The organism is Mesorhizobium sp. LNJC394B00, assembly GCF_000502555.1.
Lineage (GTDB): Bacteria > Pseudomonadota > Alphaproteobacteria > Rhizobiales > Rhizobiaceae > Mesorhizobium.
In genome coordinates this window covers 56,787-282,797 of sequence record NZ_AYWH01000001.1, presented here as the reverse complement: position 1 = coordinate 282,797, position 226,011 = coordinate 56,787, and the positions used below count along the sequence as shown (strand labels likewise).

Genomic DNA, 226,011 nt, shown 5'->3' with positions numbered 1-226,011 from the left:
GCAAGCATAAAGCCGGTGAGCGCCAGACCCGCGACAAAGCGACGGTTGAACTTGTGAAACGCCATGAAACTGCACTTCCCTCTCGCAAAGTTGGTGACGTATAGCAACGCCACGGCAAAAATGCGACTGAGCCGGCTCGGAAAATTAACCAATTGCCGTGGATGAACCGGCGGCAGCAATGGACCTTGACGATGCGCTATGTGAGTACCCGCGGGGATGCACCCGTGCTTGGATTTGCCGACGCGGTGCTGGCGGGGCTGGCCCGCGACGGCGGGCTTTATGTGCCGCAGACATGGCCGCAGTTTTCGGCAGCCGAGATCCGCGCCATGCGCGGCCTGCCCTATGCGGACCTCGCCATCCGCGTGCTGACGCCGTTCCTCGGCGGCGAGATCGCCGCACCCGTCTTCGAGCGCCTGGTGCGAGAAGCCTATGCCACCTTCCGCCACCAGGCCGTCTGCCCGCTGGTGCAGACCGGCGCCAACACGTTCATCCTTGAACTCTTCCACGGTCCGACGCTGGCCTTCAAGGACGTTGCCATGCAGCTGCTTGCCCGGCTGATGGACCATGTACTGACTGAGCGCGGCCAGCGCGCAACCATCGTCGGCGCGACCTCGGGTGACACCGGCGGCGCCGCCATCGATGCCTTCGCCGGCCGCGACCGAACTGACATTTTCGTGATGTTTCCGCATGGCCGCGTCTCGCCGGTGCAGCAGCGGCAGATGACGACATCGACGGCCACCAACGTCCAGGCGCTGGCCATCGAAGGCAATTTCGACGATTGCCAGGGCCTGCTGAAGGATATGTTCAACGATCATGGTTTTCGTGATCGCGTGTCGCTGTCGGGCGTCAATTCGATCAACTGGGCCCGCATCATGGCCCAGATCGTCTATTATTTTTCCTCGGCGCTTTCGCTCGGCGCGCCGGACAGGCCGGTCTCCTTTACCGTGCCGACCGGCAATTTCGGCGATATTTTCGCCGGTTACGCCGCCAAGAAGATGGGCCTGCCGATCGAGCGGCTGATCGTCGCCACCAACGACAACGACATATTGGCGCGCACTTTCGCGACCGGTGAATACCGCACCAAGGGTGTGTTTGCGACGACGTCGCCATCGATGGACATCCAGGTATCGTCGAACTTCGAGCGACTGCTGTTCGAGGCCTGCGACCGTAACGCAGAGACGGTGCGGCGTTACATGGCCGGCCTCAAGCAATCCGGCGCCTTCACCATCGAAACCGCAGAAATCGACCGGATGCGGTCCGAATTCGACGCCGGACGCGCTGATATGGACGAGGTTGCCGCCACCATCCGTTCAACGCTCGAATCCAGCAATTATCTGCTCGATCCGCACACGGCCGCGGCCGTGCATGTCGCCGCCGGCAAGGCTGACGGTGCAGTGCCGATGGTGGTGCTGGGCACGGCGCACGCGGCCAAGTTCCCGGCCGCGGTCGAAGCCGCCTGCGGCGTGTCGCCGGCCCTGCCCGCATGGCTGGGGTCCTTGATGTCAGCCGACGAAAAGTACACGGTACTTCCATCCGACCTGAAAATGGTGGAAGATTACGTGAGCCGCCACTCAAGGGCAGCGCGTTAGGGAGTACTTGCCATATGGGTGTTGAGGTAAGCCGTCTGTCGAACGGCCTGACAGTCGCCACCGAAACCCTTCCAAGCCTCGAATCCGTTGCCCTTGGCGCCTGGGTCAAGTCCGGCGCCCGCAATGAGCGTGACGACGAGCACGGAATGGCCCATCTGCTCGAGCATATGGCCTTCAAGGGTACGAAAAGGCGGACGGCCTTCGAGATCGCCTCGGAAATCGAGGATGTCGGCGGCGAGATCAATGCCGCCACATCAGTCGAGACGACGTCCTATTACGCCAGGGTGCTGTCCGACGATGTGCCGCTGGCGGTGGATATCCTTGCCGATATCCTGCAGGAGTCCGAATTCGACCCAGAGGAACTGGAGCGCGAGCAGCATGTGATCCTGCAGGAGATCGGCGCCGCGCACGACACGCCCGACGACATCGTCTTCGACCGTTTCACCGAGACCGCCTTCCGCCACCAGACGATCGGCCGCTCGATCCTCGGCACGCCGGAAACCGTCAAATCCTTCACCTCCAAACAGCTGCATGATTTCATAGAGCGCCAGTATGGCGCCGAGAAGATGGTGATCGTGGCGGCAGGCGACATTAAGCACGACAATTTCGTGCGCGAGGTCGAAAAGCAGCTCGGCGGTTTCCGCAGCAAGTCCGACAGCACGATGCCGCAATATGCGCAGTATGTCGGCGGCGATTTCCGCGAGGATCGCGACCTGATGGACGCGCAGATCGTGCTCGGCTTCGAAGGCCGAGCCTATCATGTGCGCGATTTCTACGCTTCGCAGGTGCTGTCGATGATCCTCGGCGGCGGCATGTCGTCCCGGCTGTTCCAGGAGGTCCGCGAAAAGCGTGGCCTGTGCTATTCGGTCTATGCCTTCCACTGGGGTTTTTCCGATACCGGCATCTTCGGCGTTCATGCCGCGACCGGGCAGAGCGACATTGCCGAACTGGTGCCGGTCATTATCGACGAGCTGCAGAAGGCCGGCGAGAATATCCTTCAGGAAGAGCTCGACCGCGCCCGCGCGCAATATCGCGCCGGCCTGATCATGTCGGCTGAAAGCCCGGCCAGCCGCGCCTCGCAGATCGCCAGGCAGCTGCTTCTGTTCGGTCGGCCGATCGCCAAGGAGGAATTGATGGAACGGCTGTCGGCGCTGACCGTCGAGCGGCTGACCGACCTTTCGTCCCGGCTGTTTTCGACCAAGCCGACGCTGACTGCGGTTGGACCGGTGGGTACGCTCGCGCCCTATGAGGCGATTCTCGATTCGCTTGCGGGCACGCACACCACGGCCCGCAAGCTCGCCGTCTAAGCCTTCAAGCGCCGGTGTTCGCGCTCCCTTTCTTTCGCCGTGACCTGCCGGCACTGAAAGGCGACCGGGTCATGCTGCGCGTGCCCTACACCAACGACTATCGAGAATGGTCAGCGGTGCGCGGCGAAAGCCGTGCCTTCCTCGAACCGTGGGAGCCGCGCTGGACGCCCGATGAACTCGACCGCACCGCCTGGCGGCTGCGCATCGGCCGCTACCGCGAAGACTATGCGCAGGGGACAGCCATCGCCTTCTTCATCTTCGAGAAGGCGAGCGGCAAGCTTGCCGGCGGCATTACGCTCGGCAATATCCGCCACGGCGTCTCGCAAAGCGGCCATGTCGGGTACTGGATCGGGGAGCGGTTTGGCGGCCGCGGCCTGATGACCGACGCGGTCAAGGTGGTCTGCCGCTTCGCCTTCGATACGCTGAGGTTGCACCGGATCGAAGCTGCCTGTATTCCCGACAATGTCCGGTCGATCCGCGTGCTTGAAAAAGCCGGATTCCGGCGCGAAGGACTTCTGCGATCCTACCTCAGGATCAACGGCATCTGGCAGGACCACTACCTCTACGCCCGGATCGCGGACGATCCGCCGGGCGCTGGAACGAAGGACTGATTTTTGACGAATTTCCTGCGAAACGGGTCGCTGTTGGCCTTTGTTCTGGCGGTTGTCGTCACGCTTTGCGCGGCGCTCCCGGCCTTCGCCGTCGAACCGATCAAGATTGCCCGCGACGATGTCGCGCTCGACCTGTCGCGCGCCGTCCAGATCTACGTCAATCAGGGCGAAAACTTCCAGGTGTCGACCGCGCCCGGTCCCGACGGCATCGTGCGACGCATCGAGGTCGAGGCCAATGACGCGCGCTCGAGCGGCGACTGGGCGGTATTCGCGCTCGCCAACACCACCGACCAGCAGCTCGACCGGCTGATCGTGGCGCCGCATTTCCGGCTGGTGAATTCCGGCATCTTCTGGCCCGATCTCGGCGCCACCCGCATCGCCGCGATCACCCCCAGCGAGGGCTTCGCGCTCGACCGCCAGTCAAGCTCCGACGCCGACGTGTTCCGGGTGACGCTGAACCCGGGAACGGTGATCACCTTCATCGCCGAACTCGCCTCGCCGAAGCTGCCGCAGGTCTATCTATGGGAGCCGGAAGCCTACAAGGACTCGGTCAATTCCTATACGCTGTTCCGCGGCATCGTCATCGGCATCGCCGGGCTGCTGGCGCTCTTCCTGACCATCCTTTTCGTCGTCAAGGGAACCTCGATGTTTCCGGCGACAGCCGCACTTGCGTGGGCGGTACTTGCCTATATCTGCGTCGATTTCGGCTTTCTAAACAAGATCATAGAGATATCGCCCGGGAACGAGCAGATGTGGCGGGCGGGAACGGAGGTGGCGCTTGCGGCGACCTTCGTGGTGTTCCTGTTCGCCTATCTCAACCTCAACCGGTGGCACGGCCATTTCAGCTATGGCGCGCTGGTCTGGATCCTCGGCCTGGTGCTGATTGCGGGTGTGGCCATCATCGATCCGGCCGTCGCCGCCGGTATTGCCCGGCTGTCCTTCGCCGCCACCGCGCTGACCGGGCTTGGCCTCATCATCCTGCTCGGTCTTCGTGGTTATGACCGTGCGATCATGCTGGTGCCCAGTTGGGTGATGGTGCTGCTATGGCTATGCGGGTCGTGGATGGCGATCACCGGCATGCTCGACAACGACATCGCCCAGCCGGCATTGGGCGGCGGGCTGATCCTGATCATCCTTTTGATCGGCTTCACCGTCATGCAGCATGCCTTTGCCGGCGGCGCGCTGCATCAGGGCCTGTTCTCCGACCTCGAACGGCAGGCGCTGGCCGTAGCCGGCTCCGGCGACACGGTGTGGGACTGGGACGTGCTGCGCGACCGCGTCGTCACCAAGCCCGACGTCAGCATCCAGCTTGGCCTCGCTCCCAACAGCCTGGGGGGTGCGGCCCGCAACTGGCTGCCGGTGCTGCATGCCGACGACCGCGACACGTTCCGCACCACGCTCGACGTGGTGCTCGAACATCGGCGCGGCCGGGTCTCGCAGAATTTCCGCCTGCGCGGCGCCGACGGGCACTACCACTGGTTCTTGCTTCGGGCGCGGCCGGTGATCGGCTCGGATGGCGAAGTGATTCGCTGCGTCGGCACCATGGTCGACGTTACCGAGCAGAAAAAGTCCGAGGAAAGGCTGCTGCACGATGCCGTTCACGACAATCTGACCGGCCTGCCCAACCGCGAACTTCTGATGAACCGGCTGGAAGCCATCATCTCGATCGCGCGCACCGAAGAGAAGGTGCGCCCCACCGTCTTCGTCATCGACATCGACCGTTTCAAGCAGGTCAATGACGGGCTTGGCATCTCGGCCGGCGACACCATCCTGCTCACCATTGCGCGCCGCTTGCACCGGCTGTTGAAACCTAAGGATTCGCTGTCGCGCTTTGCCGGTGACCAGTTCGCCCTGATGCTGCTCTCCGAACAGGAACCCTCCCGCATCGCGGCGGTGGCAGACGCCATCAAGCACGCCATCAACAACCCGATCACCTTCGCCAAGCGCGAGATCGTGCTGACTGCCTCGATCGGCCTGATCACCTGGACCTCGGCGCAGACTTCGGCAGAAGACATGGTCAAGGACGCCGAGCTTGCCATGCACCAGGCCAAGCGCTTCGGCGGCGACAGGATCGAGCCGTTCCGGCCGGCCTTCCGCACCGTCGGCACCGACCGGCTGCAATTCGAATCCGATCTGCGCCGCGCCATCGAGCGGCGTGAGTTCACCCTTGCCTACCAGCCGATCGTACGGCTGGAGGACGGCAGCATTGCCGGCTTCGAGGCGCTGCTGCGTTGGGACCATCCGCGCCGCGGCATGATCCCGCCGGGCGATTTCATCCCGGTCGCCGAAAGCTGTGGCCTGATCGTGCAGCTTGGGCTGTTTGCCATGCAGCAGGCGGCCGAAGACCTCGCCGGTTGGCAAAAGCAAATCGGCGACACGCCGCTGTCGGTGTCGGTCAATCTGTCCAGTCGCCAGCTGATCCGCCGCGACCTGGTCAGCGATGTCCGCTCGGTCATCGCCCGCGCCAATCTGAAGCCGCGCTGCTTCCGGCTCGAACTTACCGAATCGCTGGTCATGGACAATCCAGAGCAGACCTCGCATGTGCTGACCAAGCTCAAGCAGCTCGGCATCGGCCTGTCGCTGGACGATTTCGGCACCGGCTATTCCTCGCTCGCCTATCTGACCCGCTTCCCCTTCGACACCATCAAGATCGACAAGAGCTTCGTCGACGACGCGACGCCGAAGCGGGCGGTGCTGCTCAAATCCATGGTCAACATGGCGCATGAACTCGGCCTGTCGGTGGTGGCCGAGGGCATTTCCGACGAAAGCGATGCGCTGGAACTGCGCCAGATGGGCTGCGAGTATGTGCAAAGCTTCATGTTCGGCGCGCCGATGCCAGGCGACCAGGTGCTGAAGGCGTTGAAAGAGCAGTACCCGATGACGCAGGCGTGATGGGTGAGGCATGCGTCGTGCAGGCGCGTGGTTACATTGGAATGAACCCCGAAAATTAGCTGAAGCGACCGCGCCTTCGTCATCCTAGGGCGAAGCAAGGAGCGCAGCGACGCGGCGCAGACCCTAGGATGACGAAAGTGGCGGGCGGCTTCGGCTAGTCGCGAAGGTTCGGCGGAACGTCGGCGAATGCGAGGCCTCAGGCGTGCCCCGCGGCCAGGCTCAGATGCGCCAGATCAATCCCGATCGATGCCAGGATGCGGTCGTACTTCCGCTCGATGTCGGCGTCGAACAGCAGCTCCGGCGTGGCCGGACAGGTCAGCCAGCCATTCTCGGCGATCTCGGTTTCCAGCTGGCCGGCGCCCCAGCCGGAATAGCCGAGCGCCATCAATGCGCGCCGCGGGCCGCGGCCGGACGAGATGGCGCGCAATATGTCGACCGTCGCGGTCAGGCAGATATCGTCGGAGACGGTGAGCGAGGATTCCACCCGGTAGTCGCCCGAGTGCAGGACGAAGCCGCGGCTACGGTCGACGGGGCCGCCATTGCGCACGACGAAGTCGCGAGCCTGCGCCGGCAGCCTGATCGCCTCCTGCTCGTTCATGATGCCGAGCTGCACCAGAAGATCGGGAAACAGCATCTGTTGCGTCTGGTTGATGATCAGGCCCATGGCGCCTTCATCGCTGTGCGCGCAGATGTAGATGACCGAGCGCGTGAAGCGATCGTCCTTCATGCCGGGCATGGCAATCAGGAACTGGTCGTCAAGAAAGCCGCGTCCACCGGCTGTCTTTTTGTGGCGCAACAAGTCCATGGACTGGAGCGTAACGCGTTTCCGGGACGCCGAAAAGATGCGCCGCGTGCGATTCGGCCAAAGCCCAACGGTTGGAACAACGGAATCTTGACTGCGAACTTCACTCGGCCGATTGCTTGAAGCCAACTGTTCCTTGCCCGAAGGTCACGCAAATATGATACGCAGAGCGCCATGAAAACATTGCGCGGCCATGAACTGACGATCAAATCAACGCCATGCAAAGCTTGAAAATCCTGCTGCTCGGCGCCGCCATCGGATGCGGAGTAGCCCTTCCCGCCGCCGCCTCGTCTTCCGACTGGTACAACAGCGAAGGGGGCAGGGTGCGGCTCGTGACATCAGGCAAGGCTGACGAGGCCGGTCGCATCCATGGCGTGCTCGACATCGCGCTAAAGCCCGGCTGGAAGACCTATTGGCGCGATCCGGGCGACGCCGGCGTGCCGCCGCAGATCGACGTTTCGGCCAGCACCAACATCACCGATGCGGCGTTTTCCTTCCCGCCGCCGCAGCGCCATGACGACGGCTACGGCAAATGGGCCGGCTACAACCATCCGGTCTCGCTGCCAGTGACATTCACTTTGTCGTCGCCTGGGGATACGGCCGTCATCGATGCCGACATCTTTCTCGGCATCTGCGAGACGATCTGTATTCCGGTGCAGACGCGGCTGAGCGTCGATCCCGCCGCCGATCCCGACAATGCCGAGGATGCGGCGCTGGTGAAGGCGGCACTCGCCACCTTGCCCGCGCCTGCCAAGCCCGATTTCGGGATCAAGGTGCTGCCGGGCGACCATGAGACGCTGATCGTCGAGGCGACTTTTCCCGGCGATCCGGAGGCGGCGGATTTATTCGTCGCCGGGGGACGCGACTATATGTTCGGGGCGCCCGCGCGCAACGAGAAGGACGGCCGGCTTGTGTTTACCATTCCGATCCTCGACCGGCCGTCGACGACACCGACCGATGGCGGGTTGTATTACACCCTGACAAGTGCCGAAGGCGCGGTCGAGGGCGTTCTGCCGTTTCCCTGATACCGAACCCGATCCAGGCTTTCGCGGTTGCGGGAGATGCCCGATTTCGCTATCGCAAGAAACCTTCCCTGCTTTTCACACGAGGACCATCATGACGATTGCCGTTGGCGACAAACTGCCCGATGCGACCTTCAAGGAAATGACCGCCGACGGCGCCAAGGTGATCACCTCGGCCGAGATTTTCGCGGGCAAGAAGGTCGTGCTGTTCGGTGTTCCAGGCGCCTTCACGCCGACCTGCAGCAACAATCATCTGCCGGGCTATCTTGAGAACCACGATGCCATCCTGGCCCGCGGCGTCGACACCATCGCCGTCGTGTCGGTCAACGATGTCCATGTCATGGGCGCCTGGGCGAATTTCACCGGCGGTCAAGGCAAGATCCTCTATCTCGCCGACGGCAATGGCGACTTCGCCAAGTCGATCGGCCTCGACTCCGACTATTCCAGCGGCGGCATGGGATTGCGCTCGAAGCGCTTCTCGATGGTCGTCGACAACGGCAAGGTCACGGCGCTCAATGTCGAGACCAAGCCAGGAGTCGACACATCGGGTGCCGCTCACATTCTGAGCCAGCTCTAAACCGCGGCGGCCGCGTCGGCTCATGAACGCCATGGCCTGACGACCACGCGCTTCCAGCCGGATTGCCTGCTTTGGGGGACATCGACGATGTTTGACATCATCTGGCGCAGCATTGCGATTGGCATCGGCGCCACGGTGCTGATGGATCTTTGGGCGCTGTTCCTGCATCTGGCGCTCAGCCAGCCGCGGCCGAACTGGGGGCCGCCCGGCCGCTGGGTCTGGCACCTTAGGGAAGGCAAGGTTTTCCACAACGATATCGCCCAAGCCGCACCCTATGCGCATGAGCAGGCGCTGGGCTGGGCTTTCCACTATGTCACCGGCATCGTCTACGGCTTCATCCTGGTGGCGCTGGTGGGCACGGCATGGCTGGACGCGCCGACCTTCCTGCCGGCCTTCATCCTCGGCATGGTCACCATCGGCGCCGGCTGGTTCCTGCTGGCGCCCGGCATGGGCGCCGGTTGGGCTGCGTCAAAGCGCCCCAACGGGATGCAGATCCGCGCCTTCAACGTGATCTCGCACACGGTGTTCGCGCTCGGCCTCTACGGCACGGCCCTGCTGATCCGCTGAGGACAGGTTCTATCCGCTGGTCGCCAGCGGCTTCATCGCGGCTACGGTATCGATGATCTCCTGACATCCGCTTTAGCGCGGCGCCAGACTGTCTATCGGCCGCCATCCGTGGACGACGCGGCGCGTGCCGACATCATAGGCGAAGTAATTGCCGCCGCCGGCCGGCTGATCCGCCGCGCGGCTGATTGCGCGGCCGCTGAGCCAGAGCAGCAAGAGCGTTCCGACGCCGCCATGGCCGACGAAGGCAATGTCGCCGCCGTCGGCAGCACCCAGCACCGTTTCGACCTCGCTGACAATGCGTTGCTGGGCGTCGATGGCCCGTTCCCAGCCGCGAATGCTTTTGTGCGGATTGGCGAAGAACTGGTCGGCGACCGCCTCGAACTCCGGCGGCGGCAGGAAGCCGGTTGCCGACCGATCGTTCTCATGCATGCGCTCCTTCACCTCGACCGCGAGGCCGAGGTGTTTGCCAAGGATCTCGGCGGTTTCGATCGCCTTGCGCTCGGCCGACGAGACGACACGGCGGATCGATCCGACCCATGGCTGATCGAGCATAGCTGATGCTCGCGCTCGTCCGATCTCGGACAGCCCCCAGTGCGGCACGGGAACGTTGGCATCGATCTGAACCTGGGGATGGGTGATGTAGTATACGATCGGCATGAGTGAGATCCCCTGCCGATAGCTTGAGCTCAATAGCTTTGGGTCGAGCGCCGTGCCCGTGGCGCCGGCTGCTTCTCGGATGCCCCCGGCTTCAGCGCCACTTTCGGCGCCGCAGGTTTGGCTGAGCCCCTCTTGAACGGCGCCATGCCTTCCCTTGCGAGTTCGTCGGCGCGTTCGTTCTCGGTGTGGCCGGCATGGCCCTTGACCCAGTTCCAGGTCACCTTGTGGCGCCGATTGGCCTCATCCAGCGCCTGCCACAGTTCACCGTTCTTGACCGGCTTCTTGTCAGCGGTCTTCCAGCCGTTTTTCTTCCAGCCGTGGATCCATTTGGAGATACCGTCCATGACATATTTGCTGTCGGTGTGAAGCTCGACGGCGCACGGCTCCTTCAGCGCATTCAGCGCCGAGATGGCGGCCAGCAGCTCCATGCGGTTATTGGTCGTCTCGGCCTCGCCGCCCGACAATTCCCTGGTCTTGCCGTTGAAGCGCAGGATGGCGCCCCAGCCGCCGGGACCGGGATTGCCCGAGCAGGCGCCGTCGGTGAAGATTTCAACCTGCTTGGTCATGTCAGTCCGTATTCCGAAGGCGACCTGATCGCGCGGTGGAAGCGCATGCGGCGGATATATTCGGTCGGATCGCGCTTCATGACCAGCCCGCCCTCTGGAACCGTCAGCCAGTCATAGAGCCGGGTCAGCATGAAGCGCAGCGCCGAACCGCGCGAAAGCATCGGCAGCGCTGCTTTCTCGCCATCGCTCAAAGGCCGCACGCTCTGATAGCCGGCCAGCAGCGCCGTGCCTTTGGTCAGGTTGAAGGAGAAATCCTTCTCGAAACACCAGGCGTTGAGACAGGTGGCGACATCATAGGCGTAGAGGTCGTGGCAGGCGAAATAGAAGTCGATGAGGCCGGACAGTTTCTCGCCGAGGAAGAAGACATTGTCGGGAAACAGATCGGCATGGATGATGCCGGCAGGAAGGCCCTGCGGCCAATGGCGTTCGAAATCCGCGAAATCGGCGTCGACCTCGGCCGCCAGTCCCGGCTCGACCTCGTCGGCTCGGTCGCGCGAGGCGTTCCACAATTTGCGCCAGCCCTCGATGGCCAGTGCGTTGTCACGCGTCATCGCAAAATCCTGCCCGGCCAAATGCAGGGCGGCGAGCGCCTTGCCGACCTCGGCGCAATGCGCCGCTGTCGGCCGCCGCAGCGACAGGCCTTCGAGGAAGGTGATGATGACCGCGGGACGGCCGGCCAGCGTGCCGATGACGGTGCCGTCATGCGCGGTCACCGGCAGCGGGCAGGAAATGCCTTTGCGGGCGAGATGGCCCATCAGGCCGAGGAAGAACGGCAGGTCGGCCTTGTCGACGCGCTTCTCGTAGAGCGTCAGTATGTAAGAGCCGCTTGAGGTGTGCAGCAGGAAATTCGAATTCTCCGTGCCTTCGGCGATACCCTTGTAGGACAAGAGTTCGCCGACTGGATATGCCCTCAGGAACGCGCCGAGTTCGCCCTCATTGACGTCGGTGTAGACCGCCATGGGCTGTTCACGCGGCTCCGTTGACGAAGGCCATGTCGGCCCGCGTCAGTTCGACATCGCGCAGAACCCGCATGACTGGAAAATCCTCCGTTTCGGTGGCCGTGATCGCCAGGTCGATGTTCACCTCGAAGCGCTGGCGGAAGGCGTCGATGATCTCGTCGACGATGATCTCCGGCGCCGACGCGCCGGCAGACAGGCCGAGCGTCGAGATATTCGTGATGTCATTCCACGGAATTTCGGCGGCGCGCTGTACGAGAAGCGACATGGTGGCGCCGGCGCGCTCCGCCACTTCGACAAGACGGCGCGAATTGGAGGAATTGGGCGCACCGACGATCAGATAGAGATCGGCGCCGGCGGCGGTTTTCTTGACCGCTTCCTGGCGGTTGGTGGTGGCGTAGCAGATCGATTCGGCGGCCGGTGCATGCAGTTGCGGGAAGCGCTCCTGCAGCACCCGCAATATGCCGGCAGTGTCTTCGACCGACAACGTTGTCTGGCTTACGAAGCCGAGCGCTTCCGGGTCGGCGGGGGCAAAGGTCCCAGCGTCGGCTTCGGTCTCGATCAGCGTGACGGCGCCTTCAGCCAGTTGGCCCATGGTGCCGATCACTTCGGGATGGCCGGCATGGCCGATCAGAAGCACATGGCGGCCGAGCCGCTGATGGCGCATCGCCTGCTTGTGCACCTTGGACACCAGCGGGCAGGTGGCGTCGAGATAGAAGAGCTCGCGTGCCTTGGCGTCGGCCGGCACCGATTTCGGCACGCCGTGGGCTGAGAAGACAACCGGCGACTTGCGGTGCTCGGCCGGGATTTCCGAGAGTTCCTCGATGAAAACCGCGCCAAGGCTTTGCAGGCCCTCGACGACATAGCGGTTGTGCACGATCTCGTGGCGGACATAGACCGGCGCGCCGTATTTCTTCAACGCCAGCACGACGATCTGGATCGCGCGGTCGACACCGGCGCAAAAGCCGCGCGGCTGGCAGAGCCGGATCGTCAGCGGTGGTTTTGTGGCGGTCTGCAGCATGATTCCAGATCGGTTGATCGTATCGTTTGGCGAAATGAGGTGTGCACCCCTGCCCTGTCAAGGGCAGTTGGATCAGGTTGAATGGTCAACCTGATCTAACTCTTTGTTGGAGCATGATCTTGTCCGAAACCGGTTCCCACTTTTCGGGATCATGCTCTGGATCATTCAGTCTTTGCCGGACGGCGCAGCCTGATGATCAGAACCGCGGCAAGAGCCGCCGCCAGGCCATACCAGGTGAAGGCATATTGCAGATGAGAATTCGGCAGGTCGATGATGGTGACGCCGCCGACCGGCAGCCCGCCCGGGTTCGGCGTCTTGTCGGCGTCGATGAAGATCGGCACCAGCACGGCACCGGCCGGCAGGCCGGCACTCGCCGCCATGACGTCACGATCCTTCCAATAGAAGATGTTCTTGGCCACGTCATTGTCGGGCAGCATCATCGACGGCTTGGCCGGCAGCGGGTTGCGCGCCAGGCCGGTGACCGTGACCTTGCCGGTCACCTGCCCTTGCGGGCGCTTGGCGGCATCCTTGACATCATAGGGAACGAAGCCGCGGTTGATCAGGACATAGCGGCCATCGTCGAGGGCCAGCGGGGTATAGACGTTGAAGCCGGCGTCGCCGTCCCATGTGGCGTAGAAATGCCGCTCGCCGGAGTGCAGGAACGTCCCGCTGACGGTGACCGGCGTGTAGTCGACATCACCGGTGGCGGCGAATTCCTTCTCGACGTCCGCCAGCGGCTGCGGCGCTGAATGGGTGCGCTGGTCGATGGTCTGCAGAAGGGCTTCCTTCCAGTACAGGCGCTGCACCTGCCATGTGCCAAGCCCGAGCAGGATGACGAACACCACCAGGCCGAGGCCGAGCAGCAATGCCGTCTTCGGCCGCGAGCGGCCGGCGGGCTTGGTCAGCGCCTCGCTCATTGCCCCTGGTCCAGGCGGCCTTCGGCCGCCTTGTTGGCGTATTGAAGCGTCAGCAGCACCCCCTTGATCAACCTCAGCGCCGTCAGGCACAGTCCCACGGCCAGCGGTATCCAGATGATGAAATGCAGCCAGAGCGGCGGGCTCAGCGTGACCTCCACCCACAGCGCCAGCCCCACGACGATGAAGCCGATGATCAGGATGACGAACACCGCCGGGCCGTCGCCGGCATCGGCGTAGGAATAGTCGAGGCCGCAATTGTTGCAGCGCTTGCCGACGGTGAGGAAGCCGGAAAACAGCCGTCCTTCGCCGCAGCGCGGGCAGCGTCCGTGCAGGCCGGCCGAGATCGGCTCGATGGGTGGCCAGATCGCCCTATCTTCACTCATGGATAGTCATGCTTTACGGCTCGATTTCGATCAGCGTTCCATCCGGCACCATAGTCCAGATTTGGTCCATGTCGCAGTCGGTAACCCCAATGCAGCCATCGGTCCAGTCGACCAATTGAAGCAGCCAGCCCGACCAGCCGAATCCGTTGGCCATTGATGGGCGCCGAAAAGACGAAAGGCGACCGCGTTGCCGCGACCGCCCTTCTGATTTGTCGGTTCGGTGAAAGCCGTCAGTGGCCTTCGATCACCGCGCCGACCGATCCCCAGACGTAGATCGATGCGAACAGGAACAGCCAGACCACGTCGACGAAGTGCCAGTACCAGGCAGCCGCCTCGAAGCCGAAATGCTGCTTGGGCGTGAAGTCGCCTTTCCAGGCGCGGATCAGGCAGACCAGCAGGAAGATGGTGCCGATGATGACGTGGAAGCCATGGAAGCCGGTCGCCATGAAGAAGGTCGCGCCGTAGATGGAATCCTTGAAGCCGAACGGAGCGTGCATGTACTCGTAGGCCTGCACCATGGTGAACAGCATGCCGAGGCCGACGGTCAGCACCAGGCCGTTGATCAGGCCCTTGCGGTCGCCATGGATGAGCGAATGGTGCGCCCATGTCACCGTGGTGCCCGACAGAAGCAGGATGATGGTGTTGTAGAGCGGCAGATGGAAGGGATCGAGGACTTCGAGACCCTTCGGCGGCCAGACGCCACCAGTGAAAGCGGTGCGGGCGTAATTCTGCACTTCGCTCGGAAACAGGCTGGCATCGAAATAGGCCCAGAACCAGGCAACGAAGAACATCACTTCCGAAGCGATGAACATGATCATGCCGTAGCGCAGATGCAGCGACACGACGCGCGTGTGGTGGCCCTCATGCGCTTCCTTGATGGTGTCCGACCACCAGGCAAACATCGTGTAGAGGACGATGACCAGGCCGATGAAGAACAGCCATGGATTGGCGATGTTGTGGCCGAAAATTGGAAAATCGCCGTTCTTGAGATACTGCATCAGGGCGACGCCGCCGACTGCAGTCACCAGTGCGCCGATCGACCCCAGGAAGGGCCACGGGCTCGGGTTGACGAGATGGTAGTCGTGTTGTGGTTTTGCGTGCGCGTCTGCCATATCAACCCCCGAGATTTGCTTCGGTATCTGAAACTTTGCTGCTGCTGTTCGGCGTCGATGACGCCACCGGCTTGTTCTTTTGGACCGGGAACATCGTGTAGGACAGGGTGATCGTCTTCAAGTCCTTCAGTTCCGGCACGTTGACGATATCGGGATCCACATAGAACACGACTGGCATGTCCAGCGTCTCGCCGGGCTTCAGCGTCGTGTCGGTGAAGCAGAAACACTCGACCTTGTTGAAGTAGGGGCCCGCCAGTTCCGGCTGCACGTTGAAGGTGGCGCGGCCGGTAACGGCGCGGTCGAGCTTGTTGGTGGCGCTGTAATGCGCCTGCGTGGTCTCGCCGATCTTGATGGTGACCGAACGGGCGACCGGCTGGAACTGCCACGGAATGCCGTTGGTGTTGGCGTCGAAGCGCACGGTGATGTCACGGTCGAGGATGCGGCCGGCATATTGCTTTTCGGCGCGCTGCGTGGTGCCGCCATAGCCGGTGGCCTGGCAGAACATCTTGTAGAGCGGCACCGCGGCGTAGGCCATGCCGATCATGCCGCCGAAGAAGGCGACGCAGACGGCGGCGACGATGCGGTTGGTGTTCTTCTTCCTGGGATCGGTCACGGTCTGGCGGGTCATCATCGGCCTCATCCGGTATGGCCGAATTTCACGATGGTCGCGACGTAGAAGATGACGACCAGAATCGCCAGCGCGACGCCGATCGCCGCCGAACGGTTGCGCCGCGCCTTCTTCTGGCTTTCGGTCAGCGTGACCAGTTCAAGCTTCTTGTCGATCATAGTCATGCTCCACCGATGGCCAAAGCGCGACCGACGACACAGTCGGCAAGATAGATGGCGAAGATGGCGAAGAGGTAGAGCAGCGAATAGGCGAACAGAGCCTTGGCCGGCTTCATGACGCGGTCGCTATCGGTCATGCACAGCACTTTCCAGGCATACCAGACGAAGCCGGCGCCGAGAGCCACTGATGCGACGCCATAGAAGGCGGTAGTGAAACCGAGCACCCAGGGCAGCACGCCGATCGGCGCCAGGATCAGGGCGTAGGCAAAGATCTGGCGGCGGGTCGAGGCCTGGCCGGCAACGTTCGGCATCATCGGGATGCCGGCCTTGGCGTAGTCGTCGGACTTGAACAGCGCCAGCGCCCAGAAGTGCGGCGGCGTCCACAGGAAGATGATCAGGAACAGGACGAGGCTTTCCAGGCTCACCGTTCCGGTCACCGCGGCCCAGCCGATGACCGGCGGGATGGCGCCGGCGGCGCCGCCGATGACGATGTTCTGCGGCGTCGAGCGCTTCAGCCACATCGTGTAGACGACGGCGTAGAAGAAGATGGTGAAGGCAAGCAGCGCCGCCGACAGCCAGTTGACCAGCACGCCCAGGGTCATCACCGACAGCACCGAAAGCACAAGGCCGAAGCTCAGGGCTTCGCCGGGCAGGATGCGGCCGGACGGTACCGGGCGGCCGGCGGTCCGGCTCATCACCGCATCGATGTCGGCGTCGTACCACATGTTGAGCGCACCCGAGGCGCCGGCGCCGATGGCAATGGCCAGGATGGCGATCACCGCCAGCAGCGGGTTGATGGTCACGGGCGCAGCGACCATGCCGACAAAGGCCGTGAACACCACCAGCGACATGACGCGCGGCTTCAGCAGGGCGAAGAAATCGCCCGACGTGGCTTCCGACATGCGAAAGCCCGCTTCGTCAATCATTGGGTCGTCGACAAGGGCCATGCGTACATAAGTCCAATCATTCCGTTGGCCGAAAACCGCCGGCGGGCCGGCGGTTTCGTATTCGGGCTGCCTTACTTGATCTTCGGCAGCTGTTCCCACTGGTGGAAAGGCGGCGGCGAAGGCAGCTGCCATTCGAGCGTCGTTGCACCCTCGCCCCACGGGTTGGCGCCGGCGACGCGCTTCTTCTGGAAGGCCTCGAACACGCCATAGAGGAAGATCACCACGCCGACGGCCGATATATAGGAGCCGTAGGACGACACCATGTTCCAGCCGGCGAACGCGTCGGGATAGTCGATGGTGCGGCGCGGCATGCCGGCCAGGCCGAGGAAATGCTGCGGGAAGAAGATCAAATTGACGCCGACGAAGGTGACCCAGAAGTGGGTGTTGGCGATCACCGGCGAGTACATGTAGCCGGTCATCTTGGGGAACCAGTAGTACCAGCCGGCGAAGATGGCGAAGACCGCACCCAGCGACAGCACATAGTGGAAGTGGGCAATGACGAAATAGGTGTCATGCAGCGAGCGGTCGAGGCCGGCGTTGGCGAGCTGGACGCCGGTGACGCCGCCGACCGTGAACAGGAAGATGAAGCCCAGCGCCCACAGCATCGGCGTCTTGAACGAGATCGAGCCGCCCCACATCGTCGCGATCCAGGAGAAGATCTTCACGCCTGTCGGTACGGCGATGACCATGGTGGCGAAGACGAAGTAGCGCTGCGTGTCGAGCGACAGGCCGGTCGTGTACATGTGGTGCGCCCAGACGATGAAGCCGACGGCGCCGATCGCGACCATGGCGTAGGCCATGCCGAGATAGCCGAACACCGGCTTCTTCGAGAAGGTCGAGACGATGTGGCTGATGATGCCGAAGCCCGGCAGGATCAGGATGTACACTTCGGGGTGACCAAAGAACCAGAACAGATGCTGGAACAGGATCGGATCGCCGCCGCCATCCGGGGCGAAGAAGGTGGTGCCGAAATTGCGGTCGGTAAGCAGCATGGTGATGCCACCGGCCAGAACCGGAAGCGACAAGAGCAGCAGGAAGGCGGTGATCAGAACCGACCAGGCAAATAGCGGCATTTTGTGCAGCGTCATGCCCGGCGCGCGCATGTTGAAAATGGTGGTGATGAAGTTGATGGCGCCGAGGATCGAGGACGCGCCGGCAATGTGGATCGACAGGATCGCCAGATCCATGGCCGGCCCGGGCTGGCCGGAGGTCGACAGCGGCGGATAGAGCGTCCAGCCGCCGCCAACGCCATAGGCGCCGGGCGCGCTCGGCATGAAAGCCGAAGCGATGAGCAGCAGGAAGGCCGGCGGCAGCAGCCAGAACGAGATGTTGTTCATGCGCGGGAAGGCCATGTCAGGCGCGCCGATCATGATCGGCACCATCCAGTTGGCGAAGCCGCCGATCAGCGCCGGCATGACCATGAAGAAGATCATGATCAGCGCGTGCGCGGTGCCGAAGGCGTTGTACATGCTCTTGCCGCCGTCGATGGCGGCATCGCCGTTCATGCCATAGACCATCTGCGCCAGACCGGTGAAGATCTGGATGCCCGGCTCCTGCAGCTCCATGCGGATGACGACCGAAAGCGCGCCGCCGACGATGCCCGCGAAGATCGCGAAGATCAGGTAGAGCGTGCCGATGTCCTTGTGGTTGGTGGAGTACACCCACCGGACCCAGCCATGATAGGGCTTGTGGTCGTGGTCGTCGTGAGCTGCAGCTTCTGCCATGGTCGGCTCCGTTCCCTAATTCTTGCTAACCCGCGGCATCAATTGCCGGCGGCCGCTACCTTGTTGGTACCGTCGACCTCGGCCATCAGCGCCTTGTTGGCGCCGGGGAGGTCGGTCTTGGCTGCTGCCAGCCAGGTCTTGTACTGCGCATCGGATACGACGCGGACGGCGATCGGCATGAAGGCATGGTCCTTGCCGCAGAGCTGCGAGCACTGGCCGTAATAGATGCCTTCCTTTTCCGCCTTGAACCACGTCTCGTTGGTGCGGCCGGGAACCGCGTCCATCTTGATGCCGAAGGCCGGAACGGCAAAGGAATGGATCACGTCGGCTGCGGTAACCAGGACGCGCGTCATGGTGTTGACCGGCACGACCAGCTCGTTGTCGACCGCCAGCAGGCGCGGATAGACCTTGCGGTCTTCCTTGCCGATCGCGGCGCGGTCGGCGTCCTGCAGGATGGCCGAGTTGAAGGAGAGCGTGTTCTCGGTCTGGTACTCATAGTCCCAGTTCCACTGATTGCCCGTTACCTTGACGGTCAGCTTGGCCTCTTCCGGCGGCGTGTACTGCGCCGTCAGCAACTGGAACGAGGGAATGGCGATGAACAGCAGGACGACGACCGGCCCGACTGTCCAGATGATCTCGATCAGCGTGTTGTGGCTGGTCTTGGACGGAACCGGGTTTTTGCTGGCGCGGAACCTGAAGATGCACCAGGCGAGAAGCGCCAGAACCAAAGCAGTGATCGGGACGACGAACCACATCGTGTAGTTCCCGAACCACTCGATCTGCCGCATCATGTCTGTCGCCGGCGGCTGAAAAGTCATCTCCCACGGCTGCGGCTGGGCCGCATGGGCGGAGGCACCGGCGAAAAATGCGGCGGCGGCGCCTGCCGTTGCCATCAATTTGGCGCTTGCTGGGAATTTTCTCATCGCCCTCTTCATCTCCCGGTTCCTCGCGATCGCGACGCAAGAATATCGAACAATGCCGGGATGGGAATCCCGGACAGTCCCAAGGGTGGTTCAAACCATACTCTATTTCCCTCCGCAAGAAAGGAGCGGGCGAAACCGTGCGGCATTTTTGCGCGCAAGTGCTGCCGCGCTGTTTCGACGGCCTCGTGGCCCGCGCGGGTCGTCGACAGACAGGCTATGCGGGCTTGTGTCAGGAATGCGCCCGACGGTCGCAATTCGGGCGAATTTGCTAGGGAAAAGCGCATTATTGCGCCTGCCGGGGCTGACCGGCGGTCGCCCTATCCTTTACTTGGCCTTGGCGCGGCTTAAAGTGCCGTGATTCGCAATGGAGCCGTCATGACCTCTTGGCTTTCGAGAAACGCCTGGCATTCGAAGAGCGCCTGGCATTCGAAAAGCGCTTGGCTTTCGAGAAGCGGGGCGAAGGTCGTTTTTCTCGCCGCCCTGATCGGTATCGGCTCGTCCGCAACCGGCGTCGCCAATGCAGCGCAGCCCAGCGGCACGGTCAAGTCAACGCATGGCGCGTGGTCGATCATCTGCGACACGCCGGCCGGCGCCACCTCGGAACAATGCGTGATGATGCAGAACGTCGTTGCCGAGGATCGCCCGGAAATGGGACTGTCCGTCGTCGTCCTGCGCACCGCCGACAACAAGGCCGAGATCCTGCGCGTGCTGGCCCCGCTCGGCGTTCTGCTGCCCAATGGCCTGGGCCTCAATGTCGACGGCAAGGATATTGGCCGCGCCTATTTCGTGCGCTGCTTCCAGGACGGCTGCTATGCCGAGGTCATTCTCGAAAAGCCGCTGCTCGATACGCTGAAGACCGGGACGTCGGCCACCTTCATCGTCTTCCAGACGCCGGAAGAAGGCATCGGCATCCCCGTCGACCTCAAGGGCTTCGCCGACGGTTTTGCCGCCCTGCCCTGAGCTTGATGCTTGCGAAACCGTCTTTCCTCACAATTCCCACGGGTTTGATCTTTGGCTGTGGGGGTCATCATGCGTGCTTGTTCTTTGCTTTTGTCGACCGGTCTAATCCTGACCGGCGCCGTTTCCGTCGCCTTTGCCGAGGATTCCGAAATCATCACGGCGCCCGATCCGGCCGTCATTTTCGAGCTTGCGAAAGGCTATGGCTCGGCCAAGATGGACAAGGACACGGGCGATCCGATGGTCTCGGGCCGGCTTCAGGGCATGAAATATGTCATCTACTTCTATGGCTGCGAAAACCATGAGAAGTGCAAGTCGATCCAGTTCTCCTCGGGCTATACCGACCCCTTCACGGCCGACCAGGCCAATGAATGGAACAAGAAATATCGCTGGGTGAAGGCCTTTTCGGGTGACGGGTCGAACTTCAAGATGGATGTCATGTTCAGGGGCGGGGTTACCCGCTCCTACCTCGAAGAGCAGTTCTCGAACTGGGATTCCATGACCAGCGACATCAAATCGTTCGTGGACGAGAAGTAGAGCCCTAAAGCGCGTCGCGCTGAAACGGATTCATACGACGCGCTTTAGGTCTTTGTTTGATGCATGTCGTTATCCCAGAACCGCGGCACACTTCTGGGCGACATGCATTAGCGCTCCACTGTCCGGCTGCGGATCGTCATTGCGGATTGTGCAGGCGCGTCTTCGCGCCTACATCGTGGCAACACCATTCCTCCTGTGAGCGGACCTGCCATGAACAGCCTGACCGGCCAATTCGACATTTCAGATGATCGCATCAAGCGGATCGTCGCCGACACACTGAACGGCGCCGATGACGGCGAACTCTTCCTCGAATACAGCGAGAGCGAAGCGCTGATGTTCGACAATGGCAGGCTGAAGACCGCCAATTTCAACACCGACCAGGGTTTTGGCCTGCGCGCCGTGGCCGGCGAGGCCAGCGGCTACGCTCATTCCAGCGATCTTTCGGAGGCGTCGCTGCTGCGCGCCGCCGACGCCGTCTCGACAGTCAGGGGCGGCTATTCCGGCACGCTTGCCGCGGCACCCGCGCGCACCAACCGCCATCTCTATGGCGAGGAGAACCCGATCCCCTCGCCCTCCTTCGAGGTCAAGGCCAAGCTGTTGCAGGAAATCGACGCATGGCTGCGCGCCGAGGACCCGCGCGTGCGCCAGGTGACGGCCTCGCTCGCGGCGTCCTGGCAGCATGTCGAGATCGTGCGCGCCGACGGCCAGATCGTGCGCGACATCCGCCCGCTGGTCCGCATCAACGTTTCCGTCGTCGTCGGCGACGGCGACCGCCAGGAAAGCGGCTCCTATGGCATGGGCGGGCGCAAGGCGTTCGGCGAGTTCCTGGTCGAGGACGCCTGGAAGCATGCGGCCAGGGAGGCGCTCAGGCAGGCGCTGGTCAATCTCGAAGCCATTCCCGCGCCGGCCGGAACGTTCGACATCGTTTTGTCCAGCGGCTGGCCAGGCGTGATGCTGCACGAAGCCGTCGGCCATGGGCTGGAGGGCGACTTCAACCGCAAGAAGACCTCCGCCTTTGCCGGCCTGCTCGGCCAGCAGGTCGCCGCCAAGGGCGTTACCGTGGTCGATGACGGCACCATGCCGGAGCGGCGGGGTTCGCTGACCGTCGACGATGAAGGCACGCCTTCGGCCCGCAATGTGCTGATCGAGGACGGCAAGCTTGTCGGCTACATGCAGGACCGCCAGAACGCCCGGCTGATGGGCATGAAAGCCACGGGAAACGGCCGGCGCGAAGGCTATGCGCACCAGCCGATGCCGCGCATGACCAACACCTATATGACGGCGGGCGACATGGAGCCGGACGAGATCATCGCCTCGGTCAAGAACGGCATCTATGCCGTATCCTTCGGCGGCGGCCAGGTCGACATCACCTCAGGCAAGTTCGTGTTCGGCTGCACCGAGGCCTACATGATCGAAAACGGCAAGGTGACGCAGCCGATCAAGGGCGCCATGCTGATCGGCAACGGACCGGACGCCATGCACCGTGTGTCGATGATCGGCAACGACATGAAACTCGACACCGGCATCGGCATGTGCGGCAAGGCCGGACAAGGCGTGCCGGTCGGCGTCGGCCAGCCGCATCTCAGGATGAACCAGATGACGGTCGGCGGCACCAGGGTTTGAGCGAGGAGACGTCGGCGGGCTTGAATAGTTCCCCTCACAGGGATATCTTACCTTTGTCTTACACAAGGGTAATACCGCAATGGGTGCAATAGAAAAGCTTATAACGACCGTCTCGACCAAGGGACAAGTCATCCTGCCCAGCGCTATCCGCAAACGGAGGGACTGGGGCGCGGGCACGCGCCTGCAGGTCGAAGACACACCGGACGGTGTACTTTTGAGACCGGCGCCTGCCTTTGCCCCGACACGACCAGAAGATGTCTTTGGTGTCCTGCCGCACAGTGGCAGACCGAAGACCTTGGAGGAGATGGACGCGGCCGTCCTTGCTGAAGCACGGCGGCGCCATGCTCGCGATTGATACCAACGTTGTCGTCAGGTATCTGACGAACGACGATCCCGAGCAGTCCCCGCGAGCCCGGCGGCTGATCGACGGTCAGCCCGTTTTCGTCGCCGTCACGGTGATCCTGGAGGCTGAGTGGGTGCTGCGCAGCGGCTATGGTTATGATCAGGCCTCGATCGTCAATGCACTGCGGGTGTTCGGCGGGCTTCCCACTGTCGAGATAGAGGATGCTGCGATGGTCTCTTCCGCGGTCGATCTAGCCGAGACGGGAATGGATTTCGCCGATGCGCTCCATCTGGGCAAGTCCTCGCACTGCTCAGCATTTGTGTCCTTCGACCGTAAGTTCATCAAGGCCGCACAAGCGGCCGGGTACGAAAGCGTTCGCGAAGGCTAGTTTGCCAGCCGGCTACGTCTTGCGGGGGGCGGCAAACTCAAGCACGGCCTTGTGAAAATCGGCGGATTAACGTCGCCGTTTCGGCTTCTCCAGCAGCGCCACGGCCTCGACATGCGGCGACCACAGGAACTGGTCGATGGGCGTGACGCTCTTCAAGATGTAGCCGCCGTCAATCAGGATGCGCAGGTCTCGTGCCAGCGTCACCGGATTGCAGGAGACGGCGGCGACGAACGGCACATCCGAGCGGGCGATCTGCTTCGACTGGTCCTCGGCGCCGGCGCGCGGCGGGTCGAAGACGACGCCATCGAAAGCATTCAGCTCCTTGAACGTCAGCGGCCGCCGGAACAGGTCGCGGCGTTCGCCGGTTACCCGCTTCAGGCCGGTGGCGAAGCGCGATCCGCGGTCGAGCGCCGAAAGGGCTGCCGCGTCGCCTTCGACCGCGTGGACTTCGGATTTGGCCGCCAGCCGAAGCGCAAAGCTGCCGCAGCCGGCGAAAAGATCCGCGACTTTCCTGGCACGCTTCAGATGTCCGCCAACGAGATCGGCCATCGTCTGTTCGGCGGCTTGCGTTGCCTGCAGGAAGGCGCCAGGCGGTATGGCGACAGCGACGGTGCCGAACATGACCACCGGCTTTTTCGGCTCGATGACAATCTCGTCGTCGATCGAAAGCCGGGCAAAGCCATTGGCCATGATGAAGTTGGAGGCGACCCGGCGCTGGTTCTCGCCCAGCTTGCCCGACTCATAGACAGCGACGTCAAGCCCCGAGCCCGTCACAGTGACCGCCATCCGGAACGATTTGGTGGTGGCGCAAACCAGGTCGGCGACCGACCTCAAGCGATCGAGCGCGGCAACGATCTCCGGCAGCGAGATCGGACATTCCTCGATGGGGATGATTTCCGGCGACAGATGGCGATGGAAGCCAAGCAGCATGCCTGTGTCGGCGCGCCTGGCGGCAAGCACGACGCGGCGGCGTGTGTGTGGCGCACACGGCACCAGGGCGCCGATGTCGCCGGCAATGCCTTTCAAGGCATGCACGACCTTGTCGCGTTTCCATTGCTGGTAAGCGTCGGCTTGCAGATGCTGGACGGCGCAGCCGCCACATTCGGTGAAATGCCGGCAGGCCGGATCGATACGCAGCGGCGACGTCTCCAATACCGCCATCAGCATGGCGCGATCCCTCTCGCGCGCGGCGGTGACGGTCTCGCCGGGCAGGGTGAAGGGAATGAACAGCTCGCCGGTTTCCGTCTCGGCGACGCCGTCGCCCTGCGAACCCAGTCTCTTGATGGTGAAGCCCGTGCTCATCGGTCCTTGGTCCCGGCATCCTTGGTCCCGGCATCCTTGATCCCGGCAAGCAGGAATTCGCGGTTGCCGTCCCCGCCTTCGATCGGCGACCTGTGCAAGCCCAATGTACGCCAGCCAGGGACGCCTTCGAGCCATTCCTGCAGCAAGCCGGCCACACGGGCGGCGTCATAAGGGTCTTTCAAAAGACCGCCCTTGCCGATCGCCTCGCGGCCGGCCTCGAATTGCGGCTTGACCAGAAACACCGCACGAGCGCCGTCCCGTGCCAATGCCAACGCCGGTGGCATCGCCAGTTTCAACGAGATGAAGCTTACATCGGAGACGATGAAATCGGGGATACGGCCGCCGAGATCGGCAGCCGCGAGCTCGCGAGCGTTGAGGCCCTCGATCACGGTGACGCGCGGGTCGGACGAGACACCGGGATGCATCTGGCCGTGGCCGACATCGATGGCAGTGACATGGGCCGCGCCGCGTTCGAGCAGCACCTGGGTGAAGCCGCCTGTCGAGGCGCCGATATCGAGGGCTTCACTGCCCGCGGGATCGAGACTGAAATGGTCGAGCCCGGCGATCAGCTTCAGCGCCGCGCGTGAGACATAACCCTGCGCCGGGTCGTCGATGACGATGAGACAGTGCGGCAGAACCGTCTGGCCGGGCTTGCGGGCGACCACGCCGTCGACCGTCACGGTGCCGCGCTCGACCGCGTCGCGGGCGCGCGAGCGGCTCGCAAACAGGCCGCGCTGGACGAGCAATTCGTCGAGCCGCTGGCGTGTGCTGGCTGGCAGAGGGGAGTTCATCGGCCTTCATGGCGAAAGCCGGCCGCGAAGGCAAGGACATTGGCATAGGAGGACGTCGAGACCCGGGCCGCAAGCCAGTCCGCCCGGTTGAATAGCGCAGCCAGTCCGGCAAGATGTAGAGGCTCAGGCAATGCGGAGGAAGACGAATGCTGACGGGAACCTGCCATTGCGGCGCCGCCCACTGGACCCTGGAAGGCGATCCCGGCCCGATCACGGCCTGCAATTGCACGCTTTGCCGCCGCTATGGCACACTCTGGGCCTATGACTTTGTCGACGAGCGTATCCGGCTTGTGGGGCCTGTGCAGTCCTACACCCGCGCTGGCAAGGAGACGCCGTCGCTGGAAATACTGTTTTGCCCGACATGTGCCTGTGTGCTTGCCTGGCGCGGTTTGCGCCGCAGCGACAGCGGCCGCACGCGGATCGCCGTCAATGTCAGGCTGGCACCGCCGGAGGCGGTCGCCGACCTGCCGATCGACCATTTCGACGGGCTGGACACTTATGACGACCTGCCGCGCGATGGGCGCTGCGTGCGCGATATGTGGTTTTAGAAGATCGTCCGTGAGACCTGCCGTTCAACGGCCGGCATCAGGCCGTCGCTTCCGTCATCTGAAGCCTGCTTGCGCGGGCGCTCGACAGCAACGACTGGTGCGTCCGGCACGACGACAAGCTGCGGCACCTGCTTGTAGGAAAAAGCGCCCCTGATATCGCCCATCTTGCGGGCGACGATGCCTGCCACCGCCTGTTCGAGCTTGCGGTCATAGCGCGTCTCGGCCATGGCCGGCGCGGCGATGACGGCCAAAAGGGCCGCGCCGCACAGAAGCGTTCGCATTGTTTTTAACTCCCTGCCTGGAGGCAGTTCTAGCAGGGCGGCGTTGAAAAACGGCCAAAAGAGACGGTAAGCGAAACGCCAAAGAGAAGCGTTAACAAAGTGTCAGGCTTGCACAGGCAACTGCTTCAGCTGCGTGAGGTTTGATTCAGGCGCGCTGCGCGCGCGCGGAATGGCCGAGCGCGACGAACACGGTGCGCACGATGCCGGCCGCGTCGAGCCCGGCATCGGCATACATTTTTTCCGGCTTGGCGTGGTCGGCGAACTCGTCCGGCAGCACCAGCGGCCGAACTTTCAGACCGCTTTCCAGCAAGCCTTCATGGGCGAGGAACTGCAGCACGTGGCTGGCGAAACCGCCGACAGCCCCCTCTTCCACCGTCACCAGCACTTCGTGCGAGCGGGCGAGACGGCGGATCAAATCCTCGTCCAGCGGCTTGGCGAAACGGGCGTCCGCAACCGTCGTCGAAAGCCCTGCCGCGCCGAGTTCCTCGGCCGCCAGCAGACAGTCCTGCAGTCTTGTGCCAAAGGACAGAAGCGCCACCTTGGTGCCTTCCCTGACGATGCGGCCCTTGCCAATTTCGAGCACCGAGCCGCGCTCCGGCATGTCGACGCCGACGCCATTGCCGCGCGGATAGCGGAAGGCGATCGGGCCTTCGTCATAATAGGCGGCGGTGCGCACCATGTGGCGAAGCTCCGCCTCGTCGGCGGCCGCCATCACCACGAAGCCCGGCAGCGTCGCCAGGAAGGTGGTGTCGAAGGCGCCGCAATGAGTGGCGCCGTCGGCGCCGACGAAACCGGCGCGGTCGATCGGGAAACGCACCGGCAGTTTCTGGATCGCCACATCATGGACGACCTGATCGTAGGCGCGCTGCAGGAAGGTCGAATAGATGGCGGCGAAGGGCTTGTAGCCCTCGCTGGCGAGGCCGGCGGCGAAGGTCACGGCATGTTGCTCGGCAATGCCGACATCGAAGGTCCGGGTCGGAAACGCTTCGCCGAACAAATCGAGGCCGGTGCCGTTCGGCATGGCGGCGGTGACGGCGACGATACGTTCGTCCAGGCGGGCTTCCTGGACCAGGCTTTCGGCAAACACCTTGGTGTAGGCCGGCGCATTGGCCGGGGCCTTGGTCTGCGCGCCGGTGATGACGTCGAACTTGTTCACGCCATGATATTTGTCGGCCGCAGCCTCGGCCGGCGCGTAGCCCTTGCCCTTCTGGGTCACGACATGGATCAGCACCGGACCGTCGGCATGGTCGCGGACGTTCTTCAGCACCGGGATCAGATGCTCGAGATTGTGGCCGTCGATCGGGCCGATATGGTAGAAGCCAAGCTCCTCGAACAGCGTGCCGCCGGTGACGTAGCCGCGCGCATGCTCGACCGCCCGCTTGATGGCGCGATCGGCACGCTTGCCGAGATAGGAGGTCAGTTTCTTGCCGAAGTCGCGCAGGCCAAGATAGGTCTTGCCAGAGGCAAGCCGCGCCAGATAGGCGCTCATGGCGCCGGTCGGCGGCGCGATCGACATGTCGTTGTCGTTGAGAATGACGATCAGGCGAGCATCGAGCGCGCCGGCATTGTTCATGGCTTCATAGGCCATGCCGGCAGACATGGCGCCGTCGCCAATGACGGCAATGACATTGTTGTGGCCGCCGGAGAGGTCGCGCGCCATGGCCATGCCGAGGCCAGCGGAAATGGAGGTCGAGGAGTGCGCGGCGCCGAACGGGTCGTATTCGCTCTCGGCGCGACGGGTGAAGCCGGACAGGCCGCCCTCCTGGCGCAGCGTGCGGATGCGGTCGCGGCGGCCGGTCAGGATCTTGTGCGGATAGGCCTGGTGGCCGACATCCCAGATCACGCGGTCTTCCGGCGTGTTGAAGACATAGTGCAGCGCCACCGTCAGTTCGACGACACCGAGGCCGGCGCCGAGATGCCCGCCCGTATGCGAGACGGCATCGATCAGCTCGGCGCGCAGCTCCGAGGCCAGCTGCGGCAGCTCGCTTTCGTCAAGCTTCTTCAGGTCGGCTGGAATGCGGACCTTGTCGAGAAGCGGCGTATGCAGCGTTGCGTTCACTGGTAAAGGGCCTGCTCAGCTATGATGCGCGTCGATCATGGCGAAATATGCCTGCGTCGCCGGAATGTAAATGCGTGTCAGTGACGCGGGTGATGCTGACGTTAATTGTCCGGTAACGGAATGAACTCTTCCTCGTCTCCGGGAACGATATCGAAGCGGCCCGTCTTCCATTCCTGCTTGGCCTGTTCGATGCGTTCCTTCGACGACGAGACGAAGTTCCACCAGATGTGGCGCGGGGAGCCGAGCGAAGCGCCGCCGAAGAGCATGAAATGGGCGCCGCGCTCGGACGACACGACGATCTCGTCGCCAGGCCGGAACACCAGCAGCCGTTCGGCCGGAAAGCGGTCGCCCGAGATCGAGACATCGCCGTCCAGCGTGTAGATGGCGCGTTCCTCGGCGTCGGCGGGAATTTTGACGCTGGCGCCGGGCGCCAGCCTCAGATCGGCGTAGAGCGTCTCGGTGTCGGCTCTTACCGGCGAGCGCAGTCCCTGGAAATCGCCGATCACCACGCGGCCGGAAACACCTTCGGCGTCGATCTCGGGCAGAAGGAGCGCGGCCGTGTTCTCGAACACCGGCGCCACTTCCTCCTTGCCGTCGGGCAAAGCCAGCCATGTCTGCAGGCCGGAGACCGACATCGGCGCGCCGCGCAGTTCTTCGGGCGTGCGCTCGGAATGGACAATGCCGCGGCCGGCGGTCATCAAATTCACGTCGCCGGGCTGGATGACCATCTCGGTGCCGAGCGAATCGCGGTGCCTGATATTGCCGTCGAACAGATAGGTGACGGTGGAAAGCCCGATATGCGGGTGCGGGCGCACATCCATCGCCTGGCCGGCGCGCAAGATCGCCGGCCCCATGCGGTCGAAGAAGATGAAGGGACCGACCAGCCGCCGCTTTGCCGTCGGCAGAGCGCGACGAACCTGGAAGCCGCCAATGTCCTTGGCGTTTGGAATGACCATGAGCTCGATCTGGTCGCTGGCGAAGGCATCGCCAGGCTCAGGGTCCTTGCCGGGGAAGAAACTCATCTGGATGTCCTCAGGCGAAGCGGAGCGCCGATTTGGCTTTTGCCTTGGCCGCCACCTCTTCACGATTGCGCGGATGATGCGTGGTTTCCAGCGAATGCAGCAATTCATGCGCCGATTCGGCGATCGCCTCGACGGCACGGTCGAAGGCTGCCTGGTTGCGCTGCGAGGGGCGCGTCGTTCCGCTCAGTTTGCGCACGAATTGAAGGGCGGCGTCGCGGATCTCGTCATGGGTCGCCGGCGGCTCGAAATTGAACAGGGTCTTGATGTTTCTGCACATGCTTGAACTCCTATCTGCTTTATGCCCGCCCCATTCCACTACTCCGCGTCGAGCGGCTCCGTTCCCACCGGTTTGCCATCACGCGACAGCCTGATCTTCTCGACCTTGTCTTCGGCCGCCTTCAGCAGCCGGTCGCAATGGGCCTTCAGCGCCTCGCCGCGCTCATAGATCTTGATCGATTGGTCGAGCGGCACGTCGCCGCGTTCCAGATCATCGACGATCTTTTCCAGCGCGTCGAGTGCCTGCTCGAAGCTCATCGCCTTCACGTCTTCATTTGCTTCGCCAGCCATACTTTACCCCTTCATCAGCCGCCCGACATGGGCGGCGACCGAAAATGCCAGTCCCTGCAGATCGTAGCCGCCCTCAAGCAGGCTGACGAGCCGGTTGCCGCTGTGGCGCCCGGCGCGTTCCAGCAACTGGCCTGTCGCCCAGTCGAAATCGTCCTCGCTGAGGTTGATCTCGGCCAGCGGGTCGCGATGGTGAGCGTCGAAGCCTGCGGAAATGATGATCAGATCGGGCGCGAAATTGTCGAGTGCCGGAAGGACGCGCGACAGCAAGGCATCGCGAAACATGTCCGAGCCGGTCTGCGGCGCCAGCGGCGCGTTGACGATGTTGCCGGCGCCGGTTTCGTTTTTAGCCCCGGTGCCGGGATAGAGCGGCATCTGGTGCGTCGAACAATAGAGCACCGAGGGATCGTCCCAGAAAATGTCCTGCGTGCCATTGCCGTGATGCACGTCCCAGTCGACGATGGCGACACGCTCGGCGCCGTGTTTCTTCTGCGCGTAGCGGGCCGCGATCGCCGCGGTGTTGAACAGGCAAAAGCCCATGGCCGTGGTCTTTTCGGCATGATGGCCGGGCGGACGCGCGGCGACGAAGGCATTGGCAACGCTGCCCTCGAAAACATCGTCGACGGCAGCGTTGGCCGCACCGATGGCAGTGACCACCGCCTGCCAGCTTTTCGGGCTGGCGCTCGTGTCGGCGTCGATCGAGGCAATGCCGCTTTCAGGGATCGCGGCGCGGACGCGGGCGACGAAATCCTCGGGGTGGGCGTAGAGGATTGTGGCCTCGTCGCCTTGCGGCGCCGTTACCCGATCGAGTGCGGTGAAGGCCTCGTCGTCGAGCACGCGCTCGATAGCGCGCAAGCGGTCCGGCCGCTCCGGATGACCGGGGGGCGTCAGATGTTCGAGGAAGATCGGATGGGTGTAGAGCCTGGTGACCATGACCCGATATAGGCGCGCCCGGCCGCTTTGACCATGGTTTGACGCCGCACCGCCCCGACGTTCAACAGGGATTACACCCCGGGCGCCGGCTGCGTCCAGCGCGAGCCGCCGAAGGAGGCCAGCGCCTTATCCCTGAGTTCCCTGAACTTGGACGACCCCTCGGCCAGCCGCTGGTCCCATTCGGCGTTCGGCACCTGGCCTTCGATGGTCTTGAAATAGACCTGCATCAGGCAGGCTATGGCGAAGGGTTCGATGAAGGCCGCCTTGAAGGCCCAGGCAAGGAGGATGGCGAGCACGAAGGCCCAGCCGCCGAGCTGCCCCGGAATGAACCACATGATGGCGGCGGCCGGCGCCAGCATCAAAAGGAAGATGACGAAGGACACACCCCACATGATGACCGCCAGCCAGATGGCGTTCTTGACCATGGTCTTGCCGTTCTGGGCGTAGAGCACGACGCCTTGCCGGGCTGTCTCGAAGGGCGATGATGAATTGATGCGGATGTTGTAGCCGAGGATGATCTCGTCGACATAGGTCAGCGACAGGCGGATGACCGTATTGATGAAAGCGATCAGGCCGCCGAGACCCGGAATGGGCAGGAAGGCGGCGATGCCGCCGATCAGGCCGGTGATGGCGCGGATGGCGCCCTTGACCAGCTGGTCGACCACGAAAAGGATGTTGGCCTCGGCGAAACGCTCCTTCACCACGTCCTTGGCGTAGGCGATCTGGTCCTGCCCATTGGGAACGTCCCGGCCATCGATCAAATGGACCATGACGGCGATATGGCCGGCCTTGACGACATAGAGGATGTATTCGCGGATCCAGTACAGCGCGATCGAAACGACGCCGATGCCGACGATGCCGCCCCAGAGCGCAAAAGACAGCGGCCCGTCGGGATCGGTGGAGATGTGGCCGACGCCATAGCCGACCGAGGCGCCGCTGCCGGTCGCCACGATGTAGGCGAGCGTAATGCCGAAATAGACGATCATGCGAAAGACGATGAATGGCCATGTCCTGATCATGATGGACACCGACCTGCCGATTTCGAAATCCCACATGCGCCCGAATCTCCCCTCAGAGATGGACGGCGAGGATGAACCCGGGCCGGGAATTGTCAATCTCGGCAATGCCGGGGATCGGCTGGCGAGATTTCAGACCGGCTGCGAGTCCTGCTTTTTAAGCAAGCCTTCAAGCAACTGCTGGAAGGCCGCCACCACGGTCTTCGACGTGGCTTCGGGGTCGTTCGAATTGGCGATGCGCTGTGCCGCCTGGCTGCTGGCGCCGTTGATCAGCCGGGCGGCGGTTTCGGGGTCGACGCCGGGGACGACCACCCCCTCCTGCTGCAGAGCCGTCAGATGATCGGTCATTGAACCGACGCAGGCATTGGCATTCGGCCATTGCGCCGGATCGCCGAGCACAGCCGGACCGTCGCGAAACATGATGCGCTGGATTTCCGGCTCCAGCGCCATCTCGATATAGGTCGTGCATTCGTCGACGAAACGCTGCCAGCGGCTTGGCGCCCGCGACGCAATCTCATGGATGCGGACGGCCATCTCGCCATCGATTTCGGCGATGACAGCCTGCAGCAGGCCCTTCTTGTCGCCGAAATGATGGTAGAGCGCGCCGCGGGTCAGCCCGGCCGAGGCGGTGAAGTCGTCCATCGACGCCTCGGCATAGCCGATTGTGCCGAAAGCGTGGCGGGCCGCCGTGATCAGCTTGGCGCGCGTTTCGGCAATCATCTCCTTGCGGGGTCTGTGCATGGTTCTGGCCTTATTCACATACGCTTCGTATGCCAATTGACATACGCGGCGTATCGATTACCTATATTCATACGGACCGTATGTAATTGTCGAATTGGCCTTTGTCGAGGAACCAGCCATGCAAAACCCATACTCGGAAATCTTTGGTGCCCCTGGAGCCAAGGGGTTTGCCGCCGCGGGCTTCCTCGCGCGGCTGCCGATCGCCATGGCGCCGATCGGCATCGTGGCCATGCTCTCGCAGACGCGTGGCGAATACTGGCTGGCGGGAGCTGTCTCGGCGACGTTCGCGCTGAGCAACGCTTTCGTGGCGCCGCAGATATCACGGCTGGTCGATCGCCTCGGCCAGACGCGGATCGTGATTCCGACCACCATCCTCACCGTGCTCGCCTTCGCGGTGCTGATTGCCGCAGCCAATCAGGACTGGCCGGTGTGGACGCTGTTTGTGTCGGCACTGGCGGCCGCCGCCATGCCCAGCATGCCGGCGATGGTGCGCGCGCGCTGGACCGAGATTTTTCGCGGCCGGCCGCAGATGAACACCGCATTCGCCTTCGAATCGGCGGCGGACGAACTCGTCTACATTGCAGGCGCATCGCTGTCGGTGGGCTTGAGTGCCGCTCTGTTCCCGGAAGCCGGTGTCCTGGTCAGCACGCTATTCCTCGCCCTTGGCTCGGCAGCCTTCATCCTGCAGCGTTCGACCGAACCACAAGTGCGGCCGGTGAATCATGTCTCGAGCGGCTCGGCAATCCGGCTCAGGTCGGTGCAGATCATCACCTTCGCCCTGATCTTCGTCGGCGCCACCTTCGCGACCACGGAAGTGAGCACGGTGGCGATCACCAAGGAACTCGGCCAGCCGGGCGCCGCCAGCCTCGTCATCGGCGTCTATGCGCTGGGATCGTTCGTGCTCGGCCTTATCGTCGGCGCGCTCAACCTGAAAGCGCCGCTGCAGCGCCAGTTGGCCCTCGCGGTCGCCCTCGTTGCGCTCGGCACGCTGCTGCCGCTCACCGCCGACACGGTGCCGCTGCTGGCGCTGACCGTTTTCATCAGCGGCGTGGCGATCTCGCCAACCTTCATCACCGCCTTCGGCCTGATCGAACGCCACGTGCCGGAAGCGATGCTGACCGAAGGCATCACCTGGGTGATGACAGGCATCGGCATCGGCATGGCGCTCGGTTCGTTTGCCGCCGGTGCGGTGGTGGATGAATTCGGCGCCCGCAACGGGTTCTGGGTCTCGGTGGCGGCCGGCGTCATCGCATTGGTGACGGTGTTGCTGGGCCAGCGCAGCCTGGCCACCCGCGCCTGCGAGCTGGACGGCTGCGGTGCAGCCGCCGTTCCCGCGGAATAAACGCACAAGCGTCCGGTCGGGAACGCGGATCGGACGCAGCTTCTCCAAAGGAGCGCGGCTCCCTACGACTGTTCAAGCCTCTTGCGGATCTCGTTTCCATCGAGAACGACAACAGGACTTCCCAGTGTCTCAACCATATCCGGGTTCAGATGGGGTATGGTTTCAGCGCGCCCGACCATCGGCGGACATTCTCCGGCGCAATACACGACCGAGCTGGTGACACGCAGGATTTTCCACAGCGCTTCGTAGAGGCGCGGATCGTCGGGCGGCCGCGCGACGGTGAAGCCTGAACATCGCGAGGCATCGCCGGGGTCGAAATTGAGATAGAGGTCGGCCGACGACGCATCGTCATAGGCGACGACCCAGCAGGTGAATTCAGGTTCACGCCTGGTGACGAACGGCGCGAAGGCATCCTCGACGATCGATGTGGGGAAGTAGCTCTCTTCGCCATCTTCAAAGCAATTGAGATAGGCCTCGAAGCTCATCCGACCGCCCCCTGTCCCCTAGAAAATCTCGGTCTTGGCGATATGAATGCCAAAGCCCTCAAGCCCGACATAGTGGCGTTCGCGCGAGGCGATCAAATTGATCGAGGAGATGCCGAGATCCTTGAGAATCTGCGCGCCGAGGCCGATTTCTCGCCACTCGTTCTCACGGCGGCGGGCCTCTTCGTGGTCCTCACGGTCGGCACTCATCGGCCGGTTGCGCTCCTGATGGGCGACGCCGACCGAACCCTCTCGGAGGTAAACGATGACGCCGCGCTTGCGTTCGCCCATCGCCTTCATAATGGCGTCGAGCCGGTGGCTGGTGCCGAACACGTCGGTCACCACATCCTCCGAATGCAGCCGCACCGGCACGTCCTCGCCGTCACGGATGTCGCCGAAAACGACCGCGACATGGTGCATGGAATCCCAGGGCAGCGTGTAGGTGAAGACCTGTGCCTTGCCGCCGAGTGTGTCGATTTCGGAGCAGGCGACGCGTTCGACCAGCGTTTCCTTGCGCTGCCGGTAGGCGATGAGGTCGGCGACCGAGACCTGCTTGAGGCCGTGTTCCTCGGCAAAGCTCGCCACCTGCGGGCCGCGCTTGACGGTGCCGTCGTCATTGACCAACTCCGAGATCACGCCAACCGGCGGCAGGCCGGCAAGCTTGCAGAGATCGACCGCGGCTTCGGTATGGCCCGAACGCATCAGCACGCCGCCTTCCCTAGCGATCAGCGGGAAGATGTGGCCGGGGCGAACGAAATCCGAACCGCCGACATTGCCGTTGGCCAGGTTGCGCACGGTCAGCGTGCGGTCCTCGGCCGAAATGCCGGTGGTGGTGCCATGCTTGAAATCGACGCTGACGGTAAAGGCCGTGGTGTGGGCGGAATCATTGTCGGCGACCATCGGCTGCAGATTGAGCCGCTTGGCCTCCTCGCGCGGCATCGGCGTGCAGACGATGCCGGAGGTGTGACGGATGATGAAGGCCATTTTCTCCGGGCTGCAATGCACGGCGGCAACGATCAGGTCGCCCTCGTTCTCACGCCCGTCATCGTCCATGACGACGACGATCTCGCCGCGCTCGAAGGCGCGGATGGCTTCGACGATTTTCTTCTGATCGTATGGCATTGGCTCGCTTCGCTCGCAGGGAATAGGGGTTGGGCAGTAGGAGTTAGGGAAGGAAGTACGGGCTGGCTTATTGCCTAATCCCTACTGCCTAATCCCCGGCCTGTCTGTCCCCGGTGCCGCAGATAATGGTCGGCGATGGCGCAGGCAACCATGGCTTCGCCGATCGGCACGGCGCGGATGCCGACGCAGGGGTCGTGGCGGCCCTTGGTCATGACGTCGACGTCGTTGCCGTCCTTGTCGATGGATTTGCGCGGCGTCAGGATCGACGAGGTCGGCTTGACGGCGAAGCGGGCGACGATCGCCTGGCCGGTCGAGATGCCGCCCAGAATGCCGCCGGCATTGTTGGACAAGAAGACCGGCTTGCCGTCATTGCCGATGCGCATCTCGTCGGCATTCTGTTCGCCGGTGATGCGGGCGGCTTCGAAACCGTTGCCGATCNGTTGCCGATCTCGACGCCCTTGACGGCGTTGATCGACATCAGGCCGGACGCGATGTCCTGGTCGAGCTTGGCGTATATCGGCGCGCCAAGGCCGGCCGGCACGCCGTCGGCGACGATCTCGATAACCGCGCCGACCGAGGAGCCGGATTTGCGGATGCCGTCGAGATAGCTGGTGAAGACCGGAACGGAGGCCGGATCGGGGGTGAAGAACGGGTTTTCGGCGTCACCGATGAAATTCCAGTTCCAGTTGGCGCGGTCGATCGATTTCTCGCCCATAGACACCAGCGCGCCGCGCACCACCATGCCGGGCACCACCTTACGGGCGAGCGCGCCGGCGGCCACGCGCGCGGCCGTCTCGCGGGCCGAGGAGCGGCCGCCGCCGCGATGGTCGCGCAGGCCGTATTTGACGTCATAGGTGTAGTCGGCGTGGCCGGGCCGGTACTGGCGGGCGATCTCGCCATAGTCCTTGGAGCGCTGGTCGACATTCTCGATCAGCATCGAGACGGGCGTGCCGGTGGTGATCATCGTCTCGCCGTCCTCGTCGAGGATGAAGCCGGATAGCACGTTCACCTCGTCCGGCTCGCGGCGCTGGGTCACAAAACGCGACTGGCCGGGACGGCGCTTGTCGAGTTCGGCCTGGATTTCGGCCCGTGTGAAGCGGATGCCGGGCGGGCAGCCGTCGACGACACAGCCGAGCGACGGGCCATGGCTTTCGCCCCAGGTGGTGACGCGGAAGAGATGGCCGAACGTGTTGTGAGACATGAATTTTAGCCCTGCCCGGCAGCGGAGCCGGATCAAGGGTGCGTTCTATTGGCGTTTTCCACAGCGGTCAAACTGTGATCCGGCGGTTTTAGTTTTGACACATTCGGTTGGTTTCTGCTCTCTTCCATCCGCCCGTTGAAAGCTCGCCGCCATCCGTGCAGGCGCAATGACAAAGAGGACGACGATGCGTACCCTGATTGGCGCTGCTGCCGCCATGTTGCTGATTTCCACCGCCGCCTATGCCGGCCAGACCGAAGGCCTGATCAAGAAGGTCGACAAGGACGCGCTGACGCTGACGCTGGAGGACGGCAAGTCCTTCAAGCTCAACGCCGAGACCGATCTCGATTCGCTAAAGCCGGGCATGGATATCGTCATTGCCTATGACGTGACGAATGGCGAGAACGTCGTCACCGACATGGAACTGCCCGACACCGAGTAACACCGACGCCGAACAGGGTCTTGCCGCTCGGCGGAGCCCTGCCCGGATAAACAGGACGGTCGTCCTGTTTTTATCTGCTCGAACCTAAAGCCAATCCAGACGCCCGTCCTGCAGCCTGAGCACCCGGTCCTGCCGCACTTCCAGGTTTGCCGCTTCATGTTCGGAAACACCTTCGACCATCCGAAACAGAGTCCGCACGACGCCACCATGCGTGACGCAGACCGTCTGGCGGTCGAGCGCCTCGAACCACGGCTTCACCCGTTCGAGCAGCATCTGGTAGCTTTCGGCGCCCTCGCCCGGCGGCTGGAAATTCCATTTGTTGCGTCGTCGCGCCTTCGCCGAGCCCGGCATTCGCGCGTCGAGTTCGGCATAGGTAAAGCCCTGCCAGTCGCCAAAGTGCACCTCGACCAGACGCGGGTCGGTGCGGTAGGCATCGGGATCGAGCTGCATCGCCAAGCGCAGCCGCTGCATCGTCTCGCGCGTCCGCTTCATCGGGCTGGCGACAAAGTCGAATTCCTCAGGATTCTGGATCAGTTCGGCCAGCCGCCGTCCATTGCGGGTCGCCTGCTCGCGGCCGAGCGCGTTGAGATCGGTGTCGGCCTGGCCCTGCAGCCGCGACTCGGCATTCCACTGCGTCTGGCCATGGCGCACGATGTAGACGAGCGGAACCATCAGGTCTTCCGGAAATCAGGACAGGCGGGCGGAAACCGCGGCAGAACTATTCCTTGACGGTCGAAATATCCGGCGCGTCGACCGCCTTCATGCCGACGACGTGATAGCCGGAATCGACATGGTGCACCTCGCCGGTGACGCCACGCGACAGGTCCGACAGGAAATAGACGGCGGAATCGCCGACTTCTTCCTGGGTGACGGTCTGCTTCAGCGGCGAATTGTATTCGTTCCACTTGAGGATGTAGCGGAAGTCGCCGATGCCCGAAGCAGCCAAGGTCTTGATCGGCCCGGCCGAGATAGCGTTGACGCGGATCTTCTTGCCGCCGAGGTCGACGGCGAGATAGCGCACGCTGGCTTCGAGCGCGGCCTTGGCGACACCCATGACGTTGTAATGCGGCATGACCTTTTCGGCGCCGTAATAGGTCAGCGTCAGCAGCGAGCCGCCATCGGTCATCAACGCTTCGGCGCGCTTGGCGATGGTGGTGAAGGAATAGACCGAAATGTCCATGGTGCGCAGGAAATTGTCGCGCGTCGTCTCGACATAGCGTCCGGTCAGCTCGTCCTTGTCGGAAAAGGCGATGGCATGGACGAGGAAGTCGAGCTTGCCGCCCCAATGCTTGGCGACATTGGCAAACACCTCGTCGAGGCTCGCCGGATCAGTGACATCGCAATGACCGGCGACAAAGGCGCCCAATTCCGCAGCCAGCGGCTCGACGCGCTTCTTGAACGCCTCGCCCTGATAGGTCAGCGCGATCTCGGCGCCATGGTCGACGCAGGCCTTGGCGATGCCGTAGGCAATCGATCTGTTGTTGGCGACGCCCAGTATAAGGCCGCGCTTGCCGGCCATAAGGCCCTGTCCACCCGCCATGTCAGCGCTCTCCGAAAGATTTTCTGCTTTGGAGTGCCTATCGCACAGGCAGAAAGGCGCATCAAGCGCAGACGGGGCGCGCGTTCAATTCAGACACTCGGCGTGACAACGAATGGGGGATAATAACGTTGTTGTGAGATTTGAACGCCTCACTGCGGCCAGCGCGCCTTGATGGCCCAGGCCCGCCCGACCAGCCGAATCGGCTGGCCGGCAACGCATCGGCCCTATCCAGCCATTTTGCGCCAGGGAATGAGCATTCCCACCTGCTTGCGGTAGCTTCGGTACTGATCGCCGAACATCGCGACGAGATCGCGTTCCTCGAGGAAGATGCCGAGCAAGATGTAGCCGGTGCTGCCCGCCGCGAACAGGAGATGGCCCCATGTCATGGACGGCGTCGCCCAGAAGGCCAGGAGGAAGCCGACATAGAGCGGGTGCCGGACCCATTTGTAGAACAGTGGCGTCCTGAACACGGGCGGCGCCGGTTCGCTCTTGCGCAAAGCGGCGAGAACCTGGCGCAGGCCGAACAGTTCGAAATGGTTGATCAGAAAGGTGCTGGTCAACAATACCGCCCAGCCGAGCCAGAACACGCCATGGATGACGGCGACCCAGACCGGGTTCTCGACCGTCCAGACGAGACCGGGAATCGGCCGCCATTGCCAGTAGAGCAGCAGCAGGATGAGGCTGGCCAAAAGCACATAGGTGCTGCGTTCGGCCGCGTGCGGGACAATCCGTGTCCACCAGCGCTTGAAAACCGGTCGCGCCATGATGCTGTGCTGGGCGGCGAAAAGGCCGAGCAGCAGTGCATTGACGATGACGGCTTCGACCGGACTTCCAGCGACTCCGGAATCGATCGATTTCGGCACGACCATGTTGCCGACGAAACCGACCGCATAGAGAAACGAACCGAGAAAAATCAGGTATGCGGCAACGCCGTAGATAAGGGTGATTACGCCCGCCATGACTGCCCCTCCATGCAAGCATCAGGATTCGGTCGGTCGACCGAATTCAGTGTCAAAAACCATAAATTCTCTGACGAGTCAACTTGATCGGTCGCTCGACCGAGATAGAGTGGAGGGACGTCCAGCCCCGGACAGGAGAAGCTATGATCCGCCCAGATTGCACCGCTAACAGCGGCAGCCACGCCGCATGACGGACGCTGCCGAAGCCGTTACCCCGCCGCAGAACAAGCAAAAGCGCGACACGCGCGCCGAACTGATTTCGGCCGCCGAGTTATGCCTCCATCAAGGCGGTTATGCCGATCTGTCGACGCGCCGCGTTGCCGAGATCGCCGGCGTTCCGCTCAGCCAGATCCATTACCATTTCGGCTCCAAGGAACGGCTGTTCCTGGCCCTGCTGGACCATCTGAACGAGGGCCTGCTGAAGCGCCAGGCGGAGACCTTTGCGGCACCGATGCCGCTGTGGCAACGCTGGGAGCGCGCTTGCGATTTCCTCGACGATGATCTGGCGTCCGGCTATGTCCGGATCCTGCACGAGATGATCGCGGCAAGCCTGTCGAGCCCCGAAATCGCCAAGGCGGTGCGCCGCGACCTGCGCGGCTGGTTCGAACTGCTGGACGGACTGGCGCAAGAGGCGGAGCAGCGGTTCGGCGGCCTCGGGCCATTCTCCGCCGCCGAAGTAACCAGTCTGGTCAGCGCCGCCTTCCTCGGCAGCGAGACGATGATCCTGCTGGAGATCGAGGGCCCGCATGTCCCGGTGCGGCAGGCGCTGCGCCGCTTCGGCGAAACCATCCGGCGGATGGAGGAAGCGGCGCCCGGCAGCTAGCCAGCCAAGTCGAGCCGCATCAGCCTTTGCGGCTGCGCATCAGCGCTTCGAGTTCGCTGTCGCCGCCTTCCGGCAGCATGATGCGAACATGGGCGTAGAGATCGCCATGGCCGCCGGCCTTTTCCGGCAAGCCCCTGCCCTTCAGGCGCAGCACCTTATCGGAACTCGACCAGGCCGGAATGTTGACCGCCAGCCTGCCGGTCGGCGTGTCGACCGGCACCTTGGCGCCCAGCACCGCGTCGGCCAACGCTACCTCCAGATCGGCATGCAGGTCACGGCCTTCGATGCGGTAGCGCGGGTGCCTGCGGATACGGATCTTGACCAGCGCATCGCCCGGCTGTCCCGGCCCCTGCTCGCCCTGGCCCTTCAGCCGGATGGTCTGGCCATCCTCGACATAGACCGGCAGCTTGACCGCGATCTTGCGGCCGTCGGGGAACATCGCCGTCACCTTTTCGGCGGTCGCTATCTCCTCGATGGTGACGTCGAGCGTGACGTTCAGATCGGCGGCGGTCGCCTGCTGGCGGCGGTCGCCTGTTCCGGCGCCGCGCGCGCCGGAAAAGGCGTCGCCGAAGATCTGGCTGAAAATGTCGCTGTTGCCGTCGAACGGATCGCCGCCCGGACGCCCCGATCGGAATTCGAAGCGCGAGCCGCCGGCGCCCTGCTGGCGGCGGAAGCCACCGAACGGATCGCCGCCGCCGGCTGCGCCCTCGAAGCCCTGGAATTTCGGCTTGCCGTCGGCGTCGATCTCGCCGCGGTCGAAGGCCGCACGGTTCTTCTCGTCGCCGACGACCTCATAGGCCTGATTGGCGGCGGCAAAACGGTCCTTGGCCTTGGGATCATTCGGATTCTGGTCCGGATGATACTTCTTGGCGAGCTTGCGGTAAGCCGATTTTATGTCCTTGGCCGATGCGTTCTTGGCAACGCCCAGCACCTCATAGGGGTCGCGCATGCGTCCTGCCCTGGAAAATGAGTTAAATCCACGTTGGCCCTTATATGCGCTCCCATAGGAAGAAATTCCAGTGGCGCGCAGGCTTATCGAGGGTTGAAATTGCGATGCCCGCAAACCTCGAAAATCAGAGCGGTTTGAAGTCCTGCATGTGCCAGCCGCCGGCCGCGGCGATGCACAATTGCCCCTTGAACAAAGCGACGCCGTCGAAGCTTTCGCGCGAGGCGGTAAAGCTGCGGCAGGCCTGGCCGTTGTCCTGCACTTCGGCGAGTTCGGTGATGGAGCCCCGCGAGCCGGTGTCGGCATTCGCCCACGGCACGGCCTGGCCGCGAAGCTCCTCGATGTCGGCCGAAGACACCGCATTGCCGATCGTGGTCTGGTCGGAAGCGCTGTCGGCGTCCGTCGATGTCACCCTCGCCGGCGCGCTTGAGGTGACGATGGAACGATCGACCTCGGCCTTTTCCAGGCTGAAGCCGCCGGCGCCGCAGGCGGCAAGCGGCAGTGCGATAATCACGATCACGGCTTTCGAACTGGCCGAAGCGATAACGCTCCATTGCCCGCTGTCAAAAGCTTGCGCGATACGCGACAATCGGCAACCTCCTGAAGCTCGAGACAATTTGAGAAAAACTATGAGTGACACTGAGTTAACAAGTAGTGACTTTGCCGAAGCCGCCGAGCCGTTCCGGCTCTTTGCTGAGTGGCTGGAGGACGCCAAGAAAAGCGAAATCAACGACGCCAACGGCGTAGCACTTGCAACCGTCGATGCCGACGGCATGCCGGATGTGCGGATGGTGCTGCTCAAGGGTTTCGATGAAAGCGGCTTTGTCTTCTACACGAATTTCGAGAGCGCCAAGGGCCGCGAGATTCTTGGCAGCATGAAGGCGGCGATGTGCTTCCACTGGAAATCGCTGCGCCGCCAGGTGCGCATACGCGGTCCGGTGGAGATCGTCAGCGACGCTGAAGCCGACGCCTATTACGCGACGCGGCCGCGCGGCAGCCGGATCGGCGCATGGGCTTCGAAACAGTCGCGGCCGCTGGAAAGCCGCTTTGCCCTGGAGAAGGCGGTGGCCGAATACACGGCGCGCTACCCTATCGGCGAAATCCCGCGGCCAAAGCACTGGTCGGGCTTCCGCATCGTGCCGCAGGCGATCGAGTTCTGGCACGACCGGCCATTCCGGCTGCACGATCGGCTGGTCTTTTCGCGCAACGCCGAAGGCGGCTGGGACAAGACACGGCTTTATCCCTGAGGATAAGTTCAGGCCTTCTTGCGCGTCATGAAGGCCGTCAACGCGGCGCGCGCTTCGTCGGACTTCAGCCGCTCGGAGAAATGCTCGCTCTCCACCTTGATGCGGGCGACAAGCTCGTCGCGCGGGGCGCGCATCAGGTCACGCGCAATCTTCAGCGCCTGCGGCGGCTTGGCGGCGATCGCGCCGGCCGCGGCGAGTACCGCGGCTTCTAGCCCGCCCTCCTCGACCACCTCATAGATCAGGCCGGCGGCCTTGGCGCGTTCGGCGGAAAAACCTTCGCCGAGCCCAAGCAGCGCGAAGGCGCCCTGCCTGCCGAGGATGAGCGGCGCCAGCAGGCTGGAGCCCGCCTCCGGCACCAGGCCGAGGTCGACGAATGGTGTGCGGAACACCGTGCGCGGCGTGGCGAAAGTCAGGTCGCAATGCAAATTGAGCGTGGTGCCGATGCCGACGGCAATGCCGTCGACGCCGGAGACCATCGGCTTCTCCGTTTTGGCCAGCGCCATCAGGAAGTCCCAGACCTCGTTGCCGCCTTCACCGCCGGTGGCGATGACCAGGAAATCGGCGAGATCGTTGCCGGAAGAGAAGGCGCCTGAAACACCGAGGAAGACATGGACGCGGACCGCCGGATCGGCATCGCCATCGGCCAGCGCCTTGGACATTGTCGCGTACATGGCGCGCGTCAGTGCGTTCTTCTTGTCGGGACGGTTCATGCGGATGATCTGGATGGCGCCCTGGCGCTCGACGAGAATATGGTCTGTCACGGTCATTCTTCCCTGGTGAGCGCTCTGGTATTCAGGCCGTTATCAGCGCCTTGCCGGCGGTAGCGAGGCTCTCGGCGCCATCGATGACGCGTTCCTTCAAGGCGCTGACTTCGCCGAGCAGGTTTTCGGCGAAAAAGCGGCAAAGGGCGATGCGGCTCTGCTGGGCAAGTCCGCCACGCGCCAGATAAGCGCCGCCGGCAGCAAGCGAGATCAGCCTGAGATAGGGGGTTGCACCGGCTTGCGCTTCGTCCAGACGGCCGTCGGCCAGCAGCTTCTGCAGGAAGCGCGTCGCCTCGGTGAGATCGTCGAACGCCTGGTCAAGCGCTTCGGCGGTGCGGCCGAAGCCCTGCAGGTTCGAGGTCCGCACCTCGTCGGCGATGGCCTTCAGTTCGGCGATATAGCCATGCACATGCTCGCCGCCGCCAAGCGGCAATTTGCGGGCTACAAGGTCGATCGCCTGGATGCCGTTGGTGCCTTCATAGATCGGCGCAATGCGGGCGTCGCGATAGAGCGCGGCCGCGCCCGTCTCCTCGATGAAGCCCATGCCGCCGTGGACCTGGACGCCGAGCGATGCGACATCGACGCCGATATCGGTGGAAAAGGCCTTGGCCAGCGGCGTCAGCAGATTGGCGCGATCGCGCCAATGCGCGGCCTCCTCGCCTGTCGACACACGCGCGAAGTCGATGGCATAGGCGCAGGAATACGAGATGGCGCGGGCGATCTGGGTCAAAGCCTTCATGGTCAAGAGATTGCGCTGCACGTCGGGGTGATGGACGATCGGCGCCATCCCGGCGCCTGAAAAGTCCGATGCCTTGCCCTGGCGGCGCTCATTGGCATAGGCGATCGCCTTCTGCGTCGCGGCTTCGGCCACTGCCACGCCCTGCATGCCGACGCAAAGCCTCGCGTTGTTCATCATGGTGAACATGCAGGCGAGCCCCTTGTTCTCCTCGCCGATCAGATCGGAAGAGCGTCGTGTAGGGNTGGATGCCGAGCTTGTGCTCGAGGCCGGAACAGAAGACGTCGTTGCGGGCGCCGAGCGAGCCGTCATCATTGACCAGGAATTTCGGCACCAAAAACAGCGAGATGCCGCGCGTGCCGGCCGGTGCGTCGGGCAGCCGCGCCAACACCAGATGGATGATGTTGTCGGTGAAATCATGCTCGCCATAGGTGATGAAGATTTTCTGGCCGAAGATGCGGTAGGTGCCGTCGCCGGCAGGCTCGGCGCGACTGCGCAAGGCGGCGAGATCGGAACCGGCCTGCGACTCGGTCAGGTTCATCGTCCCCATCCACTCGCCGGAGACGAGCTTTGCCAGATACTTTGCCTTCAGCGCTTCGGAAGCATGCTTGTCGAGCGCCTCGACCGCGCCCATGGTCAGCGTCGGGCCGATGCCAAAGGCCATGGCGGCGGAGTTCCACATTTCGAGCGCGGCAACGCCGACCATGGTCGGCAGGCCCTGGCCACCGAATTCTTCCGGTCCCGACAGCGCGTTCCAGCCGCCGTCGATCCAGCTGCGGTAAAGCGCCTTCCAGCCGGGCGGCGTGGTCACGGTCGCATCCTTCAGCACCGCGCCATGCTGGTCGCCGATCTTGTAGAGCGGCGCCACTTCCTCGCTGGCGAAGCGGCCGGCCTCGGACAGGATGGCGTCGACAAGGTCTTCGCCGAGGTCCCCGAACGTGCCGCGGTCGAGCGCCGGCTTGAGCCCGGCGACATGCTTGAGCGTGAACGAAATGTCGCCGACCGGGGCCTTGTACATGCCGCTTTCTCCTCCGCTGCTCCGGCCGCTCGATCCTAGGACCCGGGCCGATGCAAAACCATCCGCCTCTGGGCGGCCTCCGACCTTCTTTTTACGTAAACGTCAAACTTTGTCACGCGGATTTTCATCGAACTTCGTCGTCCACAGGTGGAGCGGGAGCGTAGCGGACGCCGAGTACCATGTCGCGACCTCGCGCTAGGGGCGCAACGGTGCAGAATTCCGCGCCGTGGCAGCGCTTCGAAGTCGCGGAATGCATACTATGGTCCGCGCCGCGTCGCTTCGCTCCTTGCTTCGCCATAGAATGACGAAATCGCGAGAGCGACAGGACTCCTGCCCGAAAGCACTTCCTTAACCATACCGGTCCACCATCGGTGTTTGGTCAGCGGGGATCCCCTGTTTGAAAACGCCGGCGCATCTTCTTCGCCGCTCAGCGATCGCTCTCGCGGCGATGATGGCGCTGACGTCAGCGGCTACAGCCTCGGACTTTTCCGAGCCTTGGCGGGATGGCGACCGCGCGCTGGTGGTCGACGCCTATGAATACAATTCCATCGACTGGGCGCAGCTTGCCACCGACAAGCGCATTGTCGGCTTCATCAACAAGGCCTCCGACGGGCTGCCGCCGCCCTATTTCTGCTACGGCGACGAGCCTACGGTCAAACTCTGCAAGACATTGTGGAAACGCTTTGCGGTGACGCGCGAGCTGTTTCAGACGCGCAAGGTGGTGGCCAAGGCGCTCGGCCTGAGATGGGGCGCGTATCATCTTGCCCGCCCCGGCAATCCGCTCGAGCAGGCCAACAGTTTCATCGATTTCGCCGAGCCAGCCCCTGACGATCTGCTCGCCCTCGATCTCGAAGGCAACGACCCCTCGCAATGGATGTCGCTCGAGGATGCCGAGGAATTCGTGCGCCAGGTGCACCGGCGGCTCGGCCGTTTCCCGATCCTCTACACCAACGGCAAGACCGCCCAGTACATCGCCGACAACCGCTACCAATACCGTCTGCTGTCGCGGCTGCCGCTCTGGTATGCGCGCTACAAGCCCGACATCGACGTGCATTTTCCGATGGGCAACTGGCAGGGCTATGCGCTGTGGCAGTTCTCGGCGCAGGCCAATTGCGGGCGCCTGCGCTGCCCCTACCGCGTCGCCGGCACGCCCAACGACATCGACGTCAACGTCGCGCCGATGGACGCGGCGGCACTGCGCCAGCAATGGCCCTTCGGCGGCCTGATCGACGTGCCGCCCGACTACCTCGCCTCGATACCGGTGCCGGTGTCGCGCGCGGCCGGGCTCGCCGGCAAAGTCACCATCACATACGCCGATGTGGCGACGCCACCGACGGTCGAGGAAATGGTGGCGGTGCTCGGCGCGCGCTGGCAGACATTCCGCGCCGCCTTCCGCATGCCGGTGGTCAAGACGGTGCCGCGCCGCGCGCGCTTCGGCATTGCCGAGTATGTCGCCTGGAAGCGGACCACGTATCGTTCGGAGGCTCTGCTCGAGGCCGCCTTCTCGCAGGCCGCCGACCCGGTCAGCACCGCTTCGACGGAACTGGTTCGCGAGCGCTGAGGCTTATGTGGCGGCGCTGGCCTTTTCCCGCGCCACCGCCTGCCAGCCTATGTCGCGGCGGCAGAAGCCTTGCGGCCAGTCGATACGGTCGAGCGCGGCGTAAGCGCGGCTTTGCGCTTCGCCCACCGTCTTGCCTGATGCCGTGACGTTGAGCACGCGGCCGCCATTGGCGACCAGCGCGCCGCCATTGATGGCAGTGCCGGCATGGAAAATCTCAACGCCTTCGCCAGCGGCTTCGTCGAGACCCCGAATGACCGAGCCTTTTTCCGGCGTCCCGGGATAGCCCTGTGCCGCCATCACCACGGTCAGCGCGGCATCGTCGCGCCAGCGGATCGAACTGTGCGCCAACTGGCCGTCGACGGCGGCGTTGAGCAGCACTAGCAGATCGTCCTTCAGCCGCATCATCAGCACCTGACACTCGGGATCGCCGAAGCGGGTGTTGTATTCGATCAGCTTCGGCCCCTTGTCGGTGATCATCAGCCCGGCAAACAGAATACCGGCGAACGGCGCGCCAAGCTCGGCCATGCCGCGCATGGTCGGCTCGACGATCTCGCGCATGGTGCGCTCGACCATTTCGGGGCTCATCACCGGCGCCGGCGAATAGGCGCCCATGCCGCCGGTGTTGGGGCCGGTATCGCCATCGCCGACGCGCTTGTGGTCCTGCGCGGTGCCAAAGGGAAGTGCGGTCGTGCCGTCGCACAGGCAGAAGAAACTCGCCTCCTCGCCGGTCATGAATTCCTCGACTACTACCTCAGCGCCGGCGTCACCGAATGCGCCGTCGAAACAAGCATCGAGGGCGGCGCGCGCCTCGTCCAGCGTCATGGCGATGGTGACGCCCTTGCCGGCGGCAAGCCCGTCGGCCTTGATGACGATCGGCGCGCCGACCTTTTCGACATAGGCTTTCGCCGAGGCAAGATCGGTGAAGCGGCCATAGGCGGCGGTCGGGATGCCGTATTTGGCGCAAAGGTCCTTGGTAAAACCTTTCGAGCCTTCGAGCCGCGCTGCCCGCTTCGACGGGCCGAAGACGCGGATGCCCTGCTCACGCAGATCGTCGGCAATGCCGGCGACCAGCGGCCCTTCCGGCCCGACGACGACGAGATCGATCGCGTTGTCCTGGCAGAAGCTGGCAACAGCGGCACGGTCGGCGATGTCGAGCTTGACCAGTTCGGCCTCGTGGGCGATGCCCGGATTGCCGGGCGCGGCATAGAGCCTGGTCAAAAGCGGCGAGGCCGCGATCTTCCAGGCCAGGGCATGTTCGCGGCCGCCGGAGCCGATTAACAAAACGCGCATGCCGATGTCCCTTGTCATTTCACGACAGGGACTGCGCTATTGCCCCGGGCGGCGCGGGTCAAGAGTTTTACCTTGCGCCATACCGGTTGCGCACGGGAACGTCGCGCCGAGAGCACGGCGTCCCCGGCCGGTATCAGCTCTGGAAGACGACCGGGAACCAGTCCTCGCGCAGTTTCTGGCCGGGCTTCATGTCATGGCCGGGATAGGGCGGCGAGGTACGGCCGGGGCGCTCGACATAGCGCGCATCGTCGCCGACCCAGCGCAGCGACAGCGCCCGGCGACGCGCCGCGGTCGGATTGCCGCGCGCACCATGCGCGGTGCGGAAGTCGAACAGGATGGCGTCGCCCGGCTCCATCTCCCATTCGAGCACCTTCAGCGACGGGTCCTTGTCTGGATCCGGCACGGGCAGATAATCGCCCTCGCCGGCATAGAAATCGCTGTCATCGAGCCAGCGCACCGGCAGGATCATCTTGTCCCATTTGTGCGAGCCGGCGATCAGCCGCAGCGTCGCTTCCTTGACCGGATCGATCGGAATCCAGAAGCTGACGGTCTGGGTGCCATCGACGAAGTAATACGGGATGTCCTGGTGCCAAGGCGTCGGCTTTTGCGTGCCCGGTTCCTTGACCAGCACATGGTCGTGGAAGAACTGGGCGCTGCGCGACTGCATCGCCGCTGCCGCGAGTTCCGCGGCCGGGGAATTGCGCACCACGTCGACGAATTCGGGAATGCGCTCCCAATTGCAGTAATCGTCGAAGAAGCTGCCCTTGCCGTTGGCGATGTCCGAGGCCGTGGCGCTGCGGTTTTGCATGTTGCGCTCGATGCCGGCGGCGATGGTGCCAACCCAGTCCTTGAAGGCGCCGCGTATGCAGACCGCGCCGTCGCGCTGGTAGTCGGCAATCGCTGCGGCATCGATATGTCTGGCGGCCATGTCATGTCTCTCCTGTTTCGATGACCGACTATCGCGGCCGCCGCACATCGCGTAAAATAATAACTTCTCATCTCCCTTATAGCTTTACTCTATGAACCTGACCCTCACCCAGTTGCGCTACCTCGTCACTGTTGCCCGTCACGGCAGCGTCACCGTGGCCGCCCGGATGCTGAACGTCTCGCAACCCTCGATCTCGGTGGCGATCGACAATGTCGAAGCGACGCTCGGCCAGAAAATATTCGTGCGCCAGCGCGGCAGCGGCATCGCGCTGACCTCGTTCGGCCGCAGCGCGGTGGCGAAGGCAAAGCAGGTGCTGGCCGAAGCGGACGAACTGGTTGGGCTCGGGACGCGCGACGCCGATGTCGGCGGCGAACTTGTGCTCGGCTGTTTCGAGGATCTGGCGCCTTATTTCGCGCCGGCGCTGATCCGCGCTTTTTCGCAACGCTGCCCGGCGGTCACCGTGGTGGTCCGCGACGAGACCTTCGAGACGCTCGGCCGGCGGCTCGGCGATGCGGCAATCGATCTCGGCCTGACCTACGATCTCGGCCTGCCCTCGCACTTCGCTCGCACCCTGCTGCATGAGCTGCGGCCACACGCGCTTCTGCCGCAAGGCCACGCGCTGGCCAGCCAGGCCAGCGTCAGCCTGGCGGAGCTGGCGACCCATCCCTTGATCACCACCGACCAGCCGCATAGCTGGCAGCATATGCTGGACCTGTTCCTCAGCCGCGGCCTGTCGCCGGTCTCGCAATCGACGGCGAGTTCGTTCGAACTGCAGCGCAGCATGGTCGCCAACGGCTTCGGCGTCGCGGTGAGCTACACCAGGCCTTATGGCGACAGGAGTTATGACGGGCTGCCGCTGGTCTGCAAGCCGCTGTCCGATCCGCTGCCGATGCAGCGCATCATCCTCACCCATGACACAAGGCAAAGGCTGTCGAAGGCGGCGCTGGCCTTCACGGAGGTGGCGAAGGAATGGTTTGCCAGCCACGATATTTTCACCGCCTGAGCGACAATGCGGCCGCTTGACGGCGCACGCCGCTGCTGCCACTCCAGCACGATGGAAACCATCCAGTCGAAAGCCGCACAGGGCCGCGTCGCCGACGCGCCGAGCGGCCATTGGGTCTACAAGATATTGCCGCGCTGGCTGTGGCCTTACGCGCAGCTTGCGCGCTGGGACCGGCCGATCGGCTGGCAATTGCTGCTGTGGCCCTGCTGGTGGTCGGCAGCGCTTGCGGCCAGCGCCTATCCGCGCGCAAGCGACCCGCTGCTCACATTGCTCCCGTCGCCATGGTTCCTGTTCCTGTTCTTCGTCGGCGCCGTCGCCATGCGCGGCGCCGGCTGCACCTATAACGACATTGTCGACCAGGACATCGACAACAAGGTCGAGCGCACCCGTTCGCGGCCGCTGCCGGCCGGCAAGGTGACGCGCCGCCAGGCCTGGATATTCCTGGTCATCCAGGCGCTGCTGGGGCTGGTCGTGCTGTTGCAGTTCAACGACTTCGCCATTCCGCTCGGCATCGCCTCGCTGGTCATCGTTGCCGTCTATCCCTTCATGAAGCGCTTCACCAACTGGCCGCAATTGGTGCTCGGGCTCGCCTTCTCCTGGGGTGCGCTGATGGGCTGGGCGGTCGAGTTCGGCGATCTCGATGGCCCGGCCGTCATGCTCTATATCGGCTCAATCCTGTGGGTGATCGGCTACGACACTATCTACGCGCATCAGGACAAGGAAGACGACGCCATTGTCGGCGTGCGCTCGACGGCGCGGCTGTTCGGCGACAACACCAAGACCTGGCTGGTCGGGCTTTATGGCGGCACGCTGGTCTGCTTTGCCATCGCCTTCGCCTCGGTGCAGGCGCCGGTGGTGGCGCTGGCCGGGCTGATCGCCGCCGGCGCGCATATGGCGCGGCAGATAGCGGTTCTGGATATCAACGATCCCGATCAATGCCTGCGGCTGTTCAAATCGAACAACCAGGTCGGCTGGCTGATCTTCCTCGGCCTGATCGGCGGTGCGCTGTGGGTGGCGCTGAAGCCGCTGGTGTAGGCTCCCTCTTCCTTCTCCCCTTGTGGGAGAAGGTGGATCGACGCGCAGCGCCGAGACGGATGAGGGGTGCTCCAGCGGAGTGAGGCGTTGGCGTTCCCTGGAACACCCCTCATCCGTCTTGCCGCTTCGCGGCAATCCACCTTCCCCCACAAGGGGGGAAGGAGAAGAGCGCTCTATTCTCTCGAAATAATCTCCTGGCCATCAATAACCAGCCTCAGCCCGAGGTCGCCGGCCCTGCGGCGGGCGAGGAAGCGTGGGCGGCGCGTGGTCGAGACCCGGCCTTTGCGGCGATCCTTGGCCGGCAGCGCCTTGATGGCGGCGCCCAGCGATTCCTCAAGCGTGCGGGCAATTCCGTCGGATTCGATCAAAAGCATCTGCAGCCGATAGGCATCGGCCCAGGCGCGCCAGTCGGCGGCGACGTCTTCGAGATCGTCGGCCACCAGCAGCGGCACCGACAGCATCGGGTCGTTGTGCAGGAGTTCCAGGGTTACCGTGACATTGCCTTCCGGATCCTCCATGGCGCGGGCGGCAACGCCGCGAAACGCGTTGGCGGGCAGAGCGATGATCGCCGGCACGCCGCTCATCTCGAGCGTGCGGCGGATGACGGCGCCGCGCTGGTCGATGGTAAAGGTAACGTCGCCATAGTCGTCGCGCGTGGCATAGCTCACCACTTGCGGCAGGCGGAATGGGTCGAGGCGCATGTTGCGCCCGGCCCAGACGGGCTTCAATACACTGTTCATCTGCTGCCTTCCTGTGTTTCTCCTGAGAGCCGCTTTCACGGATCCCACCGGGCCGGTTTTCCCGGCCTCGTTGTGTGAAACATTAGCGCGAGCTTCTGCCGCGCGGCTTAAGAAAGTCAGTTAAATTTTGCTGATATCAGGCGATGGTTATCGGAATGAGACCAGCCACAAAATGTTGAAAGGATCAGATAACCTTACCGGGATTCATGATGCCGGCCGGATCGAAGACGGCCTTCACCCGGCGCATCAGTTCGATCGCCATTGGCGGCGCGGTGGCGATCAGTTCGTCGCGCTTCAACTGGCCGATGCCATGCTCGGCCGAGATCGAACCGTGGAAGGAGCGCACGACATCGTGCACGGCATGGTTCATGGCGTGGTAGAGGCCGAGAAACGCTTCGTCGTCACCGCCCTCCGGCCGGGAGATGTTGTAGTGGAGATTGCCGTCGCCCATATGGCCGAAGCAGACCACGCGCGCCTGCGGACTGACCGAAGCCACTGCACCGGCCGCCTTTTCGATAAACGCCGGGATGGATGCCACCGGCACCGAAATATCATGCTTGATCGACGCGCCTTCGGGCTTTTGCGAATCCGGCAGCACCTCGCGGAAATTCCAGAAGGCGTCGCCCTGCGCCAGGCTTGCCGCGATCACCGCGTCGCCGACGATGCCTTGCTCGAGGCCTGCCGACAGCACCTCCTCGATCAGCCCCCTGGCGTCCTCGGCCGAGCGGCCCGACGACACCTGCATCAACACATACCATGGCCAATCCTGCGCCAGCGGCCGCGTGACGCCCTGCGCATGGCGCAGCGTGAAATCATAAGGGCGCTGGCCGATCAGTTCGAAGGCGGTGAGTGCGGCCCCTGCCCGGTCCATCGCCAAGCTGAACAGCGAAAGGGCTGCTTCCGGCGACGACAGGCCGGCAAAGGCGACTTCGCGCCCCTTGGGCTTGGGAAACAGCTTCAGCACCGCCGCAGTGATGATGCCGAGCGTGCCTTCGGCGCCGACGAACAGGTTCTTCAGATCGTAACCGGTGTTGTCCTTCTTCAGTTTGCGCAGATCGTCGAACACCTCGCCGGTCGGCAGCACGACTTCGACACCAAGGCAGAGTTCGCGCGCATTACCATAGGCAAGCACGCCGGTGCCGCCGGCATTGGACGAGAGATTGCCGCCGATCTGGCAGGAGCCCTGCGCGGCAAGCGACAGCGGAAACAGCCGGTCGGCGGCGTCGGCGGCTTCCTGCAGCGTCTGCAGGATGACGCCGGCTTCGACGGTCACCGTGTTCGAGAAGACGTCGATCTCGCGAATGCGGTTCAGCCGCGACAGCGACAGCACGATCTCGCGGCCGGAGGCATCCGGCACCTGGGCGCCGACCAGCCCGGTGTTGCCGCTTTGCGGCACGACCGGCGTTCCCGTCTCGCTCGCCAGCCGCATGATCCGGCTGACCTCGTCGACGCTGCCGGGACGCAGCACCAAGGCGGTCCTGCCGTGCCATAGGCCGCGCCGCTCGGTCAGATACGGCGCAATATCGGCCTGGTCGCGCAGCGCATATTTGTCGCCGACGATTGCCGCGAAGCGGGCGATGAGAGCGGGATCGAGGTCGAAGGGGGAGTCGTTCATGGGCGCAAACTATGGCGCTCAATCGAGCTTGTCACGGGGGGCAGCGGCACGAAACAGCCGATCGTTGATCGCCTCGCCGAGCCCGTCGAACGGGATCGGCTCGACGGCGATCGTCGCCGCACCGCTGCGGTCGAGTTCCTGCAAATACGCGAACAGATTGCTTGCGGCTTCGCGCAAATCGCCTGACGCAGACAGGTTGCGCAAGGCGGCCGCCGCTTGCCAGCCTTCGGCGCGGTCGCCACCAAAGGCCAGCAAGGCCTCGCCTTCAGCCACACTCTGTGCATCGAGCCGCACCGATGCGCGCGGCGCATAATGCGACGCCAGCATGCCGGGCGCCTCGATGCCGGCTGTCGCGCCGCGCTGCAGCTTAATGCCGGTGACCGCCTCGATATCGGCGGCAGCGATGCCGCCTGGCCTCAGCAGCCGCACGCTGTTGCCTTCGACCTTGACGATGGTCGATTCCAGCCCGACCGGGGTGGCGCCGCCATCGACCACCAGCCGGATTTTGGCGCCGAGATCGGCCGCCACGGCTTGCGCTGTCGTGGCGCTTATCTTGCCCGAAGAGTTCGCGCTGGGCGCGGCCAGCGGCCGGCCGAGCCTGGCGATCAGCTCGCCGCCGAAGCCCCTCGGCATGCGCAGCGCGATCGTATCGAGCCCGGCGGTGACCAGCGGATGGATGCCGTTGCCGGGTCGGAGCGGCAGCACCAGCGTCAGCGGCCCCGGCCAGAACGCCTCGGCCAGCCGCTTCGAAAGCGGGTCGAAGATCGCAATGCGCTCGGCCATCGCGAGATCGGCGACATGGGCGATCAGCGGGTTGAAGCGCGGCCGGCCCTTGGCTTCGAAAATGCGGGCGACGCCGACGCCATTGGTCGCGTCGCTGGCCAGTCCATAGACGGTCTCCGTCGGGATGGCGACGACGTCACCGCCCTCGAGCAGCGCCAACGCCTGCTCCATCGCTTCGCCGACGGATAGTATCTCAGCCACTCGCTTCACCTCACAGGCACCCCCTAAATCGCGTCGCGCTGAACCGATTCATGCGACGCGCTTTAGGTCTTTGTTTTGATGCATGTCGTTCTCTCAAAACCGGGGCCACTTTTGAGCGACATGCATTAGAGCGGTTCAGCGGTTCGCTGAAACGCTCTAAGTATTTGTTTTTGCGCAATTCCGGACGGAAAACCGCTACTCACTTTTCCTGGAATTGCTCTAATACGGCAGTGGTTTTCGGGCAAGCCGGCGTTGGCGAATTATCAATGCCTAAAATGCTATGTTTCCCTGCAAGCCGGCATCAATCCACTGGGGTTAGGCTACTTGGGTTAGGGCTGGCGGCTTGTTGGGCAAGGGGACGGTTTCGATGTCGATGCGTGTGCTTGGAGCGCTTGGTTTCACCCTGGCGGCGATGACCGGTGGGGCGCACGCCTCGTCGATCGTCTTTCTCGGCGTCTCGACCTCGACGCCATCGGTCATCAAGGTTGGCGGATCCGGACCGGTCAGGATCGCCTCGTCGCCATCGATCGTCGCACTCGGCGATGCCCAGCCCGATGTGACTTATGAAAAGGTCGCGGCGATCCCCGAAAAGCCTAGGCACGGCCAGGACCCGATGATCATTCGCGGCGGCGTCGTCGGCGGCGCCTTCGCCGCGCCGGCTCCGGCCAGGGCGAGCGCCGCGGCGCCGGCAACTGAGCCGACAGCAGAGACCGCACCAGCCGGAACTGCAACGGCATCGAACGGCAAGCCCGAGTCGCAACCGGCAGCGCCGCAGCCGGCAGCAACACCGCAGCAGCCGATTGAGGGCGTCGGCAAAGCCGAGTAGGCCATTCAGCCAAGACAGTCGGCCGATCCATGCCGCTTGACGCCGATCGACGCCCCGGCGCACCATCGGCTTGGCGGCGGCGGCCCCAATTTCGCCAATCGGGTTTGGCATGAGCGCGCCGGGTTCTAGGAGAGCGAGGGGTTATCATGAACATGACGAAATCTTTGACTGTTGCCGGCCTGTTGCTGGCGTCACCTATAGCTGTCGGCGGCGCGCAGGCCGGTGACGAGCTAGGGTCCTACGTCGCGCGCATTTCCGATCGCGACCACCATGCCAGCGACGGCTATGAGCTGAGCAGCGCAGCACAGATGGTGCGGCAGGACCGTGCCAACTGGCACAAGTTCCACCGGCGCGATGCCGACGACCAGGGCGATGACTGGTTCCGCAGCAACGATGATCGCGCGTATCTGGAACGCATGCTGAAGCGCGGTGGCGCGATGAGCTCCTCGACACGGAACGCCATCGTCAATGGCGAGCCGCTGATCCAGGTCGACGTCTATTCAGACAGCGTGCATGTCAGCATTTTGGAGGACTGACGGAGTCAGCCTCGGGAGGACTGAAAACAAGACGGGCGGCGTATGAACGCCGCCCGTCTTCGGGCTTGTCCGTCGCTTAGCCAGCTATTCTGGAGAAATCAGCCACCTGGTCGGTGGCCGTGCGGATGCGGGCGAGCAATGCCAGGCGGTTGGCGCGCACGGCCTGGTCCTCATCATTCACGAGAACACGTTCAAAGAATGAATCAACCGGTTCGCGCAGCACGCTAAGCGCCAGCATGGCGGCGGAAAAGTCTTCGTTTTGAATCGCTTCGCCGGCTTCTCTCTCCGCCTGATTCACCGCCGCAAACAGCGATTTCTCGGCCTCCTCGCGAAACAGCGCCGGCTCAACAGTCTCGGCGACGCGCGTTTTCTTCTTCTCCTCGGCGGCCAGAATGTTGGCCGCTCGCTTGGCGCCCGCGAGCAGGTTCTTGCCGTCCTCGGTGTCGAGGAAGGACCCCAGAGCTTCGACGCGACGCACGATCTGCAGGAGGTCGTCCGACTGCGATTGTCCGATCTCCCCTCTTGTCGGGGAGATGCCCGGCAGGGCAGAGGGGAGCGCGCCAGAATGAGAGGTCGGCGGGACAGCGCCCCCCTTTGTCGGCTTCGCCGCCAGCACAAGGGGGGAGATTGGCGCGCTTCCACCACCTGCCAGCACGGCGTCAATGAGATCATGCCGAGCACCCTGGTCGCGGAGATAGACTTTCAGGCGGTCGTGGAAGAAGGCGAGGAGGTCGGGGCCAAAGGCCCGTCCAGCCTTAGACGCGAGATAACTCGCCGTTTGATAGGCACTATCGAAGAGCGATGTCAGCGGCAGTGAGATCCCATTCTCGATCAGGATCCTCACCACGCCCAGTGCGGCCCTTCTCAGCGCGTAAGGGTCCTTAGACCCTGTTGGCTTTTCGTCGATGGCCCAGAAGCCGACCAGCGTGTCGAGCTTGTCGGCCAGCGCGACGGCAATCGACACCGGATCGGTCGGCACGCGGTCGGACGGACCTTGCGGCTTGTAGTGCTCCTCGATCGCCGCGGCCACGGACGGATGCTCGCCTTGCAGCAGCGCGTATTTGCGGCCCATGGCGCCTTGCAGTTCCGGAAACTCGCCCACTGCTTCTGTCGTGAGATCGGCCTTGGCCAGCACAGCGGCGCGAGCGGCGAGCGCGGTAATCTCCCCCCTTGAGAGGGAGATGTCGCCGAAGGCGACGGAGGGGGTCGTCTCGCGTGGAGCGCCAACTCCCTCTTTCTTCGAGAGACCGGACGGCGTCGCGGCAGCCGAAGCGACCCCCTCTGGCCTGCCGGCCATCTCCCCCTCAAGGGGGGAGATCGACTGCGCCACTGTTGGCGCCAGCTCTTCCGCCAGCCGCTTGATCCGCTCCACCCGCTCGCCTTGCGTGCCGAGCTTGGCGTGGAAAGTCACCCCGAGATGGTCGAGGCGGGCCATGCGTTGGTCGAGCGGCTTTTTCAGATCGAGCCCGAATTTCTTCGCCGACGCCTCGAGCTGCTCCAGATCCGGCAGATCGCCCTGGTCGGTCTTCCAGAAATACAGCGCGTCCGACAGGCGGGCACGCACCACCTTGCCGTTGCCGTGCGCGATCTCCTTGCCGCCGTCCTTGGCCTCGATGTTGGCGGTGAGGATGAAGCGGTTGGAGAGAGGCGATTGGCCAATCTCCCCCCTTGAGGGGGAGATGCCCGGCAGGGCAGAGGGGGGGGCTTCGCGCGGAGAGGTCGGCGGGACAGCGCCCCCCTCTGTCGGCTTCGCCGACATCTCCCCCTCTAGGGGGGAGATTGGGCGCGATGTCACAAAGCATTTCTGGTTGGCGCGGATGGTCAGCCGGACCACCTCGGGCGGAATGGCAAGAAAGGCCTGTTCGAATTCGCCCATCAGCACCACCGGCCATTCGACCAGGCCCGACACTTCTTCCAGCAGCCCTTCGTCCTCGACCAGATCGAGCCCGTTGGCGAAGGCGAGGTTGCGGGCGTCGGCAAGGATGATCTCCTTGCGCCGGTCGCCGTCGAGCACGACCTTGGCCGCTTCCAGCTTGGTCACGTAATCGTCGAAGCGGCGCACGGTGATTTCACCCGGCGCCATGAAACGATGGCCATAGGTGATATTGCCCGAGCGGATGCCATCGATCTCGAAATCGACCACCACCGGCTCCTCGGTCTCCGGGCCGAAGGTGCACAGAATCGTCTGCAGCGGCCGCACCCAGCGCAGCGAACCGGGCTTGGCCGAAGCCGGCCCCCAGCGCATCGATGTCGGCCAGGGGAAGCCGCGAATGATGGCCGGCACCAGTTCGGCGATGATTTCTTCCGCCGCCCTGCCCGGCTTCGAAATATGGGCGACGTAGAAATCGCCCTTCTTCGGATCGGAATGAACATGCGCCTCGGCAACCGAGGCAAGGCCTGCCTTGCGCAGAAAACCCTGCACCGCCTGTTCCGGCGCCGTCGTCGACGGCCCCTTGATCTCCTCGTGGATGTCCTTCGAGCGCGCGGTCAGGCCCCTCACATCGAGCGCCAGGCGCCGCGGCGTCCAGTATTCGCGCGCGGCGTCATAGGTCAGACCCGCCTCGACCAGACCGTCGGTCAGCATCTTCCTGAGATCGCCCGCCGCCTTGCGCTGCATGCGGGCGGGGATTTCCTCGGAGCGAAGTTCTAGCAAAAGATCAGGCATGGTTAGGCTCGCGCGACAATGGTCGGCGGGGCATAGCAACTCGGCTGGCCGCTGTCACCCTTTGCGCTTGCCGATCGTCGGCCCGGGCCGATTTTCTAAAATTTTCAAGGCGCTGTCGGGCCGCAACCAGCCCGCCCGTCCTTGGATCAAAGATTTCCATGAACCAAACGCAGCGCTGAAGCGACCAACGCTCAGGCAGGGACCTATTGGCTGAACGACCATGAAAACGGCATCGAGACTTCTCCAGATCATCGCGCTCAGCGCCTGTTTCGCCGCGCAGGTGCATGGCGCCTTCTCGATGCCGGGCGTACGGCAGGCTATGCGGACCATGGCGGGGTCGACTGGCCCGATATTGGCCCCAATCAACATTTCTCTCGAAATGATGAAGTGAGCCTCAGGCGGCGAGCCCGCCGGCCTGGGTCTGCAAAAATGCCTCGCCGCAAGCTTTCGCCAGATTGCGCACCCGCAGGATGTAGCTCTGCCGCTCGGTCACCGAAATCACGCCGCGCGCGTCGAGCAGGTTGAAGATGTGGCTGGCCTTGATGCACTGGTCATAGGCCGGGAAGACCATGCGGTGCATCGGCAGATCGTCGTTCGAAGCCGGGGCGCCGGCCGCGAGCAGCGCCTTGCATTCGGCTTCGGCGTCCTCGAAATGCCTGAGCAGCATGGCGGTGTTGGCATATTCGAAATTGTGCCTGGAATATTCCTGCTCGGCCTGCAGGAAGACATCGCCATAGGTGACTTTTTCGGCGCCTTCTCGGCCATTGAAGTTGAGGTCGTAGACATTGTCGACGCCCTGCACATACATGGCCAGCCGCTCCAGGCCGTAGGTCAGTTCTCCCGCCACCGGCGCGCATTCGATGCCGCAGACCTGCTGGAAATAGGTGAACTGCGACACTTCCATGCCGTCGCACCAGCACTCCCAGCCGAGCCCCCAGGCGCCCAGCGTCGGACTTGCCCAGTCGTCCTCGACGAAGCGGATGTCGTGCAGCAGCGGATCGACGCCGATCGCCTTGAGCGAGCCGAGATAAAGCTCCTGCAGGTTCGGCGGATTGGGCTTCAGGATCACCTGGTATTGGTAATAATGCTGCAGCCGGTTGGGGTTTTCGCCATAGCGGCCGTCTTTCGGCCGGCGCGAGGGCTGGACGTAGGCGGCGTTCCAGCCCTTGGGCCCGAGCGCGCGCAGCGTGGTGGCCGGATGGAAGGTGCCGGCGCCGACTTCCATGTCGTAAGGCTGCAGGATGACGCAGCCATAGGCGGCCCAGTAATTGTGCAGGGTCAGGATCAGCCCCTGGAACGAGCGGCTGGGATGCATATGGGCTGGACTGTCTGACGTCACGGCGGCCTCGGAAAGCGCTGAAATGATGCCATTCCCTAGTTGCCGGGCCGGTAGGCGTCAAGGCAGCGCCTATCGCCGCCTTGATGAGAGGTTGAACGCTTTGCTTCGGACTGGCCCATTGCCGGACGGTGCCGGTGGCCGTTTGCTCGCCCAGCTTCAACGACAAAGGTTCAGCCATGCAAGGCCAGTTCACCGTACGCCCCGTCACCCGAGAGGATTACGAGCAATGGCTGCCGCTGTGGGACGGCTACAATGCGTTTTACGGCCGCTCGGGCGAGACCGCCCTGCCCGGTGACATCACTGCAATGACATGGTCGCGCTTCTTCGATGCCTATGAGCCTATGCATGCGCTGGTCGCCGAGAGCGAAGGCAAGCTTCTCGGCCTTGTCCACTATCTCTACCACCGCACCACGACGGCGATTTCGCCGAACTGCTATCTGCAGGATCTCTTCACCAATGAGGCGTCGCGCGGCAAGGGCGTCGGCCGGGCACTGATCGAAGACGTCTATACCAGGGCGCAAACCGCAGGCTCCAGCCGCGTCTACTGGCTGACACACGAAACCAACCACACGGCGATGAAGCTCTACGACAAGATCGGCGATCTCTCGGGGTTCGTCGTCTACCGAAAGCTGTTCTAGAATGAGCGCCAACGCTGGGTCTGCGCCGCGTCGCTTCGCTCCTTGCTCCGCCATAGAATGACGATCGCGATAGGGCGTCTCTATCTCGTTGTTTCTGTCGCAATTCCGAACGGAAAACCGCGCACACTTTCCTGGAATTGCTCTAAGACGCCAAACCGAAAAAACGGGGCTCAGCGAGAGCCCCGTTTCATCAGAAGTATGGCCCGATCACCCTTTCGGCGCTGGCGGGGTGGCCGGCTTGACCTTCGGGGTTTCCTGCGCCGTGTTGGATTCGATCGGCGGCAGGCCCTTCATCAGCTTCTGCTGCAAAATGGCAAGCACATCGGGATCCGGCTTCAGGTCGCGCGCCTGGTTCCACTGGAATGTGGCTTCGAGCTTGCGGCCGACGCGCCAATAGGCATCGCCGAGATGGTCGTTGAGCACCGGATCTTCCGGCTTGAGCGACACGGCGCGCTCCATTTCGCGCACGGCGTCGTCGAACCGGCCCATGCGGAAATAGGCCCAGCCCAGCGAATCGACGATGTAGCCGTCGCTCGGCCTGAGGTCGACGGCCTTTTGGATCATCGCCAGGCCTTCCTTGAGGTTCATGTTCATGTCGACCCAGGAATAGCCGAGATAGTTCAGCACCTGCGGCTGGTCGGGGAACAGTTCCAGCGCCTTGAGGAAGTTCGGTTCGGCCTTGGGCCATTCCTTCAGCCGCTCATAGGCGATGCCGCGCTGATAGTAGATGTTCCAGTTGGCATTGGTCGGCGTCTTCAGCACCGCGACCGCCTTGTCGTAGAGAGTGGCGGCGGAGCGGAAATCCTCCTTCGAGGCATAGACCCCGCCCAGCGCCAGATAGGCGCGCATGTCATCGGGGTGAGCTTCGACGAATGCCTTCAGATGGGCGATCGCCTCGTCGTGACGGTTGAGATCGGCAAGGTTGAGGCCGAGCTGCAGGTCGGAAAGCTCCTTCAGCGGCGAAGAGGCTGGAATGCGGCTATAGAGAGCAATGGCGCCTTCACCGTCCTTCAACTGCTCCGCGACGGCGGCAAGCTGCACCAAAGCGGCGTCGCTGTCGGGCTTGAGCGCGAGCGCATATTGCAGATAGAGGCGCACGAACGGCTCGCCGCCGCCGCGATTGAGCGCGATGGCGAGGTCGAGCAGGATTTCAGCGGCGCCGTCGGAGGGATTGGCGACGAAGGGCTCGATCTTGTCGCCCTTGCTGATGCTGTCGCGAAGCGCCTGGATGTCCAGCTTGCCGGGCGCGAACGCCTCGGCCTTGTCGAGCACGTAGAGCGCCTTGTTCCTGTTGCCCTTGCGCGCCAGAAAAGACGCGTAGGCCTGGGCGTTGCGCATCCATGTCTCGGGCGCGGCACCGCCGGCCGTGACGTCGGTCAGGGTCGCGTCATAAAGCGCGTCGGCCTTGTCCGACAGGCCTGCGGCATCGGCGATCAGCGCGCGGTGGAAGGACTTGAACAGGCCGAACCAGTCCGGCCCCTGCAGTTTGTCGATCGAGACCATCGCCCCGGTGGGGTCGCCGGCGCCCTCTTGTGCCCAGCCGGACATGACGCCGGAAATCAGCCGGTCGAGATCGGATTCGAGCGACAGCTTGAGCCAGTACTGCGCCTTGGTGAAATCCTTCTTGTGGAAGGAATCGACCGCCAGAGCCAGACGCGAGAAGCGCTCGACGTCGGGAACTGCCTTGAGCTTGTCGGCATAGACGAGCGATTCCTCGAAGCGGCCTTGCGCGATCAGCGACAGCATCAGGCTTTGCTGCAGCGAGGTGTCGCCGGGATTGAAGGCGAGCGCCTGCTTGTAATAAGCGATGGCATTGTCGAGGTCGTTGTCGCCTTCGGCGATGCGGGCGGCGAGATAGGCGCCCGAGAAGGAGGTGATCTTGACCGGGTCGGTCGATTCCTTCGCGTAGGCAGGCAGCGGAGAAATCGCCATCCCTGCCACAATTGCCAGCCCTGCGAGCCAGCGCGCACGTCCTTGCCGCATCGTATCCCTTTCAGCCAAGCGCCATCCCGCGTCGGCGCGGAGAAGCCATAGACTCGATGTTTCCTGACAAAGCATGGCCTTTTTGGGGTCAGGCTTCAATCCGGGCCGAATTCACAATCGGGTCACCCGATTAACAAACCATGGCGACGCAGACACTGTCGGTTCCGACAATAGCAGATCGGGGTTGGGAGCTACAGCCTGACATCGCGATATCCGCCTGCCGCTATCGTGCTGCACAGGCCGGCCCACTCGCAACCCTGGCAGGCCTCACGCGTCACGCCGGCTGAAAAGGCCGCGCGCAAGGCGGCAAGCGTTGCCGCGTCGAGGCTGAGACGGACGCCCGCCTCGATGGGCCGGGCCAGCAGCTTGCCGACATCGCGTGCTGCCAGCTCGTCCCGGCCTGCGGCGCTTTCGCGCAAGCAGTGGGGCTCGGCCTCGCCGAGCAGCGGCCGACAGATGTCGTCGGGGCCGGAGACGATCAGAATATCCTCGCCCCGGCCCAGACGTTTCGCGATCACGTCAAAATTGGCGACGAAGGCTCCGCTGTAGCCTTTGCCGACATAGGTCAGCAGGCAAAGCAGATGGTGGGAGCGCAACCTGACGGTCATCGGTCAGGACGCGATGGCGGAGCCTGTTCCATCCCGATGGTATCGGGATGGGGCTCCATCTTTTTGTTTGAGCATGATCTCTTCCGAAAACCGGACTCATTTTTCGGGATCATGCTCCTGCCGGGTCCGCCTTGCCGGAAAACAGCTTGAGCGTCGCGGCGCCGAGCGCCGATTTCAACAGGCCGCCGACGAGGAACGGCAGGAAACCGAAGGCGATGGCCTGTTCGAGGCCGATCATGACGGCGAGCCAGGCCGTTCCGAGAACCAGGCAGGTGAGGTTGCCGAGGACCATGCCGGCGAAGGCGAGCAGCACGCGGTTGCCGTTCCAGCCGCGTTCGGCCAGCCAGCCGACAAGCGCGCCGACGAGCGGGAAGGCGAAGAGATAACCGCCCGTTGCCCCGACGAAATACGACGCGCCCGCTGCCCCTCCGGACAGGACAGGAAAGCCCATGGCGCCCTCGGCGAGCCAGGCGATGATGGTCATGGCGCCAAGCCGCCAGCCATAAAGTGCGCCGACCAGCGTCACGGCGAAGGTCTGCATGGTGACCGGCACCGGCACCATCGGCACCTCGATCTGGGACGACAGCGCCAGAAACAGCGTACCGAGGACGACGGCCGCGGCCTGCCAGCTATGCGAGCGGGTTTGCAGGCGCAACGGGCTGAAGGACGGCTTGGACGGCGAAAAGGCGATGTCGGTCATGGCTGCTTCCCTGGCTGGTTGAATTATAGATAATTTTTAAGTTCGATCTATTATCGAATCCAGATTTACGCGCGGATGGCAACCCCCTCGCTCTGAAACAGGCGGGGGTTGAGTGCAGAGATGAACGAAATCAGAAGGTCGGCGGGACAGCACCCCCCTCTGGCCTGCCGGCCATCTCCCCCGCAAGGAGGGAGATCGGCAGTTCGTTCGACGGCGCTTTTCCTGCAACGTTTGCGATTGGCGAAAGCATTCGCGACATCTGATCTCCCCCCTTGCGGGGGAGATGTCCGGCAGGACAGAGGGGGGTGTGAAGGANAACGCTCCCTCCAGCGCCGCCACGCCGCTCACAATCGCTGTCCGCTCCTCTGTGCTCAGCCTCTCCAGCAACTCCCGTTCAAACGCCTTCGCCAGCGGCACCATTTCGCCATAGGCCGCCAGCCCCGCCTTTGTCAGCGCCAGATGCTCCACGCGCCGATCATTCTCGTCAGTTGTGCGTACCAGCCAGCGCCTTCGCTCCAGTTCCCCCACCGCGCGCGACACCTTTGTCTTGTGCATGGCCGACTGCTCGCCAAGCGCTGTCGCCGTCATGGTGCCGCGCTGTCCGAGCCCTGACAGCGTGCGCCATTCCGGCCGCGTCAGGCCGTGGCGGTCGCGGTAGATTTTTGAAAATTCGCGGCTGACGGCGTCGGCCAGCCGGTAGAGCCGATAGGGCAGGAAATTTTCGAGTTCGAGGGTTTCCATATGCGCACCGTGGATGCGGCATCAGCCGTTGATAGTTACATTTTCGATGGTTACAAATGAAACCAGTTTGGTCAACATCGCCGGCAGGCCGCGCTTCGCGGCGGTCGGGATCAGGGAGGATCGGATGGAATTTTCCTACATGCCGGGCTTCGGCAATGATTTTGAGACCGAAACGCTGCCCGGCTCGCTGCCGCAAGGGCGCAATTCCCCGCAGCGGCCGGCTTACGGACTTTATGCCGAGCAGCTCTCGGGCTCGCCCTTCACCGCCCCGCGCGGCACCAATGAGCGCTCCTGGCTCTACCGCATCCGGCCGAGCGTCAAACACACCGGCCGCTTCAAGGCGGCGAGCTATCCCCTGTGGAAGACCGCTCCCAATGTCGGCGACCACGAGCTGGCGCTCGGCCAGTACCGCTGGAACCCGGTGCCGATGCCGAAGGAGCCGACCGATTTCATTCAAGGGATGCGCACCATCACCACCGCCGGCGACGTGCTGGGCCAAAGCGGCATGGCGGCGCATGTCTATGTCGCCAACCGCTCGATGGTCGACGACCATTTCTTCAACGCCGACGGCGAGTTACTGATTGTCCCCCAGGTCGGTGCCTTGCGCTTTGTCACCGAGATGGGCGTCATCGAGCTTCGGCCCGGCGAGATCGCCGTGCTGCCGCGCGGTCTGGTGTTCAAGGTCGAGCTCGCCGACAAGGAAGTGCGCGGCTATGTCTGCGAGAATTACGGCGCCAAGCTGACGCTGCCCGACCGCGGCCCGATTGGCGCCAACTGCCTGGCCAACCCACGCGACTTCAAGACGCCCAGCGCCTGGTTCGAGGAGAAGGAGACGCCGTGCCGGCTGACGGTGAAATGGTGCGGCAATTTCAACGTCACCGAGATCGGCCATTCGCCGCTCGACGTCGTCGCCTGGCACGGCAACTATGCGCCCTACAAATATGATCTGGCGACGTTTTCGCCGGTCGGCGCCATCCTGTTCGACCATCCCGATCCGTCGATCTTCACCGTGCTGACGGCGCCGAGCGGCGAGGAAGGCACCGCCAACATCGACTTCGTCATCTTCCCGCCGCGCTGGCTGGTGGCGGAAGATACGTTCCGGCCGCCCTGGTACCACCGCAACATCATGAGCGAGTTCATGGGCCTGATCCAAGGCCAGTACGACGCCAAGGAGGAAGGTTTTGTCCCGGGCGGCATCAGCCTGCACAATCTGATGCTGGCCCACGGCCCCGACGCGCCTGGCTTCGAAAAGGCCTCGCGCTCCGAGCTGAAACCGGTCAAGCTCGACAATACGATGGCGTTCATGTTCGAGACCCGATTCCCGCAAATGCTGACCCGCTACGGCGCCGAGCTTGAAACAAGGCAGGACAATTACATCGACTGCTGGTCCGATCTGAAGAAGCGCTTCAACGGCACTGTGGAGGGCGACTGGTCTTGAGATCAGCCCGATGAGCGACCGGCTGCTGCTTCTCGGCTCGAAAGGCGGCCCGGCATTGCGGCCGGGCGGGCCGTGGCCGAGTTCGTCGCTGCTGGAACTGGGCGGGCGAACCATTGTCGTCGATTGCGGGCTCGGCGTCACGCGCGGTCTGGTCGATTCCGCCGTCAGCCTGAAGGCGCTCGACCTGGTCTTCATCACCCATCTGCATTCCGACCATGTGCTGGAACTGGGCCCGTTGCTCCACACCGCCTGGACCGCCGGGCTCGCCAGCCCGGTGACGCTGTTCGGACCGCCCGGCACCGACCAATACTGGCGCCGTTTCTGCCAGGCGATGGAGTTCGACATCGAAATTCGCATCGTCGATGAGGGCAGGCCGGACATTCGCGATCTGGTTTCGATCGTCGAATTCGGCGAGGGCGAGATTCTCTCGAAGGGCGGCCTGAAGGTCTCGGCACTGCGCGTCGACCATCCGCCGGTGACCGACTGTTTCGCGCTGCGCTTCGAGCATGGTGCGAATAGCGTCGTGTTCTCGGCCGACACAGCCTTCTTTCCGCCGCTCGCAGGCTTTGCCCGAAATGCCGACATTCTCGTCCATGAGGCCATGCTACAAGAAGGCATCGAGGGGCTGGTCGCCAGGACCGGCAATGGCGCGCGGCTGAAAGAGCATCTGCTTGCCAGCCACTCATTTGCCGAGCAGGCAGGTCGCATCGCCAGCGATGCCGGGGTGAAGAGGCTGGTGCTCAACCACCTCATTCCGGCCGACGATGCCGAGATCGGCGAGGCCGACTGGGAGGCCGCCGTCAGGAAATCGTGGGCGGGTGACTTGACGATTGCCCGCGACGGCCTTGTTGTGAACTTAGACGGCGCCAAAGCCGCATCAGGAGAGGAAACCGCATGAAGCTTGCCACATTGAGGGACGGGACGCGCGACGGAAAGCTTGTCGTCGTCTCGCGCGACCTGACGCGCTTCACCGACGCCTCGTTCCTGGCGCGAACGCTGCAGGCCGCGCTCGACGACTGGCAGCGGGTTTCGCCGCATCTGGCAACCATCGCGGAATCGCTGGAAAACAATGCGGTGCCGTCGGCGCGCTTCCATGAGCATGACGCCCATTCGCCGCTGCCGCGCGCCTATCAATGGGCCGACGGTTCGGCCTATGTGAACCATGTCGAACTGGTGCGCAAAGCGCGCGGGGCCGATATGCCGGCAAGTTTCTGGACCGATCCGCTGATCTATCAGGGCGGCTCGGATTCCTTCATCGCGCCGCGTGAGCCGATCCGCATGGCCGGGGAAGCCTATGGCATCGACATGGAGGCAGAGGTCGCCGTCATTGTCGACGACGTGCCGATGGGCGCCAGTATCGACCAGGCGCGCGCCGCCATCCGGCTGGTCATGCTGGTCAATGATGTGACGCTGCGCGCGCTCACCGGACCCGAGCTCGCCAAGGGGTTTGGCTTCTTCCAGTCGAAGCCGTCCTCGGCTTTTTCGCCGGTGGCGGTGACGCCGGACGAACTCGGCGACGCCTGGGATGGCGGCAAGGTCAACCTGCCTCTGCTCGCCGACGTCAACGGCAAGCCGTTCGGCCGTGCCAATGCCGGCGTCGACATGACCTTCGACTTCCCGGCGCTGATTGCCCATGCCGCAAAGACACGGCCGCTGGTTGCCGGCACCATCATCGGTTCCGGCACCGTCTCCAACAAGCTGGATGGCGGGCCGGGCAAACCGGTGGCGGCCGGCGGCGCCGGCTATTCCTGCATCGCTGAACTGCGCATGATCGAGACCATTGAGTCTGGCGAGCCCAAGACGCCGTTCCTGCGCTTTGGCGATACGGTGCGTATCGAGATGAAGAATAAAAGCGGAAACTCGATCTTCGGCGCCATCGAGCAGAAGGTCGAGAAGTCCCAGGCATAAGAGGGGGCAATAGTGACGGGAGAGGCGTTCTACCTGCTGGCCGGCGTCTGGGCGCTGGCCATTCTGGTGGTCTTCATCCAGGCGATCCGGCTGAGCTACCGCATCGAGGCGCGCTCGCCCGATCTGACCAACCGCAGTGGCTACCCGCGCAAGGCGATGATGTTCCACACCATCACCAACACCAATGTGGCGCGGGACGAGGAGACGCAGGCGATGCGGCGGCGCATGAACCGCCTGTTGCTGATCGTTGTCGCGGGCTTCGCGGTGATGGCGGCAGGCTTGTATCTGATGCGATCGACGGGAGCGTGAATGGCAGATGGCCTATACCGCTTCTTATCTTTGGTTTCTTGGGCTTTGCAGCGTCGCAACCGGCTGGCTTTTGATTTCCGCAATTCGGCTCTGCCGGCAGGTCGAGGATCGGTCTGAAAGGCTGCGTAATTTCAGCAGCGAGGCGCGCCTGCCGAGGCTTGTGTACGTCGCTTTGAACCGGGAAGTCGCAAGCGATGCAGGAACGCAAGAACTGCGCCGCGGTATGAACGCTCGTCTTCTGGGGATAGCTGCCATACTCGTCATTCTGAAGTTGGTGGACTTGGTCGGTTGGCCAAGCGCATAACATGGATATTCTCACCCACTTCAGCCGCATGGCCGGCAACAATCTCTGGTCGAATGACCGGCTCTACCGCGCTGTGCTTGCGCTGAAGCCCGGCGAATTCGAAGCCGAACGCACCAGCTTCTTCCCGTCGATCAAGGCAACGCTCAACCACATCCTTGCGGTCGATCATCTCTATCTCGATTTTCTCGAAGAAGGCGGCGTCGGTGCGGCCGCCTATGACGACTACGTGCCGTTCGATGTGCCGCAGGCGCTGTTTGCCGCCCAGGTCGCAGCAGATCGACGCCTGATCGCCTTTTGCGAGAAGCTGTCGGAGGCGGATCTCGACCGTCAGGTCATCACCGACCGGCGCGAGGATGGCATGATCCGCGAAAAAATCGGCGACATTCTCGCCCATGTCTTCCTGCACGACATCCACCATCGCGGCCAGGTTCACGCGATGCTCTCGGGCAGCTCGGTCGCGCCGCCGCAACTGGACGAGTTCTTGCTCGATTATGATTTGAAGGTGAGGAGGGAAGAGGTCGTGCGGCTGGGCCTCTGACCTTTATCTGGTGTACTCGTTCCATTCAGGGCCGAGTTTGTCGAAATCGTCAGAAATCCAAATCTTGCCCTTCAGGGCACCTATGCGCGACAACAAGTCTTCTCGAACTGGTGGCACGAGCCGCGCCGCGATCTTGCCGTGATGAGTGATGACTATCTCCTCGCCGGCCTCCGCGCGGCCGACGAGTTCCGTTAGTTTGGCCTTTGCTTCGGTTATGGAGACGTTCACGGTTCACGCCGCCTTGCCATCGACCTTGATCACGCCGCGCTTGATCTGGTCCTGCTCGATCGACTCGAACAGCGCGCGGAAATTGCCTTCGCCAAAACCTTCGTCGCCCTTCCTCTGGATGAATTCGAAGAAGATCGGGCCGATCACGGTTTTGGAGAATATCTGCAGCAGGATCTTGGTCATGCCGCCGTCGACCACGCCTTCGCCGTCGATCAGGATGCCGTGCTTCTTCATCCGCTCGATCGGCTCGTCATGCCCGTTCACCCTGTTGTACGACATGTCGTAGTAGGTCTCCGGCGGACCGGGCATGAACTTCAGCCCGTTGTCGGCAAGCTTGTCGGTGGCGGCGTAGATGTCGTCGGTGCCGACGGCGATATGCTGGATGCCTTCGCCATTGTACTTCTTCAGGTATTCGGCGATCTGGCTGGTGTCGTCCTTGGATTCATTTAGCGGAATGCGGATCTTGCCGCAGGGCGAGGTGATGGCGCGGCTGACCAGGCCGGTGATCTTGCCGTCGATGTCGAAGAAATGGATCTGCTTGAAGCCGAACAGCTCGCGATAAAAGTCCCACCATTTGTCCATCTGGCCGCGATAGACATTGTGGGTGAGGTGGTCGAGGAAATAGAAGCCGACGCCTTGCGGCCGCGGGTCGCGTTCGCCCAGCCACTCGAACTCGGCATCATAGGCCGAGCCCTTCTTGCCATAGGCTTCGATGAAATAGAGCAGCGAGCCGCCAATGCCGACAATGGCCGGCACGTCGAGCGCCTTGTCGTTGCCGTCGTAGGGCGTGGCGCCTTTCGATACCGCATGCTCGAATGCGTGCTTGGCATCGACAACACGCCAGGCCATCGAGGCGGCGCAAGGGCCGTGTTTGTCGACGAACTTCATCGCATGCGAGCCCGGTTCGGCATTGACGACATAGTTGATATCGCCCTGGCGCCAGACGGTGATGTCCTTCGTGCGGTGCTTGGCCACCGCGACATAGCCCATGCGGGTGAACAGTTCTGCTAGCTTCTGCGGCTCCGCATGCGCGAACTCGACGAACTCGAAACCGTCGGTGCCGGCGGGGTTTTCCTTGCTGATCTTTGCGGGCGGGGCGTCGTGCGGGAAGGGACCCATGGCATTCCTCCAAACGGATGGTGGCCGCATCGGACCACGAGATGACGCATGATAGTGCGAAGTGACCGCACGGTGCTTGCATTCAAACGCTTGAAATGATCATCTCGTGCGTAATTCATGCATGATTGGAGATGAATCGATGAATGAAGCGCGCATCGATCAATTTGACCGCAAGATAATGGCTCTCTTGCAGGGCGACGCGCGGCTCACCAACAACGATCTCTCGGAGCGCGTGAACCTGTCGGCATCGCAATGCTCACGCCGCCGCCAGCGGCTGGAGGAAGACGGCTACATCAAGGGCTATCGCGCCGTGCTCGACCGCGACAAGCTCGGCTTCTCGCTGGTCAACGTCATCTCGGTGACGCTCGCCACCCATAACCGCGACAATGCCAGGCGCTTCGGCGAGCTGCTGGCGCGGCTGCCGGAGGTGCAGGAGGCGCACGCGCTGACCGGCGAGATGGATTATATCTTGAAGGTGGTGACGCCCGATCTGAAATCATTGTCGGAATTCGTCAACGGTGTGCTCCTGCCGCACGAATCCGTGCAGCATGTGAAGACGGCGATCGTGTTGGAGACGCTGAAGGAGACCGGCGCGCTGCCGATCTAGTTTGAGAGAGTTTCAGTTGATACGTCTGCGGGACAGCACCCCTCTCTGGCCTGCCGGCCATCTCCCCCGCAAGGAGGAGATCAGCAGCTTTGTCGATAGCGCTCATCCTGCAACGTCGGCGATTGGCGAAGAGCGAAGGCGACATCCGATCTCCCCCCGGGGGAGATGTCCGGCAGGACAGAGGGGGGTGTGAGGGATCGCCAGCGCCTCAGGATGCTCACCCCTTGGACTGCTGAATCAGCCCGTAGAGATTGGTGCAGCGCGCGCCGGAGCGGCAATAAGCAAATACCGGGCCTTCGAGCGCGTCGAGCGCTTCGGCCTGATCTTCGACATTCTCGGCTGTGATCTGGCCGCTGATTACCGGGATGTAGCGGAAGGCCAGCCCCGCGGCTTCGACCGCCGCCTTGACGCTGTCGGCCGAAGGCTGGTCGGGCTGCTCGTCATCCGGCCGGTTGCAGATCACGCTCTTGAAACCGGCTTCCTTGATGGCGGCGGCATCTTCGGGCTGGATCTGGCCCGAGACCGAATAGTCCTCGCTGATTTCGCGATATTCCATGGCTCTCATCCTCGCAATCTGGTTTGGCGCGAAGTCTTGCCACTCTCACACGAGGTCGGCAATCCGCGCCGGAAAGAAATCCCTCGGCGCAGATAGACATTTGCGGCCCAAGATCCAACCCAGGCTCAAGAGGTTTCGCGCTGTTGACCTTGCCCGGAGGCGGCAGCGACTCTAAACAGGCGCACCGACAAACGAAGGAACCATCCAATGAGCATTCGTCGCATCGATGTTGGCCCGCGCATGAGCCAGATCGTCATCCACGGCAACACCGTCTATCTCGCCGGCCAGGTCGGAACGCCCGGCGCCAGCGTTGGCGAACAGACCAGGTCGATCCTCGCATCTATCGACGAACTGCTGGCCAAGGCCGGCACCGACAAGACCAAGATCCTGCAGGCGATCATCTGGCTGGCCGATATGGGCACCTTCGCCGAGATGAACAAGGAATGGGACAAGTGGGTCCCGCAAGGCAACACGCCCGCCCGCGCCACGGGTGAGGCCAAGCTTGCAGGGCCGGAATACACCGTCGAGATTATCGTTACGGCGGCGATTTAAAGTGCAGCCTTCTACCTCCCCCTTGTGGGGAGGTCGGACCGAAGGTCCGGGCGGGGGGCTGGCGCCGACCCCCACCCCGCTGCTTCGCAGCGACCCTCCCCACAAGGGGGAGGGTAAAGGAGCTACCCCTGCGAAGGCTTGAACCTCGCCACCAACGTGTGGCTCTCCGCGGCGTAGGTGAACCTCACCTGCGTCACCGGGTGCTCGGCGCTCCAGGTTCGGCGCTCGACCACCAGGCAGGGCGCGCCGGTTGCGATGTCGAGCGCTTCGGCAATATGTCTGTCGGCCGCGACCGCGCGGATACGGTGCTCTGCCTCGCTCCATGGCACGCGGCCGATCAGCCAAGGGCCGGGGGCGATGTCGAGAAACTCCTCCTCGGCGGCTTCCGCGACGGCGGCGAGATTGATCAGCCGCTGTTCGTGCGCGAATGGCCGCTTGCCGGCGAAATGCCGGCATTCAAGCGCCAGCACCTGTCCGGCTGCGTCCAGTTCCAGCAAGGCGCGATCCTCGGCGCTGCTGCGCCTTTTCTGCCGCGCCAAGCGCTCGTAACGATAAGCTAGGCCAAGCGACTCAACCTCGATCCTGATGTCGTGGATTTCCAGCACCGCGGCCTGCGACTGCGGCTGGCGGACAAAGCTGCCCGAACGGCGGCGGCGCTCTATCAGCCCGGCCTTGGCCAGTTGCGACAGCGCCTTGTTCACTGTCATGCGCGAGCAATTGTATTCGGCCGTCAACTCGTGCTCGAACGGGATGCGGTGGCCCGGCGCCCAGGCGCCGGACATTATTTTCTCGCTGATGTCGGACAGGATGCGCTGGTGCAGCGAACCGCCGCCTTCCACCGCCGCTGTCTCTGATATGCTCATGCCGAAAGCGCCGTCATCACATGGCGAAAGCGCTCGGCGATCGTCTCACGCGCTGCATGCCGGCCGCCGCTGACCTGTTTTTTTCCGTGCACCCAGACGCAATCGACCTTGCCGCCATTGGCAAAGATCCAGGCGTCGAGGATCGCATCGCCACTTTTTCCGGCCAGCGAAGGATGGTTTTCGTCGAGGGAGACGAAATCAGCCGCGGCGCCGGCGGCGATCCGCGACGGGCCGGCGCCGAGTGCGGTGCTGCCGCCATCGAGGGCGGCGTCGAACAGAGCCCGCCCGGTCGAGCCGCCGGCCACCGCCAGCACATTGCGGGCGCGGTGTGCGAGGCGCTGCGAATATTCGAGCTGGCGCAATTCATCCGGCAGGCCGATCAGCACGTTGGAATCCGAGCCGACGCCGAAGCGGCCGCCATGTTCGATGAACAGAGGTGCTGAAAAGGTGCCGTCGCCGAGATTGGCCTCCGTGATCGGGCAAAGCCCGGCAATGGCGCCGCTTCTGGCCATGCCGGTTGTCTCAGCCTCGGTCATGTGGGTGGCGTGGATCAGGCACCAACGCTTGTCGATCCCGGCATTGGCGAGCAGCCATTCGACCGGTCGCGCACCCGACCACGCCAGGCAATCCTCGACCTCCTTCACCTGCTCGGCGACGTGGATGTGGATCGGTCCGTCCGGCGCAATGGCGGCAACAGCGCTGAGTTCCTCCGGCGTCGCGGCGCGCAGGCTGTGCGGGGCGACGCCGACGACAGCCTGATTCAACGCACGAACCGATTCGCGGCTTTTCTCAAGCAAGCGTTCGAACCGATTCACATCGTTGATGAATCGCCGCTGGCCTTCGTTGGGCGCAGCGCCGCCGAAGGAGGAATGGGCATAAAAAACCGGCAGCAGCGTCAGGCCGATCCCGGTTTCGCCGGCGGCCGCGGCAATACGTTCGGCCATCTCGGCAAGGTTGGCATAGGGTTTTCCGTCGCGATCGTGGTGGAGATAATGAAATTCGCCGACGCGCGAGAATCCGGCCTCCAGCATTTCGACGTAAAGCTGTGCGGCGACCGCCTCGACCTGGTCCGGCGTCATTGACAGCGCGAAGCGGTACATCACCTCGCGCCAGCTCCAGAAGCTGTCGGCGGAGGGACCGCGCAGTTCGGCAAGCCCGGCCATGCCGCGCTGGAAGGCGTGGCTGTGCAGGTTCGGCATGCCGGGCACCAGAATGGCGTGGCGTTCGTCGTCGGCTTGCTGCGAAGAGCCCGGCTCGACTGCCGTGATGCGACTATCGGTCAACGAAATCCGCACCTTGTCATGCCAGCCATCGGCCAGCAGCGCCTGTTCCGCAAAGATCGCCGTCACGTTTTTCTCCGCGTTCCATGAACAATGCACTTGCAGTGCGTTTCAATATGTATATACATAATCGCCATCCAAGCAACGGAAAAAGATGATGGCGGCACAAGACAAAAGCCGGGCAGGGGGCCTTCAGCTTTGGCGCAATGCGCGCCTGGCAACCATGGCGGAAGGCGTTGCCGGACTGGGCATCGTCGAAAAGGGCGCGATCATCGCCCGTGACGGCGTCATCGTCTATGCCGGTCCGGAAGCCGACATGCCGTCAGCGTTGGCTCAGGGCAGCGAGACTACCGATTGCGAAGGCCGCTGGATTACGCCCGGCCTGATCGACTGCCACACCCATCTCATCCATGCCGGCAACCGTGCCAACGAGTTCGAGATGCGGCTGGCCGGCGCCACCTATGAAGAGGTCGCCAGAGCCGGCGGTGGCATCGTCTCGACGGTCAAAGCCACGCGTGCAGCGCACGAGGATGAATTGGTCCGGCAGAGCCTGCCGCGCCTCGACGCTTTGATTGCCGAGGGCGTGACGACCGTCGAAATCAAGTCGGGCTACGGCCTTAGCCATATGCATGAGAGATGGTCGCTACGTGCGGCGCGGCGGCTGGGCACAATGCGGGATGTGTCCGTGGTCACCACTTTTCTCGGCGCACACACACTACCGCAGAATCTGGGCGATCTTTCCGTGCCGTCGGAGCCCTATCGCGACAACGACGAATACATCGACAATATCGTCGACAATATTCTGCCCGCCATCGCCGTCGAGGGCCTGGCGGATGCCGTTGATGGGTTCTGCGAAGGCATTGCCTTCTCGCCGGAGCAAATCGCCCGCGTGTTCGACAAGGCCAAGGCGCTTGGCCTGCCGGTCAAACTCCATGCCGACCAGCTGTCCAATTTGCATGGCGCCGAACTCGCCGCCCGTTATGGTGCGCTGTCGGCAGACCATCTCGAATACACCGATGAAGTAGGTGCCGCAGCCATGGCCAAGGCCGGCACCGTGGCGACGATCCTACCCGGCGCCTACTATTTCATCCGCGAAACCAGGAAGCCGCCGATCGGCCTGTTTCGCCAGCACGGCGTCAAGATGGCGGTCGCCACCGACAACAATCCCGGGACGTCGCCGCTGACCTCGCTGCTTCTGACCATGAACATGGCCGCGACGCTTTTCGGCCTGACCGTCGAGGAGTGCCTGGCCGGCACCACTCGCGAGGCTGCCCGTGCGCTGGGATTGCTCGGCCAGACCGGCACGCTTGAAGCAGGGAAATCCGCCGACCTGGCGATCTGGGACATCGAGCGTCCGGCCGAACTCGTCTACCGCATGGGCTTCAACCCGCTCCATGCCCGCATCTGGAGAGGACAATGACCGAACTTAACCTGAAGCCCGGCAATGCATCGCTGGCCGACTGGCGCACCATCTATCGTGGCGCCGTGCCGAAGCTCGACGCTGCCTGCCGTCCGAAGATCAAGGCCAGCGCCGAGGCTGTCGCCCGTATTGTCGCCAAGGGTGAGCCGGTCTATGGCATCAACACCGGCTTCGGCAAACTGGCCAGCGTCCGCATTCCGGCCGCTGATTTGGAAACCCTGCAACGCAACATCGTTTTGTCGCATGCCGCCGGCGTCGGCGAGCCGATGCCGGTCGCTGTGGTTCGGTTGATGATGGCGCTGAAGCTGGCCAGCCTGGCGCAGGGCGCGTCGGGCGTGCGGCCGCAAACCATCGAATTGCTGGAAGCGATGCTGGTCAACGACGTCATCCCCGTCGTGCCGGCGCAGGGCTCGGTCGGCGCCTCCGGAGATCTCGCGCCGCTGTCGCACATGACGGCGGTGATGATCGGCGTCGGCGAATGCTTTACACCGCATGGCCGCTTCCCGGCCAAGGTCGCTTTCGTCTCGCACGGCCTGGAGCCGGTGACGCTTGGCGCCAAGGAAGGCCTGGCGCTGCTCAACGGCACGCAGTTCTCCACCGCCTATGCGTTGGCCGCTCTCTTCGAGGCCGAAGTGCTTTACCAGTCGGCGCTGGTCGCCGGGGCGCTGTCGACCGACGCCGCCAAGGGCTCGGATGCACCCTTCGATCCGCGCATCCATCTCCTCAGAAAACACCCGGGCCAGATCGAGACGGCGGCAGCGCTGCGCAATCTGATGTCCGGCAGCGCCATCCGTGAATCGCACCGCGTCGGCGATGAGCGCGTGCAGGATCCGTACTGCCTGCGCTGCCAGCCGCAGGTGATGGGTGCTGCACTCAGCGTGCTGCGCCAGGCTGCCGATACGCTCGGCACCGAGGCCAATGGCGTCACCGACAATCCGCTGATCTTCGCCGAGGACGATACTGCGCTTTCAGGCGGCAATTTCCACGCCGAGCCGGTGGCTTTCGCCGCCGACATGATCGCGCTCGCCGTCTGCGAGATCGGCTCGCTGTCGGAACGCCGCATCGCCATGCTGGTGGACCCGGCGCTGTCCGGCATGCCGGCATTCCTGACGCCGAAGCCCGGCCTGAACTCCGGCTTCATGATCCCGCAGGTGACGGCGGCGGCACTCGTTTCCGAAAACAAGCAGAAGGCCTATCCGGCAAGTGTCGATTCCATCCCGACCTCGGCCAACCAGGAAGACCACGTCTCGATGGCCGCACATGGCGCGCGCCGGCTGATCGGCATGGTCGAGAATGCGACAGCCGTCATCGGCATCGAACTCCTGGCCGCCGCGCAGGGCTGCGATTTCCATGCACCGCTGGCGTCGAGCGCGGCCCTTGAAGCCGTGCGCGAACTGGTCCGCGCAGAAGTGCCGCATCTCGACAACGACCGACATTTCCATCCCGATATGGAAAAGGCCATCGCCATGGTGCGCAGCGGCGCTGCCATCAAGGCTGCCGGCGCGGTGACACTGCCTTCGATTTCGGGAGTCTGACATGGCCGACTGGCTGACAGTGACGGAAGGCACGGCACCCCTGTTGGTGTCCATCCCGCACACGGGTATCGATCTCGCCGGCATCGACAATCGGCTGGTCTCGCCCTGGCTCGGCCGCCGCGATTGCGACTGGTGGATCGACAATCTCTACGATTTTGCCGCCGGCCTTGGCGCGACTGTCGTGCACACGTCGATCTCGCGCACCGTCATCGACGTCAACCGCGATCCCTCCGGCGCCTCGCTCTATCCCGGGCAGACGACAACGACGCTATGCCCGACCGAGACCTTCGACGGCGATCCGCTGTATCTGCCCGGCGCGGAACCGACGCCGTCGGAGATAGACCAGCGCCGCATAGCGTATTTCGTGCCCTACCATGAAATGCTGGCGGCCCAGGCCGTCAGGCTGCGCGGCCTGCATGAGAAGGTCGTCATTTACGATTGCCACTCGATCCGTTCGGTGCTGCCGCGGCTGTTCTATGGCACGCTGCCGGTGTTCAATCTCGGCACCAATGACGGCCAGACCGCGGACCCAATGCTTCAGGCGCTGGTCGGCCAGATCATGGCCGAAAGCGGTGAAAGCAATGTCATCAACGGTCGTTTCAAGGGCGGCTGGATCACCCGCTATTTCGGCAATCCGCAAGCCGGCTACCATGCGCTGCAGATGGAACTTGCCGATCGCGGCTATTTGCGCGAGCCCGAGGGCAAGGGCGAACCGGACAATTGGCCGGTGCCTTATGATGCCGAGTTCGCCGCGCCGATGCGCGCCACACTGACGAAAATCCTCCAATCCGCCATTGACTGGGCCGGGCGCTGAGACGCCGCCTTACTCCAAAGGGACAATGATGAACAATCCTCGCCACAACATCCGCGAAGTGCGCGCGCCCCGCGGCGACAAGCTCAACGCCAAATACTGGACGACCGAAGCGCCGCTGCGCATGCTGATGAACAACCTCGATCCCGATGTCGCCGAAAACCCCAATGAGCTCGTCGTCTATGGCGGCATCGGCCGGGCCGCGCGCACCTGGAACGATTTCGACAGCATCGTCGCCTCGTTGAAGACCCTCAATGAAGACGAGACGCTGCTGGTCCAGTCCGGCAAGCCGGTCGGCGTCTTCCGGACGCACACCGATGCGCCGCGCGTGCTGATCGCCAACTCCAACATCGTGCCGCATTGGGCGACCTGGGATAAATTCAACGAGCTCGATAAAAAAGGCCTGATGATGTACGGCCAGATGACGGCCGGCTCCTGGATCTATATCGGCACGCAAGGCATCGTGCAGGGCACCTACGAGACCTTCGTCGAGGCCGGCCGCCAGCACTACAATGGCAACCTTACGGGCAAATGGATCCTGACCGGCGGCCTCGGCGGCATGGGCGGCGCCCAGCCGCTTGCCGCCGTCATGGCCGGCGCCTGCTGCCTCGCCATCGAATGCAATCCGGACTCGATCGATTTCCGGCTGCGCACCCGCTATGTCGACGAGAAGGCCGAGACGCTCGACGAAGCGATGGAAATGATCGAGCGCTGGACCAAGGCCGGCGAGGCGAAGTCGGTCGGCCTGCTCGGCAATGCGGCCGACATCGTGCCGGAAATGTTCAAGCGGGGCATCCGCCCCGACATGGTCACCGACCAGACCTCGGCGCATGACCCGATTAACGGCTATCTGCCCAAGGGCTGGACGATGGCTGAGTGGCGCGAGAAGCGCGTCTCCGATCCCAAGGCTGTCGAGAAGGCCGCCCGCGCCTCAATGCGCGAGCATGTCGAGGCGATGGTCGCGTTCTGGAATGCCGGCGTGCCGACGCTCGACTATGGCAACAACATCCGCCAGGTCGCCAAGGACGAAGGCTTCGAGAACGCCTTTGCTTTCCCGGGTTTCGTGCCGGCCTATATAAGGCCGCTGTTCTGCCGTGGCATCGGCCCGTTCCGCTGGGCTGCTCTTTCGGGCGATCCCGAGGATATCTACAAGACGGACGCCAAGGTGCGCGAACTCACCCCCGGCAACACCCATCTGCACAACTGGCTGGACATGGCACGTGAGCGCATCGCCTTTCAGGGCCTGCCGGCGCGCATCTGCTGGGTCGGCCTCGGCGACCGCCACAGGCTGGGGCTCGCCTTCAACGAGATGGTGGCCAGGGGCGAACTCAAGGCGCCCGTCGTCATCGGCCGCGACCACCTCGATTCCGGCTCGGTGGCTTCGCCCAACCGCGAGACGGAAGCGATGAAGGACGGCTCCGACGCCGTCTCCGACTGGCCGCTGCTCAATGCGTTGCTCAACACCGCGTCGGGCGCAACCTGGGTGTCGCTGCATCATGGCGGTGGCGTCGGCATGGGCTTCTCGCAGCATGCCGGCATGGTCATCGTCGCCGACGGCACGCCGGACGCCGCAAGGCGCCTGCAGCGCGTGTTGTGGAACGATCCGGCGACAGGCGTCATGCGCCACGCCGATGCCGGCTACGACATCGCCATCGAGTGCGCGAAGGAGCACCAGCTCAATCTGCCCGGTATTTTAGGCTGATTGGCTTAAATGATGCGCATCCTACGGGCCGCCGACTACCGCGTCATGCCGTGGAAGAATGGCGGCGGCACGACCACCGAGATCGCCGTCTCGCCGGACGGCGTCGGGCTGGACGATTTCGACTGGCGCGTTTCCATGGCGCGAGTCGAGGGCAGCGGCCCGTTCTCGGGGTTTGCCGGCGTCGACCGCACGCTTGCCGTGCTGGAAGGCGAGGGTATCGTGCTTGATATTGCCGGCCGTCCGCCGGCCGAAGTGACGGCGGCTTCCGCCCCGCTGTCCTTCCCGGCCGATGTGCCGACCACGGCCGCGCTGATCTCCGGTCCGATCACCGACCTCAACGTCATGACCCGCCGCGTGCGGGCCACGCACACGGTCGAGCGCCTGGTGGTTTCGGTTCCGACCGATATCCGGCCGACCAGCGCTATGACCCTGATCCTGCCGTTCGACGGCGAGGTCGGCCTCAGCGGCCCGACATCGTCTCGTCTTGGACCCCTCGACACGCTGTTGCTCGGTCCGCAGGCGAAACTACGGGTTGAACCGGTACGGCCGACGACCGTGTTCGTCATCCGGATAGCCAGGCTGGGCCAGCCGCACCGCCAGCACAACGATTAACGCCTGTTGCCAAACATGATCGCACGCCGGAGAAATCTGGCGTAAGCTGTTGTCTGGATCACGAAAAAGCCCGAATCCTTCCGTCGTTCCAAGGCGGACGGGAGGGCAGGGGTGCTCGTCCTTAAGTTGTCGAAAGCCCCACTTAAAATGTCGAAGGGATAACGCCTCTGGCGTGGTGCGAAGCAAAACTTTCGGCCAGTGTAATCATGCAACCAATTGCATTTGAATCGGTTTTAGGGACATTGCCGTGGCGGTGGCGCCGCATCGCGTCCCCCATGCGGAATTTTCAATGAATATCCAGACAAATCCTGCCCATATCGAAAAGTCCAGCGCCGGCTTCCCGGTCATCACCGAAGAGCCGATACGCTCCAATTTCCTGCCCGAAGAGCGGCTGCGCGCGCTGGGCGAAAGCCTTGCCAAGGGCGACATCAAGGACCTGTTCGGCCTGACGCCGTTCGATTTCCAGGCCCGCATCCGCGACAGCGCCAAGAAAATCCTCGAAGTCTACCGCTCGACCAATGCCGCCCAGGCCAAGGGCGAAACCATCACGCCTGCCGCGCAATGGCTGCTCGACAACAATTATCTCGTCGAGGAGACCATTTTTCAGGTCAAGCGCGACCTGCCGCGCCGTTTCTACCGGCAGTTGCCGACCCTGGAAGTGGCCGATCGCGCCGCGGTGCCGCGCGCGCTGGCCCTGGCCTGGAGCTATGTCGCCCATTCCGACAGTTCGGTTTCGGCGACCATGTTCAAATCCATCGTCGAGGGTTTTCAGTCGGTCGAGCCGCTCAAGATCGGCGAGCTCTGGGCGCTGCCGTCGCTGCTGCGCTTCGTTTTGATCGAGAATCTGCGCCGCATCGCCGTGCGCGTCGACCGCACCAGGCAGATGCGCCATATCGCCAACGAGGTCGCCGACCGCGTGCTGGCGACCGACGACAATGCAGACCGCCGGAAGATCCTGTCGGGCTACGGCGCGCATGCGCAGGACACCACCTTCGCCACCCAGTTGCTCTACCGCCTGCGCGACGGCTCGCAGAATGCCGGCAGGGCGCTGGAATGGCTGGAGGTCGAGCTCGAGAAAACCGGCTCCGACGCCGAGGAAATCATCATTTCCGAGCATCGCACGCTGTCCAGCGGCAATGTCACCACCGGCAACATCATCCGCGGCCTGCGCCTCATCAACGACGTCGACTGGACGGTGTGGTTCGAGGGCGTCAGCCGCATCGACACGCTGTTGCGCGAGCGCACCGATTTCGCCGCGCTCGATTTCTTTTCGCGCGACCAGTACCGCACGTCGATCGAGCAACTGGCGCGCCGCTCCGACCTGTCCGAATTCCGTGTCGCCGAAAAGGCCATCGAGCTGGCCAGCCATGTTCCCGGGGTCACCGATGCCTCCGGCGTGCCGGATGCATCAGCCGATCCGGCCATGCATACCGATGTCGGCTTCTTCCTGGTCGGCCCGCGCCGGCCGGATCTGGAAAAGGCCATCGGCTATCGGCCGCCCTTCCATGTGACCTTCAAGCGCGCCTTCACCGCCACGGGCTGGCTCGGCATCGTTGTGCCGGTCTTCCTGCTGACGGTGCTGCTGCTGGTTGTCTCCGGCAATGCGCTTGCCCATCTCGGCCTGTCGGTGGAATCCATCACGCTGATGCTGGCGCTGTTTGCGGTGCCTGCCAGCGAAGGCGCGCTCGCCTTCTTCAACACCGTTGTTTCACTGTTCCTGAAGCCGACGCGGCTCGTCGGCTATGATTACAAGCACGGCATTCCGGCGGCATCACGCACCTTGGTCGTGGTGCCGTCGCTGATCGGCTCGCGCGATGATGTCGAGGAAAACATCCGCAACATCGAGGTGCATCACCTCGCCAACACGGCCGAAGAAATCCATTTCGCGCTGCTGTCCGACTGGCCGGATTCCAAGACCGAGATCGACGCCGCCGACATCGAGATCCTGCAATATGCGCGCGACGAGATCGCCAGGCTCAATGCCCGTTATCCCTCGGAAGGCGCGCCGCGTTTCTATATCCTGCATCGCCGCCGGCTCTACAACCAGGCGCAGGGCGCCTGGATGGGCTGGGAGCGCAAGCGCGGCAAGCTGCATGAGCTGAACCTTCTCTTGCGCGGCGACAGCGACACCACCTTCCTGCCGCTCGACGTGCCGCTGCCGGAAAAGGTCGTCTATGTCATGACGCTCGACGCCGACACGCGCACCACGCGCGACGCCGTGTCGTCACTGGTCGGCAAGCTCGCCCATCCGCTCAACCGCCCGCATTTCGACGCGACAAAGCGCGTCGTTACCGCCGGCTACACCATTCTGCAGCCGCGCATCACAGCCTCGCTCACCAGCGGCGACGACGCTTCTTTCTTCCAGCGCGTCTTCTCGTCCAACAGCGGTCTCGATCCTTACGTCTTTGCCGTCTCGGATCTCTACCAGGACGTCTTCAGCGACGGCTCCTTCACCGGCAAGGGCCTTTATCACGTCGACGCTTTCGAGGCGGCGCTGCAGGGCCGCATCGAGGAAAACACCGTCCTCAGCCACGATCTGCTCGAAGGTGCGCTGGCGCGCGCAGCACTTGTCACCGACGTCGAACTGGTCGAGGACTATCCTACCCGCTACTCGGTCGACGCCTCGCGCCACCACCGCTGGGCGCGCGGCGACTGGCAGCTGCTGCGCTTCATCTTCTCGCCGCGTTCCGGCGTGCCGGCGCTGTCGCGCTGGAAGATGGTCGACAATCTGCGCCGCTCGCTGACCCCGATCTTCTGGGTGATGGCGGCGATCGCCGGCTGGACGCTGCTGCCCTTCACGCAGGCCGCGCAGTGGCAGGCGCTGCTGATCCTGTCGCTGTTCATGGCGCCGACCTTCGATGTCGTCAACGCCATCCTGCCCAAGAGCGGCGACCAGACGCCGCGCGGCCATTTCTCCGCACTGGCGCACGACACCGTCTTCGGCACGGCCCTTGTGGCGCTGAAAGTGCTGTTGATGGCGCACAATGCCTGGATGATGGGCGACGCCATCGTGCGCACGCTCTACCGCCTGTTCGTCAGCCGCCAGAACCTGCTGGAATGGCGCACCGCGTCGCAGGCGCACAAGGGCGGCGACAACGATATCGGCTCCTATTACAGCATGATGTATGGCGCCGTGATCATCGGCGTCGTCGGTCTCGCTATCCCCGTGCTGGCCGATTCCACCGGTGCCTTCGTCGCCTTCTTCTTCGCTCTGTTCTGGATCGGTTCGCCGGCGGTTGCCTGCTGGATCAGCCGCTCGGCCGAGACCGAGGACCGCCTGCGCATATCGCAGGCCGACATCCACGCGCTGCGCACCGTGGCGCGCCGCACCTGGCATTATTTCGAAACCTTCGTCACGGCCGAGCACCACAATCTGCCGCCCGACAATTTCCAGGAAAGCCCGGCGCCGGTTGTGGCGCCGCGGACGTCGCCGACCAATATCGGCGTCTACCTGCTGTCGGTGGTGTCGGCACGCGATTTCGGCTGGATTGCGCTCTCCGACGCCATCACCCGGATCGACGCCACGATGACGACCATCGAGAGCATGCCGCGCAACCGTGGCCACCTCTTCAACTGGTACGACACCACGACGCTCAAGCCGCTCTATCCGCTCTACATCTCCGCCGTCGACAGCGGCAATCTCGCCGGACATCTGGTCGCGGTGGCGGCTGCCTGCGCCGAATGGGCGGAAGCCCCGTCCGTTCACCTGCAGGGCGATTTCGAAGGCGTCCTCGACACGGTGAGTATCCTCGACGAGAGCCTCGAGGAATTGCCTGACGACCGCCGGCAACTGCGGCCGTTGCGCCAGCGTCTGGCCGATCGCCTCGATGGCATGCGGCGCGCCGTCATGACCATCAAGGCGCAGCCGGAGATGGCCTCGATCCGCACCATTAACCTGGCCGTGCTTGCCGGCGAGATCCGCAAGCTCGCCACCGCCATCCACACCGAGGCCGGATCGCAGCGCAGCGACATTATCGCCGACTGGGCGGCACGGCTGGAAGCGACCTGCGAGGCGCATGTGCATGACTCGCACAGCGACGAAAACGCCGTCGAAGCCTTGCGCGCCAAGCTGCTGGCGCTGCGCGAACGCTGCCGCCGCTATGCCTTCGAGATGGATTTCTCTTTCCTGATGCGTCAGGAGCGCAAACTGCTGTCGATCGGCTACCGGGTCGAGGAGCATCAGCTCGATGAGAGCTGCTACGATCTGCTCGCCTCCGAGGCGCGGCTGACCAGCCTGTTCGCCATCGCCAAGGGTGACCTGCCGACGGAGCATTGGTTCCGGCTTGGAAGGCCGATCGTCGAGATCGGCTTCCAGGGTGCGCTGATGTCCTGGTCGGGCTCGATGTTCGAGTATCTGATGCCGCCATTGGTGATGAAGGAACCGCAGGGCTCGATCCTCAACCAGACCAGCAAGCTGATCATCAAGCGTCAGATCCAGTACGCGCGTTCGAAGAACGTGCCCTGGGGCATTTCGGAAGCGGCCTACAATGCCCGCGACCGCGAACTGACCTACCAGTATACCAATTTCGGCGTGCCCGGACTTGGGCTCAAGCGTGGCCTTGGCCAGAACACGGTGATCGCGCCTTACGCCACGATCCTCGCGGCGCAGTTCACACCGCGCGAATCCGTCCAGAATCTGGCCAGGCTGCGCTCCATCGGCGCTCTCGGCCGGCATGGCTTTTACGACGCCGTCGACTTCACGCCGCAGCGCGTGCCGGAAGGCACCGACCATGCCGTTGTCCTGAACTACATGGCGCATCACTCCGGCATGTCGATCGCCGCCGTTGCCGACGCCATCTTCGAGGGCCGGCTGCGCGACCGCTTCCATAGCGATCCGGTGATCGAGTCTGCCGAACTCCTGCTGCAGGAGAGGGCGCCGCGCGACATCCCGACCGCCACGGTCAGGACCGAAGCCGACGAGCGTTCGAAGGACGAGACCGAGGTCGAGAGCCCGGACTCGCGCATTATCCTCGACCCGCTGAGGGCGTTGCGCGCCACCAGCGTCATGTCCAATGGCCGCTACTCCGTCATGGTCTCGGCCACCGGTTCCGGTTACAGCCGCTGGGGCGAACTCGCCGTCACCCGTTGGCAGCCCGACCCGACCGAAGACCGGCTCGGCTCCTACATCTTCCTGCGCGACGCCGGCAGCGGCGACTGGTGGTCGGCCACCGCAGAGCCGAAGCAGGCGACCGGCGAGAGAGTGCAAACGCTGTTTTCCGACGACAAGGCGAGCTTCGTCAAAACAGTGGGCTCGCTGCGTTCGGAGGTCGAATGCATCGTCATCTCGGAAGGCAATGGCGAGGGACGGCGCGTCACGCTCTACAACGACGGCGCCACTGACCGGCATATCGAGGTGACCTCCTTTGCCGAGCTGGTGCTGGGCAACGAAGCCTCCGACAATGCCCATCCTGCGTTCTCGAAAATGTTTATCGAGACCGAGATCGCTGCCAATAACGGCGCCATCTTTGCCACCAGGCGCAAGCGCGAGAAGAACGAGCCTGACGTCACCATGGTGCATTTCGTCACCGATCCGTCCGGGTCGGCGCGCGATGCCGAGGCCGAAACCGACCGCCGTGCCTTCATCGGCCGTGGCCGTACCATCGCGGAAGCGGCGGCCTTCGATCCCGGCGCCAAGCTTGGCGGTCACCACGGCTTCACCCTCGATCCGGTAGCGGCCCTGCGCCGCCAGGTGCGGGTGCCGGCCAACAAGAAGATATCGCTGACCTTCTGGACCGCCGTCGGCGCCAACCGCGCCGAACTGGACGAGGCCATCGCCAGGCTCGACCATCCCGAAAGTTTTGCTCGCCAGGCGATGCTTGCCTGGACGCGTTCGCAGGTGCAGACCCGCCATCTTGGTCTCAGCCTGACCGACGCCGCCAACGTGCAGAAGCTGGCGCGCTCCCTGATCTATCCCGATCCGTTCCTGCGCCTTCCCGGCGAATCCATCGCTTCGGGGCTGGGCAAGCAGTCCAGCCTGTGGCCGACCAGCATTTCGGGCGATTTCCCGATCTTCCTGGTCCGCATCGGCGACGTGGCCGACCTCGAAATTGTCGCCCAGGCGCTGCGCTTCCAGGAGTATATGCGCGCCCGCGGCATGATGATCGACTTCGTGGTCGTCAACGAGCAGGCATCGTCCTATGTCCAGGACCTGCAGCGCGCGGTCGAGACGCTGTGCGAAAACAGCCGCCTGCGCGGCAAGGAACTCGGGCCGCGCCAGCACATCTTCGCCGTGCGCCGCGACCTGATGGACGAGGCGACGTACAAGACGCTGCTGGCGGTTGCCCGCGTGGTTCTGCACACACGCAACGGCACCATCTTCGACCAGATCGAACGCGCCGAGGCGGCAGCCTTGCAAGCACGCGATGCCCTGCAGCCGGCGGCCCCCGCGTCACTGCGCGAGCCGTCTCTGCCGGTGCCGGCGGCGCCTGCATACCATGCCGCGTCCGACAGCAGCGCCGACGGCAGCGGCCTCAGCCAGTGGAACGGCTTCGGCGGTTTCGAAGGCGATGGCCGTCACTATGTCACGCGTCTCACCGGCCGGCGCACGACTCCGCAGCCCTGGATCAACGTCGTCTCGAACGCCTCGTTCGGCTTCCATGTCTCGGCCGAAGGCGCTGCCTTCACCTGGAGCCGCAACAGCCGCGATTACCAACTGACGCCATGGTCGAACGATCCGGTCACCAACCGGCCGGGCGAGGGCATCTACATCTACGATCAGGCCAGCGGCAAGGCATTCTCGCCGCTGGCTGCCGTGGTCCGCGATCCCTCGATGACCTATGAGACATGGCACGGCCAGGGCTTCTCCACCTTCCGGTCCAAACGCGGCCCGCTGTCGATGGATCTGACGCACGTCGTCGATCCCGTCGATCCAGTGAAGATCACGCGGCTGCGCATCCAGAACTCAGGCTCGGCGCCGGCGCGGCTGCGCGTCTATGCCTATGCCGAATGGGTCCTCGGCAGCCATCGCTCGAGCACGGCTGCGACCATCATCCCGTCCAGGGATCCAGCGACTGGCGCGCTTCTGGCGCAAAACCCCTACGGTCTCGATTTCGGCGACCGGGTGGCCTTCCTGGCCGCCACTGGTCCGGTGCATTCGGTGACAGCCGATCGCGGCGAGTTCATCGGCAGGCATGGCACCAGCGCCTTCCCGCACGCCGTCGTCAGCGGCGCCGGCCTGTCGGGCCGCGTCGAGGCCGGCGACGATCCGTGCGCAGCTGTCGCCAGCGACATCGACATCCCCGCCGGCGGCGACGTCACGCTGGTCTGGCTGCTTGGCGACGCCGCCACATCAGCCGAGGCGAGCGCGTTGGTGCAGACCCATTCGGGCAAGGATTTCGACCAGCGGCTGGCCGACAATGAACGCGTCTGGCGCGGCTTCCTCGACACCATCCAGGTCGAGACGCCCGACAAGGCGCTCGACGCCATGGTCAATCACTGGCTGCCCTATCAGAGCCTGGCCTGCCGCATCCGCGCCCGCTCGGCCTTTTATCAGGCAAGCGGCGCCTTCGGCTTCCGCGACCAGCTGCAGGACACGCTGGCCCTGCTTGCGCATGATCCGAAACTGGCGCGCGACCAGATCCTCAATGCGGCGCGCCGGCAGTTCCCCGAAGGCGATGTCCAGCATTGGTGGTTGCCGCGCACCGACGCCGGCGTGCGCACCATGATCTCCGACGATGTGGTCTGGCTGGCGCATGCCACCAATCGCTACATCGAGGTGACCGGCGATACAGGGATCCTGAAGGAGCAGCTGCCTTTCATCGACGGGCAGGTGCTGGGCGAGGGCGAGCACGACGCCTTCTTCACGCCGGAAATCTCCAAGACGAACGCTTCGCTCTACGACCATTGCGCGCGCGCGCTCGACCTTGCGGTCAAGCGCAGCAGCCCGGCCGGGCTGCCGCTGATCCTCGGCGGCGACTGGAACGACGGCATGAACCGCGTCGGCGAAGCCGGCAAGGGGGAGAGTGTCTGGCTCGGCTGGTTCCTTTTGAAGACGCTGGGCGACTTTACCACCGTGGCCAAGGGGCAGGGCGACACCAAGCGGGCGCAGGCCTGGACAAAACACGCCGATGTGCTGAAGCGGGCGCTGGAAAGCACCGCCTGGGACGGCCAGTGGTATCGCCGCGGCAGCTACGATGACGGCACGCCGCTTGGCTCGCACAATTCGGACGAGTGCAAGATCGACTCCATCGCGCAGTCGTGGAGCGTGCTCTCCGGCGAGGGCGACCCCGCGCGCTCGACCACGGCGATGCAGCAGGCGACGAACCTGCTGGTCGACGACAAGCTCAAGATCGTCAAACTGTTTACCCCGGCCTTCCAGAACACGAGAAAGGACCCTGGTTACATCAAGAGTTATCCGCCGGGCGTGCGCGAGAACGGCGGCCAGTACACCCATGCGGCGACCTGGTTCGTGATCGCGCTCGCCGAAATGGGCCGCACCGACGATGCCTATCGCTGCTTCTCGATGCTGAACCCGGTCAACCATGCGCTCGACGATGCATCGGCCGAGCATTATCGCGTCGAGCCGTACGTCGTCGCCGCCGACATGTATTCCGGTGAGGACAAGGGCGGTCGCGGCGGCTGGACCTGGTATACGGGCTCAGCGGGATGGCTCTACCGTGCTGCGGTCGAAGGCATTCTGGGCATTGAGCGGCGGGGCAAGCAGATCACGTTCCGGCCGAAACTGCCCAGCCATTGGGACGGCTATTCTGCAACGCTGAAGATGCTGGGGGCGGAGGTCAAGGTTCGCGTCATCCGCGACAAAAAGGCCAAATCCATCTCGCTCGAAGTCAATGGAACCAAGACAAAGTCTTCCGGTTTTCAGCCGAAGGCCGGCGACAAGACCGAGGTGGTCGTCAAGATACCCGCGTAAAATCAAGGGCTTCAGATTGTTGACGCGCGCCTTTCGAGGCGCGCGTTTTCTACTTGGGCATGCTCGTGGCGCAGTACGGCGTGCCTTCCCGGATACCGGCGGGCCAAGCGTGCAGTGACTAAAAATGTGGCAGCGCCAGATGCTGCCATGATTTTGCCGCAAGACTGACATTTCACCTTTTATCTCAAACCGTTAGGTGATCACGGCAGATTTCGCAACGTCGTCATCTTTTGTTCGCAGAATGGGAACGGAAGAGGTAGACGGGCATTGTTTTGCGACCCGTTAACCGGTACGTGTCAAGAAATGGTGCGGTGCACAATAATGTTTTGGGCGGAGTAGCTGAAGTGTCACTTCTGCAAATCTACTGGAGAGCGCTGGGTTATCTCGCAGCCGACAGGAAGCGCGTTGCGTTTATCTGCGGTGCGAATGTCGCGCTCGCCATTATCGCCATCCTCGAGCCGATCATGTTCGGCCGGGTGATCGACGCCATCTCCGATAAGGGTTCGGTGTTTTCGACCCTGGCGCTGTGGGCCGGTCTCGGCGCCTTTAACATCGTCGCCTTCGTGCTGGTGGCGCGCGGCGCCGACCGTTTTGCCCACAAGCGGCGCAGCGAGGTGCTGTGCCAGTCGTTCGAGCGCGTGATCACCATGCCGCTCGCCTGGCACCACCAGCGCGGCACCTCCAACGCGCTGCACACGCTGTTGCGCGCCGTCGAGACGCTGTTCAGCCTGTGGCTTGAATTCATGCGCCAGCATCTGTCGACGGCGGTTGCGCTGGCTCTGCTGATTCCGACCGCGATAAGCATGGATCTGCGCATGTCGCTGGTGCTGATGGCGCTGGGCGTTCTCTATGTCGGCATCGGCCGGCTTGTGATGAAGCGCACCAAGGCAGGCCAGGCCGCCGTCGAGCGCCACTATCATCAGGTGTTCGCGCATGTGACCGACTCGGTCAGCAACGTCGCCGTGCTGCAGAGCTACAACCGTCTCGGCCACGAGGCCGATACGCTGCGCCGCTATGTCAAGAACCTGCTCGACGCGCAGAACCCGGTGCTCGACTGGTGGGCGATGGCCAATGCGCTGCACCGCCTGTCGTCGACCATTTCGATGATGGTTGTGCTTTTGATCGGCGCCTATCTGGTCACCCATGGCCAGCTCAAGATCGGCGACGTCATCGCCTTCACCGGCTTTGCCACGCTGCTGATTGCCCGCCTCGACCAGATGTCGGCTTTCGCCAACCAGATTTCCGAAGCCCGCGCCAAGCTCGAGGACTTCTATCACCTCGAGGATTCGGCCGCCGACTCCGCCGAGCCGGACGGCTTGCGCGACCTCACCAACGTCACCGGCCATGTCCGCTTCGAGAATGTCGGCTTCGAGTTTGCCAATTCGCGGCAGGGCGTCGACGACGTCTCCTTCGAGGTCCAGGCCGGGCAGACGGTTGCCATCGTCGGCCCGACCGGCGCCGGCAAGACGACGCTGATCAACCTCTTGCAGCGCGTCTTCTCGCCGTCTCATGGCCGTATCCTGATCGACGGCATCGACACCCGCACGGTGACCCGCAAGTCGCTGCGTCATTCGATCGCCACCGTCTTCCAGGATGCCGGCCTGCTCAACCGCTCGATCGAGGACAACATCCGCGTCGGTCGTGCCGAGGCGACTTATGACGAGGTTCACGCCGCCGCCAACGCGGCTGCCGCGCAGGATTTCATCCTTGCCAAGAGCGCCGGTTACGACACCGTCGTTGGCGAGCGCGGCGGCCAGCTTTCGGGCGGCGAGCGTCAGCGCATCGCCATTGCCCGCGCCGTGCTCAAGGACGCACCGATCCTGGTGCTCGACGAGGCGACGAGCGCGCTCGACGTCGAGACCGAGGACCGCGTCAAGGAAGCCATCGACGAACTGAGGCGCAACCGCACCACCTTCATCATCGCCCACCGCCTGACCACCGTTCGCGACGCCGACCTGGTCGTGTTCATGGACAAGGGCAAGGTGGTCGAGATGGGCGGCTTCGCCGAACTGTCGCTGCGCAATGGCCGTTTCGCCAGCCTGTTGCGCGCCGGCGGCCTGCTCAACGACGAGGAAGTCCGCCGTCTCAGCCGCACGGTGAATATCGAAGCGGCGTAGGCTTTTTTACCTCCCCCATGTGGGGAGGTCGGACCCGTAGGGTCCGGGTGGAGGTAGTGCCCCACCACCCCCACCCCGCTGCTTTGCAGCGACCTCCCCACAAGGGAGAGGGTAAGCACTGCGACAACCGCTCGATTGCCCCGAACGCGCCGCCGGTCTATCTAGACCTTATGAGCGACACCTCCTCACGCCTCGCCGGCTGGACCGACCTCGCCAACCCGACGCGCTTTGTCGGGCTGGCCGACAGGCTGGTGCCGTGGCTGGCGTCGATCGCCGCGATCCTGCTAGCCATCGGTCTCTATATGAGCTTTGCCGCGCCTGAGGATTTCCAGCAGGGCATCACGGTGCGCATCATGTACATCCACGTGCCTTTCGCCTGGCTCGCCATGATGTGCTACACGGTGATGGCGGTCGCCGCGCTCGGTACGCTGGTCTGGCGCCATCCGCTGGCCGACGTCGCGCTGAAATCTGCAGCCCCGATCGGCGCCACCTTCACCGCGCTTGCGCTGGTCACCGGCTCCATCTGGGGCAAGCCGATGTGGGGCACCTGGTGGGTGTGGGATGCCCGCCTGACCTCGGTCTTCATCCTCTTCCTGATGTATCTCGGCATCATCGCGCTGACGCGCGCGCTGGATGACGCCAGCCGTGCCGCCTGGGCCGCCGCCATCATCACGCTGGTCGGCTTCATCAACATCCCGATCATCAAATTCTCGGTCGACTGGTGGAACACGCTGCACCAGCCGGCCTCGGTGTTCCGGCTCGGCGGACCGACGATCGATCCCAGCCTGCTATGGCCGCTGCTGGTGATGGCGCTCGGCTTCACCGTGCTGTTCTTCGCGCTGCACCTGACGGTGATGCGCACCGAGATCCGCCGCCGGCGGGTGATCTCCATGCGCAGGGTGGCGGCAAGGCAGGCCGACTAGCGCGATTTCAAACGGAAGGGACAGCCATGCGCCTGCCGCCAGAAACATTAGCATGTGCTGCTATGTTGCGGTGCGGCAACAAGAATTCTCAAAAGATCGTTCCCGACCTCGCTTTGCTCCTTGATCTCGTTTGCGTTCTTGACAGCTCGGCCGCCAAGCAAGAGTGATATTAGTCACTAGTTGTTGCGAGGGGATTCGACGATGAAACTGTGCCTGCTGGCTGGCGTTTCGACATTTGCATTGGCGCTTGGCTGGAGTTCGGCCTACGCCGCAGACGCGCTTGTCGACGTGCCGAGGGCGGAGGATCTCTGGTACGTCACGCTCTTCGGCGGCGCCAGCTTTGCCAACAATGTGAAGACGGACTACGATAGTGGTCGGTATTCCGTGGATCTTGACAGTGGGTTCGTGATCGGCGGCGCTGTCGGTCGGCGGATCAACGACACGTTCCGCGTGGAAGGCGAACTGTCCTACGCGCGCTACAAGGCAAGCGAGTACAGCTTCAGCTTCCCTCCTGCCGACCAAGGTTCCGGCCCAGCTTCCGGCAATCTGTCGGCCACCTATCTTCTCGCCAACGTCTGGGCCGATGTTGCGCATTTTGGTGATGCCAAACTCTATGTCGGCGGCGGTGTCGGCGCGGCCTATGTTACCGCCGATACTCACTTTGATGGCCACGCCTTTGGATACGGGCCTGGCGGCTGGGGTTTCGCCGGCCAAGTGGGCGCCGGTGTTACCTACGCGGTAACGCAGAATGTCGACCTCGATTTCGGTTACCGCTTCAAGGCCGTGACAAGCGTGGATCTAGACGACAATGATGGCGGCGGCACATACGAGAACGCCAAATTGTACTCCCACAATCTCCAGCTTGGCGTAACCCTGAAGTTCTGATTGGTTCGTCGCAGGCCGCGACCGGGATCTGACGGATGCCGCTCTTGCCACGCCGGCAACCCCTGGGCCTGCCGGCAATGATCCCAGCTTCGCTGCCGTCCGCCGGTGAACCGGCGGAAAAGACATTGCAGCGCGGCATCGACCTGCAACGGCGCCAGCGTTTTCGCGAGGCCGAGTTCTGCTACCAGACGGTGCTTCGCACGCAGCCCAAAAATGCCATGGCGCTGAACCTGATGGGCACGCTGGCCATCGAGGCCGAGCATCATGACGCCGCCATTGCCTATATGGAAAAGGCGGTCAAGCTCGAACCGGACAACGCCATCTTCCGCAACAATCTCGGCAACGCCTACAATGTAACCGGCAACATCGACAAGGCGCGCAGACATCTGAGAAAGGCGATCGAGCTCGATGGAGGGCTCATCGAAGCGCTGTGCAATCTCGGCCGCTCCTACCGCAGCCAGCTCGAGGGCGACGTTGCCGAAGGGTTCTATCGCCGGGCGCTGGCTATCGACGGCCAGTCGGTGATGGCACTTGCCGGTATGGGCGATTTGCTTACCGACATCGGCCGGCAGGCCGAGGCGGTCGAATGCTTCAGCCGCGCGCTTGCCATCGACCCGGGTCATGTCGAAGCGCTGGCTGGAATGGCGCTGGCGCGCCGGGCGGTAAAGGACGATCCGACACTGCCTCTAATACGGGCTCGTCTAGAATTGCCGATGACCACCGATCGCGAGCGGGTGGTGCTGCACCATGCCGCCGGCAAGATGCTCAACGATCAGCGCGAGTATGGCCCGGCCATCCGCGATTTCGCGAGGGCCAAGGCGATTTCCGGCAATGATTTCGACATCGACCGGCACACCCAGCTTTACGACAGCTTCATCGACACCTTCGACGCTGGCTTCTTCAAGACGCGAGCCAGTTTGGGAAATCCATCCAGACGCCCGGTCTTCATCGTCGGCATGCCCCGGTCGGGAACGACGCTGACCGAGCAGATATGCGCCAGCCATCGCGATATCCATGGCGCCGGCGAGTTGTCGACCATTCGTTCACTTGCCGGCGAACTTGGGTTCGACAAGCTCGACCCAGCCATTTTCACCGAGGCCATGGCGGCGCTCACTGCGGCCAAGGCCAAGGAGCTTGGATCGAAGTATCTCGACGATCTCAACAGACGCAACAGCAAGGCGCGGCTTGTCGTCGACAAGATGCCGCATAATTTCGAGCTGCTGGCCTTCATCAGCCTGATCTTGCCGAATGCCCGCATCATCCATTGCCGGCGTGACCCGATGGACAATTGCGCATCCTGTTTCATGCATAATTTTTCCGAGGCGCACGGCTATAATGCCGATCTGACCAAGCTTGGGCAGTATTACCGGCAGTATGACCGCCTGATGCGCCATTGGGCCAAGGTCATCCCGCTGGATATCCACGACATGCCCTACGAAGAAACGGTCGCCGATTTCGAAAATCGCGCCCGCGGATTGATCGGATTCCTCGGCATCGAGTGGGACGATGCCTGCTTGCGTTTCAACGAAACCGAGCGCACGGTGCGGACGCCGAGCCGCTGGCAGGTGCGCCAGCCGATCTATTCATCCTCGGTCGAGCGCTGGAAGCTGTATGGCGACGCGCTGGATCCGCTGAAGGCGGCGCTGGGTCCGGTTTATCAGTCCTGATTTCAGTTGGCCCGAACAACCTCGCGCTCGACGCGCGCTGGCGTAGATTAGACCTGAGTTGCATCGTGCTTTGGGGCCAAATGAAAGCCGAATGCTTTCATGACCGCCAGTGTGGTTTCCAGCGTAGGATTACCGTTTTCGCTGAGCGAGGTATAAAGATGCTCGCGAGCCAAGCCGGTCTTTCTGGCAATGTTGCTCATCCCCTTGGCGCGGGCAACGACACCGAGGGCGGACGCGACGAATTTGGCGTCTCCGGTTTCCATTGCCTCTGCCAGAAACGCCTCGATTGCCGTATCGGAATCGAGCATTTCGGCGGGATCGAAATCATAGATTTTTTCAACCATTGTCGTCACTCCATTCTACGGCCAGGCGCTTTGCTGTCCGTATGTCGGTTTCTTGTGAACTTTTATCCCCGCCGCACAGGAGCAGGATGACCGTTTCACCGCGCTTGTGAAATAAACGCGATAGCCGGGCCCATAGTGAATGCGCAATTCACTGATGCCTTCACCCACTGGGGCCACGTCGCCGGGATTTCCTACACTCAAACGTTGCAGCCGAACGGCAATTGCCGCCTTGGCTCTTCCGTCTTTCAGCTTTTGGTGCCACCTCCGAAAGGTGGCTGTCTGCTTCAGGATTGCCATGGGGACTAGTAAGTTATAAATTACAATGCGTCAATGTCGAAATAGGGCGAGCCTCCAAAACGAAAAGCCTCACCCCATCCGCCCACGCGCTTCCACCTTCAGCGTTTCCAGCACCTTGTCACCGTCGATCAGATGCACCTGGTCGAACAGGTTGGTCACGACGCAGCAATGATCAGGCACCACGCGAACGCGTTCGCCGATGCGCAGGCTCGCGCCATTCGCAAGCGTGACCGTGCCATGTTCCTCGCTCAAGCTGGTCACGCGGGCGCCGGGCATGCCAAGCAGCTCGCCAAAATCGGCGAGCCCCAGCGTGTCGCTGGACAGCGCCTTGCTGCCGCTGTCGAGGATGGCGCGGGCCGGCGTCGGATGGCTGACCACGGTGGCGAGCACCGTCAGCGCACAATCGTCGAGCGTGCCGACGCCTTTGGCGACCTGGTAACGGTCGAGGTAGATGTAGGTGCCGGGGCGGTATTCGGTAACGACGCTGTCCTCGCCGGAGCGCCACATATCAGGCGTGCCGCCGCTTGAAATGCGATCACAGGCGAGACCCGAGGCCGCGAGCGTTTGCTTGGCGCCGGCCAGCCAGGATTCAGCCTCGGCGGCGCGGCCGGCCGCGGGGTAGGTCATCAGCCCGCCGAAGGTGAGCCCCTTGGCTTGGTCGATCAACTTCGCCAGTGCCAGCGCCTCGGCGGCGCTCTGCACGCCGCAACGGCCCATGCCGGTGTCGCATTCGACCAGAACGGGCAGGGGGTGCCCGGTATCGGTGAAGGTGGCGGCGAGCCCTTCCAGCGTTTCGCGGCTGTCGGCCGTCACTGACAGTGTCACGCGGCCATGCAGCGCCTTGAGGCGCTCCAGCTTGGCGCGGCCAAGGATGTTGTAGGGCAGGAAAATATCGGTCAGCCCGGCATCGGCCATCACTTCGGCCTCGCCGATCTTCTGGCAGGTGATGCCGACCGCGCCGGCCGCCATCTGCTTCTTCGCCCAATAAGGCAGTTTGTGCGTCTTGATGTGCGGCCTGAGTTTCAGCCCGTGGCGGTCGGCATGCGCCTGCGCTCGTGTGATGTTGGCTTCGGCGCGGGCTGCGTCGATGAGGATCGCCGGCGTGTCGAGGTCGTCTATGCCTTGCATGAAATATCACCCTGGGAAATCTGGCTGACTTATGGCCCCGATCCGCACGGATGTCATGGGGCCAGCACGCAGTTTGCGTCGACACCGCAGCGCTGTTCGGCTATGCGCTTCAGATAACTCCAGGGAACGCGACGCGAAGGGATCACGATCATGAAACGCTCCACCGTCAACGACATCATCCGCGATGCAGACGCCTTCATCCGCTCGTTCGGCTACATCATGCCGCCCTTCGCCTACTGGAGCCCGGAAGAGATGAAGGCGCGCAAGGCCGACTCCGCCGCCATTTTCACCTCGCGGCTCGGTTGGGACATCACCGATTACGGCCAGGAAAAATTCGACGAACTCGGCCTGTTCCTGTTCACCGTTCGCAACGGCGTCTATGCCGACATGAAGAAGGGCATGGGCATGCTTTATGCCGAGAAGATCATGATCTCGCGCAAGGATCAGCTGTCGCCGATGCACCGCCACAACATCAAGGCCGAGGACATCATCAACCGCGGCGGCGGTAAGCTCGTGCTGGAACTGTTCATGCACGATCGCGACGGCGGCATCGATCCGAAGGCCGAAGTGACGGTGCCGGTCGACGGCACCATCCACAGGCTGCCGGCAGGCGGGCTCCTGAAGCTCGACCCGGGCCAGAGCGTGACGCTGCTGCCCGGCGTCTGGCACGCCTTCTGGGCCGAGGGCAAGGATGTGCTGATCGGCGAGGTCTCGACCGTCAATGACGATCTCACCGACAACGTCTTCCGCGAGCCGATCGGCCGCTTCTCCAACATCGACGAGGATGTCGCGCCGGTGCACCTTCTGGTGTCCGATTATGAGAAGTGGGTGGGATAGGGGGAGCGTTTCCAACTTCTCCCAGCTCTACGCAATGCACAGATCTTCTGTGACTGGAGCGTGACTGATCGGCTCGAGGCTTGATTGCCAGGTGGTTCCCCCAATCCGTCGCTGCTTCGCAGCGACACCTTTCCCCCTCCGGAGGGAAAGGAAGGGAGCGTTTCTGGACTAGCATTGACGGCAAAAAAACTTGGCGCCTTCCTCTACCCCGTCGATCGGGGGAGAGGTGGCTCGGCGAAGCCGAGACGGAGTGGGGGTCGACCAGCACAGCATAAGACAATGCATGTGCNATCGGGGGAGAGGTGGCTCGGCGAAGCCGAGACGGAGTGGGGGTCGACCAGCACAGCATAAGACAATGCATGTGCATCCCGTAGCCATTCTACGGGGAGAAGGTGCCGGTTCACCTCGTAGCGGAGCGCAGCTGCTGCGAAGGATGGGCAGGCGGATGAGGGGCAGCGCTGACGGTGCAGCAATCGCGGCTACCGCTGAAACTTATCCGCCTTACGCGTCCCCAGCAAAAGCTTGCGCTCAAGCTGTGCCCGCAGCTCGCCATAATAGGCGGTGAGGAAGGCCCTGGAATCGACCGGCTCGATCGTCATGCCGATCTTGCGCACGATCGTTTCGGCCACGGCTTTCAGCGCGAAATAGTCGTCGCGGCGCAGCACCTCTTCCAGCTTGTGCAGTTCGGCGATGCCATAGGCATCGAGCTGCGCCTGGGTGAAGCGGAAGGCGCGGGTGGTGGTATCCTGGCGTTGCGACAGGTCTTCGACCAGCGCCAGCTTGGGCGCCTCCACCACCCAGGTTCCGGCCAGCAGGTCGCCGATGCGCATGCGGTCGCGGTTGAACAGCGGGAAGAGCGCAAACAGCAGCGTCCACACCAGCCCGAAGATCGTCGACAGCGTGTCGGCGAGCCCCATCTGGCTGCGGCCTAGGATGATCGACAGCGGCAGGAAGATCTCGATCTCGCGCATCAGGTTGCGGGCAATGACCTGATCGATCGACAGGCCGGCGCCGCTGCGCGATGCCACCCGGATGCCGAGCATCCGTTTGCCGGGTGTGGCGGCGCGGCGGCCGGCTTCGAAGACGATGAAATAGGCGTTGCGCAGGAAGAAGATCAGGATGATCCAGACGATGAACAGCGGCTGCGCGCCTTCGCCTTTGAGGCCGGCCAGCCCGAACAGTGCAACGATCGAGATCACGATCGCCGTGACGATGATGATGACAAAGTCGAGCAGGAAGGCGGCGGCGCGGGTGCCGGCATCGGCGAGCTTGATCCGGAGATCGACGCCTTCCGGCGTGATCAGCGGCCGTATTGTCGAGACGGCAGCACGCCTAGCGGTTGCCATGCCGCACCACCCTGAACACATAGAAATAGCAAAGCCACAGCGTCAGCATGACGCCGCCAATGGCATAGCGTGTCACGTCGCTGGTGATCACCTGCCTGCCGATGCCTTCGAGCAGGCCGGCAAACAAAAGCATGATCGTCACGCCGACCATGGTGGTGGCGGCCACGCGCCCGGCATCGGCAGCAGCCGTCATCCGCGTCAGTTCGCCGGGGAAGGCGATGCGCGTGCCGATGCGCATGCCGGCGGCGCCCGCCAAGGCGATCGCGAACATCTCGGTGGTGCCATGGATGGACAGCCATCCGCCCAACTCCAGGCCGAGATCCTTGGCGACGTAGATCTGGAACATCGCGCCAAGCAGGCAGCCATTCATCAGGATCAAGAGCACGCTCGGCACCGCGAAGGCAAAGCCCAGCGCGAAGGCCAGGATCGCCACCTGGACATTGTGCGTGAACAGATAGGCGGCGAAGCCCGACAGGAAATTATTCTCGGTGCCGTCATAAAGCACCTGCCGCAGCACTTCGGCCGAGGCATCCGGGTTGCGCCCGCCGGCCAGGCTCGGCGGAATGATGGCGTCGAACCAGCCCTTGTCTTTGGCCACCAGCCAGTAGCCGGCGCCGGCGCCGACAAAGGTCAGGACGACCGACAGCAAGGTCTCGCGCCACAAATCGCGAACGGCGTGTGGCCAGTCATGCAGGAAGAAGTCGCCGATGCGCTGCCGCAGGCCGCGACGTGCGCCATAGAGGTAGAAGTAGCCGCGCAGGCAAAGCGCTTCGAGATAGCTGACCAGCGCATTGTCGAGCGACGTCGCCCGCGCCACCGAAAGCGAGGACAGCGCCGAGCGGTAGAGCAGCGGCAGCGACAGCAGTTCGTCTTCCGACAGCGTGCGTGGCGCACGTTTCTCGACCCGGGCAAGCAGCGCCTCGAACGCCTTCCAGTCGGCCTCGCGCTCCGAACGGAAGCTCGCCAGCGACTGGCGCACCGCATCCTTGCCGACCAGCGCGTTCACAACAGATCCTCTCGCTTGAGCTCGAGATAGCGCTCGACCAGTGCCGGCCCGAGCCTCTGATGGTCGGCTTCGATGACATGCGCGCCGAGCAGCCTGAGCCTGCCGATGACGACCTGCCTTTCGCGCAGCAGCCCGCCGGCGACGACGGAGCGCGCCACATCCTCCGGTGCGTCCGGCGGCATGTCGGCCAGTGTCTCCAGTTCGACATCCTTCATCATCATGAACAGCACCAGATGCCGTTCGGTGAGCCGGCCGACGGTGCGCAGCATCAGTTCGGCGCTGATCGGATCGACGAAGTCGGTGAAGATGATCACCAGCGAACGCCGGTCGAGCTTTGCTGCAAGGGTCGTCAGCGCCAGGGTGAAATTGGTCTCTTCCGTGGAATAGTCGATTTCCGCCGCCCGCTTCTGGATCATGGCGAAGCTGGCGGAGCCGCGCACGGCGCCGCTGGAAACGCGCGGCCTCGCGTCGAAGCCGAACAGGGAAACCATGTCGCCGCCCTTCAGTGCGATGAACGCCGACAGCAAGGCGGCGGTGACGGCGCGGTCGACCTTCGGCACGCCGTCGACGGGCTCGCACATCAGCCGGCCGCTATCGATGGCCAGCACGATGTTGTTGTTCTCCTCGATGCGGAACTCGCGCGCCAGAAGCCTGCCGTGGCGGGCGCTGCGCTTCCAGTCGATCATCCGCCGGCCCATGCCGGGCTGGTAGTCCTTCAGCGCCTCGAACTCGCGGCCCTGGCCGGCGCGGCGTTGCGCATGGCCGTCGGGCAGCGACTGGCGCTGTAGAAGCGTGATTGCCTCGTCGCGGGCGCTGCTGACGTTGGGCAGCACCGCCACCTTGCCGTCCATCGGCAGCACCACCTGGTTCCAGACCAGCCCGAACGGCCCGCGCCAGCGCACCCACAGGCGATCGAACCTGGCAATGCCGCGCCGCAGCGCCTGAAATCTGAGATCGAGCGATGCGCTGCCGGCCTCGGCGGTCGATGCGCCGCCGGCGCCGCCCACCGGTTCCAGCCGCTCGTCATGGCCAAGACGAGCCTGCACGGCGCGCGGCCGTCCGCTGAGCCCGGCGGTGACATGGACGGTGAACTGGCCGCCGACGCTGACCTGTGGCGGGGCATGGATGCTGGCATCCAGCGAAGCCCGTCCGCGTCCGGCGGCGGCGTCCACGGCCAGGAAAGCAAGCAGCACGCAAATCCACAACAGGCCGAGATACCACAGCGACGGCAGTGCGAGCGCGATCAGGAAGGCCGGTATTGCACCTGCCGCACCTCCCCAAACTGCCCGGCCGCTCGGATAGATCAACGTGGCGCTTCCGTCTGGTCGACAAGGTCGGTGACGATCTGCTCGACCAGGCGGCCGTCGATCTGCGCCGCCGGCGACAGGATAACGCGATGGCGCAGCGCCGGCACGGCAAGCGCCTTGACGTCGTCGGGGATGACATAGGCGCGCCCGTCGAGCGCTGCCCGGGCGCGTGCGGCTCTCGCCAGCATGGCGCCCGCACGCGGGCTGGCGCCGACTTCCAGATCGGGGCTGGCGCGCGTGGCCCGCACCAGCCTTGCGATATAGTCCACGACGTCGTCGACAAGCGTGACCCCGCCGACGGTCGCCAACGCCTTTTCCAGCGTCTTGCGGTCGGCCTGGGCCTTGATGCCGTACTGCTTGATGTCGTGCGAGGCGGTGCCGCCGCCATGGTGGATGATGATCGCCTTTTCCTCTTCCGGGCCGGGGTAGCTCACCCGGTGCTTGAACAGGAAACGGTCGAGCTGGGCTTCGGGCAGAGGATAGACGCCCTGGTGCTCGATTGGGTTCTGCGTCGCCACCACCATGAAGTTCGGGCCGAGCGCATGGGTGGTGCCGTCGAAGGTGACGGCATGCTCCTGCATCGCCTCCAGCAGGGCTGCCTGGGTCTTCGGCGGCGTTCGGTTGATCTCGTCGGCGAGCAGCAGATCGCAGAAGATCGGGCCGCGCGTCAGCGTGAACTGCCCGGTCTGGAAATTGTAGATGTTGGAACCGACGATATCGCCGGGCATCAGGTCGGGTGTGAACTGGATGCGGCCATAGGCGACGCCCAGCGCCTGGGCAAAGCAGCGCGCCGTCATCGTCTTGGCCGTGCCCGGCGGTCCTTCGAGCAATATATGCCCGCCGGCGAACAATGCCGTGAGCATCAGATCGACCGTATCGTGTTGCCCGGTGATGGCCTTGGCCACCTCTTCCCTGATCTGTGTCGCCAGGGCCTTCACATCATCGACGTTCACCGAGCCTCCTTGCCGTCCAGTCGTGCAGCTTTTCGGCTGCATCATGCATTTGTGTCAGGGTCTTTGCCGCGTTCGCAGCTTGCAGGCGGGTCGTGAAACCGCCGGCTTCGTCCTTGTCGCGGGAATCGAGCCAGCGGTCGAGCGCTTCGCCCTGCAAACCGTGCGGCGCGCCGAGCAGCGCGCCGGCGCGCACGCGTGCCAGTGCTCCATAGCGGTCGCCCAGTTCCTCCAGTCGGCCGGCGCGGCGCAACAGCATCGCCGTGGTGTCGACCAGCGCGCGTTTGCCGAAGGCGATGGCGCGCTGATCGGCCCGTGGCGGCCCGAACCGGCCAAGGCCATGCAGGAAGGCAAGTGCCGCCGCCGCCAGGATGGTCAGCGTCAGCGCCAGGAAGGGCGGCTCGACCAGAAGCTTGGCGAGATCGTATTTTCGCCCGACGCCATGCAGCGTCAGGTCGAACATGACGGCACCCTCTTCGGGCTGCAGGAGCTCGATCAGCTTGAGCGCCGCCGCCGCCTTGTCGGGATCTTTCAAGCCGGCGTTATTGATGAGATCGGGGTCCGTCAGAATGTAGAACCGCTCGTCTTCGACCTCGGTCAGCACGGCCTTACCGTTGCCGGCGGCAATCAGCGGGTGTTCGTCGGCCACCCATTGCAGCTGGTCGGGAACGCTGACCATTTGCCCTGAGACGTCGAGTTGCTTGACCGTGGTCTCACCTTCGCCGAGCTTGGCCTTGGCGATCCGGGCGAGCCAGTCGTTGACCACGACGTCCGGCAGCCGCTGGATCTTCATCTCCCACCCCTCGTGCTCGAACAGCGGCAAGGTCGCCCATTTGGGCAGCACGAACAGCGTATCCAGGCCCTTGCGAAGCTTGACGATGTTGGCAAGCGCATCCGGGTCGCTGTCGCGCGAAATCGTGACGATCAGGAGGTTCGTGTCGATCTGGAGATCGCTGTCGGACCGCGCCATGTCGGGCGCTTCGCCGGTCAGCTCCAGCCATTCCGCCAAGCCGGCATAGCCGATGCCGCTCTTCGAGAGCGGCGTTGCGCCACCGACGCTCGGCTGGCGAAAATCGGGGGCATAGGTGGACAAAAGGAAGAAGCCCGCCGCCGCGAGCAGGCTGGCGAAAATGCCCCAGAACACCGTCCTGCGGCTGAACGGTTCCTGCTGGGCGATGTCGGCTGTCGCGTCACTCACGTCCAGGCATCCCTGAAGACGAATCGCTCATAGGCGCTGCGCGCCTCCTGCCAGCCCTCGGGCCCGACCGGCCGGCGCGCGAACAACGCCGCCTCGACGATGCGCGCGATCTGGGTAAAGGCGCCACGCGCCCGCGTTGGCAGCGACGCCGCTCCCGCGATATCGCGCGCGGTCAGCGACGGGCGCAGGAAGTCGGGCAGGCGGCCGGCAATGTCGGCAACGCTGCGGCGCAGCAGGAGATGCACCGCCTCGTCATACTCGCCCCGGGCGGCCAGCGCATCGGCTTCCGACAACAGGATCTGCGCGGCGCCAACGTCGGGGTGCCATATCGCTTCCGCCTCGGTCACGCTCTTTTTGCGCCACCAGGGCAGGCGCCAGGCGACGCCTTTCACTTCAAGGACAATCAGCAGCAGAATGATCGCGGCACCTGTGATCACCGCGCCCCAGAACAGGTAGATCATGTACGGGCCGAGCGATTTCAGGAACTCGCCCAGCGGTCTCAGCCACTCGGGTGTCTCGGGTGGTCTGTAGGCCGGCAGGTCGAACTGGATCGAATCGTCCGACAGCAACTGCTTGTGCAGTTTGGCCAGCCATTCGGCTTGCGCAGCGTCCGGCTGTGCAGCAGTCACCTTCTCGCCCCCCTGCAACCTGCGGTTCGCGAGCCGACACTGGCAATGCAGCGTAACTTTTGCAAGTGGGCTAGACGCCAGTCGTTAATCTTGGCAAATTTACTACTGCGGCTGCCGGACAATATTCGGCGGTGGAACAGGGGGCGCATCATGACTTCGGCAACATTTGCACGGCCTGAGAAATTTCAGATCGGCAGGGTCTTCAACAACAGCTTCTCCGTCATCGGCCGCAACGTCATACTTTTCGTGGGGCTTTCGGTGCTGTTTGCGGGGGTGCCGGCAGTTATTCTTCGGCTATGGACCGAATCGCGCATGCAGGCGCTCCTGACGGCCAATCCCGGCGCTGCGGCCGACCCCGCCCTGGTGTTTAGCAACATTTGGGTGACGCTCCCGGCCAGTTTCATTGCCTCCCTTTTCGTACTGGTGCTGCAGTCGGCGCTCGTGCGAGCCACAATCGAGGATTTGAACGGCAAGCGGCCGACCTTGGGCGATTGCCTGCAGATAGCCATCCGATATTTTCTGCCGACATTGGCGATCGGCCTGCTCGTCGGCCTGGGCGCAGGCCTAGCCGCGCTTGCGTTGCTGGTGCCCGGCATCATCTTGTGGCTGGGCTGGTCGGTTGCGATACCGGTTCAGATCCAGGAGCGGCTCGGCGTGTTCGGCTCGATGTCGCGCAGCCGCGCCCTGACCAAGGGCAGCCGCTGGTCGCTCTTCGGCTTGTTCCTTGTCCTGATCATCATCGGCATGGTCATCCAGGGCGCGGTGGGCGTGTTTGTCTACCTGTTTCACGACATTGTCGCTACTGTCGTGGCGGCACTGGTGCAGAGCGTGATGTCGATGTTGCTGTCGGTCGCCGCCGCGGTCAGCTATGTCGAGCTGCGCCAGGTCAAGGAAGGCACCAGCGTCGACGAACTGGCCGAGATCTTCTCGTAAGCCGACGGGTTTGCACCGCCTTGACCCGGTCAGGTCAAGGCGGGTGCCAGGGCAGGAGGCATCGTGACGTCACTGGCGCAGGACCGACCGGAAAAATTCCGCATCGGCAGGGTTTTCAGCAACAGCTTCGCGGTCATCGGCCGCAATCTGGGTTTCCTTGCTGTGGTCGTCGGACTTTTCTCAACCCTGCCCGCACTGCTGTACAACCTCTGGAACCTGTCCCGGGTCGCTACATTGGTGAACGTCGACAGCGCCGGGAACGCCGCCGCTTTCGAAACGTCGGCCATGGGAGACTACTCGGGCTTATCGATAGTCGCTTCCTTGATCATTTTCGTTCTGGCCTTGCTGGTGCAAGCGGCGCTTGTCAGGGCGGCAATCGAGGATTTGAACGGCAAGCGGCCGGTCATCGGCGACTGCATCCAGATAGCATTGCGCAGCTTCTTGCCCACGCTGGGCATAGGCATTCTGATCATTGTCACTCTGGTGGTGGCTGTTTTTGTGATGGTTTTCATCGCCTGGGTCATTCCCCCTATCGGGTGGCTGATCGGGCTTGCCCTGGCGTTTATTCCCGCTTTCATGTGGCTGATTTCCGTATCGGTTTCCGTGCCCATTGCGGTTCAGGAGCGGCTTGGCGTGTTCGGCTCGATATCGCGCAGCCGTGCCCTGACCAAAGGCAGCCGCTGGTCGATATTCTGGCTGCTGCTGATCATTGGCGTGGCGGCGATGCTCATCCAGGCGGTGTTCTCGTTGTTTTTCGGACTGGCGCTCGCCACCGCCGGCGGCGTCACCGGTGTCGGTGTCCTGGTCGGAGCGATTGGCAGCACTCTGGTGTCGACGATCTTTTCGACGATGCTGTCGGTGACCATTGCCGTCACCTATGTCGAACTGCGCCAGGTCAAGGAAGGCACCAGCGTCGACGAACTGGCGCAGATTTTTTCGTAACGGCACATCGACCGGGGTAGGGCAATCGTGACGTCGATGACTCCGGAGCAGCCAGGCAAATTTCGCATCGGCAGGGTTCTCCGAGATACGTTCGCGATTATCCGGCGCAATCCGGTGCTGTGCTTGGGAGTGGCGTTGTTCGTATACGCCTTGCCGGAGTTTGGATTTTCCTACTGGTTCTGGGTATCCGTTGGGTCGGTAGAGCCCGAATACTCGATGCGACGGTTGACGATCACGGCAATCTTCACGTTGGGCTTTTTTGTGCTGGGGGCTTTCATGCAGGCGGCATTGACGCGAGCGGCCCTGATGGATCTGCGCGGCGAACGGCCGTCGGCACGCGATTGCATCAGAACAGCCTGTGCGCTTCTGCTACCGGCAAGCGCCGCCTCGATCCTGATCACATTCGCCTTCTGGCTGGGCCTGGTACTCATCATCGTTCCCGGACTGTTGCTGCTGGCGCGCTGGTCGGTCACGACGCCGGTAATTGTCGGTGAAGGGCGTGGCGTGTTCGCCAGCATGCAACGCAGCCGCGACCTGACCAAAGGCAGCCGCTGGCCGTTGCTGTGCATCTGGCTTGTCGTGCTCGTGCCTTCAATCACCGTGGATATTTGGGCGAACGCCTTCTTTTTCTCATTTGGTCTGACACTGGGCTTTTTGCTCAACGCCCTGGTCGATACAGCCCAAGGCTTGGTGGTATCGATCGCCATCGTCGTCATGTATGTGGAGTTGCGACAGCTCAAGGAAGGCACCAGCATCGACGATCTGGCTGAGATTTTCTCGTGAGCGAAAGTCGCCGATTTCGGTCGGTTGGCTGCCCTCTCAACGACAGCAGCTACGGTCCGCCTGCGGTCTCGTCCGGCACAGGCATGACGACGTGATCGCCACATTAGCCTTGGCCAGTGCTACGTCGAGCTTCTCCTGCACCCCCGGCAGTTCCACGCTCTCGCCGCGCCGCTTCAGACATTCCACCAACCCGTGCAGCGACCAGACATTGTCGGGGTGCTGGGCGCAGCGCTGGACCTTGCCGCTCAGGCCGAGGTCGTCGCGATAGACCTGCTCGGCCTCGTCAGTGTGGCCCTGGTCGAGGACCAGTGCCGCCAGCGCATGGCGCGGCGGTGCATCCAGGCCCAGGGCTCGGTGTAGGACAGATTGTCGTCGAGTTCGACGGATTGGCGCAGATGGGCGTAAGAGTCGTCATGCTGCCCCTGGTGGTAGGCCAACTCGCCATCGAGCAAGGCGGCGCCGACGGCTAGCGAGGCCCGTGCCGGGTTGCTGAGGAAGCGCCGCTCGGGCGCAATGCTCTCGACATGCCTGCGGAAATTTTCGCGCTCACGCTCGGCTGCCGCGAATTGCTTGAGCGTCGCATGGGCGACGCCCTTGGCGTAGTGCTGCATGGCGGCGGCCAGCACATAAAGTGCCGGCTCGTCCACCATCGGCTCATCGATGATCTCCTGCCAGCGGCCGAAGCGCACCTGCACATGCGATTTTATCGCATGATAGCCCTCCACTGTTTGCGTCAGCTTTGGCCGGTCCTGGATGGCGACCACGTCGCGCGTGACCAGGCTGCGCACCTTGTCAGCCGCCCACAGTGCCGGCTGGTACTGGCCAAGGAACATGCAGGTGAACATCATCAGATGCAAATCGTGGCAGCAGCCGAGCAGATAGTAGGTCGTCTCACCGGCATAGGCGAGGTAGAGGTCGTTGGCGCGCACCGCCTTTTCGCTGGCCAGCTTTGCCTTCTCGTACTCGCCGCACAGCACATGGATATGGCCCGGCATATGGTTCATGTGGCCGGCATCGGGGCACATGGTGCCGAGCCGGTCCGCCGAGCGCATGCCGCGTTCCGGCTGCGTCGACATCTCGAGCAGATGGATATGCAGGTGCAGGATCGCCGGATGCGGCGCCGTGCCGGCTTCGCCCGAAAGCCGGATCGAGCGCTCGCATTCCGCCATGTCAGTACTGCTAAGGGAGACGGCACTAGAAAAAAGTTCCTACGCGATAGACCACATGATGTCGTTCTATCGTAACCCGTGGGAGCCTTATGAGGCTCGAGTTAGAGCGATTGACGAAAAGCACGAGGGGCTTGCTGTCTAACTAGCTTTTGGCGCAGGTAGTGGCGCGATCAAGCCGGCGCGGCTTTAAACGCAGCGCCGGCCACCTTAATCCTAGAACGATCACCCCTCCAGCCACACCTTCTCAAAATGCTGTTCCAGCGACTGGTGCTGTTCGCAGCCTTGCACGCCCTTGCGGTAGGTGCGGTAGACCGAGCGCCAGTAGGGCTGGATGATGATGCCGGAATCGCGCAAATTCTGCTCGATCCTGGCCATGATCTCCTTGCGCTGGGCGGCGTCCGGCGTTGCCAGCGCCTTGTCGAGGAGTTCGTCGAACTCTTTGCTGGCGTAAGCACTTTCGTTCCAGGCGGCGCCCGATTTGTAGGCGAGCGCCAGCACCTGGACGCCGAGCGGGCGGCCCAGCCATTCGGTTGTGGAGAAGGGGTATTTGCTCCAGTCGTTCCAGAAGATCGCGGCCGGCAGCACGGTGCGCTTCATCTTCAGGCCGGCCTCGCGCATCTGCGCGGCGATCGCGTCGCCGGTGCTCTTTTGCCATTCGATGTCGACCGAGATCAGCTCGAATTCGTGGTCGGCCTTGCCGGCTTCAGTGAGCAGTTTCTTGGCCTGATCCATGTCGCGCTTGGCCGGGCCGATATCGGCAAATTCCGGATGCATCGGGCCGACATGGTGGTTGTCGGCCGGCTTGCCGCGGCCGCCGAGGCCGAGCGCCAGCACGGCGGAATTGTCGACTGCAAGCTGGGCGGCGCGGCGCACCTTGACGTCGTCATAGGGTACGTTGCCGACATTGAAACGGGCAACGATGGTCGATCCGGTGGCGATCTCGGAATTCAGCAAGCCCATCTGCTCGGTGTCTGCGACACGGCGTCGGACGCGGTTTCGTGGTCGGTGTCGATCTCACCGGATTCGAACGCCGACAGCATGGCGTTGGGGTCGGAGCCGTAATCGACCCATTTGATGCCATCGAGATGGAAGTCGCCTTTCCACCAGGGCTTGTCCTTGCGCTTCACCTCAGCACTTGTCTCGGCATTCCAGCTGACCAGTTCGCAGGGTCCGGTGGTGATCGCCAGCGCCTTCATCGGATCGTCGCCGCCCTCATAGGAGCGGTGCATGATCAGCGCGGGATAGTCGGCCATGCCGGCGATCAGCGAAATGTCGGGTTTCGGCAGATTGAGCTTTACGGTGAAGTCGTCGACCTTCTCGATGCCGCCATCGAACGGCTTCTTGGTGTCGGCATTGACCAGCGCGCCCATGCGTGCGGCTACCGAATTGCCGGCGACGGAAGCATCGCACCAGCGGGTGAGATTGTGGATGACGTCGTCGGCGTTGAAGGTGTCGCCATTCGACCAGGCGATGCCCTTGCGCACATGCAGCGTCAGCGTCCTGGCGTCGTCGCTGGTTTCCCAGCTTTCGAGCAGCCACGGCTCGAAGGTGAAGTCGCGGTTCCAGCGCACCAGATATTCGTTGCAATGGCGCGCCACATTGGACATCTCAACGCCGTCGAAAGTACGTGGATCCTTGAAGCCCTTGACGTTCATGGCGACGCGCAAGGTGCCGCCGCGTTTCGGCTCTTCGGCCCGGGCAGGCGAAGGGGAAAGGCCGCCCAGCGCCAGCGCGCCGGCGGCACTGACGCCAAAGCCGGCCATGATGGCGAGATATTCGCGCCGGTTGACGCCGCCCTTCCTGAAATCATCGGCAACGGGCTTCGCCTGCGGGTGCAAATTACGGTCGGTCAGCATGAATTTCATCGTCGTTCCCTCTTTTGTGGGCGCCTCGATGGTCCGCCCCGCTGGGCGCGAATGCGATCGCCGAGACGCCGTTACCTGAGCAGGCAATCATAAAGCGGGCCAACACCGGGAAATGTACGCTTTTCCGCAATTCTTGTGCGCTGCTCCGCAGTCGCGGTTAGCCAATCTCTCCCCTTGTTGTGTGGGAGATGTCCGGCAAGACAGAGGGGGCGCTGTCCTGCCGGCCCTTCAGTTGACTGGAGTGTCCTTGCAGACAATCGTTGCGTTAACTCAGGATATTGAAGGGCCGCGATCCTTCGCACCCCCCTCTGGCCTGCCGGCCATCTCCCCCACGAGGGGGGAGATCAGCGCTTCGTCGTTCTTGCCGAGCACGGCGACGGCGGCGATGGCTGCAAGCGTGCACACGAACGCCTCGCCGGCGCGCTGAACACTTTTGCGGGCGCGCAGAAAACTGTGCACCAGCCGCGGCTCCTCATACCACCAGGCGCGGCCGCCTGCCGCAACGATGCGGTCGCGATAGGTCTCGCCGTCCGATGACAGCGGATCGCATTGGGCGGTGATGATGACAGTCGGCGGCAGGCCGGAGAAGTCATTGTCGCTCAGCGGCGAAAAAGTCGGGTCGTCGGGCGACTGTGCCGGGGCAGCGCGAATGGTGCGGTAGAACGCGATGTCGCGCAGCGTCAGCAGCGGTGCGTCGGCATGTTCGACATAGGAGCCGGCACTCTCGTCGCCGCCGAGGCCGGGATAGATCAGCACCTGGCCGACCGCCCGGCGCAGGTGGCGGCGCGAGGCGTGCGCGACCGCGGCGGCAAGGTTGCCGCCGGCGCTTTCGCCAACGAGCACGATCGGCAGGTCCGTTGTCACCGCCGCCCATTCGAACACGGTCAGCGCGTCGTCGAAGGCGGCCGGGTGCGGATGCTCCGGCGCCAACCGGTAGTCGGCCGAGACAACGTCGAAACCGGTGCCGGCGCAGATCTCGGCGCAGATGTCGTCATGGCTGTCGAGCCCGCCAAGCACAAAGCCGCCGCCATGATAGTAGACGATGACGGCGCGCACGGGCTTGCCCGCCATCCGGTAGTAGCGAATCGGGATGGCGTGCCCTGCATCGGCGGCGATGATGCCGCCGCTGGCCGAAACCCCTTTGGGATAACCCTGATGGAAGGCGCGGCACATCGCATCATAGACCGACCTTTGCTCGGCGATCGGAAGTTCGGCGATTTCTGGCGGGAACCAGTCATTGACCAGGTCGATATACTCCCACAGCGCCGGATCGAGCAGGGTGGCGTATTTCCCCCGCCTGGCGATCTTGAGCTTGTGGACCGTGCCCATCTGTCAGAGCTCGCCGTAGAGCCGTTCGGCGTTTTCAAAGGTGAAGCGCAGCGGCACCGAGCCCTCGACCCGCCATGCATCGACGGTGTCGCCCGCCATCAGCCGGCACGCGTCTATCGTGTTGGTGACGGCGCCGCCATAGAGCCGGTTGGCAAGGTTGAGGATGGCGGTCTGGTGCATGGCGGCACTGCCGCTGCCGCAGGCATCCTTGACCAGAAGCACACGAAAGCCGGATGCGACCGCGTCCTTCACGGTGGCGTCGATGCAGGCCTCGGTCCAGACGCCGGCGACGATCAGCCATTCGATGCCGCGCGCCTTGAGTTCGGTTGCGCCAGGTCCGGCGCCGAAGGCGCTGGCCTGCGTTTTGACCAGCATCGTCTCGCCGGCCGCGGGCGCCACCTCATGGCAAATCTCCGTCAGCGGATCGGTCTTGTCGGAAAAGGCAGACTTGCCGTCGGCGTCGAGCGGATGGAACGGACGCGCCTTGGCGGTATCGACGACATAGGCCCAGTGATAGAGCGGCACGAAGTTGCGCCGCGCCGCCGCCTGCAGGCGTTGGACGTTGGCCAGCACCTCGCCATAGCCTTCGACCAGATAGCGCTTGTCCTGCCGATGCTCTTCCTGGAGGTCGATGAACGCCGCGGCGACCGTGCCGCGTTTGATGGAGATGGGGCTTTTCATGCGGATAGGCCTTGGTTCGCGACCAACGCCGCCGCTCTTCTCGCAAGGGCAGCGCAAGCGATGGAGATTGGTCGGCGTCCTCCGAACTTCGTCATCCCAGGGCGAAGCAGCCGCGCAGCGGCGTCGCGGAGACCCTGGGATCCATTCCGTGACGTCGACCGTGGAGTGCAACTGTGCAGGATCTGCACTGTTGCGGCGCTCTGGAGTCCATGCCGTGACATTGGCCAAGGAATGCGGCGGAGCAGAACTTGCACCGTTGCGGCGCGGAGGAGTCCCGGCATGGATCCTAGGGTCTGCGCCGCGTCGCTGCGCTCCTTGCTTCGCCCTAGGATGACGACGGGATTGGCGTTCGCGATGGTTGCCAAGGGATGCGAAGCGACCATCAAACCTGCTTCTCCAGAAACTCATCCTCGTAGGGAAAGCGCGACAGAAGCTCGGTGCCGGTGTCGGTGATCAGGATCTCGTCCTCCAGCTTGACGCCCTCGCGGCCGCCTTTCTCGCCGATATAGCTTTCCACGCTCACCACCATGCCGGGCACGATAATGCCGTCGCGGCCATAGGTTTCATAGTCCATGGCGTGCGCAATGAACGGCGTCTCGCCATGCATGCCGACGCCGTGCATCACCGAGGTATAGCGCTGGTCGACGAAACGGTCCGGGATTTTCCACGCCTTTTCGGCGATCTCGCGAAAAGCCATGCCCGGCCTGACGATCGAAATGTTGTGCTGAACCTGGTCGTGCGCCATGCGGTAGAGCGATTTCTGATAGCCGGTCGGCTTGCCCGGCCCGCAGCGGAAGGTGCGCGAAAAATCGGAATAATAGCCATAGCAGCCGATCGTATCGGTATCGAGCGCCAGAAGCTCGCCCGGCCGGATCTTGCGGCCGCTGGCCTCGTTGAACCACGGATTGGTGCGCTGTCCCGAGGTGAGGAGCCGCGTCTCGATGAACTCGCCGCCCTGGCGGATCACCTCGCCATACATGATGGCGAACAGCTCGTTTTCGGAAACGCCGGGTTTTATCGCCTCGCGCACGGCGTAGACGGCAGCTTCCGCGCCGGCCATCGACACCTGCAGGCATTTGACCTCCTCAGGCGTCTTGACCGCGCGCACCGCCAAAATCTCGCCCTGGCAATCCCTGACGTCGCAGCCGCGCTTTTCCAGCGCCAGCGCCTGCAAATGGCTGCAGCGGTCGAGCCCAAGCTTCATCGAGCCGCCGCCGTGCTTCGTCAAAAGCTCGGCGATCTCGTCGGCGAAAGGACCGGCGGTTTCGTCGTCGCGGCCCGACACCGAAGACCACACCAGCTTCGACGGCCGCGCCTCGTCGATCGTGTCGAGCACCATCGAGACATGGTAGCTCTGCGGATATTCGAACAGCACGATCGGCCCGTCGGTCGGGATGAAGAAATAGCGCGTCGAGTTGCGCAGGAAATAGCCGAACATGTTGCGCGAGCCGGTGGCATAGCGCTGGTTGTAGGGGTCGAACAAAACGACGCCCCCATAGCCCGCCTCGCGCATCCAGCCGCGCAGTTTCGCCAGCCGCCCTTTGCGCAAGGCGTCGGCATCGATGAAGGACGGCTCGGTGTCCGACAGCCACATGCCGCCGGCGGAGTCAGCCGCGACCGGGTGGCGCATGCGGTCCTTGAAATCCACATCCACGGTGCTGTCGGGGTCGAAAACGACGATGCTCATTGGGTGCGCCTCCTGAAGGGCTAGACCATAGCCATGCGCCGAAAAATGTCTGTGCGAGAATCCGCAGATGTCGTGCGAAATGCCGCAAGAAGGGCATGGATACAAAGGGCAATGTTGCGATCCTTCGCGCCCCCCTCTGTCCTGCCGGACATCTCCCCCACAAGGAGGGAAATTAGCAGCTTTCGCGTCCCGCTCGCCCTGCAACGTGGTGATTGGCGAAAGCCGAGGCGACATCTGATCTCCCCCCGTGTGGGGGAGATGTCCGGCAGGACAGAGGGGGGCGCTGTCCCGCCAGCATCTCACCGCGTTAGCGCGCAGCGCCCTCTAACGCCGCCGCATCGCCTTCGGTGCATGCCCATGCTCTTCGCGAAAAGCCCGGGCAAAACTCGACATCGAGGCGAAGCCGCAGGCCAGCGCCACGTCTCGCACCATCAGCGTCGAATGGGCCAACAGGTCGGCGGCGCGTCGCAGCCGGAGCCGCCGGTAATATCCATTGGGCGAAATGCTGAGCTGGGCGCGGAAATTACGCTCCAGCTTGTCGGAGGAGACGCCGAGCCTTGCCGCCAGTTCCGTCATCCCAAGCCGCGCCTCGACCGCATCCTCCATGAGGGCGATGGCCGACAGCACCAGTTCGTTCTGGACGCCGGTGCGCAGGCGCAGCGGCATCAGCTTGCGGTCGACGCTCGAACGCAAGGGGCTGTGCACGAACCATTCGGCAACGCCCGCCGCGAGCTCGCCGCCATAATCGTTGGTGATGATCTCCAGCATCATGTCCAGGCTGCCGACGCCGCCGGCCGAGGTGAAGCGCTTGCGGTCGATGACGTAGAGATCGCGCCGAAGCTCGATATCCGGGAACGCCTCGGTGAAGGCGGCCTGGCTGGTCCAGTGCAAGGTGCAGGCATGGCCGTCGAGCAAGCCGGCCCTGGCGAGGAAGAAGGCGGCGTCGGCCACCGCGCCGATATGGGCGCCGGCGCGCAGGCTCCTGCGGATCCAGGCAACCGCATCGTCCGCGACAAGCAAGTCCGCGTTGCCGCCGGAGCAGACGACGATGCGGTCGACCTTCGGTGCGCTCGAGGCTGAGAATCCCGGTTGTATGACAACCCCATTGGACGCCTCGACCGTGCCCTGGTCGGCGCCGACGATCACCCAGCGGTAACAATCGCGCTTGGCCAGCACGTTGGCGGCGCGCAATGGCTCGATCACCGAACTGAACGCCATCATCGGAAAGCCGGGAAAGACCAGAACGGCGAAGGTGAGGGGACCTTCGCTCGCTGCGGGTTGCGCCCGGTCGTGTGTTTGGCTGGCACGGTCGGTATTCACAATTGTGTATTTCCTGGGAGCGTCATTGGTGGCAGACAGGAAATGTAAGGGGCTTTTTGCCCCGCCGGCAATGGAGACGACGCCATGTTTGCGGCCCAGACCATCGACAGCACCGACAAGCCAGCCTTCTACCGCGAACTGGCCACCCAGTTGAAGGCGCTGCTGGAAGGCGAGAGCGACTCCGTCGCCAACGCCGCCAACACATCGGCGCTGATCTTCCAGATGGTGCCCGATCTCAACTGGGCCGGCTTCTATTTCCTGGCGTCGGACGAGGAGCTGGTGCTTGGACCGTTCCAGGGCAAGCCGGCCTGCGTGCGCATCGCCGTCGGCAAGGGCGTGTGCGGCACCGCCATCGATCTCGAAATGTCGATGCTGGTCAAGGATGTGCATGAATTTGCCGGCCACATCGCTTGCGACGCCGACTCGCGCTCGGAGCTCGTCGTGCTGCTGAGCGACAATGACGGCGTCTTCGGCCTGATCGACCTCGACAGCCCGACGCCCGGCCGCTTCGACAAGGACGACCAGGCCGGCATCGAAGCGCTGGCCGCGATCTATGTCGCGGCGAGTTCGTTCGAGGACTAGGCGAACTTCACCAGCATCAGGCTGAAGCCTCCGATGAACAGGAAGGCGCAGAAGGCGAGCGCCAGCGGGCGAAGGCCGCGCGAGCGCAGTTGCGAAATGTTGGCCTGCAGACCCATGGCGGCGAGCCCCATGGTCAGCATGATGGTGGTGGCGAACGCCATGGCCGACTTCACTTCGGCCGGCACGGCAACCAGGCTGTTCAGCGCCACGACGGCGACGAAAGCGGCGACGAACCACGGTATCGGCGGCCGCGCACCGGATTGGTCGCTTGGGCGATCGCCATTGCTCTTGCGGCGCGCCATCAGGCCGAGCGCGATCACCATCGGCGCCAGCATGGCGACGCGGGTAAGCTTGGCGACGGTGGCGATTTCGCCGGACTGGGCGCCGTTCTGGAAGCCGGCGCCGATGACCTGCGCCACCTCGTGGATCGAGGCGCCGGCCCACAGGCCGAATGCGTGCTGGTCGAGGCCGAGCACCGGCGCCAGCAGCGGAAAGCCGAGCATGGCGACGGTGCCGAACAGCGTGATCGAGGCGACGGCATAAGTGACGTCCTCGTCGCGCGCATCGGTGACGATGTTGGTGGCAACGATCGCCGAAGCGCCGCAGATCGAGGTGCCGGCGGCAATCAGCTGCGCCAGCTTGGCGTCGACGCCGATCAGCCGGCCAAGCGTGATGGTGAAGACGAAGGTGGCGCCAAGGGTGGCTGCCACGATGCCGACGCCGCCGGCGCCGATGGAGACGACCTGGCCAAGCGTCAGCTGGAAGCCGAGCAGCACGACGGCAAAGCGCAGCAGGCGCTTCTGCGAGAATGCAATGCCGGCCTTGGCATGGGCGGGCGTGCCGAGCACGTTGGAATAGATCATGCCGGCGACGACGGCGAGGATCATCGGGCTGAACAGCGCGAAGCCGGAGACATTATGGGCCGAGAAGGCCACAGCCGTGATCATCGCTACCAGCACGATCCCGGGGATGACGCCATTCCACACGGAATCGAGCCGCTTCCGGCCCACGGGCAGGTCGGCGGAAATCATGCTGATCGGAATATCGTTCGCTAGTTGGGCGGCGGCAGACAATGCAATTCTCCAGGCAAGTACCTCAGGAGAATGTCATTCCAGAATCGATCTTTCCAACGAATTGTTCTTATTGAAATGATCGATCTTTGCGAACGGTCGGCAATGCCTTCAATCTTGCCTGTGCCATGCAAACTGATGACTGGCTCGGTTATGCAGCTTGACGCTCTGCGTCTTGCACTCCAGCGTGGCGTCATGTCCATTTTCTCGCTCGCCATCGCCCAGCGACGTCGCCTCTGCACAGTGCGGAGCGGCAAGGCGCGACGACAAAGACCGGCACACTAAGTCGGTTCGTTCGTTCCAGCCCCGCCCGCGACGTCTGCCGGCGGGGTTTTCATGTCTGGAGCCTTTGCCATGTCCAATTCTTCCATCCTGTTTCGGCCGGCCCAACCGGCGGACGCTGCCGCCATCAGGGACATTGTGCGTGCCGCCTATGCCAAATGGGTGCCTCTGATCGGCCGCGAGCCGCTGCCGATGCGCGCCGACTATGACAAGGCGGTCGCCGAACATCCGTTCGATCTCGCCATCGAAAATGGCCGCATCGTCGGCATGATCGAGACCATCCTGGCCGACGATCATCTCTGGATCGAGAATGTCTGCGTCGCGCCACAGGCGCAGCGCAGGGGCATCGGCCGGCTGTTGCTGGAACGGGCGGAGCAGAAGGCGCTGGAGGCCAGCTGCTTCGAGCTGCGCCTGCTGACCAAGGGCGCCTTCATGGCCAATGTGTTGTTGTACAAACGGCATGGCTATACGATCGACCGGGAGGAGCCGTTCATGAACGGCATGACGGTCTATATGAGCAAGAAACTGGGTGATGGCCGATAACAGGGAGGATCGGATGGCAGTCAGGGTCCGGTTGAAGCCGCTCACGGGGCGGTATGCGGTTTCGCGCCTCGAAGCAAAAGACAGCATTCCCGGCTGGGCGGACGGGCCGGGCTTCGTCAGCATCACCAGGACAGAGGACGAGCTTTCGGTCGTCTGCCTGCAGGATCGGGTGCCGGACGGGGTGAAGCATGACAGGGACTGGGTCGCCCTGAAACTCCAAGGTCCCTTTGCCTTCGACGAAACCGGCATCGTCCTGTCGGTGATAAAGCCATTGTCGGAAAGCGAACTCGGCATTTTTCTGGTATCCACCTTCGATGGTGACCATCTGCTCGTCAAAGCCAAGGATGAAGCCGCGGCAAGGGGGCTTCTGGTCGCGGCGGGGCACACGCTTCTGTAGCCGTAGGCTCAATCGCCCGCCCTTGCGTTTGACATCGCTCTTGCCCCATCGTTATCCCCGATACGACGATCTGGCGATCGCCCCCATCAATTCAGAATCCCCCGAGGAGAAGCCCGTGTCACACAATCTGCAGTTCTATATCGACGGCGTGTGGGTCGATCCTGTCGTGCCCAGCACACTCGACGTCATCGACCCGTCAAACGAAGATGCTTTCGCGCAGATTTCGCTCGGCTCAAAGGCCGATGTCGACAAGGCGGTTGCGGCCGCCAAGCGCGCCTTCGAGACATTCGGCTTCACTTCGGTCGAGGAGCGCCTCGATATCCTCAACCGCATAATCGAGGTCTACAAGAAGCGCAGCGCCGATCTGGCGCTGGCCGTATCGCGCGAGATGGGCGCGCCGCGCCAGATGGCACTCGGCAGCCAGGTCGGCATTGGCCTGGCACATCTGCGGAAGATGGCCGAGGTGCTGAAGTCGTTCGAATTCCGCCACGTCAAGGGCTCGTCGCTGATCGTCAAGGAGCCGATCGGGGTCGTCGGCCTGATCACGCCGTGGAACTGGCCGCTGAACCAGATCACCTGCAAGGTCGGCCCCGCCCTTGCCGCCGGCTGCACCATGGTTCTGAAGCCCTCGGAAATCGCCCCGCTCGACGCCATCATCTTTGCCGAAATCATCGACGAGGCAGGCGTTCCCAAGGGCGCCTTCAACCTCGTCAATGGCGACGGCCCGGGCGTCGGCCAGGCGCTGTCCAGCCATCCCGATGTCGACATGATGTCGTTCACCGGTTCGACCCGCGCCGGCATCCAGGTCGCCAAGGCGGCCGCCGACACGGTCAAGCGCGTGCATCAGGAACTCGGCGGCAAGTCGGCCAACATCCTGTTTCCCGATGTCGATCTCGAAAAGGCCGTCAGCAAGGGCGTCGCCGGCTGCTTCAGCAACTCGGGCCAGTCCTGCAACGCGCCGACCCGCATGTTCGTGCCGCGCGACCGCCATGACGAGGCGACCGGCTACGCCAAGACGGCGGCCGAAAAATTGACCGTCGGCCCGGCCGATGCGGCCGGCACCAAGCTCGGCCCGGTGGTCAGCCAGATCCAGTTCGACAAGATCCAGGACCTGATCCAGACCGGCATAGATGAAGGCGCCACGCTGGTCGCGGGTGGACCGGGGCGTCCGGCCGAGCTCAACCGCGGCTACTATGTCCGCCCGACCGTGTTCGGCGATGTCACGCCCGATATGCGCATCGCACGCGAGGAAATCTTCGGACCGGTGCTGGCGATCATGCCTTACGACACAGTGGAAGAGGCGATCGGCACCGCCAACGACACCGTCTATGGGCTGGCGTCCTACATCCAGGCCAAGAATATCGAGAAGGCCCGCGAAGTCGCCGCCCGAATGCGCACCGGCAACGTCTACATCAACTATCCCCAATGGGACGCCGGCCTGCCCTTCGGCGGCTACAAGCAATCCGGCAACGGCCGCGAATACGCCGAATACGGGCTGGAGGATTTCCTCGAGATCAAGGGCATCGCGGGGTATAAGGCAGCGGAGTAGGGGCTACCCCTTGGGGACCGGCAACCAGCCGGTCCCGAGGCTTCAGCTCTCAAAGGTGCGGCTTCACTCTTCCCGGAAAGCTTTCTGGATCTGATCCGACAGCGGCTTCACCAGATAGGAAAGCATCGTCCGGTCGCCGGTCGGGAAGAACACTTCGGCCGGCATGCCCGGCGCCAGCGCCAGCCCGCGCAGCTTGGCGACCTCCGTTTTCGGTAGCGTCACCCGCGCCACATAGAAGGCTGCTCCGGTGCGCTCTTCGATGGTGAGATCGGCCGAGATCCGCGACAGCGTCCCGGTCAGCTCCGGCGTGGTTTGCCGATTGAACGCCGACAGGCGCAAAATCGCATTCTGGCCCATCGTCACCTGGTCGATATCCTGCGGTGCGATATGCGCTTCAACGGTCAGGTCGTCCGTCACCGGTACGATCTGCATCACCTGTTCGCCGGGCGTGATCACCCCGCCGATCGTATGCACGGCCAACTGCAGCACCACGCCATCCTGCGGGCTGCGCAGATCGATGCGCTTCAACTGGTCCTCGGCCGCCACCTTGCGTTCGACGAACTCGGAGATCTTCCCTTGGGTTTCGCGTAAGTCGGTTGCGACCTCGCTGCGAAGGTCCTGGTCGATCTGGATGATCTGCAGTTCGATCTCGGACGCCTTGCCTTTCACCTGGGCTATTCCCGCGGTCAACTGGCCATGCTCGCCTTCGAGCCGCACCGCGTCCCGTTCCAGCGCCGTCATCCGCTCGATCCCTATCAGCTTGCGACGCCAGAGCGACCGCACCCCTTCCAGCTCGATCCCTATCAGCTCGATCTCGCGGCGTTTCGCCTGCCGCTGCTCGGTCAGGCCGGCGGTCTCCTGCGTCAACTGGGCGATCCGTTCGCGCAATTGAGATCGCTGGCCGGATCGCGCCTGGTGCCGGAAATCGAACAGCGATTGTTCTCCGGCCATCGATGCGGCGACACCGGCTTCGTCGCGCCGCGATGTCAAAACGTCCGGAAAGCTGATCGTGTCCTTGCCGTCACGCTCCGCCTCCAGGCGCGCCAACCGTGCATAAAACTCATCCAGACCTTTTGAGACGATCGCCAGATTGGCGCGCGTTGTCGTCTCGTCCAGCCGCACCAGAATATCGCCCGCCTTGACCCGGTCACCCTCCCGCACCCTGATCTCGCCGACCACGCCGCCCGTCGGATGCTGAACCTTCTTTACATTGGAATCGACCACCAGCCGGCCAGCTGCGATCACCGCACCCGACATCTTGGTCACTGCCGCCAGGCCGCCAACACCTCCGACAAGCAGCAGACAGGTAGCAACGCCAGCCACGAGATAGCGGCGGACCTGCCGATGATGCAAAGCGGATCTGTCCTCGCTCATGCCGGAACGCCTCGCTCCGTGGCGGCAACGACCTTGAGCGGCGCTGCCGATCGGAAGACCTTGTTCAGCACCTCGTCCTTCGGACCGAAGGCCTGCACATGGCCATTGGCCATCACCAGCACCGTATCGACATTGGCCAGCACACTGGACCGGTGCGCGACGACGATAACGATGCCGCCGCGGTCCCTGATGCCCTGGATCGCTGCGGACAAGGCCACTTCACCCTCCGAGTCGAGATTGGAATTCGGCTCGTCCAGGATGACCAGGAACGGATCGCCATAAAGAGAGCGCGCCAGCGCGACACGCTGGCGTTGCCCCGCCGACAGCGAGGCGCCGGCTTCGCCGACCTTTGTGTCGTAACCGTCGGCCAGATGCACGACAAGATCATGCACGCCGGCGGCCTTGGCTGCCGCAAGCACCATGTCGGACGACGCATCCGGGTCGAAGCGGGCGATGTTCTGCGCGATCGTGCCGTCGAACAACTGCACATCCTGCGGCAGATAGCCGATATGTTTGCCCAACTCGTCGGCCGGCCACTGGTCAAGCGTCGCGCCGTCCAGCCGCACGGCGCCGCGCGCCGGCAGCCAGACACCTGCAAGCGTACGCACCAGCGATGATTTGCCGGAAGCACTCGGGCCGATGACCCCCAGGCCAGATCCCCTGGCCAGTGAAAAACTTGCATCCCACACCACCGGCGTCCGTTCGCCCGGCGGCGCGACACTGACATTCTCGACCGCCAGCGCGCTGACAGGGGCAGGCAGGGTCACGCCGGTTGCGCCTTCCGGCAGCGCGGACAACAGCTGCTTCAGGCGTGCCCAGCTTTGCCTCGCCGAAATGAAACCCTTCCAATGCGCTATCGCCAGTTCGATCGGAGCCAGCGCCCTGCCCATCATGATCGAGCTTGCGATCATGATGCCGCCGGTCGCCTCTTGCTTGATGACCAGATAAGCGCCGATCGCCAGCATTGCCGACTGCAACATCAATCGCAGGATCTTGGAAATCGTGCCAAGCGTTCCCGCGACATCGCTGGCTGCCGCATGGGCGTTCAAGTACTCGGCATTGACGGCAAACCACCGCTCGGCGATACGCCCGCCAAAACCCATAGCCTGCATGGCTTCGGCATTGCGCCTTGTCGCCTCGGCCAACGTGCTGCGGACGGCCGCGTGCTGTCCGGCGATCCTTGTCGGGCCGCGGGTCCGGAATTCGGCCAGAAGCGTCAGTGCAAACAGGACAACGGCGCCGGCAAGCGCGGTAACGCCGATCCAGAAATGAAAAATGAAACAGATGCCGATATAGAGCGGCATCCATGGCAGGTCGAACAAAGCGGTCGGTCCGGCACTGCCGATAAAGGATCGGACCTGATCGAGATCCCGTAGGGGTTGCAGCCCGTCGCCGGAAGGCTTGGCGCGCAGCGGCAGGCGCATCAGCGCCGAATAGACCGACGGGCTCAGCTTTGCGTCCAGCTCCTGTCCCAGCCGCACCATGAGGCGGGAGCGGATCAGCTCCAGCACTCCCTGAAACACGAACAATGTTCCCGCAAGCACCGCCAGGCCGACCAGCGTCGGCACGCTGCGACCCGGAACGACGCGGTCATAGACTTGCAACATGAAGAACGAGCCGGTCAGGGTCAGCACGTTGACGACCCCGCTCATCAGGACGATGCCCGAAAACGCACGTCGAAACGACGCCAGGATTCCGACCAGCGTAAGCGGCGTCGATGGCGTCAGCTGCATGCAGGCTCGCAATCAGGATATGGCATCTCGTCCTTCAATAGATAACTGCCTTGAGTGTGACATGGACGGGCAAGCCGGCCTGGAACTGCGCGCTGCCCCGCGCCACCAGCCAGCCGTCCGCACGCTCCAGGCGCGCAACGACCTGCAGCGTTGGTGAAGCGGTCGAGCTTGCGGGCAGGGGCAAGGAAAATTCTATCGTCTTTGAGCCGCCCTCGCTCTTGAGGCTGGTTTTGGCGGCGCGGCGTCGCCCACTGTCCTGAATGGCGGGATCCTCAAGATAGATCTCGAGATGACCTTCCGGGATAGCCTTGCCGCCCACAAAGGTGACGGCGCCGCGAATATCTGTTGCGCGAATATCTGGCGCGCGAATATCTGGCGATTGCGCTGCCGCTGCCCCGGTGGCCGCGGCGACTGCCGCAACTCCGGCGGCCATTAACACTGTGCGGCGGTCAGTCATCGCGTCCTCTCCCTTTTCACTGCGCTGGGGTATGCGGGAGGGCAGCCTGACGGCACCCCTCCCGGCAACGCGTTAGATGACAATGAAGTCTGCAGCCGAAAGATCCAGATTTGTGTTCAGGTGTGCAAACTGAACGGCCGCTCCCTGTCCGGAACCATCGGCGTCGTAAGACAATATTCCACTGTCGGTGTCGTAGATGATGCGGTCGTCGGCATCATGAGCAGCGCCGGCTGCGCTCTTGTAGAATGAGCCCAGGGCGAGGGCGCCGTCGCCGCCAACGCTGGCAAAGATGAGGTTGTCCAGCAGGATCGTATCGTCGGCGACCTTGAAGTCCTTGATCCAGTCGATATTGCCGTTCCCGAGTTCTGTCGAAAAGCGGAAATAGTCGTCGCCGGCGCCGCCGGTCAGCGTATCGGCAGCCAGCCCGCCATCCAAAAGGTCGCTGCCGCCGCCGCCATTGAGCGTATCGGCGCCCGCAACGCCCGGCTGAGCTGGTACCGGCGGGAATTCGACCGATACGTTCAGCTTGTAAGTCGAGCCCTCCGGCACGGATTCGACCCAGCCATCGCCAGGAGCGGAGTCCGACCATTCGCCCTCCACAATATAGTAGGTTCCGGTTTCCTGAACGATGAAGCTGGTGCTCGAATCGCGGCCGTTGTTGGAGCCGGGGTCGTTGCCGCCATCGTCGTTCTGGGCGACGATATTGCCATCGCTGTCCAGAACCCTGACGATGCTGTCATGGACATTGGGGTCGGCAATGCCATCGATGTCGATGGTGATGATCGTGCCGGCCGCCAGGTTGATGCTGTAATATCCGCCCAAGCCGTTTCCGGTGGCATTGACGGTGGTGTGAAGGGTGGTCGTCGAATCGAAGATGTCGGGGTCAGCCGTCAGCGAGAAGTTGTTCGAGATGTCGAAGGCGGTCGAGACCGAATTGTTGGTCGCGTCCGGTCCGAGCGTGGCGTAGCCGGTGCCCATGCCCGGGCGTGGCGGAGCATCGCCCTGATAGGCGAAATCGCCGAGCAGGGTGTCATCGCCGCCGCCGCCGTCGATCTTGTCGGCGCCGCCCTGGCCGGTCAGCACATTGGCCGCGCCATCGCCGGTCAGGTGATCGTTGAAGCCCGAGCCAGCCAGATTTTCGATCGAGATATAGGTGTCGCCGCCGGATTTGCCGCCACCCAGTTTGAGGTTTTGCCCGCTGGCCGCGTCGGCGTAGTCCGCCGTGTCGCTGCCGGCGCCGCCATTCAATATATCGGCGCCGCCACCGCCGGTCAGCGTGTCGTTGCCGGCGCCGCCGGAAAGTTTGTTGGCCTGGGCGTTGCCGATGAGATGGTCGTCGAAGAACGACCCGACAGCGTTTTCGAAGCCGACCAGGATGTCGTGCCGGATAACGGTGCCGCGCCCGACGATCTGCACCGGGCCATCGCCGTCGCCGCCATTGGCCGTGCCATTGGCAAGGTCGATCGTCACGCCGGCGGAGCTGCCTTCGTAGACGACGGTATCGATACCGGCGCCGCCATCCAGATAGTCCTGGCCGGCGCCGCCGATGATCGTGTCGTTGCCGGCTTCACCGTACAGGATGTCGCCGTCATTGCCGCCATCCAGTATGTCGTTGCCGCCGCCGCCGTTGAAATAGTCGCCGCCGCCCCGGCCCCAGAAATGATTTGCCGCCGACGTACCGATGAAACGGTCGATGCGGTCATCGGAGCCGATCAGGTTCTCGATGCTGTAGAAGGTGTCGCCCGTGGCGGTTCCGCCGCTGGCCACGTTCGTCTCGAGGTTGACGAGCAGTTGGAAGGGGCTCTCCTTGCTGAAGTCTACCGTGTCGACGCCGGCGCCGCCCCGGAATATATCGACGCCATCCTGGCCGCTCAGCGTATCGTCGCCGTCGCCGCCGTCGAGGATGTCGTTGCCTTGGCCGCCGAGGATCGTATCGTTGCCGCGGCCGCCATAGAGCGTGTCATTGCCGTCGTCGCTCTCGGTCTGGTCTGGAAGGTCGGCGACATCGATGGTGTTGTTGATGTCGCGGCTGGCGAGCGAGTCGCGGCCGCCGATGATGAGGTCATCGCCGCCCTGGCCGAAGATCGTGTCGTCGCCGGCGCCGCCGTCGAGCGTATTGTTGCCATTGTCGCCGAAGATGACGCTGGTCATCGTGTTGTCGCCGATGGTCGGTGCGGTTTCGGTGCCGCCGTCTCCAGGCTGGAGTGTCGACTCGTCGGCGTAGATGATGTGTTCGACGTTGGCGATTTTCCGGATATTCAAGTTCCGGTTCAGCAGAACGACCGTGTCATTCCCGCCATTCGCTTCCTCGCGCACGATGTCGTCGAGGGAATCGACGAAGTAGGTGTCGTCGCCGCCATTGCCGGCCATGCGGTCGCCGCCGCCGCGGCCATCCAGCACGTTGGCTCCGTCATTGCCAATCAGGACGTCGTCATAGCTGCTGCCGATGCCGTTCTCGATGTAATAGTCGGTGCCATCGGCGTTGTGCCCGGCAAAGATCGACACATTGTTGCTGTGGCCGTTGACGCTGGAGAACTGTCCGGCGCGCAAATCGAGGATCGTGCCGGCCGTCGAGCCGGAGAAGTCGATCGTGTCGGTTCCGCCGGTGTCATGGATGACAAAACCGATATCGTGCTGCATGCCCGAGGAGGTCAGCCGGTAGCCGTCCACGGCACTGCCGAAGCCGTAGACGTTGTCGCCCATGTTGAGATCGATATGCTGATAGGTGCGCACGCCGTTCTCGTCGACGGTGGAGAAAAAGCGGCGGATGACAGCCTCGATGTCGGCCATCATCGGCGTTGACGCCGACCAGCGGCTGGTTTCACCGACATCGATCCCGTCGAAATAGGACATGACGCTGTATTGCTGACGGTCGTAGGTCCAGGTCGCATTGTTCAGATAATTGATCTGTACGCCGCCTGGGCCGCTGTAATTGTAGAGCCCGGGGTGGTTCAGCCCGAACTCATGACCGAATTCATGGATGAAGGAATCGAAGACATAGCCGCCAATATCCGTCTTGTTGACCTCGGTGTCGTGGAAACGCTGGCCGATGCTGACATAGCGGTCGTTGGAATAGGCGCTGCCGTCGTCCTCTTCGCCCAGTTCGGGGCTGACAACCTGCATCCAGTCCGTTGCGCTGTTGTATGGTGCATTGTCGACGATTTCGAACTTCAACGGGGTGACACTGGCCCACATCTGCAAGGCGCCGATCGCGGCGGCCTTGTATTCGGGATGGTCATTGAGCTCGGAGACATTTATCCTCAGCGTTCCCGCCGCGATCGCCGGCGTTATCGACCGGTCCAGCGCTCCAAGGTAGGTGAGGAAGGCCCCGTAATCTTCGCTTTTGCCGTACGGGTTGTCCGGCGTCTGGTCGTTGACCCACCATTGATCGCTGGTTTGGCTTGAGTTCGGCATCCTTGGGACTCCTTGGTCTCGCAGCCGTGGCAATTACGGCTGTACGGTTTAGCAGTTGCCAACCACCGACAAGCATCGTTTGCGTTTGCCGGTCGAGCCCCGTCCCAGTGCCAACAATGCTATTGGAATCTTCACTTGTCTAGCCTCAGTTCGCGCTCGGTACATATGAAGGTTCTTGGGCGCGCTTGTACCGGCGGGTTTTGAGATACTGGTTTGGTGTTAATTGAGCTATCGCTAATCTATGGTCGTACCTCGCCCGTAGGCACGAGGGGCTGAATGCGCAAGCGTGCTTCAGGAACCCGTCCGGCGCGCGAAATGTTCATATGTCACGCGCCAGGGGTCGCTCTCCGCTCGTCTCTCCTCACCGATCCAGTGAAAGCTGGCGGCGGTGATCTCGGTGAACCGCCACCGCGCCTGCAGGCCGCGCGAGTCGGCGCCCATCTGGACGATGTCCTTGCCTTCGGCCCGCCCGATCTGGCGCGAGTAATCCTGGTTGAGCGGATCGCTCCAGATAATGTGCCAGCCACCGATCCCGGGATCGAAGACGCGCAAGGTCGTGCCATACATGGTGGACGGGGCAGGGCGCCTGGGCCTGATCCAGATGTCCTGAATGGCGCGGCCTTCGAGCACCCAGCCAAAGTGACACTCGCCATCCGATTTCTGGATTGTGCCGTCGTTGCGGTGGTGAACCGTCTCCATGTCCCAGCTGCCAATCAACCATCCATAGAGGTCCATGTCTTTCGCCCGGTCGGCTGGCGGACCTTCGGATGCGAGAGCGGTGAGAAACGTCGTCATGATTGTCTCCAGGGCAAGCCTCGCGGAAACGCTGGGCGCCACAACCCTTGCAGCGTTGCGGGCCCGGGTCTTGGGAAAAATTGCTGTAGTGCCGCGGCTGCCGACCTTCCGCGTTCGCGCCATATCGCATCTATGCACCAATGCTAATGTAGCGTCGGCGGGTACCCCAATGCCCGCCTGGCCGGCGCCTCCTCAGGCAATCTCTTGGATGAGCGGCGCCGGCCGCTGGCTTGGGCGCAACCAAACTCCTGCCGGAGAACGCCAGCTGCCCAATCGCGCAGTTCTGGAGAAGCATCGCCCGATTTCATGATCGACACGGCCAGCGCCGCCATGTCTGCAGGCGGCTTGTTGTGCGAGGTCACATAGGTGAAATAGCCGGCCATGATGAAATGACCGGCGGGACGATCTGGAGTGCCGCCAAAGCTATTGCGCGCCAGCGTTTGGGCGGGCCGGGTGCTGGAACGTCATCCTTGTCCACGAAATCGACCATTCTGCTCTGTCCAAAAGCCGGGAGAACACAATCCGAAAGGATGATCTACATTAGTTAAAATGCGGATAAATCCTTATGGGAGATGCTGTCGCTGCCCTAGTCGGTCCCTTCCGGCGGCGCCTCATCTTGCCAGCCGGCCAGCTCCGGCAGGTCGTCCAGCCAGCTTTTCTCCGTCATCAAGATTTCGCCGGCCTGTGGTGCCGCCTCAGTGGCGTTTTGAATAAGCCAGTCCATCCACTTTCGATAAGCGGCTGGGGCCAGTTCGGGCGGCAGCACCTTGGCCTTGGCCAGCATGCGTTTACGGAAGCTGAGCTGCCTGCGCAGTTTGGTCGTCGTGAATTTTGTCGCCTTGCCCTGGTATTCCACCGTCCAGCGCCCATCGCCGTGGCTGGTCAGCCTGTCGATGGCAAAACCGGCATCGACCGGCCTGTCCCGCCAGGGAAGCTCGATGGCGTTCCGCCTCAGATCGAGAGCCCATCGCCTATAGTCCGCCCCGGCACGCTGCGGCGGCAGAACGCCGGCCTGTTCGAGGATTTTCCTGCGAAAGGTAGGCTGCTTCTTGATCTGGCCGGTTGTCAGCTCGATGCGATGCCCACGGAACTCGACATGCCAGCGGATTCTCCCGTTGCCGACATATTTTGCCAGCCTGTCGATGGCGAACTCGTCGTCGGACAACTCCACGCATCCCTGGCGGATGCGTCGAGGATGTACTGGCTGTCAGTGGGCATGACGTGCCTTGGCTGGGGAACCTGGATTCGAACCAGGACTAACGGAGTCAGAGTCCGTGGGTCTACCGTTAACCTATTCCCCAGCAGGCGCTGTCGCGCTGGTGGGCCGCCGAAGCAGCCGCGCGTGCCTTGTAGCCGCCGCCGGAAAATAGTCAAGCCTAAGCTGCGTTTCAATCACAGCGTTTCATAGGGGCAATTACGCCCGGGTGGCGCGCCGCACCCAATGATCCTCAGCTCTCCGTCCGGCTGTATTGCGAATGCTCGAAGAACAGCACCACGCCAAGCGCAATCAGCAGCGGGATGATCAGGTAGAACAGCCGGAACACCAGAAGTGCCGCCAGCACGCCGACCGGGTCCATATCAGACAGGCCGGCGAGGAACACGACCTCGAACACGCCGAGCCCGCCCGGCGCATGCGAGATCTGCGCCACCGAGAACGAGACCAGGAACACGCCGAGGATGACGAAATAGCCGGGATTGCCGGCAACGGGCAGGGCAAAGAAGATGATCGCCGCCGCCGCCAGAAGCTCGATCGGGCCGATCAGCAATTGCCGCGCCACGATCGGCAGCGCCGGGTAGTGCAGCTGGAAGCCGGCGATTCTCAGCGGCTTCAGGTGCAGCCAGCTGCCGAAAATGTAGGCGCCGACTAGGATGAGCAAAGCGATGCCGGCGGCGATCGCCAAGCCGTGGTGCGGGGCGCCGGAAAAGCGGTCGATGATTGCAGGCTCGAACACCAGCACCAGGCCGCCGACCAGAATGCTGGAGAGCACGAAGGTGATCCAGCAGATCGCCACCAGAATGCCGACGTCCTGGCCGGTCAGCCCCCTGGTGCCGTAGGCGCGGTAGCGGATCACGGCGCCCGAAAACACCGAGCCGCCGATGTTGTGCGACAGCGCGTAAGTGGTGAAGGAGCAGAAGGTGACGAACAGCCACGACACTCGTCTGCCGATATGCAAGAGCGCGATGTGGTCGTAGCCGGCGAGCGAGGCATAGGCGACCACCGAGCTCAGTGCCGCAAGCACCCAGCCGCGCGTCGGGATGGCCGATATGCCGTCCCAGACATCGTCGAGCGAGATGCCGCGCAACTCATGCCACAGCAACAGCAGCGACCCGATGACCGCCGCGATGCCGATGACCGGCCACAGATAGCGCCTCCAGTTCATGGAGTTGTCGTCATGCGTTGCTGCCCATCGCCCAAGCGGGCGTGAAAACGTCCGCGATTCACCAATATTCCCCCTCATTTCAGAAATGCCTCATTGAAGCCGGCTATTCAACCGGCAAGGGTGAGCAGCCGGTTCGCCAACGGCGAATTCGTCGTGCCAGTGGCAAGATGAAAAGGCTAGCGAACGCCGGGACGCTGCAAAGCAGCGGGGACGTGGCAGGACGCAGCCGGCAAAATTTGGCCCCTTGCTCTTGGTGATCCGGTCCGGCGCTGCTACTCTGGCGGCAACTTAAAATTTTTAAGCGCCTGCTGCGTCCGGTTTTCCGGTTCGCGCGGCGCCGGAAGGAACTGAAGTGGAAGACCACGACACCGGCGCTGGCGCGCCGGAAGTGGGCGTGTCCAGGGCTTCGCCGCCGTCAGGCGGGCCAAGCCCATCCGCCGGGCGGCCCCGCCAGGCGGGGCCTCAGTCCGGTAACGGACAGGCCGGCGAAGCCCAGCATCAGCGAGGCAAGGCGAGAAAGCGGCGCAAGCGCCGGCGTGGGCGCAAGGTTTTTGCGCGCGACGACAGCCCTCTCGCAACGGCCGAAGCGGTTAGTGCGCCGGCCTCAGTCGGCCCGGCCGCTCCAGCGCCGGTGCCTTTGCCCTCGGCGCCACAATCCCGACCGGAACAGCCAATGCATCGTCCGCCGATGCAGGAACTGCCGGTGTTTGCCGCGCTCGATCTCGGCACCAACAATTGCCGGCTTTTGGTCGCGGTGCCGCAGCGCCATGGCCAGTTCCGCGTCATCGACGCCTTCTCGCGCATCGTCAGGCTGGGCGAGGGGCTGACGGCGAATGGGCACCTGAGCCAGGCGGCGATGGACCGCGCCGTCGAGGCGCTGAAGATCTGCGGCGACAAATTGCGCAACCGCAAGATCCGCAAGGCACGGCTGATCGCCACCGAGGCCTGCCGCACCGCCGACAATGGCGTGGAATTCCTGCAGCGCGTCGAACGAGAGGCGGGGTTGAAGCTGGAAATCATCGATCGCCAGACCGAGGCGCGGCTTGCTGTATCCGGCTGCGGCTCGCTGGTCGAGCGCGACACGCAAGGCGTGGTGCTGTTCGACATTGGCGGTGGCTCGTCCGAAATCGCGCTGATCGACCTCACCGGCCAGCGCTCGCCACGGCTTGCCAACCACATCGTGTCGTGGACGTCGCTGCCGGTCGGCGTCGTCTCGCTGGCCGAGCGTTTTGGCGGCCGCACGGTGACGCGCGAGATCTTTGCCGCGATGGTCGACGATGTCGCGGTGCGGCTAAAATCCTTCGACGGCCGCGACCGGTTGAGCCACGTGCTGACCAGCCCGAAATTCCATCTGCTGGGCACATCAGGCACGGTGACGACGCTGGCCGGCGTCCATCTCGACCTCGAACGCTACGATCGCCGCCGCGTCGATGGGCTGTGGATGGACCGCGACAGCGTCGACCGCATGGTCGAAAAACTGGTCGGCTGGGACTTCCAGCAGCGCTGCGCCAACCCGTGCATCGGCGCCGACCGTGCCGATCTTGTGCTGGCTGGCTGTGCTATTCTTGAAGCGATCCGAGCGGTGTGGCCGTCGGAGCGGCTGCGCGTCGCCGACCGGGGCTTACGCGAAGGCATTTTGAGCGAGCTGATGGCCGATGACGGCGTCTGGCGCAACAGTGGGCGGGGCCGACAGTGACCAAGAAGCCGGAAAAGCCGGGCTCCGCCAGCATTCGCGTCCTCAAAACACGAATCAAGAAGAAGTCGGGCCTCAAAGAATCGTCGCGCCGCTGGCTGCAGCGCCACATTAACGATCCCTATGTCCAGAGGTCAAAAGCCGACGGCTATCGCTCGCGCGCGGCCTACAAGCTGATCGAGATCGATGACAAGCATCATCTGCTGAAACCCGGCATGAAGGTCATCGATCTCGGTGCGGCCCCCGGCGGCTGGTGCCAGGTGGCGGCCGCGAGGACGAAATCGACGGCTGATAATCCACATGTCATCGGCATCGACTATCTCGAAATGGATGCGGTGCCGGGTGCGCCGGTGCTGCTGATGGATTTCCTCGACCCGGAAGCGCCGCAAAAGCTCGCCGAGGCGCTGGGCGGCGACCCCGATATCGTGTTGTCCGACATGGCCGCGCCGACCACCGGCCACAAGCGAACCGACCACATCCGCACCATGCATCTGTGCGAGGTGGCCGCCGATTTCGCGCTGTCGGTGCTGAAGCCGGGCGGGCACTTTTTGGCCAAGACGTTTCAAGGCGGCGCCGAAAACGAGCTGCTGTCGATGCTCAAGAAGAACTTCCGCTCGGTGCACCACGTGAAGCCGCCGGCGTCGCGGGATGAGTCGGTGGAACTGTATTTGCTGGCGAAGGATTTTAAGGGCAGAGAGCCACCAGTGGCATCGTCATCCTAGGGCGAAGCAAGGAGCGAAGCGACGCAGCGCAGACCCTAGGATCCATGCCGTGACGTTAACGCGTTGAAACGCTGCAGAATTCTGTGCCGCTGCATCCTTCGATCAAGATCACGGCATGGATCCTAGGGTCTGCGCGACGCTTTGAGTCGCTTCGCCCTAGGATGAACGAAGTGATGAGGGGCGCTCGCCCCTTACTTCCCAGCCGTGCTCACCGGCTCCAGCGTCTTCGGCGTCGTCAGCCGGCCGTGGCCCGACACCGCATTGCCGGCATCCGGTGCCAGCCGCATGAACGATACCGACGCCGCCGCTGACACTGCCGCCACGATGAAGAAGGCAATGTGGAAATCGCCGAGCATCAGCGGGCCGCCATGGATCGAGGTCGAGACTTCCAGGATGCCGCCGGCCAGCGCCACGCCGAGCGCGATCGACAGTTGCTGGAACACCGCCGTGATCGGCGTTGCCTTGCTGGTGTCTTCAGCCGTCACCTCGGCATAGGAGAGCGCGTTGACGCCGGTGAAGAACATCGAGCGGATAAACCCGCCGACCAGCAATATCGCCAGCATCAGCGCGTAAGGCGTCTCCGGCGTGAACAGGCCGTATATGGCGATCGATGCCGCGGCGATCAGCGAGCCCCAGATCAGCACCCGGCGGAAGCCGGCGAGCCGGAAGATCAGCGCGGTGACGAATTTCATGCCGATGGCGCCGATGGCCGAGACGAAGGTGATCATGCCCGACTGGAACGGCGTCAGCCCGAAGCCGATCTGGAACATCAGGGGCAACAGGAACGGCACCGCGCCGATGCCGATGCGAAACAGCGAGCCGCCGAGCACCGAGGAGCGGAACACCTGGTTGCGGAACAGTTCCAGCGCCAGCAGCGGGTTCTTGGCGCGCCGCGCATGCAGCAGATAGAGCACGCCGGAAATCAGCCCGACCGCCACGGTGATGAGGCCGGTCGCCGGCGGCAGATAGGGCAGGCTGACCACCGACAGGCCGAAGACGACGCCGGAGGCCGCCAGCCCGCTCAGCACGAAACCGACGAAATCGAGCGGCGGCGTCTCCATCGAGTCGGTTTGCGGCAGGAAGCGCGTCGCCAGCCAGATGCCGATCAGGCCGATCGGCACGTTGATCAGAAAGATCCAGTGCCAGGTGAAATAGGTGGTGATGAAGCCGCCGATCGGTGGTCCCACAAGCGGGCCGACCAGCGCCGGCACCGTGAGCCACGACATGGCGGCAACCAGCTCGCTCTTCGGCGTCGCGCGCACCAGGACCAGGCGGCCGACCGGCGTCATCATGGCGCCGCCTATGCCTTGCAGGAAGCGCGAGACGACAAAGGCCGGCAGCGAGTTGGAGACGGCGCAGCAGACCGAGCCGACGATGAACACGCCGATCGCGGCGCGAAAAATGGTCTTGGCGCCGAACCGGTCGGCCATCCAGCCGCTGATCGGAATGAAGATGGCCAGCGACACCAGATAGGCGGTCAGCGCCAGCTTGAGCGCGATCGGGCTGGTGTGGATGTCGACGGCGATCGCCGGCAGCGATGTCGCAATGACGGTCGAATCCATGTTTTCCATGAACAAGGCGACCGCCAGAATGAGCGGAATGATGCGGTTCAACGAACGCGTCCGAACTGGTCTAAATGTGCCTGCCGGCCAATCCAGGCAATGAAAAGGCGGGCAAGCCGATACAAACGGGCGGTTATCACGCCTCAGGCGCGATGTCGCATTAATTTGCTGTCATTTTTGTGCGACCGTGGGCGGACAAGAGGCATCGCTGCGTTTCGCCACATTGAATGAACTTGCGAAAATTGACCGGGTTCACTATGCTGTAGTGAATATAACTACTATCTGGACAATGTCATGGAAGAAGCCGTTTCCGCAGCCGACGCCAACCGCAAATTCTCGCTCCTCCTGCGCGGTGTCCGCGAAGGACAGAGCTATGTCGTGACCAGCCATGGGCGCCCCGTGGCGCGGATCGTGCCTGCAGGGCAGCCCGACCCTGCGGCGTCTCGTTCGCGCACAGCGCTGCTGTCGCGCCTCGAACGCCAGCCTGTTGTAGAAGCCGGGCGCTGGAGCCGCGACGAGCTTTACGAGGACGAGCGGTGAAGGTCGCGCTCGATACCAACATCCTTGTTTATGCCGAGGGGATCAACGGAGCCGAGAAGCGCGACATCGTTTTCGGCCTGCTGCACGACATTGCGCAAGAGGCAGCCGTCATTCCAGTCCAAGTGCTCGGCGAATTGTTCACCGTTCTCACACGCAAGGCCGGACGATCACGTGCACAAGCGCGCGACGCCCTGTTGAGCTGGCGCGACGCGTTTCCGGTTGTCGGCACGACGCCGGAGGTGATGACGGTCGCGGCTGATCTTGCGACCGATCACCATTTCGGCATCTGGGATGCGACCATCCTGTCTGTTGCCTCGCAAACCGGTTGCCGGCTGCTGCTGTCGGAAGATCTGCAGGACGGCTTCACCTGGGGCGGCGTAACGGTCGTCAATCCTTTCGCGTCACCGCGCCATGTCTTGCTCGATGCCCTGTTGGGCAAGTCCGCCGAATAGGCCACGACCGGCTTTTCAACCACGCCGCGACGTGTTACCAGCCAGCGCCAATCCTGAAAGGGAAGAAACGAGTCGGCGCTGTCCATTTCGGTCCAGCGCTTTTTTGTATTCTCCCGGCGCTTTTCGTATCCGAGGACTGGCCATGGCAAAAATCATCGAAACGTCCACCGGCGCGCTGGCGCTGACCTTTGACGACGTGCTGTTGCAGCCCGGTCATTCCGAGGTCATGCCCGGTGAGACCGACATCCGCACCCGCATCGCCACCGACATCGACCTCAACGTGCCGATCCTGTCGGCCGCCATGGACACCGTCACCGAGGCGAGGCTCGCCATCGCCATGGCGCAGGCCGGCGGCATCGGCGTCATCCACCGCAATTTCTCGCCGGCCGAACAGGCCGAGCAGGTGCGTCAGGTCAAGAAGTTCGAATCGGGCATGGTCATCAATCCGGTCACCATCGGCCCCGACGCCACGCTCGCGGACGCGCTGGCGCTGATGCGCACCTATTCCATCTCGGGCATTCCGGTGGTCGAGAATGGCGGCAGCGGCGGCCAGAAGATCGGCCGCCTGGTCGGCATCCTGACCAACCGCGACGTGCGCTTCGCCTCCGATNGCGGCAGCGGCGGCCAGAAGATCGGCCGCCTGGTCGGCATCCTGACCAACCGCGACGTGCGCTTCGCCTCCGATCCGGGGCAGAAAGTCTACGAATTGATGACCCGTGAGAACCTGATCACGGTCAAGGAGAATGTCGACCAGGACGAGGCCAAGCGGCTGCTGCATCAGCACCGCATCGAAAAGCTCGTCGTCGTGGACAAGTCCGGCAATTGCGTCGGCCTGATCACCGTCAAGGACATCGAGAAGTCGCAGCTCAACCCGCACGCCACCAAGGATGCGCAGGGGCGCCTGCGGGCGGCGGCAGCCACCAGCGTCGGCGATGACGGCTTCGAGCGCGCCGAGCGGTTGATCGATGCCGGTGTCGACCTCCTGGTCATCGACACCGCGCATGGCCATTCGCAGCGCGTGCTCGATGCGGTGACGCGGGCCAAGAAGCTTTCCAATTCCGTCCGCATCCTGGCCGGCAACGTCGCCACCGCCGAAGGCACGCAGGCGCTGATCGACGCCGGCGCCGATGCCGTCAAGGTCGGCATCGGCCCGGGCTCGATCTGCACCACGCGCATCGTCGCCGGCGTCGGCGTGCCGCAGCTTTCGGCGATCATGTCGGCGGTCGAGACGGCGCATAGATCAGGCGTGTCGGTCGTCGCCGACGGCGGCATCAAATATTCGGGTGACCTGGCCAAGGCGCTTGCCGCCGGCGCCAGTGCGGCCATGATCGGTTCGCTGCTGGCCGGCACCGACGAAAGCCCGGGCGAGGTCTATCTGCATCAGGGCCGCTCCTTCAAGGCCTATCGCGGCATGGGCTCTGTCGGCGCCATGGCGCGCGGCTCGGCCGATCGCTACTTCCAGGCCGAGGTTCGCGACACGCTGAAACTGGTCCCGGAAGGCATTGAAGGGCAGGTGCCCTACAAGGGACCTGTGTCTGGCGTGCTGCACCAGCTTGCGGGCGGGCTAAAAGCCGCTATGGGTTATGTCGGTGGCCGCGACCTTGCCGATTTTCGCGAACGCGCCACCTTTGTGCGCATATCCAACGCCGGACTTCGTGAAAGCCACGCCCATGACGTCACGATTACCCGCGAAAGCCCGAACTATCCTGGCGGAGCCTGACCGGCAGCCAGAGCGGTACATGCTCTGGCGCCACCAGGCGACGATCGTGCTGCGGCTGGCGCGCCATGCCGGCGCGCTGTGCTTTGCCGCCGCGGCGGTTTTCATCATCATGACGCTGCTGGAATTCTTCTATTTCCGCCGGCTGAGCGGTGGCCTGCCGTCGCTCGACGTGCGCCTTGGCGGGTTCACGCCCGACGAGGGCATGGCCTGGCTGACGGCACTCGGCCGGCGCGGCAGCGAGATCATCCTGGTCTGGCACTATTTGACTTTCGACCTTCTCTTCCCGGCGCTGCTGTCGCTGACCATGGTCAGCCTGATCCTGGCAACCGGGCGGCGGCTGAAGAGTTTTCGTGCCATGCCGGTGCAGCTTCAGGCACTGTTCGCGCTGGTCATCGTGCTGCCCTACACGTGCGCCGACTACGCCCAGAACATTGCGGTGGCGCGGCTTCTGTCCGATGCGCTGTCGGCCAACCCGGATTCTCTGTCTTTCGCCTCGTCGCTGATCGTCACCAAATTCGCGCTGCTGGCGATCCCCGTCATCGTCATCGCGTTTTTGATCCTTGCCGCCCAGCGGCGTCCACAGGCATGAACGACAGAGCAGGGGCAACGCCATGAGCCAGACCGCGATTTTCTGGCCGATGCTGGCGCAGGTGTTGCTCGTCTATATCGTCTATGTCGTGATGGGCCGGCGCCGCTACGGCGCGGTCAAATCGGGCGAGGCCAAGGTCGGTCAATACAAGGTGCGCACGACCGAGCCCGGGTCGAGCGTCACGGTTGCCAACAATCTCATCAACCAGTTCGAACTGCCGGTGCTGTTCTATGTGCTGTGCCTGGCGCTGCACGCGACCAATGGCGTCAATTATCTGACCCTGGCCTTGATGTGGATTTTCGTGATTTCCCGCTATGGCCACGCCTGGGTCCACCTCACCAGCAACAATCTGCGGTTTCGCAGCCGCGCCTTCTACGTCGGCGCGATCATTCTCTTGCTGGCATGGATCTGGTTCGCGCTACACCTGCTCGGAGCGGTGTAGGGCAGTCGTTTACCCTCCCCCTTGTGGGGAGGGTCGCTCCGCGCAGCGGAGCGGGGTGGGGGTCTACAAATCGAACACCGCGATCTTGCGCTTGTCGAACTTGATGCCGATTTCGCCGCGCACCAGCTTCAGTGCGGCTTCGCCGAACACGGCGCGTCGCCAGCCCTGCAGGGCCGGCACGTCGGCATCCTCGCCCTCGGCGGCGATGCGGTCGATGTCGTCGCTGGACGCCAGCACTTTCGAGGCGACGCCTTCCTTCTCGGCGACGATCCGCAACAGAACCTTCAGCAGCTCGGAGGCGGCATTGGAGCCCTCGGGCGGCTGAAAGCTCTTGGGCAGCTTCGGCATCTCTTCGCGGGGCAAAGCGAGCGCCGTGTTGACCGCGCCAAGCAATGCGGTAGCCGTCGACGAACGCTCCCAGCCTTTCGGCGTCGTGCGCAGCTTGCCCAACGCTGCCGCATCGCGCGGCGCCTGCTGGGCGACCTCGTATATGGCGTCGTCCTTGAGCACCCGGCCGCGCGGCACGTCACGCTCGCGCGCCTCGCGTTCGCGCCATGCCGCCACCGTCTGCACGATCGCCAGCTCCTGCGGCTTGCGCAGCCGCATCTTCAGCCGCTTCCAAGCGTCTTCGGGGTGCGGATCGTAGGTCTCGCGCGAAGTCAGCACCTCCATTTCCTCGTTTAGCCAATGGGCGCGGTTTTCCCGCTCCAGTTCGGCGCTGAGATGCTTGTAGACGTCGATCAGATGGGTGACGTCGGCCAAGGCATAGTCGAGTTGCTTGTCCGACAGCGGCCGGTGGCGCCAGTCGGTGAAACGCGAGGATTTGTCGAGCCGTGCGCCGGTGATGCGCTGCACCAGCTGATCGTAGGAGACGCTGTCGCCGAAGCCGCAGACCATGGCCGCGACCTGGGTGTCGAACACCGGATGGGGCACCAGATCGCCGAGATGGACGATGATTTCAATGTCCTGGCGCGCGGCATGGAAAACCTTGACCACCGCCTCATTGGCCATCAGCCGGAAGAACGGGGCGAGGTTGATGTCGGGCGCCAGCGGGTCGATCAGCGCGGTGACGCCGGGCGCCGCCATCTGGATCAGGCACAGAATCGGCCAGAATGTCGTTTCGCGGATGAATTCGGTGTCGACGGTGACGAAATCCGACTTTTCAAAAGCGGCGAGAACGGACTCGAGCTCATTTTGGGTGGTGATGACGTGCATCAAATCGCTTTTTAGTAACGGGTAAGGTTCTCTTTCAATTTCAGCCATGGGCGCTTTCGTCAAGCCGCCCTTCGGTCAAGTATCAGCCGATCCGTCGGAATCGCCATTTCTGCGCGCCAGCCGCGCGAAGACGGTTGATGTGCGCAGCAGCGCCGTGAAGCGGCTGCGCTTGCCCGCCGGCACGCTGCCGCGCACCTGCATGCGGTAGAGAATGACGGCGATGAGGGTGGCGTAGACGACTGCGCTGAAGACAAACAGGGCGCCCGGTCCGAAATGTTGCATCACTGCGGACGCCGCGAAGGGGCCACCAATGGCGCCGAAGGAATAGAACAGCATCAAGGCGGCGTTGATCAGCACGAACTCGCCCTTGTCGGCGCGGTCGTTGGAATGCGCCGCCGATAGCGAATAGAGCGGCATGGCGAAGCTGCCGAAGATGAAGACGATGATCAAATTGAGGGTCGGATCGGCGCCGGCGACGAAGACCAGCGCCAGCGCCGCGAACATGGCGCCGCATGTCGTGGCCAAAAGCACCGCGCGCCGATCCCAGCGGTCGGAGAGGTAGCCCAGCGGATACTGGATGAGGGCGCCGCCGAAGATGCCGACGCTGACGAAGGTGACGACATCGGCCACCGACATGCCGATCTGCTCGGCATAGACCGGCGACAGCGTGCGGAACGCGCTGTTGGTGACGCCGACGCAGATGCAGCCGAAGCAGCCGAGCGGCGAAATCCGCCAGACGCGGGCGAGATCGAGCTTGACGTCTTCCGGCGGCGTCGGGTTGGAGCGGTCGCCGAGCGACACCGGAACCAGCGACAGCGTGATCATCATCGACATGATGGCGAAGATGGCAAAGCCGCCGGGGCCGAAGATCGGGATCAGGAACTGCGCGCCGGTCACCGAGCCGATATCGACCATGCGGTAGATGGCCAGCACGCGCGCACGATCCTTGTTTTCGACGCCGGAGTTCAGCCAGGCTTCCATGACGGTGAACAGACCGGCAAAGCAGAAACCGCCGGCAAAGCGCACCGCGCACCACATCACCGGATCGATGATCAGCACCAGGAGCAGCGTACTGGCCGCGGCGATGGCGGCGAGCGCTGAAAACGTCCGGACATGGCCGACTGCCTTGAGGATGCGGGTGACTGCGAGGCAACCAAGCAGGAAGCCGGCGAAATAGAACGTGCCCATCAGGCCGATGTCGGAGGCCGAAAACCCTTCCTGCGCGCCGCGCAACGCGATCAGCGTGCCCTGCAGCCCGTTGCCGCCAAGCAGGATGCCGGCGGCGATGAGGAGCGGGATCAGCGGGCGGATGGAGGACATACGGAACCGTTGCCTAGAGCATGATCCCGAAAAGTGGGAACCGGTTTTCGGAAAAGATCATGCTTCGAGAAAGAGTTGGATGAGTGTGACGATCGACGAAACGTCATACTCGTCCAGGTGGCTCCACAGTTCTGAACCATCGGTGTGGCCAATGCCAGTGGCTTGTCCCGCCGCCAACAGGTGTGTGGCTTCAAGTGCGGCCGTTCAAGCTCCGTCGGCCCTCGCCAAAGCTTCGCTCGCCGGCGCAGGCTTGCCCCGGGACGCCCTTCGGCCAAGCGAGCCGGCAGTCAGCAGGCTGAGGATGATGAAGGGGATGCCGATACCGAAGGCCGAGCGAATGCCCCAATGGTCGGAGACGAAGCCGAGCAATGGCGGGCCGAGCAGGAAGGCGACGAAGGAGATCTGCGACAGCGCCGCGACATTGATTGCCGCGGAGCGGTCCGTGCGTTGGGCAGCCGCCGAGATCGCCAGCGGAAAGATCGCGCTGCTGCCAATGCCAAGTAGCGCAAAGCCCAGCATCGATACAAGCGGGGCAGGCGAGAAGAAGACGAGCAGCACGCCGACCGCCATCGTCGCCAGCAGCACCCGCGCCACGCCGCTCGGCGAGTGGCGGTCGACAAAGGAGTCGGCAAAGAAGCGCGTGGCCGCTTGCGAGAATGCAAACAGCGCCACCGTGAAACCGGCGACGAAAGGGCCCGCATCGAACACGGTGCGCATGTAGATTGCCGACCAGTCGATGCTGGCGCCTTCCATCAGCATCGCCGACAGCGTCACCGCGACGAGGACGAGGATAGGCAGCGTCGGCCGCGCCAGCCTTGCCGCCGTCTCGTCATTGCCGGCGAAGCGGCTCGGCGCCGGTTCGTAACCGCCGAGAAACAGCGCTATTCCTGTCGCCACCATCGGTACGACAATGGCCAGGTGCAGTTGCGGCGATATGCCGAGATGCGCAAGCGCGGCGCCGAACAGGCCGGCGCCGAAAAAGCCAATGCTCCAGAACGAATGCGCCCGGTTCATGATCCGGCGCTTGAGCAGGAATTCGGTTCTGTCGGCCTCGACGTTGAGAATGATCTCGACGCTGCCGATCATCAGGCCGACCGGAAACAGCATCAGGAACAGCGCAAGCGGCCCAGGCGCATGCACGGCAATGGCAAAGACAACCGACAAGAGCGGCACCAGCCCGAGCAGCGCGCGGCGGAAGCCGACGCGCTCCAGGATCGGCGCCGCCAGCGTCAGCGCGGTCAAGGTGCCGATCGGCGTCCCGATCAGGCTGAGCCCGAGCGTGCCGTCTCCTATGCCCATGGCATGCTTGATGTCGGGCAGCCGCGGGAAGATTTGGCCCATGGCGAACGAATAGATCGCAAAGCCGGCGTAGACCCGGTGTTGCGGAGCGAGGCGGAGGCCAAAGGTCATGACGATGCTTTCGGGGGAGAGAGCCGGCGATTGTCGTTGATATTCTCTTATCTTGCACAAACAGGCAAATCGTGCAAGAACGTGCACAAAGAAAGCAGGATCATGCAATGCTGACCGATGAGCGGCATCAAATCATTCGCGATCGCCTCGCCGTCGAGGGAAGGGTGCTGGCCGGCGAGCTGGCAAGCCGCTTCGGCGTTTCGGAGGACACGGTTCGCCGCGACCTCAGGGAACTCGCCAAGGCCGGGCAATGCCGCCGCGTCTATGGCGGTGCGGTCGCGCCCGCACCCTTCGCATCGACACCAGTCGGCCTGCGCGCCGGCCATGCGGTCGAAGAAAAGACGCGGCTGGCCCGCGCGACCGTGGCATTGCTTTCGGGCGGACAGACCCTGTTCATCGACAGCGGCTCGACCAATGCCGCGATCGCCAGGGCCATTCCGCGCGACCTCGAACTGACCGTCGCCACCAATTCCCTCGAAATCGCCTCTGTCCTGTCAGACCACGCTTTGGTCGAACTGATTGTGCTGGGCGGCCGGTTCGACCGCCACCTCGGCGCCTGCGTCGGCGCCGACACGCTTGCCGCCGTCGCGCAACTTGGCGCGGATCTGTTTGTTCTCGGCTCCTGCGGCCTCGATGCGTCGCGCGGCGTCACGGCCTTCGATTCGGCTGAGGCCGAGGTAAAGCGGGCCATGGCCAAGAACAGCGCAGGCATCGTCATCGCTGTAACCAACGACAAGCTGGCCACAGCCGCACCCTACCGGGTCGCCAGGCCAGAGGCGATCCGCCATCTCGTGGTCGAAAAGACCGCGCCGGCCGCGATCCTCGCCGACTTCGAGCGTCAGGGCGCCGAAATCCACTTCGCCTGAACAATGGGCCTGCGCCGGATCACCCGGCTTGCCTTGACAAATCGGGCCTCCCATGCGCTTTTCGCGCAAATTTTGGACCGGGCTTTGACGCTCGGCCCACAACCCAGCACCCCGGACTTTTGACATGACAATGCATCGTTACCGCAGCCACACCTGTGCCCAGTTGAGAAAGAGCGATGTCGGCTCTTCGGTTCGCCTGTCGGGCTGGGTGCATCGCGTGCGCGATCATGGCGGCCTGCTGTTCATCGATCTGCGCGACCATTACGGCCTGACCCAGATCGTCGCCGATCCGGATTCGCCCGCCTTCAAGGTGGCCGAGACGCTGCGTGGCGAATGGGTGATCCGCGTCGACGGCGAGGTCAAGGCGCGCCTGCCGGACACCACCAACGCCAACCTGCCGACCGGCGAGATCGAGATTTTTGCGCGCGAGATCGAGGTGCTGTCGGCAGCCAAGGAATTGCCGCTGCCGGTGTTCGGCGAGCCCGACTATCCCGAAGACATCCGCCTGAAGTACCGTTTCCTCGACCTGCGCCGCGAGACGCTGCACAGGAACATCGTGGCGCGCACGAAAATCATCGCCGAGATGCGCAAGCGTATGACCGATGTCGGCTTCACCGAATTCTCGACGCCGATCCTGACGGCCTCGTCGCCGGAAGGTGCGCGCGACTTCCTGGTGCCGTCGCGCATCCATCCCGGCACCTTTTACGCGCTGCCGCAGGCGCCGCAACAGTACAAGCAGCTGATCATGGTCTCCGGCTTCGACCGCTATTTCCAGATCGCGCCCTGCTTCCGCGACGAGGACCCGCGCGCCGACCGTCTGCCCGGCGAATTCTACCAGCTCGACCTCGAAATGAGCTTCGTCGAGCAGGACGACGTGCTGTCGACCATGGAACCGGTGATGCGCGGCGTCTTCGAGACCTTCGCCAACGGCAAGCCGGTGACGCAGACATTCCAGCGCATCCCGTACGATGTCGCGATGCGCAAATATGGCTCCGACAAGCCGGACCTGCGCAACCCGATCGAGATGCAGGCCGTCTCCGACCATTTTCGCGATTCCGGCTTCAAGGTCTTCGCCAACATCCTGGCCAACGATCCGAAGGCCGAAGTGTGGGGCATTCCGGCCAAGACCGGCGGCAGCCGCGCCTTCTGCGACCGCATGAACTCGTGGGCGCAGGGCGAGGGCCAGCCGGGACTGGGTTACATCTTCTGGCGCAAGGAAGGCGACAAGCTTGAAGGCGCCGGTCCATTGGCCAAGAACATCGGCGAGGAGCGCACCGAGGCGATCCGTCAGCAGCTCGGCCTTGCCGATGGCGACGCCGCCTTCTTCGTCGCCGGCGATCCGAAGAAGTTCGTTACCTTCGCCGGTGCCGCGCGTACGCGTGCCGGCGAGGAGCTGAACCTTGTCGACCGCGAGCGTTTTGAACTGTGCTGGATTATCGACTTCCCCTTCTATGAATGGGACGAGGAGGCGAAAGCGATCGATTTTGCCCACAACCCGTTCTCGATGCCGCAAGGTGGTATGGAAGCTCTGACGACCAAGGATCCGCTGGAAATCAAGGCCTTCCAGTACGACATGGTTTGCAACGGCTTCGAGATCGCCTCGGGCGGCATCCGCAACCATCTGCCCGAAACCATGGTCAAGGCATTCGAGATACGCGGCCTCGACCGCCAGACCGTCGAGGAGCGTTTCGGCGGCCTCTATCGCGCCTTCCAGTATGGCGCGCCGCCGCATGGCGGCATGGCGGCCGGCGTCGACCGTGTCGTCATGCTGCTGGTCGGCGCCAAGAACCTGCGCGAGATCACCATGTTCCCGATGAACCAGCAGGCCTACGATTTGTTGATGAACGCGCCTTCGGAAGCCTCGCCGCAGCAGTTGCGTGATCTGTCGCTGCGTGTCGCGGCAGTGAAGACGGGCTGACAGCAGCGTTGCAGCTGCCCTTTCTCCCCGTCTCTATACGGGGAGAAATGTCCGGCAGGACAATGAGGGGCAGCACGCATGCAGGCGATTGGCGAACGGCCTTAGCAGTTGGCGCCTTCTGACAACCGGTTCAGCATCGAACTACAATTTGCAGGCGTTGGCGCCGCCCCTCATCCGCCTGCCGGCACCTTCTCCCCGTATAGTGACGGGGAGAAGGGAGCGAACTTCGATCAGTCTTCGTTGGCCTTGACGTGGACGCCCAGCGTCTTGGTCAGGTCGGCCGGGTTGGACATGGCGCCGGCCATGATCAGCGCGAACGGCACCGCTGCCGGCGGCTCGGCCGAAATCTCGAGGCTCTTCGGATCGTCGAGGTACTTGCTCACCGCGGCCGTCACTTCGGCGGTCAGTTCGGGATTGTTGAGCTGCGCCATGCCGAACGGCACGATCGCCTTGGCCTGGTTGGCGATGTCCTTGCCCGACATGCCCTGCTGCTTGCCGACATACTCAAGCACTTTGCCGGTGAGCGAATCGTCATCGAAGCGGATCGATGCGCTGTTGAAGGAGAGCTGCTGCAACAGGCCGAGCAGGGCCATGCCTTGCGCCGAATTGTCAGCCCCTTCGGGCTGCGCCGCCATCTTCTTCTGCATCTCCTGCAGCGACTTGACGAAGTCGACCGTGTAGCCGCCGAGGCCGAAGGTCATGCCGAGCGTGCCGGCATTCTCGACCGAGATGTCGTATTTCGACAGGTCCATCTTGCCGTCGCTCGGCTGCCAGGTGCCGCCGATCTCGATATTGCCCGAGATGTTCTGGTAGCCGAGGGCCTCGATGGCTTCCTTGGATTTCGCATCGTCGACCAGGGTCAGGTCGGCGTTGAACTTTTCCGTGGTGGCGGAAAACTCCATCGCCTTGCCGTCGGCCGGCGGCGTGATCTGGACAGCAAGCCCATCCACCGAGAAGGCGGTCTTGTCGGCAACCTTGACCGTCAGGCTTTCGAGTTCGGCCGACTTGTAGATCATCATCGAGCCGAGCGGGCCTGTAGCGCCCTCAGCCGGGATGTTGGCGTCGTGGATGACGAAGGGGGTGAGGTTGAGCGTGACGCCGTCCTTGCTGTGCTCGAAGGCCGAAGTCGTGATGGTCGCGACATCGAAGCCGCCATTGGCTTCGGTCACGCCCTCGAGCTTGACGTCGCCGATCGGCAGCGCCTCCTTTTCGGCCGCCGGTTTGACCGACACGCCCTGCAGCACCATGCTGGAATTGTCGCCGGTAACGCCGGTCCAGGTGATATCGACGCCCTGGACGGCAAGTGCGGCCTTCAGTCGGTCGGCAACCGCCGTGTCTTGCGCAAAGGCGGCATTCAGCGGCAGCGTCAGCAAAAAGGTCGAAAAAGCAAGTTTCTTGAGTGTCGAACGTTGGATTGTCATCGCGAGTTCCCTGAGAGAGTCCTGAAAAAAGTGTTTTCTCAATTCTACGCCATCACCATTCCGTGACGAACTGGACGGGAAAAAGGCGCCTTCCCGCAGATTTGTCGAAAATCACGGCGAAAGGCAAATCGGAGCGGGAGCCTTCGCCCGATGCGGTGAATATGTCATGAAGGTCGGGCTCCCCTGCGTACCGTCTCCTGCCTTAGAGAGGGCGTGTAACAGATTGATGTTGGTTGGCAACAGCACTGCTACCGTTGCTGTTGCACAGGGACGGCAAGGGGGAACATGAAGTCCGTCACATCCATTGTCGGACCTTGAGCCGCCCTCGTAAGCCCAAAGGCTGCAAAGTGCGGATTTCCGCAGCCCCGCCTTGCCGCGAATCACCCGCTCGGCTAGTCCAGCCGCATGGGAAAAAGGATTTTGCCGCCTGAAAATGGCGGCGGTGACCACATCGAACCGGTCGATCTGAAGAAGGCGCTGGAAGAGCGCTATCTCGCCTATGCGCTCTCGACCATCATGCACCGGGCGCTGCCTGACGTGCGAGACGGGCTGAAGCCTGTGCATCGCCGCATCATGCATGCCATGCGGCTGCTCAGGCTCAACCCCGACCAGGGCTTTGCCAAATGCGCCCGCATCGTCGGCGACGTGATGGGCAAGTTCCATCCGCACGGCGACCAGTCGATCTACGACGCGCTGGTGCGCCTGGCGCAGGATTTCTCCATGCGCTATCCCCTCGTCGACGGGCAGGGCAATTTCGGCAATATCGACGGCGATAACGCCGCCGCCATGCGCTATACCGAGGCGCGCATGACCGAGGTGGCGAGCGATTTGCTTGCCGGCATCACCGAGGACGCCGTCGATTTCCGACCGACCTACAATGAGGAGGATGAGGAGCCAGTGGTGCTCCCCGGCGCCTTCCCGAATCTGCTCGCCAACGGCTCCTCCGGCATTGCGGTCGGCATGGCGACGTCCATCCCGCCGCACAATGCCGCCGAGCTTTGCAACGCAGCGCTGCAGCTGATCGAGCAACCGGACGCGCCGGTGACAAAGCTGATGGAGTTCGTCCAGGGACCGGATTTCCCGACCGGCGGCATCATCGTCGACAGCCGCGCTTCCATCCTGGAGGCCTATGAGACCGGCCGCGGCGGTTTTCGCGTGCGCGCCAAATGGGGCCAGGAGGACCAGGGCAGGGGCACCTGGAGCATCGTCGTCACCGAAATCCCCTACGGCATCCAGAAGGCCAGGCTGATCGAAAAGATCGCCGAGCTTTTGATCGCGCGCAAATTGCCGCTGCTCGAGGATGTCAGGGATGAAAGCGCCGAGGACGTCCGCATTGTGCTGGTGCCGAAGAGCCGTTCAGTAGATCCCGGCATTCTGATGGAATCGCTGTTCAAGCTGACCGAGCTTGAAAGCCGCTTTCCCCTCAACATGAACGTTTTGTCGCGGGGCAAGGTGCCTAACGTCCTGTCGCTGAAGGGCGTGCTGAAGGAGTGGCTCGACCATCGCCGCGATGTGCTGATCCGCCGCTCGAAGCATCGGCTTGGCGAGATCGAGAAGCGGCTGGAAATCCTTGCCGGCTACCTGATCGCCTATTTGAACATCGACGAGGTCATCAGGATCATCCGCGAGGAGGATGAGCCCAAGCAGGTGATGATGGCCCGCTGGTCGCTCACCGACACCCAGGCCGAAGCCATCCTCAACATGCGGCTGCGCGCCTTGCGCAAGCTGGAAGAGTTCGAGATCCGCAAGGAGTTCGACGGTCTCACCACCGAAAAGAAGCAGATCGAGGCATTGCTGGCATCCGACGCCAAGCAATGGTCGACGATCAAATGGGAAGTCACGCAGGTTCGCGACAAGTTCGGCCCCGAGACCGAACTCGGCAAGCGCCGTACCCAGTTCGCCGGCGCGCCGGAGCATGACCTGACCGACATTGCGCACGCCATGATCGAGCGCGAGCCGGTCACCGTGGTGGTCTCGGAAAAAGGCTGGCTGCGAGCGATGAAAGGCCATCTGGCCGACCATTCCACGCTCACCTTCAAGGAAGGCGACAGCCTCAAGCTCGCCTTCCATGCCCAGACCACCGACAAGATCCTGGTCTTCACCACCGGCGGCAAATTCTACACCATCGGCGCTGACCGGCTGCCAGGCGGCCGCGGCCATGGTGAACCGATCCGCATCATCGTCGACATGGACAACGACCAGGACATCGTCACCGCTTTCGTCCACGACCCGAAGCGCAAGCTGCTGCTCGTCTCCTACGATGCCAATGGTTTCGTCGTGCCGGAGGAGGAGGTCGTCGCCAACACCCGAAAGGGCAAGCAGGTGATGAACGTCAAGGCGCCCGACGAGGCCAAGGCCTGCGTCCCCGTGTCAGGCGATCATCTCGCCATTGTCGGCGAGAACCGCAAGATGCTGGTGTTTGCGCTCTCCGAAATTCCGGAGATGGGCCGCGGCAAGGGCGTTCGCCTGCAGAAATACAAGGATGGCGGTCTGCTCGACCTGAAACCCTTCACGCTGGCGAGCGGCCTGTCGTGGCAGGATTCCGCAGACCGCACCTTCGTCAGGTCGCGCGAGGAGCTGGCGGAATGGATCGGCGCGAGAGCGTCGGCCGGTCGCATGGTGCCGAAGGGATTCCCGCGGACCGGGAAATTTGGTTGAAGCTGCTGATCTCCCCCCAAGTGGGCCCGTTGCGTTATAGGCTTTGGGCGTGGAGAGAGACGGCAAGGGCAATGCGAGGGGGTTTCCGGCGCTGGTTTGTGGCCAGATGGGGTAGGAGTTGGCGTATTCGGCGGATTTCGGGCGCAGTGCGACCCTAGATCAGGTCGCCAGCGTCACCCAGCGACGCATGTTGAAGGCCATGGCGGCGATGAGAACCTGTCCTGCCGCCTTGGCCAGACCGCGATAGCGGATGGCGCAAAGTCGCATGCGGTTCTTCAAGGTGGCGAAGGTCGTCTCGACGGCAAAACGTTGCCGGGCGATCAGTTGGTTGAACTGCTTCAGGCGCGCCGGCAGGCGCGGATGATGCTTGTTGGCCCGCCGCATCAGCCGCGGCTTGATCCCGCGCTGCCTCAGCGACAGCTCGCGCGCCTTGGTGTGATAGGCCGCATCCGCCAGCACCGCGCCTTCGTCGCCACAGATCAGATGATCCGCCTCGACCGTGTCGTTGACGTTGGCTGCTGTCGTTCTCACCCGGCGGATCAGACCAGAACCCTGGTCGACGCCGACATGGGCCTTGTAGCCGTAGGAGGAGCCAGGCTTGCCCTGCCGGCGTGTAAAGCCGGCATCGGGATCGCCGGCATCGCCCGCTTCGTGCGCGGCCCCACTGGGCGGCCGTGCCGCCGCCGTCTCGATCACCGTGGCATCGAGCATCGTGCCGCGCCGCAGGATCAGCCCGGCCTTGTCCAGTTGATGGTCCAGTTCGCCAAACAGCTTCTCCAGAAGCCCGGCCTCCACGAGAAGATTGCGAAAGCGGTTGAGCGTGGTGTGGTCGGGCACCGTCTCCTCGAGCGTCAGTCCAACGAAGCGGCGGAACGACAGCCGATCGGCGAGCGCCTCCTCCAGTTCGTTGTCCGACAGCCCATACAAGGATTGCAGCAGAAGCGCCTTGAACATCACCAGCGAATTGTACGCAGGCCGCCCCGGCCCAGTTGGCGAGCGCAGCCGCGCCAGGATCTTCTCGAAGCGATACCACTTCACCAGAGACGACAGCCGGTCCAGTCGTCCGCTCCGACCAAGACCCTGCGGCAGCAGAGCCTCTACAAAACTGAACTGACCGCTCGGCTTTGTCGTCATCGCAAAATCCCCGTTTCAAAAACAGGGAATCACATCCACCCAATTTTGCAACAGTCCCACACGGGGGGAGATGGCCGGCAGGCCAGAGGGGGGCGCTGTCCCGCCAGCGCATCAAATGGTCATGGCTCGCCACTCGGTCGCAACTCTTGGGTCTTCAATGTCGGGTGCCAGGCTGGCGATCCTTCGCGACCCCCTCTGGCCTGCCGGACATCTCCCCCACAAGGGGGGAGATTGGCAGCTTCACCAACCATTTGGACTATCGTCACGATTGCGGCACTATAACAGTGCATAAACGCTGTTAGGCCGGGGAGAATTGACCGTTTGAAGGAAGCGAAGATCCAGAAGCCTGAGCGTCAGCAGCGCCTGTTCGGCCTGTCGACTCCGTTGCGATCAGCTGTCATTCCTCCGCTGTCGGCGGCGCGCTGGCTGTTGGTGCTGATCGTCGCCGCCGGCGTTTATTTCTTCCACGGGTTCCTGTTTCCCGTGCTGGCAGCCCTCGTCATTGCTTTTGCCAGCTGGCCGCTCTACCGCCGGCTGCTTGCCGGTGTCGGCGGTAACCGCACCGTCGCCGCGACGCTCGCCATCCTGTTCATCCTCGCCTTCCTGGTGGTGCCGATAGCGCTCGCCGGCACCTACGCCATCAACGAGGTCCGCGAATGGGTCGGCTGGGCGATCGAGACCAACAGGCACGGCGCGGTCACACCGCACTGGATCACCTCGCTGCCTGTCGTCGGCGAGTGGCTGAACGAACAGTGGATCGACAATTTCGGCCATCCCGGCGGCATCGGCGAGCTGATCCAGCTGGTCAGCGGCGCTAATATCGGCAGCATCTATCGCGGCGTGCTGGCTGCCGGCGGCAGCGCCTTCGGCCTGTTGCTGACGCTGCTGTTCATGATGATCGCGCTGTTCTTCGCCTACCGCGACGGCGAACACTTTGCCAGCCAGATCGACCGGCTCGGCGAACGCATCCTGCCGACGCGCTGGGAGCGGATTTCGCGCGTCGTGCCGGCGACCATTTCCTCGACCGTTACCGGCATGACCGTGATCGCCATCGGCGAGGGGCTGGTGCTGGGCATCGCCTACTGGCTGGCCGGGGTGCCGTCGCCGGTGACGCTGGGCGCATTGACCGGCGTGATGGCGCTGATCCCCGGTGGCGCGCCGCTGTCGTTTACGCTTGTGTCGATCTACCTCGCCGCCAGCGGCTCGCCGATGGCGGGTCTGGCGCTGTTCATCTGGGGCGCAGTGGAACTGTTCATCGTCGACAAGACCTTGCGCCCGAAGCTGGTCGGCGGGCCGATCAAGCTGCCCTTCCTGCCGACCTTTTTCGGCCTGATCGGCGGCGTAAAGACAATGGGCTTTCTCGGCCTGTTCATCGGCCCGGTGCTGATGGCGCTGCTCGTCGCGATCTGGCGCGAATGGCTGCGCGAGGTGGAACTGGCCGAAGACACCGTTCCCGACGCGGCGGCCGAGCTCGAAGGCGGGCCGCCGCAGATCGAGATTGTCGCCGGCCCGGCGAAGAAAAGTCAGGCTGGGTAAGCGACGGCGAGCGCTGCCCGGCGCTTGCGCCCTTCATGCAACTGCCACAGGGAATGGGCAACCAGCGTGACGATCAGGATCACGCCGCCGATCAAGCTGTTGCGCGACGGCGTCTCGGCAAAGATCATCCATATCCAGACCGGCGCCAAAACCGTTTCCAGGAGATAGAACATCGCCACTTCCGGGCCTGAAATGTATTTCGGCCCGTTGGCTAGGCAGAAGAAGGCGAACGGCATGATGACGGCGCCGTTGAAAACGATCCACCATGGCGCTTCCACCTGGAAACCGGTCCTGGAGACCATGAGCGCCGCCAGCCCGAACGGCAGCAGGACGCCGGTCAGCGCGGTGAATCCCATATCCCTGCCGCTGGCGCGTGAAACGGTGATTGCGCAGGCAATCGCCAAGGCCGAACACAGCGCCATCACATCGCCGAACAGATTTCCCGTGCCGACGGAATCGCCGACGATGATCGCGATGCCGACGATCATCAGCGCCATTGCCGCAAGCGTCAGCGGCTGCGGTCGCTCCTTCAGGAACAGCCACGACAGCAGCGCCGAGAACATGGTGGAGAAGGCCAGGATGAAAACCAGATTGGCGGTCGAGGTGTTGTAGACGGCAGTGATGAAGGCGATTGCGCCGAGCCCGTAGAGGGTGGCGACGACGAGCCCCGACCAGCCGGGTATCAGCTGCGGAGCATTCTTGCTGAACGAGCGCCAGATGGCCCATACGATCAGCCCTGCCACGAAGGTGCAGCCGGTGCGGAGCAAAAGGATCGTCCAGGCTTCGCCATGGGCGAGCCGGATCAGGGGAATGTCGATGGTCAGCGCCAGCCCGCCAAGCGCGGTGAGCAGGAGTCCTTTGGTGTGGGCATTGTGAGAGGACATGCAACGGCTTTCGCAATGATTTGAGCAGATGCCGGTCGGCGCAATCGCCCCGCCAACGGGCGGGAGACCAGCATCGTCTCGGCTGAAAATGTTTAGATCAGGATCTGGTAAGAAGAAAAATCAGCGCGTGACCGCTTCGTGGTCGTAGCGTTCCCAGCCCTTCGGGCCGAGATGCTCCTGCGGCATGAAGCGCATTTTATAGTTCATCTTGCGCGAGCCGTTGACCCAGTAGCCGAGATAGACATGGGGCAAGCCCATGGCCCGGGCGCGGGCGATATGGTCGAGGATCATGAAGGTGCCGAGCGAACGGTCCTCGAACTCGGGATTGAAGTAGGAATAGACCATCGACAGGCCATCGGCCATCTTGTCGGTCAGCGCCACGGCGATCAGCTCGCCCTGGCCCTTGCCGGTGATGAATGTGTCGGGGCCGCGGCGCCGGTATTCGATCACCTTGGTGTCGACATGGGTATCCTCGACCATCATGGCGTAGTCGAGCACCGTCATGTCGGACATGCCGCCGCGGCGATGGCGAGCGTCGAGATAGCCGCGAAACAGCGAATACTGCTCGGTCGACGGCTGCGCGTCGTGCATGGCGCCGATCAGATCGGAATTGCGCTGGATCACCCGCTTCATGTTGCGGCTGGCGGTGAACTCCTGCGCCAGGATACGCACCGAGACGCAGGCGCGGCAGGTCTCGCAGGCGGGACGGTAAGCGATGTTCTGCGAGCGCCGGAAACCGCCTTGCGTCAACAGATCGTTCATCTCCGGCGCCTTGTCGCCGACCAGATGCGTGAACACCTTGCGTTCGAACTGGCCCTCGAGATACGGGCACGGCGATGGCGCGGTCAGGAAGAACTGCGGCGACTGGGTCGGATGGTGCGTCATCGAACCTTGGGAACACTCCTGCGAATCGCTCTACCTTTGGCTTGGCTGGCGAAAAATTCAACAGGATTGTGAAGGCGGGGTTGAACGGACCCCTTCACATTTGCGCACAAATGCCTGTTGGCGTCGGTTGAACGCCGGTTCAACGGTCGCTGCGGCTGACGACGGTGCCAAGCAGCAGGTCGTGCAGTGTGCGCTTGCGATCGGAAAACAGCGTCACCAGGAGGACGAGCGGCGTCAGGATGACCGTGCTCGCCCAGAACAGCACCGAATGGACAACGGCGGTGAGGCCGTCGATACGGCTGCCGTCGAGACGATCGAGCCGAATGCCCATCATCTTCATGCCTGATGTGGCCTGGTTGCGACCGCCCAGCGTGTTCCAGATGTAGAGAATGGCGACCGCCGGCACGAGGATGGAATACAGCGCCCAGCCAAGACCGAATGTCAAAAGGCCAAGCACGGCCACCAGGATCGCGAACGGAATGGTGAGCAGCGCCACGATGCAATAGTCGATGATGAAGGCCAGGATGCGCCGCGTGCGCACACCGTCATAGGCCCTGACGTCGTCGAGCCTGCTGGTGATGATTTCGCCGTCAAGTACGCGCGCGTTCATGTCATGTCCTCGTAACAGGCGCCACGCTAGGGTGCGCCGCCACTGAAATGGTGAAGACCGCGGGCGGAATCAAGATCGGTTCGTCCATCGGTCCGGCTCGGCAGTGTGACGAGGTTGAGCCGATTGAATTTGGTGGACGGATGGCGTTNATCGGTCCGGCTCGGCAGTGTGACGAGGTTGAGCCGATTGAATTTGGTGGACGGATGGCGTTAGCTTGCTGCGGCGCAACAAGACGCCGAGGGGACGGGGTTACATGGATTACGACATGCTGGTCATCGGCAGCGGCCCTTCCGGGCGCCGCGCCGCGGTGCAATCGGCCAAGCTCGGCAAATCGGTGCTGGTGGTCGACAGGGGCCGGCGCCTCGGCGGCGTCTCGGTGCACACCGGCACCATCCCGTCGAAGACGCTGCGCGAGACGGTGCTGAACCTGTCCGGCTGGCGCGAGCGGGGCTTTTACGGCCGCGGCTACCGGGTCAAGCAGGACATCTCCATCGCCGACCTGGTCGAGCGGCTGCACAAGACGCTCGACCACGAGGTCGAGGTGCTGCAGCACCAGTTTATGCGCAACGCCGTCAAAAGCGTGCGCGCCATGGCGAAATTCGTCGGCCGAAACAAGGTCAGCCTGACGGCAGACAATGGCGACTACTCGGAGGTTGGTTTCACCAATGCCCTGATCGCGGTCGGCACCAGGCCGCACCGGCCGCGCGACGTGCCTTTCGACAAGATCCGCGTCTTCGACAGCGATGAGATGCTGGAACTCGACCATCTGCCGCGCACGCTGACGGTGATCGGCGCCGGCGTCATCGGCGTTGAATATGCGACGATCTTTTCGGCGCTCGACGTGCCGGTGACGCTGGTGGAGCCGCGCAACACCATCCTCGATTTCGTCGACCGCGAGATCGTCGACGACTTCATCCACCAGATGCGCGACCGCGGCATGACCATTCGCCTCGGCAGTACGGTCAAGGAAATCGTCTCAAAACCCGACTATGCCGAAGTGACGCTCGCCGATGGCCGCACCATCCGCTCCGAGATCGTGCTTTACGCCGCCGGCCGCAGCGGCAATCTCGGCAGCCTCGGCCTCGACGTGGTCGGCATCGAGGCCGATTCCCGGGGCCGCATCAAGGTCGATCCGCAGACCTTCCAGACCAGTGCGCCCAACATCTATGCCACCGGCGACGTCATCGGTTTCCCCAGCCTTGCCTCGACATCGATGGAGCAGGGCAGGGTGGCCGCCTGCCACGCCTTCGGCGTGCAACTGCCACCGCCGCCGGAAACCTTCCCCTATGGCATCTACGCCGTGCCGGAAATCTCCACCGTTGGTCAGTCGGAGGAGCAGGTGCGCGAGAGCGGCGCTGCTTATGAAGTCGGTCTGGCGCGGTTCCGCGAAACCTCGCGCGGCCACATCATGGGCGTCAACTCCGGCTTTCTGAAGCTGCTGTTCTCGGTCGAAACGCGCCGCCTGCTCGGCGCCCACATCGTCGGCGAAGGCGCCACCGAACTGATCCATATCGGCCAGGCGGTGATCAACCTCGGCGGCACGGTTGATTTCTTCGTCAACAACACCTTCAACTATCCGACGCTGGCCGAAGCCTACAAGATCGCCGGGCTCGATGCCTGGAACCGGATGGGACAGGGCTAGGCGACGAGCATCTGCTCAGCTGTTCCGCCGGGCGCCGATGCGGTCTACCAAGGTCTCCTAGCCTGCCTGGCGTGCGACCAATGCTGGTCCCGCCAACCATTGCCGGACGATGGCGGCATCCGGGTCGCCGATTTCGTGACCTGAAGGCACGATGCGCGCATCGACCTCGGCGCCATGTTTGTTGAGCAGCCTCACCAGTGGCGGCGCAAACGGCCCGTAGGTCTCGTCGGCGGCACCGGCGACAATCAGGACGCGCGTTCCGGTCAGATCGGTTGCCGGCGCATCGTCAAGCACGGGCATCGCTCTCAGCAGCACTGCTTTTCGGACTAGGTCAGAGTTGAGCAGCATCAGGCTGGAAACCAGATTGGCGCCGTTGGAATAGCCGACGAAAGTCGCCCGGGCGAGGTCGAGCCCGTGGCGCTTTGCGGCCTCGCTTGCGAAGGCGGCAAAGGCCAATGTTTCGGCACGGATGCTCGCCTGTTCGAAACTGGTCGGCGTGATCCGCTCGAACCAGCGGAAGCCGTCTTCTTGGCGGATGCGGCCACGCACCGCGACCAGCGTGGCGTTGGGGGCGATCTGCCTCGCAATCGGCACCATCGTCGTTTCGTCGACACCCGATCCGTGCAGTAAAAACAGGCTCTCGCCGCCGGCATTCTCCGGCTTGAGGAGGCGGTAGGGAAACGCCAGATCCTGATGCAGAAAGGCGTTCTCGTCGCTATATCGATGCACGCTCATATCTCGTTGTTTTCACGGAGACATTGGTCCTTTGCCAGCTTCAAAACGGAATATTTTCACGCTCCGCCAAATGTGATTGCAACAGGCTCATTTCAGACCGTTTCTGCGCCGATATGCTCCCTGCGGGAGGAATCGAAGCGGTGTGCGCCGATGGTCGCATCCCGGCATGAACAACGCGAGCATCCTTGCTCTCCTTTGAGGCCTTTTGTCGATGACCCTGCCAGTCCCGCCCGATCGCGCCCCGCGTATCGCCGATCGCGCTCCGCGTATCCCCGATCGCGACACGCGCGTTGACGTGTTCCGTGCGCTCGCACTCCTGACCATCTATATCGACCACGTGCCGGGCACCGTCTTCGAAACGCTGACCTACAAGAATTTCGGATTCTCGGACGCGGCGGAAGCCTTCGTGCTGATTTCCGGCATGTCGGTCGCACTCGCATATGGCACCAAGTTCCAGCCGGGCGGCCGGCTGCTGGCGATGTTGAAGATGTGGCGCCGGGCCGGCGTGCTTTACAGCGCCCACATCGTCACCACCATGGTTGTGATGGCGTTGTTCTGCGCCGCGGCGGTGTTCGGCCGGCGGCCGGAACTGCTCAAGCTGATCAACATCGAGCCGCTGATGAAGAACACGCCGGAGGTCATGATCGGCATTGTCACGCTCGGCCACCAGCTTGGCTACAACAACATCCTGCCGGTCTATGCGGCGCTGCTGTTGATGGCGCCGCTCTTCCTGCTCTTCGTCAGCTACCGGCCGCTGCCGGCGCTGGTCTTTTCCGGCGCGCTGTGGCTCGTCGCCGGCCTCTGGCAGATCGCGCCGCCGAACTATCCCGAGCCCGGCTTCTGGTTCCTCAACCCGCTGTCCTGGCAATTCCTGTTCAACATCGGCCTTGCCGGCATGCTGCATGTCAGGCGCGGCGGCACAATTCCCGTCAATCGTTGGCTGGTGGGCGCCGCGGCGACCTATGTCGCGGCAGCGGCGGTCTGGGTGCACAGCCCGCTCTGGGGCGAGATAACGTGGTTTAACCTGCCCGTGGTGATCGGCGGCTTCGACAAGACGTTCCTGTCGCTGCCGCGGCTCCTGCACATATTGGCGGTGAGCTATCTGATCGTCGCCATGCCGGCTTTCTCGAATCTGTTCCGTCTCAGCCCGGACCATCCGCTTGCCCTGCTCGGCAAGCGCTCCTTGCCGGTGTTCCTCGCCGGCACGCTGATCGCCATGGCGGCGCAGGTGATGAAGCTGAGCAATCCGGGCGGCTTTGCCTATGACGTCTTGCTGATTTCGGCCGGCATCGCCATGCAATTCGCGCTCGCCTTCTATCTTGAGTGGCTGTCCGGCATCGGCTTGGGCAAAAAGCCGGTTCGCAAAGAAGCGCCAGCCGTTCACCAGACCTTCGGCATGCCCGCGATGCCAAGGCTAAGCCGATGATCCCACATCAGCCGCCTGGCTAGCAGGCGAGGGGCCGGACGACCCCCGCACCACAAGATCGACCGGCAGCAATTGCCGGTGCTGCGAGCCGTCATTTTCGAGGATCGCCTTGACGGCCAGCCGGCCCATCTCGGCGATCGGCTGGGCGACAGTGGTTAGTGGCGGCTCGGAGTCGGCGCCTTCCGGCACGCCGTCGAAGCCGACGATTGACACATCGCCCGGCACGGCAATGTTACGCTCGCGCAGCCAGTCGAGCGCATGCAGCGCGATCTTGTCCGACATGGCCAGGATTGCCGTCGGCGTCTGCGGCAGCGCGAAAATATGATCGAGGCCGGCCCGAACGCTCGCCTCGTCATTGAGGGTTTCGTAGATTGGCACTTGCGAGACGTCGATGCCGAAGCGGGAGAGCTCGCCGAAATAGCCACGCAGACGGTCGCGTGTGCCCGAGTAGAGGGATGTCGTCTCGACTTGCTCCTGCGTGACGGGACCAAAGCCAGCGTCGGCAGATTCCAGGGCGAGTACGGCAAAGCTGCGATGGCCGAACTCGGCCAGATGGCGCGCCGCCAGACCCGCGCCGGCGACGTTGTCGACGCCGATCGCAGCGACCGCCTCATTTTCCGAATCGAGATCAAGCGCCACGAAAGGCAGTTTGCGTTCGCGCGCCAGTTCGACCAGCCGCGACCCACCCTCGATGCAGAACACGATGAAGCCGTCGACCAGGGCGCTCTGGATGTTCCAGGCGAGCTGCTCGCTGTTGGCGGCCGAGACCAGCGAAATTCCGGCGCCGGTGGCGTCGCAGGCCTGCGAAATGCTGGCCATCATGACGCGGGCAAAGGGATCGTCGAAGAAATAGGACAATGGTTCTGCCGTTGCCACGCCGATGGCGTTGACCTTGCCGGCGCGCAGCAGCCGGCCCTTGGGATCCGGGCCGGCATAGCCCATGGCTTCCGCCGCCGCCTTGACCCGCTCGCGGACCTCTTCGCGCACGATTTCCGGGCGAGCGAACACGTTGGACGCGGTACCGTGCGAGACCCCGGCCGCCTTGGCGATGTCGGCAAGCCGCACTGGTCTCGTCTTGCCGGAGGTCAATGCCGTCATTTTCGTCTCCTGAACCGGAGCCTGTTTAGCACTTTCGTTGGATCGGTTCAAATTTTCCCTTGATAGGACGGCGGAGAGGGTCTATATTTGAATCGATCCAAGGGATTCATCAAGTACAACTTGGATCGATTCAAGAGGAGGGTGCCATGCATCCCGTGAATTATCTGTTCGAAGACATCTACGGCAATGATTGGGGCATAGTCTCCGACGCCGCCACCCGCAGGCGCCGCGACAAGGTCGGGCCGTGGAGGCGTGACCTGCAATACCTTGTGAAACGCAAGCGCAGCTGATCGGCCAGACATTTTCGTGCCAGCTGATTGGATCGATTCAAGTTCTTGAAGAGGAGAACGAACATGCATCCCGTGAAACATCTGTTCGAAGACATTTATCGCAACTACTGGGGTATCTCGCCTGCCACGGAGCAGCCGGAAAGGCGGCGGCCGTCTGCCAAGCGCAACCGCGACCTGCTGCCGGAAACCGGCAGGATTAAGCCTCGTGTGATATCTGATGGGGCAGGGTTCTTGGCTCGTCAGGACCGTTGCCGCACGAGCGCCGAGGCCGCGATCACCAGCCAGCCCGCGATGAGCAAGGTGCCGCCGATCGGCGCCGACATCGGGAACAGCCGCGATCCCACGAAATCCCGTGCCAGCAGATCGCCGCAGAACAGAACAAGCCCGACGAGCAGCACCAGGCTGCCGATCCGCAAGATCCGGTTTGCGCCGGCGAGGCCGACGGCCAAAAACACCGGCGCATGCATGAGCAGGAAGGATGCGGCCGTGCCGACGAACGCGCCGCCGAGATGCGCTGAAGCCGCCGACAGCGCCACGCCCGCCGCCGGCAATGCCGCCGGCGAAAACGAGGATGCGCGCGCTGTTTGCTGGTGCTGACTCGGCGATGCTCATTTCTCGGGCTCCGTGATTGACGATAGGCGGCGCGACCTGTCTGTCAGGATTTTTCCGATATCGCCAGCATGTCGCGCGTGCGGCGCGCCTGGGCCAGCCAATTGTACGCGGCACCGCCCGCGATCAGCACCGACGTGCCGAGAAACACCGCGCGCATGCCGAAATGGCCGCCGACGAAGCCGCCCAGCAGCGGCCCCGCAACCTGGCCGACATATTGCGCCGAGATTGCCAGGCCCAGCACATTGCCGCCGACCCCATCGGGAACATTGTGGCGGATGACGCTGGTGATGCAGGGCAACAGCCCGCCCAGCACCAGACCCATAAGGAACCGCAGCCCGACCAACTGCCAGCTCTCGGTGACGAAGGCCTGCGGTATCAACAGCAGCGCCGAGACGGCCAGCGATGCGACGATGACGTTCCAGTGGCCGATGCGGTCGGCGAGCTTGCCCAGCCGTGACGCCGACAGGATGGCGCCCAGCGCCGCCGCCGACATGACGACACCTGAGACCAGGGTCACCCGGCTTGCGTCCGCGACCAGTTGCTGGACGTAAACGGTGATGATCGGCTCGATCGACATGTTGGCGAAGGTGAACAGCATGCCGGTCGCCAGCATGGCCACGACAGGGCGTTTGTCGGGGATCTGCGCCCAACTTCCCTTTGGTTTCTCCTCGCGTTTTGCCTGTACTGGCGGGCGAGGCATCTCCTTTATCAGGAACGTCGTCGCCAGCGCCGCCAGGAAAATGACGCCGCCCGCGATGAGGAAGGTGGCGCGAATACCGATCAATGGCGGCAGCGCGCCGCCAAGCAACGGGCCGACCAGGGAGCCTGCGGTGATGCCGGCCGACAGCACGCCAAGCGCCCAGCCGGAGCGCTCCTTCGGCGTCTGCATGGCGACAAGTATGGTCGAGCCTGAGGAATAACCGCCGGCAAAGCCGATCAGCAGGCGCAAAAGCACCAATTGCCAGACGGTCTGCACCATGCCGGTCAGCGACATGCAGATCGCCATGCCGAAACTGGCGCGCACCAGCATCACCTTGCGGCCGTAGCGGTCGCCGAGCCGCCCCCACAGCGGTGCGACAAGGGCCGCGGCAAGGAAGGTGGCGCCGAAGGCGATGCCGGACCATTGCACGATCGCTGCGTGGCCCACGGCGCCCAGCTGTTCGACATAGAGCGGCAGGAACGGCAGCAACAGCGTCATCGCCACAAGCGTGCTGAACGATCCGGCAAAGCACACGAACAGGTTGCGCCGCCAATGAATGTTGTAGGTGGAAGGCGCTTGGGCGGCCTGCGCTGCACTGTCCTGCGGCATGTCCTGTCCTGTCCGCTTGCTGCGGATACCATTTTGGGATACCAACTTGGTACCTCATGGACGCAAAGCCCGGCTGCTGTCAATCAGGCGCTCTCAATGTGATCGGCAAGACCAACGGGCAAGGCCGATCGCCAGCAATGGAAGCAACTATGTCGCAGATGCAGATCGTCGAAAAAGCGCTTCGCGAGATGATCCTTGGCCTCGAGGTCGGTCCTGGCGAGCGGCTGACGGAGCGCTGGATCGAGAGCCGCTTCGGCGCCTCGCGCACGCCGGTCAGGGCAGCCCTGCTGCGGCTGGAGACGGAAGGGCTGATCTGCCGCGACGGGCGCGGTTGGACCGTGTCGCCGATCAACCTTGCCGAACTGGAACAGATCGCGGTGTACCGCGAAGCCGTCGAGGTCGCGGCGGTCAGGCTGACTTCGGCGCTGGCCGACAGGAGCGCAGCCGATGTCATCGAGGCGATGCTGGACTCCTGCGACACTGCCACGCCGCGCGAGGAATGGCACCGCGTCGGCATGGATTTCCATATCGAACTGGCGCGGCTCTCCGGCAACGAGTTCCTGTTCCGGGCCGTGCGCGATGCCATGACGCGGCTGTCGCGGGCGCGCTGGCTGGAGGTGCGCGACGAGGCGGCCCTTGGCCGCGCCTGGAGCGAGCATCACGCCATTCTGGCAGCGGTGCGGGCCGGCGATGCCGATGCGGCGGCGGCGCGACTTTCCGCCCATATAGCCGGCAGCCGCGCCCGCCTGGTGACGTCGTTGCACAATGACCGGCGCGGCCTGCGCGCCAGGGGTTTTGCTGTCGTCGCCGCTTGATACCGGTCACGAAAACGAAAGAACGCCGACGCCATCCGCTTTCGGCCTCGCTTCGCGGACGCCGATGGCGTAAGAGGCGGCCATGGAAAACAACCGATTTGAAACACCCGTGACCGTTAAGTCGGGCACGGAGGGAAGCACTCAGCTCTTGCGTACGGTGCGTGAGGCTTCCGATTACCTGCTCAACAGCTGGCCCGGCAAGCGCAGCCCCAAGCATCGCGAAGCGCTGCAGGCCTGCCATGACGCGCTGGCCGGCGACAAGCCGGCGATGATTGCAAGACGCGCCTTCATCGCCGCCGCGCGCGAGGTCAACGTCTTCGTCAGCGACAAGGCCCCGGCCTGATCACATCGGCCTGATCAGACCGGCATTTTGCCAGGATCCGGCCCGTTTCGCGGGCCGGTGATCCTGTCTTGCCTATTTTTCTGTCTCGGTGTCGGTTTTGGAACTTGCCTCGTTCTCAGGCTCGGCGCGCTCCTTGGCCGCGACCTTGGCGGCGAGCTTCTCCGCCTTCTTGGCGGCCTTCTGCCGGTCGCGCTCTTTGCGTTCCTGACCGTAATTCGGTGGTCGAGCCATATCGTTTCCTTTCGCTGTGCCTGATCCTGCCTAGAAGCATTGGCCGGCAAACACAACAGCGCCGCGAGGGCAGATGCCAGCGGTTCTGGACTTGCGTGATGGCGAACACAATGGTTTAGAAAAGGCTGCGGGACAGTTGCTGGAGCCGCCGCCGACCGATTTCGAATCAAAACGCCGATGGCCACGCTTCAAAGAAACGCACAGAAGCTGATCTACTATGCGCGCAACGCCATGCGCGACATCGCGCCGCCGGTTCTTTTCCGGCGCCGGCTCGGCCGGCTGCTCGATCAGGCCAGGCTTTCCGACGCATCGGTCCGCCAGCGGCTCAATTACTACAACACGCTGCGGGAGCCTTTTAGCCCCAGCCCCGAGGCCGTGCCGGTCAGCCGGCTGCCGTCGGACCGCAGCATGTACTATTACGATCTGAAGGAGTTCACCCGTTATTTCGACCCAGATCTGCGCATCGACCTGGAATTCGGCGACGTCATCGAAGTGCCGAAGATGCCGTCGATCGTCAAGGACCGGCCGATAGCGGGCGACAACGGCAACGGCGTCCTGTTCAAGCTGAACAAGTTCCGTCATTTCTACATGCCGGCCGACGATGTCGCCTTCGCCGACAAACATCCGCTCGTCGTTTGGCGCGGCGAACTCAACAATCCGATCCGCACCTTGTTGCTGGATGCAGCCCGCAATCTGCCGTTCTGCGATGTCGGCACGCCGAGGGCGACAGCACCTGCGGAATACCGCAAGCCCTATCTCAGCATCGATCAGCAGCGCCGCTACCGCTACATCATCTCGCTCGAAGGCAATGATGTCGCGACCAATCTGAAATGGATCATGAGCTCGAACTCGCTCTGCCTGATGCCGCCGCCGACTTACGAGACCTGGTTCGCCGAGGGGCAGCTCGAGCCCGATGTCCATTATGTGCCGCTGGCGCCCGACTTCAGCGATCTGGCCGAGCGGGTGCATCATCTCGAGCAGCATCCGGCCGAGGCCCAGCGCATCGTTGCGGCGGCCAACGCCTATTGCCGCAAATTCGCCGACGAGCGGGCCGAGCAGGCGATCTGCCTGCTCGTGCTCTACAAATATTTCGTGCTCAGCGGCCAGATCGAGCCCGATCCGCAGGTCTGGCGGTTTATCGCGGGCTAGCGGCTTCCGGCGCCCTTAAGTCAGATGACGCTGCGGTCCATAACCAGATCGGCCGGGCCGAAGCGGTCCTTCGCCGTAAACTGCTGGTGCCAGTAGGGATAGAGCACCGGAGGCCGGCTGACGGCATCGAGACGCTGGCGTTCATCAAAGGACAGCGTCAGGCTCGCCGCGGCGAGATTGTCTTTCAACTGGGCTTCGTTGCGCGCCCCGATCACCAGCGAGCTGACGGCCGGCCGGCCAAGCAGCCAGGCCAGCGCCACCTGGGCCGCCGAAACGCCGCGTGCCGCACCGATATCGACCAGCACGTCGACAATCCGCCACAGCCGATCCTCGTCGCGGATCGGGGGTTCCGACCAGCCGCCGATCTGGCGCGCCGTCGGACTGTCGCGGCGGTATTTTCCCGACAGCAGGCCACCGGCGAGCGGGCTCCACACCAGCACGCCAAGGCCCTGGTCGACCGAGATCGGCAAGAGCTCATACTCGGCCTCGCGTGCTTCCAGCGTGTAGTGGATCTGCTGGGTGACGAAGCTCGGCTGGTGCTGGCTGTCGCTGATGCCCAGCGCCTTCATGACCTGCCAGCCGGAATAGTTGGAGCAGCCGACATAGCGGATCTTGCCCTGGGCAACCAGCGTGTCGAGCGCGGCGATGGTTTCCTCGAGCGGCGTCGCGCCGTCCCATTCGTGCAGGAAATAGATGTCGATGACATCGGTCCTGAGGCGCTTCAGGCTCTTCTCGCATTCGCGGATCAGATGATGGCGCNAGGAAATAGATGTCGATGACATCGGTCCTGAGGCGCTTCAGGCTCTTCTCGCATTCGCGGATCAGATGATGGCGCGACAGCCCTTCGTCATTGGGGCCCTTGCCGATCCGCATGCGCGCCTTGGAGGCGATCAGCACGTCGTTCTTGCGCTTGCCGCCGAGCGCCTCGCCGATGATCTCTTCCGACAATCCGTTCGAATAGACATTGGCGGTGTCGATGAGATTGATGCCGGCATCGATGCAAGTGTCGATGATGCGCGAGGCCTCCGCGAGATCGGAATTGCCGACGGCAGCGAACGGCCCGCTGCCGCCGAAGGTCATGGTTCCCAAGGTCAGCGCCGAAACTTTCAAGCCGGAACGGCCAAGCGTGCGGTATTCCATGTCAGATCCTCGTAGTTTTGGTGGGGAGGTGGTTTTAGCAGGAAAGGGCGGGGAAGCCCGAACGGGTCCGCCATTTGTAGGACAATTTGAGCGGCTTGTCGCCATCCCAGGGCGATGGATCGGCAATGCTCGCTGGTTTGCAGTGATGACCGGCTGGCCGGCGGCTTGCAATAAAACCGTCATTGCCGGCCTATATCAAGTCGGCTCAGGGTTTCATGTCAGCCGGCAAGCGGAGCAGTGGAAATGAATGAGCTAAAGCAGAATTCTGCGGCCAGGGATTGGCTGGAAGCCGAACTCGCCGACACGCTCGATGAGGACTATGAGCTGGAAATCTCGGAGCCGGCGCTGTCGCTGGAGATCGCCAAGATCTACAAGAACGCGCATCCGCCGTCGATCGATCGCATGCAGTATTTCCGCGACCTGATCGGCTTGCAGTCGGAACTGATCAAGCTGCAGTCCTGGGTTGCCTACCACAAGAAGAAGCTGGTGGTGGTTTTCGAGGGCCGTGATTCCGCCGGCAAGGGCGGCGTCATCAAGCGCATCACCCAGCGCCTCAACCCGCGCATCTGCCGCGTCGTGGCGCTGCCGGCGCCGACCGAGCGCGAAAAGTCACAATGGTATTTCCAGCGCTACGTGCCGCATCTGCCGGCCGGCGGCGAGATCGTGCTGTTCGACCGCTCCTGGTACAACCGCTCCGGCGTCGAGCGGGTGATGGGCTTTGCCGAACCCGATCAGGTCGAAGAGTTCTTCCGCGATGTGCCGGAGTTCGAACGCATGCTGGTCCGCTCCAGGCGTCACGCTGGTCAAATACTGGTTCTCGATCACCGACGAGGAACAGCAGATGCGCTTCATGATGCGCATCCACGATCCGATGAAGCAGTGGAAGCTGTCGCCGATGGACCTGCAGTCGCGCGTGCGCTGGGAGCAGTACACCAAGGCCAAGGAAGAGACGTTTGCCCGCACCAACATCCCAGAGGCACCGTGGTACATCGTCGAAGGCAATGACAAGAAGCGGGCGCGGCTGAACTGCATCGACCATCTCCTCAAACAGCTGCCCTATGAGGACGTGCCGCACGAAGAAATCACGCTGCCCGAGCGGGTGTTCAACCCGGAGTACGAGCGCCAGGTCCTGCCGCGCGAGCTTTACGTGCCGGAGAAGTATTGAGCACTTTTCCTTCTCCCCGTTTCACGGGGAGAAGGTGCCTGAAGGGCGGATGAGGGGCAGCGCCGGCATCGACGAATTCACAGCCGTCGGACGCTGCTAACCTCCAAAAGCAGCGCTGCCCCTCATTGCCTGCCGGGCATTTCTCCCCGTAGAACGGGGAGAAAGAAGCCTGCGCCTGTTACTTCGCCACTATACCCGCTTGATCGTCACATGCGTGGCGAGCGCCGTGGCCACCTGCTCGGTGCACTGGTAACCCAGCTTCAGCATATCCAGCCCGGCAAACAGGCTCTCGCCCCTCCCGAGCAACACTGGCGATACAGCCAGATGCAACTCGTCGATGAGCTTCTCCTTGAGATATTGCCGGATAGTGGAAACGCCGCCGCCGACGCGGACATCCTTGCCGCCGGCCGCAGCCTTTGCTTGTTCGAGCGCGGCGTGGATGCCGCCGGTAACGAAGCGGAAAATGGTGCCGCCTTCCATCACAATGGGGTCGCGCTTGTGATGGGTCAGCACGAAGGTCGGCACGTGATAGGGCGGGTTGTTGCCCCACCAGCCCTTCCAGTTCTCATCCGGCCATTCGCCGCGGATCGGGCCGAACATGTTGCGGCCGAGGATCCAGGCGCCGACATTGTCGAAGCTGCGGACGGTGAACCGGTCGTCCACATCGGTGCTGCCGCCATCCTTGCCGACCATCTCGTGGAAGGTGCGGGTGCCGGTCATCCATTTGTGCAGATCTTCGCCACCAACGCCGAGCGGATTTTGCAGGTCCTGGTCAGGACCGGCGCCGAAACCGTCGAGCGACAAGGTGAAGGCATTGACGCGCAGTTTGGACATGGAAGACTCCCTTTGGTGACCAGTTGTGATTTGCAATCAGTATTCAAACTGATTGCATTTTGCAACTAGTATTTTTAGAGGCAAGCCGATCTGTGGAATGCGCAGGGACCTCAAGCCGCCACGCGCTTCGGCATCACCGCAAACGGGCTGAGCCCAAGCCAGATCTGCATCTTGCCGGCGACGTCGAGATCGCCGGTCAGGCTGATCTTGTCGCGTTCCTTGTGAACTGTCGTCAGCCCCATCCAGATCGAGGTCATGGTGCACAGATCGGTCGAGACGTAGAGATCGACGTCGAAGCCCGGATCGTACCAGCAAAGATCGACCTCGCCCTGCTTTTCGACGATCAGCCACCACGATCGTTTTGACGCCGGCAGGTCATGGTACAGGAATTGTATCACGGTGCGCCCGTCCGGCAGCGGACTGGGGTTCAGATTGCGCCGCATGTCCCACATCAGCAGCGACGGATCGAGGTTTTTGAGCGACAGCCTGGCCTCGACCCATTTCTGGCCCCAAAACCCCATCGCCTCGACAACCGGGCGCAAATCCCGGCCCGCCTCGGTCAGCCGGTATTCGAACACGCCCTTCTCGGTCGCGATCTCGGTCCGCTCGACGATGCCGCCGGCCTCGAGGTCCTTGAGCCGTTGCGACAGAAGGGTTGGCGACATTTTCGGCACGCCGCGGCGCAAATCGTTGAAGCGGGTCGATCCCGCCACCAGTTCGCGCAGCAGCACCATGGTCCAGCGTGTGCAGAGCAGCTCGGCGGCCATGGAGAGCGGGCAGAATTGCTTGTAACCGGCTTGTGTCATGTGGTGAGCTCCAAAAGATGTTGCCGGACCTTATTCAGAAAACCTGAGTTCAGCCAGTACAGAAGCTGTACTGGCACCCCCGGTACAGTTCTGTGACTGGAGCGGTCCGGCGCCGCTATGCGAGGCAGCGGTCACGTCACCGGGCAGTCCGGTGCCGATCCATGAGGAGTTGGACAATGACCGCTTACGTGATCGCAGACATCAAGGTGAAGGACGACAAATGGGTGCCGGCCTATGCCGCTTCGGTGCATGACCTCGTCCACAAGCATGGCGGCAAGTATCTCGCCCGCAGCGGCAATGTGAAGACGCTGGAGGGCAAGCCGCTCGAAACCAGCCTGATCGCCATCATGGCGTTTCCGTCGGCAAAGGCAGCCGAGGCCTTCACCAACGATCCGCAATACGCCCCGTTTGTGGCGGAGCGCCGGAAGGGCAGCGACAGCCGCTTCCAGCTGATCGACGATACCGATCTCGCTGGAACGATCCCTTATTTGCCGAAGGCGTGAGGAAAAGCCGGAACCCGGTGTATCAGGGTTCCGGCTAACCCTTCAGCATTTGCGCCACTTCGGGCGCGAAGCAGGTGGACGGGTACTCTCACGCGATTTAGTCTTGAACTCGAAAGTCGGTAAACTGAGCAGGCGCGCACGTGACCATTATTTCACTCATTGCAAAACTGTTTGCCAACCGGAACCGCCCGCAGAATAGGCCAGCTCAAGTCCCAGAGCGGGTTGTCCGCAAAGAGGCGAAATTCAAGAAACATGGAAAATTCTTCCAGATCGGACCGACATATCGCGGCGGGTCCCATTGTCTTCAGCTGGAAAACGCCCAAGCTTTGGTGCCGCCACCCCGCATACTCCTCGGGCCGACGGAGTTTGGGGGATACGGCTTTCCTGAGTACCCGGAGACGCCCAGGCTACGGCCTGAAGCGACAGCCTATTGCAGGCCACCAAAAGACTTAGAAGATTTTCATTGTTACTGGCTTGTATCCGAGCGCCTGAAGGAAGTTCTGCAGTCAGTCGACCCCGATGGGGTCGTGTTTAACGACTGCGACGTATTCTATTTGAGCGGAAAGCCGATCGAACCAAAGCACTACCTTTGCGACATCGTTCGCAAGATTGATGCCGTGGATCTCGAATCGTCGAAGTTTAGGCTTTTGATCGGCGAGAATGGAGGCGTCCACTACGACCGCGCCGGAGGCGCGTGCTTCTATTTCAAGGAGGAGATTGTTGGCGATGCGCATATCTTCAAACAGAAGAACATGGGCATCGTCATTTGCACCGCCAAATTGAGAGAAGCCTGTGTCGAAGCAGGCATCAAGAATCCCGACTTGTTCCAAGACATGTCGGTTTGCGGGCGTGGTCGGCTGGACTTCGAAACAAGAAATGTCAAAGAGAGTTATGTGCTGGAGTGAATTTATCCCTTCAGCATTTGCGCCACTTCCGGCGCGAAGTAGGTCAGAATGCCGTCGCAGCCGGCGCGCTTGAAGGCGAGCAGGCTCTCCAGCATTGCCTTTTCGCCGTCGATCCAGCCATTGGCGGCCGCCGCCTTGATCATCGAATATTCGCCCGAAACCTGGTAGGCGAAGGTCGGCATCTGGAACTCGTCCTTCAGCCGGCGGATGATGTCGAGATAGGGCATGCCGGGCTTGACCATCAGCATGTCGGCGCCCTCGGCGATATCCTGCTCGGCCTCGCGCACCGCTTCGTCGGAATTGGCGTGGTCGAGATAGTAGGTCTTCTTGTCGCCCTTGAGCAGGCCGGCGGTGCCGACCGCCTCGCGGTAGGGGCCGTAGAAGGCGGAGGCGAATTTCGTCGCATAGGACATGATCGCCACATCCGAAAAACCGTTGGCGTCGAGTGCGTCGCGGATGGCGCCGATGCGGCCGTCCATCATGTCGGACGGCGCGATGATGTCGGCGCCGGCCGCTGCCTGGATGACGGCCGCGGCGGTCACCTGTTCCACTGTCTCGTCATTGACGATGATGCCGTCGCGCAAGATGCCGTCATGGCCGTGCGAGGTGAACGGATCGAGCGCGGCATCGGTGATGATGCCGATCTCGGGCACTGCGTCCTTGATGGCGCGGGTGGCGCGGTTGATTATGTTTTCCGGGTCGAGGATGTGCGATCCCGTCTGGTCGCGCAGGCTGAGTTCAACATTGGGGAAGGTGGCGATCGCCGGAATGCCGAGCTTAGCGGCCCGCTCGGCCTCCTTGACGGCGAGGTCCAGCGACAGGCGGAAGACGCCGGGCATGGCGGCGATCGGCTCGCGCGTGTTCTTGCCGTCGATCACGAAGATCGGCCAGATCAGATCGTTCACCGTAAGCCGGTTTTCCTGCACCAGGCGGCGCGACCAGTCGGCCTTGCGCATGCGCCGCAAGCGGCGGCTGCCGGTGATCTCGTCGACGCTGCGCGCACCGGCGGGCTTTGCCGGTGCGAATTTGTTGCTCGTCGCGGGGGTGAATTTGTTCATCGCAAAAACTCCGGGTCGGGGCGGCTTTTACCACGAGGCCTTGCCGCTGACCAATGCGACACGATTGTGCCAGTCGATAACGCGCTGCTTACGGCTTCGGCGGCCACGCCAGTTCTGGGCCGGTTTTGAAGAACGACACATTGTTGGTGAAGGTGCTCTCCGGGGCGAGCCGGATCAGGCGCCCGTCCGGATGGCCGATGTCGGCGACATTGTCGATGAACCAGCGGTTCCAGGTCGCCTCCGGGCCGAGATATTTGTGCAGCAGCCGTTTGAAGCGGTTCGGCGCCATCGCTTCTATGGTGGCGACGCCGCGCAGGCCGAGATGCAGCAGGATGCCGGCCTCATTGTCGAAATGGACGATCTCCACGGCGCAGCGCGGGTCACGTTCGAGGTGTTTGACAGCACTTGCGCCGGTCGAGCCGAGTAGCCAGATCGCAGCGTCCTCCCAGATGAACCACATCGGCGCGTTGCGCGGCGCGCCGTCAGCGGTCACGGTCGCCAGATTGGCCATCAGCGGGCGGCTGAGAACATCATCCGGGTCGAACTTTTTCGGCATCTCCCAGCCATGGCTCGGCGCTGCGGTTTCAAGCGTCATGCGTTTGTCCCTGCATCAGAAGAAAGGCTGTTTTGCCCGGCAATTTTGCGCGCATTTCTGTCGGGGGCAAAGCACGGTCGCGTTGCCTTGCGAAAATCCAAACCGCGCCCGCCGGTTGACGCACCCATGCGCCACCTTTAGCACTTCAGTCCCGCAGGCGCGGGGAGGGATTCTCTGACGATGGACTTTGGCGGCGGCGACGAGATCCGCTTCGAACGGTTGGGCAAGGCAGGCGTCGTCACGCTGACGCGGCCGCAGGCGCTCAATGCGCTGACACATCGCATGATCAAGGCGCTGGACAAGGCGCTCGACGCTTTTGAACGCGATACCGGCGTCGATGTCGTCGTCGTCAAGGCCGAGGGCAGAGCGTTTTGCGCCGGCGGCGACATCATGCACGTCTACGAGGCCCGCGCCGGGAAGCCGCCGGTCGAGTTCTTCGCCGACGAATACCGGCTCAACGCCCGCATCAACAGTTACAAAAAGCCCTATGTCGCGCTGATCGACGGGATCGTGATGGGCGGGGGCGTCGGCATCTCTTTCCACGGCTCGCAGCGCGTGCTGACCGAGAACGCCCAGTTCGCCATGCCCGAAGTCGGCATCGGTTTCTTCCCCGACGTGGGCGGCAGCCATCTGCTGCCCGACCTTGGCGGCAGCTTCGGCATGTATCTGGCGCTGACCGGCAACCGCATTCGCTATGGCGATGCGCTGTGGTCGGGCCTGGCCACCCACACCATCAAGGCCGCCGACCAGGCTGCCTTTCTCGACCGGCTCTGCGCCAATGGCGATCCGGAATCGGTGCTGCGCGGCTTCTTCGTGCCGGCCCGGCGCGAAACCGCCCAGCCGGTGCTGGAAGCCATCGCCCGGCATTTTTCCCAACCGTCGCTCGCCGAAATCCTCGAGAGCCTGGAGCGGGCGGCAGGCGCCGACGAGTTTGCCGCCAAGACGCTGGCCAACATCCGCACCCGCTCGCCGACCAGCCTCAATGTCGCGTGGCGCCAGATCAGCGCCGGGCTGACGCTGTCGATGGAAGCCTGCATGAAGATGGAGTTCCGCATCCTCAACCGCATGCTGGCCGGGCACGACTTCTATGAAGGCATCCGCGCCGTCCTCGTCGACAAGGGTTCGACGCCGCAGTGGCGGCCGGCAAGCCTGGCCGAGGTCGACGCTGCTTCGGTGGACGCCTATTTCGCGCCGCTCGAACGGGAGCTCGAACTGTGAGCGAGGTCACGTCGCGGCGCATCGTGCTGCAGCCCTCGGGCGTCGAGATCATCTTCGCCTGGTTCCAGCGCGTCATAGCGGGCTATTGCCTGCTGTTCGGCATCCTGTACTGGATCCGGCTGATCGGTTTTTATCCCGGCCCGCTGTGGCGCTTCGACCTGATGCCGGTGCACTGGCAGGTCGTGGCGGTGATGCTGGCCGTGTTCTTCCCCTTCGCCGCCGCCGGCCTGTGGATGCTGGCGTCGTGGGGCCCGGTGATCTGGTTCATCTGTGCTGTCACCGAGACCATCATGTATGCCGGCTTCCCCGATCTCTACGGCCACCGGCCGCTGATCGTCTTCTCGCATGCCGCGGTCGCGCTGCTCTACATCGCCTTCCGCGTCGTTATCTGGATGCGCAAGCGCCCCGCGCGCGCCTGAAACGCCGCCCCGCAGCCATTGGCTAAATCTTTAGGTTAATTATCCTTGCTCGGGTGACCGTTCGTTAAGCGTCTTGCGAAACCTATTACCGGTAAGCTCTTGTTAGCCCTAGCGTTTAAGTCGAATTTTATGAGTATTCGATAGTGTCGCAATCAAGGTGAAAAACAAAAAATCACCAGGGCGACAAACGAGAGGCAAAGACAATGATCAATTCGCGTCCGGCGGCGAAGACCGCCAACGTATCCGACGATCGCCGCGAGGCTATCCGTTCGCTTTACATGGAATCGCTGCAGCTGGTGGAGCGTCTGCATCGCCGTCTGCTTGACGTGATCAAGGACGAGTTCGACCGCAACGGCCGTTCCGACATCAATGCCATCCAGGCGCTGCTTCTGTTCAATATCGGCAATTCCGAATTGACCGCCGGCGAGCTGCGCTCGCGTGGCTACTATCTCGGCTCGAACGTCTCCTACAATCTGAAGAAGCTGGTCGATCTCGGCTTCATCAACCACCAGCGCTCGCGCATCGACCGCCGTTCGGTCCGCGTTTCGCTGACGCCGAAGGGCAATGAAGTGGCGGAAGTCGTCGCCGGTCTCTATGAGCGCCATGTCGGCTCGATCGAACAGGTCGGCGGCATCAACAGCGAAGAGTTCAAGCAGATGAACCGCGCGCTGCAGCGCCTCGACCGCTTCTGGAACGACACCATCGCCTACCGGATGTAATCAGCGGGCCATTGAATAGCAGCTGCGCCGGAAGAAGCGCGGCCGGAGGAAAGTCTCAGCCAACAGGCCGGTGCCGAAAAGCACCGGCCTTTTCTTTTCGAGCCGCCGGCGCTTCCAAATTCGGCGTAAGCCACGTTGCCGCCATATTCGCGGTGGAAGCGGGGATGCGGGTGATGCGGCGGCGAAAGCTGTTCGCGCGCCTGTAATGTCGCATCGCGGTCCGCTTTTCACGGCTCAGTGATGCAGGTCATGGTTGGCTAATTGTTAACAGTGCCAACTTTAGAGTGCGGGCGATATCGCCCAAGATCGAGCACGTAGCCGAACGCTGCAACAGCCAAACGCTAGAAGCCAAACACGACAAGAATGTCTGGAACGTCCATGAGAACCAGCCGCCGCCTTTTCCTTTCCGGAGCTTCCGCGCTCGCCGTTGCCATGGTTGCCAATGCCGCCAGCGCGCAGGATGTGATCGACGATATCCTGAAATCGTCGGGCCGCGGCAATTGGGACGACCAGTTCGATGCCCGCGCCTCGGAGGGCGGCAAGGTCGCCTCGACGCTGCCGATCTTCAGCCTGCAGACGGTCGCCTTCACCGAACAGGCTGTGGCGCAGTATCAGAACATCGTCGCCCAGGGCGGCTGGGGCGAGGTGCCGGCGACAAAGAAGCTGCAGCTTGGCGTCGACGATCCGGACGTGGTGCCGCTGCGCAAGCGGCTGATGGTTTCGGGCGATCTGGCGCAGAGCGCCGGCATTTCGACGTCGTTCGATTCCTATGTCGACGCCGCGGTCAAGCGCTTCCAGGCGCGCCATGGCCTGCCGGCCGACGGCGCCATGGGCAAATACACCTATGCGGCGATGAACGTTTCGGCGCAGATCCGCCTCGGTCAGCTGCAGACCAATCTGGAGCGCCTGCGCGAAAAGGCCGGCACGCTGGGCAGCCGTTATGTGCTGGTCGATATCCCGGCGGCACAGATCGAGGCGGTCGAGAACGATCGCGTCGTGCTGCGCCACACCGCAATCGTCGGCAAGATCGACCGCCAGACCCCGGTGGTCAATTCCAAGATCAACGAGATCATCGTCAATCCTTACTGGAACGCGCCGGTCTCGATCGTGCGCAAGGACATCATTCCGCTGATGCGGAAGAACCCCGACTATCTCAAGGACAGCCATATCCGGCTGTTTGCGCCTGATGGCAGCGAAGTCGATCCGATGACTGTCGACTGGTCGACGGATGATGCCGCGAAATACCGCTTCCGCCAGGATCCGGGTTCCGGCAACGCCATGGCCTCGGTGAAGATCAACTTCCCCAGCCCCGACGGCGTCTACATGCACGATACGCCGCAGCAAAGCCTGTTCGGCAAGATGATGCGCTTCGATTCCTCGGGCTGCGTGCGTGTCCAGAACGTGCGCGACCTCGTCACATGGATCCTGCGCGACACACCCGGCTGGGACCGCCAGCATTTCGAGGCTACCATCAAGACCGGCGAGAACACGCCGGTGCAGGTCGTCAACCCGGTTCCGGTCCACTTCCTCTATGTGTCGGCCTGGTCGACGGGTCCGGGCGTCGTGCAGTTCCGCGACGACGTCTACGCGCTCGATGGCGCCAGCGAACTGCAGATCACCTCTTCGCTCTAGGTGCCTGAATTGTTTATGAAAAGGCCGCCGTGAGGCGGCCTTTTCCGTTCGACATCCCAACAGAAGAAGACTGGTGGCCGCCAGCCATGCAGGCCATGAACACTGCCGGACGTTGCGCCGCAGGCCCATCTGGACGGACTAACGGCAATTGCGCATGGTCCTCAAAACAGCCGGAATCGCGCCATGCAGGTCGCAATCTTCAGCCTCGCCGTGCTGGTCTTCGTCGCTCTTTCCGGCGCACTGGTGCGGTTGGTTCGGGTGCCGCTGCCGGTGCTGCAGATTGCCATCGGCGCCGCGCTCGCATGGCCGGTGAAAGGCATCCATGTCGAGATCGACCCCGAACTCTTCCTGCTGGTGTTCATCCCGCCGCTTTTGTTCGGCGATGCCTATGGAGCGCCCAAACGCGAGCTGATCGCGCTGCGCGGACCGATCCTCGATCTGGCCATCGGGCTGGTCTTCTTTACCATTGTCGGCTTCGGTTATGCCTTGCACTGGTTGGTGCCGAGCATCCCGCTGGTCGTCGCCTTCGCGCTCGCTGCCGTGCTGTCCCCGACCGACGCCGTGGCGGTGTCCTCGATCGTCGACAGAAGCCTGGTGCCGGCGCGGCTGATGCATATTCTGGAAGGCGAGGCGCTGCTCAACGACGCCTCGGGCCTGGTCATGTTCCGCTTCGCCGTCGCCGCCGCCGTGACCGGCAGCTTTTCCTTCGCCGATGCATCGCTGAGCTTCGTTTATGCCGTCGCCATCGGCATCCTGGCCGGCATCGCCGCGTTGTTCATCGCCGCCAGGCTCCTGCAGCTTCTGAATCGCATCGGCGGCGTTCCGGCCGAGGCGCAGGTTCTGGTCATGGTCCTGCTGCCCTTCATTGCCTATCTCGTCGCCGAACATCTGCATGCCTCAGGCATTCTGGCGGCGGTCACCGCCGGGCTTTTGACCGGCGGCTCCGGCGTCTTCCGCTTCCTCGGCGTCTCGGCGCGCATGCAGACGATCTCGCTGTGGACGACCTTGTCCTTCGTCTACAATGGCGCGCTGTTCATCGTGCTCGGCATGCAGCTTCCCGAAATCATTCGCCGCGTGCCGCCCGAACTGACTGGCCATTACCCGATCATCCAGCCGGTCGCGACGGTGATTGCGCTGACGCTGTGCCTGATCGCGCTGCGCTTCCTCTGGATCTGGGTCGGCGACATCGCGGCAGGCCTCAAGGCAAAATGGGGAAAGCGCAAGGCCGAGCCGTTCGGGATGCGTGTGCGGCTTGCCGGCTCGGTGGCGGGCGTGCGCGGCGCGATCACGCTGGCCGGCATCCTGTCGCTCCCGCTCGCCATGCCGGACGGCTCGCCTTTTCCCGCGCGCGACCTGGTGATCTTCCTCGCCGCCGGCGTCATCATCTGTTCGCTCGCCATCGCCAGCGTGGCGCTGCCGAAGATAGCGCGCGGGCTGGTCGAGCCGGGCGAGGATGGCAGCGCCATCGAGGAGCGTCTCGCCCGCATCGGCGCCGCCAAAGCGGCCATCGCCCGCGTCGAAAGCATGGCGGGCGCCAGCGACGACGACCAGGGCGAGGTGCCCGGCGCCAGGCTTGCCGCCGCCGAAAACATCGTCGCCGGCTACCGGCGCCGGATCGCCACCTCGGACGAGGCCGACGACGCCCGGGCAGAGGCCCGCGAAGCCGGGCGGCTGGAGCTCGAAATGCGGCTTGCCGGCATCGAGGCCGAGCGCATCGCCGTGCGCGACATGTTAAGCAGCGGCGCGATCAACGACCATACGGCGCGGGCGCTGTTTACTTAGATCACGCTCACCGAAGCCTTGCTGCAGGGGCGGCAGGAGCGAAAATAGCGGTACAGGGCCGCTCTGGCGCAATCCGGCCAGCAAATTTCGCGCTGCAAACGTGGCGAGGCGAAAACAACTGTGTTAATGGCGCGGCAATGCATGTCGCCCGGAACCGTGCAGCGGTTTCGGGGCAACGATATGCATAGATAAATGCCCCGAACCGAAGGATTTCAGGCCATGGCAACTGCAGCGGCAGCGTCGAACAAATTCGAATCCTTCTTCGAAACCACGCTGGAAGATGCCGATCCGGAGATCTTCGGCTCCATCCGCAACGAGCTTGGCCGCCAGCGCCATGAGATCGAGCTGATCGCCTCGGAAAACATCGTTTCGCGCGCCGTGCTCGAGGCGCAGGGCTCGATTATGACCAACAAATACGCCGAGGGTTACCCGGGCAAGCGCTATTATGGCGGCTGCCAGTTCGTCGACGTCGCCGAGGAACTCGCCATCGAGCGCGCCAAAAAGCTGTTCGGCTGCAACTTCGCCAATGTCCAGCCGAATTCCGGCAGCCAGATGAACCAGGCGGTCTTCCTGGCGCTGCTGCAGCCCGGCGACACCTTCATGGGCCTCGACCTGAATTCCGGCGGCCACCTGACGCACGGCTCGCCCGTCAATATGAGCGGCAAGTGGTTCAAAGTCGTTTCCTACGGCGTGCGCAAGGACGACCATCTGCTCGACATGGACGCGATCGAAAAGACCGCACATGAGACCAAGCCAAAGCTGATCCTGGCCGGCGGCACCGCCTATTCGCGCATCTGGGACTGGAAGCGTTTTCGCGAGATCGCGGATGCGGTCGGCGCCTATCTGATGGTCGACATGGCCCATATCGCCGGCCTGGTTGCCGGCGGCGTGCATCCGTCACCGCTGCCGCACGCCCATGTCGTGACCACGACCACGCACAAATCGTTGCGAGGCCCGCGCGGCGGCATGATCCTGTGCAATGACGAGGACATCGCCAAGAAGATGAATTCGGCGGTTTTCCCCGGCCTGCAGGGCGGGCCGCTGATGCATGTCATCGCCGCCAAGGCTGTCGCCTTCGGCGAGGCGCTGAAGCCGAGCTTCAAGCTCTATGCCGAGAGCGTCGTCGCCAACGCCAAGGCGCTGGCGTCGAGCCTCAAGGAAACCGGCCTCGACATCGTGTCCGGCGGCACCGACAACCATCTGATGCTGGTCGATCTCAGGCCCAAGAACGCCACCGGCAAGCGCGCCGAGGCAGCGCTCGGCCGCGCCAACATCACCTGCAACAAGAACGGCATCCCGTTCGATCCGGAAAAGCCTTTCGTCACCTCTGGCGTGCGTCTGGGCACGCCGGCCGGCACCACGCGCGGCTTCGGCCAGGCCGAGTTCCGCGAGATCGGCAAGCTGATCGCCGAAGTGCTGGACGGGCTGAAGGTCGCCAATTCCGACGAAGGCAATGCGGCGGTCGAGGCGGCGGTGAAGGCAAAGGTCGTGGCGCTGACCGATCGTTTCCCGCTCTATCCCTATCTCGGTTGACCACCAGCGGCGCTTCGTCTTTTATCCCGCGCTCTGCGCCGCTTGCTGTCCGGGCGGCGCGGCCTGTTGGAGATTTGACGATGCGCATGTTCCATCCTGCCGTTCTGGCCTCCCTCGGCTCGCTTGCCGCTGTCGCCGTGTCGGGCGCGATCGCCCAGGAGCAGACGCAGCCGAGCACGGATATCCCCGCCACAAACACCTTTGGCAGGTGGACCACCATCATCGATGCGCTCGACACCGGCCAGGATTCCCGCAAGACCTGCGCTGCCTCCACGGCCTTTGTCGATGGCGGCGGCAATGCCGGCACGCTGACGCTTTCGATCTCGACCGGCGACGCGCTGCCGCCCGATGCCTATCCCGCGATCATGTTCACGATCGCCAACAAGGAGCTGCCGACCGGCAAGAAGATCGCCGCGACCTTCGGTGACCCCGGCGTCAAGGTTTCCGCGACCGTCTATTCCAATGATGCCGGCCGCCCGAGCTGGACCGTCGACAACCAGGCCAAGACCAGTCTCGCTTTGTTGCGGGCCATGCGCCAGGTCATCTCGCTCGACGTGACGTTCGGCAAGCAAGCCGTGGCCAGCATCCCTATGGACGGCTTCACCAAGGCCTACCGCAACCTCGGAACGTCCTGCGGCTTCCCGACCAAGGACGTCGCGCCCTGACATATCTGGCGCGGCTGGCAATTTTCCTCCCGCCTCGCTATCTCTGAGGGCGCGAGCGGCCGTTGCCGAACCTTTGCCGTCCCGGCAAAAACCTCTAAGCCTATCGTTCCGCCAGAATCGCCAACCTGAAGGCTCTCCATGCGCTGTCCCTATTGCCAGTCCGAAGATACGCAGGTGAAGGATTCGCGCCCCGCCGAGGATGGCGCGGCGATCCGCCGGCGGCGCGTCTGTCCCGATTGCGGTGGCCGTTTCACCACTTTCGAGCGCGTCCAGTTGCGCGACCTCGTGGTGGTGAAGAAGTCCGGCAGAAAGGTGCCGTTCGACCGCGACAAGCTCTTGCGTTCGGTGGAGATCGCGGTGCGCAAGCGCAATGTCGATCCCGAGCGCATCGACCGCGCCGTCACCGGCATCGTGCGCCAGCTCGAAAGCTCCGGCGAGACTGAAATCGCCTCGGGCGAGGTCGGCCGGCTCGTCATGGAAGCGCTGAAGTCGCTCGACGACGTCGCCTATGTCCGCTTCGCCTCGGTCTATCGCAATTTCCGTGAGGCCAAGGACTTCCATGACGTGCTGGGTGAGCTCAAAGGTGACGAACTCAAAGGCGACGAGCTGAAGAGCGAAGAGGACGCCGGCTGAGCATGGCAAGCCAAACGTCAGGGAAGGCCGATCAGCAGGCCCTCGATCGCCGCTTCATGGCCGCGGCGCTGAGGCTCTCGCGCAGAAATGCCGGCCGCACCTCGACCAACCCTTCCGTCGGCACCATAATCGTTCGCGACGATGGCGCCGGCCCGATGATCGTCGGCACAGGGGTCACCGCTGTTGGCGGCCGGCCGCATGCCGAGACCGAGGCGCTGACTGAAGCCGGCGAGTTGGCGCGCGGCGCCACCGCCTATGTCACGCTGGAGCCCTGCGCCCACCATGGCCGCACCCCGCCTTGCGCCAACGCGCTGGTCAATGCCGGAGTGGCGCGGGTCGTCGGCGCCGCCAGCGATCCCGATCCGCGCGTCTCCGGCAAAGGCTATGCCATCCTGCGCGCCGCCGGCATCGAAGTGGTCGAAAAGGTGCTGGTCGAGGAAGCTGCCGAGCAGATGGCCGGCTATTTGATTCGATCCATGAAAAAGCGTCCGGAAGTGACTCTGAAGCTTGCGCTTTCCAGCGACGGCAAGATCGGCAGGCATGGCGCCGGCCAGGTCGCGATCACCGGCGATATCGCCCGCCGCGAAGTCTACCTGATGCGCGCCGAAGCCGATGGCATACTGGTCGGCATCGGCACGGCGCTGGAGGATGATCCCGCGCTCACCGTGCGGCTGCCGGGGCTGGAGAACCGCTCGCCGGCGCGCATCGTGCTCGACCGCCAGATCAGGCTGCCCGAAGCCTCGAAGCTGGTCTCCGGCATCGACCGGGTGCCGCTCTATATCGCCGCGAGCCTGGAGGCCGACCCGCTGCGGCGGTCGGTGCTGGAGCGTGCCGGTGTGCGCTTCATCGGCACCGAAACCCATGAAGGCGGCATTGCCTTGCCGGAACTGCTCGAGGATCTCGGCGCGCTCGGCATGGCCAGCGTTCTGGTCGAAGGCGGCGCCAAGGTGGCCAGCGCCTTCCTCGCCGAGGGATTGGTCGACCGCATCGTGCTGTTCCAGGGACCGGAAGCGATCGGCGAGGGCGGCATTGCATCGCCCATCGACGCCAACCATATCCCGGCAGGCTTCCGCAAATTGCGCGAGATGCGCTTCGGGGAAGACAGCTATGCCGAATGGGTGAGAGATATCTGAAATGTTCACTGGAATTGTCACCGATATCGGCACTGTCGCGGCCATCAAGCCGCTGAGCGAAGGCGTCGGCCTGCGCATCGACACCGCCTATGATCCCGCGACCATCGCTATTGGCGCCTCGATTTCCTGCGGCGGCGTCTGCCTGACGGTGACGGCGCTGCCAGATGGCGGGTCCAACGCACGCTGGTTCGAGGTCCAAGCCTGGGAAGAGGCCCTCAGGCTGACCACGGCGTCGGGCTGGAAATCAGGCACCAAGGTCAATCTCGAGCGGGCACTGAAGATCGGCGACGAACTCGGCGGGCACATCGTGTCGGGCCATGTCGACGGCATGGCCGAAATCATCGAGCGCAAGGACGAGGGCGATGCCGTTCGCTTCACGCTGGAGTCGTGGCGCGAACTGGCAAAATTCATTGCCCCAAAAGGCTCCGTCGCACTCGACGGCACCTCGCTTACCGTCAACAAGGTCGAGGGCACCCGTTTCGACGTGCTTTTGATCCATCATTCGCTGACCGTGACCACTTGGGGCGAGCGCAAGGTCGGCGACAAGGTCAACCTGGAGATCGACACGATGGCCCGCTACGCCGCGCGCCTAGTCGAGGCGGCGAAAGAGGGGCTTTGATGGCCGCAAGACTCACAATCGAACAGAAAAAGCGGCTTACGCGCGAAGCAATGGCCGATGTAGACGCGGGTCGTTTAGTGGATCACGAAGCTGTTCTCGTCTGGGCTGAAAGCCTCTGCAGCGAGTGCCCGCTACCGACGCCCAGCCCAAAGACGCGCTAGGCTAGGCTTCGCCTCCAGCAATCTTCCGCTTGCGATCAAACCGGCTTCGGCCTAAGTCACCGGCTACCCCCGGAGACATTCATGGCAGGCACATCCCAACACGGCAAAGCGTTCATTCGCCCGAAGAAGAAGGCCCACCTTCTGATTATCGAGGCGCGCTTTCATGACGATCTTGCCGACGCGCTACTCGACGGCGCGACGAGCGCGCTCGACGAAGCCGGCGCGACCTATGACGTCGTCACCGTTCCCGGTTCGCTGGAAATTCCAGCAGTGATCACTTTTGCGCTCGACGGAATGGGCGAGGGCGGCAAGGACTATGATGGTTTTGTCGCGCTCGGCACCATCATTCGTGGCGACACTTATCATTTCGACATCGTCGCCAATGAATCGAGCCGCGCGCTGATGGATCTCTCGGTGCAGGAAGCGATTGCGATCGGCAACGGCATCCTGACCACCGAGAACGACGCGCAGGCCTGGACGCGCGCCAAGCGCTCGGAGGGCGACAAGGGCGGCTTTGCCGCGCGCGCGGCGCTGACCATGATCGCGCTCAAGGAGAAGCTGGGAGCGCAATCGTGAGCGAACCCGCTTCGCCCGGCCAGCCCGCGATACGCCACGCCAACAAGCGTGGCGCCGCCCGTCTGGCCGCCGTGCAGGCGCTTTACCAGATGGACGTGGCCGGCAGCGGCGTCTTCGAGATCACCGCCGAATACGAGGCGTTCCGGCTCGGCAAGGAAGTCGACGGCGCGCTTTATCGCGAGGCCGACGCGCAGTGGTTCCGCGCCATCCTGGCCGGCGTCGTCGAGAACCAGACGACCATCGATCCGATCATACGCCAGGCGCTGACCGAAGACTGGCCGCTGTCCAGACTCGATTCGACGTTGCGCGCCATCCTGCGCGCTGGCGTCTACGAACTGATGAAGCGCGACGACGTGCCGGTGGCCGTCATCGTTTCGGAATATGTCGACATCGCCAAGGCCTTCTACGAGGAAGACGAGCCGAAGCTGACCAACGCCGTGCTCGACCGTGTGTCGCGCCGGGTGCGGGGCGAGGGGCGCGGCAAGGACGCATTGTGACCGGCACCGTCGCCGGCGCAGCAAGGGAAGCGCGCCGCACGGCGATCATCCTGGCGACGTCGCAGGCGATTATCGGTTCGGCCGCGCCGATTGCCATTTCCATGGGCGGGCTGGCCGGGCAATATCTGCTTGGCCCCGATAAGTCGCTGGCAACGGCGCCAATCACCGGCTTCAACATCGGCGTGGCGCTCGGCGCGTTGCCGGCCGCGGCCATCATCCGTTGGCTCGGCCAGCGCGGCGGTTTTATGACCGGCACCATCGTCACCGCGCTTGGCGGCGTCATCTCCACGTTGGCTCTGTTCCACGCCAGCTTCTGGCTGTTCGCTTTCGCGCTGCTGGTGATCGGCGTCGGCGGCGCCTTCGTCCAGCAGTTCCGCTTCGCCGCCGCCGATAATGCTCCGCCCGAATTCAAGGCGCGCGCCATTTCCTTCGTGCTGGCCGGCGGCGTCATCACCGCGATCCTCGGGCCGCAGATCGTCATCTTCACCCGCGAATTGCTGGCGCCGGTGATGTTTGCCGGCTCGTTCGTGGCCATTCCGGTTCTGGCGGCGGCCGGCGCCATCATCCTGTCATTCCTGCGCATCCCGGCCAAGGCTCCCGGCCACGCTGAAGTCGCGTCAAGCGACGCCCGGCCGCTGTCCGAGATCGTCACCCGGCCGCGTTTCGTCGCGGCACTGTTTTGCGCCGTCGGCAGCTATGCGCTGATGAGTTTCGTCATGACTGGCGCGCCGCTGGCCATGGTCGGCTGCGGCCTGTCGACGGACGACTCCACGCTCGGCATTTCCTGGCATGTGATGGCGATGTTTGCGCCGAGCTTCTTCACCGGATCGCTGATCCATCGCTTCGGCGCCGAACGCATCGTCGCAACCGGCCTGGTCCTGCTCATCGGCTGCGCCGCGGTGGCATTGTCCGGCCTGCATTTGTGGCAGTTCTGGACGGCGCTGATCCTGCTTGGCCTCGGCTGGAATTTTGCCTTCATCGGCGCCACCTCCATGGTCGCCGACAGCTACCATCCGTCCGAAAAGAGCAAGGTGCAGGGCTTCCACGACTTCGTCCTGTTCGGCTCCGTCGCCTTCGCCTCGCTAATGTCGGGCGCCATCTACAATGCGTGGGGCTGGGAGATGCTGAACTGGCTGGTTTTCCCGGTCGTCGCCCTCTGCTTCGTCGCCCTTGGCGCGCTCAAACTGACCGGATCGCGCAAAGCCCGCGCCTGATCCGGTTCTATCTTTGGCTTGGCACGACGTGTCAGCATGGCGGCGGCCGAAATCGCGGCGACCGCACAAAATTATTGCGTCTGTACCCATTGTTATGAAACCGTGTGCCCCGACGGGGCGTTGAAGCCATGCTCATATGCGGCCACCGCATTTCGGTCCAAAGCAAGGGGTTTTCACAATGTTTTCAGTCAAGATTCTGGCCGGCGCGGCGTTGGCGCTCGGCATCACGGCCGCCTCCGCCAATGCCCAGGTGGTCGTCTCCTCGAAGATCGACACCGAGGGCGGCGTGCTCGGCAACATCATCCAGCTTGTGCTCAACGCCAACAACATCAAGACCACCGACCGCATCCAGCTCGGCGGCACGCCGGTGGTACGCAAGGCGATCACTGCCGGCGAGATCGACATTTATCCCGAGTACACCGGCAATGCCGCTTTCTTCTTCGAGAAGGCCGACGATCCGGTCTGGAAGGATGCCGCCAAGGCCTATGAGACCGCCAAGAAGCTCGACTATGATGCCAACAAGATCGTCTGGCTGTCGCCGTCACCGGCCAACAACACCTGGGCGATCGCGCTGCGCAAGGAGGTTGCCGAGACCAACAAGCTGGCGACCCTGACCGACTTCGGCAAATATGTCGCCGGTGGCGGCACGGTGGTTTTGGCGGCCTCAGCCGAGTTCGTCAATTCGGCGGCAGCCCTGCCGGCGTTCCAGACCACTTACGGCTTCACGCTGAAGCCCGAGCAGTTGATCACGCTTTCGGGCGGCGACACCGCCGCGACGATCGGTGCTGCCGCCAACCAGACCAACGGCGCCAACGCCGCCATGGTCTACGGCACCGACGGCGGCATCGCGCCGTCCGGCCTGGTCGTGCTCGCCGACGACAAGGGCGTGCAGCCGGTCTACCAGCCGGCGCCGATCATCCGCGAAGCGGTGCTGAAAGAGCATCCGGAGATCGAGACGCTGTTGAAGCCGGTGTTCGCCAAGCTCGACCTCGTCACGCTGCAGGAACTCAACGGCCGCGTCCAGGTCGGCGGCGAGCCGGTCAAGGGTGTCGCCGAGGACTTTTTGAAGAAGAACGGGTTTTTGAAGTAGTCAGCGCATAGCTGATCGTGACGCTGGTGCGAGACACCCCTCTCTGGAAGCTGCTGATCTCCCCCCTTGCGGGGGAGATGTCCGGCAGGACAGAGGGGGGTGCTGTCCCGCCGACCTCACAACCGGTAGCAGGTGCGTGCCTCGACAGGGTTGCTTCTGAACAAGCCGACGCTCGAAAGCTGGCGATCCTTCACACCCCCCTCTGGCCTGCCGGCCATCTCCCCCGCAAGGGGGGAGATCGGATTTCGCGTCGGCTTTCGCCGATCACCGGCGTAGTCTGCGCAACGTGGAAAATCGCTCCTCATGAGGGGCATCCATGACCCTGCGTTTCGACAAGCTCGGCATGGTTATCGCGGCGATCGTTGCCTATGCGGCGTTTCTGGCTCCGTTCGCCACCTTCCGCGCCAATCGTATCGTTCCCGGTCAGGCGCGCTCGATCCTGGAGGCGCTGCCGGCCACAGTCGGGCCGCTACTGCTGGCGATCGTCGTCGTGGCCGCAATTGTTGCCTTGCTGAAAACCCCGCTTGTCCTGCGCCTGGCCGCAAGCGTCGTGGCGCTCGCCGCCCTTGCCATCCTGATCGGTGTCGCCGGCACCTTCCTGATGCCGGCCGGCAACACCTTCGCCCGCATCTCGCCGGCTTCCGGGTTCTGGCTGTTGATCTTTGCCTTCACATTGTTGCTCGCCGACGTGCTGACCAGGCTCAACCTGTCGCCAGCGGCCCGCGTCGGCGTGCTCGTCGTCGCGGCGCTGGCCATCGGCTTGTTGCTGATATCGGGGCAGTGGGACAGCCTGTCGATCCTCAAGGAATATGCAAACCGCGCCGATAGTTTCTGGGCCGAAGGCTCCAAGCACATCACACTGGCGCTGGGGTCGCTGGCGGCGGCGGTGATCGTCGGCCTGCCGCTCGGCATTCTATGCCATCGCGTCGAACGGTTGCGCGCCGGTGTGCTCAACGTGCTCAACATCGTCCAGACCATACCCTCGATCGCGCTGTTCGGCCTGCTGATCGCGCCGCTCGGCTGGGTCGCCACCCATGTTCCGGGTGCCGCAGCGCTCGGTATCAGAGGCATCGGCACCGCGCCCGCCTTCGTTGCCTTGTTCCTCTATTCGCTGCTGCCGGTGGTGGCCAACACCGTGGTCGGGCTTGCCGGCGTACCCCGCGCGGCCAATGATGCAGCGCGCGGCATGGGCATGACCGATGGCCAGCGCCTGTTCGGCGTCGAGTTTCCGTTGGCCTTTCCGGTGATCCTCACCGGCATCCGCATCGTGCTGGTGCAGAACATCGGCCTGGCCACCATCGCAGCACTCATCGGCGGCGGCGGCTTCGGTGTGTTTGTGTTTCAGGGCGTTGGCCAGACGGCGATGGACCTGGTGCTGCTGGGCGCCGTGCCGACGGTGGCGCTGGCTTTTGCCGCGGCCATCATCCTCGACGCAGTAATCGAGATGACCGCCACCAGGCGCAGGGTTGAAACGGCATGATCGAGATCGAAGGCATTACCAAGCGCTATGACGCGACGACCGTGGTCAACGACGTGTCCATGGTCGTCGAGCCGCGCACGGTTTGCGTCATTGTCGGTACCTCCGGTTCCGGCAAGACGACGCTGCTGCGAATGATCAACCGGCTGGTCGAGCCGACCGCCGGCGTCATCAAGCTCGACGGCAACGACAACCGCTCGCTGCCCGGCTACGAACTGCGCCGCAGCATCGGCTACGCCATCCAGGGCCACGGCCTGTTCCCGCACCGCACCGTTGCGCAGAACATCGCCACCGTGCCGGTCCTGCTGGGCTGGGACAAGGACCGCATCAAGGCCCGCGTCGATGAGTTGATGACACTCTACCAGCTCGACCCCGAGGCTTATGGCCCGCGCTACCCGCACGAACTGTCCGGCGGGCAACAGCAGCGTGTCGGCGTCGCCCGCGCGCTCGCCGCCGAGCCCAATGTGCTTCTGATGGACGAGCCGTTCGGCGCACTCGACCCGATCATCCGCACCAAGGCGCAGGAGGACCTGCTGGCAATCCAGAAGCGCTTCGGTACCACCATCATCCTCGTCACCCACGACATGGAGGAGGCGGTCCACATGGGCGACAAGATCGCCGTCATGGATGCCGGAAAGCTGGTGCAATACGCCAAGCCGGAAGAGATCCTGGCGCGGCCGGCGAACGCCTTCGTCGAAACCCTGGTCGGCGCCAGCGAAAAGCCGTTCCGGCTCTTGTCGCTCGGCCGCGTGCGCGAGGCCGTGGAAAAGGGGTCTGCCGAAGGCGAGGCGATCCCAGGCGACGCCAGCCAGCGCGACGCGCTGGCCGAGCTTCTGTGGTCGGGCCGGCCCGCGCTGCCGGTCAAGGGCGAAGACGGCAAGCCGCTCGGCCGCGTCACCGTCGACGGGCTGGTGAAGCGCGCGGCGAGGCCGGCATGAAAGGGGCCGGTCTAAAAGCCTGGCTGCCTTCGCTGCTCAGGCTTGCACTGGTGGTGCTTCTCATAGCCTTCGTCACCAATCCCGGCTGGTTCGAGCCGCTGTTGAAGCCGCTGACCGAAAACAATGCGCCGGCGATCTACAATCAGGGCAGCCTGCTGACGCTGACCCTGCTGCATCTCAGGACCGTGCTGATCGCTACCGCCGCCGCAACCATCGTTGCCGTGGCGCTTGCCATCCTGGTGACCAGGCCGGCGGGCGCCGAATTCCTGCCGCTGTCGCGCAGCTTGGTGAACATCGGCCAGACCTTTCCGCCGGTGGCGGTGCTGGCGCTGGCGGTGCCCGCCGTGGGTTTCGGCGAGAAGCCGACGCTGATTGCGCTGTTTCTCTACGGCCTGCTGCCGATCTTCGAGAACGCGCTGACCGGCCTCACGACGCTGCCGGGCAACATCATGGAGGCCGCGCGCGGCGCCGGCATGACCGGCTGGCAAAGGCTGATCAAGGTTGAATTGCCGCTGAGTGCGCCGATCATTCTGGGCGGCATAAGGCTGTCGGTGGTGATCAGCCTGGCCACGGCGACGATCGGTTCGACGGTTGCCGCCAAGACGCTGGGCGAGGTGATCATCGCCGGCCTGCTGTCCAACAATCTCGCCTTCGTCCTGCAAGGCGGCCTGATCGTCGCTGCCCTTGCCGTACTGATCTATGACGGACTGTCGGCCATCGAGCGCTACACCGCGCGCAAGATGGGGCAGGAGACTGGCGACTGACCTTCGTTGGACTGCGGGCAAAGCATTGACTGACGCGGCGTCATTTCAACCGATCTAATAGCAGGGCATCGGCGACGGGAATGTTCTGGCCTAAACTTTTGGCGGAAAGCGGGGCAAAAAACCGAACAATATCTTGACGTTCCGAGCCCTGTTTCGCATACACCGCTGCGAAGGACGGATTCCGCCTAGGCTTTATCCGCTCCCCGCACCAACGGCCCAGGGAGGGGTTCTTTTGGGCCATCAATCGAGGAAAATTTGGCAATGACCATCATTTCTGCCGTCATCGCCTGCGGCTTGCTTTCAATCCTTTACGCCATCTGGGCGACACGATCGGTTCTTGCAGCCGATCAGGGCAATGCACGCATGCAGGAAATCTCCGCCGCCATCCGCGAAGGCGCGCAGGCCTATCTGGCGCGCCAGTACACCACCATCGCCATCGTCGGCGTGGTCGTGCTCGTGCTCGCCTGGTGGCTGCTTTCGATCACCGCCGCGGTCGGCTTCCTGATCGGCGCCGTGCTTTCGGGCGCCGCCGGTTTCATCGGCATGCACGTCTCGGTGCGCGCCAATGTGCGCACCGCGCAGGCGGCGTCCAACAGCCTCGCCGCCGGTCTCGACATCGCCTTCAAGTCGGGCGCCATCACCGGTATGCTGGTGGCTGGCCTGGCGCTGCTCGGCGTGTCGATTTACTACTATATTCTGACCGGCCCGATGGGCCTGCAGCCCAATGACCGCATCGTCATCGATGCGCTGGTTTCGCTCGGCTTCGGCGCTTCGCTGATCTCGATCTTCGCCCGTCTGGGCGGCGGCATCTTCACCAAGGGCGCCGACGTCGGCGGCGATCTCGTGGGCAAGGTCGAAGCCGGTATTCCCGAAGACGATCCGCGCAACCCGGCCACCATCGCCGACAATGTCGGCGATAATGTCGGTGATTGCGCCGGCATGGCCGCCGACCTCTTCGAGACCTATGCGGTGACCGTCGTTGCCACCATGGTGCTGGCTGCCATCTTCTTCGGCGGAACCGCCGCTCTGGGTGCGGCGATGCTCTATCCGCTCGCGATCTGCGGTGCCTGCATCCTGACCTCGATCGTCGGCACCTTCTTCGTCAAGCTCGGTTCCAACGGCTCGATCATGGGCGCCCTCTACAAAGGCCTGATCGTCACCGGCCTGCTGTCGATCGTCGGTCTCGGCGTCGCTACCTCGGCAACTGTCGGCTGGGGCGAGGTCGGCACCGTCGCCGGCATGACAATCATCGGCAAGAACCTGTTCATCTGCGGCCTGATCGGTCTCGTTGTGACCGGTCTCATCGTGGTGATCACCGAATACTATACCGGCACCAACAAGCGCCCGGTGAACTCCATCGCCCAGGCCTCGGTGACCGGTCACGGCACCAACGTCATCCAGGGACTTGCGGTGTCGCTCGAATCGACCGCACTGCCGGCAATCGTCATCGTCGGCGGCATCATCTCGACCTACCAGCTCGCCGGCCTGTTCGGCACGGCGATCGCGGTCACCACCATGCTCGGCCTTGCCGGCATGATCGTCGCCCTCGACGCCTTCGGCCCGGTCACCGACAATGCCGGCGGCATTGCCGAAATGGCCGGCCTGCCCAAGGAAGTGCGCCACTCCACCGACGCGCTCGACGCGGTCGGCAACACCACCAAGGCGGTGACCAAGGGCTATGCCATCGGTTCGGCCGGCCTCGGCGCGCTGGTGCTGTTTGCGGCCTATTCGAACGATTTGAAGTTCTTTGCCGCCAATGGCGACAAATATCCGTACTTCCAGGGCATGGGCGATGTCTCCTTCGACCTCTCCAATCCCTACGTCGTCGCCGGCCTGATCTTCGGCGGTCTGATCCCGTATCTGTTCGGCGGCATCGCCATGACGGCCGTCGGCCGTGCGGCCGGCGCCATCGTCGAGGAAGTGCGCAAGCAGTTCCGCGAGGATCCGGGCATCATGGCCGGCACCTCCAAGCCAAACTATGCGCGCGCCGTCGACCTTCTGACCAAGGCGGCGATCCGGGAAATGATCATCCCCTCGCTGCTGCCGGTGCTGGCGCCGCTCGTCGTCTATTTCGGCGTGCAGCTGATCTCGGGCTCCAAGGCGTCCGCCTTTGCGGCGCTCGGCGCCTCGTTGCTCGGCGTCATCGTCAACGGCCTGTTCGTCGCCATCTCGATGACTTCGGGCGGCGGCGCCTGGGACAATGCCAAGAAGTCGTTCGAGGACGGTTTTGTCGACAAGGACGGCGTCAAGCACCTCAAGGGGTCCGAAGCGCACAAGGCTTCGGTCACCGGCGACACGGTTGGCGACCCCTACAAGGACACCGCCGGCCCGGCGGTCAACCCGGCAATCAAGATCACCAACATCGTGGCGCTTCTGCTGCTGGCCGTGCTCGCGCACGGCTAAGTCAACGCCACTGCTTCAGGAACAAACCCGCGGGAGCGATCCCGCGGGTTTTTGTTTGAGATTTACGCTGGTGGCAGTCAACCCTCATCCGGCTCGGTGCCGGCATCGCCGCGCTTGCTGTAGCGATCGAGCAATTCGCTCACGCTAGGTTCGCGCTCAGGCATCGGCGCCAGGCCACGCAGGCGCCGCAGCTTGGCAAGGAAGGCGCCTCGCTTATACTTGCGGCGGAAGGCGCGGGCGCGGGGATGGATGCCAAGAGCCGCCATCAGCCTGCGCCTGAGATAACTCGATGCCGCCAGGCGAATGGGTTCGCCCGCGCAGCCAAGGATTTTCACGCGCAAGGCGTCCGGCGTCTGCATGGCATCCAGAAGATCCTTCTGTTCCTGCGCATTGTCGCCGAGATAGGAACCCTTGCGTATGCCGGAATGCAACTTGATCACCGTGAGGTGCGGCATCGTCGCGATCACCGCGCCCTTTCGCCATGCCCGAAACAGCCAGTCCTGCGAGCTTTCGCAAAAGCACTGGCTGGCGGGTCGCCAAGGTCCGAGCAGGCTGAACGAAGCGCGGCGAAACATGTGTGCCGAGCCAAATCCTTCCGTCGTGACGGGGTCGTAAAAACCATCCTTGCCGATCCCGAAGATCGAATTGACAGGATTGCCGGCCGCCGACGGCGGCTGGATGACGGCGCCGCGCGCCAGCACCACGTGGGCGCCCGAGGCGTCGATCCAGCCGGTCATCGCCGCCAAATGGTCGGGAAACCACAGATCGTCGTGGTTGAGCAAGGCGACGAAGCGGCCACGCGCCCTGACAAAGCCGATATTGTTGGGACCGGACTGTTCGCCGAAATTGACAGGAAGATCGATGTAGACGATGCGGGCATCGTCAAATTCAGCGACAACGGCCGCCGTATCCGGCCTGCAACCGTCGCCGATGACCAAGGCTTCCCAGTCTTGCAACGTCTGGCGCATGACGCTGGTCAATGCCTGCCGCAGTGCTGCCGGCCGGTTGTGCGTCGCGATCACGATCGAAACCAGCGGTTCGCCGCCGGCCTGATCGCGCTGCGCCGATGCTTCCACGCTACACCAGTCTGTAGGGAATGTGGTCGGTGTCTGGCGGCAGGCGCCAATGGTCGGGCTGATCGTAGGCATAGGCCTTGTCGACGAGGTTGAGCAGCACCGCCGTCTCCGCTCCGAGCGAAACAACACCGTGCCATATTCCGGGTGGAATGATGACGACCGCCGGGCGCAACGGGCCGATAATCTTGTGCCAGACGGCGCCGAAGGTCGGCGAGGCCTTGCGTCCGTCAAACAGCGAAATGCGAACGCTGCCGACGCAGCAGAACAGCCGGTCGGTCGTCACCGCATGGGCATGCCAGCCCGTCACCGCGCCGGGATACAAGGTGCGTTGGAAGACCTGGCCGACCGGCTCCGAATCGAGCTCCCACTCCTCGCGAAAGATCTCGGTCAGATAGCCGGTGGAGGTTGCGACCGGCCTGATCTCCTTGACCCTCACGCCATCGATCGTCACCGGCTCGATGGGCATCCAGTCAGGCGTGACCACTTGGCTGTCAGCCGTTCCGGTCGCCATCCAACCTGTCGGTTTTGTCCGGGTTTTTTCCGGCACGGATGCTCCTCCCAATTCAGCGTGATGCTCCATTGGCCAGCACGGTCTGATACGAATTTGACCGGTCGCTGGCAAGTACGCGTCAAGGTTTGCTGATAGGTTTCGACCTCACGGCACTTGATGTTTCCGACGCAATCGGAGGGCCGCATTGCCCAAAACATCGTTCCATCCTACCCAAGCCCGGACCGTCCGCCTGCTTTAATACCCCGGCCATTGGCCAGGACATTGCAATAGGCGCGGTGTCGGGCTCGCCTCTGCGGCGATTTTGGCCAGGGAAACGACATTCGGGCAGGGAAAAGACATGGACATTTTCTTGATGGCGGCTTCGCTTGCGCTGGCTGGAATTATTGCCGGCATCTACGTGTCGGGCGTAATCCACGATTTTCGCATCGATGATCTTACCGCCGGCCAGTACATGGCCATGCATCAGATGCGCGACCGGACGTTTACCCGGGTGATGCCGTTCGTCAGGCTGACGACGCTGGTGCTGATCGCGGCGATGGCGATGTTTGCGGTCGATGCCGGCCTGCCGCGCATCCTGACCATCGTCGCCGCGGCGCTGGTGGTGCTCGACATTGGCTTCACCGTCAGCCGTCAGGTGCCGCTCAACAAACAGGTGCAGAGCTGGACGCCGGTGACCATCCCCGATGATTGGGCGCAGACGCGCGACAGCTGGGCGGCCAACCACAATTTGCGCCTTGTGCTTGGACTGGCCGAATACGCCTGCCTGTTTGCCGCGGTCATCCTGACGCTCAGCCGGTGATTCAGTTTTTGCGGAACGCCGCGGCATGGGTCGGCACTTCTGCCGGCCGCCGCCGTTGAAAACAGGAGTATTGCCATGCTGCATCACGCTTCATTCAACGCCCGCGATCCGCAGGCCGTCGCCAGCGTCCTTGCCGAAATGCTTGTCGCCACCGCGGTTCGTGCGCCGTCGCCGCCATTTCCTGAGGGCGCGTGGTTTGTCTGCCTCGGCGACGATTTCGGCTCGCTGATCGAAATCCTGCCGTGCGGCACGGTTCTGGACCAGCAAGCGCCGCTCGGCATCGGCTTCGACCCGAACATGCGCCTGCGCTCCGGCTCGCATGTGCTGCTCAGCACGCCCAATTCGACCGAAACCATCCAGGGCATTGCCGCCCGCATGGGCTGGCATAGCGGGCTGATCGATGCCCGCCTGTTCAAGGTGCTCAAGGTCTGGGTCGAGGACGAAACCCTGGTCGAATTCCTGACGCCCGAGATCGCACCGCTGTACCGCGCGACATTCGCCTGGGGCGGCATGGCGACACTCGACGCCAAGCTGCGCGAGCTGGAGAGCCAGATGGCGGCAGCGCTTGCCGCCAAGGCGGCGAACCAGTCGGGCCGCAAGGATGAGCAACTGGCCGATACGATGAGTCCGTGAGCCCCGACGCCTTCCGATGAGAGCTCCTGGACGGCCGCCGAGGTCAACCGTCGCCGGTGTTGTCGCCGGCTTCCGCCTTCAGCCAGTTGATGAACGATCTGGCAGGCTCCCAGGCGGAGATGGACGGGTGGACGACGACGTAGTGGTTCCAGTTCGTCGGTATGTCCGTCGTCAGGAGGCGGACGAGCCTGCCGGTGCGCAAATCGCTCTCGACCAGCGACTTCCTCGCGATGGCGACGCCCAGACCGCTCGCCGCCGCTTCGACCGCCAACAAGGTGCCATTCAGATTCATGCCGTCGCCAACCGTATCCAGCGGCAGATTGTTTCTCTCGAACCAGTGGCGCCAATTGGCGCCACTCTCGTCATTTTCGGCCGTCGTGTCGAGGATGCGGAACAGTCGCAGCACATCGTGCTGGTCTCTGACCGGGCCGTTGGCGGCGAGATAGTCGGGACTGACGACAGGAAAGATCGCATCTGCCATCAGCCATTCGGTCTCGACGGCCGGATAGTGTCCGCCGCCGAAGCGCAATGCGATGTCGACTGTTCGCTGCGAAAGGTCGACGACTGCAAGATCCGCATTGATGTCGATCTCTGTTTCGGGATGCTTTTTGCGAAACCTGTGCAGACGCGGGGCCAGCCAGCGCACGGCATGCGAAGGAATGGCGGTGACCCTCAGCCTCGTGCGCTCGTTGCGCGCGACACTGGCGATCGTGCTCTGGATTTCCAGCAGTGCGCGTCGCACGCCCGCGGACAATCTTTCGCCTTCAAGCGTGAGTTCGACGCGGCGGACATGGCGGGTGAACAGAAGCACGCCGAGATCGGCTTCGAGATCGGCGATGCGGTGGCTGAGCGCGCTTGGCGTAACATTCAGCTCATCGCCGGCGCGCTTGAAGCTGCCCAGCCGGGCAATGACCTCGAAAGCACGAATGGATTCCAGTTGTGGAAGCCGTCTTGTCATTTGCCGTTACCCGATCCCGCCATGGGTTCCTTAGCATGAATGAACAAAGCTCATCCATAGCTTCGTAAATAGTCTTTTGTCCAAGTGCGCAAATCATTGTAGCCATCCACTGCCCCCCGATTGCCGCCGTCGAATGAGAGGCCGTTCATGGAACGAGCCTCGACTACGAACGACAGTGAAATGAAGACAATCGCTTGGGAGTACCCCATGACTATTCGACCCCCCGAGTTTGCGCATGCGCGCTTTTCGACCGCCATGTGGCCGCGAGCGGAATGGCGAAACGTCTATTGCGACCTGTTGCGCCGGATGGTGACCGACATGGATTTTAACGTCACGGAGGAAAAGCTCTCCGTCGACGCGACCATCCTGCGGCTACCGGGCGTCGGCATTGCCGATTCGAGGACCACCNTCAGACGTGTGCTCTTCCGATCTAGGCCAGCATCGAGGCCGGCCAGGCAATCCTTCTGTCCTCCTCTGATCCGCATGTGATCGAACGGGCGATGTCGCATCATCTCTTCATCACCATCCCCAAGGCAGCGCTCGGGCCCATGGCTGCGAATGCGGATGCTGCCCTGATGACGCCGATGTCATGCGTGGGCGAAAAGTTCTTGCTGCTGACCAGCTATGTCCGTCTGCTGATGCAGGAGCCGAACCTGGCCGCATCCGAATTGCGCTGGCTTGCCGCCAAGCACATACAGGACCTTGTCGCGGTCGTGGTTGGGGCAACGCAGGACGCCACCGAGGTCGCCGCAGGTCGCGGCATACGCGCCGCGCGGCTGCGCGCCATCAAAGCCGATATCGAAAGCAATCTGGCTTCCGGCGATGTCGGGTCCGACGCGCTGGCCGGGCGCCACCGCGTCAGCGCGCGCTATATCAGAAAGCTGTTCGAGGGTGAGGGTACCTCGCTGTCGCAGTTCGTGCTTGGCCGGCGGCTGGCGCTGGTTTGCAGCAAGCTATCCGACCTGCGCCTGGCACACCGCACCATCGGCGCCATCGCCTTCGACGCCGGCTTCGGCGATCTCTCGACCTTCAACCACGCCTTCCGCCGGCATTTCGGCATGACGCCTTCGGAAGCGCGGCAGAGTGCGGCTGTGCACCGCGCCTCGCTGGAGCCCGGCGGCCGAACAGGCCACGCGCGGCAAAGCGCGACGGGTGTTGCGGCCGCATGACCTCAAAACAAAAGCCCGCAGGATCGCTCCCGCGGGCTTTTGGTCGCCTGAGATGGTGTCGCTTCGGGGGAAGCAAAAATCTAAGGAAGGCGGTCGCTTCTTAGGCGCCGCCGCCAGGAATGGGGGGCGCCAGCTTGCTGGCGCCTTTGATGATCTGGCTGAGGAAGTTCTGGTCCTTGCCGCCGGTCGGCGTGGTGCGCGAGATGAAGTCGAAAATCTTACCGTCCTTCAGACCGTAATTGGCAATCTGGGTGACGCGCCCGTCCTCGCCAAAATAGACCGCGAGCACTTTCTGGTCGACCAGGCGCGGCTTGTCGAAAGCGACATAGCGCTTGCGCGTCTGCGAAATGTAATAGAACGCCTCATTGTCGAAGGTGGCTTTCGTCGATGGCGTGCCGAGCGCCAGAAGCACCTGTTCGCGGCTGGAGCCCACCGGCACCGAATCGACCGCCTGCTGGTCGATAACATAGCCCTGCGTCAGCGTCTCGCTAGGGTTAAGGTCGCCGAACATCTTGGACGAATTGCAGCCCGACAGCGCGGAAGCCACCAGCACCAGCGAAACCGCGGCGGTGGCCCCAGGCAGAAAAGTCGACTTGAATTTCAGCGCGCGCAACAACAACTCCATTAGCTGGCCGCAACTTGCGCTGGGCGGCAAAACCGGTAAACCAGCTTGCTTGCCGATGCAACAAGGCCCATTCAAACAATCGGTCCCCAGGAGACCACCCTCAATGTTCCAGCGCCTTTTTGGCCGCGAACGCAACGCCAACCGCGCTATCACCGAGGCGCTTTACGCACAAATCGTGGCGGCGGCGCGGCAGACCGTGTTTTATTCCCACTGGAATGTGCCGGATACGCCGCTCGGCCGTTTCGAGATGCTGTCGCTGCACATGTTCCTGTTTCAGCACCGGCTCCGCGGCGAAGAGGGCGTCGCGCATGAGGTCGCGCAGGTGCTGATCGACGAGTTCTTTCTCGATGTCGAGCATTCGCTGCGGGAACTGGGCGTTGGCGATGTCGGCGTGCCCAAGCGCATGAAGAGGCTGGCCAAAATGTTCTACGGCCGTACCGCCGCCTATGCCGACGCGCTGGAACGCAGCGACCGCGACGCGCTTGCTGCCGCCCTGGCGCGCAATGTCAGACCCGATGCCGGCGCCTGGCCGCAAGCCTTGCCGCTGGCGTCCTATGTAATCGATGCCGCAAGGCAGCTTGAAGCACAGCCGTCCGAATCGATCGTTTCCGGTGCCGTGGCGTTTCCCGTCGCGAAAGCGGAGTGAGGAGGGGAGACCAAGATGAAACATGTGGACACGCCTAGCCCGGTCTCATTTGCGGCCAATGTCGGCCGCCTGCCGCACAAAGGTTTGCAGGTGGTGATCGATGCCGACGCCGCGCAGCGCGCAATGCTTGCGCGCGAGCACGAGCTGCTTTCGGTCGAAAACTACCGTGCTGAGCTTTTGGTGGCGCCGTGGAAGCGCAATGGCGTCAAGGTCAGCGGCCGCGTCGAGGCTGATATCACCCAGGCCTGCATCGTCACCCTTGAGCCGGTCGCGGCCCATATCGACGAAGAGGTCGAGGCGCTGTTCCTGCCCGAACAATCCAAACTCGGACGGCAAGGTTTCGAAGGCGGTGGCGAAATCCTGCTCGACGCCGAAGGGCCGGACAGCCCGGAAACTTTCTCCGGCGACACGATCGACGTCGGCGCGCTCGCCGAACAGTTCTTCGGGCTGGCGATCGATCCCTATCCGCGCAAGGCAGGCGCCTCGCTCGATGCCGCCGGCCCGAACGAGCCCGTCGAGAATGAATTCCAGCAAAAGCTGCGATCCTTGCTTGGAAAATCCTAAAACACGAAGCGATCGGAGAAAAGCCGGTTGTGCGGCAGCCCAAAACCGCTATTTTCGCCGAACCTTCGCGAGCCCCTGAATTTCGCGAGTTTCGTATTTCTTTCGCGGGCCATGTGCCCTGGCCCAAGCTAGTGAGATAAAGACCGCGTGATCAGGATTTCCATCGATGCCATGGGTGGCGATCACGGGCCAAACGTGGTCATCCCGGCACTCATGACGGTCGCCGTCAGGCGTCCCGACATCCGCTTCGTCATATATGGGCGCGAGGAATTGGTGCGCCCCGAACTCGCCAAATTCCCCAAACTGGCCGAGGTCAGCGAGTTCCACCATTGTGAAGTCGCGGTCAGGATGGACGACAAGCCGAGCCAGGCGCTGCGCCACGGCCGCTGGAAGTCGTCGATGTGGAAGGCTGTCGAAGCAGTCAAGAGTGGCAGCGCGCAGGCCTGCATTTCGGCCGGCAATACCGGCGCGCTGATGGCGATGTCGAAATTCTGCCTGCGCACGATGGCGACCATCGACCGTCCGGCGATCGCGGCGATCTGGCCCACGATGCGCGGCGAGAGCGTGGTGCTGGATGTCGGCGCCACCATCGGCGCCGATGCGCACCAGCTGATCGACTTTGCCATTCTCGGCACCGGCATGGCGCGCTCGGTGTTCGGCATCGACCGGCCGAAAGTCGGCCTGCTCAATGTCGGCGTCGAGGAGATCAAGGGACAGGAAGAGGTCAAGGAAGCCGGGCGCATGCTGCGCGAGGCCAACATGGCCTCGATGAATTATCATGGCTTCGTCGAGGGTGACGACATCGGCAAGGGCACGGTCGACGTGGTCGTCACCGAGGGCTTTGCCGGCAACATCGCGCTCAAGACGGCAGAAGGCACTGTGCGCCAGATCTCAGGCTATCTGCGCGCCGCGATGAACCGCACGCTGATGGCCAGGATCGGCTATGTCTTCGCCAAGGGCGCTTTCGACCGCCTGCGCGAAAAGCTCGATCCAGGCCGCTCCAATGGCGGTGTTTTCCTGGGTCTGAACGGCATCGTGGTAAAGAGCCATGGCGGCGCCGATTCGGACGGTTTCGCGGCGGCCATCGAGCTTGGCTACGACATGGTGCGCAACAATCTGATCGACCGCATCGAGGCCGATCTCGACCTGTTCCATGCGCGCAACCCGCATGCCCAGGCAAACAGGAAATCCGACGCCACCGTCGACGAAAAGGAATAGGAAAGAGCTTTGATCAGATCAGTCGTGCGCGGCACCGGTGCTGCGCTGCCCCGCCGCATCATGAAGAATGCCGATTTCGAAGGCATGGTCGAGACCTCGGACGAGTGGATCGCCCAGCGCACCGGCATCCGCCAGCGCCATATCGCCGCCGATGACGAGACGACGGCATCCCTGGGCGAGGCGGCGGCGCGCGCAGCGCTCGACAATGCTGGTCTTTCGCCTGACGACATCGACCTGATCGTGCTGGCGACCTCGACGCCCAACAACACCTTTCCGGCAACCGCCGTCGAGATCCAGAACCGGCTCGGCATGCATCACGGCTTTGCCTTCGACCTGCAGGCGGTGTGCTCGGGCTTCGTCTATGCGGTGACCACCGCCGACCTCTACATCAGAGGCGGCCTCGCCAAGCGCGTGCTGGTGATCGGCGCGGAGACCTTTTCGCGCATCCTCGACTGGAGCGACCGCTCGACCTGCGTGTTGTTCGGCGACGGCGCCGGCGCGCTGGTGCTGGAAGCGGATGAGGGCACCGGCGGCATTGCCGACCGTGGCGTGCTGGCGATGAGCCTGCGCTCCGACGGCGCCCACAAGGACAAGCTTTTCGTCGATGGCGGTCCCTCGACCACCGGCACGGTCGGCCATCTCAGGATGGAAGGCCGCGAGGTGTTCAAGCACGCCGTCGGCATGATCACCGACGTTATCGAGGCGACGTTTTCGCAGGCCGGCATAACCGCCGACGACCTCGACTGGTTCGTGCCGCATCAGGCCAATAAACGCATTATTGACGCTTCGGCCAAGAAGCTCGGGATTGCTGAGCAAAAGGTGGTGGTCACCGTCGATTTGCACGGTAACACCTCGGCTGCTTCCGTGCCGCTGGCGCTTTCGGTGGCTGTCGCCGACGGTCGCATCAAGAAGGGTGATCTCGTGCTCCTGGAAGCGATGGGCGGCGGCTTCACCTGGGGCGCGGTTCTCGTTCGCTGGTAAGTGCCGAACGGTCCGGTTTCGGTCCTTGACCTTGCCGGATCAATTACTTAGGCTCTGCCTTTACCTGTATCGATTTATGTTTTTTGAACTGATGGGACGGTCGCATGGGGGGAAAGACACTTACGCGCGCCGACCTTGCCGAAGCTGTTTACCGTAAGGTCGGCTTGTCACGCACTGAATCGGCAGAACTCGTCGAAGCGGTGCTGGACGAAATCTGTGAAGCCATCGTACGCGGCGAGACGGTGAAGCTGTCGTCCTTCGCCACCTTCCACGTCCGTTCCAAGAACGAACGCATCGGCCGCAATCCCAAGACCGGCGAGGAAGTGCCGATCCTGCCGCGCCGGGTGATGACCTTCAAGTCGTCGAACGTGCTGAAAAGCCGTATCCTGCGCTCGCACCAGAACAGCAAGGCCAAGGGCGGCAAATAGGTTCTGCCGCAGGCTTCGGTTGAAAACGCCGGGCCGTTTTGACGCCGGGCTTGAATATTGTTTCATAAACCGCTGAAATGATACCCGATTCGGCAGACTGGGCCGGATCGCCGTCCAGCGTGAGGATTTCGCCCATGGACAAGAGCCCCGACGCTTTCCGCACCATCAGCGAGGTCGCGGAGGATCTCGATCTGCCGCAGCACGTGCTGCGCTTCTGGGAAACCCGTTTCAACCAGATCAAGCCGATGAAGCGCGGCGGCGGCCGCCGCTACTACCGGCCACAGGATGTCGAACTGATCAAGGGCATCCGCCACATGCTCTACGACCAGGGTTACACGATCAAGGGCGTGCAGAAACTGCTGCGCGAGAACGGCAACCATTTCCTGGTCGCCATCGGCAATGGCGACATGGCTGCCGTCGAAGCGATCTCGCAGCGCAGGCAGGCCGATCAGGTGCCGCTGACGCCAGCCGCCCAGCCGCGCGGCATGGATGACGAGATGCTGGTCGGTCAGCCCAAGGTAAAACCCAGCCGCCGCTTTTTCGGCCTGGGCAAGACCGAGGAGGAAGGTCCGGTCCAGCCCGGCGCATCGAAACTGTCGCGCGACAACCGGGCCTTGCTGCAGGAGGCGCTGTTTGACCTCCTGGAGTGCAAGCGCCTGCTCGACCAGGTGCGCTAACCTTTCCGCTGCCCTCGGGCAAGCAGACCGGAACCGGTTCTGCGGCCATGCGTTTGGCCTTCTCTCAAAAGAAGGAAAAACAATCATGGTATCGCTTTCGACCCTCTCCGATCTCGATCTCGAAAAGCAGGTCGCGACCCTTTCCAAAGAGCTCGCCGCGTTGCGCAAAGTCGTGGCCAAACGCGGCGGTGCTTACTACGAGGACGGGCGCGATGCCGCTTCGGACTATTATGGGCAGCTTGCCGACCTTGTCAGCGATGCGCTGCCGGCGATCAGGAAGCAGGGCAGGGCGATCGAAAAGACGGCGCGCGATCGTCCGGCAACAGCCGCTGCTGTTGGGTTGGTCGTGGTCGGCCTTCTCGCCAGCTTGTTGCTCAGCCGGCGCTAAAACAATTCACGAAAACAAAAAGAAAATGGCGGCCGTCCCGCGGACGACCGCCATTTCCCTGATCTGCGGCCGATTACTTGGCGAGCTTGATCTTGGCCTGCGGCGAAACCTGCGCGGTCTGGCTGCACTTGCCATAGACAGTGCCATTCTTGTCCGTGGCGTCCGTATAGGTGCCTTTGCACTCGATCGAGAGCACCAGGCAATGACCGGAGCCCTTGCAAACCGCGCCGCCGTCGCCCGTGGGATGCGTGCCGTTGGCGAAAGCCGAGGTCGGAACGGAAGCCGAACCGAAGGCCGAGACGATGAGGGCCGCGGCGAGCGTGATGCGCTTGAAGTTGGTCATTTGAGCATTTCCTTCTCTGGATCGAGGATCGCCACCATGGCGTCCTTCTGTGTTGGGATCGCCTTCTCGGCGTCCATGCCGGTTAGTGCGGCCTCCAAAGCAAAGGTTCATGCGTGGTTCGAATTTTCTTCGCCTTTTTTTGCGACGTCGATTTTTAGCCTTCGCCAACGGACGGCGCCTGGCGGGGCGGGCATCGATCATGCATTTCGCGTGAAGGGCGCTGACGTAGCAGCGCGGCATCCCATGCGAAGGTCACACGGTGGCGTGCCCAAATGGCCAGCCAAGACCGAGTCCGCCCCCGGCTCTTGTCAGGTGGCGGCAGCAGTCATTGCCGCCACTTGGCACCGCGCTTTCTGCCACTCCCGGCTGCGACTATAACGCCAGTCCAAAGGTACCGGCGGAGGAGACGGGCGTGGTCGCTAATTACATCGACGAGTTCATCATGTTCTGCGCTGGGTTGTGGATGACAGGCGTTGGTTTTGGGCTGCTCCAAAGTCCTTTTCAGGCCCAGCAAGGTCAGCAGCCATGGTGGCTGCAGGTCGCGAAGCATTTCAAATGGATGGGGCCGCTTTTGATTTTGATCGCAATAGTGCTCGCGTTCGCGGCGCCGTCCTAGCGGGTTCCGACGGCATTGAGAGACCCGGGGTGTCCTGCAGCTGGCTACCGCTGTGTTGTCGGCCTTGCGCCTGATACGTTCGTTGGGTGCGCTGTGGTTGCTCGCATTCTGGCGCATGGGCGCCATCGAATCCTGCCTTCAGCTTTTCCACGTGTCGCCTGGCAAAAACCAACGGGAAGGCGGCCTTGACGAGGACTCCAGGGCCAGCCTTCCCGTTGGGCAAGTCGGCCGTGTCAGGCCTTCTTGGCCTCCACCTTGTGGTGGTGGCGGTGGTGATGGGGATGGCGGTGATGCTTGTTGTGATGATGATGATGGTGGTGATGCTTCTTGTGCAGCGGTGCTGCGTCGGCGCTGCTGGCGCCGATGAGGGGCAGAGAGACAGCCAAGGCAAAAGCCAGCCCGAGAGCCGACAGGAGGGACTTCTTCATGACTTCGTTTCCTTTTCTGCGCGGGCTGAATTTGGCCGTCACCGAGCAAGATCGGTGCCGGTGAACCCCGCAGTCATGACTATCGCCTCCGAACTTTTCGACAGTTTTTCCGGACTGTAGAATTTTGTTTCTGGATTGTGTCTGGCGGCTTCGTCGGCAACCTACATCGGCGGAATGACGCCGTTGGTGCCGACAACGACCCGGCCCGCGGTCAGCTTGCCGTCGCTGCCGCGCTCGGCGTTGACGAACACCACAGCGCCAGGCTTGAGGTCGGCGGGCGTCGCCGGCGCGAAGGTCACCACCGGCGTCGTCTGCGGGATCGCGATCTGCTTTTTCTGGCCATTGTCGTAGGTCAGCGTCACCGTGCGACCTGCAATCTCGGTGACATCGGCGACCGTGCCGTTGGTCATCCGGCTGTTGGGCTCGAGATCCCACGGGCGGTCGCCTTCGCCGGCGCCCTTCAGCGCGGCCGGGAAGATCACCACCTCAAGCGCGCCGCTGCCGCCATCGGCCTTCGAAACAGAGGCAATGCCGAGGAAATCGCCTTGCTTGATATCCCCGGCATCCGCCTTGGCGACGCCGGAAATCTTCCACCCTTCAGCCAGCGCGATGGCGTCGGTAGCGCCTTCGCGGGTCTTCACCGTCAGCGTCGCTCCGGCAAAGGCGGTCACCGTGCCGCGAATGCGCACGGCCTCGGCGGCTTGCGCCGCGACCATGCTCGCGCCAGCGAGGCCTGAAATCGTGGCGAGCACGATGGCCGATGTCTTGAATGTCATGGATCTGATCCTCTTGGGAAAAGCTGGCCCGATGCGGCTGCCAGCAACATCAGGCTAACGCGCGAGCGGCGCAAAACCGCTGAACACTTCGGCGTGCGGCCCTTCAAAAGAACTTGATTGGGAGATCGGGGCAGAGATCCTATATGTGCCCTGGCGCCTGCGGTTTTGACGCCGGTTCACGATGCTGTGACGGTCGGTTTGGGCCTTGGCAAATCGCCGTCAAGCGGGCATTGTCCCGGCTCTCAGGCAACACCCTATCATTTGATCCAAAACTCTTTAGCCCCATGGAGTTGCCAATGCCCGAAACTGCAAAACACGAACCCTTCTCCAGGCTGGCGGCCGACGTTGCGCTCGAGCACTCCGGCCTCAAAGCCATCCGGGAGACAAAGGGATACAGTATTGAAGAGCTTTCCCTGACCTGCGGTCTGTCGACCAGCGAGATTGCCGACATAGAGAGCGGCAAGGACACCGATCCGACGAAACTTCGCCGGATCGCCGCAGCATTGCAATTGCCGGAAACGGCCCTGATCGATGCCCCGGCGCCCACGGCGCCTGTGGAAAACCGGTCCGTTTCATAAACAACGGCCGAGCGTCGTTCAACAAGCCCGCCATGGTTTGCCCTGGCGGGCTTGTTGCATTCGCCCAACGGCGAATGTCACTTCTTGCTCGGATCGTCCGCCGGGTTGACGTAGGTGATCGCGAACGGCCCCTCGCCATGAACCTGGACGATCGTAGCGCTTGTCGTCCAGGCGTAATGGTTCATTCCCTGTGGGGCTACGCCGAAGCCGCCGGCGGTCAGTTCGATGCCCTTGGTCTCGTCGAGCTTGTCGCCCATGCCGATATGAAAATTGCCGGAAATCACCGTCACATATTCCGAGGTGGGATGGTTGTGCGCGGCAATCCTGTAGCCGGCCGGCAGCTTCAACCGCAGCACGTAGATGCCATCCGTCGAGGGGTCCCCGGCGATGACAGCCATGTCCGCGCCGGCGGGCAGCACAGCAGGAGCAGGGCCCCATTTGATGGCGTCCGCGTTTATCGGCATGTCGTCGGCAAGCAGCGGCGCCGTCCCGATAAGCAGCAGCGCCAGAGCCGAGGCGAGCTTGAGCATGATGATCTCTCCGGTTGGTCGTGGGAGCACAGCATCAGCGCCGGCCCTGATCTATTGCGACCTACCAAGGCAGCAGCCCGAACACATCTCCCGCACGGGGGATGCGCCTTGCGTTGCTGACATGCGGCGCGACCCGCCTGGCCTGGTATCGCTGCAGCCGTCGAGGGGCGGGGAGGTTGCCGCCGACCGAGCGTGAAGCTATCCAGTGTGAACGCTAACCGTTTTCGAATGGGACAATGCCGAGATGAGCCTTGAATCCGTGCGCGCCTTCCTGGCTGCCCATGCGCCCGATGTCGAAGTGCTCGTCACCGAAGCGAGTTCCGCGACGGTGGCGCTGGCGGCTGAGGCGCATGGCGTGGAGCCGGCGCAGATCGCCAAGACCATCTGCCTGCGCGTCGGCGGTGAGACCATGCTGATCGTGGCCGGCGGCATGTCGAGGCTCGACAACCGCAAATTCAAGGACCGTTTCGGCGGCAAGCCGCGCATGCTTGACGCCGACGAGGTTGTCGCGATTACCAGCCATCCCGTCGGCGGCGTCTGCCCATTCGGCCTGCCGGCGCCGCTGCCGGTCTATTGCGACGTCTCGCTGCGCGCCTTCGATGAAGTCGTGCCCGCGGCCGGCGCTACCAACGCCGCGGTGCGGCTGAGCCCTGAGCGCATGGCACAGATTGTCGATGCCGAATGGGTCGATGTGTGCCAGTAGTAATCGTCGGCTGATTTCAGCAGGAGATTTCTGGGAGCAAAACGACTGCGAGCGCAGCTAGTAGAAGATTGAACGACCCATTATACGTGGCGGAATGAACGACGTTTTTGGTTACATCGCCTATGGTGAGAACGAGCTTTACCATCGCGGCGCGCTACTCAGCGCCCTCAAGCTTTTGCACCATTGCCCGACCGCCAGAATAGTCGTCGCAACGGACAGGACTGACCTATTTCGCGCTTATCCTGTTGAGACAATGCTCATAACGGCCGAACAGAAAGACCAGTGGTCTTTCGGCGGAAGCTACCATTTCGGTATCAAGGCCGGGGCTATGCGTGAGCTTTTGCAGCGAGCAGATCGGCTCCTTTTCATGGACACCGACATGTACCCGGTGGGTGACCCGTCGAAGGGCTTCCGCTCGATCTCTGCGACCCATTCCACTATGCGCCTGTGCGAAGGGCCGCATCGCATCTATCAGAACGCGCTGCCGGGCAAGAACATCAGCGTCGGCGGCCAGGTCCTGACCGGCCAGGAACCGATGTGGAACAGCGGCATCGTCGGGATCCACCGGGACAACCTCACAGCCATGGTGGACGCCTTCGCCGCTATCAAGGCCGTTCATAAGGTGACCGACACTTGGGCGCCCGAGCAGTTCTGCCTCGGGGTAGCCCTTTCTCAAAACGGCCGAACCATAAGCCCTCATAGCCTGCCGATCCGACACTACAATACCCGAGGCAAAAAGCAGTTCGCTGAGCCGCGTGTTCATGCGTTCTTTAACGCGCACGGCATGGCGCCAGTCGGCCAGCAGGTTGCAAAGGCCAGTCGATATCGTCTATGGCGGACTCCCGCGGATCTCTTGCTCCAGAAGCTTAAGAGGTCACCGTGACGGGCTGGCTGCGCATGAGGAATCTGTTTCGATCCAAGCTGCCCCCAAGCGTGACCGTTGGACGTCACACCTATGGGGTGAGCCGGAAGAAGGTGCTTGGAGCGTCTGCCGCCACTCCGTTGGCCCTTGGGGCGTTCTGTTCGGTCGCCGGCAACGTGAGCTTTGAATGTTCCGGGGGAAGCCACGTGCCTTGGGCTGCAACCACTTTTCCGATCCACAGCCGCATGATGAACGCGACCGATCTCAATTCGCACGGCGGCAAACCCGTCGGCATTACCATCGCCAATGATGTCTGGATCGGCCGCCAAGCGCTGATCATGCCAGGCGTCCACATCGCGGATGGCGCTATTGTTGCGGCCGGCGCCATTGTCACCAGGGATGTGCCGCCATACGCGATCGTCGGCGGGGTCCCGGCCAAGCTTATCCGGTATCGCTTTTCACAGGATGTTATTGCGAAATTGCTGGCGATCCGGTGGTGGGAATGGAGCGACGAGAAGATCAAGCAGGAGGCTGCTTTTCTCACAGGTCCCATCGAACTCTTTATCGAGCGGCACGCCTAGCATGACGGCTTAAGAATGCATCTTGTTTGCGGGAAGTCGAAAAGACGGTAACCACCTTGGGGGAAGCGGCCAACTATTTGTTTGGTCGGAGTGGCCGGATTCGAACCGACGACCCCTTGACCCCCAGTCAAGTGCGCTACCGGGCTGCGCTACACTCCGGACCGCGCAAAGCCATATATTTTCAAGGGGTATGGTGCAAGCGTTAAAACGGCGCGTTGGACCGGAAAAGTCGCGAGGCATCCGGCCTTGTCGGCGCAACGCCAAGACGGTATGGCTTGCCCAATACCGATAAGAAGGATTGCGCGTGGCAAATTCCTGTTTTTTTCTAGCGGCCGACGCCAACTATTTCCCATATGCATGCTTGGCGGCGCGCAGAATTCTGGACGTTTCGGGAGACGCAACGCCAGGCTTCATCCTGCATTTCGGCGCACGCGATGCCGATATGCGTGTTGCTGAACGCCTGCTGAAGAATCGCCTTCGCATAATGGACGTGTCGGCGTTGTTTGCGCAGGCCGGTCATACTTTCCGGCCAAGCAATGTCGGCACTTTTGTTCGGCTTTTCGCCGACCAACTGCCTCAGTTCGCGGACTATGACCGCATCGCCCATGTTGATTGTGATGTCCTCTTCAATCGGGATATAGGTGACCTGTTGGGCCAGACACTTCATGCCCCATTGTTGGCCGCCCATGACGATTATATGTACTTCCGCCCGGGCTACCGGCACAAATTGTCGATGCAGCCGGGAGCGCCTTACTTCAATGCCGGCATCATCGTCTTCAACATGCCGCTGGTGCGTGAACAGGGACTTTTGCACCGCGCCAGAGATGTCGCCGTTGCCGGGCAGATGAACGATCAGAACGCGCTGAACATCGTCTTCGAGGGCAAGTGGCAGACGATGCATCCGAACTGGAATTTGATGTCCAACGATACGAAGGAATTTCGGTTCGCCCAAGCCTATGCCCGGCATTTCGCCGGCGGCAAGCCGTGGGGGAGCCAGGTCGACGTGGAACTTGAGGCGCTTGCCGTCTGGCGCGGTCTGGCAAGGGATACGCCCTGGCTCCAGCCCTTCCGGCAGCGCATTCCCTTCGAGCGAGGCGTCATGAGGCGATTCGCTCGCAGGTTCGACGGCATCATGGGGATGTTGCCTGACAAGGATCGGTATCGGCGGCGGGCAAGGTATGATGGGAGCAAGGTGCATAGGATATATGCCGAGCATGCCCTTGCCGGTGCGATGGCCGTGCAATTTCCTGAAATACTCGGCGGCTTCGCTTGAGACATTCGCGACTTTGATCCGTAAGGCGCAGGGCAGGAGAATTAGACTGTGTCGCAAAAGCCATGCTTCTTTTTCGCCGCCGATCAAAGGTATTTTCCGTACACCTGCTTGGCGGCGCGCCGTGTGTTGGATTTGTCCGGCGCCGTCGACGGCTTTATTTTGCACACCGGCGTCATTCCCGGTGACGACCGGTCTGCCGGTGAGCGTTTGCTCGATGGGAGGATCGGCATCATCGACGTGACGAAATTCATGGAGGCGACGAACTTCAACCGTGGAACGCATCCCACCCTTGCGACCTACATCAGGCTGTTTGCCGATCAATTGCCTGAATTCGAGCCATACGACCGCATCGCCTATTCAGACGCCGACGTGCTTTTCAACCGATCGATAGCCGATCTCTGCAGCACCCCGCTCAATGCACCGTTGCTGGCCGCTCACGACGAGCAGAGTTACTTCGATGCAAAGTACAGGCAACATCTGCCGATGCAGCCTGGAGCGCCGAAATTCAACGCCGGCGTTCTTCTCTTCAACATGCCCCTGCTCAGGGCTGAGGGGCTTCTGGAGCGCACGCGGCAGCTGGCGTCCGAGCATGTCTACGGAATGGATCAGGGCGCATTGAACGTGGCCTTCGAAGGCCGATGGCAGACGATGCACCCGTTCTGGAACGTGATGACCAACTACAGCAGCCAGCTCCCTTTCAGCAGGTGCTATGCGCGGCACTTCGCGTGGGGCAAACCTTGGGAGCCTCGGCCAGTCGGTGTCGAGGTCGACGCCATGGCTGTCTATCGCGACCTGGCGAAAGGCACCCCCTGGGCCGGACGCTTCAGCCGCAGCTGGCCGGTCAAGAGAGGGTTGATGAAGAATTTTGGCCGCAAGTTCGATGCCATCAGCGGCATCTTGTTGAACGACGAGAAGCGCAAACGCAGGGCGCGGTTCGACGCCGAAAAGGTCAGCGCCATCTTTGCCGATCACGCCAACAAATCGATGCTGGCAGTGCGGTATCCCGAGCGGGTGACCGGTATCGCGAGATAGAAGAAATCGTCGGTCGCAATTCGTTCCGAAGGCGAAGTCATCCGAACTCGGCGGCTTTCCCATCGGTTCGGATTGCAGCCACCGCCCGCAACCCGCGCTGATGCCTGTATTCCAGCGCGATCGCGCCCCAGATCAGGCCGAGCAGCAGGTAGACATGGCGCCAGTGGTCGATGTCGATGAAGGTGCCGAGCCCGATATTGCCGATGAAAGCGACGTAGGCGCAGAGCAGATAGGGCTGCCATGGCCGGTCGCGCAAAAGGATGCGGAAGCCGGCGGCGATCGTCCACAGCGTCAGCGACAGGAACGAGACGAAGCCGAGCCAGCCATAATCCATCAACGTCTTCAGCCAGATGTCGTGCGTGTCTTCGCCAAAAATGGTGCCGAACACCAGCGGGCCGATGCCGAGCGGATATTCGAGCGCCATCTCGAAGCCGATCGTGTAGCGGGCGAAGCGGCCAAGGCGCGCCGTGTCGTAGCTCTGTTCCAGCTGGGCGCGGCTGGAAAACATCTCGCCGACGCCGGGCAGCTGCAGAATGACGATCATGGCGACCACCAGCAGGGTGACGGCGGCAATGGTCATGATGATGACGCGCAGCCGGAACTTGCCGCTGTTGCTTTGCAGGAACAGGGCGCCGGTGAGCAGGATGGCCGAGACGGCGAACATGCCCCAGGCGCCGCGCGAGAACGAAAAGAAGATGCCCGCGGTGATGATCAGCAGCGGCACCGCCAGAAGCGGCATGCGCGCGATTGAGCCGGTCAACAGCAGATAGAGCAGATAGATGCCGGGCAGCACCAGGAACGGCCCGAACACGTTCGGATCCTGGAAGGCGCCCTGGGCGCGGTCGTATCTGGTGAAGATTTCAGCGCCCGGGAAAGCGTGGAAATAGCCGGCAATGCCGAGCAGCGAGGTCACCACCGCGGAGACGACATAGGCGATGAAGATCAGCCGGTAGAGGCCGGGCTGCACCGCCGTCACCGACGAGAAGAACACCGCGGTGAACGCGAGAAACAGCGAGACGGCGAGATAGAGCGGTGTGTTGGCGAGATCGGCCATCTGCGTCATGGCAATCATGCCGCCGATGTTCATCGTGATCAGCAGCACGAGCAGCGGCACGGCGGCGCGCGATATGCGCAGGCCAAACAGCACCCACACCCCGATCAGCCCGAGCATGAAAAGATCGTAGGGCGCCGGTTCGTCGATGACGAAGCCTGACAGGAAGACGCCGAAAAACACCGCGCCGGAGGATATCAGCCCGATCAGCTTGGCATTGACCGCAGCCTGCGGCACATCATGGGAAATCGCGCTCAATAGGCGTTTTCCGTGTTGAGCAGCCGCAGCGGCGTCATGAGCAGGATGCGCAGATCGAACAGCATCGACCAGTTCTCGATGTAATAGAGGTCGTATTCCGTGCGCATGCGGATCTTCTCATTGGTGTCCATCTCGCCGCGCCAGCCATTGATCTGCGCCCAGCCGGTAACGCCGGGCTTGACCTTGTGGCGGGCGAAATAGCCGTCGACCACCTCATTGTAGAGAAGGTTGTGCGACTGCGCGGCAATCGCATGCGGGCGCGGACCGACCAGTGACAGCGTGCCGAACAGCGAGTTGAAGAACTGCGGCAGCTCGTCGATCGAGCTCTTGCGGATGAAGCGGCCGACGCGGGTGACGCGCGGATCGTTCTTGGTCACCGTCTGCTTGGCGGTCGGGTCGGAGCGGTCGGTATACATGGAGCGGAATTTGTAGACTTCGACGATCTCATTGTTGAAGCCGTGCCGCTTCTGCTTGAACAGCACCGGACCCTTGCTGTCGAGCTTGATGGCGATGGCAGTCGCCAGCATCACCGGTGAAAACAGGATGATGCCGATCAGCGAGAAGACGATGTCGAAGGCGCGCTTGGCGACCGAATCCCAGTCGTTGATCGGCCTGTCGAAGATGTCGAGCATCGGCACCGAGCCGATGTAGGAATAGGCGCGCGGGCGAAACTGCAGCGCGTTGGAATGCGCCGAGAGCCGGATGTCGACCGGCAGCACCCACAGCTTCTTCAGCAGTTGCAGCACGCGCGTTTCGGCAGTCAGCGGCAGCGACACGATCAGCATGTCGATGCGCGCGATGCGGGCGAATTCCATCAGCTCCGAAATGGTGCCGAGCTTGGGATAGCCGGCCACGATCGGCGGCGAGCGCTTGTCGCCGCGGTCATCGAAGATGCCGCAGATACGGATGTCGTTGTCTGGCTGCTTCTCGACCGAGCGGATCAGCATCTCGGCCGCCTTGCCGCCGCCGACGATGACAGCGCGGCGTTCCATGCGGCCGTTGCGCGCCCAGCGCCGGATCAGCTTCGACATCACCAGCCTGAGGCCGAACAGCAGAAGCAGGCCGACGACAAACCAGGTGCCGAACAGCAGACGCGAATAATCCTCCGACATTTTCATGATGAAGGCCGTCAGCGCCATCAGCGCGAAGGTGCCGGCCCAGACCATCAGCACGCGGCCGAGATTGGAGATCGGTCGCATCAAGGCGGAGATCTGGTAGCAATCGCTGACGTCGAGCAGCACCACGGCCACGAATGACGCCGCGGCAATGGTCAGCGGATATTGCCAGGCGAGATAGTTGAAGAAGCCGACAAAGTGGAAGTAGAGCGCGAGCCCCGACAGGAACAGCAAGCCGAATTCGCCGATGCGCAATACGCCGCTGACCATGACCGGCGACATCGTATCGCGCCGGTATTGCGAGGCGACCTGGCGGGCAACACTGTTCATGCCGCCGGGCGTGGGGCTCTCGGCAGGACTGTCGAATTTGCGCACCGCATCGGCCGAAAAGCGGCGCGTGGGGTCGGTCTCGTTCATCGGGTTTCCCACAAGCTTCCGCGATGACGATAGCAGAAAGAGAGCTAAAAAAACCTTGAGACAACTTGTGGTTTTGGAGGGTCGTCTATCTGTTGAGCGCGGCGAAATAGGCCTTTTCGATTTCGGCGGCCATCACATCGGCGCCGAATCGCGCCCTGAGGCTGGCCGTATCGGGCATGGCGCGCCGGTAGGCGTCGAGATCGCGCAGCGCTTCACCCATCTTGTCGCCGAGTTGGCGCGGATCGGGACGGATCAGGGCAGGGGATCCCTCCCCGAAGATTTCGGGAATGCCGCCGACGGCCGTGGCGACCATCGGCCTGCCGGCCGCCAGCGTCTCCAGCACGATATAGGGCATGGCTTCCGCGCGGGAGGGGACGACGACCAGATCGGCCAGCGAAAATGCCTCCCTGGCCGGCATCGGCGGCAAGAAGCGGACCTGTTTTCCGAGGCCCAGCCGTTTCACCTGCGCATGGTAGCGCGGCAGGTCGTCGCCATCGCCGACCATGACCGCGGTCAAGCGGCGCTCAAGCTGGGACCCGGCCAGCACCAGCGCGTCGATGAAAATGTCAGGCCCTTTGAGGTCGCGCATCATGCCGATGTAGAGCAGGTCGGCCGCGTCGGGCTGTGCGACCACCGGTTCGAACTCGGCGGCGCGCAGGCCGTTATAGACCAGCGTGTTCGGGATAGGCGGTTCGCCGACCTTCCTGCGATAGGTGCGCCGCTCATAGTCGGAGACGAACAGCAGGCAGTCGGTGAAGCGCGCCATGAAGCGCTCGAGCGCGAAGAACAGCTTCCCGGTCGTCGTCGTTTCATCATAGTGGAGGGAGCCGCCATGCGGCGAATAGAGGCGGGCTACGCGAGACCTAGATACCCGCAACAATGAGCCGAACAGACGGGCATAGGCGCCACCTTTGGCGCCATGTCCGTGCAACACGTCCGGCTGCAATTCCTTGATGATCCTGTAAGTGCGCCAGGCCGAGGCGAAGTCGCCCGGCCCGACATGGCGCTGCATCGGCGTGCGATGGATGCCGAGCGCCAGGCTGTCCTTCATCTGGTCGAACAGGCGTTCCTCGTATTCGCCGCCGGTGGTCGAATCGCAGACGATGCCGACAACATGTCCGGCGGCGAGCTGGGCCTCCGTCAGGTCGCGCACATGCCGGAAGATCCCGCCGACGGGTGAGCGAAAGCAGTGGACGATCCTGAGCTGGTCCGCCACGTTGATGTCAGAACAGGCGTTCGCGAACGTAGACCGTGTCGCCCGGCAGCAGCGGACCGGAGGTAACCACCCGGCCTGTCATCACCTTGCCGTTGATGTCGCGGGTGATGTCGACGCTTTCCTGGTTGGCGCGCGGCGAGAAACCGCCGGCAATCGCGATGGCCTTCTGCACGGTGAGGCCCGGCACGTAGGAATACTGGCCGGCGGCGCCCACTTCGCCCATGACGAAGATCGGCCGGTAGCGATCGATCTCGACCGACACGTCGGGGTCGCGCAGATAGCCTTGGCGCAGTTTGTCGGCGAGCGCTTTTTCCAGCTGCTGGGCCGTGTGGCCACGCGCCGGCACCGCGCCGACCAGCGGGAAGGACATGTAGCCGGACTGATCGACACTGTAGGTGTTGGTCAGACCGTCCTGTTCGAACACGGTGACGCGGACACGGTCGCCGGCGCCGAGCCGATAGGGCTGGTCGAGTACCTCGTGGAAGGCCGCCGGCGTCGGCCGGTAGCTGGAGCAGCCGGCGAGGATCGACACGGCCAGCAGAGCGCGAAACAGACCAGCAGCGCTTTTCATGATCGGGCACACACCTTCGTCGCTATGGCCGCCAGGACACGGCGGCAAACCTTAAGGATCTGGGTTCGTTATCATCCTGTTAGGGTTAATGGCCGGTAAAGGGACGCGGCCGATTTGGCGGCAATCGACAAAAAGCCGTATAGTTTTGCTGGCTTTGTTTACCGGATGTCAGCAAACCCTAACAGCTGCTTACCGCGATCTTAACGGCTGAGTTACCATAGTTGTTTACCCTACCATCTAGCCTCATGTCCGGAGCAGGAATGCATGTCCGACCAGTCCGCGGCCGCAGATGTCGATGTCGACCTGAGACAGCTCTTCGCCAGCCTGGCGCGGAACTGGCTGCGCATTCTTGTGATCACGCTTCTCGTCACTGGTCTCGCCTTCGCGTTCGCGTGGCTTGCCACGCCGCATTATAAGGCCACGACGCAGCTGAAAATCCAGTTGAGCGAATCGGCCTATACGCGCCCTGCCGGCACCAATGAAGACGACAAACCTGTGCTCGATGCAGAAGGTGTAGCAACCGAGGTTCAGGTCATTTCCTCGTCCGACATTCTCAAGCAGGTGGCTGCCGACCTTAAGCTGGGCGACAAGCCCGAGTTCAACTATGCGCTCGGCATGTCGCCGGTCACCCGGCTCCTGGTCATTGCCGGGCTGAAGAGCGATCCGGAAGAAATTCCGCTCGAAGAGCGCGTGCTGACGAAGATGCGCGACAAGCTCAATGTTTATGGCGTGGAAAAGACCCGCGTCATCGCCGTCGAATTTTCCTCTGAAGATCCCCAGCTTGCCGCTGACATTCCGAACGCCATCGCCAAGGCCTACCTGGCCTACCAGGCGGACGCCAAGACCAAGTCGAACGCCGCCGCGACCGCCTTCCTCGGGCCGGAAATCGACGATCTGCAGAAGCAGGTCAGGGATGCAGAGGCCAAGGTCGCGGCCTTCCGCTCCGCCCAGTCGGACCTGTTGATGGCTGGCAACAATTCGGTGCTGGCCACGCAGCAATTGTCCGAGCTATCGACCGAACTGTCGCGTGTGCGCGCCAGCCGCGCTTCGGCCGAGGCAACGGCCGAAAGGGTGCGCCAGGCTTTGCAGAATGGCGGTTCTCTGGACGCTGTACCCGAAGTGCTGTCTTCCGATCTGATCCAGCGGCTGCGTGAGCGTCAGATCGAGCTCAGAACCAACATCGCCGATCTTTCCACCACCTTGCTCGACAACCATCCCCGCCTGCGGGCGATGAGGTCGCAGCTTGCCGATCTCGACGGCCAGATCCGCAACGAAGCGCAAAAAATCATGCGCGGGTTGCTGACGCAGGCGCAGACCGCCCAGGCGCGCGAAAACCAGCTGATATCGGACGTCAACACGCTGAAAGCGGCGTCGTCGCGGGCCGGCGAGGAGCAGGTCCAGCTGGATGCGCTGCAGCGCGAGGCGAACGTCCGGCGCCAGCAGCTTGAATCCTATATGGCGAGCTTCCGCGAAGTGTCCTCGCGCAAGAATTACCTGCCGGTCGATGCCAGCGTGTTTTCCGAGGCGCGCGTGCCGTCGGAACCCTATTTCCCCAAGCTCGTGCCGATCGTCGGCGCCGCCTTAGTCGGCTCGCTGCTGCTGATGTCGGTCATCACGCTGCTGCAGGAGCTGTTTTCCGGCCGCGCCATGCGTCCGGCCCCAGGGGCGCGCTTCGAGCGTATCGAGCAGGTTGCGATGCCGGCAATGTCGGCGCCGGTCGTCCACCCGGAACCGGCTCCTGAGGTCGTGGAAGTGGACGATCAGCCGACGACCGTGGAGTCTGAACTGGTGCCAGAGCCCGAGCCGGCTCCTTCAGTGCTGGAAGGAGCAGCGGCTGCCGGTTCCGAACCGCAAGCCGAACCTGAACCTGTCCGCTCCAGCCTTGGCGAGATCGATGTCGAGAAGGCGGCGGAGAAGCTGATCGCCAGCGGTGCTGCGCGCGCCATCTTCGTCTCGCCCGAAGGCGATGAGGCCGCGGCCTCGGCAGTGCTGGTAGCGCGCGAAGTCTCCGACGCCGGCCTGCGCGTGTTGCTGCTCGATCTGACCGCATCGGGCGCGGCGTCGCGGCCGATGCTGGACAGCGGACTTTTCCCCGGCATCACCAATCTGCTGGCTTCGGAAGCGCAGTTCAGCGACGTCATCCACGCCGACCTCTATTCGGACTGCCACGTCGTTCCCGTCGGCACCGCCGATCCGGTGCGCGCCATGCGCGCCGCCGACCGGCTGCCGATCATCATGCAGTCGCTGACCACCGCCTATGATCTGGTCATCGTCGAATGCGGACCGGCCGATGCGCAAGGCATCAGCCGACTGGTCGGCGACAGCACTGAGGTCTTCATGTCCATGCTGCAGGCGGACGATGAGGTGGCGCAGGCCGCCGTCGAGCTGATCGAAAGCGGCTATCCCGACCTCACTCTGGTGACGCCGATCGGCCACGAGACGCCGGGTAACCCCGTGCCGGGACGACGTAGCGCCGCCTGAGACATCAGACAATTCGACTTAGGCGGCGCTACTACGGATCGGCTCGTCCATCGCCCGCCGGCTCCCGAAAAACCAAGCCTGTCAGCCGGCGCCGGGATCTACCCCAACTCCAGGGTCGTCACGCCAAATATTCGGCGCGAGTCGACCTTCGGAGGCGGGCCCTTGTACATGCGCGTGGTGGTGAAGGTCGGCCTGAAACCAATCGCTGCAAGCGCCTTGGTGAAATCGAAATTTTCGGCAGGAACGTCGATATGCAGGTCGCCACCTTCGCATGCGGCAGCCAGACTGCCCATGAACTGCATCGCCGTCTCGGTGTCGTCGGCAAACAGCGGGCCGATCTTGTAACCCGAACGGCAGGGACGAGCCACGGCGTAGCCTATGGTGCCGAGTGAACTGATCGCGGCGAACCCGCAATGCGGCGGCTGCGCCCAGCGGTGCAGGAAGGCTCGTCGAGGCGCGGGGAAACAGCGGGCGTCATAGACGATGATGTCGGGCACGAGTTGCGTGGTTATCATGCGCACCCCTTCGCTTCGGACGGGCGGGGTCGCGATACGGCCGCTGAAGCGGATGGTTTCGTACGCCGAGCTGAATCCCGTGCGGCGATAATTCGCCAGCTGCGCGGCGACCCCGTCGAGGCCGACCGTTCGGCCGGCCAGCCTGGCCATGCCCGCATTCCAGACTGCTTTGCCATGGCCTTTGCCGCGCATGTCTGGTCGGCAGATGTAGAGACCGATGAAACCGAAGTTGCCGCCATAGGCGACAGCCGAGATGGCGGCGGTCATCTCGTTGTCGACAAAAGCGCCGATGAACCCTTCAGGATCGGTTGGCCGGAACGCGGCGGCATCGTCAAGGCCAGGGTTCCAGCCTTCAGCCGCCGCCCAGTCGATGAGAACGGTCAGTTCCGGCGGAGACAATGCGCGGACGGTAGGCTTCATAGCGTTCACTCCGCGGCGACCACCCCCGGCGAGAAGGATTTCAGCACGCCGCGATAGGGCTTGGCCAGCGGACTGGCATAGGAGCCGCGCTTCGAGGTCGACAGGCCCAATGCGATCAGCGCCTCGGCCTGTTTGAGGGCGGCGCCGACGCCGTCGATGACGGGCAGGTCGAACTCTTGCTGCAACCGGTGTGCCAGGTCGGCCATGCCGGCGCAGCCGAGCACGATGGCCTCGGCGCGGTCTTCCGCTATGGCGCGGGCGATCTCGGCGCGCAGTTTCTCGACAGCGCCGGAAGCAGCGTCTTCAAGCGAGAGTACGGGAATGTCGGCGGCGCGCACGCGGGCACGCCCGGCCATGCCGTAGCGGTGCACCAGCCCCTCGACAGGGACACGCGAGCGTTCGGTGGTCGTCACCACTGTGAAGCGCTGGGCAATGTAGGAGGCGACACTGAGTGCGGCCTCGCAGATGCCGATGACCGGAATGGAGGCCATGGCGCGTGCCGCATCCAGGCCGGTATCGTCGAAGCAGGCGATGATGGCGGCCTGAGCCCCGGCACGTTCGCCGGCGGCGATCTCCATCAAAAGGCCGGGCACGGCCAATGCCTCGTCATAATAGCCCTCGATCGAGGCAGGACCCATCGAGGAGGTGACCGCGATCACCTCGGTCCCGGCGCCGGCAACGGCGCGCGCCGCCGCCGCGATCGTCTCGGTCATGCTCGCCGTCGTGTTGGGGTTCACCACCAGTATCTGCACGATCAAACCCTGGCCCGCTTGCGGCCGACATAGAGGATGGCGCCCAGTGTGGCCAGGATCACCAGGAAGGAGAACACGGTGGTCACCGTGCCCAGCGCATAGAGCACCGGCGTCGTGACATTGGTGGTCATGCCGTAGATCTCGAGCGGCAGCGTGTTGAAGGTGCCCGACGTCATCAGCGTGCGGGCGAACTCGTCATAGGACAGCGTGAAGCCGAACAGGCCGACGCCGATCAGGCTCGGCGCGATCATCGGCAGCACGACATGGGCGAAGGTCTGCCAGGAGTTGGCGCCCAGGTCACGCGCTGCTTCCTCGTAGGCGGGCGAGAAGCGGTTGAAGACGGCGAACATGATGAGCACGCCGAAGGGCAAGGTCCAGGTCAGGTGCGCGCCGAAGGCCGATGTGTACCAGGCCGGGCGGAAGCCGACCTGCTGGAACACGACGCCGATGCCGAGCGAAATGATGATCGAGGGTACGACGAGGCTGGCGACCGCCAGGTAGAACAAAGCGGTGGCGCCACGAAATTTTTGCCGGAAAGCGAGCCCTGCCAGCAGCGACACGACGACGGTGACGATCATCACCATGAGGCCGAGCACGAGCGAGCGCTTGAAGCTGCCGCCGAAATCGCCGACCGCCTGGCGCTCGAACAGATTGGCGAACCAGTGCAGCGACACGCCATTGAGCGGGAAGGTGAGGCCGCCGGTCTCGCCTTGGAAAGAAAGGATCAGGATCGCCGATAGCGGGCCATAGAGGAACAGCACGAACAGAGTGAAGAAGGCCGCAAGCACATAGAACTCGAAGGTGCGTTTTTCGTGGCTCACCTCAAAGCTCCTTGCGGATGTCGACGATGCGCAGGATGCCCGCGACCATCAACAGTACCAACACCAGCAACACTACGGCATTGGCGGCGGCTGCGGGATACTGCAGCAGCGAAATCTGGTTCTTCATCATCAGTGCGACCGACGCGCTCTGGCCGCCCGACATCACCTGCACAGTGGAGAAATCGGCCATCACCAGCGTGACGACGAAGATGGTGCCGATCGCCATGCCGGGCTTGGCCAGCGGGATGACGACGTTCCACAAGACCTGCCAGCCGGACGCGCCGGCATCGCGCGCGGCCTCGACCAGCGAGCGGTCGATGCGCATCAACGTGTTGAAGATCGGCGTTACCATGAACAGCGTGTAGAGATGCACCATGGCCAGCACCACGGCGAATTCCGAATAGAGCAGCCATTCGATGGGTTTTGGCACCAGCCCCAATTGCACCAGCGTCGAGTTGATCAACCCGTTACGGCCAAGCACCGGGATCCACGAGATCATGCGGATGATGTTGGAGGTCAGGAACGGCACCGTGCAGACAAGGAACAGCACCATCTGCATGGCGGTGGTGCGGATATGGAAGGCGAGGAAATAGGCGACCCAGAAGCCGATGAACAAGGTCAGAGCCCAGACGATGGCAGCGAATTTGATGGTGTTGAGATAGGTCTTCCAGGTGACCCATGATCCCAGCACGTCGGAATAGTTCGTCGTCAGGAAATCCGGATACATGGCGGCGAAGTCATAATCCCAGAAGGAGACGACGACGATCATGATGATTGGCAAGAGCAGGAACGCACCGAGGATGAGCGCCAGCGGCGCCGATTGGAGGTAGGGCGTGACGGCACTGATGGAGAAGCGGCGGTGTCTGGCGGGCTTGGTTGCTGCGATGGCGGGGCTTTCGAGCGCGACTGTCATTGGGAAAATCCTCCGTGTGATCGCGATGACTTGCGATCCTTCGCGCCCCCCTCTGTCCTGCCGGACATCTCCCCCACGAGGGGGGAGATCGAACTCTCATAACGGCCTTCGCCAAACTCCAACGTTGCTAACGAAGAGCCGGCCATGACGCTGCCAATCTCCCCCCAAGTGGGGGAGATGTCCGGCAGGACAGAGGGGGGCGCGAAGGATCGCAACATCACAGTGAACGCGTCCGCTCTACGCCGCGATGAACTCGTTCCAGCGCTTCACCATGTAGCGGTCCTCGTCCATGACCGAGTTCCAGCAGGCGACTTTGCCCATACGCTCTTCGAACGAGCCGCCGTCGCGCACGGCGCCGGCCTTTTCCATGACGGTGCCGTCCGGCGCCTTGATCTCGCCCTTGGCCGGCTTGCCTTCGATCCAGTAGCCCCATTCGTCCTCGGACATGAACTTCTTGGCCGAGACCATATTGGCGGAATAGTAGCCCTGGCGGTTGAGATAGCCGCCGACCCAGCCCGACGTATACCAGTTGATGTATTCGTAGGCCGCGTCGAGCTCGGCGCCTTTCAGATGGACGGCAAGTCCAAGGCCGCCGCCCCATGAACGATAGCCTTCCTTGAGCGGCTGGAAGCGGCAGGCGATGCCCTTGGAGCGGACGGCGGCGACGGCCGGCGACCACATCGACTGGATGACCACCTCGCCCGATGCCATCAGGTTGACGCTCTCGTCGAACGACTTCCAGAAGGCGCGGAACTGGCCGGCCTGCTTGGCCTTGATGAGGAAGTCGATCGTCTTGTCGATCTCTTCCTTGGTCATGTTGCCCTTGTCAGCATATTCGATGCTGCCTATGGCCTCCATGATCATGGCCGCATCCATGATGCCGATGGACGGGATGTTGAGGATCGCGGTCTTGCCCTTGAAGGCCGGGTCCATGATGTCGGCCCAGGTGGTGATGTCGCGGCCGACGAGGTCGGGCCGGATGCCTAGCGTATCGGCGTTGTAGATCGTCGGCACCATGGTGAACCACTTGGTCGGCGCCTTGGCGAAGGTCTTTGAGTCCTGCGCTTCGACATAGCCGACCGTGTGCGGCGCGGTGCCCTGGGCAATGATGCTGTCGGGCGTCAGCTTGCCGGTTTTGAACAACGGCACCAGTTCGTCGTAGTATTTCAGCTTGCTGACATCCATCGGCTGCAGCACGCCGCTCGGGAACACCTTCTTGCAGATCCAGTATTCGATGTCGGCGATGTCATAGCTGTCGGGCTGGGTCACGGCGCGCTGGGCGGCCGCGTCCGAATCGGTCGCCGTCATTTCCAGCGTGATGCCGAGGTCGGCCTTGCACTTGTCGGCGATCGCGTTCAGGTTCGACACGCCGGTGCCGAACTGGCGCAGCGTGATGTTGGACTGCGCCCAGATGGTCGGGAAGCCTGTAATGGCGCCCGAGCCTGCGGCGAGGCCGACGGCGGCCGCACCTGTCTTGAGCAACGAACGGCGCGAAATTCCGGTCTTTGTTTCTACTGTTTTTGTCATTCCTATTCCCCTGTTTTGTTTTGCTTCGTTGAATTCATGAATGAAGGCGGCCGAGGACGATGGCGTCCTCGGAATCCCAGGCGAGCGGTACGGCGTCGCCAAGGGCGACGGGTTTGGTGAAGAAGTCGGAATCGTCGATGATAACGGTGAAATCGTCGATGCCGCCGCCGGTGACCGACAGCTTCACCGTGGCGCCGCGATATTCGATGTTGGAGACGATGCCGGTGAAGCCGAGGCCGGGAGAGGGTGCTTCGCCGATGCGCACATGGTCGGTGCGGATGGCAATGTCGATCGGCGTGCCCACCTCTTGGCCCGCCTCCCGGCCTTGCCCGCGGGCGGCGAGCGAGGCGCCACCATTGACGTCGAAGACGACCATGCCGTCGCGCGCGCCGGTGACCCGGCCGGAGATGACATTGTGGTCGCCCATGAAGCGCGCGACGAAGGCGGTGGCCGGCCTTTCGAACACATCTCGCGGCGGCGCCGCCTGTTCGATGCGGCCGTCATTCATCACCACGATCAGGTCCGCCAAGGCCATGGCCTCTTCCTGGCTGTGGGTGACGTGGACGAAAGTGATGCCAAGCGAGGTCTGCAATTTCTTCAGCTCGGCGCGCATGCGTATCTTCAGGAACGGGTCGAGTGCCGACAGCGGCTCGTCGAGCAGCAGCGCCTCGGGATCGGTGATCAGAGCGCGGGCGAGTGCAACACGCTGCTGCTGGCCGCCGGAAAGCTGCGCCGGCCTGCGCGTCGCATAGGCCTCCATCTGCATCAGCTTGAGCATATCGAGCGCCTTGGCACGGCGCTGCTCCTTGTCGACGCCCTTCATCTTCAGGCTGAAGGCGACATTGTCGACAAGGTCGAGATGCGGAAACAGCGCATAGGACTGGAACATCATCGCCGTGCCACGCTTTGCCGGCGGCAGGTCGGTGACGACAAAGTTGCCGAGGCGGACATCGCCCGACGAAATGCTTTCGTGGCCGGCGATCATGCGCAGCGTCGAGGTCTTGCCGCAGCCGGAGGGGCCAAGCAGGCAGCAATAAGTGCCTGCCGGTATTTTCAGGCTGATGGCTTCGACAGCAGTCGTCGTTCCGTACACTTTCGAAACGGAGACGATGTCGATCTCGGCGGCTTTGGACATTCAGGCTTCCCCGTTTGGTCGCATTAACCAATGCATTATGCGTGCCAATCGGCGAGATTCGGCCAAGCGTTTGAATCATCAGCAAAATCGGGATTCGTGCCCACTGCCTAGCCGGTGGGCTATCTTGTGCATTGCACAAATTGTGGGCGATTGTGCGCGATCCGCGCAAGAATCGTATGCAATCTTTTTCGCTTGGTGTCCACTTTGCCTCTCGTACGCAAGCGACCAGTTGCGCTAGAAGAGGCTGGGAACCATCATCGCCATGGACATTGCCGATCAGATCCATTCCGCCGACAGCGCCAACCAGGATCGCGCCCAGGCGATCCGCGACAATCTGCGGGACGCCATCGTTGACCGTCGGCTGACGCCCGGCACCAAGCTGTCGGAAGGCGAGGTCGGCACGCTGTTCGACGTCTCGCGCACCGTCGCGCGCGCGGCGCTGCAGATGCTGTCCTTCGAGGGGCTGGTGCGTACCGAGCGCAACCGTGGCGCCTTCGTCGCCAACCCTTCGCCTGAGGAAGCGCGCCAGGTGTTCGCATCGCGCCGGCTGATCGAGCCGGGCATAGCCATTGCCGCCTGCGGGCGGGTCACAGCCACCGATATCGCTACGTTCCGAGCGCAGCTCGACGAGGAAGGCCGCTTCATCGCCGAGCGCGGTCCAACCGCCCGGCGCTCCGAAATCAAGGCGTCGGGCGATTTCCATCTGCTGCTCGCCTCCGTCGCCGGCAATGCCATCCTGCAGCGCTTCATGGAGGAGCTGGTGGCGCGTTCGTCGCTGGTGATCGCCCTTTACGGACGATCCGGCGTGTCGGCCTGCGGACACAGTGAGCACACGGAAATGGTCGGCGCGCTGGAAAGCGGCGATTGCGGGTTGGTGAGCCGGCTGATGCTGCACCATATCGACCACATCGAGGCAGATCTCGACCTGCGGGTCAGGGCCGGCCCGGCGCTCCGCGAAGCGCTGAATTTCTGATGGCTAGTTTTCGTCGTCCGCAGGAGCGGGCGCTGCCTGTCCGACGGCCTTGCGGCGCAGCATCTTGGTCAGCTTCCAGACCGTCGGGTTGTTCTTGATGAAGGCTTTCGCCCGCGCACCCTGCCGCAGCGCCGACGCCAGCGCGCGTCCCTTCAGCGTCAGGGGCGCCAGCACCTCGAAATGCCTGGTCTCGATATCGCACCAGAGCCGCTTGTAGGGCTCGTCGCCGACCGAGAAATCATAGACATCGAAGCCTGTTTGGCAGGCTTCCTCGATGATGTCGAAGAAAAGGAAATCGCCGGGGCTGGTGTGGCCGAGATCGTCCTCGGCGATGGCGCCGAATTCGCAGATCAGGCGTTTGCCCGAGCGGCTCGAGCCGGTGATTGCACGCAGCTTGCCGGCCACTTCGAGCCCATGCAGCACAAAGGCCGGTTTCTCCTCGGCCAGCGCGCCGGCGAAGAGGGCACGGAAGAAAGCCCGCACCTCCGGCTCGCCGAAGACATTGGCGATGCCCATCTTGGCGAAGCGGAACTCCTTCATCTCGAAGAAAGCGTCGAGCAGCCGGTTCACGTCTTCGGGTGTCTGCGCCTCGATGCGGCGATGAACGCCGACCGCCTCGAATTTTCGTGTCTGCGAACGGTGCTTCTTGCGCTTGCGCTTGCCGCCCACACGCGACAGCAGCGCATCGAAACCACCGTCGAGATTGACGGCGAGCGACAGGTTTGGGCTCGGAAAATTGGAGAACGCCACCAGCGGATTGGCAACACCATCGAGGTCGGGCAGAAGCCTTTCCAAGGCAACGAGATCGATGTCGGGACGCGCCTTGCCGATCGCCGTCACCAGCCTGCGGATCCCCCCAGCATCTGCCTTTGCCAGCCATGCCGGATCGGCGGCGGCGAAATTGCCGTTGGCATGGCGCCCGCCCATGAAGCGGGCGACGCGGAATGGACCAGTTCGCGTGATTTCCAGTGCCAGTGCAAAGACCGGCCTGTCCTCGATTGTCAGCGTGGCAATGACGGCATCGGGATTAGCCTGCGCCGTCCAGGCACGAACCCAGTCCGCGCTTTGCGCCGGCGCAAACAGCGCCGAACGGCAGAATTCGCCGTAAGAGGCGAGCGCGGCAGCATCTGCGATCGACACCGACAGACTGGTCTGGTCGGCAGCCGGCGTGCGCGCAGACGCCTTGCTTGCGGCGAGCCGATTGCCGTCAAATGACGCGGTGGCGTCAACCATACCTCAATCCTTAAGGCGTATTCGTCGCGATCAGGAGTTCGCGTCGGCGCGTTCCGTGCTTGGATCGAGCCTAGGCGCAAAAGGTGAATGAATGATCGACGGTGGTGAGGCAGTTCGGAAACTGGCGCTTAATATCGCCCGCTTTACCGGCCTTGCACCGCTGGCCAAGCCGTTTGTCGGCGGCATTGGCGCCATCCTCATGTTGCATCGGGTCACCGCCACGCCGGAGAAGCCGGACGGCGTTAACCGCCACCTCAACATCGCCCCGCGATTCCTCGACGCTCTCGTCGCCGACATGAAGTCGAGGGGCTATGCCTTCGTCACCCTCGACGAGGCGATCGAGCGCATCAAGGCCGGCGGCAAGGACGGCCAGTTCGCCACCATCACCGCCGACGACGCCTATCGCGACAACATGACCGAAGCGCTGCCAGTGCTCGAAAAGCACGACGCGCCGATCACCATCTATGTCGCGCCGGGTCTGATCGACGGCAGCGCCGATTTATGGTGGGACGTGGTCGAGGATATCGTCAACGCGCGGGAGCGTTTGACGCTGGCGACGCCGAAGGGGCCGGTGACCATAGACTGCTCGACCCACGGCAAGAAACTCCACGCCAATGCGCGTCTGCATGCCTATCTGACGCTCGAGGTGCGCGAGGAGGATCAGCGCGCCGTGCTGCGCGATCTGGCGCACTCGAACGGCATCGACCTCGATGGCTTGCGCCCAAGCACGCTGATGACCTGGGACGACATCCGCGCCGTGGCCGGGCACAGGCTGGTGACGATCGGCGCGCATACGGTCAACCACCGCAATCTGAAGCGGCTCGACGAAGGCGATGCGCGCCATGAGATCGTCGACGTCAGGCGCCAACTGCAGGCGCAGCTCGGCGAAGACCCCCGTCATCTCGCTTACCCCTATGGTTACGCCAGCGCTGTCGGCTGCCGCGAAGTGGGCTTTGCCCGCGACGCCGGCTACGCCTCGGCGGTGACCACTCGCCACGGCGTGCTGCACGCCGAGCACGCCGGCTTCCTGCACGCGCTGCCGCGCATTTCGATCAACGGCCGCTACCAGAGCGTCGCCCATATCCGCACCATGTTGTCGGGCTTAACGACGCCGCTGGCCAATGCCGGCAAAATGGTGGTCACCATCTAACCTGGGGCGGGCTCTTCAGCCTTTCGGCGGCGGCTCCAGGATCAGCCATTTGATGATGCCCATCGCAGGCAGCACCCAGAACAGGCCGCTGAACAGGAAGAACAGGAAGTGCACCAGCGGGCTGGATTGCGACAGCTGCGCGACCGCTATGATCGACGCGACCAGCGCATAGATGATGACCAGCGCCACCAGCAGGAAAGTTCCGATCAGCTTTTTCAGGCGGATGGGCATGAGCGTTCTCGTTGATCGCCTCCGCTTAGGCCCAACCGCGCGCCTGTGCAACCCGGGAGATGCGGCGCGACGGCGTGCCGCGCCGTCCGGTCTTGTCAGCCGGGTTGCGATGGTTCACCAATCCGCCACGTCAACCTGCCGGGACCAACCATGGCCGCCATATCAGCCGCCGCGCCTTACATTGACCGCGATCGCGACTTGAAAAATCGGGCGCTGGTGCGCGGCTGGCTGTATGTCGTGCTTCTGGTGCTGTTTGCGCTGGTGCTGGTCGGCGGCGCCACCAGGCTCACCAATTCCGGCCTGTCGATCACCGAGTGGAAGCCGATCCACGGTGTGATACCGCCGCTCAATGACGCGGAGTGGCAGGAGGAATTCCAGCTTTATCAAAAGATTCCGCAATATGCCGAGCTCAACAAGGGCATGAGCCTGGACGCCTTCAAATCGATCTTCTGGTGGGAATGGGCGCACCGCATCCTGGCGCGCAGTGTCGGCCTGGTCTTCGGCCTGCCGTTGCTGGTCTTGTGGGCGACGCGCCGCATCGAGCGCGGCCTTGGGCCAAAGCTGGTCGGTATTCTGCTGCTTGGTGGCCTGCAAGGCGCCATCGGCTGGTGGATGGTGGCCTCCGGCCTGGTCGACCGCGTCTCCGTCAGCCAGTACCGGCTGGCGACGCATTTGACGCTTGCCGCCCTGATCTTCACTGCCACCATGGTGGTCGCGCGCGGGCTGGCGCCGCATTCGGAGCCTGCCGCCGGCCGGTCGACGCAAAGACTGGCCGGTTTCATCGTGCTGCTGGCGCTGGTCCAGATCTATCTCGGCGGGCTGGTCGCAGGGCTCGACGCCGGCCTGAGCTACAACACCTGGCCGCTGATGGACGGCAAGATCATCCCCGGCGAGCTGCTGCTGCTCGAACCGGCCTGGCGCAATTTCTTCGAGAACCCGAAGACGGTGCAGTTCGTCCACCGGCTCGGCGCCTATACGGTCTTTGCCATCGCGCTCTGGCATATGATAGCGACGCGCCGGCGGCTGCCGGGCACGACACACGCACGCCGCGCAACGCTGCTGTTTCTGCTGGTGCTGGTGCAGGCCTCGATCGGCATCGGCACGCTGCTGATGCAGGTGCCGCTGCACATGGCGCTGACCCATCAGGCCTTCGCGCTGGTCCTGCTGGGATTTGCCGCCGCCCACTGGCGCGGCAACAAGGGCGCCTATCCACTGCCAACGCGGCCGCCCATGAACGCAGGTACATCGTCTACGGTGTCTTGGCCGTCGCAATAATCTATTTCGCGAACGAACTGCCTCGCTACGTCTAAAGCGCGAGGCTGCGCCGGTCAGAAGCTGAGCCGCACCTTTCGGATCACTCCCGCAACCGACAGCTCGCGGTTCTCGTCGACCGCATTCTCGTCCTCATGATGCCATGCGGCCGACAGGCAGCCATAGGCGATGGCATGGTCGAGAATGGCAGCCGGCGTCTGGCCGAGTGTCCTGGCGAAGATCTCAGCCATATGCGCGATGCGCTCGGGATCGAGGCAGAGGTCGTCGCGCCCCAGTGGGTTGTAGAACAGATTGGCGGCGTCGAAGCCGGGATCGCCGAGCACGCCCTTCGGGTCGATCGCCAGCCAGCCGCGCGCACCGTGCAAAATGTTGTCGTGATGCAGGTCGCCATGCAGCGGCTTGACCGCATGCGGGGCATCGAGCAGCCGGTCCGCGATTTCGGCGGCCTCGATATAGAGGCTGTGCTCTCCGGCGTCGCGATCGGCTCCGGCCTTTTTGAACAGGCTGGCAAACCGTGTCCGCAGCGGCTGCAGGTCCGGCGGGGCAGGGTGTCTTGAGGGCGAGAACAGTCTCCCCATCAACTCGGCCGCGATTGCGGTCGCGGCGTTGTCGCCTTCTTTGGCCAGAACGTCGGAAAGCAGGGTGTCGCCGGCATATTCGAGCAGCATGCGGTGGCCGTCCCGGCCAAGCAGCCGCACCGCGCCTTCGCCGCGCCGCCATGCGAGATAGTGCTCGCCGCGCAACTCGTCCTCGACATCGTCGAATGGTTTGAGCGCCTTGACGATGGCCGGCGAGCCGTCCTCACGCCGCACCTTCCAGATGCGGCTCGAAAACGTCTCCGCAATGAGCTCGGGCGCGCTGATCTTCCAGCGCTTTGGAAATGCAGGCGCGTCCATTCAGAGCGTGATGCCGAAAAGTGTTAAGCGGTTTTCGGGCGACAGAATGCTCTCTCCAACTGAATTAAAGGCCGAGCATCAGATCCATGTTCTGAACGGCAGCACCCGAGGCGCCCTTTC

The 226,011-nt window shown here is 63.3% G+C and carries 214 protein-coding genes, 2 tRNA genes and 11 pseudogenes (2 of these 227 running past the window's edge); 108 read left to right on the top strand and 119 right to left on the bottom strand.

Features of this window, described 5'->3' with window-relative positions; all coding sequences use genetic code 11:
• Positions 1 to 65, bottom strand: the beginning of a protein-coding gene (locus X751_RS162025) for a hypothetical protein (RefSeq protein WP_023687159.1). 667 nt of this gene lie to the left of the window's left edge; the window shows 65 of its 732 coding nt (coding positions 1–65); its start codon is at positions 63 to 65; its stop codon lies beyond the left edge, outside the window.
• Between the two features lie 126 nt (positions 66 to 191).
• Between X751_RS162025 and thrC the strand changes: the two genes are divergently transcribed.
• Genes thrC through X751_RS162045 form a run of 4 tightly spaced genes read left to right on the top strand, consistent with a single transcriptional unit; the run spans position 192 to position 6,399 of the window.
• Positions 192 to 1,589, top strand: coding sequence for a threonine synthase (gene thrC / locus X751_RS162030; protein WP_023743680.1), 1,398 nt, complete (start codon positions 192 to 194; stop codon positions 1,587 to 1,589).
• A 14-nt stretch (positions 1,590 to 1,603) separates the two neighbouring features.
• Positions 1,604 to 2,896, top strand: coding sequence for a pitrilysin family protein (locus X751_RS162035; RefSeq protein WP_023668402.1), 1,293 nt, complete (start codon positions 1,604 to 1,606; stop codon positions 2,894 to 2,896).
• 14 nt (positions 2,897 to 2,910) lie between these two features.
• Positions 2,911 to 3,507: a GNAT family protein gene (locus X751_RS162040; RefSeq protein ID WP_023668403.1), complete on the top strand. Its 597-nt coding sequence runs from the start codon at positions 2,911 to 2,913 to the stop codon at positions 3,505 to 3,507.
• Positions 3,508 to 3,510: 3 nt separating this feature from the next.
• Positions 3,511 to 6,399 (top strand): EAL domain-containing protein, encoded by a 2,889-nt coding sequence (locus X751_RS162045; protein WP_023706671.1) that lies wholly within the window; start codon positions 3,511 to 3,513, stop codon positions 6,397 to 6,399.
• A gap of 196 nt (positions 6,400 to 6,595) precedes the next feature.
• Here the strand turns inward: X751_RS162045 and X751_RS162050 are convergent, their stop codons facing one another.
• The gene (locus X751_RS162050; protein ID WP_023668405.1) at positions 6,596 to 7,204 is read right to left on the bottom strand and encodes a YqgE/AlgH family protein; all 609 of its coding nucleotides are present in this window, start codon (positions 7,202 to 7,204) and stop codon (positions 6,596 to 6,598) included.
• A 215-nt stretch (positions 7,205 to 7,419) separates the two neighbouring features.
• Between X751_RS162050 and X751_RS162055 the strand changes: the two genes are divergently transcribed.
• From X751_RS162055 to X751_RS162065, 3 genes are all read left to right on the top strand, one after another.
• Positions 7,420 to 8,226 carry a protein-disulfide reductase DsbD domain-containing protein gene (locus X751_RS162055; RefSeq protein WP_023743679.1) on the top strand — a complete coding sequence of 269 codons (807 nt, stop codon included), beginning with the start codon at positions 7,420 to 7,422 and terminating at the stop codon, positions 8,224 to 8,226.
• A 91-nt stretch (positions 8,227 to 8,317) separates the two neighbouring features.
• Positions 8,318 to 8,800, top strand: coding sequence for a peroxiredoxin (locus X751_RS162060; RefSeq protein ID WP_023702006.1), 483 nt, complete (start codon positions 8,318 to 8,320; stop codon positions 8,798 to 8,800).
• Positions 8,801 to 8,887: 87 nt separating this feature from the next.
• Complete coding sequence (locus tag X751_RS162065) at positions 8,888 to 9,367, top strand: DUF2938 domain-containing protein (RefSeq protein ID WP_023743678.1); 480 nt, start codon at positions 8,888 to 8,890, stop codon at positions 9,365 to 9,367.
• A 72-nt stretch (positions 9,368 to 9,439) separates the two neighbouring features.
• Here X751_RS162065 and X751_RS162070 read toward each other — a convergent pair whose 3' ends face one another.
• The 13 genes and pseudogenes from X751_RS162070 to coxB form a co-directional block, all read right to left on the bottom strand.
• Complete coding sequence (locus X751_RS162070; RefSeq protein WP_023743677.1) at positions 9,440 to 10,024, bottom strand: histidine phosphatase family protein; 585 nt, start codon at positions 10,022 to 10,024, stop codon at positions 9,440 to 9,442.
• A 29-nt stretch (positions 10,025 to 10,053) separates the two neighbouring features.
• Positions 10,054 to 10,590, bottom strand: a complete 537-nt coding sequence (gene rnhA, locus X751_RS162075; protein WP_023668410.1) for a ribonuclease HI — start codon at positions 10,588 to 10,590, stop codon at positions 10,054 to 10,056.
• A complete protein-coding gene (locus X751_RS162080; protein ID WP_023668411.1) occupies positions 10,587 to 11,549 on the bottom strand; it encodes a homoserine kinase in 963 nt (320 codons plus the stop codon). Before X751_RS162080 ends, rnhA begins: the two co-directional genes overlap by 4 nt.
• Positions 11,550 to 11,556: 7 nt before the next feature.
• Positions 11,557 to 12,567 carry a 4-hydroxy-3-methylbut-2-enyl diphosphate reductase gene (gene ispH, locus X751_RS162085; protein ID WP_023743676.1) on the bottom strand — a complete coding sequence of 337 codons (1,011 nt, stop codon included), beginning with the start codon at positions 12,565 to 12,567 and terminating at the stop codon, positions 11,557 to 11,559.
• Positions 12,568 to 12,728: 161 nt separating this feature from the next.
• Positions 12,729 to 13,484, bottom strand: a complete 756-nt coding sequence (locus tag X751_RS162090; protein WP_023692072.1) for an SURF1 family protein — start codon at positions 13,482 to 13,484, stop codon at positions 12,729 to 12,731.
• Complete coding sequence (locus X751_RS162095; protein ID WP_023685423.1) at positions 13,481 to 13,867, bottom strand: DUF983 domain-containing protein; 387 nt, start codon at positions 13,865 to 13,867, stop codon at positions 13,481 to 13,483. Before X751_RS162095 ends, X751_RS162090 begins: the two co-directional genes overlap by 4 nt.
• A gap of 13 nt (positions 13,868 to 13,880) precedes the next feature.
• Positions 13,881 to 14,015 (bottom strand): annotated as a pseudogene (locus tag X751_RS1000000165105) (L,D-transpeptidase family protein); the annotation flags it as partial.
• A gap of 82 nt (positions 14,016 to 14,097) precedes the next feature.
• A complete protein-coding gene (locus X751_RS162100) occupies positions 14,098 to 14,979 on the bottom strand; it encodes a cytochrome c oxidase subunit 3 (protein WP_023668416.1) in 882 nt (293 codons plus the stop codon).
• Position 14,980: 1 nt separating this feature from the next.
• Positions 14,981 to 15,607 (bottom strand): cytochrome c oxidase assembly protein, encoded by a 627-nt coding sequence (locus tag X751_RS162105; RefSeq protein ID WP_023743675.1) that lies wholly within the window; start codon positions 15,605 to 15,607, stop codon positions 14,981 to 14,983.
• 8 nt (positions 15,608 to 15,615) lie between these two features.
• A complete protein-coding gene (locus tag X751_RS162110) occupies positions 15,616 to 15,765 on the bottom strand; it encodes a hypothetical protein (RefSeq protein ID WP_023698516.1) in 150 nt (49 codons plus the stop codon).
• A gap of 2 nt (positions 15,766 to 15,767) precedes the next feature.
• On the bottom strand, positions 15,768 to 16,712 hold the full coding sequence (locus tag X751_RS162115) for a heme o synthase (protein WP_023668419.1): 945 nt from the start codon (positions 16,710 to 16,712) through the stop codon (positions 15,768 to 15,770).
• 71 nt (positions 16,713 to 16,783) lie between these two features.
• Entirely contained in the window at positions 16,784 to 18,436 is a 1,653-nt protein-coding gene (gene ctaD, locus X751_RS162120; RefSeq protein WP_023668420.1) for a cytochrome c oxidase subunit I, read from the bottom strand.
• A 38-nt stretch (positions 18,437 to 18,474) separates the two neighbouring features.
• A complete protein-coding gene (gene coxB / locus X751_RS162125; RefSeq protein ID WP_023687148.1) occupies positions 18,475 to 19,359 on the bottom strand; it encodes a cytochrome c oxidase subunit II in 885 nt (294 codons plus the stop codon).
• A 375-nt stretch (positions 19,360 to 19,734) separates the two neighbouring features.
• Between coxB and X751_RS162130 the strand changes: the two genes are divergently transcribed.
• The 5 genes from X751_RS162130 (at position 19,735) to X751_RS162145 (ending at position 23,207) form a co-directional block, all read left to right on the top strand.
• On the top strand, positions 19,735 to 20,319 hold the full coding sequence (locus tag X751_RS162130) for an invasion associated locus B family protein (RefSeq protein WP_023668422.1): 585 nt from the start codon (positions 19,735 to 19,737) through the stop codon (positions 20,317 to 20,319).
• 69 nt (positions 20,320 to 20,388) lie between these two features.
• Positions 20,389 to 20,853, top strand: coding sequence for a YbjN domain-containing protein (locus X751_RS162135; protein ID WP_084558232.1), 465 nt, complete (start codon positions 20,389 to 20,391; stop codon positions 20,851 to 20,853).
• A gap of 210 nt (positions 20,854 to 21,063) precedes the next feature.
• The gene (gene tldD / locus X751_RS162140; protein ID WP_023735580.1) at positions 21,064 to 22,476 is read left to right on the top strand and encodes a metalloprotease TldD; all 1,413 of its coding nucleotides are present in this window, start codon (positions 21,064 to 21,066) and stop codon (positions 22,474 to 22,476) included.
• A 79-nt stretch (positions 22,477 to 22,555) separates the two neighbouring features.
• Positions 22,556 to 22,831 (top strand): AbrB/MazE/SpoVT family DNA-binding domain-containing protein, encoded by a 276-nt coding sequence (locus tag X751_RS1000000165100; protein WP_081725433.1) that lies wholly within the window; start codon positions 22,556 to 22,558, stop codon positions 22,829 to 22,831.
• Entirely contained in the window at positions 22,818 to 23,207 is a 390-nt protein-coding gene (locus X751_RS162145) for a type II toxin-antitoxin system VapC family toxin (protein WP_023687145.1), read from the top strand. Before X751_RS1000000165100 ends, X751_RS162145 begins: the two co-directional genes overlap by 14 nt.
• A gap of 66 nt (positions 23,208 to 23,273) precedes the next feature.
• Here X751_RS162145 and X751_RS162150 read toward each other — a convergent pair whose 3' ends face one another.
• Both X751_RS162150 and X751_RS162155 read right to left on the bottom strand, forming a co-directional pair.
• Positions 23,274 to 24,509, bottom strand: coding sequence for a class I SAM-dependent RNA methyltransferase (locus X751_RS162150; RefSeq protein WP_023668426.1), 1,236 nt, complete (start codon positions 24,507 to 24,509; stop codon positions 23,274 to 23,276).
• Positions 24,506 to 25,300 carry a TlyA family RNA methyltransferase gene (locus tag X751_RS162155; RefSeq protein WP_023743673.1) on the bottom strand — a complete coding sequence of 265 codons (795 nt, stop codon included), beginning with the start codon at positions 25,298 to 25,300 and terminating at the stop codon, positions 24,506 to 24,508. Before X751_RS162155 ends, X751_RS162150 begins: the two co-directional genes overlap by 4 nt.
• Positions 25,301 to 25,446: 146 nt before the next feature.
• On the opposite strand from X751_RS162155, the gene X751_RS162160 reads away from it, so the two are divergent.
• Positions 25,447 to 25,848 carry a GFA family protein gene (locus tag X751_RS162160; protein WP_023692079.1) on the top strand — a complete coding sequence of 134 codons (402 nt, stop codon included), beginning with the start codon at positions 25,447 to 25,449 and terminating at the stop codon, positions 25,846 to 25,848.
• On the opposite strand, the gene X751_RS162165 is transcribed toward X751_RS162160, so the two are convergent.
• The 8 genes from X751_RS162165 to X751_RS162200 form a co-directional block, all read right to left on the bottom strand.
• Complete coding sequence (locus X751_RS162165; protein WP_023668429.1) at positions 25,845 to 26,129, bottom strand: hypothetical protein; 285 nt, start codon at positions 26,127 to 26,129, stop codon at positions 25,845 to 25,847. The genes X751_RS162160 and X751_RS162165 overlap by 4 nt on opposite strands.
• Positions 26,130 to 26,274: 145 nt before the next feature.
• Complete coding sequence (gene dxs, locus X751_RS162170) at positions 26,275 to 28,188, bottom strand: 1-deoxy-D-xylulose-5-phosphate synthase (protein ID WP_023706656.1); 1,914 nt, start codon at positions 28,186 to 28,188, stop codon at positions 26,275 to 26,277.
• A 101-nt stretch (positions 28,189 to 28,289) separates the two neighbouring features.
• On the bottom strand, positions 28,290 to 29,210 hold the full coding sequence (locus X751_RS162175; RefSeq protein WP_023685413.1) for a pirin family protein: 921 nt from the start codon (positions 29,208 to 29,210) through the stop codon (positions 28,290 to 28,292).
• Positions 29,211 to 29,220: 10 nt separating this feature from the next.
• The gene (locus tag X751_RS162180) at positions 29,221 to 29,487 is read right to left on the bottom strand and encodes a DUF2277 domain-containing protein (protein ID WP_023668432.1); all 267 of its coding nucleotides are present in this window, start codon (positions 29,485 to 29,487) and stop codon (positions 29,221 to 29,223) included.
• Between the two features lie 38 nt (positions 29,488 to 29,525).
• Positions 29,526 to 29,777, bottom strand: a complete 252-nt coding sequence (locus tag X751_RS162185; protein ID WP_023668433.1) for an exodeoxyribonuclease VII small subunit — start codon at positions 29,775 to 29,777, stop codon at positions 29,526 to 29,528.
• Positions 29,778 to 29,780: 3 nt separating this feature from the next.
• Entirely contained in the window at positions 29,781 to 30,707 is a 927-nt protein-coding gene (locus X751_RS162190; protein WP_023685412.1) for a histone deacetylase family protein, read from the bottom strand.
• A gap of 71 nt (positions 30,708 to 30,778) precedes the next feature.
• A complete protein-coding gene (locus X751_RS162195; protein ID WP_023685411.1) occupies positions 30,779 to 31,762 on the bottom strand; it encodes a hypothetical protein in 984 nt (327 codons plus the stop codon).
• A 93-nt stretch (positions 31,763 to 31,855) separates the two neighbouring features.
• Positions 31,856 to 32,464: a TetR/AcrR family transcriptional regulator gene (locus X751_RS162200; protein ID WP_023685410.1), complete on the bottom strand. Its 609-nt coding sequence runs from the start codon at positions 32,462 to 32,464 to the stop codon at positions 31,856 to 31,858.
• A 118-nt stretch (positions 32,465 to 32,582) separates the two neighbouring features.
• On the opposite strand from X751_RS162200, the gene X751_RS162205 reads away from it, so the two are divergent.
• Complete coding sequence (locus tag X751_RS162205) at positions 32,583 to 33,806, top strand: MFS transporter (protein WP_023716104.1); 1,224 nt, start codon at positions 32,583 to 32,585, stop codon at positions 33,804 to 33,806.
• A 62-nt stretch (positions 33,807 to 33,868) separates the two neighbouring features.
• On the opposite strand, the gene X751_RS162210 is transcribed toward X751_RS162205, so the two are convergent.
• From X751_RS162210 to aroC, 3 genes and pseudogenes are all read right to left on the bottom strand, one after another.
• Entirely contained in the window at positions 33,869 to 34,291 is a 423-nt protein-coding gene (locus tag X751_RS162210; protein WP_023685408.1) for a hypothetical protein, read from the bottom strand.
• An 18-nt stretch (positions 34,292 to 34,309) separates the two neighbouring features.
• Positions 34,310 to 35,410 (bottom strand): 3,4-dihydroxy-2-butanone-4-phosphate synthase, encoded by a 1,101-nt coding sequence (gene ribB, locus X751_RS162215; RefSeq protein WP_023685407.1) that lies wholly within the window; start codon positions 35,408 to 35,410, stop codon positions 34,310 to 34,312.
• 74 nt (positions 35,411 to 35,484) lie between these two features.
• Positions 35,485 to 36,611 (bottom strand): annotated as a pseudogene (gene aroC, locus X751_RS01000000163395) (chorismate synthase).
• 184 nt (positions 36,612 to 36,795) lie between these two features.
• Between aroC and X751_RS162220 the strand changes: the two are divergent.
• A complete protein-coding gene (locus X751_RS162220; protein WP_023685405.1) occupies positions 36,796 to 37,050 on the top strand; it encodes a DUF1344 domain-containing protein in 255 nt (84 codons plus the stop codon).
• A gap of 84 nt (positions 37,051 to 37,134) precedes the next feature.
• On the opposite strand, the gene X751_RS162225 is transcribed toward X751_RS162220, so the two are convergent.
• The 3 genes from X751_RS162225 to mddA form a co-directional block, all read right to left on the bottom strand.
• Entirely contained in the window at positions 37,135 to 37,722 is a 588-nt protein-coding gene (locus X751_RS162225; protein WP_023743672.1) for a histidine phosphatase family protein, read from the bottom strand.
• Between the two features lie 46 nt (positions 37,723 to 37,768).
• Positions 37,769 to 38,590 carry an enoyl-ACP reductase FabI gene (fabI, locus tag X751_RS162230; RefSeq protein ID WP_023727494.1) on the bottom strand — a complete coding sequence of 274 codons (822 nt, stop codon included), beginning with the start codon at positions 38,588 to 38,590 and terminating at the stop codon, positions 37,769 to 37,771.
• Between the two features lie 224 nt (positions 38,591 to 38,814).
• On the bottom strand, positions 38,815 to 39,549 hold the full coding sequence (gene mddA, locus X751_RS162235) for a methanethiol S-methyltransferase (protein WP_023685403.1): 735 nt from the start codon (positions 39,547 to 39,549) through the stop codon (positions 38,815 to 38,817).
• Between the two features lie 187 nt (positions 39,550 to 39,736).
• Between mddA and X751_RS162240 the strand changes: the two genes are divergently transcribed.
• Positions 39,737 to 40,372 (top strand): TetR/AcrR family transcriptional regulator, encoded by a 636-nt coding sequence (locus X751_RS162240; RefSeq protein ID WP_023743671.1) that lies wholly within the window; start codon positions 39,737 to 39,739, stop codon positions 40,370 to 40,372.
• A 19-nt stretch (positions 40,373 to 40,391) separates the two neighbouring features.
• Here X751_RS162240 and X751_RS162245 read toward each other — a convergent pair whose 3' ends face one another.
• Entirely contained in the window at positions 40,392 to 41,321 is a 930-nt protein-coding gene (locus X751_RS162245; protein WP_023692090.1) for a J domain-containing protein, read from the bottom strand.
• Between the two features lie 124 nt (positions 41,322 to 41,445).
• Complete coding sequence (locus X751_RS162250) at positions 41,446 to 41,907, bottom strand: RT0821/Lpp0805 family surface protein (protein WP_023687129.1); 462 nt, start codon at positions 41,905 to 41,907, stop codon at positions 41,446 to 41,448.
• A gap of 28 nt (positions 41,908 to 41,935) precedes the next feature.
• Between X751_RS162250 and pdxH the strand changes: the two genes are divergently transcribed.
• A complete protein-coding gene (gene pdxH, locus X751_RS162255) occupies positions 41,936 to 42,565 on the top strand; it encodes a pyridoxamine 5'-phosphate oxidase (protein ID WP_084013080.1) in 630 nt (209 codons plus the stop codon).
• Positions 42,566 to 42,573: 8 nt separating this feature from the next.
• On the opposite strand, the gene X751_RS162260 is transcribed toward pdxH, so the two are convergent.
• Complete coding sequence (locus X751_RS162260; RefSeq protein ID WP_023709883.1) at positions 42,574 to 43,326, bottom strand: crotonase/enoyl-CoA hydratase family protein; 753 nt, start codon at positions 43,324 to 43,326, stop codon at positions 42,574 to 42,576.
• A 31-nt stretch (positions 43,327 to 43,357) separates the two neighbouring features.
• Positions 43,358 to 45,080 (bottom strand): annotated as a pseudogene (locus tag X751_RS01000000163390) (acyl-CoA dehydrogenase family protein).
• Between the two features lie 448 nt (positions 45,081 to 45,528).
• On the opposite strand from X751_RS01000000163390, the gene X751_RS162265 reads away from it, so the two are divergent.
• Positions 45,529 to 46,641 (top strand): glycoside hydrolase family 25 protein, encoded by a 1,113-nt coding sequence (locus tag X751_RS162265; protein ID WP_023806746.1) that lies wholly within the window; start codon positions 45,529 to 45,531, stop codon positions 46,639 to 46,641.
• Positions 46,642 to 46,644: 3 nt separating this feature from the next.
• Here X751_RS162265 and purD read toward each other — a convergent pair whose 3' ends face one another.
• Together purD and X751_RS162275 are read right to left on the bottom strand one after the other, a co-directional pair.
• Positions 46,645 to 47,931 (bottom strand): phosphoribosylamine--glycine ligase, encoded by a 1,287-nt coding sequence (purD, locus tag X751_RS162270; RefSeq protein WP_023735585.1) that lies wholly within the window; start codon positions 47,929 to 47,931, stop codon positions 46,645 to 46,647.
• A 133-nt stretch (positions 47,932 to 48,064) separates the two neighbouring features.
• Positions 48,065 to 48,859, bottom strand: a complete 795-nt coding sequence (locus X751_RS162275; RefSeq protein ID WP_023743669.1) for a phytanoyl-CoA dioxygenase family protein — start codon at positions 48,857 to 48,859, stop codon at positions 48,065 to 48,067.
• Positions 48,860 to 48,950: 91 nt separating this feature from the next.
• On the opposite strand from X751_RS162275, the gene X751_RS162280 reads away from it, so the two are divergent.
• Positions 48,951 to 49,862, top strand: coding sequence for a LysR family transcriptional regulator (locus X751_RS162280; RefSeq protein ID WP_023735586.1), 912 nt, complete (start codon positions 48,951 to 48,953; stop codon positions 49,860 to 49,862).
• A 51-nt stretch (positions 49,863 to 49,913) separates the two neighbouring features.
• Entirely contained in the window at positions 49,914 to 50,897 is a 984-nt protein-coding gene (gene ubiA / locus X751_RS162285; RefSeq protein WP_023727500.1) for a 4-hydroxybenzoate octaprenyltransferase, read from the top strand.
• Between the two features lie 173 nt (positions 50,898 to 51,070).
• Here ubiA and X751_RS162290 read toward each other — a convergent pair whose 3' ends face one another.
• The 3 genes from X751_RS162290 to X751_RS162300 form a co-directional block, all read right to left on the bottom strand.
• A complete protein-coding gene (locus tag X751_RS162290) occupies positions 51,071 to 51,637 on the bottom strand; it encodes a DUF6101 family protein (RefSeq protein ID WP_023743668.1) in 567 nt (188 codons plus the stop codon).
• Between the two features lie 184 nt (positions 51,638 to 51,821).
• A complete protein-coding gene (locus X751_RS162295) occupies positions 51,822 to 53,252 on the bottom strand; it encodes an FAD-binding oxidoreductase (RefSeq protein ID WP_023743667.1) in 1,431 nt (476 codons plus the stop codon).
• A gap of 18 nt (positions 53,253 to 53,270) precedes the next feature.
• Positions 53,271 to 54,236 (bottom strand): L-threonylcarbamoyladenylate synthase, encoded by a 966-nt coding sequence (locus X751_RS162300; RefSeq protein ID WP_023692098.1) that lies wholly within the window; start codon positions 54,234 to 54,236, stop codon positions 53,271 to 53,273.
• Positions 54,237 to 54,603: 367 nt separating this feature from the next.
• Here X751_RS162300 and X751_RS162305 point away from each other — a divergent pair, with 367 nt between their 5' ends.
• Positions 54,604 to 55,062 carry a hypothetical protein gene (locus X751_RS162305; protein WP_023743666.1) on the top strand — a complete coding sequence of 153 codons (459 nt, stop codon included), beginning with the start codon at positions 54,604 to 54,606 and terminating at the stop codon, positions 55,060 to 55,062.
• A gap of 152 nt (positions 55,063 to 55,214) precedes the next feature.
• Entirely contained in the window at positions 55,215 to 55,598 is a 384-nt protein-coding gene (locus X751_RS162310) for a hypothetical protein (RefSeq protein WP_245259948.1), read from the top strand.
• A gap of 76 nt (positions 55,599 to 55,674) precedes the next feature.
• On the opposite strand, the gene X751_RS1000000164650 is transcribed toward X751_RS162310, so the two are convergent.
• From X751_RS1000000164650 to X751_RS162315, 3 genes are all read right to left on the bottom strand, one after another.
• Positions 55,675 to 58,263 carry a glycine--tRNA ligase subunit beta gene (locus X751_RS1000000164650; protein ID WP_023738471.1) on the bottom strand — a complete coding sequence of 863 codons (2,589 nt, stop codon included), beginning with the start codon at positions 58,261 to 58,263 and terminating at the stop codon, positions 55,675 to 55,677.
• 54 nt (positions 58,264 to 58,317) lie between these two features.
• Entirely contained in the window at positions 58,318 to 58,593 is a 276-nt protein-coding gene (locus X751_RS1000000166710) for a hypothetical protein (RefSeq protein ID WP_156929806.1), read from the bottom strand.
• Positions 58,594 to 58,657: 64 nt separating this feature from the next.
• Entirely contained in the window at positions 58,658 to 59,602 is a 945-nt protein-coding gene (locus X751_RS162315) for a glycine--tRNA ligase subunit alpha (RefSeq protein WP_023738470.1), read from the bottom strand.
• A gap of 176 nt (positions 59,603 to 59,778) precedes the next feature.
• Between X751_RS162315 and X751_RS162320 the strand changes: the two genes are divergently transcribed.
• Positions 59,779 to 60,240: a GNAT family N-acetyltransferase gene (locus tag X751_RS162320; protein ID WP_023687114.1), complete on the top strand. Its 462-nt coding sequence runs from the start codon at positions 59,779 to 59,781 to the stop codon at positions 60,238 to 60,240.
• Positions 60,241 to 60,447: 207 nt separating this feature from the next.
• Here X751_RS162320 and X751_RS162325 read toward each other — a convergent pair whose 3' ends face one another.
• The 4 genes and pseudogenes from X751_RS162325 to X751_RS0132440 all read right to left on the bottom strand — a co-directional run.
• Complete coding sequence (locus X751_RS162325; protein WP_023738469.1) at positions 60,448 to 62,223, bottom strand: tetratricopeptide repeat protein; 1,776 nt, start codon at positions 62,221 to 62,223, stop codon at positions 60,448 to 60,450.
• 191 nt (positions 62,224 to 62,414) lie between these two features.
• The gene (locus X751_RS162330) at positions 62,415 to 62,831 is read right to left on the bottom strand and encodes a DUF1284 domain-containing protein (RefSeq protein ID WP_023738468.1); all 417 of its coding nucleotides are present in this window, start codon (positions 62,829 to 62,831) and stop codon (positions 62,415 to 62,417) included.
• Positions 62,832 to 62,940: 109 nt separating this feature from the next.
• A complete protein-coding gene (locus X751_RS162335; protein ID WP_023738467.1) occupies positions 62,941 to 63,531 on the bottom strand; it encodes a biotin transporter BioY in 591 nt (196 codons plus the stop codon).
• Between the two features lie 324 nt (positions 63,532 to 63,855).
• Positions 63,856 to 64,272: pseudogene (locus X751_RS0132440) on the bottom strand (MarR family transcriptional regulator); the annotation flags it as partial.
• Positions 64,273 to 64,396: 124 nt separating this feature from the next.
• Here X751_RS0132440 and hmgA point away from each other — a divergent pair.
• Genes hmgA through X751_RS162365 form a run of 6 tightly spaced genes read left to right on the top strand, consistent with a single transcriptional unit; the run spans position 64,397 to position 68,769 of the window.
• On the top strand, positions 64,397 to 65,710 hold the full coding sequence (gene hmgA / locus X751_RS162340) for a homogentisate 1,2-dioxygenase (protein WP_023730502.1): 1,314 nt from the start codon (positions 64,397 to 64,399) through the stop codon (positions 65,708 to 65,710).
• 10 nt (positions 65,711 to 65,720) lie between these two features.
• Positions 65,721 to 66,608 carry an MBL fold metallo-hydrolase gene (locus X751_RS162345; RefSeq protein ID WP_023743663.1) on the top strand — a complete coding sequence of 296 codons (888 nt, stop codon included), beginning with the start codon at positions 65,721 to 65,723 and terminating at the stop codon, positions 66,606 to 66,608.
• Positions 66,605 to 67,618: a fumarylacetoacetate hydrolase family protein gene (locus X751_RS162350; protein WP_023743662.1), complete on the top strand. Its 1,014-nt coding sequence runs from the start codon at positions 66,605 to 66,607 to the stop codon at positions 67,616 to 67,618. Before X751_RS162345 ends, X751_RS162350 begins: the two co-directional genes overlap by 4 nt.
• Positions 67,619 to 67,630: 12 nt before the next feature.
• On the top strand, positions 67,631 to 67,927 hold the full coding sequence (locus tag X751_RS162355) for a hypothetical protein (protein ID WP_023743661.1): 297 nt from the start codon (positions 67,631 to 67,633) through the stop codon (positions 67,925 to 67,927).
• A 7-nt stretch (positions 67,928 to 67,934) separates the two neighbouring features.
• A complete protein-coding gene (locus tag X751_RS162360; RefSeq protein ID WP_023743660.1) occupies positions 67,935 to 68,231 on the top strand; it encodes a hypothetical protein in 297 nt (98 codons plus the stop codon).
• Between the two features lies 1 nt (position 68,232).
• The gene (locus tag X751_RS162365; RefSeq protein ID WP_023743659.1) at positions 68,233 to 68,769 is read left to right on the top strand and encodes a DinB family protein; all 537 of its coding nucleotides are present in this window, start codon (positions 68,233 to 68,235) and stop codon (positions 68,767 to 68,769) included.
• A gap of 3 nt (positions 68,770 to 68,772) precedes the next feature.
• Here the strand turns inward: X751_RS162365 and X751_RS162370 are convergent, their stop codons facing one another.
• Positions 68,773 to 68,997 (bottom strand): type II toxin-antitoxin system prevent-host-death family antitoxin, encoded by a 225-nt coding sequence (locus tag X751_RS162370; protein WP_023743658.1) that lies wholly within the window; start codon positions 68,995 to 68,997, stop codon positions 68,773 to 68,775.
• Between the two features lie 3 nt (positions 68,998 to 69,000).
• A complete protein-coding gene (hppD, locus tag X751_RS162375; protein WP_023694412.1) occupies positions 69,001 to 70,116 on the bottom strand; it encodes a 4-hydroxyphenylpyruvate dioxygenase in 1,116 nt (371 codons plus the stop codon).
• Between the two features lie 139 nt (positions 70,117 to 70,255).
• Here hppD and X751_RS162380 point away from each other — a divergent pair, with 139 nt between their 5' ends.
• A complete protein-coding gene (locus X751_RS162380; RefSeq protein WP_023734215.1) occupies positions 70,256 to 70,723 on the top strand; it encodes an Lrp/AsnC family transcriptional regulator in 468 nt (155 codons plus the stop codon).
• Between the two features lie 217 nt (positions 70,724 to 70,940).
• Here X751_RS162380 and X751_RS162385 read toward each other — a convergent pair whose 3' ends face one another.
• Positions 70,941 to 71,279 carry a TIGR01244 family sulfur transferase gene (locus X751_RS162385; RefSeq protein WP_023672907.1) on the bottom strand — a complete coding sequence of 113 codons (339 nt, stop codon included), beginning with the start codon at positions 71,277 to 71,279 and terminating at the stop codon, positions 70,941 to 70,943.
• A 207-nt stretch (positions 71,280 to 71,486) separates the two neighbouring features.
• Here X751_RS162385 and X751_RS162390 point away from each other — a divergent pair, with 207 nt between their 5' ends.
• Positions 71,487 to 71,831, top strand: coding sequence for a RidA family protein (locus X751_RS162390; protein ID WP_023672906.1), 345 nt, complete (start codon positions 71,487 to 71,489; stop codon positions 71,829 to 71,831).
• A 122-nt stretch (positions 71,832 to 71,953) separates the two neighbouring features.
• Here the strand turns inward: X751_RS162390 and hutC are convergent, their stop codons facing one another.
• Positions 71,954 to 72,694 (bottom strand): histidine utilization repressor, encoded by a 741-nt coding sequence (gene hutC, locus X751_RS162395; RefSeq protein ID WP_023743657.1) that lies wholly within the window; start codon positions 72,692 to 72,694, stop codon positions 71,954 to 71,956.
• Positions 72,691 to 74,043, bottom strand: a complete 1,353-nt coding sequence (locus tag X751_RS162400) for a formimidoylglutamate deiminase (protein ID WP_023743656.1) — start codon at positions 74,041 to 74,043, stop codon at positions 72,691 to 72,693. Before X751_RS162400 ends, hutC begins: the two co-directional genes overlap by 4 nt.
• Positions 74,044 to 74,131: 88 nt before the next feature.
• Between X751_RS162400 and hutI the strand changes: the two genes are divergently transcribed.
• The 10 genes from hutI to X751_RS162450 all read left to right on the top strand — a co-directional run bounded on the left by hutI (position 74,132) and on the right by X751_RS162450 (position 94,515).
• Positions 74,132 to 75,394, top strand: a complete 1,263-nt coding sequence (gene hutI / locus X751_RS162405) for an imidazolonepropionase (protein WP_023743655.1) — start codon at positions 74,132 to 74,134, stop codon at positions 75,392 to 75,394.
• A complete protein-coding gene (gene hutH, locus X751_RS162410; RefSeq protein WP_023743654.1) occupies positions 75,391 to 76,929 on the top strand; it encodes a histidine ammonia-lyase in 1,539 nt (512 codons plus the stop codon). Before hutI ends, hutH begins: the two co-directional genes overlap by 4 nt.
• Position 76,930: 1 nt before the next feature.
• Positions 76,931 to 77,743, top strand: coding sequence for an N-formylglutamate deformylase (hutG, locus tag X751_RS162415; RefSeq protein WP_023743653.1), 813 nt, complete (start codon positions 76,931 to 76,933; stop codon positions 77,741 to 77,743).
• Between the two features lie 25 nt (positions 77,744 to 77,768).
• The gene (gene hutU / locus X751_RS162420; protein WP_023672900.1) at positions 77,769 to 79,442 is read left to right on the top strand and encodes a urocanate hydratase; all 1,674 of its coding nucleotides are present in this window, start codon (positions 77,769 to 77,771) and stop codon (positions 79,440 to 79,442) included.
• 12 nt (positions 79,443 to 79,454) lie between these two features.
• Positions 79,455 to 80,054 carry a HutD family protein gene (locus X751_RS162425; RefSeq protein WP_023743652.1) on the top strand — a complete coding sequence of 200 codons (600 nt, stop codon included), beginning with the start codon at positions 79,455 to 79,457 and terminating at the stop codon, positions 80,052 to 80,054.
• A 289-nt stretch (positions 80,055 to 80,343) separates the two neighbouring features.
• Positions 80,344 to 88,923: a glucoamylase family protein gene (locus tag X751_RS162430; RefSeq protein WP_023743651.1), complete on the top strand. Its 8,580-nt coding sequence runs from the start codon at positions 80,344 to 80,346 to the stop codon at positions 88,921 to 88,923.
• Positions 88,924 to 89,267: 344 nt separating this feature from the next.
• Positions 89,268 to 91,040 carry a glucan ABC transporter ATP-binding protein/ permease gene (locus tag X751_RS162435; protein ID WP_023672897.1) on the top strand — a complete coding sequence of 591 codons (1,773 nt, stop codon included), beginning with the start codon at positions 89,268 to 89,270 and terminating at the stop codon, positions 91,038 to 91,040.
• Positions 91,041 to 91,210: 170 nt separating this feature from the next.
• Positions 91,211 to 91,963 (top strand): heme ABC transporter permease, encoded by a 753-nt coding sequence (locus X751_RS162440; RefSeq protein WP_023672896.1) that lies wholly within the window; start codon positions 91,211 to 91,213, stop codon positions 91,961 to 91,963.
• Positions 91,964 to 92,164: 201 nt separating this feature from the next.
• The gene (locus X751_RS162445; RefSeq protein ID WP_023743650.1) at positions 92,165 to 92,848 is read left to right on the top strand and encodes an outer membrane beta-barrel protein; all 684 of its coding nucleotides are present in this window, start codon (positions 92,165 to 92,167) and stop codon (positions 92,846 to 92,848) included.
• A 35-nt stretch (positions 92,849 to 92,883) separates the two neighbouring features.
• A complete protein-coding gene (locus tag X751_RS162450; RefSeq protein ID WP_031246835.1) occupies positions 92,884 to 94,515 on the top strand; it encodes a sulfotransferase in 1,632 nt (543 codons plus the stop codon).
• Between the two features lie 47 nt (positions 94,516 to 94,562).
• On the opposite strand, the gene X751_RS162455 is transcribed toward X751_RS162450, so the two are convergent.
• From X751_RS162455 to X751_RS162460, 3 genes and pseudogenes are all read right to left on the bottom strand, one after another.
• On the bottom strand, positions 94,563 to 94,859 hold the full coding sequence (locus tag X751_RS162455; RefSeq protein WP_023672893.1) for an addiction module antidote protein: 297 nt from the start codon (positions 94,857 to 94,859) through the stop codon (positions 94,563 to 94,565).
• Positions 94,852 to 95,156: pseudogene (locus X751_RS1000000165085) on the bottom strand (type II toxin-antitoxin system RelE/ParE family toxin). Before X751_RS1000000165085 ends, X751_RS162455 begins: the two are co-directional and overlap by 8 nt.
• Positions 95,157 to 95,225: 69 nt before the next feature.
• On the bottom strand, positions 95,226 to 96,284 hold the full coding sequence (locus X751_RS162460; protein ID WP_023743648.1) for a D-TA family PLP-dependent enzyme: 1,059 nt from the start codon (positions 96,282 to 96,284) through the stop codon (positions 95,226 to 95,228).
• Between the two features lie 150 nt (positions 96,285 to 96,434).
• Between X751_RS162460 and X751_RS162465 the strand changes: the two genes are divergently transcribed.
• Positions 96,435 to 97,121 carry a D-lyxose/D-mannose family sugar isomerase gene (locus X751_RS162465; protein ID WP_023694398.1) on the top strand — a complete coding sequence of 229 codons (687 nt, stop codon included), beginning with the start codon at positions 96,435 to 96,437 and terminating at the stop codon, positions 97,119 to 97,121.
• 479 nt (positions 97,122 to 97,600) lie between these two features.
• Here X751_RS162465 and X751_RS162470 read toward each other — a convergent pair whose 3' ends face one another.
• The 6 genes from X751_RS162470 to X751_RS162495 are packed head-to-tail and all read right to left on the bottom strand — an operon-like array spanning position 97,601 to position 103,557.
• Positions 97,601 to 98,467, bottom strand: coding sequence for an RDD family protein (locus X751_RS162470; RefSeq protein WP_023743647.1), 867 nt, complete (start codon positions 98,465 to 98,467; stop codon positions 97,601 to 97,603).
• The gene (locus tag X751_RS162475; protein ID WP_023743646.1) at positions 98,454 to 99,473 is read right to left on the bottom strand and encodes a stage II sporulation protein M; all 1,020 of its coding nucleotides are present in this window, start codon (positions 99,471 to 99,473) and stop codon (positions 98,454 to 98,456) included. Before X751_RS162475 ends, X751_RS162470 begins: the two co-directional genes overlap by 14 nt.
• Complete coding sequence (locus X751_RS162480) at positions 99,470 to 100,780, bottom strand: DUF58 domain-containing protein (RefSeq protein WP_023743645.1); 1,311 nt, start codon at positions 100,778 to 100,780, stop codon at positions 99,470 to 99,472. Before X751_RS162480 ends, X751_RS162475 begins: the two co-directional genes overlap by 4 nt.
• Positions 100,777 to 101,733, bottom strand: a complete 957-nt coding sequence (locus X751_RS162485) for a MoxR family ATPase (RefSeq protein WP_023743644.1) — start codon at positions 101,731 to 101,733, stop codon at positions 100,777 to 100,779. The genes X751_RS162480 and X751_RS162485 overlap by 4 nt, the downstream gene beginning before the upstream one ends.
• Entirely contained in the window at positions 101,720 to 102,928 is a 1,209-nt protein-coding gene (locus X751_RS162490) for a hypothetical protein (protein ID WP_023743643.1), read from the bottom strand. The genes X751_RS162485 and X751_RS162490 overlap by 14 nt, the downstream gene beginning before the upstream one ends.
• Positions 102,925 to 103,557 carry a DUF4129 domain-containing protein gene (locus X751_RS162495; RefSeq protein WP_023682900.1) on the bottom strand — a complete coding sequence of 211 codons (633 nt, stop codon included), beginning with the start codon at positions 103,555 to 103,557 and terminating at the stop codon, positions 102,925 to 102,927. The genes X751_RS162490 and X751_RS162495 overlap by 4 nt, the downstream gene beginning before the upstream one ends.
• Before the next feature lie 150 nt (positions 103,558 to 103,707).
• Between X751_RS162495 and X751_RS162500 the strand changes: the two genes are divergently transcribed.
• The 3 genes from X751_RS162500 to X751_RS162510 all read left to right on the top strand — a co-directional run bounded on the left by X751_RS162500 (position 103,708) and on the right by X751_RS162510 (position 106,215).
• The gene (locus X751_RS162500; RefSeq protein ID WP_023715254.1) at positions 103,708 to 104,490 is read left to right on the top strand and encodes a hypothetical protein; all 783 of its coding nucleotides are present in this window, start codon (positions 103,708 to 103,710) and stop codon (positions 104,488 to 104,490) included.
• Positions 104,491 to 104,553: 63 nt separating this feature from the next.
• Entirely contained in the window at positions 104,554 to 105,432 is an 879-nt protein-coding gene (locus tag X751_RS162505) for a hypothetical protein (RefSeq protein ID WP_023715255.1), read from the top strand.
• Positions 105,433 to 105,459: 27 nt separating this feature from the next.
• Positions 105,460 to 106,215, top strand: a complete 756-nt coding sequence (locus X751_RS162510) for a hypothetical protein (RefSeq protein WP_023743642.1) — start codon at positions 105,460 to 105,462, stop codon at positions 106,213 to 106,215.
• Positions 106,216 to 106,251: 36 nt separating this feature from the next.
• Here the strand turns inward: X751_RS162510 and X751_RS01000000163380 are convergent.
• From X751_RS01000000163380 to X751_RS162530, 6 genes and pseudogenes are all read right to left on the bottom strand, one after another.
• Positions 106,252 to 107,393, bottom strand: a pseudogene (locus X751_RS01000000163380) (hypothetical protein); the annotation flags it as partial.
• A 213-nt stretch (positions 107,394 to 107,606) separates the two neighbouring features.
• Positions 107,607 to 109,249 (bottom strand): annotated as a pseudogene (locus X751_RS01000000163375) (ABC transporter substrate-binding protein).
• 270 nt (positions 109,250 to 109,519) lie between these two features.
• Positions 109,520 to 110,578 (bottom strand): alpha/beta hydrolase, encoded by a 1,059-nt coding sequence (locus tag X751_RS162515; RefSeq protein ID WP_084558231.1) that lies wholly within the window; start codon positions 110,576 to 110,578, stop codon positions 109,520 to 109,522.
• A gap of 3 nt (positions 110,579 to 110,581) precedes the next feature.
• The gene (locus tag X751_RS162520) at positions 110,582 to 111,259 is read right to left on the bottom strand and encodes an isochorismatase family protein (protein WP_023743640.1); all 678 of its coding nucleotides are present in this window, start codon (positions 111,257 to 111,259) and stop codon (positions 110,582 to 110,584) included.
• Between the two features lie 382 nt (positions 111,260 to 111,641).
• On the bottom strand, positions 111,642 to 112,946 hold the full coding sequence (locus X751_RS162525) for a Xaa-Pro peptidase family protein (RefSeq protein WP_023743639.1): 1,305 nt from the start codon (positions 112,944 to 112,946) through the stop codon (positions 111,642 to 111,644).
• A 324-nt stretch (positions 112,947 to 113,270) separates the two neighbouring features.
• The gene (locus X751_RS162530) at positions 113,271 to 114,167 is read right to left on the bottom strand and encodes a GlxA family transcriptional regulator (RefSeq protein WP_245265733.1); all 897 of its coding nucleotides are present in this window, start codon (positions 114,165 to 114,167) and stop codon (positions 113,271 to 113,273) included.
• A 183-nt stretch (positions 114,168 to 114,350) separates the two neighbouring features.
• On the opposite strand from X751_RS162530, the gene X751_RS162535 reads away from it, so the two are divergent.
• Positions 114,351 to 114,848, top strand: a complete 498-nt coding sequence (locus tag X751_RS162535; RefSeq protein ID WP_023705795.1) for a GAF domain-containing protein — start codon at positions 114,351 to 114,353, stop codon at positions 114,846 to 114,848.
• On the opposite strand, the gene X751_RS162540 is transcribed toward X751_RS162535, so the two are convergent.
• Positions 114,845 to 115,921, bottom strand: a complete 1,077-nt coding sequence (locus X751_RS162540) for a YeiH family protein (protein ID WP_023705796.1) — start codon at positions 115,919 to 115,921, stop codon at positions 114,845 to 114,847. The two genes, X751_RS162535 and X751_RS162540, sit on opposite strands and share 4 nt — an antisense overlap.
• Positions 115,922 to 116,272: 351 nt before the next feature.
• On the opposite strand from X751_RS162540, the gene X751_RS162545 reads away from it, so the two are divergent.
• The 3 genes from X751_RS162545 to X751_RS162555 all read left to right on the top strand — a co-directional run bounded on the left by X751_RS162545 (position 116,273) and on the right by X751_RS162555 (position 118,689).
• The gene (locus tag X751_RS162545) at positions 116,273 to 116,743 is read left to right on the top strand and encodes a GNAT family N-acetyltransferase (protein ID WP_023743637.1); all 471 of its coding nucleotides are present in this window, start codon (positions 116,273 to 116,275) and stop codon (positions 116,741 to 116,743) included.
• Positions 116,744 to 116,756: 13 nt separating this feature from the next.
• Positions 116,757 to 117,140 (top strand): ACT domain-containing protein, encoded by a 384-nt coding sequence (locus X751_RS162550; RefSeq protein ID WP_023705798.1) that lies wholly within the window; start codon positions 116,757 to 116,759, stop codon positions 117,138 to 117,140.
• Between the two features lie 115 nt (positions 117,141 to 117,255).
• Positions 117,256 to 118,689: an aldehyde dehydrogenase family protein gene (locus tag X751_RS162555; RefSeq protein WP_023743636.1), complete on the top strand. Its 1,434-nt coding sequence runs from the start codon at positions 117,256 to 117,258 to the stop codon at positions 118,687 to 118,689.
• Between the two features lie 63 nt (positions 118,690 to 118,752).
• Here X751_RS162555 and X751_RS162560 read toward each other — a convergent pair whose 3' ends face one another.
• From X751_RS162560 to X751_RS162595, 9 genes are all read right to left on the bottom strand, one after another.
• Positions 118,753 to 120,063, bottom strand: a complete 1,311-nt coding sequence (locus X751_RS162560) for an HlyD family type I secretion periplasmic adaptor subunit (RefSeq protein WP_023705800.1) — start codon at positions 120,061 to 120,063, stop codon at positions 118,753 to 118,755.
• Entirely contained in the window at positions 120,060 to 121,796 is a 1,737-nt protein-coding gene (locus X751_RS162565; protein WP_023743635.1) for a type I secretion system permease/ATPase, read from the bottom strand. The genes X751_RS162560 and X751_RS162565 overlap by 4 nt, the downstream gene beginning before the upstream one ends.
• 34 nt (positions 121,797 to 121,830) lie before the next feature.
• Complete coding sequence (locus X751_RS162570; RefSeq protein WP_023682883.1) at positions 121,831 to 122,253, bottom strand: hypothetical protein; 423 nt, start codon at positions 122,251 to 122,253, stop codon at positions 121,831 to 121,833.
• 72 nt (positions 122,254 to 122,325) lie between these two features.
• Positions 122,326 to 125,667 carry a M10 family metallopeptidase C-terminal domain-containing protein gene (locus X751_RS162575; RefSeq protein WP_023672556.1) on the bottom strand — a complete coding sequence of 1,114 codons (3,342 nt, stop codon included), beginning with the start codon at positions 125,665 to 125,667 and terminating at the stop codon, positions 122,326 to 122,328.
• A gap of 291 nt (positions 125,668 to 125,958) precedes the next feature.
• Positions 125,959 to 126,462 (bottom strand): hypothetical protein, encoded by a 504-nt coding sequence (locus X751_RS162580; RefSeq protein ID WP_023682882.1) that lies wholly within the window; start codon positions 126,460 to 126,462, stop codon positions 125,959 to 125,961.
• A 143-nt stretch (positions 126,463 to 126,605) separates the two neighbouring features.
• Positions 126,606 to 126,845 (bottom strand): hypothetical protein, encoded by a 240-nt coding sequence (locus tag X751_RS162585; protein ID WP_023682881.1) that lies wholly within the window; start codon positions 126,843 to 126,845, stop codon positions 126,606 to 126,608.
• 203 nt (positions 126,846 to 127,048) lie between these two features.
• Entirely contained in the window at positions 127,049 to 127,633 is a 585-nt protein-coding gene (locus tag X751_RS01000000163370) for a hypothetical protein (RefSeq protein ID WP_245265719.1), read from the bottom strand.
• A gap of 56 nt (positions 127,634 to 127,689) precedes the next feature.
• Positions 127,690 to 127,763, bottom strand: a tRNA-Gln gene (locus X751_RS162590).
• A gap of 147 nt (positions 127,764 to 127,910) precedes the next feature.
• Entirely contained in the window at positions 127,911 to 128,843 is a 933-nt protein-coding gene (locus X751_RS162595) for a lysylphosphatidylglycerol synthase domain-containing protein (RefSeq protein WP_023743634.1), read from the bottom strand.
• 352 nt (positions 128,844 to 129,195) lie between these two features.
• Between X751_RS162595 and X751_RS162600 the strand changes: the two genes are divergently transcribed.
• Together X751_RS162600 and X751_RS162605 are read left to right on the top strand one after the other, a co-directional pair.
• Positions 129,196 to 130,539, top strand: a complete 1,344-nt coding sequence (locus X751_RS162600) for a Ppx/GppA phosphatase family protein (RefSeq protein ID WP_023743633.1) — start codon at positions 129,196 to 129,198, stop codon at positions 130,537 to 130,539.
• Positions 130,536 to 131,258 (top strand): RlmE family RNA methyltransferase, encoded by a 723-nt coding sequence (locus X751_RS162605; RefSeq protein ID WP_023705807.1) that lies wholly within the window; start codon positions 130,536 to 130,538, stop codon positions 131,256 to 131,258. Before X751_RS162600 ends, X751_RS162605 begins: the two co-directional genes overlap by 4 nt.
• Before the next feature lie 191 nt (positions 131,259 to 131,449).
• Here X751_RS162605 and X751_RS162610 read toward each other — a convergent pair whose 3' ends face one another.
• A complete protein-coding gene (locus tag X751_RS162610) occupies positions 131,450 to 132,871 on the bottom strand; it encodes an MFS transporter (protein ID WP_023743632.1) in 1,422 nt (473 codons plus the stop codon).
• A 243-nt stretch (positions 132,872 to 133,114) separates the two neighbouring features.
• Here X751_RS162610 and X751_RS162615 point away from each other — a divergent pair, with 243 nt between their 5' ends.
• From X751_RS162615 to X751_RS162635, 5 genes are all read left to right on the top strand, one after another.
• Entirely contained in the window at positions 133,115 to 133,360 is a 246-nt protein-coding gene (locus X751_RS162615) for a type II toxin-antitoxin system prevent-host-death family antitoxin (protein WP_023673036.1), read from the top strand.
• Positions 133,357 to 133,812, top strand: a complete 456-nt coding sequence (locus tag X751_RS162620) for a PIN domain-containing protein (RefSeq protein WP_023673035.1) — start codon at positions 133,357 to 133,359, stop codon at positions 133,810 to 133,812. The genes X751_RS162615 and X751_RS162620 overlap by 4 nt, the downstream gene beginning before the upstream one ends.
• A gap of 142 nt (positions 133,813 to 133,954) precedes the next feature.
• Positions 133,955 to 135,532, top strand: a complete 1,578-nt coding sequence (gene guaB, locus X751_RS162625; protein WP_023743631.1) for an IMP dehydrogenase — start codon at positions 133,955 to 133,957, stop codon at positions 135,530 to 135,532.
• A 19-nt stretch (positions 135,533 to 135,551) separates the two neighbouring features.
• A complete protein-coding gene (locus X751_RS162630) occupies positions 135,552 to 136,121 on the top strand; it encodes a hypothetical protein (protein ID WP_023673033.1) in 570 nt (189 codons plus the stop codon).
• A 22-nt stretch (positions 136,122 to 136,143) separates the two neighbouring features.
• On the top strand, positions 136,144 to 136,563 hold the full coding sequence (locus X751_RS162635) for an MAPEG family protein (protein ID WP_023673032.1): 420 nt from the start codon (positions 136,144 to 136,146) through the stop codon (positions 136,561 to 136,563).
• Positions 136,564 to 136,626: 63 nt separating this feature from the next.
• On the opposite strand, the gene rnd is transcribed toward X751_RS162635, so the two are convergent.
• From rnd to X751_RS162650, 3 genes are all read right to left on the bottom strand, one after another.
• Entirely contained in the window at positions 136,627 to 137,778 is a 1,152-nt protein-coding gene (rnd, locus tag X751_RS162640; RefSeq protein ID WP_023682426.1) for a ribonuclease D, read from the bottom strand.
• 75 nt (positions 137,779 to 137,853) lie between these two features.
• Complete coding sequence (locus X751_RS162645) at positions 137,854 to 139,098, bottom strand: MFS transporter (protein WP_023689528.1); 1,245 nt, start codon at positions 139,096 to 139,098, stop codon at positions 137,854 to 137,856.
• Between the two features lie 204 nt (positions 139,099 to 139,302).
• Positions 139,303 to 140,508, bottom strand: coding sequence for an MFS transporter (locus X751_RS162650; RefSeq protein ID WP_023743630.1), 1,206 nt, complete (start codon positions 140,506 to 140,508; stop codon positions 139,303 to 139,305).
• A 107-nt stretch (positions 140,509 to 140,615) separates the two neighbouring features.
• Between X751_RS162650 and X751_RS162655 the strand changes: the two genes are divergently transcribed.
• Together X751_RS162655 and aspS are read left to right on the top strand one after the other, a co-directional pair.
• Positions 140,616 to 141,374, top strand: coding sequence for a DeoR/GlpR family DNA-binding transcription regulator (locus X751_RS162655; protein ID WP_023743629.1), 759 nt, complete (start codon positions 140,616 to 140,618; stop codon positions 141,372 to 141,374).
• Between the two features lie 130 nt (positions 141,375 to 141,504).
• Entirely contained in the window at positions 141,505 to 143,292 is a 1,788-nt protein-coding gene (gene aspS, locus X751_RS162660; RefSeq protein ID WP_023743628.1) for an aspartate--tRNA ligase, read from the top strand.
• A 230-nt stretch (positions 143,293 to 143,522) separates the two neighbouring features.
• Here aspS and X751_RS162665 read toward each other — a convergent pair whose 3' ends face one another.
• Positions 143,523 to 144,713 (bottom strand): hypothetical protein, encoded by a 1,191-nt coding sequence (locus tag X751_RS162665; RefSeq protein ID WP_023682420.1) that lies wholly within the window; start codon positions 144,711 to 144,713, stop codon positions 143,523 to 143,525.
• A gap of 405 nt (positions 144,714 to 145,118) precedes the next feature.
• On the opposite strand from X751_RS162665, the gene parC reads away from it, so the two are divergent.
• The gene (gene parC / locus X751_RS162670; protein ID WP_023743627.1) at positions 145,119 to 147,371 is read left to right on the top strand and encodes a DNA topoisomerase IV subunit A; all 2,253 of its coding nucleotides are present in this window, start codon (positions 145,119 to 145,121) and stop codon (positions 147,369 to 147,371) included.
• Positions 147,372 to 147,530: 159 nt separating this feature from the next.
• Here parC and X751_RS162675 read toward each other — a convergent pair whose 3' ends face one another.
• Positions 147,531 to 148,505 carry an IS5 family transposase gene (locus tag X751_RS162675; RefSeq protein WP_023743626.1) on the bottom strand — a complete coding sequence of 325 codons (975 nt, stop codon included), beginning with the start codon at positions 148,503 to 148,505 and terminating at the stop codon, positions 147,531 to 147,533.
• A gap of 321 nt (positions 148,506 to 148,826) precedes the next feature.
• On the opposite strand from X751_RS162675, the gene X751_RS162680 reads away from it, so the two are divergent.
• Complete coding sequence (locus X751_RS162680; RefSeq protein WP_023682419.1) at positions 148,827 to 150,041, top strand: AI-2E family transporter; 1,215 nt, start codon at positions 148,827 to 148,829, stop codon at positions 150,039 to 150,041.
• On the opposite strand, the gene X751_RS162685 is transcribed toward X751_RS162680, so the two are convergent.
• The 3 genes from X751_RS162685 to X751_RS162695 all read right to left on the bottom strand — a co-directional run bounded on the left by X751_RS162685 (position 150,029) and on the right by X751_RS162695 (position 152,420).
• Positions 150,029 to 150,925 carry a DMT family transporter gene (locus X751_RS162685; protein WP_023689526.1) on the bottom strand — a complete coding sequence of 299 codons (897 nt, stop codon included), beginning with the start codon at positions 150,923 to 150,925 and terminating at the stop codon, positions 150,029 to 150,031. The two genes, X751_RS162680 and X751_RS162685, sit on opposite strands and share 13 nt — an antisense overlap.
• 120 nt (positions 150,926 to 151,045) lie before the next feature.
• A complete protein-coding gene (locus tag X751_RS162690; protein ID WP_023682417.1) occupies positions 151,046 to 151,810 on the bottom strand; it encodes an arginyltransferase in 765 nt (254 codons plus the stop codon).
• Between the two features lie 139 nt (positions 151,811 to 151,949).
• Positions 151,950 to 152,420: an RDD family protein gene (locus X751_RS162695; protein WP_023673020.1), complete on the bottom strand. Its 471-nt coding sequence runs from the start codon at positions 152,418 to 152,420 to the stop codon at positions 151,950 to 151,952.
• A gap of 253 nt (positions 152,421 to 152,673) precedes the next feature.
• Between X751_RS162695 and sthA the strand changes: the two genes are divergently transcribed.
• Positions 152,674 to 154,062, top strand: a complete 1,389-nt coding sequence (gene sthA, locus X751_RS162700) for a Si-specific NAD(P)(+) transhydrogenase (RefSeq protein ID WP_023730842.1) — start codon at positions 152,674 to 152,676, stop codon at positions 154,060 to 154,062.
• Positions 154,063 to 154,119: 57 nt separating this feature from the next.
• Here sthA and X751_RS0132415 read toward each other — a convergent pair whose 3' ends face one another.
• Positions 154,120 to 154,791, bottom strand: a complete 672-nt coding sequence (locus tag X751_RS0132415; RefSeq protein ID WP_245265718.1) for an alpha/beta hydrolase — start codon at positions 154,789 to 154,791, stop codon at positions 154,120 to 154,122.
• A 217-nt stretch (positions 154,792 to 155,008) separates the two neighbouring features.
• Here X751_RS0132415 and opgC point away from each other — a divergent pair, with 217 nt between their 5' ends.
• Positions 155,009 to 156,223 carry an OpgC domain-containing protein gene (gene opgC, locus X751_RS162705; RefSeq protein WP_023743625.1) on the top strand — a complete coding sequence of 405 codons (1,215 nt, stop codon included), beginning with the start codon at positions 155,009 to 155,011 and terminating at the stop codon, positions 156,221 to 156,223.
• Here the strand turns inward: opgC and X751_RS162710 are convergent.
• Entirely contained in the window at positions 156,212 to 157,321 is a 1,110-nt protein-coding gene (locus X751_RS162710; RefSeq protein ID WP_023743624.1) for a substrate-binding domain-containing protein, read from the bottom strand. The two genes, opgC and X751_RS162710, sit on opposite strands and share 12 nt — an antisense overlap.
• A 146-nt stretch (positions 157,322 to 157,467) precedes the next feature.
• Here X751_RS162710 and X751_RS1000000167385 point away from each other — a divergent pair, with 146 nt between their 5' ends.
• Positions 157,468 to 157,611 carry a hypothetical protein gene (locus tag X751_RS1000000167385; RefSeq protein ID WP_023673015.1) on the top strand — a complete coding sequence of 48 codons (144 nt, stop codon included), beginning with the start codon at positions 157,468 to 157,470 and terminating at the stop codon, positions 157,609 to 157,611.
• Positions 157,612 to 157,850: 239 nt separating this feature from the next.
• Here the strand turns inward: X751_RS1000000167385 and X751_RS01000000163365 are convergent.
• Both X751_RS01000000163365 and X751_RS162715 read right to left on the bottom strand, forming a co-directional pair.
• Positions 157,851 to 158,223, bottom strand: a pseudogene (locus X751_RS01000000163365) (DUF423 domain-containing protein).
• A gap of 43 nt (positions 158,224 to 158,266) precedes the next feature.
• Positions 158,267 to 159,532, bottom strand: a complete 1,266-nt coding sequence (locus X751_RS162715) for a multidrug efflux MFS transporter (protein WP_023743623.1) — start codon at positions 159,530 to 159,532, stop codon at positions 158,267 to 158,269.
• Between the two features lie 149 nt (positions 159,533 to 159,681).
• Between X751_RS162715 and X751_RS162720 the strand changes: the two genes are divergently transcribed.
• Complete coding sequence (locus X751_RS162720; RefSeq protein WP_023689520.1) at positions 159,682 to 160,347, top strand: GntR family transcriptional regulator; 666 nt, start codon at positions 159,682 to 159,684, stop codon at positions 160,345 to 160,347.
• Between the two features lie 109 nt (positions 160,348 to 160,456).
• The gene (locus tag X751_RS162725) at positions 160,457 to 160,690 is read left to right on the top strand and encodes a DUF982 domain-containing protein (protein WP_245259900.1); all 234 of its coding nucleotides are present in this window, start codon (positions 160,457 to 160,459) and stop codon (positions 160,688 to 160,690) included.
• Between the two features lie 72 nt (positions 160,691 to 160,762).
• On the opposite strand, the gene X751_RS1000000165065 is transcribed toward X751_RS162725, so the two are convergent.
• Positions 160,763 to 160,921: a hypothetical protein gene (locus tag X751_RS1000000165065; RefSeq protein ID WP_023673009.1), complete on the bottom strand. Its 159-nt coding sequence runs from the start codon at positions 160,919 to 160,921 to the stop codon at positions 160,763 to 160,765.
• A gap of 177 nt (positions 160,922 to 161,098) precedes the next feature.
• On the opposite strand from X751_RS1000000165065, the gene X751_RS162730 reads away from it, so the two are divergent.
• Complete coding sequence (locus X751_RS162730) at positions 161,099 to 162,070, top strand: glycosyl transferase family 90 (RefSeq protein WP_023700560.1); 972 nt, start codon at positions 161,099 to 161,101, stop codon at positions 162,068 to 162,070.
• Positions 162,071 to 162,090: 20 nt separating this feature from the next.
• Here X751_RS162730 and X751_RS01000000163360 read toward each other — a convergent pair.
• A pseudogene (locus X751_RS01000000163360) lies at positions 162,091 to 163,210 on the bottom strand (aldo/keto reductase).
• A gap of 243 nt (positions 163,211 to 163,453) precedes the next feature.
• Between X751_RS01000000163360 and ppk2 the strand changes: the two are divergent.
• Positions 163,454 to 164,375 (top strand): annotated as a pseudogene (gene ppk2 / locus X751_RS01000000163355) (polyphosphate kinase 2).
• 189 nt (positions 164,376 to 164,564) lie between these two features.
• Here the strand turns inward: ppk2 and X751_RS162735 are convergent.
• Both X751_RS162735 and X751_RS162740 read right to left on the bottom strand, forming a co-directional pair.
• Positions 164,565 to 165,209 (bottom strand): dihydrofolate reductase family protein, encoded by a 645-nt coding sequence (locus X751_RS162735; protein WP_023689515.1) that lies wholly within the window; start codon positions 165,207 to 165,209, stop codon positions 164,565 to 164,567.
• 110 nt (positions 165,210 to 165,319) lie between these two features.
• On the bottom strand, positions 165,320 to 166,015 hold the full coding sequence (locus tag X751_RS162740; RefSeq protein ID WP_023682403.1) for a helix-turn-helix domain-containing protein: 696 nt from the start codon (positions 166,013 to 166,015) through the stop codon (positions 165,320 to 165,322).
• 176 nt (positions 166,016 to 166,191) lie between these two features.
• Here X751_RS162740 and X751_RS162745 point away from each other — a divergent pair, with 176 nt between their 5' ends.
• Both X751_RS162745 and X751_RS1000000165060 read left to right on the top strand, forming a co-directional pair.
• Entirely contained in the window at positions 166,192 to 166,518 is a 327-nt protein-coding gene (locus X751_RS162745) for a DUF1330 domain-containing protein (RefSeq protein WP_023743622.1), read from the top strand.
• A 140-nt stretch (positions 166,519 to 166,658) separates the two neighbouring features.
• Positions 166,659 to 167,423, top strand: a complete 765-nt coding sequence (locus X751_RS1000000165060) for a DUF1629 domain-containing protein (RefSeq protein WP_084558228.1) — start codon at positions 166,659 to 166,661, stop codon at positions 167,421 to 167,423.
• A gap of 2 nt (positions 167,424 to 167,425) precedes the next feature.
• On the opposite strand, the gene hemB is transcribed toward X751_RS1000000165060, so the two are convergent.
• Positions 167,426 to 168,481, bottom strand: a complete 1,056-nt coding sequence (gene hemB, locus X751_RS162750; RefSeq protein WP_023743621.1) for a porphobilinogen synthase — start codon at positions 168,479 to 168,481, stop codon at positions 167,426 to 167,428.
• Between the two features lie 88 nt (positions 168,482 to 168,569).
• The gene (locus tag X751_RS162755; protein WP_023750458.1) at positions 168,570 to 169,076 is read right to left on the bottom strand and encodes a pyridoxamine 5'-phosphate oxidase family protein; all 507 of its coding nucleotides are present in this window, start codon (positions 169,074 to 169,076) and stop codon (positions 168,570 to 168,572) included.
• 180 nt (positions 169,077 to 169,256) lie between these two features.
• Between X751_RS162755 and X751_RS162760 the strand changes: the two genes are divergently transcribed.
• From X751_RS162760 to X751_RS162840, 18 genes are all read left to right on the top strand, one after another.
• On the top strand, positions 169,257 to 170,294 hold the full coding sequence (locus X751_RS162760; RefSeq protein WP_023730849.1) for an enoyl-CoA hydratase/isomerase family protein: 1,038 nt from the start codon (positions 169,257 to 169,259) through the stop codon (positions 170,292 to 170,294).
• Positions 170,291 to 170,713 (top strand): DUF6163 family protein, encoded by a 423-nt coding sequence (locus X751_RS162765; protein WP_023682398.1) that lies wholly within the window; start codon positions 170,291 to 170,293, stop codon positions 170,711 to 170,713. Before X751_RS162760 ends, X751_RS162765 begins: the two co-directional genes overlap by 4 nt.
• Before the next feature lie 203 nt (positions 170,714 to 170,916).
• Complete coding sequence (locus X751_RS162770) at positions 170,917 to 171,432, top strand: winged helix DNA-binding protein (protein ID WP_023672997.1); 516 nt, start codon at positions 170,917 to 170,919, stop codon at positions 171,430 to 171,432.
• Positions 171,433 to 171,810: 378 nt separating this feature from the next.
• Entirely contained in the window at positions 171,811 to 173,064 is a 1,254-nt protein-coding gene (locus tag X751_RS162775) for a L,D-transpeptidase family protein (RefSeq protein WP_023708671.1), read from the top strand.
• Positions 173,065 to 173,247: 183 nt separating this feature from the next.
• Positions 173,248 to 174,846, top strand: a complete 1,599-nt coding sequence (locus tag X751_RS01000000163345; protein ID WP_050592339.1) for a Na+/H+ antiporter — start codon at positions 173,248 to 173,250, stop codon at positions 174,844 to 174,846.
• 219 nt (positions 174,847 to 175,065) lie between these two features.
• Positions 175,066 to 176,379: a serine hydroxymethyltransferase gene (gene glyA / locus X751_RS162780; protein ID WP_023730851.1), complete on the top strand. Its 1,314-nt coding sequence runs from the start codon at positions 175,066 to 175,068 to the stop codon at positions 176,377 to 176,379.
• 80 nt (positions 176,380 to 176,459) lie between these two features.
• Positions 176,460 to 177,044: a hypothetical protein gene (locus tag X751_RS162785; protein ID WP_023743620.1), complete on the top strand. Its 585-nt coding sequence runs from the start codon at positions 176,460 to 176,462 to the stop codon at positions 177,042 to 177,044.
• A 138-nt stretch (positions 177,045 to 177,182) separates the two neighbouring features.
• Positions 177,183 to 177,677 carry a transcriptional regulator NrdR gene (gene nrdR, locus X751_RS162790; protein WP_023669351.1) on the top strand — a complete coding sequence of 165 codons (495 nt, stop codon included), beginning with the start codon at positions 177,183 to 177,185 and terminating at the stop codon, positions 177,675 to 177,677.
• Positions 177,678 to 177,679: 2 nt separating this feature from the next.
• A complete protein-coding gene (gene ribD / locus X751_RS162795) occupies positions 177,680 to 178,810 on the top strand; it encodes a bifunctional diaminohydroxyphosphoribosylaminopyrimidine deaminase/5-amino-6-(5-phosphoribosylamino)uracil reductase RibD (protein ID WP_023743619.1) in 1,131 nt (376 codons plus the stop codon).
• Between the two features lies 1 nt (position 178,811).
• On the top strand, positions 178,812 to 179,429 hold the full coding sequence (locus X751_RS162800) for a riboflavin synthase (RefSeq protein ID WP_023743618.1): 618 nt from the start codon (positions 178,812 to 178,814) through the stop codon (positions 179,427 to 179,429).
• 242 nt (positions 179,430 to 179,671) lie between these two features.
• Positions 179,672 to 180,166: a 6,7-dimethyl-8-ribityllumazine synthase gene (gene ribH / locus X751_RS162805; RefSeq protein ID WP_023693260.1), complete on the top strand. Its 495-nt coding sequence runs from the start codon at positions 179,672 to 179,674 to the stop codon at positions 180,164 to 180,166.
• Positions 180,163 to 180,663, top strand: coding sequence for a transcription antitermination factor NusB (gene nusB / locus X751_RS162810; protein ID WP_023682390.1), 501 nt, complete (start codon positions 180,163 to 180,165; stop codon positions 180,661 to 180,663). The genes ribH and nusB overlap by 4 nt, the downstream gene beginning before the upstream one ends.
• Entirely contained in the window at positions 180,660 to 181,877 is a 1,218-nt protein-coding gene (locus X751_RS162815) for an MFS transporter (protein WP_023743617.1), read from the top strand. The genes nusB and X751_RS162815 overlap by 4 nt, the downstream gene beginning before the upstream one ends.
• A gap of 178 nt (positions 181,878 to 182,055) precedes the next feature.
• Positions 182,056 to 182,967, top strand: a complete 912-nt coding sequence (locus X751_RS162820; RefSeq protein ID WP_023689505.1) for an ABC transporter substrate-binding protein — start codon at positions 182,056 to 182,058, stop codon at positions 182,965 to 182,967.
• 316 nt (positions 182,968 to 183,283) lie between these two features.
• The gene (locus X751_RS162825) at positions 183,284 to 184,447 is read left to right on the top strand and encodes an ABC transporter permease (protein WP_023743616.1); all 1,164 of its coding nucleotides are present in this window, start codon (positions 183,284 to 183,286) and stop codon (positions 184,445 to 184,447) included.
• A complete protein-coding gene (locus X751_RS162830) occupies positions 184,444 to 185,382 on the top strand; it encodes an ABC transporter ATP-binding protein (protein ID WP_023697448.1) in 939 nt (312 codons plus the stop codon). Before X751_RS162825 ends, X751_RS162830 begins: the two co-directional genes overlap by 4 nt.
• A complete protein-coding gene (locus tag X751_RS162835) occupies positions 185,379 to 186,146 on the top strand; it encodes an ABC transporter permease (protein WP_023743615.1) in 768 nt (255 codons plus the stop codon). The genes X751_RS162830 and X751_RS162835 overlap by 4 nt, the downstream gene beginning before the upstream one ends.
• A gap of 261 nt (positions 186,147 to 186,407) precedes the next feature.
• Positions 186,408 to 188,549 carry a sodium-translocating pyrophosphatase gene (locus tag X751_RS162840; RefSeq protein WP_023689501.1) on the top strand — a complete coding sequence of 714 codons (2,142 nt, stop codon included), beginning with the start codon at positions 186,408 to 186,410 and terminating at the stop codon, positions 188,547 to 188,549.
• Between the two features lie 77 nt (positions 188,550 to 188,626).
• On the opposite strand, the gene X751_RS162845 is transcribed toward X751_RS162840, so the two are convergent.
• Together X751_RS162845 and X751_RS162850 are read right to left on the bottom strand one after the other, a co-directional pair.
• A complete protein-coding gene (locus X751_RS162845) occupies positions 188,627 to 189,625 on the bottom strand; it encodes a glycosyltransferase family 2 protein (protein WP_023743614.1) in 999 nt (332 codons plus the stop codon).
• Position 189,626: 1 nt separating this feature from the next.
• Positions 189,627 to 190,172 (bottom strand): dTDP-4-dehydrorhamnose 3,5-epimerase family protein, encoded by a 546-nt coding sequence (locus X751_RS162850; RefSeq protein ID WP_245265717.1) that lies wholly within the window; start codon positions 190,170 to 190,172, stop codon positions 189,627 to 189,629.
• A 301-nt stretch (positions 190,173 to 190,473) separates the two neighbouring features.
• Here X751_RS162850 and X751_RS162855 point away from each other — a divergent pair, with 301 nt between their 5' ends.
• Together X751_RS162855 and X751_RS162860 are read left to right on the top strand one after the other, a co-directional pair.
• Positions 190,474 to 190,935, top strand: coding sequence for a DUF1772 domain-containing protein (locus tag X751_RS162855; RefSeq protein ID WP_023743613.1), 462 nt, complete (start codon positions 190,474 to 190,476; stop codon positions 190,933 to 190,935).
• A gap of 75 nt (positions 190,936 to 191,010) precedes the next feature.
• Positions 191,011 to 191,568, top strand: coding sequence for a hypothetical protein (locus tag X751_RS162860; RefSeq protein WP_023743612.1), 558 nt, complete (start codon positions 191,011 to 191,013; stop codon positions 191,566 to 191,568).
• 43 nt (positions 191,569 to 191,611) lie between these two features.
• Here the strand turns inward: X751_RS162860 and X751_RS162865 are convergent, their stop codons facing one another.
• Complete coding sequence (locus X751_RS162865) at positions 191,612 to 192,526, bottom strand: LysR substrate-binding domain-containing protein (RefSeq protein WP_023730859.1); 915 nt, start codon at positions 192,524 to 192,526, stop codon at positions 191,612 to 191,614.
• A gap of 500 nt (positions 192,527 to 193,026) precedes the next feature.
• On the opposite strand from X751_RS162865, the gene X751_RS1000000164640 reads away from it, so the two are divergent.
• Positions 193,027 to 193,695, top strand: a complete 669-nt coding sequence (locus tag X751_RS1000000164640; protein WP_050594093.1) for a helix-turn-helix transcriptional regulator — start codon at positions 193,027 to 193,029, stop codon at positions 193,693 to 193,695.
• A gap of 100 nt (positions 193,696 to 193,795) precedes the next feature.
• Here X751_RS1000000164640 and X751_RS162875 read toward each other — a convergent pair whose 3' ends face one another.
• A complete protein-coding gene (locus tag X751_RS162875; protein WP_023669368.1) occupies positions 193,796 to 194,308 on the bottom strand; it encodes an outer membrane protein assembly factor BamE in 513 nt (170 codons plus the stop codon).
• 115 nt (positions 194,309 to 194,423) lie between these two features.
• Between X751_RS162875 and X751_RS162880 the strand changes: the two genes are divergently transcribed.
• The 7 genes from X751_RS162880 (at position 194,424) to X751_RS162910 (ending at position 199,222) form a co-directional block, all read left to right on the top strand.
• Entirely contained in the window at positions 194,424 to 194,966 is a 543-nt protein-coding gene (locus tag X751_RS162880; RefSeq protein WP_023743610.1) for a ubiquinol-cytochrome C chaperone family protein, read from the top strand.
• A 15-nt stretch (positions 194,967 to 194,981) separates the two neighbouring features.
• Positions 194,982 to 195,530, top strand: coding sequence for a DUF177 domain-containing protein (locus tag X751_RS162885; RefSeq protein ID WP_023715400.1), 549 nt, complete (start codon positions 194,982 to 194,984; stop codon positions 195,528 to 195,530).
• Positions 195,531 to 195,677: 147 nt separating this feature from the next.
• Positions 195,678 to 196,748 (top strand): phosphate acyltransferase PlsX, encoded by a 1,071-nt coding sequence (plsX, locus tag X751_RS162890; protein WP_023669372.1) that lies wholly within the window; start codon positions 195,678 to 195,680, stop codon positions 196,746 to 196,748.
• A gap of 9 nt (positions 196,749 to 196,757) precedes the next feature.
• Complete coding sequence (locus tag X751_RS162895) at positions 196,758 to 197,729, top strand: beta-ketoacyl-ACP synthase III (RefSeq protein ID WP_023743609.1); 972 nt, start codon at positions 196,758 to 196,760, stop codon at positions 197,727 to 197,729.
• A 104-nt stretch (positions 197,730 to 197,833) separates the two neighbouring features.
• Positions 197,834 to 198,157, top strand: coding sequence for an integration host factor subunit alpha (locus X751_RS162900; protein WP_006201891.1), 324 nt, complete (start codon positions 197,834 to 197,836; stop codon positions 198,155 to 198,157).
• 134 nt (positions 198,158 to 198,291) lie between these two features.
• Positions 198,292 to 198,834, top strand: coding sequence for a MerR family transcriptional regulator (locus X751_RS162905; protein ID WP_023669374.1), 543 nt, complete (start codon positions 198,292 to 198,294; stop codon positions 198,832 to 198,834).
• 85 nt (positions 198,835 to 198,919) lie between these two features.
• Positions 198,920 to 199,222, top strand: coding sequence for a hypothetical protein (locus X751_RS162910; protein ID WP_023669375.1), 303 nt, complete (start codon positions 198,920 to 198,922; stop codon positions 199,220 to 199,222).
• 73 nt (positions 199,223 to 199,295) lie between these two features.
• Here X751_RS162910 and X751_RS162915 read toward each other — a convergent pair whose 3' ends face one another.
• The gene (locus tag X751_RS162915; RefSeq protein ID WP_023669376.1) at positions 199,296 to 199,565 is read right to left on the bottom strand and encodes a hypothetical protein; all 270 of its coding nucleotides are present in this window, start codon (positions 199,563 to 199,565) and stop codon (positions 199,296 to 199,298) included.
• A 412-nt stretch (positions 199,566 to 199,977) separates the two neighbouring features.
• On the opposite strand from X751_RS162915, the gene X751_RS162920 reads away from it, so the two are divergent.
• Positions 199,978 to 200,181, top strand: coding sequence for a hypothetical protein (locus X751_RS162920; protein ID WP_023697438.1), 204 nt, complete (start codon positions 199,978 to 199,980; stop codon positions 200,179 to 200,181).
• A gap of 233 nt (positions 200,182 to 200,414) precedes the next feature.
• Here X751_RS162920 and X751_RS1000000165055 read toward each other — a convergent pair whose 3' ends face one another.
• Positions 200,415 to 200,609: a hypothetical protein gene (locus tag X751_RS1000000165055; RefSeq protein WP_081726109.1), complete on the bottom strand. Its 195-nt coding sequence runs from the start codon at positions 200,607 to 200,609 to the stop codon at positions 200,415 to 200,417.
• A gap of 161 nt (positions 200,610 to 200,770) precedes the next feature.
• Entirely contained in the window at positions 200,771 to 201,385 is a 615-nt protein-coding gene (locus X751_RS162930) for a hypothetical protein (RefSeq protein WP_023669379.1), read from the bottom strand.
• A gap of 296 nt (positions 201,386 to 201,681) precedes the next feature.
• On the opposite strand from X751_RS162930, the gene X751_RS162935 reads away from it, so the two are divergent.
• The gene (locus X751_RS162935) at positions 201,682 to 201,963 is read left to right on the top strand and encodes a helix-turn-helix transcriptional regulator (protein ID WP_023743607.1); all 282 of its coding nucleotides are present in this window, start codon (positions 201,682 to 201,684) and stop codon (positions 201,961 to 201,963) included.
• 77 nt (positions 201,964 to 202,040) lie between these two features.
• On the opposite strand, the gene X751_RS162940 is transcribed toward X751_RS162935, so the two are convergent.
• The gene (locus X751_RS162940; RefSeq protein ID WP_023743606.1) at positions 202,041 to 202,493 is read right to left on the bottom strand and encodes a cupin domain-containing protein; all 453 of its coding nucleotides are present in this window, start codon (positions 202,491 to 202,493) and stop codon (positions 202,041 to 202,043) included.
• 244 nt (positions 202,494 to 202,737) lie between these two features.
• Here X751_RS162940 and X751_RS162945 point away from each other — a divergent pair, with 244 nt between their 5' ends.
• The 3 genes and pseudogenes from X751_RS162945 to X751_RS1000000168565 all read left to right on the top strand — a co-directional run.
• Positions 202,738 to 203,196 carry a YbaK/EbsC family protein gene (locus tag X751_RS162945; RefSeq protein ID WP_023743605.1) on the top strand — a complete coding sequence of 153 codons (459 nt, stop codon included), beginning with the start codon at positions 202,738 to 202,740 and terminating at the stop codon, positions 203,194 to 203,196.
• A 94-nt stretch (positions 203,197 to 203,290) separates the two neighbouring features.
• Positions 203,291 to 204,079 carry a hypothetical protein gene (locus tag X751_RS162950; RefSeq protein WP_023743604.1) on the top strand — a complete coding sequence of 263 codons (789 nt, stop codon included), beginning with the start codon at positions 203,291 to 203,293 and terminating at the stop codon, positions 204,077 to 204,079.
• 263 nt (positions 204,080 to 204,342) lie between these two features.
• A pseudogene (locus tag X751_RS1000000168565) lies at positions 204,343 to 204,639 on the top strand (CatB-related O-acetyltransferase); the annotation flags it as partial.
• Positions 204,640 to 204,721: 82 nt separating this feature from the next.
• Here X751_RS1000000168565 and X751_RS162955 read toward each other — a convergent pair.
• Positions 204,722 to 204,798 (bottom strand) — tRNA-Pro (locus tag X751_RS162955).
• A 145-nt stretch (positions 204,799 to 204,943) separates the two neighbouring features.
• On the opposite strand from X751_RS162955, the gene X751_RS1000000165045 reads away from it, so the two are divergent.
• Entirely contained in the window at positions 204,944 to 205,912 is a 969-nt protein-coding gene (locus tag X751_RS1000000165045; RefSeq protein ID WP_084569958.1) for a glycosyltransferase, read from the top strand.
• A gap of 48 nt (positions 205,913 to 205,960) precedes the next feature.
• On the top strand, positions 205,961 to 206,944 hold the full coding sequence (locus X751_RS162970; protein WP_023743602.1) for a glycosyltransferase: 984 nt from the start codon (positions 205,961 to 205,963) through the stop codon (positions 206,942 to 206,944).
• A 37-nt stretch (positions 206,945 to 206,981) separates the two neighbouring features.
• On the opposite strand, the gene X751_RS162975 is transcribed toward X751_RS162970, so the two are convergent.
• From X751_RS162975 to X751_RS162990, 4 genes are all read right to left on the bottom strand, one after another.
• Positions 206,982 to 208,253, bottom strand: coding sequence for an O-antigen ligase family protein (locus X751_RS162975; RefSeq protein WP_023743601.1), 1,272 nt, complete (start codon positions 208,251 to 208,253; stop codon positions 206,982 to 206,984).
• A complete protein-coding gene (locus tag X751_RS162980) occupies positions 208,250 to 209,785 on the bottom strand; it encodes an undecaprenyl-phosphate glucose phosphotransferase (RefSeq protein ID WP_023669388.1) in 1,536 nt (511 codons plus the stop codon). The genes X751_RS162975 and X751_RS162980 overlap by 4 nt, the downstream gene beginning before the upstream one ends.
• Positions 209,786 to 209,870: 85 nt before the next feature.
• Positions 209,871 to 211,001: a glycosyltransferase gene (locus tag X751_RS162985; protein WP_023743600.1), complete on the bottom strand. Its 1,131-nt coding sequence runs from the start codon at positions 210,999 to 211,001 to the stop codon at positions 209,871 to 209,873.
• Between the two features lie 7 nt (positions 211,002 to 211,008).
• A complete protein-coding gene (locus X751_RS162990) occupies positions 211,009 to 211,572 on the bottom strand; it encodes a polysaccharide biosynthesis/export family protein (protein ID WP_023743599.1) in 564 nt (187 codons plus the stop codon).
• A gap of 264 nt (positions 211,573 to 211,836) precedes the next feature.
• Between X751_RS162990 and X751_RS162995 the strand changes: the two genes are divergently transcribed.
• Complete coding sequence (locus X751_RS162995) at positions 211,837 to 214,053, top strand: exopolysaccharide transport family protein (RefSeq protein WP_023743598.1); 2,217 nt, start codon at positions 211,837 to 211,839, stop codon at positions 214,051 to 214,053.
• A 98-nt stretch (positions 214,054 to 214,151) separates the two neighbouring features.
• Here X751_RS162995 and X751_RS163000 read toward each other — a convergent pair whose 3' ends face one another.
• The 6 genes from X751_RS163000 to X751_RS163025 all read right to left on the bottom strand — a co-directional run bounded on the left by X751_RS163000 (position 214,152) and on the right by X751_RS163025 (position 220,136).
• Positions 214,152 to 214,988 carry a GNAT family N-acetyltransferase gene (locus tag X751_RS163000; RefSeq protein ID WP_023743597.1) on the bottom strand — a complete coding sequence of 279 codons (837 nt, stop codon included), beginning with the start codon at positions 214,986 to 214,988 and terminating at the stop codon, positions 214,152 to 214,154.
• A 5-nt stretch (positions 214,989 to 214,993) separates the two neighbouring features.
• The gene (locus X751_RS163005; protein ID WP_023682327.1) at positions 214,994 to 215,740 is read right to left on the bottom strand and encodes an aspartate/glutamate racemase family protein; all 747 of its coding nucleotides are present in this window, start codon (positions 215,738 to 215,740) and stop codon (positions 214,994 to 214,996) included.
• Between the two features lie 2 nt (positions 215,741 to 215,742).
• A complete protein-coding gene (locus X751_RS163010) occupies positions 215,743 to 216,561 on the bottom strand; it encodes an ABC transporter permease (protein ID WP_023730872.1) in 819 nt (272 codons plus the stop codon).
• 1 nt (position 216,562) lies between these two features.
• A complete protein-coding gene (locus X751_RS163015; protein WP_023743596.1) occupies positions 216,563 to 217,474 on the bottom strand; it encodes an ABC transporter permease in 912 nt (303 codons plus the stop codon).
• Positions 217,475 to 217,711: 237 nt separating this feature from the next.
• Complete coding sequence (locus X751_RS163020; protein WP_023743595.1) at positions 217,712 to 219,001, bottom strand: PotD/PotF family extracellular solute-binding protein; 1,290 nt, start codon at positions 218,999 to 219,001, stop codon at positions 217,712 to 217,714.
• A gap of 34 nt (positions 219,002 to 219,035) precedes the next feature.
• A complete protein-coding gene (locus X751_RS163025) occupies positions 219,036 to 220,136 on the bottom strand; it encodes an ABC transporter ATP-binding protein (RefSeq protein WP_023727540.1) in 1,101 nt (366 codons plus the stop codon).
• A gap of 262 nt (positions 220,137 to 220,398) precedes the next feature.
• Between X751_RS163025 and X751_RS163030 the strand changes: the two genes are divergently transcribed.
• The gene (locus X751_RS163030; protein WP_023743594.1) at positions 220,399 to 221,109 is read left to right on the top strand and encodes a GntR family transcriptional regulator; all 711 of its coding nucleotides are present in this window, start codon (positions 220,399 to 220,401) and stop codon (positions 221,107 to 221,109) included.
• A 3-nt stretch (positions 221,110 to 221,112) separates the two neighbouring features.
• Here the strand turns inward: X751_RS163030 and X751_RS163035 are convergent, their stop codons facing one another.
• Positions 221,113 to 222,342 (bottom strand): GNAT family N-acetyltransferase, encoded by a 1,230-nt coding sequence (locus tag X751_RS163035; protein WP_023743593.1) that lies wholly within the window; start codon positions 222,340 to 222,342, stop codon positions 221,113 to 221,115.
• Between the two features lie 91 nt (positions 222,343 to 222,433).
• Here X751_RS163035 and X751_RS163040 point away from each other — a divergent pair, with 91 nt between their 5' ends.
• Positions 222,434 to 223,492 (top strand): polysaccharide deacetylase family protein, encoded by a 1,059-nt coding sequence (locus tag X751_RS163040; RefSeq protein ID WP_023669400.1) that lies wholly within the window; start codon positions 222,434 to 222,436, stop codon positions 223,490 to 223,492.
• Between the two features lie 15 nt (positions 223,493 to 223,507).
• Here the strand turns inward: X751_RS163040 and X751_RS163045 are convergent, their stop codons facing one another.
• Positions 223,508 to 223,723: a DUF2842 domain-containing protein gene (locus X751_RS163045; RefSeq protein WP_023669401.1), complete on the bottom strand. Its 216-nt coding sequence runs from the start codon at positions 223,721 to 223,723 to the stop codon at positions 223,508 to 223,510.
• Positions 223,724 to 223,873: 150 nt separating this feature from the next.
• On the opposite strand from X751_RS163045, the gene X751_RS163050 reads away from it, so the two are divergent.
• Positions 223,874 to 224,998: a COX15/CtaA family protein gene (locus X751_RS163050; RefSeq protein ID WP_023669402.1), complete on the top strand. Its 1,125-nt coding sequence runs from the start codon at positions 223,874 to 223,876 to the stop codon at positions 224,996 to 224,998.
• Between the two features lie 53 nt (positions 224,999 to 225,051).
• Here X751_RS163050 and X751_RS163055 read toward each other — a convergent pair whose 3' ends face one another.
• The gene (locus tag X751_RS163055) at positions 225,052 to 225,891 is read right to left on the bottom strand and encodes an aminoglycoside phosphotransferase family protein (RefSeq protein WP_023669403.1); all 840 of its coding nucleotides are present in this window, start codon (positions 225,889 to 225,891) and stop codon (positions 225,052 to 225,054) included.
• Positions 225,892 to 225,955: 64 nt separating this feature from the next.
• Positions 225,956 to 226,011, bottom strand: the end of a protein-coding gene (gene argC, locus X751_RS163060) for an N-acetyl-gamma-glutamyl-phosphate reductase (RefSeq protein ID WP_023743592.1). 871 nt of this gene lie beyond the right edge of the window; the window shows 56 of its 927 coding nt (coding positions 872–927); its start codon lies beyond the right edge, outside the window — the gene reads right to left on this strand; it ends in the stop codon at positions 225,956 to 225,958.

What these genes read in the sequence shown, in the direction of transcription:
- thrC (WP_023743680.1), top strand. Translation starts at nt 192, where the DNA reads ATGCGCTATGTGAGTACCCGCGGGGATGCACCCGTGCTTGGATTTGCC.
- X751_RS162035 (WP_023668402.1), top strand. Translation starts at nt 1,604, where the DNA reads ATGGGTGTTGAGGTAAGCCGTCTGTCGAACGGCCTGACAGTCGCCACC.
- X751_RS162050 (WP_023668405.1), bottom strand. Translation starts at nt 7,204, where the DNA reads ATGGACTTGTTGCGCCACAAAAAGACAGCCGGTGGACGCGGCTTTCTT.
- X751_RS162055 (WP_023743679.1), top strand. Translation starts at nt 7,420, where the DNA reads ATGCAAAGCTTGAAAATCCTGCTGCTCGGCGCCGCCATCGGATGCGGA.
- X751_RS162060 (WP_023702006.1), top strand. Translation starts at nt 8,318, where the DNA reads ATGACGATTGCCGTTGGCGACAAACTGCCCGATGCGACCTTCAAGGAA.
- X751_RS162065 (WP_023743678.1), top strand. Translation starts at nt 8,888, where the DNA reads ATGTTTGACATCATCTGGCGCAGCATTGCGATTGGCATCGGCGCCACG.
- X751_RS162070 (WP_023743677.1), bottom strand. Translation starts at nt 10,024, where the DNA reads ATGCCGATCGTATACTACATCACCCATCCCCAGGTTCAGATCGATGCC.
- rnhA (WP_023668410.1), bottom strand. Translation starts at nt 10,590, where the DNA reads ATGACCAAGCAGGTTGAAATCTTCACCGACGGCGCCTGCTCGGGCAAT.
- X751_RS162080 (WP_023668411.1), bottom strand. Translation starts at nt 11,549, where the DNA reads ATGGCGGTCTACACCGACGTCAATGAGGGCGAACTCGGCGCGTTCCTG.
- ispH (WP_023743676.1), bottom strand. Translation starts at nt 12,567, where the DNA reads ATGCTGCAGACCGCCACAAAACCACCGCTGACGATCCGGCTCTGCCAG.
- X751_RS162090 (WP_023692072.1), bottom strand. Translation starts at nt 13,484, where the DNA reads ATGAGCGAGGCGCTGACCAAGCCCGCCGGCCGCTCGCGGCCGAAGACG.
- X751_RS162095 (WP_023685423.1), bottom strand. Translation starts at nt 13,867, where the DNA reads ATGAGTGAAGATAGGGCGATCTGGCCACCCATCGAGCCGATCTCGGCC.
- X751_RS162100 (WP_023668416.1), bottom strand. Translation starts at nt 14,979, where the DNA reads ATGGCAGACGCGCACGCAAAACCACAACACGACTACCATCTCGTCAAC.
- X751_RS162105 (WP_023743675.1), bottom strand. Translation starts at nt 15,607, where the DNA reads ATGACCCGCCAGACCGTGACCGATCCCAGGAAGAAGAACACCAACCGC.
- X751_RS162110 (WP_023698516.1), bottom strand. Translation starts at nt 15,765, where the DNA reads ATGATCGACAAGAAGCTTGAACTGGTCACGCTGACCGAAAGCCAGAAG.
- X751_RS162115 (WP_023668419.1), bottom strand. Translation starts at nt 16,712, where the DNA reads ATGGCCCTTGTCGACGACCCAATGATTGACGAAGCGGGCTTTCGCATG.
- ctaD (WP_023668420.1), bottom strand. Translation starts at nt 18,436, where the DNA reads ATGGCAGAAGCTGCAGCTCACGACGACCACGACCACAAGCCCTATCAT.
- coxB (WP_023687148.1), bottom strand. Translation starts at nt 19,359, where the DNA reads ATGAGAAAATTCCCAGCAAGCGCCAAATTGATGGCAACGGCAGGCGCC.
- X751_RS162130 (WP_023668422.1), top strand. Translation starts at nt 19,735, where the DNA reads ATGACCTCTTGGCTTTCGAGAAACGCCTGGCATTCGAAGAGCGCCTGG.
- X751_RS162135 (WP_084558232.1), top strand. Translation starts at nt 20,389, where the DNA reads ATGCGTGCTTGTTCTTTGCTTTTGTCGACCGGTCTAATCCTGACCGGC.
- tldD (WP_023735580.1), top strand. Translation starts at nt 21,064, where the DNA reads ATGAACAGCCTGACCGGCCAATTCGACATTTCAGATGATCGCATCAAG.
- X751_RS1000000165100 (WP_081725433.1), top strand. Translation starts at nt 22,556, where the DNA reads ATGGGTGCAATAGAAAAGCTTATAACGACCGTCTCGACCAAGGGACAA.
- X751_RS162145 (WP_023687145.1), top strand. Translation starts at nt 22,818, where the DNA reads ATGCTCGCGATTGATACCAACGTTGTCGTCAGGTATCTGACGAACGAC.
- X751_RS162150 (WP_023668426.1), bottom strand. Translation starts at nt 24,509, where the DNA reads ATGAGCACGGGCTTCACCATCAAGAGACTGGGTTCGCAGGGCGACGGC.
- X751_RS162155 (WP_023743673.1), bottom strand. Translation starts at nt 25,300, where the DNA reads ATGAACTCCCCTCTGCCAGCCAGCACACGCCAGCGGCTCGACGAATTG.
- X751_RS162160 (WP_023692079.1), top strand. Translation starts at nt 25,447, where the DNA reads ATGCTGACGGGAACCTGCCATTGCGGCGCCGCCCACTGGACCCTGGAA.
- X751_RS162165 (WP_023668429.1), bottom strand. Translation starts at nt 26,129, where the DNA reads ATGCGAACGCTTCTGTGCGGCGCGGCCCTTTTGGCCGTCATCGCCGCG.
- X751_RS162175 (WP_023685413.1), bottom strand. Translation starts at nt 29,210, where the DNA reads ATGAGTTTCTTCCCCGGCAAGGACCCTGAGCCTGGCGATGCCTTCGCC.
- X751_RS162180 (WP_023668432.1), bottom strand. Translation starts at nt 29,487, where the DNA reads ATGTGCAGAAACATCAAGACCCTGTTCAATTTCGAGCCGCCGGCGACC.
- X751_RS162185 (WP_023668433.1), bottom strand. Translation starts at nt 29,777, where the DNA reads ATGGCTGGCGAAGCAAATGAAGACGTGAAGGCGATGAGCTTCGAGCAG.
- X751_RS162190 (WP_023685412.1), bottom strand. Translation starts at nt 30,707, where the DNA reads ATGGTCACCAGGCTCTACACCCATCCGATCTTCCTCGAACATCTGACG.
- X751_RS162195 (WP_023685411.1), bottom strand. Translation starts at nt 31,762, where the DNA reads ATGTGGGATTTCGAAATCGGCAGGTCGGTGTCCATCATGATCAGGACA.
- X751_RS162200 (WP_023685410.1), bottom strand. Translation starts at nt 32,464, where the DNA reads ATGCACAGACCCCGCAAGGAGATGATTGCCGAAACGCGCGCCAAGCTG.
- X751_RS162205 (WP_023716104.1), top strand. Translation starts at nt 32,583, where the DNA reads ATGCAAAACCCATACTCGGAAATCTTTGGTGCCCCTGGAGCCAAGGGG.
- X751_RS162210 (WP_023685408.1), bottom strand. Translation starts at nt 34,291, where the DNA reads ATGAGCTTCGAGGCCTATCTCAATTGCTTTGAAGATGGCGAAGAGAGC.
- ribB (WP_023685407.1), bottom strand. Translation starts at nt 35,410, where the DNA reads ATGCCATACGATCAGAAGAAAATCGTCGAAGCCATCCGCGCCTTCGAG.
- X751_RS162220 (WP_023685405.1), top strand. Translation starts at nt 36,796, where the DNA reads ATGCGTACCCTGATTGGCGCTGCTGCCGCCATGTTGCTGATTTCCACC.
- X751_RS162225 (WP_023743672.1), bottom strand. Translation starts at nt 37,722, where the DNA reads ATGGTTCCGCTCGTCTACATCGTGCGCCATGGCCAGACGCAGTGGAAT.
- fabI (WP_023727494.1), bottom strand. Translation starts at nt 38,590, where the DNA reads ATGGCGGGTGGACAGGGCCTTATGGCCGGCAAGCGCGGCCTTATACTG.
- mddA (WP_023685403.1), bottom strand. Translation starts at nt 39,549, where the DNA reads ATGGCGGGCGTAATCACCCTTATCTACGGCGTTGCCGCATACCTGATT.
- X751_RS162240 (WP_023743671.1), top strand. Translation starts at nt 39,737, where the DNA reads ATGACGGACGCTGCCGAAGCCGTTACCCCGCCGCAGAACAAGCAAAAG.
- X751_RS162245 (WP_023692090.1), bottom strand. Translation starts at nt 41,321, where the DNA reads ATGCGCGACCCCTATGAGGTGCTGGGCGTTGCCAAGAACGCATCGGCC.
- X751_RS162265 (WP_023806746.1), top strand. Translation starts at nt 45,529, where the DNA reads ATGATGGCGCTGACGTCAGCGGCTACAGCCTCGGACTTTTCCGAGCCT.
- purD (WP_023735585.1), bottom strand. Translation starts at nt 47,931, where the DNA reads ATGCGCGTTTTGTTAATCGGCTCCGGCGGCCGCGAACATGCCCTGGCC.
- X751_RS162275 (WP_023743669.1), bottom strand. Translation starts at nt 48,859, where the DNA reads ATGGCCGCCAGACATATCGATGCCGCAGCGATTGCCGACTACCAGCGC.
- X751_RS162280 (WP_023735586.1), top strand. Translation starts at nt 48,951, where the DNA reads ATGAACCTGACCCTCACCCAGTTGCGCTACCTCGTCACTGTTGCCCGT.
- ubiA (WP_023727500.1), top strand. Translation starts at nt 49,914, where the DNA reads ATGGAAACCATCCAGTCGAAAGCCGCACAGGGCCGCGTCGCCGACGCG.
- X751_RS162290 (WP_023743668.1), bottom strand. Translation starts at nt 51,637, where the DNA reads ATGAACAGTGTATTGAAGCCCGTCTGGGCCGGGCGCAACATGCGCCTC.
- X751_RS162295 (WP_023743667.1), bottom strand. Translation starts at nt 53,252, where the DNA reads ATGAACGACTCCCCCTTCGACCTCGATCCCGCTCTCATCGCCCGCTTC.
- X751_RS162305 (WP_023743666.1), top strand. Translation starts at nt 54,604, where the DNA reads ATGTCGATGCGTGTGCTTGGAGCGCTTGGTTTCACCCTGGCGGCGATG.
- X751_RS162310 (WP_245259948.1), top strand. Translation starts at nt 55,215, where the DNA reads ATGACGAAATCTTTGACTGTTGCCGGCCTGTTGCTGGCGTCACCTATA.
- X751_RS1000000164650 (WP_023738471.1), bottom strand. Translation starts at nt 58,263, where the DNA reads ATGCCTGATCTTTTGCTAGAACTTCGCTCCGAGGAAATCCCCGCCCGC.
- X751_RS1000000166710 (WP_156929806.1), bottom strand. Translation starts at nt 58,593, where the DNA reads ATGGTCCGCATAGCCTGCCGTACGCCCGGCATCGAGAAGGCGCCATGC.
- X751_RS162320 (WP_023687114.1), top strand. Translation starts at nt 59,779, where the DNA reads ATGCAAGGCCAGTTCACCGTACGCCCCGTCACCCGAGAGGATTACGAG.
- X751_RS162325 (WP_023738469.1), bottom strand. Translation starts at nt 62,223, where the DNA reads ATGCGGCAAGGACGTGCGCGCTGGCTCGCAGGGCTGGCAATTGTGGCA.
- X751_RS162330 (WP_023738468.1), bottom strand. Translation starts at nt 62,831, where the DNA reads ATGACCGTCAGGTTGCGCTCCCACCATCTGCTTTGCCTGCTGACCTAT.
- X751_RS162335 (WP_023738467.1), bottom strand. Translation starts at nt 63,531, where the DNA reads ATGACCGACATCGCCTTTTCGCCGTCCAAGCCGTCCTTCAGCCCGTTG.
- hmgA (WP_023730502.1), top strand. Translation starts at nt 64,397, where the DNA reads ATGGAATTTTCCTACATGCCGGGCTTCGGCAATGATTTTGAGACCGAA.
- X751_RS162345 (WP_023743663.1), top strand. Translation starts at nt 65,721, where the DNA reads ATGAGCGACCGGCTGCTGCTTCTCGGCTCGAAAGGCGGCCCGGCATTG.
- X751_RS162350 (WP_023743662.1), top strand. Translation starts at nt 66,605, where the DNA reads ATGAAGCTTGCCACATTGAGGGACGGGACGCGCGACGGAAAGCTTGTC.
- X751_RS162360 (WP_023743660.1), top strand. Translation starts at nt 67,935, where the DNA reads ATGGCCTATACCGCTTCTTATCTTTGGTTTCTTGGGCTTTGCAGCGTC.
- X751_RS162365 (WP_023743659.1), top strand. Translation starts at nt 68,233, where the DNA reads ATGGATATTCTCACCCACTTCAGCCGCATGGCCGGCAACAATCTCTGG.
- hppD (WP_023694412.1), bottom strand. Translation starts at nt 70,116, where the DNA reads ATGGGTCCCTTCCCGCACGACGCCCCGCCCGCAAAGATCAGCAAGGAA.
- X751_RS162380 (WP_023734215.1), top strand. Translation starts at nt 70,256, where the DNA reads ATGAATGAAGCGCGCATCGATCAATTTGACCGCAAGATAATGGCTCTC.
- X751_RS162385 (WP_023672907.1), bottom strand. Translation starts at nt 71,279, where the DNA reads ATGGAATATCGCGAAATCAGCGAGGACTATTCGGTCTCGGGCCAGATC.
- X751_RS162390 (WP_023672906.1), top strand. Translation starts at nt 71,487, where the DNA reads ATGAGCATTCGTCGCATCGATGTTGGCCCGCGCATGAGCCAGATCGTC.
- hutC (WP_023743657.1), bottom strand. Translation starts at nt 72,694, where the DNA reads ATGAGCATATCAGAGACAGCGGCGGTGGAAGGCGGCGGTTCGCTGCAC.
- hutI (WP_023743655.1), top strand. Translation starts at nt 74,132, where the DNA reads ATGGCGGCACAAGACAAAAGCCGGGCAGGGGGCCTTCAGCTTTGGCGC.
- hutH (WP_023743654.1), top strand. Translation starts at nt 75,391, where the DNA reads ATGACCGAACTTAACCTGAAGCCCGGCAATGCATCGCTGGCCGACTGG.
- hutG (WP_023743653.1), top strand. Translation starts at nt 76,931, where the DNA reads ATGGCCGACTGGCTGACAGTGACGGAAGGCACGGCACCCCTGTTGGTG.
- hutU (WP_023672900.1), top strand. Translation starts at nt 77,769, where the DNA reads ATGATGAACAATCCTCGCCACAACATCCGCGAAGTGCGCGCGCCCCGC.
- X751_RS162425 (WP_023743652.1), top strand. Translation starts at nt 79,455, where the DNA reads ATGCGCATCCTACGGGCCGCCGACTACCGCGTCATGCCGTGGAAGAAT.
- X751_RS162430 (WP_023743651.1), top strand. Translation starts at nt 80,344, where the DNA reads ATGAATATCCAGACAAATCCTGCCCATATCGAAAAGTCCAGCGCCGGC.
- X751_RS162440 (WP_023672896.1), top strand. Translation starts at nt 91,211, where the DNA reads ATGAGCGACACCTCCTCACGCCTCGCCGGCTGGACCGACCTCGCCAAC.
- X751_RS162445 (WP_023743650.1), top strand. Translation starts at nt 92,165, where the DNA reads ATGAAACTGTGCCTGCTGGCTGGCGTTTCGACATTTGCATTGGCGCTT.
- X751_RS162450 (WP_031246835.1), top strand. Translation starts at nt 92,884, where the DNA reads ATGCCGCTCTTGCCACGCCGGCAACCCCTGGGCCTGCCGGCAATGATC.
- X751_RS162455 (WP_023672893.1), bottom strand. Translation starts at nt 94,859, where the DNA reads ATGGTTGAAAAAATCTATGATTTCGATCCCGCCGAAATGCTCGATTCC.
- X751_RS162460 (WP_023743648.1), bottom strand. Translation starts at nt 96,284, where the DNA reads ATGCAAGGCATAGACGACCTCGACACGCCGGCGATCCTCATCGACGCA.
- X751_RS162465 (WP_023694398.1), top strand. Translation starts at nt 96,435, where the DNA reads ATGAAACGCTCCACCGTCAACGACATCATCCGCGATGCAGACGCCTTC.
- X751_RS162470 (WP_023743647.1), bottom strand. Translation starts at nt 98,467, where the DNA reads ATGGCAACCGCTAGGCGTGCTGCCGTCTCGACAATACGGCCGCTGATC.
- X751_RS162500 (WP_023715254.1), top strand. Translation starts at nt 103,708, where the DNA reads ATGACTTCGGCAACATTTGCACGGCCTGAGAAATTTCAGATCGGCAGG.
- X751_RS162515 (WP_084558231.1), bottom strand. Translation starts at nt 110,578, where the DNA reads ATGGGCACGGTCCACAAGCTCAAGATCGCCAGGCGGGGGAAATACGCC.
- X751_RS162520 (WP_023743640.1), bottom strand. Translation starts at nt 111,259, where the DNA reads ATGAAAAGCCCCATCTCCATCAAACGCGGCACGGTCGCCGCGGCGTTC.
- X751_RS162525 (WP_023743639.1), bottom strand. Translation starts at nt 112,946, where the DNA reads ATGAGCATCGTCGTTTTCGACCCCGACAGCACCGTGGATGTGGATTTC.
- X751_RS162530 (WP_245265733.1), bottom strand. Translation starts at nt 114,167, where the DNA reads ATGATGGCGTTCAGTTCGGTGATCGAGCCATTGCGCGCCGCCAACGTG.
- X751_RS162535 (WP_023705795.1), top strand. Translation starts at nt 114,351, where the DNA reads ATGTTTGCGGCCCAGACCATCGACAGCACCGACAAGCCAGCCTTCTAC.
- X751_RS162545 (WP_023743637.1), top strand. Translation starts at nt 116,273, where the DNA reads ATGTCCAATTCTTCCATCCTGTTTCGGCCGGCCCAACCGGCGGACGCT.
- X751_RS162550 (WP_023705798.1), top strand. Translation starts at nt 116,757, where the DNA reads ATGGCAGTCAGGGTCCGGTTGAAGCCGCTCACGGGGCGGTATGCGGTT.
- X751_RS162560 (WP_023705800.1), bottom strand. Translation starts at nt 120,063, where the DNA reads ATGAGCGAGGACAGATCCGCTTTGCATCATCGGCAGGTCCGCCGCTAT.
- X751_RS162565 (WP_023743635.1), bottom strand. Translation starts at nt 121,796, where the DNA reads ATGCAGCTGACGCCATCGACGCCGCTTACGCTGGTCGGAATCCTGGCG.
- X751_RS162570 (WP_023682883.1), bottom strand. Translation starts at nt 122,253, where the DNA reads ATGACTGACCGCCGCACAGTGTTAATGGCCGCCGGAGTTGCGGCAGTC.
- X751_RS162575 (WP_023672556.1), bottom strand. Translation starts at nt 125,667, where the DNA reads ATGCCGAACTCAAGCCAAACCAGCGATCAATGGTGGGTCAACGACCAG.
- X751_RS162580 (WP_023682882.1), bottom strand. Translation starts at nt 126,462, where the DNA reads ATGACGACGTTTCTCACCGCTCTCGCATCCGAAGGTCCGCCAGCCGAC.
- X751_RS162585 (WP_023682881.1), bottom strand. Translation starts at nt 126,845, where the DNA reads ATGGCCGGCTATTTCACCTATGTGACCTCGCACAACAAGCCGCCTGCA.
- X751_RS162595 (WP_023743634.1), bottom strand. Translation starts at nt 128,843, where the DNA reads ATGAACTGGAGGCGCTATCTGTGGCCGGTCATCGGCATCGCGGCGGTC.
- X751_RS162615 (WP_023673036.1), top strand. Translation starts at nt 133,115, where the DNA reads ATGGAAGAAGCCGTTTCCGCAGCCGACGCCAACCGCAAATTCTCGCTC.
- X751_RS162630 (WP_023673033.1), top strand. Translation starts at nt 135,552, where the DNA reads ATGCTCTGGCGCCACCAGGCGACGATCGTGCTGCGGCTGGCGCGCCAT.
- X751_RS162635 (WP_023673032.1), top strand. Translation starts at nt 136,144, where the DNA reads ATGAGCCAGACCGCGATTTTCTGGCCGATGCTGGCGCAGGTGTTGCTC.
- rnd (WP_023682426.1), bottom strand. Translation starts at nt 137,778, where the DNA reads ATGCACGTCATCACCACCCAAAATGAGCTCGAGTCCGTTCTCGCCGCT.
- X751_RS162645 (WP_023689528.1), bottom strand. Translation starts at nt 139,098, where the DNA reads ATGTCCTCCATCCGCCCGCTGATCCCGCTCCTCATCGCCGCCGGCATC.
- X751_RS162650 (WP_023743630.1), bottom strand. Translation starts at nt 140,508, where the DNA reads ATGACCTTTGGCCTCCGCCTCGCTCCGCAACACCGGGTCTACGCCGGC.
- X751_RS162655 (WP_023743629.1), top strand. Translation starts at nt 140,616, where the DNA reads ATGCTGACCGATGAGCGGCATCAAATCATTCGCGATCGCCTCGCCGTC.
- aspS (WP_023743628.1), top strand. Translation starts at nt 141,505, where the DNA reads ATGCATCGTTACCGCAGCCACACCTGTGCCCAGTTGAGAAAGAGCGAT.
- X751_RS162665 (WP_023682420.1), bottom strand. Translation starts at nt 144,713, where the DNA reads ATGACAATCCAACGTTCGACACTCAAGAAACTTGCTTTTTCGACCTTT.
- parC (WP_023743627.1), top strand. Translation starts at nt 145,119, where the DNA reads ATGGGAAAAAGGATTTTGCCGCCTGAAAATGGCGGCGGTGACCACATC.
- X751_RS162675 (WP_023743626.1), bottom strand. Translation starts at nt 148,505, where the DNA reads ATGACGACAAAGCCGAGCGGTCAGTTCAGTTTTGTAGAGGCTCTGCTG.
- X751_RS162685 (WP_023689526.1), bottom strand. Translation starts at nt 150,925, where the DNA reads ATGTCCTCTCACAATGCCCACACCAAAGGACTCCTGCTCACCGCGCTT.
- X751_RS162690 (WP_023682417.1), bottom strand. Translation starts at nt 151,810, where the DNA reads ATGACGCACCATCCGACCCAGTCGCCGCAGTTCTTCCTGACCGCGCCA.
- X751_RS162695 (WP_023673020.1), bottom strand. Translation starts at nt 152,420, where the DNA reads ATGAACGCGCGCGTACTTGACGGCGAAATCATCACCAGCAGGCTCGAC.
- sthA (WP_023730842.1), top strand. Translation starts at nt 152,674, where the DNA reads ATGGATTACGACATGCTGGTCATCGGCAGCGGCCCTTCCGGGCGCCGC.
- opgC (WP_023743625.1), top strand. Translation starts at nt 155,009, where the DNA reads ATGACCCTGCCAGTCCCGCCCGATCGCGCCCCGCGTATCGCCGATCGC.
- X751_RS162710 (WP_023743624.1), bottom strand. Translation starts at nt 157,321, where the DNA reads ATGACGGCATTGACCTCCGGCAAGACGAGACCAGTGCGGCTTGCCGAC.
- X751_RS1000000167385 (WP_023673015.1), top strand. Translation starts at nt 157,468, where the DNA reads ATGCATCCCGTGAATTATCTGTTCGAAGACATCTACGGCAATGATTGG.
- X751_RS162715 (WP_023743623.1), bottom strand. Translation starts at nt 159,532, where the DNA reads ATGCCGCAGGACAGTGCAGCGCAGGCCGCCCAAGCGCCTTCCACCTAC.
- X751_RS162720 (WP_023689520.1), top strand. Translation starts at nt 159,682, where the DNA reads ATGTCGCAGATGCAGATCGTCGAAAAAGCGCTTCGCGAGATGATCCTT.
- X751_RS1000000165065 (WP_023673009.1), bottom strand. Translation starts at nt 160,921, where the DNA reads ATGGCTCGACCACCGAATTACGGTCAGGAACGCAAAGAGCGCGACCGG.
- X751_RS162730 (WP_023700560.1), top strand. Translation starts at nt 161,099, where the DNA reads ATGGCCACGCTTCAAAGAAACGCACAGAAGCTGATCTACTATGCGCGC.
- X751_RS162735 (WP_023689515.1), bottom strand. Translation starts at nt 165,209, where the DNA reads ATGTCCAAACTGCGCGTCAATGCCTTCACCTTGTCGCTCGACGGTTTC.
- X751_RS162740 (WP_023682403.1), bottom strand. Translation starts at nt 166,015, where the DNA reads ATGACACAAGCCGGTTACAAGCAATTCTGCCCGCTCTCCATGGCCGCC.
- X751_RS162745 (WP_023743622.1), top strand. Translation starts at nt 166,192, where the DNA reads ATGACCGCTTACGTGATCGCAGACATCAAGGTGAAGGACGACAAATGG.
- hemB (WP_023743621.1), bottom strand. Translation starts at nt 168,481, where the DNA reads ATGAACAAATTCACCCCCGCGACGAGCAACAAATTCGCACCGGCAAAG.
- X751_RS162755 (WP_023750458.1), bottom strand. Translation starts at nt 169,076, where the DNA reads ATGACGCTTGAAACCGCAGCGCCGAGCCATGGCTGGGAGATGCCGAAA.
- X751_RS162760 (WP_023730849.1), top strand. Translation starts at nt 169,257, where the DNA reads ATGGACTTTGGCGGCGGCGACGAGATCCGCTTCGAACGGTTGGGCAAG.
- X751_RS162770 (WP_023672997.1), top strand. Translation starts at nt 170,917, where the DNA reads ATGATCAATTCGCGTCCGGCGGCGAAGACCGCCAACGTATCCGACGAT.
- X751_RS162775 (WP_023708671.1), top strand. Translation starts at nt 171,811, where the DNA reads ATGAGAACCAGCCGCCGCCTTTTCCTTTCCGGAGCTTCCGCGCTCGCC.
- X751_RS01000000163345 (WP_050592339.1), top strand. Translation starts at nt 173,248, where the DNA reads ATGCAGGTCGCAATCTTCAGCCTCGCCGTGCTGGTCTTCGTCGCTCTT.
- glyA (WP_023730851.1), top strand. Translation starts at nt 175,066, where the DNA reads ATGGCAACTGCAGCGGCAGCGTCGAACAAATTCGAATCCTTCTTCGAA.
- X751_RS162785 (WP_023743620.1), top strand. Translation starts at nt 176,460, where the DNA reads ATGCGCATGTTCCATCCTGCCGTTCTGGCCTCCCTCGGCTCGCTTGCC.
- nrdR (WP_023669351.1), top strand. Translation starts at nt 177,183, where the DNA reads ATGCGCTGTCCCTATTGCCAGTCCGAAGATACGCAGGTGAAGGATTCG.
- ribD (WP_023743619.1), top strand. Translation starts at nt 177,680, where the DNA reads ATGGCAAGCCAAACGTCAGGGAAGGCCGATCAGCAGGCCCTCGATCGC.
- X751_RS162800 (WP_023743618.1), top strand. Translation starts at nt 178,812, where the DNA reads ATGTTCACTGGAATTGTCACCGATATCGGCACTGTCGCGGCCATCAAG.
- ribH (WP_023693260.1), top strand. Translation starts at nt 179,672, where the DNA reads ATGGCAGGCACATCCCAACACGGCAAAGCGTTCATTCGCCCGAAGAAG.
- X751_RS162820 (WP_023689505.1), top strand. Translation starts at nt 182,056, where the DNA reads ATGTTTTCAGTCAAGATTCTGGCCGGCGCGGCGTTGGCGCTCGGCATC.
- X751_RS162825 (WP_023743616.1), top strand. Translation starts at nt 183,284, where the DNA reads ATGACCCTGCGTTTCGACAAGCTCGGCATGGTTATCGCGGCGATCGTT.
- X751_RS162830 (WP_023697448.1), top strand. Translation starts at nt 184,444, where the DNA reads ATGATCGAGATCGAAGGCATTACCAAGCGCTATGACGCGACGACCGTG.
- X751_RS162835 (WP_023743615.1), top strand. Translation starts at nt 185,379, where the DNA reads ATGAAAGGGGCCGGTCTAAAAGCCTGGCTGCCTTCGCTGCTCAGGCTT.
- X751_RS162840 (WP_023689501.1), top strand. Translation starts at nt 186,408, where the DNA reads ATGACCATCATTTCTGCCGTCATCGCCTGCGGCTTGCTTTCAATCCTT.
- X751_RS162855 (WP_023743613.1), top strand. Translation starts at nt 190,474, where the DNA reads ATGGACATTTTCTTGATGGCGGCTTCGCTTGCGCTGGCTGGAATTATT.
- X751_RS162860 (WP_023743612.1), top strand. Translation starts at nt 191,011, where the DNA reads ATGCTGCATCACGCTTCATTCAACGCCCGCGATCCGCAGGCCGTCGCC.
- X751_RS162865 (WP_023730859.1), bottom strand. Translation starts at nt 192,526, where the DNA reads ATGACAAGACGGCTTCCACAACTGGAATCCATTCGTGCTTTCGAGGTC.
- X751_RS1000000164640 (WP_050594093.1), top strand. Translation starts at nt 193,027, where the DNA reads ATGTCGCATCATCTCTTCATCACCATCCCCAAGGCAGCGCTCGGGCCC.
- X751_RS162880 (WP_023743610.1), top strand. Translation starts at nt 194,424, where the DNA reads ATGTTCCAGCGCCTTTTTGGCCGCGAACGCAACGCCAACCGCGCTATC.
- X751_RS162885 (WP_023715400.1), top strand. Translation starts at nt 194,982, where the DNA reads ATGAAACATGTGGACACGCCTAGCCCGGTCTCATTTGCGGCCAATGTC.
- X751_RS162900 (WP_006201891.1), top strand. Translation starts at nt 197,834, where the DNA reads ATGGGGGGAAAGACACTTACGCGCGCCGACCTTGCCGAAGCTGTTTAC.
- X751_RS162905 (WP_023669374.1), top strand. Translation starts at nt 198,292, where the DNA reads ATGGACAAGAGCCCCGACGCTTTCCGCACCATCAGCGAGGTCGCGGAG.
- X751_RS162910 (WP_023669375.1), top strand. Translation starts at nt 198,920, where the DNA reads ATGGTATCGCTTTCGACCCTCTCCGATCTCGATCTCGAAAAGCAGGTC.
- X751_RS162915 (WP_023669376.1), bottom strand. Translation starts at nt 199,565, where the DNA reads ATGACCAACTTCAAGCGCATCACGCTCGCCGCGGCCCTCATCGTCTCG.
- X751_RS1000000165055 (WP_081726109.1), bottom strand. Translation starts at nt 200,609, where the DNA reads ATGAAGAAGTCCCTCCTGTCGGCTCTCGGGCTGGCTTTTGCCTTGGCT.
- X751_RS162930 (WP_023669379.1), bottom strand. Translation starts at nt 201,385, where the DNA reads ATGACATTCAAGACATCGGCCATCGTGCTCGCCACGATTTCAGGCCTC.
- X751_RS162935 (WP_023743607.1), top strand. Translation starts at nt 201,682, where the DNA reads ATGCCCGAAACTGCAAAACACGAACCCTTCTCCAGGCTGGCGGCCGAC.
- X751_RS162940 (WP_023743606.1), bottom strand. Translation starts at nt 202,493, where the DNA reads ATGCTCAAGCTCGCCTCGGCTCTGGCGCTGCTGCTTATCGGGACGGCG.
- X751_RS162945 (WP_023743605.1), top strand. Translation starts at nt 202,738, where the DNA reads ATGAGCCTTGAATCCGTGCGCGCCTTCCTGGCTGCCCATGCGCCCGAT.
- X751_RS162950 (WP_023743604.1), top strand. Translation starts at nt 203,291, where the DNA reads ATGAACGACGTTTTTGGTTACATCGCCTATGGTGAGAACGAGCTTTAC.
- X751_RS162980 (WP_023669388.1), bottom strand. Translation starts at nt 209,785, where the DNA reads ATGAACGAGACCGACCCCACGCGCCGCTTTTCGGCCGATGCGGTGCGC.
- X751_RS162990 (WP_023743599.1), bottom strand. Translation starts at nt 211,572, where the DNA reads ATGAAAAGCGCTGCTGGTCTGTTTCGCGCTCTGCTGGCCGTGTCGATC.
- X751_RS162995 (WP_023743598.1), top strand. Translation starts at nt 211,837, where the DNA reads ATGTCCGACCAGTCCGCGGCCGCAGATGTCGATGTCGACCTGAGACAG.
- X751_RS163000 (WP_023743597.1), bottom strand. Translation starts at nt 214,988, where the DNA reads ATGAAGCCTACCGTCCGCGCATTGTCTCCGCCGGAACTGACCGTTCTC.
- X751_RS163015 (WP_023743596.1), bottom strand. Translation starts at nt 217,474, where the DNA reads ATGACAGTCGCGCTCGAAAGCCCCGCCATCGCAGCAACCAAGCCCGCC.
- X751_RS163020 (WP_023743595.1), bottom strand. Translation starts at nt 219,001, where the DNA reads ATGACAAAAACAGTAGAAACAAAGACCGGAATTTCGCGCCGTTCGTTG.
- X751_RS163025 (WP_023727540.1), bottom strand. Translation starts at nt 220,136, where the DNA reads ATGTCCAAAGCCGCCGAGATCGACATCGTCTCCGTTTCGAAAGTGTAC.
- X751_RS163030 (WP_023743594.1), top strand. Translation starts at nt 220,399, where the DNA reads ATGGACATTGCCGATCAGATCCATTCCGCCGACAGCGCCAACCAGGAT.
- X751_RS163035 (WP_023743593.1), bottom strand. Translation starts at nt 222,342, where the DNA reads ATGGTTGACGCCACCGCGTCATTTGACGGCAATCGGCTCGCCGCAAGC.
- X751_RS163040 (WP_023669400.1), top strand. Translation starts at nt 222,434, where the DNA reads ATGATCGACGGTGGTGAGGCAGTTCGGAAACTGGCGCTTAATATCGCC.
- X751_RS163045 (WP_023669401.1), bottom strand. Translation starts at nt 223,723, where the DNA reads ATGCCCATCCGCCTGAAAAAGCTGATCGGAACTTTCCTGCTGGTGGCG.
- X751_RS163050 (WP_023669402.1), top strand. Translation starts at nt 223,874, where the DNA reads ATGGCCGCCATATCAGCCGCCGCGCCTTACATTGACCGCGATCGCGAC.
- X751_RS163055 (WP_023669403.1), bottom strand. Translation starts at nt 225,891, where the DNA reads ATGGACGCGCCTGCATTTCCAAAGCGCTGGAAGATCAGCGCGCCCGAG.